142 protein-coding genes and 1 pseudogene are annotated in these 177,437 nt (G+C 42.1%); 73 read left to right on the top strand and 70 right to left on the bottom strand.

Annotation, left to right across the window (positions count from 1 at the left end):
* From ABJV04_RS05945 to ABJV04_RS05900, 10 genes are all read right to left on the bottom strand, one after another.
* On the bottom strand, positions 1 to 4,764 hold a 4,764-nt coding region (locus ABJV04_RS05945), incomplete at its 3' end, for a hypothetical protein (RefSeq protein ID WP_348490388.1).
* Between the two features lie 319 nt (positions 4,765 to 5,083).
* The gene (locus tag ABJV04_RS05940; protein ID WP_348490387.1) at positions 5,084 to 6,166 is read right to left on the bottom strand and encodes a hypothetical protein; all 1,083 of its coding nucleotides are present in this window, start codon (positions 6,164 to 6,166) and stop codon (positions 5,084 to 5,086) included.
* Between the two features lie 54 nt (positions 6,167 to 6,220).
* Positions 6,221 to 7,036, bottom strand: a complete 816-nt coding sequence (locus tag ABJV04_RS05935) for a type II secretion system F family protein (protein WP_348490386.1) — start codon at positions 7,034 to 7,036, stop codon at positions 6,221 to 6,223.
* Positions 7,033 to 7,905: a type II secretion system F family protein gene (locus ABJV04_RS05930; RefSeq protein WP_348490385.1), complete on the bottom strand. Its 873-nt coding sequence runs from the start codon at positions 7,903 to 7,905 to the stop codon at positions 7,033 to 7,035. The genes ABJV04_RS05935 and ABJV04_RS05930 overlap by 4 nt, the downstream gene beginning before the upstream one ends.
* A complete protein-coding gene (locus ABJV04_RS05925; protein ID WP_348490384.1) occupies positions 7,899 to 9,230 on the bottom strand; it encodes a CpaF family protein in 1,332 nt (443 codons plus the stop codon). Before ABJV04_RS05925 ends, ABJV04_RS05930 begins: the two co-directional genes overlap by 7 nt.
* A 31-nt stretch (positions 9,231 to 9,261) precedes the next feature.
* Positions 9,262 to 10,023: an SAF domain-containing protein gene (locus ABJV04_RS05920; protein WP_348490383.1), complete on the bottom strand. Its 762-nt coding sequence runs from the start codon at positions 10,021 to 10,023 to the stop codon at positions 9,262 to 9,264.
* A gap of 84 nt (positions 10,024 to 10,107) precedes the next feature.
* Positions 10,108 to 10,497 (bottom strand): hypothetical protein, encoded by a 390-nt coding sequence (locus tag ABJV04_RS05915; RefSeq protein ID WP_348490382.1) that lies wholly within the window; start codon positions 10,495 to 10,497, stop codon positions 10,108 to 10,110.
* A gap of 365 nt (positions 10,498 to 10,862) precedes the next feature.
* Positions 10,863 to 11,762 carry a hypothetical protein gene (locus tag ABJV04_RS05910; protein WP_348490381.1) on the bottom strand — a complete coding sequence of 300 codons (900 nt, stop codon included), beginning with the start codon at positions 11,760 to 11,762 and terminating at the stop codon, positions 10,863 to 10,865.
* The gene (locus ABJV04_RS05905) at positions 11,755 to 13,716 is read right to left on the bottom strand and encodes a pilus assembly protein N-terminal domain-containing protein (protein ID WP_348490380.1); all 1,962 of its coding nucleotides are present in this window, start codon (positions 13,714 to 13,716) and stop codon (positions 11,755 to 11,757) included. The genes ABJV04_RS05910 and ABJV04_RS05905 overlap by 8 nt, the downstream gene beginning before the upstream one ends.
* 367 nt (positions 13,717 to 14,083) lie before the next feature.
* Complete coding sequence (locus ABJV04_RS05900) at positions 14,084 to 14,473, bottom strand: response regulator (RefSeq protein ID WP_348490392.1); 390 nt, start codon at positions 14,471 to 14,473, stop codon at positions 14,084 to 14,086.
* Positions 14,474 to 15,265: 792 nt separating this feature from the next.
* Here ABJV04_RS05900 and ABJV04_RS05895 point away from each other — a divergent pair.
* The 8 genes from ABJV04_RS05895 to ABJV04_RS05860 all read left to right on the top strand — a co-directional run bounded on the left by ABJV04_RS05895 (position 15,266) and on the right by ABJV04_RS05860 (position 22,084).
* Positions 15,266 to 15,811: a heme NO-binding domain-containing protein gene (locus tag ABJV04_RS05895; RefSeq protein WP_348490379.1), complete on the top strand. Its 546-nt coding sequence runs from the start codon at positions 15,266 to 15,268 to the stop codon at positions 15,809 to 15,811.
* A gap of 21 nt (positions 15,812 to 15,832) precedes the next feature.
* Positions 15,833 to 17,869 (top strand): ATP-binding protein, encoded by a 2,037-nt coding sequence (locus tag ABJV04_RS05890; protein WP_348490391.1) that lies wholly within the window; start codon positions 15,833 to 15,835, stop codon positions 17,867 to 17,869.
* Positions 17,870 to 18,016: 147 nt separating this feature from the next.
* Entirely contained in the window at positions 18,017 to 18,295 is a 279-nt protein-coding gene (locus ABJV04_RS05885) for a hypothetical protein (protein WP_348490378.1), read from the top strand.
* Positions 18,296 to 18,442: 147 nt separating this feature from the next.
* Positions 18,443 to 18,694 (top strand): DUF465 domain-containing protein, encoded by a 252-nt coding sequence (locus tag ABJV04_RS05880; protein WP_348490377.1) that lies wholly within the window; start codon positions 18,443 to 18,445, stop codon positions 18,692 to 18,694.
* A gap of 68 nt (positions 18,695 to 18,762) precedes the next feature.
* Positions 18,763 to 19,230, top strand: coding sequence for a hypothetical protein (locus ABJV04_RS05875; protein ID WP_348490376.1), 468 nt, complete (start codon positions 18,763 to 18,765; stop codon positions 19,228 to 19,230).
* A 209-nt stretch (positions 19,231 to 19,439) separates the two neighbouring features.
* Positions 19,440 to 20,066 carry a LysE family translocator gene (locus ABJV04_RS05870; protein ID WP_348490375.1) on the top strand — a complete coding sequence of 209 codons (627 nt, stop codon included), beginning with the start codon at positions 19,440 to 19,442 and terminating at the stop codon, positions 20,064 to 20,066.
* Positions 20,067 to 20,276: 210 nt separating this feature from the next.
* The gene (msrA, locus tag ABJV04_RS05865) at positions 20,277 to 20,864 is read left to right on the top strand and encodes a peptide-methionine (S)-S-oxide reductase MsrA (RefSeq protein WP_348490374.1); all 588 of its coding nucleotides are present in this window, start codon (positions 20,277 to 20,279) and stop codon (positions 20,862 to 20,864) included.
* A 278-nt stretch (positions 20,865 to 21,142) separates the two neighbouring features.
* Positions 21,143 to 22,084 carry a LysR substrate-binding domain-containing protein gene (locus ABJV04_RS05860; RefSeq protein ID WP_348490373.1) on the top strand — a complete coding sequence of 314 codons (942 nt, stop codon included), beginning with the start codon at positions 21,143 to 21,145 and terminating at the stop codon, positions 22,082 to 22,084.
* Between the two features lie 57 nt (positions 22,085 to 22,141).
* On the opposite strand, the gene ABJV04_RS05855 is transcribed toward ABJV04_RS05860, so the two are convergent.
* The 7 genes from ABJV04_RS05855 to ABJV04_RS05825 all read right to left on the bottom strand — a co-directional run bounded on the left by ABJV04_RS05855 (position 22,142) and on the right by ABJV04_RS05825 (position 31,588).
* The gene (locus ABJV04_RS05855) at positions 22,142 to 23,599 is read right to left on the bottom strand and encodes an NAD-dependent succinate-semialdehyde dehydrogenase (RefSeq protein ID WP_348490372.1); all 1,458 of its coding nucleotides are present in this window, start codon (positions 23,597 to 23,599) and stop codon (positions 22,142 to 22,144) included.
* A 131-nt stretch (positions 23,600 to 23,730) separates the two neighbouring features.
* Positions 23,731 to 25,122 carry an MFS transporter gene (locus ABJV04_RS05850; RefSeq protein ID WP_348490371.1) on the bottom strand — a complete coding sequence of 464 codons (1,392 nt, stop codon included), beginning with the start codon at positions 25,120 to 25,122 and terminating at the stop codon, positions 23,731 to 23,733.
* A gap of 30 nt (positions 25,123 to 25,152) precedes the next feature.
* Complete coding sequence (locus ABJV04_RS05845) at positions 25,153 to 26,310, bottom strand: iron-containing alcohol dehydrogenase (protein WP_348490370.1); 1,158 nt, start codon at positions 26,308 to 26,310, stop codon at positions 25,153 to 25,155.
* A gap of 67 nt (positions 26,311 to 26,377) precedes the next feature.
* Entirely contained in the window at positions 26,378 to 29,020 is a 2,643-nt protein-coding gene (locus ABJV04_RS05840) for a TonB-dependent receptor (RefSeq protein ID WP_348490369.1), read from the bottom strand.
* A 73-nt stretch (positions 29,021 to 29,093) separates the two neighbouring features.
* On the bottom strand, positions 29,094 to 30,119 hold the full coding sequence (locus tag ABJV04_RS05835; RefSeq protein WP_348490368.1) for an alpha/beta hydrolase: 1,026 nt from the start codon (positions 30,117 to 30,119) through the stop codon (positions 29,094 to 29,096).
* A 442-nt stretch (positions 30,120 to 30,561) separates the two neighbouring features.
* The gene (locus ABJV04_RS05830) at positions 30,562 to 31,155 is read right to left on the bottom strand and encodes a glutathione S-transferase (protein WP_348490367.1); all 594 of its coding nucleotides are present in this window, start codon (positions 31,153 to 31,155) and stop codon (positions 30,562 to 30,564) included.
* A complete protein-coding gene (locus tag ABJV04_RS05825; RefSeq protein ID WP_348490366.1) occupies positions 31,142 to 31,588 on the bottom strand; it encodes a VOC family protein in 447 nt (148 codons plus the stop codon). Before ABJV04_RS05825 ends, ABJV04_RS05830 begins: the two co-directional genes overlap by 14 nt.
* Positions 31,589 to 31,693: 105 nt before the next feature.
* Between ABJV04_RS05825 and ABJV04_RS05820 the strand changes: the two genes are divergently transcribed.
* Positions 31,694 to 32,605: a LysR family transcriptional regulator gene (locus tag ABJV04_RS05820; protein ID WP_348490365.1), complete on the top strand. Its 912-nt coding sequence runs from the start codon at positions 31,694 to 31,696 to the stop codon at positions 32,603 to 32,605.
* A gap of 49 nt (positions 32,606 to 32,654) precedes the next feature.
* Here ABJV04_RS05820 and ABJV04_RS05815 read toward each other — a convergent pair whose 3' ends face one another.
* The 3 genes from ABJV04_RS05815 to ABJV04_RS05805 all read right to left on the bottom strand — a co-directional run bounded on the left by ABJV04_RS05815 (position 32,655) and on the right by ABJV04_RS05805 (position 36,314).
* The gene (locus ABJV04_RS05815) at positions 32,655 to 33,377 is read right to left on the bottom strand and encodes a tetratricopeptide repeat protein (RefSeq protein WP_348490364.1); all 723 of its coding nucleotides are present in this window, start codon (positions 33,375 to 33,377) and stop codon (positions 32,655 to 32,657) included.
* 286 nt (positions 33,378 to 33,663) lie between these two features.
* The gene (locus ABJV04_RS05810) at positions 33,664 to 35,754 is read right to left on the bottom strand and encodes a TonB-dependent receptor (RefSeq protein ID WP_348490363.1); all 2,091 of its coding nucleotides are present in this window, start codon (positions 35,752 to 35,754) and stop codon (positions 33,664 to 33,666) included.
* Positions 35,755 to 36,140: 386 nt separating this feature from the next.
* Positions 36,141 to 36,314 (bottom strand): hypothetical protein, encoded by a 174-nt coding sequence (locus ABJV04_RS05805; protein WP_348490362.1) that lies wholly within the window; start codon positions 36,312 to 36,314, stop codon positions 36,141 to 36,143.
* 279 nt (positions 36,315 to 36,593) lie between these two features.
* On the opposite strand from ABJV04_RS05805, the gene ABJV04_RS05800 reads away from it, so the two are divergent.
* Positions 36,594 to 37,532 (top strand): hypothetical protein, encoded by a 939-nt coding sequence (locus ABJV04_RS05800; protein ID WP_348490361.1) that lies wholly within the window; start codon positions 36,594 to 36,596, stop codon positions 37,530 to 37,532.
* A gap of 81 nt (positions 37,533 to 37,613) precedes the next feature.
* Here ABJV04_RS05800 and ABJV04_RS05795 read toward each other — a convergent pair whose 3' ends face one another.
* Both ABJV04_RS05795 and nrtS read right to left on the bottom strand, forming a co-directional pair.
* Complete coding sequence (locus ABJV04_RS05795) at positions 37,614 to 39,263, bottom strand: methyl-accepting chemotaxis protein (protein WP_348490360.1); 1,650 nt, start codon at positions 39,261 to 39,263, stop codon at positions 37,614 to 37,616.
* 57 nt (positions 39,264 to 39,320) lie between these two features.
* Positions 39,321 to 39,515 (bottom strand): nitrate/nitrite transporter NrtS, encoded by a 195-nt coding sequence (nrtS, locus tag ABJV04_RS05790; protein WP_348490359.1) that lies wholly within the window; start codon positions 39,513 to 39,515, stop codon positions 39,321 to 39,323.
* 458 nt (positions 39,516 to 39,973) lie between these two features.
* Between nrtS and ABJV04_RS05785 the strand changes: the two genes are divergently transcribed.
* Both ABJV04_RS05785 and ABJV04_RS05780 read left to right on the top strand, forming a co-directional pair.
* A complete protein-coding gene (locus tag ABJV04_RS05785; protein WP_348490358.1) occupies positions 39,974 to 40,462 on the top strand; it encodes a hypothetical protein in 489 nt (162 codons plus the stop codon).
* Positions 40,463 to 40,583: 121 nt separating this feature from the next.
* Entirely contained in the window at positions 40,584 to 40,961 is a 378-nt protein-coding gene (locus ABJV04_RS05780; protein WP_348490357.1) for a hypothetical protein, read from the top strand.
* Between the two features lie 61 nt (positions 40,962 to 41,022).
* Here ABJV04_RS05780 and ABJV04_RS05775 read toward each other — a convergent pair whose 3' ends face one another.
* Together ABJV04_RS05775 and ABJV04_RS05770 are read right to left on the bottom strand one after the other, a co-directional pair.
* The gene (locus ABJV04_RS05775; protein ID WP_348490356.1) at positions 41,023 to 43,074 is read right to left on the bottom strand and encodes an ATP-binding protein; all 2,052 of its coding nucleotides are present in this window, start codon (positions 43,072 to 43,074) and stop codon (positions 41,023 to 41,025) included.
* A gap of 302 nt (positions 43,075 to 43,376) precedes the next feature.
* A complete protein-coding gene (locus tag ABJV04_RS05770) occupies positions 43,377 to 43,838 on the bottom strand; it encodes a hypothetical protein (protein WP_348490355.1) in 462 nt (153 codons plus the stop codon).
* A 373-nt stretch (positions 43,839 to 44,211) separates the two neighbouring features.
* Here ABJV04_RS05770 and ABJV04_RS05765 point away from each other — a divergent pair, with 373 nt between their 5' ends.
* Positions 44,212 to 44,796: a DUF3299 domain-containing protein gene (locus ABJV04_RS05765; RefSeq protein WP_348490354.1), complete on the top strand. Its 585-nt coding sequence runs from the start codon at positions 44,212 to 44,214 to the stop codon at positions 44,794 to 44,796.
* A gap of 103 nt (positions 44,797 to 44,899) precedes the next feature.
* The gene (locus tag ABJV04_RS05760) at positions 44,900 to 45,580 is read left to right on the top strand and encodes a DUF3299 domain-containing protein (protein WP_348490353.1); all 681 of its coding nucleotides are present in this window, start codon (positions 44,900 to 44,902) and stop codon (positions 45,578 to 45,580) included.
* 5 nt (positions 45,581 to 45,585) lie between these two features.
* Here ABJV04_RS05760 and ABJV04_RS05755 read toward each other — a convergent pair whose 3' ends face one another.
* The 3 genes from ABJV04_RS05755 to ABJV04_RS05745 form a co-directional block, all read right to left on the bottom strand.
* Positions 45,586 to 46,260 (bottom strand): DUF1826 domain-containing protein, encoded by a 675-nt coding sequence (locus ABJV04_RS05755; RefSeq protein ID WP_348490352.1) that lies wholly within the window; start codon positions 46,258 to 46,260, stop codon positions 45,586 to 45,588.
* 54 nt (positions 46,261 to 46,314) lie between these two features.
* Positions 46,315 to 46,728, bottom strand: coding sequence for a MerC domain-containing protein (locus ABJV04_RS05750; protein WP_348490351.1), 414 nt, complete (start codon positions 46,726 to 46,728; stop codon positions 46,315 to 46,317).
* Between the two features lie 136 nt (positions 46,729 to 46,864).
* Positions 46,865 to 47,425: a DUF2796 domain-containing protein gene (locus ABJV04_RS05745; RefSeq protein WP_348490350.1), complete on the bottom strand. Its 561-nt coding sequence runs from the start codon at positions 47,423 to 47,425 to the stop codon at positions 46,865 to 46,867.
* Between the two features lie 374 nt (positions 47,426 to 47,799).
* On the opposite strand from ABJV04_RS05745, the gene ABJV04_RS05740 reads away from it, so the two are divergent.
* Both ABJV04_RS05740 and ABJV04_RS05735 read left to right on the top strand, forming a co-directional pair.
* Positions 47,800 to 49,179 (top strand): alkaline phosphatase PhoX, encoded by a 1,380-nt coding sequence (locus ABJV04_RS05740; RefSeq protein ID WP_348490349.1) that lies wholly within the window; start codon positions 47,800 to 47,802, stop codon positions 49,177 to 49,179.
* Positions 49,172 to 50,191 (top strand): GTP-binding protein, encoded by a 1,020-nt coding sequence (locus ABJV04_RS05735; RefSeq protein WP_348490348.1) that lies wholly within the window; start codon positions 49,172 to 49,174, stop codon positions 50,189 to 50,191. Before ABJV04_RS05740 ends, ABJV04_RS05735 begins: the two co-directional genes overlap by 8 nt.
* A gap of 28 nt (positions 50,192 to 50,219) precedes the next feature.
* Here the strand turns inward: ABJV04_RS05735 and ABJV04_RS05730 are convergent, their stop codons facing one another.
* Both ABJV04_RS05730 and ABJV04_RS05725 read right to left on the bottom strand, forming a co-directional pair.
* Complete coding sequence (locus ABJV04_RS05730; RefSeq protein WP_348490347.1) at positions 50,220 to 50,651, bottom strand: MerC domain-containing protein; 432 nt, start codon at positions 50,649 to 50,651, stop codon at positions 50,220 to 50,222.
* Positions 50,644 to 51,141: a transcriptional repressor gene (locus ABJV04_RS05725; protein WP_348490346.1), complete on the bottom strand. Its 498-nt coding sequence runs from the start codon at positions 51,139 to 51,141 to the stop codon at positions 50,644 to 50,646. The genes ABJV04_RS05730 and ABJV04_RS05725 overlap by 8 nt, the downstream gene beginning before the upstream one ends.
* Before the next feature lie 211 nt (positions 51,142 to 51,352).
* On the opposite strand from ABJV04_RS05725, the gene ABJV04_RS05720 reads away from it, so the two are divergent.
* Positions 51,353 to 53,743: a TonB-dependent receptor gene (locus tag ABJV04_RS05720; protein ID WP_348490345.1), complete on the top strand. Its 2,391-nt coding sequence runs from the start codon at positions 51,353 to 51,355 to the stop codon at positions 53,741 to 53,743.
* A 37-nt stretch (positions 53,744 to 53,780) separates the two neighbouring features.
* Positions 53,781 to 55,157: a 5-methyltetrahydrofolate--homocysteine methyltransferase gene (locus ABJV04_RS05715; RefSeq protein WP_348490344.1), complete on the top strand. Its 1,377-nt coding sequence runs from the start codon at positions 53,781 to 53,783 to the stop codon at positions 55,155 to 55,157.
* Positions 55,158 to 55,291: 134 nt separating this feature from the next.
* On the opposite strand, the gene ABJV04_RS05710 is transcribed toward ABJV04_RS05715, so the two are convergent.
* On the bottom strand, positions 55,292 to 55,981 hold the full coding sequence (locus ABJV04_RS05710) for a phosphatase PAP2 family protein (RefSeq protein WP_348490343.1): 690 nt from the start codon (positions 55,979 to 55,981) through the stop codon (positions 55,292 to 55,294).
* Positions 55,982 to 56,313: 332 nt separating this feature from the next.
* On the opposite strand from ABJV04_RS05710, the gene ABJV04_RS05705 reads away from it, so the two are divergent.
* On the top strand, positions 56,314 to 57,828 hold the full coding sequence (locus ABJV04_RS05705; protein ID WP_348490342.1) for an acetyl-CoA hydrolase/transferase family protein: 1,515 nt from the start codon (positions 56,314 to 56,316) through the stop codon (positions 57,826 to 57,828).
* Between the two features lie 179 nt (positions 57,829 to 58,007).
* Here the strand turns inward: ABJV04_RS05705 and ABJV04_RS05700 are convergent, their stop codons facing one another.
* From ABJV04_RS05700 to ABJV04_RS05685, 4 genes are all read right to left on the bottom strand, one after another.
* Positions 58,008 to 59,471 carry a carbon starvation CstA family protein gene (locus tag ABJV04_RS05700; protein ID WP_348490341.1) on the bottom strand — a complete coding sequence of 488 codons (1,464 nt, stop codon included), beginning with the start codon at positions 59,469 to 59,471 and terminating at the stop codon, positions 58,008 to 58,010.
* A 212-nt stretch (positions 59,472 to 59,683) separates the two neighbouring features.
* Positions 59,684 to 61,867 carry a TonB-dependent receptor gene (locus ABJV04_RS05695; RefSeq protein WP_348490340.1) on the bottom strand — a complete coding sequence of 728 codons (2,184 nt, stop codon included), beginning with the start codon at positions 61,865 to 61,867 and terminating at the stop codon, positions 59,684 to 59,686.
* 257 nt (positions 61,868 to 62,124) lie between these two features.
* The gene (locus ABJV04_RS05690) at positions 62,125 to 63,045 is read right to left on the bottom strand and encodes a glutaminase (RefSeq protein WP_348490339.1); all 921 of its coding nucleotides are present in this window, start codon (positions 63,043 to 63,045) and stop codon (positions 62,125 to 62,127) included.
* Positions 63,046 to 63,090: 45 nt separating this feature from the next.
* Positions 63,091 to 64,068 (bottom strand): LLM class flavin-dependent oxidoreductase, encoded by a 978-nt coding sequence (locus ABJV04_RS05685; protein WP_348490338.1) that lies wholly within the window; start codon positions 64,066 to 64,068, stop codon positions 63,091 to 63,093.
* Positions 64,069 to 64,388: 320 nt separating this feature from the next.
* On the opposite strand from ABJV04_RS05685, the gene ABJV04_RS05680 reads away from it, so the two are divergent.
* The gene (locus tag ABJV04_RS05680; RefSeq protein ID WP_348490337.1) at positions 64,389 to 65,165 is read left to right on the top strand and encodes a hypothetical protein; all 777 of its coding nucleotides are present in this window, start codon (positions 64,389 to 64,391) and stop codon (positions 65,163 to 65,165) included.
* Positions 65,166 to 65,362: 197 nt separating this feature from the next.
* Positions 65,363 to 66,847 (top strand): glycerol kinase GlpK, encoded by a 1,485-nt coding sequence (gene glpK / locus ABJV04_RS05675; RefSeq protein ID WP_348490336.1) that lies wholly within the window; start codon positions 65,363 to 65,365, stop codon positions 66,845 to 66,847.
* A 133-nt stretch (positions 66,848 to 66,980) separates the two neighbouring features.
* Here the strand turns inward: glpK and ABJV04_RS05670 are convergent, their stop codons facing one another.
* A complete protein-coding gene (locus tag ABJV04_RS05670) occupies positions 66,981 to 67,760 on the bottom strand; it encodes a hypothetical protein (protein WP_348490335.1) in 780 nt (259 codons plus the stop codon).
* A 272-nt stretch (positions 67,761 to 68,032) separates the two neighbouring features.
* Between ABJV04_RS05670 and ABJV04_RS05665 the strand changes: the two genes are divergently transcribed.
* The 3 genes from ABJV04_RS05665 (at position 68,033) to ABJV04_RS05655 (ending at position 71,640) form a co-directional block, all read left to right on the top strand.
* Entirely contained in the window at positions 68,033 to 68,776 is a 744-nt protein-coding gene (locus ABJV04_RS05665) for a flagellar basal body L-ring protein FlgH (protein WP_348490334.1), read from the top strand.
* Between the two features lie 19 nt (positions 68,777 to 68,795).
* Positions 68,796 to 69,965 carry a flagellar assembly protein T N-terminal domain-containing protein gene (locus tag ABJV04_RS05660; RefSeq protein ID WP_348490333.1) on the top strand — a complete coding sequence of 390 codons (1,170 nt, stop codon included), beginning with the start codon at positions 68,796 to 68,798 and terminating at the stop codon, positions 69,963 to 69,965.
* Between the two features lie 316 nt (positions 69,966 to 70,281).
* On the top strand, positions 70,282 to 71,640 hold the full coding sequence (locus ABJV04_RS05655) for a nucleobase:cation symporter-2 family protein (protein WP_348490332.1): 1,359 nt from the start codon (positions 70,282 to 70,284) through the stop codon (positions 71,638 to 71,640).
* A 41-nt stretch (positions 71,641 to 71,681) separates the two neighbouring features.
* On the opposite strand, the gene ggt is transcribed toward ABJV04_RS05655, so the two are convergent.
* The 3 genes from ggt to ABJV04_RS05640 all read right to left on the bottom strand — a co-directional run bounded on the left by ggt (position 71,682) and on the right by ABJV04_RS05640 (position 75,615).
* Entirely contained in the window at positions 71,682 to 73,361 is a 1,680-nt protein-coding gene (gene ggt / locus ABJV04_RS05650; RefSeq protein ID WP_348490331.1) for a gamma-glutamyltransferase, read from the bottom strand.
* A complete protein-coding gene (locus tag ABJV04_RS05645) occupies positions 73,362 to 74,738 on the bottom strand; it encodes a Na+/H+ antiporter NhaC family protein (RefSeq protein ID WP_348490330.1) in 1,377 nt (458 codons plus the stop codon).
* A 370-nt stretch (positions 74,739 to 75,108) separates the two neighbouring features.
* Entirely contained in the window at positions 75,109 to 75,615 is a 507-nt protein-coding gene (locus tag ABJV04_RS05640) for an EF-hand domain-containing protein (protein ID WP_348490329.1), read from the bottom strand.
* Positions 75,616 to 76,120: 505 nt separating this feature from the next.
* Between ABJV04_RS05640 and ABJV04_RS05635 the strand changes: the two genes are divergently transcribed.
* From ABJV04_RS05635 to ABJV04_RS05625, 3 genes are all read left to right on the top strand, one after another.
* Positions 76,121 to 78,505 carry a TonB-dependent receptor gene (locus ABJV04_RS05635; protein ID WP_348490328.1) on the top strand — a complete coding sequence of 795 codons (2,385 nt, stop codon included), beginning with the start codon at positions 76,121 to 76,123 and terminating at the stop codon, positions 78,503 to 78,505.
* Between the two features lie 230 nt (positions 78,506 to 78,735).
* Positions 78,736 to 80,802, top strand: a complete 2,067-nt coding sequence (locus tag ABJV04_RS05630) for a TonB-dependent receptor (protein ID WP_348490327.1) — start codon at positions 78,736 to 78,738, stop codon at positions 80,800 to 80,802.
* A gap of 192 nt (positions 80,803 to 80,994) precedes the next feature.
* Positions 80,995 to 81,462, top strand: coding sequence for a prepilin-type N-terminal cleavage/methylation domain-containing protein (locus ABJV04_RS05625; protein WP_348490326.1), 468 nt, complete (start codon positions 80,995 to 80,997; stop codon positions 81,460 to 81,462).
* 87 nt (positions 81,463 to 81,549) lie between these two features.
* Here ABJV04_RS05625 and ABJV04_RS05620 read toward each other — a convergent pair whose 3' ends face one another.
* A complete protein-coding gene (locus ABJV04_RS05620) occupies positions 81,550 to 82,842 on the bottom strand; it encodes an NAD(P)/FAD-dependent oxidoreductase (RefSeq protein ID WP_348490325.1) in 1,293 nt (430 codons plus the stop codon).
* Positions 82,843 to 82,985: 143 nt separating this feature from the next.
* Positions 82,986 to 85,106 (bottom strand): TonB-dependent receptor, encoded by a 2,121-nt coding sequence (locus ABJV04_RS05615; RefSeq protein WP_348490324.1) that lies wholly within the window; start codon positions 85,104 to 85,106, stop codon positions 82,986 to 82,988.
* Positions 85,107 to 85,513: 407 nt separating this feature from the next.
* Between ABJV04_RS05615 and ABJV04_RS05610 the strand changes: the two genes are divergently transcribed.
* The 7 genes from ABJV04_RS05610 to ABJV04_RS05580 all read left to right on the top strand — a co-directional run bounded on the left by ABJV04_RS05610 (position 85,514) and on the right by ABJV04_RS05580 (position 94,908).
* Positions 85,514 to 86,680, top strand: coding sequence for a porin (locus ABJV04_RS05610; RefSeq protein ID WP_348490323.1), 1,167 nt, complete (start codon positions 85,514 to 85,516; stop codon positions 86,678 to 86,680).
* Positions 86,681 to 86,835: 155 nt separating this feature from the next.
* Positions 86,836 to 88,353 (top strand): aldehyde dehydrogenase family protein, encoded by a 1,518-nt coding sequence (locus tag ABJV04_RS05605; protein ID WP_348490322.1) that lies wholly within the window; start codon positions 86,836 to 86,838, stop codon positions 88,351 to 88,353.
* A 123-nt stretch (positions 88,354 to 88,476) separates the two neighbouring features.
* A complete protein-coding gene (locus tag ABJV04_RS05600) occupies positions 88,477 to 89,454 on the top strand; it encodes a transporter substrate-binding domain-containing protein (protein ID WP_348490321.1) in 978 nt (325 codons plus the stop codon).
* Positions 89,420 to 90,235: an ABC transporter permease gene (locus ABJV04_RS05595; protein ID WP_348490320.1), complete on the top strand. Its 816-nt coding sequence runs from the start codon at positions 89,420 to 89,422 to the stop codon at positions 90,233 to 90,235. The genes ABJV04_RS05600 and ABJV04_RS05595 overlap by 35 nt, the downstream gene beginning before the upstream one ends.
* A complete protein-coding gene (locus ABJV04_RS05590) occupies positions 90,229 to 90,978 on the top strand; it encodes an ABC transporter ATP-binding protein (RefSeq protein ID WP_348490319.1) in 750 nt (249 codons plus the stop codon). Before ABJV04_RS05595 ends, ABJV04_RS05590 begins: the two co-directional genes overlap by 7 nt.
* A 68-nt stretch (positions 90,979 to 91,046) precedes the next feature.
* A complete protein-coding gene (gene nosP, locus ABJV04_RS05585) occupies positions 91,047 to 92,258 on the top strand; it encodes a nitric oxide-sensing protein NosP (protein ID WP_348490318.1) in 1,212 nt (403 codons plus the stop codon).
* Positions 92,224 to 94,908, top strand: a complete 2,685-nt coding sequence (locus ABJV04_RS05580; RefSeq protein WP_348490317.1) for a NahK/ErcS family hybrid sensor histidine kinase/response regulator — start codon at positions 92,224 to 92,226, stop codon at positions 94,906 to 94,908. Before nosP ends, ABJV04_RS05580 begins: the two co-directional genes overlap by 35 nt.
* 65 nt (positions 94,909 to 94,973) lie before the next feature.
* Here ABJV04_RS05580 and ABJV04_RS05575 read toward each other — a convergent pair whose 3' ends face one another.
* The 5 genes from ABJV04_RS05575 to ABJV04_RS05555 all read right to left on the bottom strand — a co-directional run bounded on the left by ABJV04_RS05575 (position 94,974) and on the right by ABJV04_RS05555 (position 99,498).
* Positions 94,974 to 95,639 carry a response regulator transcription factor gene (locus ABJV04_RS05575; protein ID WP_348490316.1) on the bottom strand — a complete coding sequence of 222 codons (666 nt, stop codon included), beginning with the start codon at positions 95,637 to 95,639 and terminating at the stop codon, positions 94,974 to 94,976.
* Positions 95,640 to 95,700: 61 nt separating this feature from the next.
* Positions 95,701 to 96,498 carry an ABC transporter permease gene (locus ABJV04_RS05570; protein WP_348490315.1) on the bottom strand — a complete coding sequence of 266 codons (798 nt, stop codon included), beginning with the start codon at positions 96,496 to 96,498 and terminating at the stop codon, positions 95,701 to 95,703.
* Positions 96,495 to 97,259, bottom strand: coding sequence for an ATP-binding cassette domain-containing protein (locus ABJV04_RS05565; protein ID WP_348490314.1), 765 nt, complete (start codon positions 97,257 to 97,259; stop codon positions 96,495 to 96,497). The genes ABJV04_RS05570 and ABJV04_RS05565 overlap by 4 nt, the downstream gene beginning before the upstream one ends.
* Complete coding sequence (locus ABJV04_RS05560; RefSeq protein ID WP_348490313.1) at positions 97,256 to 98,215, bottom strand: YVTN family beta-propeller repeat protein; 960 nt, start codon at positions 98,213 to 98,215, stop codon at positions 97,256 to 97,258. Before ABJV04_RS05560 ends, ABJV04_RS05565 begins: the two co-directional genes overlap by 4 nt.
* Positions 98,216 to 98,217: 2 nt before the next feature.
* Complete coding sequence (locus ABJV04_RS05555) at positions 98,218 to 99,498, bottom strand: ABC transporter substrate-binding protein (RefSeq protein ID WP_348490312.1); 1,281 nt, start codon at positions 99,496 to 99,498, stop codon at positions 98,218 to 98,220.
* A 236-nt stretch (positions 99,499 to 99,734) separates the two neighbouring features.
* On the opposite strand from ABJV04_RS05555, the gene pedF reads away from it, so the two are divergent.
* The 8 genes from pedF to nagA all read left to right on the top strand — a co-directional run bounded on the left by pedF (position 99,735) and on the right by nagA (position 110,144).
* Positions 99,735 to 100,181: a cytochrome c-550 PedF gene (pedF, locus tag ABJV04_RS05550; RefSeq protein ID WP_348490311.1), complete on the top strand. Its 447-nt coding sequence runs from the start codon at positions 99,735 to 99,737 to the stop codon at positions 100,179 to 100,181.
* Positions 100,182 to 100,184: 3 nt separating this feature from the next.
* On the top strand, positions 100,185 to 101,078 hold the full coding sequence (locus ABJV04_RS05545; RefSeq protein WP_348490310.1) for a transporter substrate-binding domain-containing protein: 894 nt from the start codon (positions 100,185 to 100,187) through the stop codon (positions 101,076 to 101,078).
* A gap of 526 nt (positions 101,079 to 101,604) precedes the next feature.
* Positions 101,605 to 103,368: a PQQ-dependent methanol/ethanol family dehydrogenase gene (locus ABJV04_RS05540; RefSeq protein WP_348490309.1), complete on the top strand. Its 1,764-nt coding sequence runs from the start codon at positions 101,605 to 101,607 to the stop codon at positions 103,366 to 103,368.
* A gap of 187 nt (positions 103,369 to 103,555) precedes the next feature.
* Positions 103,556 to 105,646, top strand: coding sequence for a 4Fe-4S binding protein (locus ABJV04_RS05535; RefSeq protein ID WP_348490308.1), 2,091 nt, complete (start codon positions 103,556 to 103,558; stop codon positions 105,644 to 105,646).
* A gap of 535 nt (positions 105,647 to 106,181) precedes the next feature.
* A complete protein-coding gene (locus tag ABJV04_RS05530) occupies positions 106,182 to 107,360 on the top strand; it encodes a HAMP domain-containing sensor histidine kinase (RefSeq protein ID WP_348490307.1) in 1,179 nt (392 codons plus the stop codon).
* Positions 107,357 to 107,878: a response regulator gene (locus tag ABJV04_RS05525; RefSeq protein ID WP_348490306.1), complete on the top strand. Its 522-nt coding sequence runs from the start codon at positions 107,357 to 107,359 to the stop codon at positions 107,876 to 107,878. Before ABJV04_RS05530 ends, ABJV04_RS05525 begins: the two co-directional genes overlap by 4 nt.
* Before the next feature lie 142 nt (positions 107,879 to 108,020).
* The gene (locus ABJV04_RS05520; protein WP_348490305.1) at positions 108,021 to 108,914 is read left to right on the top strand and encodes a BadF/BadG/BcrA/BcrD ATPase family protein; all 894 of its coding nucleotides are present in this window, start codon (positions 108,021 to 108,023) and stop codon (positions 108,912 to 108,914) included.
* Between the two features lie 75 nt (positions 108,915 to 108,989).
* Positions 108,990 to 110,144, top strand: a complete 1,155-nt coding sequence (gene nagA / locus ABJV04_RS05515; RefSeq protein ID WP_348490304.1) for an N-acetylglucosamine-6-phosphate deacetylase — start codon at positions 108,990 to 108,992, stop codon at positions 110,142 to 110,144.
* A gap of 18 nt (positions 110,145 to 110,162) precedes the next feature.
* On the opposite strand, the gene ABJV04_RS05510 is transcribed toward nagA, so the two are convergent.
* A complete protein-coding gene (locus tag ABJV04_RS05510; RefSeq protein WP_348490303.1) occupies positions 110,163 to 111,326 on the bottom strand; it encodes a YcbX family protein in 1,164 nt (387 codons plus the stop codon).
* Between the two features lie 78 nt (positions 111,327 to 111,404).
* Positions 111,405 to 112,712, bottom strand: coding sequence for an amidohydrolase (locus tag ABJV04_RS05505; RefSeq protein ID WP_348490302.1), 1,308 nt, complete (start codon positions 112,710 to 112,712; stop codon positions 111,405 to 111,407).
* A gap of 272 nt (positions 112,713 to 112,984) precedes the next feature.
* Between ABJV04_RS05505 and ABJV04_RS05500 the strand changes: the two genes are divergently transcribed.
* A complete protein-coding gene (locus ABJV04_RS05500; protein ID WP_348490301.1) occupies positions 112,985 to 113,827 on the top strand; it encodes a TIM barrel protein in 843 nt (280 codons plus the stop codon).
* A gap of 44 nt (positions 113,828 to 113,871) precedes the next feature.
* On the opposite strand, the gene ABJV04_RS05495 is transcribed toward ABJV04_RS05500, so the two are convergent.
* The gene (locus ABJV04_RS05495) at positions 113,872 to 114,672 is read right to left on the bottom strand and encodes an AraC family transcriptional regulator (RefSeq protein ID WP_348490300.1); all 801 of its coding nucleotides are present in this window, start codon (positions 114,670 to 114,672) and stop codon (positions 113,872 to 113,874) included.
* 160 nt (positions 114,673 to 114,832) lie between these two features.
* Between ABJV04_RS05495 and ABJV04_RS05490 the strand changes: the two genes are divergently transcribed.
* From ABJV04_RS05490 to ABJV04_RS05460, 7 genes are all read left to right on the top strand, one after another.
* On the top strand, positions 114,833 to 116,014 hold the full coding sequence (locus ABJV04_RS05490; RefSeq protein ID WP_348490299.1) for a Gfo/Idh/MocA family oxidoreductase: 1,182 nt from the start codon (positions 114,833 to 114,835) through the stop codon (positions 116,012 to 116,014).
* Positions 116,015 to 116,025: 11 nt separating this feature from the next.
* Positions 116,026 to 117,078 carry a sugar phosphate isomerase/epimerase gene (locus tag ABJV04_RS05485; protein ID WP_348490298.1) on the top strand — a complete coding sequence of 351 codons (1,053 nt, stop codon included), beginning with the start codon at positions 116,026 to 116,028 and terminating at the stop codon, positions 117,076 to 117,078.
* Positions 117,079 to 117,140: 62 nt separating this feature from the next.
* Positions 117,141 to 118,388 (top strand): nucleoside permease, encoded by a 1,248-nt coding sequence (locus tag ABJV04_RS05480; protein ID WP_348490297.1) that lies wholly within the window; start codon positions 117,141 to 117,143, stop codon positions 118,386 to 118,388.
* Positions 118,375 to 118,983, top strand: a complete 609-nt coding sequence (locus tag ABJV04_RS05475; RefSeq protein WP_348490296.1) for a gluconate 2-dehydrogenase subunit 3 family protein — start codon at positions 118,375 to 118,377, stop codon at positions 118,981 to 118,983. The genes ABJV04_RS05480 and ABJV04_RS05475 overlap by 14 nt, the downstream gene beginning before the upstream one ends.
* 56 nt (positions 118,984 to 119,039) lie before the next feature.
* Positions 119,040 to 120,779 (top strand): GMC family oxidoreductase, encoded by a 1,740-nt coding sequence (locus ABJV04_RS05470; RefSeq protein WP_348490295.1) that lies wholly within the window; start codon positions 119,040 to 119,042, stop codon positions 120,777 to 120,779.
* A gap of 92 nt (positions 120,780 to 120,871) precedes the next feature.
* Positions 120,872 to 121,492 carry a cation transporter gene (locus ABJV04_RS05465; RefSeq protein ID WP_348490294.1) on the top strand — a complete coding sequence of 207 codons (621 nt, stop codon included), beginning with the start codon at positions 120,872 to 120,874 and terminating at the stop codon, positions 121,490 to 121,492.
* Positions 121,493 to 122,146: 654 nt separating this feature from the next.
* On the top strand, positions 122,147 to 124,006 hold the full coding sequence (locus ABJV04_RS05460) for a TonB-dependent receptor (protein WP_348490293.1): 1,860 nt from the start codon (positions 122,147 to 122,149) through the stop codon (positions 124,004 to 124,006).
* Positions 124,007 to 124,465: 459 nt separating this feature from the next.
* On the opposite strand, the gene ABJV04_RS05455 is transcribed toward ABJV04_RS05460, so the two are convergent.
* From ABJV04_RS05455 to ABJV04_RS05440, 4 genes are all read right to left on the bottom strand, one after another.
* Entirely contained in the window at positions 124,466 to 125,311 is an 846-nt protein-coding gene (locus ABJV04_RS05455) for a LysR family transcriptional regulator (RefSeq protein ID WP_348490292.1), read from the bottom strand.
* A gap of 76 nt (positions 125,312 to 125,387) precedes the next feature.
* Complete coding sequence (locus ABJV04_RS05450; RefSeq protein WP_348490291.1) at positions 125,388 to 125,555, bottom strand: hypothetical protein; 168 nt, start codon at positions 125,553 to 125,555, stop codon at positions 125,388 to 125,390.
* A 478-nt stretch (positions 125,556 to 126,033) separates the two neighbouring features.
* Positions 126,034 to 126,411, bottom strand: a complete 378-nt coding sequence (locus tag ABJV04_RS05445) for a VOC family protein (RefSeq protein ID WP_348490290.1) — start codon at positions 126,409 to 126,411, stop codon at positions 126,034 to 126,036.
* Positions 126,412 to 126,482: 71 nt separating this feature from the next.
* Entirely contained in the window at positions 126,483 to 127,268 is a 786-nt protein-coding gene (locus ABJV04_RS05440; protein WP_348490289.1) for an SDR family oxidoreductase, read from the bottom strand.
* 190 nt (positions 127,269 to 127,458) lie between these two features.
* Between ABJV04_RS05440 and ABJV04_RS05435 the strand changes: the two genes are divergently transcribed.
* Positions 127,459 to 130,404, top strand: a complete 2,946-nt coding sequence (locus tag ABJV04_RS05435) for a P-loop NTPase fold protein (protein WP_348490288.1) — start codon at positions 127,459 to 127,461, stop codon at positions 130,402 to 130,404.
* Positions 130,405 to 130,477: 73 nt separating this feature from the next.
* On the opposite strand, the gene ABJV04_RS05430 is transcribed toward ABJV04_RS05435, so the two are convergent.
* From ABJV04_RS05430 to ABJV04_RS05420, 3 genes are read right to left on the bottom strand one after another with little or no spacing between them, the layout of a single operon-like run.
* Positions 130,478 to 131,440, bottom strand: coding sequence for a BadF/BadG/BcrA/BcrD ATPase family protein (locus ABJV04_RS05430; protein ID WP_348490287.1), 963 nt, complete (start codon positions 131,438 to 131,440; stop codon positions 130,478 to 130,480).
* A gap of 29 nt (positions 131,441 to 131,469) precedes the next feature.
* Complete coding sequence (locus ABJV04_RS05425) at positions 131,470 to 132,621, bottom strand: SIS domain-containing protein (RefSeq protein ID WP_348490286.1); 1,152 nt, start codon at positions 132,619 to 132,621, stop codon at positions 131,470 to 131,472.
* Between the two features lie 19 nt (positions 132,622 to 132,640).
* On the bottom strand, positions 132,641 to 133,927 hold the full coding sequence (locus ABJV04_RS05420; RefSeq protein ID WP_348490285.1) for a D-tagatose-bisphosphate aldolase, class II, non-catalytic subunit: 1,287 nt from the start codon (positions 133,925 to 133,927) through the stop codon (positions 132,641 to 132,643).
* A 307-nt stretch (positions 133,928 to 134,234) separates the two neighbouring features.
* Between ABJV04_RS05420 and ABJV04_RS05415 the strand changes: the two genes are divergently transcribed.
* The 7 genes from ABJV04_RS05415 to ABJV04_RS05385 all read left to right on the top strand — a co-directional run bounded on the left by ABJV04_RS05415 (position 134,235) and on the right by ABJV04_RS05385 (position 143,544).
* A complete protein-coding gene (locus ABJV04_RS05415; RefSeq protein WP_348490284.1) occupies positions 134,235 to 136,976 on the top strand; it encodes a TonB-dependent receptor in 2,742 nt (913 codons plus the stop codon).
* 120 nt (positions 136,977 to 137,096) lie between these two features.
* Positions 137,097 to 138,011 carry an EamA family transporter gene (locus ABJV04_RS05410; RefSeq protein WP_348490283.1) on the top strand — a complete coding sequence of 305 codons (915 nt, stop codon included), beginning with the start codon at positions 137,097 to 137,099 and terminating at the stop codon, positions 138,009 to 138,011.
* A complete protein-coding gene (locus ABJV04_RS05405; protein WP_348490282.1) occupies positions 138,004 to 139,113 on the top strand; it encodes an amidohydrolase family protein in 1,110 nt (369 codons plus the stop codon). The genes ABJV04_RS05410 and ABJV04_RS05405 overlap by 8 nt, the downstream gene beginning before the upstream one ends.
* A gap of 68 nt (positions 139,114 to 139,181) precedes the next feature.
* Positions 139,182 to 141,323, top strand: a complete 2,142-nt coding sequence (locus ABJV04_RS05400) for a glycoside hydrolase family 36 protein (protein WP_348490281.1) — start codon at positions 139,182 to 139,184, stop codon at positions 141,321 to 141,323.
* A gap of 4 nt (positions 141,324 to 141,327) precedes the next feature.
* Positions 141,328 to 141,837, top strand: coding sequence for a TlpA disulfide reductase family protein (locus ABJV04_RS05395; protein WP_348490280.1), 510 nt, complete (start codon positions 141,328 to 141,330; stop codon positions 141,835 to 141,837).
* Between the two features lie 148 nt (positions 141,838 to 141,985).
* Positions 141,986 to 142,765, top strand: coding sequence for a transcriptional repressor AgaR (gene agaR, locus ABJV04_RS05390; protein WP_348490279.1), 780 nt, complete (start codon positions 141,986 to 141,988; stop codon positions 142,763 to 142,765).
* Between the two features lie 71 nt (positions 142,766 to 142,836).
* On the top strand, positions 142,837 to 143,544 hold the full coding sequence (locus ABJV04_RS05385; protein WP_348490278.1) for an NINE protein: 708 nt from the start codon (positions 142,837 to 142,839) through the stop codon (positions 143,542 to 143,544).
* A gap of 40 nt (positions 143,545 to 143,584) precedes the next feature.
* Here ABJV04_RS05385 and ABJV04_RS05380 read toward each other — a convergent pair whose 3' ends face one another.
* Together ABJV04_RS05380 and rtcR are read right to left on the bottom strand one after the other, a co-directional pair.
* A complete protein-coding gene (locus ABJV04_RS05380; protein ID WP_348490277.1) occupies positions 143,585 to 144,079 on the bottom strand; it encodes a thioredoxin family protein in 495 nt (164 codons plus the stop codon).
* Positions 144,080 to 144,199: 120 nt separating this feature from the next.
* Positions 144,200 to 145,798: an RNA repair transcriptional activator RtcR gene (gene rtcR / locus ABJV04_RS05375; RefSeq protein ID WP_348490276.1), complete on the bottom strand. Its 1,599-nt coding sequence runs from the start codon at positions 145,796 to 145,798 to the stop codon at positions 144,200 to 144,202.
* Positions 145,799 to 146,381: 583 nt separating this feature from the next.
* Here rtcR and ABJV04_RS05370 point away from each other — a divergent pair.
* Positions 146,382 to 147,551, top strand: coding sequence for a slipin family protein (locus ABJV04_RS05370; RefSeq protein WP_348490275.1), 1,170 nt, complete (start codon positions 146,382 to 146,384; stop codon positions 147,549 to 147,551).
* 502 nt (positions 147,552 to 148,053) lie between these two features.
* On the opposite strand, the gene pdsS is transcribed toward ABJV04_RS05370, so the two are convergent.
* Positions 148,054 to 150,213, bottom strand: coding sequence for a proteobacterial dedicated sortase system histidine kinase (gene pdsS / locus ABJV04_RS05365; protein WP_348490274.1), 2,160 nt, complete (start codon positions 150,211 to 150,213; stop codon positions 148,054 to 148,056).
* A 3-nt stretch (positions 150,214 to 150,216) separates the two neighbouring features.
* Positions 150,217 to 150,909 carry a proteobacterial dedicated sortase system response regulator gene (gene pdsR / locus ABJV04_RS05360; protein WP_348490273.1) on the bottom strand — a complete coding sequence of 231 codons (693 nt, stop codon included), beginning with the start codon at positions 150,907 to 150,909 and terminating at the stop codon, positions 150,217 to 150,219.
* A 225-nt stretch (positions 150,910 to 151,134) separates the two neighbouring features.
* Between pdsR and pdsO the strand changes: the two genes are divergently transcribed.
* Genes pdsO through ABJV04_RS05345 form a run of 3 tightly spaced genes read left to right on the top strand, consistent with a single transcriptional unit; the run spans position 151,135 to position 154,608 of the window.
* Positions 151,135 to 151,884, top strand: a complete 750-nt coding sequence (gene pdsO, locus ABJV04_RS05355; protein ID WP_348490272.1) for a sortase-associated OmpA-like protein PdsO — start codon at positions 151,135 to 151,137, stop codon at positions 151,882 to 151,884.
* A 10-nt stretch (positions 151,885 to 151,894) separates the two neighbouring features.
* Entirely contained in the window at positions 151,895 to 154,030 is a 2,136-nt protein-coding gene (locus tag ABJV04_RS05350; RefSeq protein WP_348490271.1) for a marine proteobacterial sortase target protein, read from the top strand.
* Between the two features lie 8 nt (positions 154,031 to 154,038).
* On the top strand, positions 154,039 to 154,608 hold the full coding sequence (locus ABJV04_RS05345) for a class GN sortase (protein ID WP_348490270.1): 570 nt from the start codon (positions 154,039 to 154,041) through the stop codon (positions 154,606 to 154,608).
* Between the two features lie 6 nt (positions 154,609 to 154,614).
* Here the strand turns inward: ABJV04_RS05345 and ABJV04_RS05340 are convergent, their stop codons facing one another.
* Positions 154,615 to 155,532 (bottom strand): M14 family metallocarboxypeptidase, encoded by a 918-nt coding sequence (locus tag ABJV04_RS05340; protein WP_348490269.1) that lies wholly within the window; start codon positions 155,530 to 155,532, stop codon positions 154,615 to 154,617.
* A 283-nt stretch (positions 155,533 to 155,815) separates the two neighbouring features.
* Between ABJV04_RS05340 and ABJV04_RS05335 the strand changes: the two genes are divergently transcribed.
* Genes ABJV04_RS05335 through ABJV04_RS05325 form a run of 3 tightly spaced genes read left to right on the top strand, consistent with a single transcriptional unit; the run spans position 155,816 to position 158,220 of the window.
* Positions 155,816 to 156,748, top strand: coding sequence for an ABC transporter ATP-binding protein (locus ABJV04_RS05335; RefSeq protein WP_348490268.1), 933 nt, complete (start codon positions 155,816 to 155,818; stop codon positions 156,746 to 156,748).
* The gene (locus tag ABJV04_RS05330; protein ID WP_348490267.1) at positions 156,748 to 157,518 is read left to right on the top strand and encodes an ABC transporter permease; all 771 of its coding nucleotides are present in this window, start codon (positions 156,748 to 156,750) and stop codon (positions 157,516 to 157,518) included. The genes ABJV04_RS05335 and ABJV04_RS05330 overlap by 1 nt, the downstream gene beginning before the upstream one ends.
* 27 nt (positions 157,519 to 157,545) lie before the next feature.
* Positions 157,546 to 158,220, top strand: coding sequence for an SAM-dependent methyltransferase (locus ABJV04_RS05325; RefSeq protein WP_348490390.1), 675 nt, complete (start codon positions 157,546 to 157,548; stop codon positions 158,218 to 158,220).
* A gap of 83 nt (positions 158,221 to 158,303) precedes the next feature.
* Here ABJV04_RS05325 and ABJV04_RS05320 read toward each other — a convergent pair whose 3' ends face one another.
* A complete protein-coding gene (locus ABJV04_RS05320; protein WP_348490266.1) occupies positions 158,304 to 159,014 on the bottom strand; it encodes an EAL domain-containing protein in 711 nt (236 codons plus the stop codon).
* A 234-nt stretch (positions 159,015 to 159,248) separates the two neighbouring features.
* Here ABJV04_RS05320 and panP point away from each other — a divergent pair, with 234 nt between their 5' ends.
* Entirely contained in the window at positions 159,249 to 160,862 is a 1,614-nt protein-coding gene (panP, locus tag ABJV04_RS05315) for a pyridoxal-dependent aspartate 1-decarboxylase PanP (RefSeq protein WP_348490265.1), read from the top strand.
* Between the two features lie 7 nt (positions 160,863 to 160,869).
* Here the strand turns inward: panP and panC are convergent, their stop codons facing one another.
* The 5 genes from panC to ABJV04_RS05290 all read right to left on the bottom strand — a co-directional run bounded on the left by panC (position 160,870) and on the right by ABJV04_RS05290 (position 165,662).
* Positions 160,870 to 161,721: a pantoate--beta-alanine ligase gene (gene panC, locus ABJV04_RS05310; protein WP_348490264.1), complete on the bottom strand. Its 852-nt coding sequence runs from the start codon at positions 161,719 to 161,721 to the stop codon at positions 160,870 to 160,872.
* Between the two features lie 25 nt (positions 161,722 to 161,746).
* Positions 161,747 to 162,544 carry a 3-methyl-2-oxobutanoate hydroxymethyltransferase gene (gene panB, locus ABJV04_RS05305; RefSeq protein WP_348490263.1) on the bottom strand — a complete coding sequence of 266 codons (798 nt, stop codon included), beginning with the start codon at positions 162,542 to 162,544 and terminating at the stop codon, positions 161,747 to 161,749.
* Between the two features lie 59 nt (positions 162,545 to 162,603).
* Positions 162,604 to 163,110, bottom strand: a complete 507-nt coding sequence (gene folK / locus ABJV04_RS05300) for a 2-amino-4-hydroxy-6-hydroxymethyldihydropteridine diphosphokinase (RefSeq protein WP_348490262.1) — start codon at positions 163,108 to 163,110, stop codon at positions 162,604 to 162,606.
* Positions 163,110 to 164,423: a polynucleotide adenylyltransferase PcnB gene (gene pcnB, locus ABJV04_RS05295; RefSeq protein ID WP_348490389.1), complete on the bottom strand. Its 1,314-nt coding sequence runs from the start codon at positions 164,421 to 164,423 to the stop codon at positions 163,110 to 163,112. The genes folK and pcnB overlap by 1 nt, the downstream gene beginning before the upstream one ends.
* Before the next feature lie 222 nt (positions 164,424 to 164,645).
* Positions 164,646 to 165,662, bottom strand: coding sequence for a LacI family DNA-binding transcriptional regulator (locus tag ABJV04_RS05290; protein WP_348490261.1), 1,017 nt, complete (start codon positions 165,660 to 165,662; stop codon positions 164,646 to 164,648).
* Between the two features lie 243 nt (positions 165,663 to 165,905).
* On the opposite strand from ABJV04_RS05290, the gene ABJV04_RS05285 reads away from it, so the two are divergent.
* From ABJV04_RS05285 to treF, 3 genes are all read left to right on the top strand, one after another.
* On the top strand, positions 165,906 to 168,179 hold the full coding sequence (locus tag ABJV04_RS05285; RefSeq protein WP_348490260.1) for a TonB-dependent receptor: 2,274 nt from the start codon (positions 165,906 to 165,908) through the stop codon (positions 168,177 to 168,179).
* Positions 168,180 to 168,251: 72 nt separating this feature from the next.
* Positions 168,252 to 169,523, top strand: a complete 1,272-nt coding sequence (locus ABJV04_RS05280) for an MFS transporter (RefSeq protein ID WP_348490259.1) — start codon at positions 168,252 to 168,254, stop codon at positions 169,521 to 169,523.
* Positions 169,520 to 171,082 carry an alpha,alpha-trehalase TreF gene (gene treF, locus ABJV04_RS05275; protein WP_348490258.1) on the top strand — a complete coding sequence of 521 codons (1,563 nt, stop codon included), beginning with the start codon at positions 169,520 to 169,522 and terminating at the stop codon, positions 171,080 to 171,082. Before ABJV04_RS05280 ends, treF begins: the two co-directional genes overlap by 4 nt.
* Here treF and gluQRS read toward each other — a convergent pair.
* The 3 genes from gluQRS to sfsA all read right to left on the bottom strand — a co-directional run bounded on the left by gluQRS (position 171,046) and on the right by sfsA (position 173,367).
* Positions 171,046 to 171,909 (bottom strand): tRNA glutamyl-Q(34) synthetase GluQRS, encoded by an 864-nt coding sequence (gluQRS, locus tag ABJV04_RS05270; RefSeq protein WP_348490257.1) that lies wholly within the window; start codon positions 171,907 to 171,909, stop codon positions 171,046 to 171,048. The two genes, treF and gluQRS, sit on opposite strands and share 37 nt — an antisense overlap.
* Before the next feature lie 80 nt (positions 171,910 to 171,989).
* On the bottom strand, positions 171,990 to 172,436 hold the full coding sequence (gene dksA / locus ABJV04_RS05265) for an RNA polymerase-binding protein DksA (protein WP_348490256.1): 447 nt from the start codon (positions 172,434 to 172,436) through the stop codon (positions 171,990 to 171,992).
* Positions 172,437 to 172,662: 226 nt separating this feature from the next.
* A complete protein-coding gene (gene sfsA / locus ABJV04_RS05260) occupies positions 172,663 to 173,367 on the bottom strand; it encodes a DNA/RNA nuclease SfsA (RefSeq protein ID WP_348490255.1) in 705 nt (234 codons plus the stop codon).
* 91 nt (positions 173,368 to 173,458) lie between these two features.
* On the opposite strand from sfsA, the gene pepB reads away from it, so the two are divergent.
* The 3 genes from pepB to ABJV04_RS05245 all read left to right on the top strand — a co-directional run bounded on the left by pepB (position 173,459) and on the right by ABJV04_RS05245 (position 176,268).
* Positions 173,459 to 174,751 carry an aminopeptidase PepB gene (gene pepB, locus ABJV04_RS05255; protein WP_348490254.1) on the top strand — a complete coding sequence of 431 codons (1,293 nt, stop codon included), beginning with the start codon at positions 173,459 to 173,461 and terminating at the stop codon, positions 174,749 to 174,751.
* A gap of 330 nt (positions 174,752 to 175,081) precedes the next feature.
* The gene (locus tag ABJV04_RS05250) at positions 175,082 to 175,681 is read left to right on the top strand and encodes a YhgN family NAAT transporter (protein WP_348490253.1); all 600 of its coding nucleotides are present in this window, start codon (positions 175,082 to 175,084) and stop codon (positions 175,679 to 175,681) included.
* The gene (locus ABJV04_RS05245) at positions 175,678 to 176,268 is read left to right on the top strand and encodes a YjaG family protein (RefSeq protein ID WP_348490252.1); all 591 of its coding nucleotides are present in this window, start codon (positions 175,678 to 175,680) and stop codon (positions 176,266 to 176,268) included. Before ABJV04_RS05250 ends, ABJV04_RS05245 begins: the two co-directional genes overlap by 4 nt.
* Here ABJV04_RS05245 and rsmD read toward each other — a convergent pair.
* Complete coding sequence (rsmD, locus tag ABJV04_RS05240) at positions 176,255 to 176,842, bottom strand: 16S rRNA (guanine(966)-N(2))-methyltransferase RsmD (RefSeq protein ID WP_348490251.1); 588 nt, start codon at positions 176,840 to 176,842, stop codon at positions 176,255 to 176,257. The two genes, ABJV04_RS05245 and rsmD, sit on opposite strands and share 14 nt — an antisense overlap.
* 178 nt (positions 176,843 to 177,020) lie before the next feature.
* Between rsmD and ABJV04_RS05235 the strand changes: the two are divergent.
* Positions 177,021 to 177,437 (top strand): annotated as a pseudogene (locus ABJV04_RS05235) (signal recognition particle-docking protein FtsY); the annotation flags it as partial.

Raw genomic sequence — 177,437 nt, 5'->3', positions numbered from 1 at the left:
CGCCTGAACTTCAGCTTGAGTATCAGCATCGGCTCCATTTACCGAATCCAGCTTGGCATTAACGGCAGTTAGATTATCGTCAGTGACACCTGTGATCCCTGCAGTTGCATAGTCATCTACCGACGGTGCAGGGTTGGTATTATCTTCTGCATAAGCGGCGATTTTACTTAAAGCAGCATCAGTAGCCGCCTGTGCTGCCTCAGCTTCTGCTTGCTCTTGGGCTTGTTGGTCAACTAACGCCTGAACTTCAGCTTGAGTATCAGCATCGGCTCCATTTACCGAATCCAGCTTGGCATTAACGGCGTCCAAGTTATCGTCGGTGACACCTGTGATCCCTGCAGTTGCATAATCATCTACCGACGGTGCAGGGTTGGTATTATCTTCTGCATACGCAGCGATCTTATCTTGTGCTGCATCAGTGGCTGCTTGTGCTGCCTCAGCTTCAGCTTGTTGCGCTTCTGTAATGGCTTGCTCTTGAGCTTGTTGGTCAACTAAGGCTTGAACTTCTGCTTGGGTATCAGCATCAGCTCCATTTACCGAATCCAGTTTGGCATTAATGGCAACTAGGTTGTCATCAGTGACACCTGTTACCCCTGCAGTAGCATAGTCATCTACCGACGGTGCAGGGTTAGTATTATCTTCTGCATAAGCCGCGATTTTACTTAAGGCCGCATTTGTCGCAGCGAGTGCAGCCTCAGCCTCAGCTTGCTCTTGGGCTTGTTGCTCAACTAAGGCCTGAACTTCAGCTTGGGTATCTGCATCTGCTGCAGTTACCGAATCCAGCTTGGCGTTAACTGCTTCCAAGTTATCGTCGGTGACACCTGTGATCCCGGCAGTAGCATAGTCATCTACCGACGGTGCAGGATTAGTATTATCTTCTGCATAAGCGGCGATCTTATCTTGAGCCGCATCAGTAGCTGCTTGTGCTGCCTCAGCTTCAGCTTGTTCTTGAGCTTGTTGGTCAACTAAGGCCTGAACTTCAGCTTGAGTATCAGCATCGGCTCCATTTACCGAATCCAGCTTGGCATTAACGGCAGTTAGATTATCGTCAGTGACACCTGTGATACCGGCAGTTGCATAGTCATCTACCGACGGTGCAGGGTTGGTGTTATCTTCTGCATACGCAGCGATTTTACTTAAAGCAGCATCAGTAGCCGCCTGTGCTGCCTCAGCTTCTGCTTGCTCTTGGGCTTGTTGGTCAACTAACGCCTGAACTTCAGCTTGAGTATCAGCATCGACTCCATCCACAGAATCTAGTTTAGCGTTAACTGCTTCCAAGTTATCGCCAGTCACACCTGTGATACCGGCAGTAGCATAGTCCTCTACCGACGGCGCTGGGTTGGTGTTGTCTTCTGCATAAGCAGCGATTTTATCTTGTGCCGCATTTGTAGCGGCGAGGGCAGCTTCGGCCTCTGCTTGTTCTTGGGCTTGTAGCTCAACTAACGCCTGAACTTCTGCTTGAGTATCTGCATCGACTCCATCCACAGAATCTAGTTTAGCGTTAACGGCTTCCAGATTATCGTCGGTGACACCGGTCACCCCTGCAGTAGCATAGTCATCTACCGACGGTGCAGGGTTGGCGTTATCTTCTGCATAAGCGGCGATTTTACTTAAAGCAGCATCGGTGGCCGCTTGTTGCGCTTCGGCCTCTGCTTGCTCTTGAGCTTGTTGGTCAACTAACGCCTGAACTTCAGCTTGAGTATCTGCATCGACTCCATTTACCGAGTCTACTTTAGCGTTAACTGCTTCCAAGTTATCGTCGGTGACACCTGTGATCCCGGCAGTTGCATAGTCATCTACTGACGGTGCAGGATTAGTATTATCTTCTGCATAAGCAGCGATTTTATCTTGTGCCGCTTCAGTGGCTGCTTGTGCTGCCTCAGCTTCTGCTTGTTGCGCTTCTGTAATGGCTTGCTCTTGGGCTTGTTGCTCAACTAAGGCCTGAATTTCTGCGTGAGTATCAGCATCTGCTGCATTTACCGAATCCAGTTTGGCGTTAACGGCTTCCAAGTTATCGTCGGTCACACCTGTGATCCCTGCAGTTGCATAGTCATCTACCGACGGTGCAGGGTTGGTATTATCTTCAGCATAAGCAGCGATCTTACCTAGAGCTGCATCGGTAGCAGCTTGTGCCGCGTTTGTATTTTGTTGCTCTGTCTCTGAATCAGTTTGTTCTGCATCTGTCACCGGTTGTTCCGGTTCTACTACTGGCTGTTCAGTTTCTGCATCCACTTGTTCTGCGTCAGTATTGGGTTGCTGCGTTTCTGAGTCAGTTTGTTCAGCATCTGTCACCGGTTGTTCCGGTTCTACTACTGGCTGTTCCGTTTCCGTATCTACTTGTTCTGCGTCAGTATTGGGCTGCTGTGTTTCTGAATCAGTTTGTTCTGCATCTGTCACCGGTTGTTCTGGTTCTACTACTGGCTGTTCAGATTCTAGATCTACTTGCTCAGAGCCAGTATTGGGCTGCTGCGTTTCTGAGTCAGTTTGTTCTGCATCTGTCACCGGTTGCTCTGGTTCTGCTACTGGCTGTTCAGTTTCTGCATCCACTTGTTCTGCGTCAGTATTGGGCTGCTGCGTTTCTGAGTCAGTTTGTTCGGCACCTGTTACCGGCTGCTCTGGTTCTGCTACTGGCTGTTCAGTCTCTGAATCAGATTGCTCTGCGTCAGTAATTGGCTGCTGTGTTTCTGAATCAGATTGCTCCGCGTCAGTATTGGGTTGCTGCGTCTCTGAGTCAGTTTGCTCTGCATCTGTCACCGGTTGCTCTGGTTCTGCTACTGGCTGTTCAGTCTCTGAATCAGATTGCTCCGCGTCAGTAATTGGCTGCTGTGTTTCTGAGTCAGTTTGTTCAGCATCTGTCACCGGTTGTTCTGGTTCTGCAACAGGCTGTTCAGATTCTGGATCTACTTGTTCTGCATCAGTGTTGGGTTGCTGCGTCTCTGAGTCAGTTTGTTCAGCATCGGTCACCGGTTGTTCTGGTTCTGCTACTGGCTGTTCAGTCTCTGAACCTACTTGTTCCGCGTCAGTATTGGGTTGCTGAGTTTCTGAGTCAGTTTGCTCTGCATCTGTCACCGGTTGCTCTGTTTCTACTACAGACTGTTCCGTTTCCGTATCTACTTGTTCTGCGTCAGTATTGGGCTGCTGTGTTTCTGAATCAGTTTGTTCGGCATCTGTTACCGATTGCTCTGGTTCTGCTACTGGCTGTTCAGTCTCTGTATCAACTTGATTTGCTTCTGCATCTGACTGCTCGGTTTCTGTATCCGTTTGCTCAGCATCTGCATTTGTTTGTTCTGCTTCTGAATCTGATTGATCAGTCTCTGTATCAACTTGATTTGCTTCTGCATCTGACTGCTCGGTTTCTGTATCCGTTTGTTCAGCATCTACATTTGTTTGTTCTGCGTCTGAATCTGCTTGATCGGTCTCGGTATCAACCTGATTTGCTTCTGCATCTGATTGCTCGGTTTCTTTATCCGTTTGCTCAGCATCTGCATTTGTTTGTTCTGTGTCTGTATCTGCTTGGTCAGTCTCTGTACCAACTTGATTCCCTTCTACATCTGACTGCTCGGTTTCTGTATCCGTTTGTTCAGCATCTGCATTTGTTTGTTTTGCGTCTGAATCTGTATCTGCTTGATCGGTCTCTGTATCAACTTGATTTGCTTCTACATCTGACTGTTTAGTTTCTGTATCCGTTTGTTCAGCATCTGCATTTGTTTGTTCTGCGTCTGAATCCGCTTGATCGGTCTCTGTATCAACTTGATTTGCTTCTGCATCTGACTGCTCGGTTTCTGTATCCGTTTGTTCAGCATCTACATTTGTTTGTTCTGCGTCTGAATCCGCTTGATCGGTCTCGGTATCAACCTGATTTGCTTCTGCATCTGACTGCTCGGTTTCTGTATCCGTTTGCTCAGCATCTGCATTTGTTTGTTCTGCGTCTGAATCTGATTGATCGGTCTCAGTATCAACTTGGTTCGCTTCTGCATCTGACTGCTCGGTTTCTGAATCCGTTTGCTCAGCATCTGCATTTGTTTGTTCTGCGTCTGAATCTACTTGCTCTTGCTGGTCAACTAGGGCCTGGACTTCAACTTGGGTATCGGCGTCCACCTCGCTAACAGATTCCACCTTGGCATTGACGGCGGCCAGATTATCTTCGGTCACCCTAGTTATGCCCGCGGTGATATAATCTTCTAATGTTGGGACTGGGTTGCTGCTGTCTTCGGCAAAGGCAGCGATTTTAGCTAGCGCAGCATCAGTTGGCAGTACTTCACTAACTACATCATCCAAATCCTGATCAAAAGTGGTGGTTTCGACCTGATAGTTACCATCAGACCCATTACTATCTATTTTTGCATTTAAACCTGCCAGTGCCACTAGCGAAGCTAGCCCTAATGCAGCCGCATCGGAGCTAGATTCTGCAAAGGCCGCTGCGCACATAAGCTGATCTGAATTATCATCAACAGATTCAAGTAAAAACTCTATGACTCCTTCATCCGTCTCAGCGTCTAAATTAAGTTGCAAAAACTGTTCAGAAGATAACTGATTGCCAAAATAAATGGTTTGCAGTTGCTCTGGATTCAAAAAGAAATTTTCAATTATTATCTCATGGTTATTAGAAGTGCTTATAAGGAGGTCTAGGTCTTGTCGAACCACACTTACGACATCACATGCTTGCATGTCGATTATTATTTTTTCGCTTTTAGGTACATCAACCAGTGTGGTTGAGTCTTCTAGGTTTAGTGCAATAAACGATTGGTTACTTGTGTCTTGCATTTTTTGATCTCCAAACATCTTAATAGAGTTATTTAAATCGTCATAAATATTCAGAAACTGTTTTAAACTTAAATAAGTCACTTATATAAAGTGTTAGGGCTCAATAAATATTTACGCATTATTCGAATTAACTCAGATAACGCAAAAGATGCGCCAACCGCGGTATTGGTTATTTTTATATTAATATCAGTGGGTTAAGTAATTTCTTGGAGAGGGAGTTTAAACTTGATTCGCATTTTGCAATTCATATTGCTTTGAATTGCAAAATGCGCTGACGTTATATGAAGAAATTAAAGTAATTGATTATCTTATGGTTAAACTAATTACTGCCTTCACCTTGGGGTTGTGTGGAATACCATTGGTCGCCTTCTGTTCTGCCACCTGCTGCAGGTAAATTAATCTGAAAGGGCGGGGTAAAGGGTTCTAGAGCATTTTGATTAGGATCGTTGATATTGGCCACTGATACTGCTTTTTTGAGATTTAAGCCAGCGCACAAGGCGTTGCCGCCAACCCCCAAACCCAGAGCTGATGTTTCTGTAAATTCAGAACCGATTGGGCAACATTGACCGTCTAAGCCTAGACTATCAACTAATCCACCGGAAACCTGATAATATCCAGATGGACATGCACAGCTACCATTATTGGAACCACAAGCGGCATCACAACGCGCTGCGATGGGAGCACCTAGCGCGCCGATTGGATCATTCGATGAGCAGGTTAAAGGTGGTTGTCCTGCATCCAAAGGTAGATTAACGGGGGATTCACAGGGCTCACCTGTCACTACCTTTTGAGAAACATAACGAGAGCCGATGGGAGAACCTATCCCACCAATTAGCTCTGGCATGGGACAGACTTCTAAGGTTTGTTTATACAAAAAGCCGGGAATACCGTTGGGCGAACGACCAATTGCATAGTTAGGCCCACCTTGTAAGGCTTGGAAGTAACTAACAGCGCCGGTATTGGGTAAGCGACTCACACCACTATTGTCTAGTGATTCACTACTTACTGGTTTAATACAGGGATCTCCCTGGCAATTTAATTGGGTATAATAGATAGGCTCGCGACTGGTAAACCTATCATCACGTACACCTATTAATGCTCGATAATTTTGTGCAGGTTCCGTAGCGGTGCGATCTATGTAGAATAATTGAGGTGCATCATGTTCATCTAGGTTAACGACTTCTCCCATGACGGTGCCATTGCTATCGGCGACTACTATCGTATTGTCGAGTTGCTTTATTTTTTGTTTATACAAAGCGTCACGTACAGCCACTATGCCTACAAAACTTCCAATAACTAATATTGTCACTAGCAGGATGAGTTCTATTGTTAATACAAAACCTTGCTGCGTTTTTAAACATGATTGAATAGGTAAGTTATTATTCAAGTTGGACTTGTTCATGCTATTCCCTTTTGGCTGATACTTTATATTATGATTAACAGGGGCAAGTGACTACTACAATAATTCTCCAAGCAACGAAATTATATCACTTATCTGCTGCCCTGCTGGGAAAAATACTAAGACGAAAAACATCGGAAAACAGACCATGGCCATTGGGAATGTTGACTCCAATGCTTTGCGGTTTATTCTGCGTGTTAGTTGTTGCTCTTGTTGCAAGCGTAAAAAATCCGCTAAGGACTGCAGTCCGTCAATGACTGGACTACCGACATTAACACCAGCCTTAATTATGACCGCCAATTTATTCAGCGATGAAACCCCAGTGCGAATAGACAACTTATCGAAGGCGTCGGCTCGATCTCTACCCGCATCTAGTTCATAAGCAATTAACTCTAATTCAGCAGATAATGGGTTGTCTTTGTTTAATCCAAATTGAGCCGCTTTATGAAACGCATTGCTTACTGATAAACCGGATTTTAAAAACACAATTAACAGATTAGTAAAAAATAAAAGTGATAAATTTATTTGATTGCGACGGTTATTACGTCTAATTAACAAGATTACATCCAATAGAAAAAAACCAACAATACTGCCGCCTACTGCCATTAGTGTATCTGCAAAAAATTCGATAATTAGAAAGACGGCTACCACCGCTATGACCCATTTTACAGCCCAATACCACAACCAGTATTGAGTAGGTTGCACACCACACTGACGAATCAGTTTGTGAGGATATATAAAATAGCGCTTTGGTTTATTGGTTAGACTATCTTCGATAAGGATTTTGTCTTGTTTCACAACTTGTACAAATAGAAACAGAGACACACATAGCATCAATATAAAAATTAAGTCGACGGTACTAATAATACTCATTGTTCTACCCTCCCAATGCGACGTAACCACAAGTAACCAGTAAATTGTAGAAATAGCGCAGCACCTAAGTAGGTGGGCCCTGATGGATGTTGCAATAAGGCGTCAAACCAGTCAGGTTGCTGCCATAGTAGAATAGGGATTAATAAATAGGGTAAAACACCACACAACATGGCAGCATACCGGGTTCCTGAGAGGTGCGTATCTATCTGCAATTGATGACGCTGTCTATCCCTTATGATTTGATTAACTGAATTCAACATAAAGGTTAAATCACTGCCAGACTGGTAACGGGCGATAATCACCTGAGCAAACAAGCGTGTCGCTACACAGTTATATTTTGAGTTTAGGCGAAAAACGGCTTGTTTTGGATTGCACCCCATATTCAATCTATCTAACATCTCCATTAATTCGACTTTTACTTGCCCCTTGCCGGATTGAGCGGCCATTAAAATAGCTTGGTGTTGGGATTGTCCACTACTTAATGCCGCCTTCATCATATCTAGGGCTTCGGCTAAGCCTTTTTCTATTTTTTTGATTTTCCATTTTGCGGCATCGCTAATGCTGTTAAAGCAGAATACTGTTACCGCCATGGCAGCGATGCTAGCGACGGAGATATGGCCTGGGAACGCCTCTAATAACAACATAAATATAGATGTGGCGATAATCAATATACCAAGAATTACCAACCAAGCAGGCAGATTCAGGTTGAGGGTTTTCAACCAACTGGTAAGGGCCATTTTAGACCTCGTTTTTACGGTTGGCTTGGTTAAGCTTTCTTTTTCAGCATTTTTGCTTCTAAATCCACTGACAACCAGATAAAGCATCAATGAAATACATAGACTTAAGCCAATTAATTCTGCAGTTAACATGGGGATTCTACCTGTAACAAGCGATTAAATTGCTCACTGGTGTAACCTTTGGCTTCCACTTTGCTCGCCAATTCTGTGTGTTGACCGGTGGAGATGTGTTGCCCTTTAATTGTGTCTTGCTGAAAGCTTTTGTGGTGACGAAAGGTAAACAACTCGCGAATTTCGTTATGATCATCATGACGTACTAGTTCGCAGATACTCACAATCCGTCGACTGCCATCACGAAAGCGCATAACTTGCACTATCAATTGCACGGATGCGGCAATCATTTGTCTAATTGCATCTCTAGAAAATCCACTGTCTCCCATTAATGCCAATGTTTCCATACGACTAATGACGTCTTTAGGGCCGTTGGCATGCAAAGTGGTTAAACTGCCATCATGACCAACATTCATGGCCTGGAGCATATCTAAAACCTCTATTCCACGCACTTCACCCACGACGATACGGTCAGCACGCATTCGCAGGGCATTTCGGACTAAATCGCTTAAACTTACTGCACCGTAACCTTCGCTATTCACATGTCTTGATTCTAAAGGGATTACATGTGGATGATTAAGATCTAATTCAGCGGTTTCTTCTACGGTAACAATACGCTCGGTAGCGGGAATAAAGCCGGAAATTACGTTCAGTAAGGTGGTTTTACCGGCACCTGCACTACCTGCAATCACTATGTTTATTCCTGCAGAAACAGCAAGTTGCAGAAAATCCAACATGTTTTGATTCAAAAAACCGCTAGATACTAGTTGTTTGGCAGTTAACTTTTCTGAATGAAACCGTCGAATCGAGACGATAGGGCCGGATTCACATAGAGGAGGAATAATTGCGTGTAACCGACTGCCGTCTGGTAGGCGAGCGTCAACCATAGGCTGGCGAGCATCTAATTGACGCCCTTGCGCGCCAATTATACGATCTAGGAAGCGGCGTAAATGACTGTCGTTATCAAATTGAAGGTCGGTGCGAGTTAAACGGCCATGTTTGTCTACCCAAATTTCATCCGGTCCATTGATCAGAATGTCGGTGATCCCTTCTTCTGTCATCAAGCCAGAAATAGGCCCTAGACCACTGAGCTCTTGTATGATTTGCTGACGTAAATGCGTTTTTTCATGCACCTTAAGTGAAGGGGTTAACTTGGGACTTATGTCGACGAGTAAATCTTCTAAGCGTTGTTCGAGCACTTGCGGATCTTTTAAAAGATGAATACCTTCTTCTTCCATGCCATCAATTAGACGGTTATGAAGAAAACGGCGCAATTCGCGAAAACGACCTGTTTCTAATTTCTGATTATTTCGCACTTCGAAAAAAGGGATAGTTAATTCACTCATGTTGTCTCCCAGCTAATATTTGTGGATTAGCCTAGTTAAAAACCCTAACACTTGAACGTTGCACTCCAGCGACCATCTCTACTTGGCGGAAACGCTGTTTAGGATCGATATTATATTGAGTACCTTTTTCCATATCGTAGGCACTGTGAAAAATCATCGCCACGCTATCAGCAGAACTAATACTGGCAAGGGGATACACATCTGAAGGGCGTATTGCCACTACTAATGAAACACCCGTCTGGCTTTGCGCCTTTTTATCTTTGGGCAGCAACATAGTTTTAAGACCCTTTTCTTCAGTTTTGGCGGCGGCTGGGTGATTAATCCCAATTAGCTGAACATCACGGGCGACAGTTCTTACCCCTCCACGACCTTTTACGACCACATCAAAACGGTCACCATCACCTAACTGGTTATAAGGCAATCCCTTTTGGATATGGGTTAAGGTATACAGCACTCGGCCTGGTGGAATTGCGTGTGACAGAGATTTTTTCTCTGCTTGTTTTAAATCACCGGCAAAGATAGTACTACCAGCAGTTTTGTTGACCTGTAGTGTTTTTCCCATCAATTGACGGGGATTTTGTATAGTGCCATTTATTGCAGTTTGATCTATACGTTGTTGTTTGAGGAGCTCTGTCGTAATAGTTTGACCGGCAGACATATCAGCACTGATGATCCAGGCTGTTGCTGTATTCAGCTTGTCGTACTGACGTACACCAAGAACTGAAGCAAGCATGCCTGAGACAGCAAAAAGGAGCATTGCACCTGTTGCACTACCTGTTAATTTACTTTTCATATATCACCTCATGCATTGATTATCGAGCTGGCTTAATAGACAGGGACACCTTAAAAGATGCCTCTGTCTGTAAAGGATATTTCATTACGGATTTAAGCTACCTGCATTACTAGACGAGTTTGCACCAGCGCTTGGTGTGCCACTGATTGCCGCAGCTGTTTCTGCAAAGTCAGTCGCAACAAATTGGAAAGTAACGCCATCACCGGCATTAACATCAACGGCATCAATATAGCCAGAACCACTAATTTCAGCAGTACCTTCCGCATTTTTGATACCATCGTAAGCATAGCTTTGGTCTAGTGAACCAATTGCTTCTGCTACATCTTCCATTTCTGCAGTAACGGCATCACGCATAGTCGTAAGACCTACCACAAGACCAACTACTACAGTGGTCGACAACAACAGTAATTCTGACGTCATCACAAAACCACCTTGCTTTTTATTCATTGCTTTTTTGTTGTTAACTAATTTCATAATATTTACCTTTGTTTAAAAAATTTAATTTAATTACACCCAATCGGTTCGTGTTGATTAAGTATGTTGTAGATATTGCGAAGCTTGTGCCAGAAGCCGTAAATTCTAAAATTAAATTATAAAATAGAATAAAAACAATGATTTACGCTTATTTGGTGGGTTGGTGTAGAACAGTATCTAATTGCGAGTTGCAAGCCTTTTACATTCTGATTTGCATTTTGCAAATCAAATATGCTTTTCAAATGGGTTTTTAATTAGACGTTTAGTAATCCATGTTGGAGTGTAAGCTCGCTAGGTCATACCCAATAAAAAAAGCCGCGTTGTTGAGCTATCAACAACGCGGCTTTTTAGCCAAAGAAATGCAACTAGGATGGATTAAAAAGCTTAGCAGATGGTTTTACATAACAATCTAAATGTTCTCCCAGCAGAAGTATTTTTGCGTAGATTGTTCTATTGCTGGGATCATCTTCTAAAACTTGGGTGTACTCTCTACATGCCTTGTACCATTGCTCCTGAGCTTCATATATGATTCCACGGTGATAACTAATGCGCCAATTGGGCGGCATTAGACGCTCAGCAATTTTAATTGACTGCAGTGCCTCGGTATATTTGCCCTCTATGTAATAGTAGGATGCTTGCATTTCGTATAAGTAGGGGTTATCTGGTGTAATGCTAAGTTGTTTGCTCACAACGGAGCGGGCCAAGGTGAGATTACCTTCTTCCATGGCAATACGACTACGCAAAACCGCTGCAGCTGGAAATGCGCCGCGCTTTGATAACAAGTTATCGAGCATTTGTTGGCTATTGGCAGTGTTGCCCACTTCAAATTCTACCAAGGCTGTGGCCATCATAATTCGTTTATTGTTTGGGTATTGCACGTTAAGTGCATTCAAATCAGAAGCTAGTCCATAACAATCCGAGATCGGTTTTGAACTATCGTGACAGTTTAGGTTTAATGCTAATTCAGGCTCAAAAATCTGTTCGCTTTGGGTTGATTTTTTGCAATCCTCTAATGCCGCACGTTGAATTCTACAAGCTGAATTGGTGTTTGGTCCTGCCACTGATTTGATGCTACACACCTTGGCCTGTTGTTGCTCCAACATACACTTAGGCGGAGGTGGAGCAACTTTCGCATACTTAAACAAAACCTCATCTAAGTGCTTAGTTGGTGCATAAACCTTTGTCGGGCTCGGTTGGCTGGCGCAGCCTGTCATTAACAGGCCCGCCACAAATGTACTGATTAATAAAAGAGATTGCTTATTCATTGTCCTGGGCCTTGTGTAATGGATAAAATGCTTGATGATTATTAAATACGGCTTGTTGCATAAGCCCTTCTGAACTGGGGAATTGCCATTGATTAACCTCATGCACCAGCTCCCTTACTATCGTCGGTGTCACAATAATGAACAGCTCACGTTCATTGTCGGCTTCGGCACTCGATTCGGTCAATTTACCTAATAAAGGCACATTATTAACGCCGGGTACAAAATCTCGGTTGTCGTTAATATCACGACTGACTAATCCACCAATTACCATTGGCTGACCGTCACGTAACCGAGTGGATGTGCTAATACTTCTGACATTAAATGCAGATGTATTTAAACCACTCCCGGTACTAGAAGATATTTCTTGGGTTAATAAGGTGTCAGGTGTTGAAATAGTTGGGTTGAGATCAAGAGTAATACGATCATTCTCATCCACCATGGCTCGAACTTGCAGTTGTACACCAAAAGATTTAAAAGTCGTTCCACTAAAAATGCCTGATGTATTCGTGCCCACTTGGTCGTCACTTGCGATTCCACTTGGGGCAAAAGCGGTTGGAACTGGGACTTCACCACCGGCTGAAAATACCGCGGATTCACCAGCCAATACAGTTAGCGTTGGGCGTGATAAGGTTTTCGAAATGCCGTCTTGTTCCAATAATGAGAATAATAAATCAAAGGCAAAATCTTTGGTTGCTACTTGTAGGTTATTTACCAGTGAACCACCCAATACCTGTAACGCATTATCTATTTTTGATGCTGTGCCGGCAGTGGCTCCTTCAAGGCCAAAGTTGCCGTCCGTTTTGTTATAGCCGTTTGTTAGTACCGAAAAATCTGGACGCCACTGTTTAAGACGACGGCGATTAACTTCATACATTTGCACCGATACTCGAACCAGGGGTAAATCTCTAACTTCGATAACTGATAATAATTTACCACCTGCAACTGAAAGCAGTTTTGCTCGACCAATATTAGAGCCAATATTATTTTCGGCATTGCTTGTTCCGGAATTTACCCCTAAACCACTCAAGCCAGCCAGACCCGTCACGGCATTGCTTTTCTTGTTGTCCATCAAGCCGCCAGATTCATTTGCTAGAATAGAGATGATAGCTTGTTTAGACTTTTCATTGTTTTCACCGGTAACTAAACGGGAAGCAACAGTTAATACGCGTACTAATTCAACTTGGTTATCTACATATCCCTTAAGCAATAAGGTATCTTGGTTGGCATCGGGTATATCGCCATGTTGGACACGTGTAACCGAAACTGACTCACCGCCTACTAAATCAATGGTGTTTTTTACTCTTGTAACAATGTCTTCAGGTAAGGTTTCTACTGAAATGAGATTAATAATGGCTGCAGGTTTAGTCTTTTTGCGTAATAGAGGCTGAGCTTGTTGATCTTTCATACGGAATTGACTGACCATGTCAGCTAATGCTGAGGACTGCAATAATAGATTGTCATTATCACCGCCCTGACCTGCATCTAAATAATTACGAGCTGCAGCTTCAGCTGCTAGTCTATATTTAACCGTCGGAACCATCCCGCGCAGTACCAACGCATCGCGGTCTGGTGCTAGCGTCATGGTAATATTAGGGTGAATATCATTAATAGCATGATGCAGTACACTTAAGTCTGAGGTAACGGTGAACAAAAAGGTTTCTGAGGTTTTGTCAGAATACCAAACCATAACACTTGTGCGACCGACTTTTTTGGCCAGCGCTAAAGCTTCATTTTTACTTAACACTTCTACTTGTAAGGTTTCTTCCTGACCCACAGCAATGCGTTCTAATGGTTTACTGAAAACTAGCCGAGTGTGAGTCCACTGCACTAACTCCCGAGTATCTTTTGATTTTACACTGTCCGCGGTTTCTACAAATTCTAGTCCACCGGCGGTGGCCTTTGATATTGAAACAAACCAAATAAGGCTAATTAGTATTGTCGTTAAAATTTTCATGCTGCTCTCCTATTTCTTGCGTACTCAAAAGCCTTTAAATGGTTTCTGGAACAAGTTGACTCCTATAGCGCAACATTCAGACCAATAGCTGTTACTAGCGGGTGATATAAATTAAAAATCATATTTAACAGTATGTTAGGAGGAGTTTGTGGTTGGGGAGATAGCATGCTAATTGTATTTTAGGTGCCCAAGGAAGTTCTGATTTTCAAATTGATTTGCATTTTGCAACGCGGTTTCTTCTTTGCAAATGCCATGTTCCATTAAGTAGACCGCAATAGTGCTATTCTTGGGATATTAGGCAAAGGGATAAGACACATAGTGCTTTCTTCGGTGCTTCTACTTACTATTTTTATAGTTAAAGCTATTATTAGGTTTGTTCGCCACGCCATTGGATTAGGAAACTTTCCAACACCTGTTTAGTGATAGGTTTTACAATATGGTGGGTTATACCTTTGTCATACAGAGAGTTAACGGAATCAGAATCTGTGATACCAGTAAGGGAAACTTTAGTCGCTAATTGATTTTGATTGTTACCGTCACGCAATTGCATAGCGACATCACTGCCATTCATTCCAGGCATTTTTTCATCTAAAAAGAGCAAATCAAAAGGTTGTTTACTCGCAAGTTCAAGGGCTTCAACCCCATCACTCGCTCCGCAGACGTTGCAATCAAGTTGCTCAAGCATAATCATCGTCGCCATTTTACTTGGTTTACTGTCGTCAGCGACCAATACTCTTAGTTTTCTTAACGGTTTCATTTCTGCCAAAATAAATTACTTCCTTGGGTTGATTTGTTGTTATGAAAATCTGTTCTTGAACTCATTGATTAACATGAAGCCCCCAAAATAATATTGAAACAAGCTACATTGCAATGAATAAAGCATATCAAAGCTCATTTTAAAACGAAGTTGCTTAAAGCACTGTGGATATCCGCAATGGTTATCAAGCGTCGTTTTGCATAATGCCTTTCATTTTGATTTTCAAATTGCTTTGCATTTTGCGAAAACAAGGGGAAAAATAAATTAATCTCTTTTTGCGTTTCTCAGCTACAATTTCCAGAAGCGTTTTATTTGCTATCTCCCTAAGCTTTCTGATAATTAATTCTAATTTTAGAAAGACTAACTAGCCATAAAACAATGTACCTGTGTCACTCCTACTTCTCTGCTTTACTCCGCCCATACTGGATTCATTATAGTCACTCAGAATGGGTTGACAACTTGCGTTAAGGCCTTGTCAAACAACGTGACGGTTAGGAGGAAAATACAGTCACATGGGCTTTGTTATTTTTATTAGCGGATAACAACTGAAGTGGCAAAAAAGTTGCTTATAGGGGATAGAATTTTAACTTGATATATGTTGAGTAGCCTTTTAGAGGTTTAGATATAGAAAATATCTTTTTGCTGCATTAGCTATATTATGAACAATCTTAGACTTGAAGTATGCTATGAGTAGAGTTGCTCGTCATTCCGACATTGCTTAAATTGCGGAAACTAACAATAACCTACTGATATACATGCTATTTCGACTCTATATTTATAGGAGGACAGCAAATGTACGGACTAATTAATAAATCACTCAGAGCGATGATCATTGAAAACCATGGAATTGATTGTTGGGATAGTGTTTTAGAAAAGTCAGGGGTTCCAATCGAGTCATTTGTGAGTATGCAGCGCTATGAGGATGACGTTACCTATGCATTAGTGGGGGCAGCTTCAGAGAAACTTGGTGCTAGTGCCGAAGAGTGCTTAGAGGCTTTCGGGTACTATTGGGCTACGGTAGTTGCTCCAGGTTCGTATGGGTTGCTTCTTAACAGTACCGGCAGAAACTTGCTAGAGTTTTTAAATCATATTAATCACCTACATGACCGAATTACAACCACATTTATTGGCTACATGCCGCCTTATTTTGAAGTTAGTCATACTGAAAACCGAGTGGCCCTTCGTTACGAAAGCAAGCGCCAAGGACTAACCCCTTTCGTGATTGGTATTCTGAAGGGATTGGCTGAACGATTTGGCTCTACATTAACGTTTGAACCCTTGGAGAAAATTGAAGTTAGTGAAGGGGAAACAAGCGTTATTCACTTTGTCATCAACTAATTCGGTAACTTTATTTTGAATATGGAACCACTATCAAGTAGCACGAGCTATCACCTAATTAAACAACTAGCAACAGTATATTTTACTGTTGATAAGAATATGCGCGTCTCTGAGCCAAGTAGCGTTTTAGCTCAGTATTTATCTGAGCCCGAAGCTAGTGTTAGTCAATCATGGCATGGTGAGTTTTTTAAATTGTTTGAGGTAGTAAGACCTAACCGCCTAAAGAGTTTTGAAAGTATTGTTGATACCCGCGACGCCATGGTTTTGCTAACTACCATAGATGGTAACTTTGCCATGCGTGGCCAGTTTGTAACACTCAATAATGATAATGAACACGTTGTATTTACTGGTGCCCCTTGGTTAGCTTGGATGAATACTAATAAGCCTGATACTCAAATGATGATGAGTGAATTTAAAGCTTGGGATCCGCAGCTCGATCAGTTAATGCTGCTATCCACTGAAAAACAAAATATTGCCGATCTCCAACAATTAACTCGAGAATTAAAAGACGCACGAGACAAAGCTGAACATGCGAATCAGGTTCAGGCCGATTTTTTCGCCATTATGAGCCATGAAATGCGCACCCCGCTAACGGGGGTTGTGACAGCATTAGATTTGATTGACAGTAATGAACTGAGTCAGCATGCTAGTAAGATCTTCACAATAGCAAAAAACTCCGCAGAAAATCTGCGTTATGTTATTGATCATGTACTAGACTACTCAAAACTAAAAGCGGGTGGATTTGAAAACCAAAAATCAGATTTCAATCTACATCAAATGCTGCTCTCTGCCATGCAAATTATTGAGACTCGGGCTCATAATAATGGAAATAAATTAAGTCTCCATATTGATGATAATATTCCCCCCTGGCTGCATGCCGATTTTACTAAAATTAGGCAGGTATTAATTAATTTGCTCAGCAATGCGGCTAAATTCACAGAAAATGGTTGTATCGACCTAAGTGTAAGTCTAGACGAAAAGCACCAACTACAAATTAGTGTGAGTGATACTGGTAGAGGCATTCCGCTGGATATTCAACCTGTCATTTTTCAACCATTTCAGACCTTTGACGTTAATAAAAGCGACCAGGAAAGTGGAACTGGATTGGGCTTGAATATTTCCCTTAGACTTACTGAAATCATGGGAGGGAAAATTGATTTTGAGTCCAAAGCAGGGCGAGGAAGTCGATTTTTCTTCACTATTCCCATCGAGTTTGCAGAGATTCCTGCTATTGACCAATTTCCAGAATCGCCAACTGAACTGACTTTTGAAGGTCATGTTCTGTTAGTTGAAGATAATAAGATTAATCAGTATTTATCGCGTATTTTACTGGAAGAAAAAGGACTCTCAGTCGATACCGCAGATGATGGGCAGCAAGCCATTGATAAAGTCAATGAACATGAATATGACCTTGTATTGATGGATATTTCCATGCCTGTATTAGATGGGGTGAGCACCACTGAAATTCTACGTCAGAAATACTCTAAACAGCAACTTCCTATTGTTGCCCTAACTGCTCATGTGGGAGAAAGTTACCATAATCGTTTTCGTGAAAGTGGGATGGATGGGATCCTGAATAAACCAATCGACCGCACACTATTAAACGAACTACTAACTCAATGGCTTCCCATTAAAACGCCTCCTCAGTCTGCTAACTCAGATGGTGAAGATGAACTATTGAGTTTACCTGCTCTGAACTCGGAGAAAGAGTACTTCAACCAAGATACTGCAAGTCGGTTACAAAATGACATTGGTGAAGCTAACTTTATACAAGTTATACACTTAATTTTGGAGGAGATTACGCAAGGTGTGCCGAACATATGCAGTGCCCATGCTGATGGAGAATTGCTTAAACTTGCTGACTATGCCCATTCAATTAGAAGCAATGCGGACTCTTCAGGGTGTTTGTACCTAGGAGACCACTTGGCAAAAATCGAAACAGCCGCGCGAACCAACAGAGTATCTGATTTAAAAGGCTTGATAGAAAAGTTACCAGATATTGCTGATACTTCAGTTGAGTCGCTCAGTACCTATTTAAAGACGTCCGAAAAAGACTGAATCTGGTTATAAATATTTAGGGTGAAAATCAAATAAACCCCAATGCAAGTTGTGACGAAGGTAAGCGTGTCTTTTTGTGCAAACAAATAATAGTGGCAATGAATTTGCTAGTAATGAAGTTATGTTTTGTAAATTGGATATTTTGTGATGAAACTTGCAAAAAAACAAAAAGGCTTCGTATTAACAAGTGAGCTTATTATACTGGCAACTATTCTGACCATTGGTTCTATTATTGGATTCTCTATCGTCCGTGATGCTGTGGTGGCTGAGTTATTCGATATCGCGGACTCCATTGAGCGTGATCAACAATATGCTTTTGATGGGGTTAAAAGAACTAATCCAGCCGTAAATTATAACCTTAATCAAGAGCTTTTTTGGGTGTCCCCTGGCTTAGAAGGCGAAAATCTAAGGGATCAAAGTCGTTGAAAACGGACGTTGTGAAGTCTTTTCTAAAGCCCCAAAAAAACAGCTTATTTTATCGTGTTAAACCTGACCTAGATCAATATATCTGATTACCTTAAGAGTACACTGAAGTTGTCAAATTAGAGTGATAAACAAAAGGTGAAATTTAACATGCAAATAGAAAAGCACACACTTATTAATGACTTACCAGAACATCATCATACAATTCGTCATCTTAAAATGAACGATAATCATTTTGCTAAACAGTTTGACCAATACCATGATGTGAATAAAGAGATCCATCATATTGAAGAGCAGAATGAGGCTGTTTCTGATGAATATTTGGAAACCTTAAAAAAACAACGTGTGGCACTCAAAGATCTGTTATTTACAAAAATTACTGAGACTGAAAAATCCCTATAACTTTTCTTTTTTCGATAGTAATTAGGCTTAGTAACCACAACGTTTACTTAGGATAAGGCGGCTTAACGATGAAAATGTACAAAGGTGTATTTGGATTCTCCATTTCCATGTTGTTTTTGGGTGTTCTGTTAATTCAGGGGTGCTCAAGTCAGATGGCCGCTAATATCAGAAAAGTAACTTATCCACCTGATTTCAAATACGTGGAGCCGTCCCAACTGCGCTCGGATATGGACCGTCTGGCGCAACAAATGCGTATATTGGAGTTTGCGTTAAGCCAGCAGCACGAGCCGCAAAGTGTCGGCTTTACTAATCAACAGCAGCAAGTATTAACTACTTTGCAAAATATTGAAAAGATAGCCTCTGGATTGCAGGCAGGAGATGCTGGGGCCAGTCACCCTTTTCTTCAAGATTATATGCGTGACTTTGTAAGTAAAGTAGACAATGCACGAATCGCTGCATCTTTAGAAAAACCTAGCTATTATTTAGCAGGCAAAGTGTCTGGTGCTTGTACCAATTGCCACAGCGTAAATCGCTAAACTCGTTTAAAAATTGAAAAACTGTGGGGCAGGCCTCGCAGGCTGGGCAAGATCTGAAATACAAGTCAACGGCTCAGCCCCACAGATTTCCAATTAATTTTGCTGCCCCTGAAGTTCCACGTAGATTCCGCGGTTCCTGTTTACAGTGTTGGTTGGGCTAGGTACTCTAGTCTGGATGTGATGCTGATGGCGCAGGAGAGTAAGAACAGATGATACCCATTGAAACAATACTGATGTTTTTAGCAGCGTCTGTGGCGCTTTCTTTCGCTCCAGGGCCTGACAATATCTTTGTGTTAACCCAATCTGCTCTAAATGGTCGTAAAGCCGGGATATTAGTAACACTAGGGTTGTGTACCGGGCTAATTGTTCATACAGCCGCAGTTTCACTAGGGGTTGCTGTTATTTTTCAAACTTCTGCTCTGGCATTCAATATTCTTAAAATCGTCGGCGCTGTTTATTTATTGTATTTAGCGTTTCAGGCTTTTCGAGCTGGCTCAACTCGATTCGAAGCAAAAGGAAATACCAAGTTGGCGTGGCAACAACTTTATTCACGGGGCATTATTATGAATATCACCAATCCTAAAGTGGCGATATTTTTTCTTGCTTTTCTTCCTCAGTTTGCCGATCCCAATCGAGGTTCAGTTACTCTTCAGATGTTAGTTTTTGGCGGTGTTTTTATCATTACCGCTCTTGTTGTTTTCAGCCTAATTGCTTGGTTTGCTGGTTTTCTAGGAGACTGGTTAAAAGGCTCGAGTAAAGCGCAAGTGGTGATGAATCGTGTTGCAGGGACGGTGTTTGCCGGATTAGCGTTAAGACTTGTTTTAAGTGAGCGTTAAATTAGCCGTCTACATTAATTGCTGTGTATCTGTTTTTCCCTGAAGCTAGTTATCCAATTTTAGCTAAGCACTTTTTTGCCTTTCCGATTAAACAATTGTGAATTCGATTTCTCGAGCCACATGTTCATGAAATTAATATGCTGCTTTCACGTTCTCTATTAACTAACGTCATATTTGAGTGGGCGTGTTGTTGTTAATTTAAGGATGTCTATGAAATCTTTTGTGTCTGCGCTGATATTCAGTGTGTCGATTTTTAGCGCTAACGTACAAGCTGATGAAACCATCTTAGCTGGTGGTTGTTTTTGGTGTATGGAGTCTGATTTTGAAAAGTTGGATGGTGTAAGCGATGTAGTATCGGGTTTCACCGGCGGCGAAACGCCAAATCCCACCTACAACGGTAATCACAAAGGCCATTATGAAGCCGTGAAAATTACCTATGATCCCAATGTTGTTAGCTATCGACAAATTTTGGCTCATTACTGGGTGAATATAGATCCCTTCGATGCTCAAGGACAATTCTGTGATAAAGGTCACAGTTATTTAAGTGCTATTTTTGTGGCAAATGAAGAGGAAAAAGCCATTGCTGAAAAATCGAAAACAGCGGTGCAAGCCAAGTTTCCGGGTCAAAAGCTGGTAACTCCCATATTAACAGCTTCGCAGTTCTATCCCATTAAAGGGAAAGAAATTGGCCATCAGGACTTTTATAAAAAGAGTCCTGTGCGTTATAAAATATATCGCTGGAACTGCGGTCGTGACCAACGATTGGAAGAAATTTGGGGAGAGTTAACAAAACACTGATTTACCGATTTATATCAGCCGTGCCATTGAGCTGGCTGCCCACAAAGGTTACTAAGTGTACAATGCACTGTTAAAGCGAAAGCTGATGTGACTCAATCAAAAGCAATGGCTCTGACCCCGTAGGTTTATGCTGCGGGGCGGGCTAATTTGCTGATTTGTTGGGGTTAAGATATATTGTCTTGCAAATCACATTTGTTGAAAAGTGACTTATTGTCATATTGAACTTCGGGAGTTCTTCCTTTGAGAGTCGTTCAAGTACAGCAGTTTAAAGGGCTTTTATGTCTAAACGTTTGCCACCGCTAAACACGCTTTGGGTATTCCTCACCGCATCTCGTTTATTAAGTTTTACCAAAGCCGCCGATGAACTCTTTATCACTCGTTCTGCCGTTAGCCGACAAATTAAAAACCTCGAAGAACACTTTGGTTTTAAACTTTTCGAACGCCATAAAGTGGGGTTGGAATTAACCGAGCAAGGCGTGGTTTACGCTAATTCTATTTCAAATATATTTGCCGATCTCAAGGTGGCCACAGACACCCTTCACCACGGAAGTGAAAACCAAAAACTTAAATTGGGTATCTCGGCCACGGTCAATTCAACTTGGTTAATGAGTCGGCTTTGTAAACTTGAGCAACATCACCCTGAACTAACATTGTCATTTTTCACTAATAGTTTTGATACGGGCAATGACTCAATTGATTTTTCTGGCGAAAATATGAATGCCGCTATTCGCCTTGGAACCGAAGACCAATGGCAAGGTTGTCATTACGATAAGCTTATCGATGTTTACGTACAACCCGTGTGCTCCCCCTCTTTGTTAGATGAGTCTCATAATCCTGAAGATATTACTGAGTTAGCCAATTACAATTGGCTGCACTATGGCCATTTATCCAAGTTATGGGCTCAATGGTTGTCAAACAGTCAGTATCCAGCATTGCAAACCGATAAAAAAAATATTGTGTTAGACAATGTGGCAGTGGCAACCCAAGCTGCGGTGGACGGTTTAGGGGTTATTCCTATGTACCGACCATTAGCAGATCCATTGCTAAAAGAAGGTAAATTAGTGGTTGCCCATAATTATATGATGCTGAAAAAAGAATCTTATTATTTTGTTTGTCCTGAAAATTACGAAACCAATCAAACCCTCAAAACATTTCGCGATTGGTTAGTAAAAGAGTCTCAGCAATCACAGCAGCAGTGGGATCAAGACAACCTAAATTAATGGCGATGAACGTCTAAATAAATGCGTCTAGACAAACAAATCGCCATTGCTGTTTTATCAGATCCCGCCCATACAGACATATTTTATTTCGACATAATCATCGATGCCGTATTTGGAACCTTCTCTGCCGTTACCCGACTCTTTAATTCCGCCAAAAGGCGCGACCTCCGAGGAAATTATGCCTTCGTTGACACCGACAATGCCATTTTCTAAATTTTCAGAAAATCGCCAAATTCTGGCGTAATTTTGTGTATATAAATAAGAGGCTAATCCGGCTTCTGTCGCATTGGCCAATTCAAGTGCCTGCTCTTCTGTATCAAATGCAACAATAGGCGCAACTGGACCAAAAATTTCTTCATTAAATATGCGCATCGCAGGGGTGACATGAGTGAGAATTGTGGGTAAGTAGAAATTCTCTCCTAACTCAGTGGCTTCTCCACCCATTACCTTAATCGCACCATTTTTCTGTGCGTCCAATACCAAACTGTGAACGTTTTGAACTGCACTTGCATTAATCAAAGGGCCAACAGTGACGTTTTCTTTAGCGCCATTACCTACTTTTAACTTTTTGGCTTGTTCAACAAACTTATCGGTAAATTCTTGATAGATACTGCTGTGCACTAAAAATCGATTTGCGCACACACAGGTTTGCCCTGCATTACGAAATTTAGAAGCCATAGCGCCTTGTACTGCTTTATCAATATCGGCATCTTCAAAGACGATAAATGGGGCGTTACCACCAAGTTCCATGGAGGTTTTTTTAACGCTATCAGCACATTGCTTAATTAATAATTTCCCTACCTTGGTGGAGCCTGTGAATGATAACTTTCTAACCAGCGAATGATCCGTTAAAGCCTTGCCTATTTCTATGGCATCCACACCTACCACAATGGAAAATAACCCTTTGGGTAAACCTGCTCTGCGCGCTAATTCCGCTAGTGCCAGCGCACTTAATGGAGTGGCTTCAGCAGGTTTCACGACAACTGCGCAGCCAGCTGCTAATGCTGGGGCAACTTTGCGAGTGATCATGGCATTGGGAAAATTCCACGGGGTAATGGCAGCAACCACACCAATGGGTTGTTTGATGGTTAGTAATCTTTGGTTGGCGTTATTACTGGGGATGATATCGCCGTATACCCGTTTGGCTTCTTCTGCAAACCATTCGATATAGGCTGCGCCGTATTGTATCTCGCCTTTTGCTTCGGCTATGGGTTTACCTTGTTCTGCACTGAGAATTAACGCTAAATCATCGATGTTTTCCATGACTAAGGCATACCAGTGTTTTAAAATTTCTGCTCTGTTTTTGGCTGTGGTTTGTCGCCACTTTTGCATAGCATTTTGAGCACAGTGAACGGCGAAATTCACATCGTTCTTGTTGCCACTTGTCATCTCACATATTTGTAAACCTGTCGCTGGGTCAACAATTGGAAAACTACTTCCTGAGCCACCGTCGACCCATTCTCCATTAATAAATAGTTGTGTTTTTAACAACAAGGGATCGTTTAGGGATAGCATTTAAACCTCATTTGATATTGGCAATAGTGTTGATTGATGGCCTTTATTTAGCCAAAGGCGCTATTTTTAGTAATAGCGCTTTGCTGCATTAGCTTCTTATTTAGCTAAAAGTTTTTTTAGGCTGATGGCTCTTATTTAGCTGAAGGCTCTTGTTCCGCTGAAGACTCTTCTAACGCTGATGGCTCTTCCAACGAGCGCATAGTTGCACGGTAGTGAGGTAGGCATTTGCCTAATAGTAAAGCTGAGCCTCCCATTGCAAGTAATGAGACTAATAACAATGAGTATCCCACCATCTCAGGAGCACCGAATATATAGTCAGTGGACAAAGCAACTAATGTTGGACCTAGTCCTAAACCAATTAGATTTACGATAAACAAATACAGTGCACTAAATTGTCCACGCATGTTACTTGGCACTACTTCTTGAATTGCGGCAGGTCCTAAACCCATCATAAAATTGGCAAAAAATGTGGAGATTGCCAAGATAATCAAAACCACGGTGAGATCAGAAATAAGGGGATAGATTAAGGTTGGAATGATGCCGATGATCATCGCCCACATTGCCACTCGCATTTTGGCATCGGTTTGGCCTTTTCTGAAACGTCTATCTGCTGCAATACCTCCGACAATTACACCGCCAGCACCACAAAATAAAACGATTAAACCGAAAGCTAAACCAACTTCACCACTTTCCATTCCATGTACCCGAATTAAGTAGCTAGGCACCCAAGCTAAAGCGCCGTACCCTGCAACTGAGGCCAGTGCAGCCCCAAAATTGTGTAGTAGTACGGTCTTTTTATTACGTTTAAAAAACGCTAGAACCTCGGCCACGGGAACGGCCTTTTCTTGTTTTTGGCTTCGTGGGGGTTCTTTTAAGGTAAATAGGAAAGGCACTAACAATAAGCCAGGCAGGCCCACTGCTAAGAATACTGCTTGCCAAGCATAGACTTCACCAATTATCGGTAGGGTGATTGAAGAAAACTCAACGGCCCACTGGATAACCATACCACCGACAATTAACGCCATGCCGCCACCAAGATAAATACCCATGGTATAAACACCTATGGCTTTAGCTAAGTGCTTTTTCTCAACACTATCGGCAATAAGTGAATAGGCGGCAGGAGATAATCCCGCTTCACCCACACCCACGCCCATACGCGCAAAAAACAAATACCAATAACTTTTTGCCAAACCACAGGCAGCGGTCATTAAACTCCAGATGAAAATCGACCAGGCAATAATTCCTCTGCGACTTTTACTATCAGCGAGGCGACCTAGAGGCAGTCCCATGAGAGTGTAAAATAACGCAAACGACAACCCCTGCAATAAGCTCATTTGCGTATCGCTGATATCTAAATCTCGTTTCATCGGCTCAACCAATAGACTTAAGATCTGTCTATCAATAAAAGAAAATGTATAAGCCAACAACAATATAAATATTAAATAGGCCGCATACAGACCTTGTCTTGACGATTGCTTGGGTATTGAAATCGATTCAACCGAATTTTGTGTTTTTTCAATCATTTCACTATCTCATCTAAAAATTAGAAGGAACTAATAAGCGGCTTGATAAATGGCGAGCACATCTGCTTCATTCATCGGTCTGGGATTATTAATCAACAATCGTTCTTGTTTCATTGCATCTCTAGCCAGGGTTTGTAATGAGTCTTCACTTACTTCTACACTTGCTAAACGATTTGGAAGGCCGATATCGGCAATCAAATTCTCTAAATGGTGGATAAAAGCCTGTGCCTTTTCAGTATCAGACTCAAGATTTTCACAGCTTTTAGGAATGATCACCTCTGCTAACTCGGCGTACAAGTGAGCTGCGGCTGGCATATTAAACTTCAGTACGTGGGGTAATACTAGGGAATTACTTAAGCCATGAGGTATGTGGTAATGACCACCAAGTGGGTACGCCAACGCGTGAACCGCCGCCACTGGGGCATTGGCAAAGGCTTGTCCAGCTAGGGTTGCCCCTAGCATCATATTGGAGCGGGCTACTATGTCGTCTCCGCGATGCACGGCAGTTTGGATGTTATCTGACATTAACTTTAAGGCTTGTACTGCGAGCATATCTGAATAGATATTTTTTTTGATTTTACTGGTGTAGGCCTCAATGGCATGAACCATAGCGTCAATGCCTGTGGCTGCAGTAATATGTGCAGGAAGTTTTACCGTTAGGGTGGCATCAAGCAGGGCAATATCCGGCAATAAAACGCTAGATACAATTCCCATTTTCATTGCCTCTCCGGTAGTCACAATGGAGATTGGCGTCACTTCTGAGCCTGTCCCTGCAGTGGTTGGAATTTGAATTAGCGGCAGTCGCGAATTTTCTAGTTTGTCGACACCAAAGGCGTCGTCTAATGTTTGTTTAGAGTAGGTTAGGGCGGCAATCAGTTTTGCCGTATCCATTGAGCTGCCACCGCCTAAACCAATAACTCCATCAATGTTGTGTTTTCTGGCAAATGACAAGGCACTTTCAATGACTTCGGTTGGTGGATCAACCTCCACTTCGCTAAATACCACAAAGGGAATGGAGTTGGCGTTTAAACTAGCGGTTATTTTTTGGTGCAGTCCAAGGCTGACAATACCCGGATCTGTCACAAGCAAAACCTTTTTAACCTTAAGCTTGAAACAATATTCAGCTATTTCAGATGCAGCGTTAGGTGCATTAACAATGGATTTGGTGGTATTGAAAACAAATGACATATTTTTAACTTATTGTTGGAAAGAGGGGGAAGCCCCCTCTTTGATTTCTGCAACTATGGGAACGAATTTAGAATGTTAATTTCACTTTCGCATAGAGTACACGGCCTAGTGGGTTATGTTGTTTAGGATCATAACTTAAGCTGCCTTCAGCAATATAAGCACGTGGTGGCATTTCATTGAGTAGGTTTTTAATACCTAAGGTTAATACAGCTTCACTGTCATCGGTAATATAAAAATTAGCCGAATATTGCATATCTACAGTTGTAAATGCGTCTACTGTTGAACTTTCGTTTGGTAAAGCCGACACATCTACTCCAGTGTCATAGCTTGAAACATAGTTAACATTAATTGAAGCTCTTTGGCTTTCACCCAACCAATTAAAGTTTACAGAGCCTTTGGTTTCAGGCATTGAGCGAGCAAAGTTATCAATATTAAACGAGCCAGCTGCTTCAACTACTTCACCGTTATCTTTAGTCAGTTCGTACGAATTAAAATGCGATGCATTTAAACTAATATTAAACTGATCTGATAAAGTCCATGTCGATTCGAAGTCAATACCTTCAACACTTACCGACGATGAATTAAAGTAGTTAACTTTGACAGAAGATAAGAAACCAGCCTCAGTACGAATAATATCTACACCATTTGGATCATCAATCAACTTTCCCTGAGCATTTTCAACAGTGATCAAATTGGTGTAATCAACACGCCAGAAGTCTACTTTAAAATCCAAGTTATCAGTTGGTTTAAAAATCAAACCTATATTGTAGTTGTCAGATTCTTCAGGTTTTAAATCCTCGTTACCTGTAGCAATAACCCCGACAAAGGCACTGGATTTTGCGGTACCGTCATCGTTGTAATCGGTAATACTGGTAATAACTGCCGATGAAGCATTTTTCTGTGATAACGATGCGTCTCTAAAGGCGGTACTTGCAGATGCGCGCATAATCCATTGATCAGATATTTGCCAGCGAACGGCTATTTTGGGATCGACACTTGAATCATTTTCTAATTTTTCATAACGCAGCGCTGCTTTTATTTCAATGTCTTCTGAAACAGGGATAACACTTTCAGCAAACAGTGCAAAGGTGTTTTTATCAGCATCAACTTCTGACGAACCTTGTAGAAAGATTAAATCAACTGGGATAGGGTTGCCTTCGTCATCAAATCTGATTTCATTTACATCATCGGTTTCAACTTTAAAGCTTTCAGTTCGCGCTTGAATACCAGCTGCAAAACCAATTGTTCCGGCTGAAACTTCATATAAATCACCACTAACAACAGCATCAAGTACCAACAAATCAGTGGTTTTCTCTGATTCTGTCATATAGGTAAAGTCATCGATAACTGATTGGCTAAGGCTAGAGCGATCAAAAGGGTTAAACAGCTCATCGTTATTCGGACCACCCACCCCTGCTAATGCTGCTACTAATCTTGATTTCAATTGGTCTTGCTGATACTGCTTATAGTTATTTTTACTGTAAGTTAATGCTGTGTCCCAACTCCAACCATTATCAAAGTCACCTACTAAACTTAACGAGGTGCGGAAAGTATCATTTTCACGGGGTGATAAAGCGGGTTCATAATCAGCTCCTAAAGGTCTACCTAACCAAACGACACCGACACCAAATGGGTTACCTGAGTCTGTAGGACCAATGTATGGAAAAGTTAAGTCCGGGTAACTAGGTGATTGAGGGTTATCTTTTACCTCATTTGAGCTCCAACTCAAATCAGCAGATAAAGCAATTCCGTTGTCAAAATCATGAGATATATTGCTATACAGTTGTGCACGGGTTTCAGTATTCACTAAGTTATATAAAGGCCCATAATTAAAACCACAGCGTGAACCATATGCTTGGGGAATTATCATGCCTAAGGAATCATCTAAGCAAGTGGGGTCAGGTACATTTTCAAAGGCTCCATAGCTCCCAGCGTAGAGTCCATCGGCTACCTCAGCATCAGCCAAAAGTAAGAATGAATTACCCAAAGAGCTAAATGCTACATCACCTAACTCAGGTCTATCAGCAATGGTAAGTGGTGTTCTGTCTAAGTAATGACCTGCTACTACAATCGAGGTGTTGTCAAATTCAGCTCCCCATAAAAAGCCAATGTCAGTGTCTTTTTGACTACTATCGTCTGCTTTGCTGATCGAAGCGTTAATTTCAAACCCTTCAAAATCTTTACGTAATATAAAGTTAACTACACCGGCAATGGCATCCGAACCATACGTAGAAGCGGCACCCTCTTTTAACACTTCTACTTGCTCAATGGCATCAATAGGAATATGACTGGTATCCACAAATACACTGCCATCATTGGTCAGTGCCCCTGAAATTGTTTGACGACGACCATTGATCAACACCAATGTTGAACTTAAGCCTAAACCTCGTAAATTCACATTACCTGTTCCTTGGCTAGCGGCTTGTGAAAAAGAGTCAGCTTGGTTCTCAGCTCCGGAAGAAATCGCTAACTTTCCGATCAGCTCTGAAACCGTGGTGGCACCGGTAGATTGAATGTAATTGTAATCTAGCACTTGTACAGGCTCTGCAGCATCCACTGAGGTGCGTTTAATGTAAGAACCTGTTACTTGGATTCTATCAAAGGATTCATCGTTATTTGGTGTTTCTTGAGCACTAGAGGCAAACGAAAGCGCCGCCGATATCGAAATCGCTAATAATTTTTTTGAGCTTAATTTTTTAGTTATTTTCATAGTGTGTGTCCCGAAAGTGTGTGTCCTGAAAAATCGTTTTAGGTAAAAACGTGTCGTACTCATTTTTGGCTAATTACTTTTGGTACATCACCGAATTGAGCACCATTGCGCACTCAGTGACTGCGTCTTTTGATTGTTGTAATACGCCAAAGTTGATAAACCCATGAAACATGTCGGTGTAACAAGAATGTTTAACTGCTACGTTATTTTCGGTGAGTTTATCTGCGAACATTTGCCCTTCATCCCTAAGGGGGTCAAAGCCACAGGTTAAAATAAATGCTGGGGGTAGATGACTAAAATCCTCGGCATTTAAGATGTTGAAACGGGGATCATTTTCATCTTCCTCAGTAATATAAAGTTGATGGAACCATTTCAATAAATTCTCTGTTAATAGTAAATTTTTTGAGAAAGCCTCACGACTTGGAGTGGAATCGTTACCGGCTATACTGGGATAAATTAATAATTGGAAATAGGGTTGAAACTTATCCTTATTCAATAAGCAATAAACGATGGCTAAGTTAGCACCGGCACTGTCACCCCCTAAAGCAATGCGAGTTGGATCAAGGTTCAGCGATTGTGCATTGTTTACAATCCAGTCAGTGGACGCTTGAGTATCTTCTATAGCACCTGGAAATACGGTTTCTGGGGCAAGTCGATAAGCCACTGAAATAATGACAACGTTCGATTGCACACAAAGCTGGGCAAGGAATTTATCGTAAGACTCAATATCGCCAAGGACAAAACCTCCCCCATGAAAATAGATAAGTGTAGGGTACAGATTTTCATGGGTGGAGGCAGGCCTATAAACTCGTGCGTCTAACTTATGGCTTTCACAATCAATAGTAATATCTTCTCGCGTGATATTGGTAACATCTTCGTGTTCGTAAGGGTTTTTCCTAAATTGTCTAACATATTTAGGCTCGAACTCGTATGCTGGAGGTAAAGAGTGAATATAATTAAGCACTTCTTTAGCTTGCTCATCGAGGCCTGAACTTGCTGCTAAAGCATGGTTAACAACATTTTCCTTTACATTGTTTTGACCGCCAAAAAAGCTTTCTTTTTCGGTCTGACTTATTTGTTTATTTGCGTCTTTTGACAACATCATTCCTAGCCACTGTTAGTTTTTTGTTATTTTTATGTATTCTGCGAGTGGTTAGTTTTTACATCTTATAAATGGCACCCTCAAGCAACATAAATGAAACACCCTGTTGACATATACTCAACACCTTTGAGAATTGTAATTAAAACAGTGGTTTGTGTGATGTTTCTGCGTGGATTTGAGCTTGTTTAGGTAAATAAATTGTTTCATTTATTTTGATGAAAGTTGTAAAAATAATAACAAATAGACAGATGACTACAGAGTGCAAGGGAAAAGGAACACCGGCATATGGGATAAAGAAGTGAGCTTGAGTAAGCTTTCAAACTTAAAAAAGGGAGAACGAAATAGGCAAAGGTAAATGACCACTTACCTTTGCTATTTTAGAGATGGATTCAGATCATAATTAACGCAGTGATATAAATTGATTCAAACTCTTAGTTAACTAATTTCCTGGCATCGAAACATAGCCAGGTAACTGCTCTACTCGGTTCATCCAAGCGCTAATATTGGCATATTGCAGCATGGAAATGTTTCCTTCGTGGGCAACAGACACATAGGGGTAAACGGCACAATCTGCGATGGTTGGTCGACCTGCTGCTAACCAATCATGGGTACTTAAGTGATTATCGATTAATTCTAATATTCTCTCAGAGCGCTCTACACATAACGCCATATCACTTGGAATATTGAATTTTTCAATTAGCCTAGCGGTATTAGGGCCGTGTTGAATTTCATTGGAGGCCACAGACAGCCACTGCATTACATCCGCCTTTAAATGGGGCTCACTTGGCCACCATGCTTCGCCGCCAAATTTACTGGCTAAGTAGACTAGTATGGCTTGCGCATCTCGCAGCACCACTTTGCCATCTTGTAGTATTGGGATTTCACCCCAAGGATTTAATTCAAGTATGTGTTTTTCTTTGTGCTCACCTTGCATGAAATCCACAGGAGTTATCGTTAGTGGAATATCTGCCAGTGAAGCAAATAGCCTTACTTTGTAACAATTTCCTGATAGCTCTAAATCATATAGCTTCATTATTTCCTTCCTCAGGTAGTAATTGATTAAATTCAAGCACGTTCCCATCTGGGTCACGAATAAACAGTGATATTCTCCGCGGTCCTAGTTTCTTCGGGCCTTCAGTAATTCTAATTCCCTCTTTTGCTAACCAGTCTTGGAATTCACGCATATCCTGAATAATGAAAGCGGGATGGGTAACACCGGGTCGTTTAATGGCTTCGTCTAGTAGGACATTCTTTTGATCTTTTGATTTTGCACCATTAAAAATCAGATTAATTCGCACGCCTGCAGGGGTCACCATTTCATTGGCTTCCCCCTCTGGAATTCGATATGTTTCTTTAAATCCGAGGCGTTCATAGAAATGGAGTGCAGTTTGTCTATTACTCACCCTAATACCAACGTGGTCATAAGCAATAGCGGCCTGAGGATTAATTGGAGGCAGAAAGCTCATCGTATTTTGTCGTCCTGGTAGCATCAAAAATACACTATGACATTTTGTTATTTAAATGATAATACGGTAAATTTGGTAAAGATATTTTCAAAAAATGAGATAATAATGGATCGATTAGAAGCAATGTCCATGCTGATAAAAGTTTTAGAGGCAGGCAGTTTCTCTAAGGCAAGCAAGCAACTAAACGTACCTTTACCCACTTTGAGCAGGAAGATATCTGAACTAGAGAGTCAACTTGGGGTGCGTTTGATACATCGGACGACCCGGAAATTGTCATTCACTGAATCTGGCCTTAGCTATATCACCGCTTGCAGAAGGATCCTTGAACAAGTAGAAGACGCTGAAAGTGATTTAAAGGGGGAGTATTTAGAGCCTAGAGGCGATTTGGTTATTACCGCCCCGGTGATGTTTGGTCGTTTATATGTTTTACCAATAGTGACTGAGTTTTTATCCTTGTATGCCAATATTAATGTGCAGTTACTGCTAGCAGATGGAAATGTGAACCTATTTGAAGATGAGGTTGATATGGCTATTCGCATTGGTAAACTGCCGGATAGTTCGATGATTGCCACCCCAGTAGGTAAAATGCGAATTGTTACTTGTGTTAATCCTAGTCTGTTAGCACAGCATCCTGCACTAGAATCACCTAAAGGGTTAACTCACTTTCCCTGCGTCACCTTAAAAACCAATATGACAATTCCTCATTGGAGTTTTCGGTTCTCTCATTCTGATCCCCCTGTGAGTGTTAATGTGGCTTCTCGATTGACGGTTACCGATAGCGAATCTGCTGTACATGCGGCGATTAATAAAGTAGGGGCAACTCAGCAACTCCATTATCAAGTCAAGCGGGGAGTAGACGCTGGCAGTCTTAAAATTGTTTTACCTGAATTCGAACCAGAACCTTTGCCTGTGCATCTGCTTCATAAAACCAGAAAGTATATGCCACAAAAAATGAAAAGCTTTCTCGATTTTGCCGCACCTAAATTAAAAGCTCGAGTGGCAGCTTTAAATGATTAAACAATTTATGCGCGGCCAAGTAGTTTTTGACCCTTGGCTTAGTGTTTTGTTATCGATTTAAGCGCTCTATTCGGTTCAATCTGCCTAGTGCGGTTTTAGCTTTGATATAACCCCTTGTTGCCGAGTTTTGATACCAGCTTTTGGCTACATCGAGGTCTTTATTGACACCTTTCCCGGTTTCATACAGTACTCCTAGTTGATACTGGGGAATGGCGTCGCCTTGCTCAGCGGCCATTAGCCACCATTTTGCCGCCAACTCATAATTTTGTTCGATGCCGGTTCCCGAAGAGTACGCATTTCCCAAGTTATGCTGAGCAAGCACGTTACCTAGCAAGGCCGCACGTCGATACCATATTACTGCTTGTTGGGGATCTTTGTGTTTTCCAAGTCCTTCTGCATAAGCCGTTCCCATCAAAAAGGTTGCTTCTGGTACTTGCTGCTCTGCTAATTCCTCAACCTGAGCGATGACACCTTTAGCAATTTCAATTGCCTTATCTTTGTCTGCTGGATATCCCATTCTGCCTGTTGAATGTACTCTTGCTATCCACATCACTGCGAGGGGATCTTTGGTTAAAGCCGCGGTTTCAAGCAATGTTTTAGCTTTAGGATCATCCACTTTTCCCGTTTCACCGGTATACCACCTAATTGACTCTTCTAGGTTTGTATCAATCTTATAACTGTCTTTTGCATAACTGTGAAAAGACGCGGGGGCAAAAAGTACTGTGAGCAAGCAAAAGGATCGCAAAATTGATAGTAGATAATAATTTTTCATTTTTGGGTTACAACCTGGGTTTTAAGTTTTAATCATTAATTTGGTTTGGAAAAGTTGATATCAACTTAGATAGTGGCCAATTGTAGGTTTGTTACCCGAACAATCTATTTTTAGATTACAAGCTAATCAAACTCGATTCAATGAACTTTTAAAAATGAAATTGCTATTACAAACAGATGTTTAGAATGGAAAAAAGGGGGGAGGTTTTAGGCTGTATTGACAAACTATTAAGCACCCTCTTTAGTTGAACCGCGTAGCTCAACCAAAGAGGGCAAGTGTTTTTAGTTTAGAAAGATGCTTTAACTGCAAGTCTTGCAGTAGCACCATCACCGATAGTGACGTTATTAGTGCCACCACCTGCTAGATAGTCTTCATCTAAAAGGTTTTCAATGTTCAAACGAAAATCGACGTTTTTACCCATTAAATGAGTGCGGTAAGTTGCACCTACATCAACACGAGCATAACCATCTTTGCTTACAGTATTGGCATTGTCGGCAAAACGTTCACCTTGATAGAAAACACCGGCATTAAGAGCGAGTTTTTCATTCACTTCATAACGAGACCAAATTGAAGCAGACCATTTTGGAGCATCGGCAGGAGTGTTGCCTTGAAAAGTTTCGTCAACTTCATATTCAGCATGTAAATACATTGCAGAAGTCATTACAAACCACTTATCGGTAACCGCACCTTGGGCTGATATTTCAAAACCTTTATGTGTTTGCAAACCAGACTGAGTAGTCACAGTTTCATAATCTGGGTCGTCATTCAATTGCTCAGAAATTAGAGTACCCGATTTCTCAATATTGAAAACAGCGGTATTGATTAACAAACGGTCTGATACTTCCCACTTAGCGCCAATCTCAATTTGCTTAGAGGTAGTTGCATCAATTTCCATACCGAAGTTTCTATCTAACTCATTTTCAATAGTTTCACTTGATTGAGGCTCAAAACCTTCTGAATAGTTAACATAGATAGTACTGTTTTCAGCTGGGTGATAAAGCACACCAACTTTAGGTAATAATGACTCGTTATCAGCGCCATCACGGTTTTGCTTGTCGAAACGACCACCAATGGCTACTTGCCAGTGGTCATTGAATGTCATTAAGTCTTGGAAATAAACCCCATAATAATCGTATTCAGTAAGACTAAGGGTTTCATCTCTGTGATAGTCAAGATCCGGAACTGAGGGTTCAATTTCACCCGGAGTATAGGTAATGGTATCGCCTCGTTCTATTAATTGACCGTAGTAATAATCTAAGCCGTTAGCACCAAATAATAGGTTATGCTCAACACCACCGATGTTGACTTCACCGTTTAAATCGATAAATGCCGTTTTAAACTGCCAGTCATCGAAACGATCGTAAGGATTTGAGTTATAACTATCACCAGCTTGGTAACCTGAGGGGAAACTCGGTGATGATTCAAAGCGTTGGCGTTCAAAGGTTTGCTCGTTATAACCAAGTTTCACTTCCCATTCAGGGTTGATGAAATAGGTTAATTTAGCGCCAATATTTTCTACTGTGATATCAGTAAATGCCCACGAAAAGTCATTAATTGTGTGCTTTTCGCTAACTACTTCGCCATTGCTATCAAGCCATGCGCCAGTGTCTAAACCGGCTTTATCATTGGTACGATCATAATGTACGTTTAAGATAAAGTTGTCGCTGAACTGATGCTCAAGGACAAGAGAACCTAAGAAACGGTCGCGTTCACGGGTTTCACCATTTTGATAATCGCGATCAAAATTTACGTCTTGTTTAACAATAACGGCACGGTAGTTAGTATTTGCCATGATTTCGCCACCCGCATCAAGCATAAATCGGGTAGAACCATGTTGATCGGTATCTGCTGTTACTTCTAGAAGACGTGATTTAGTTGGCTGTTTAGTGACCATGTTGATAAGGCCGCCTGGTGCAGATTGTCCGTATAAAATACTTGAAGGACCTTTGATTACTTCCACACGGGATAAGGTTTCAATTGGTTGTTGATAGTGAGACCAGTGCTGATGTCCGTCGCGCAGATAACCAGTAGATGAACTTAATTCAAACCCTCTAGAGCTGAATACTTCACGGTTACGTTGTTTAGTACCTGGAGATAAACTTGCGTCGTTGTTAAGTACTTCACCCAAAGTAGTAGCTAACTGCTCATTAATTATAGTGTCTGGAATGACCGTCACTGCTTGCGCGGTTTCCAATAGTGGGATGTTACTACGCATAGCACCAGAGGCATCCTGCACTTGGTAGTCGTTAAAGTAAGTACCATTTACGCTAATGACTTCAAGATCGTTTTCACTACTGCTCGAGTCCGGTGTTTGAGCTGCACTTGATAGTGACATTAGGCCTAAGCTAACGCCAATGAAAATCTGGTTTAATTGCATGAAAAGTCCTGAAAAAAATAGTTTAACTAAATTGTGTGGAAGAGGATGTTAACACAAACGCGAATGATATCAATTCCTATTTGTGGGCTGATAGTGAATATAATGGAACAAATCGACATAAAAATTGTCGTTAAAAATTAATTTCGACAGTCTCTTGATTGAACAGTGCCTTGATTGAACAGTGCCTTGATTGGACAGTGCTTTGATTGAACGGTGCCTTGATTGATGAGGGCTCTTTAATTGGGTTTTGGATTCAGTGCCAGTGGTTAAAGAATTATGAACTGCTATTAATGGGCATTAGGTTAAATTTCAAATTGCCATTGTCGCTTTTTCTTTGAGTCATAGTTTCAACAATGGCAACAACTGGAGAGCTAGTATTGCTTATTTTATGTGTAATACATTATTAACTGAATCACTACCATCACCACTAACAAAGGTAATATCCAGCGACTCATTTTAGACATTTGTTGCGAAGATAATCTAAAATTAGAACGTTCAAGTAGTGGAATTACAACCAACAGGCTAATAAATAAAACACCTAGCAATATTAATACAGTCATTTTTACTCCTTTATTTATTAGCCTTACTTACTACCCTTGGCGGGTGTTATAAGTGTTCGTGGGTTAACCACTGGAATGCAAAACACATAAAATCTACATCATCATAGATATGTGGGGAAGGGCGGCGAATTCAACCTAAATAATCTGTTGAGGTTCGTTCCAACTCTATTTCCAAGTAAAACACTAGTGGAATAATTAGGAATAGCGTAATTTGCTTTTTTTTGTATCACGCATAGGCGATACTTGCGCCAACATATTGTTAGGCATAGCAAAAAATTCATGTTGAAACGTAGTATTTGGCAATTGATTACCGTATCAGTAATCATTGCGGTAATAATAATTGGCTCATCTATTTACACTCTCTACAGTAAAAAACATATCGATATTGATCCTAAACTCCATGAGATTTCAGGTATTGAGATAGATAAAAGAGGGCGTTTATGGGCCATAAATGATAGTGGAGATGACCCGAAGCTCTACCAAATTACTGCGGACGGCTCTATTGCCAAAGAGATCTTAGTAACCAATGCCAAGAACATTGATTGGGAAGATATGACCCAAAATAGTTTTGGTCATTTTTTTCTGGGGGATTTTGGCAATAACGATAATTCCCGTAGATGGCTGACTATCTACAAGATAGAAAACCCCATTGATATAAAGGGAAACACTACAGAAGCGGAAATCATCAAGTTTACCTATCCTGAATTAGACGACACACCTGTAACGCCGGATAAAAGAAACTACGATTTAGAAGCATTTGTGGAGTTTGATCGGCATTTATATTTATTTACTAAGAATAGAACAGAACCTTTCGATGGTATTACCAATGTTTATAAAGTGGGTGATCATGCGGCCAATTTTGATGCTGAACTAATTGGCTCTTTTAAAACTTGTACAACTATGGGGAAACTATGTTGGATAACATCTGCCGCATTAAGCCCCAACAGAAAACAATTAGCCTTATTGGATTCAACCAGTATTTGGCTATTCGAGAACTATCAAGACGATAAGTTTTTTTCAGGGGATATATCACGCATCGATTTAGGTATTGTCACCCAAAAAGAAGCGATTACTTTCTTAGATGATAATACTGTTGTATTCACTGATGAGTCTTTTCGCGGAGTTGGCGGCAATGCTTATGTACTGAAACTGGACGAAGTACCTAGAACTGCAATTCGCCAGGCGATTAAAAAAGTTAACCCCGAAGACAACAACTAGCTTGGTTAGGGGGGGAATCCCAATCAAGCTAGCTAATTGGTTAGACCTCGCCTTGAAAAGCCTCAACCCCATCGAAAACGGTTAACTGGTTTTAAAGAAACCGACCTCTTTATTGAGTTTTTCTGCAAGTCTATCCAAAGCAATGGTTGCAGCGTCGTTTTGCTCTAATGAGTACACTGTTTTTTTGTTAATTTCATCAATTTGTGCCATGACTCCATTTATTGTGCCTATTACATCCACCTGATCTGAAGCGGTATCAGCAACAATGGTCGCGTTACTAAATGAATTATTCGCGTTCTCTTCAATTTCCTGCAATAAATTCATTGCATTGTGTGTTTTTGACTGCCCATCTTCGACTTTCGGTAAGGTATTTTGCATCACCGATACTGCAGTGGAGGTTTCTCTTTGCACTTCTTCAATAGTTGATTGTATTTCACTAGTGGCTTCGCCTGTTCGTAACGCTAACTGTCTTACTTCGTCGGCAACCACCGCAAAGCCTCGGCCTGATTCACCCGCACGAGCGGCTTCTATTGCTGCATTTAGGGCAAGCAAGTTAGTTTGGTCAGAAATGCCATTAATCACATTGGTAATTCCACCGATTTGGTTAGTTAGCGCTTCTAACTTACTAATTTGATCTACCGCTTGAGAAACTGTGGTCGCCACATTTTGCATGGCCTCTACGCTCAATGACATGGAGTCTATGCCATTGTTAGCGCGCTCCACCATCTTCTTGGCGTTCACTTTGTTATTGGAGGCAGTTTCAGAAACCACCAAGATATTTTCTTTAATGTCGCTTAATTGGGTGCGAGTGCTAACGGTTAACTGATCTTGTTCTTGAGCAAGTAAGACGATTTCCTTTGAGCCTTTTGTGACCACTGTTGACTGTTCTTTTAAGTCATGTGAAGCCCCGGCTATCTCAAGTACTATCTTGCGTAGACGTTCTTGCATCTTCGCCATAGTGGCTAACATACTAAACTCATGTTTAGTGTTGAATGATTGCACCAAATTGCCCTGAGCTATTTCTGAAAGAGACGCTGCAGCAATGGCAGGTTCAGCGCCAAGTGAGGCTTTAACACTATTGGCAATGATATAGGCAACTAGAATCGCCAGTCCTAATGCACTTAAGGTAAGAACTAACATTGTGGTTTTAAAGGAGGAGGCATTTTCTAAAATCTCTTGAGTCGCGGAGATGTTTTTTGCTTCTTGTAAATCAATAAACTCGTTGATACTTGCCAGCCACTGAACAAAAAGTTGGCTACCGCCATTCTTCAGCAATGTTAAACCGTCAGCATTTGTTCGCTCTGTTTTAGCGTTTATAATACTCTGAATTACTCTTTCAGTTTGCTCCTGCAGAGTATCAATTTGTTGCAATATTGCATTTTCTTTGCCACTAAAAACCGTTCCAGAGGCTCGCATTGTTTGCATTTTTTGGTCGGATGAACGATAAAATTCAGCTAGCTTTTCAATATCATCTATAAGGACTTTGACCAAGTCGGTATTGTCAGCTGTGGCCAGATCGCGAATCGCGATGGCTCGGTCATGGACGCTGCCGCGATAGTTAATTGCATACCTTTGTTTAGCCACATTGACGTTGGTCATGGTGGTGAGGGTGCTACCGATCATATTCACTCGGTATATGCCAACCATTGTGAGAATTACCATCAGTAAAATAACAACGCTAAAGCCAATAAGTAGACGGTTATTGATACTAAATTTATTAAATATATCCATTATCTTTCCAGTTTTAAAAAGGCGATTTGAATCATCCAAAAATCTTAATTTTGACGTTTATTTTGCATCTTTTTGCGCCATACTGCTTGAGTACATTGATACACAAAAAGGGACAATATAGGTAAGGATTACCTTAAACCAAACGACTTCTGCTTCTCCAAAAAATGCCTCTCCTTGGTTTATTAGCGTAAGTATTGTTCCAACCACGATACTAATTAGAATTGCTGTCTTAAATTGCTTTGCTGTAGACATCGTGATGACCTTAAAAACCCAGTGAAAAATTTATTTTTAATTCGAAAAGTGAATGTATTACAAACCATAAACTCAGTCTTCAAGAACGCGAATTAAAAGCTTGAAAGCGGTGATTTTCTAAACAACTTTTTCACTTATTTTGTTCCCATGTAAATCAGAAATAAGTTTGTATTTTGTTAGAAATCTTACTCGACTAGTTAAGAACAATGTAATTGAATAAAACTTTCACCGGATTAGCTTTTCAATCATCATTTTTAAATTCCAAGCCCAAAAATTTTCGCTTGATAAAGGTTCATTGTAGTTCAAATCAACGGTTAATCTATTAGACTAAAGCAGTGTATGTATGCTCGGGCGGGCTTTACTCATACGCTTACAGGAGGTGATATTTAGGTTGAACCTATCTTCAAGACAAGGGTCACAGACATACTTGCTTAAATTCTCTTTTTGGAAATCCATTTATGTCCTACCGCTATAGTGTTTTGATTGTATTTTTATTAATTGGTTTGTCAGCGTGCGCTGGCAGGCATAAGGGAGAACAGGAAGAGCAACAACAATTTATTACTGAAATACATTCCGATGGTTCGAAACGCTTTATTGTCGCAATAGTTTATCAGCAGGATAAACCAAGCGGCGGCCGCGGCGAAGGAAAGCGTGAAGGTAAAAAAGGCGGAGGTGGTGGACGATCACGACAAGGTCAATCAGGACGCGGACGGCCGGATGCTGATCAAGATTCTTCTCAAGTGAGTTCAGTACAGCGTAATGAAGGTGGCTCGGATGAAGAAAAACGTCAACAGATAATGGATTTGTTAGAACTGAAACTGACCGAGACCGGTTATTGTCGACACGGTTATATTGAATTAGATTATTCGCAGATGCGCAATAAAACTGAATTAGTCGGTGAGTGCCAAGAAAGTGCTTCTGAAGAAGATAAACAGCGTTGGGATTAGTCATTTCAGTTAAATAACTGGGTGTCGCGATTTTTTTAATGCCCTTGCATGCTAAGTTGCTATTCTTAACTCTACAAAAGATGATTTATGAAACTGCAATTAACCATGTCTTGGAGGCATTATGAAGTATTTCTTAATAACCCTAGTTTTAATTTTTAGTAGTGCTGCCAATGCAGAAGATTACAGTATTGATAGTGACAGCGTTTTAGTTACTGTGATCCTAAAACACCAACAAGACAAAAGTTTGTCAGAGCTACAAGCTATCCAAGATAAAAACGAATTTTGGCAATCGTTTCCTCCCGAAGGTATGAAAATTGAATCTTGGTATGTGGCAATGGGGTTAGGGCAGGTGATCACGTTACGTGTTTCTCCCAAAGATCTGCGAACTTTGAATTTAGCGGTAGAAAAATCTGCTTGGGGATCTTTCACAACTGAGTTTTACCCCACTTACGAGTTTCAGGAAATTGCCAAAAAGATTAAAGCTAGCAAATCTAAATAGGTTAGGCACTTGGATGTGAGCTGGGTAGCAAAGTGAGTTTTAAATCGATAAAGCAGATAACCTAAGAAAATTTACCTAGCATAGAATATAACTTTTCTTGTTCTATGGGTTTGGAGATATATTCGTTCATTCCACAAGCTAGGCACTTTTCACGTTCGTCAGACATGGCATTAGCCGTTAATGCAATGATAGGAATTGAGTTAACCGGAGCTGGCAGTTGTCGAATATGCTGGGTGGTTTCATAGCCATCCATATTGGGCATCTGACAATCCATTAAAATCAAAGAATAATCGCGACCGAATTTTATCCCGTGCTTGAGTATGGAAAGGGCTTCAATTCCATCTTTCACAATATCAAATTTAATCTTTTGTTGTTTTAGCATTTCACTAATTACGACTTGATTAATTTCGTTATCTTCGACAATTAATACCCGCAAATGATCAAGGCTAATCTGCGCCGGTTTAACTTCAGCAGCATCTACGGCTTGTTCTGCATTCTCAACAATTCCAACATTAATGCTAGCGTTAAATTTGCTTCCTATATGCGGTGCACTTTCAACACTAACATCACCTCCCATTAACTGACATAACTTCCGAGTAATAGAAAGTCCTAAACCAGTACCTCCAAATTTTCGAGTGGTTGAAGCATCTGCTTGATTGAACGGAGAAAACAGGTTCTGCAATTGAACTTTATCAATACCTACTCCTGAATCCTCTACTGTAATAGAGAGCTGAGCTTGGTTATTATTTTGCATTGAGAGTTGGCTAGATATGGTTACATTTCCTTGAGGAGTAAACTTTATGGCATTGGAAAGTAGGTTGGAACAGATTTGGCGCAATCGCGTCGGATCAGAAATCACAAAGATATTATCCGTTGATTGGAAGTTTTTAACCAGCTTGATGGGTTTATCTTGAACCTTTGGGTTGAAGATATCGACACAATTATTAAGCAATTGGTTGAGGTCTATGGTCACTTTTTCAAGAGATAATTTATCTGAATCTATCTTAGTGAAATCTAAAATGTCACTGATGATCCCAAGCAATGAAGTCGCACTATCTTTGGCCAAGCCAATAAATCGCATTTGCTCTTGATTTAGGGGGCTACTTTCGAGTATTTGTAGCATTCCTAGTACACCGTTAATTGGTGTGCGAATTTCGTGACTCATATTAGCTAGAAATAAACTACGAGCTTCTAGTGCGAGGGAAAGTTCTTTATGCCTACTTTCCAATTGAATTCTATTTTTTACTTGCACAGTGATGTCTTGGAAAGCACCCATTATCCTAACGCACTCTCCATGATATAGCTCAGCCTTACCTTTGACAGTTACCCATTTGGCATTGCCTTTAAAAGTAACAATTTCAAATTCTCCTGAAAAAATCCCTCCATTTTCAATCACCTTTGTGATCAGTGATGTAATCCTCTGTTTATTTTCACCAGACTTGTAGAAATCTAACCCAGACTCGAGGGTGGGTTCGTAGCTTTGTTCTACTTCATGGATTCTTTTTGTGACCTCAGACCAATAAAGCTTATTTTCGACTAAATCAAACTCCCATGCTCCAACATCTGCTACTTGGCCCATTTGCTCTAAAATGTTTTGTTGGCGAGCCATGGCTGCTTGCTGCTTTTGCAGTAATTCTATTTTTTCAAGACGAGCAATTTCATTGCCGACCCAATGGGATAGCAATTCTATAAAGTCATGTTCGTCCTGACTAAATGGCTTTGAGCGTGGAGCACTGGCGGAAAAATTAATGGTACCAAAACGTTTGCCTTCAACGATTAAGGGGGCACCTATATAACTTTCCAGGCCGAAGTTTTGGTAACATGGATGTTGGGCAATGCGACTTTTACCTGCATGGTAAAAGGATAAAGCCTGATCGGTTTCTAAGGTGTGTAAACAGTAGGTTTCTGCTACATTGAAAGTGGTGTCAGGCAATAAGGAATCATCTGGGGAAATAGCAAATTTAACAGTGTAGATATCGTTGTCTATTTCACTAATGATGCCTAATTCTAATTGGAAGTAATCAGCACCTAATCTCAATAAAGAAATCATTTTTTCAGAATCTGATAATGTGTTATCAGAGGTGATTTGATACAGCTTATTTAGATTATACACCGCAACTTTTACCCTTCTTAATTTAAACCGGAACTAGGTTCAAATTGAGTGTTTTACTTCGTGAGTCAGGGGTCTTTATTTACCCGAGAGGCCACACATTACCCTTTTAGGAAATGAATTTACAATTTAATTTAGTTTTTACGGATTTTACCCAACTTAGGATCAGCCTTATTCCATTTAATTTTAAATTCTGCGGGGGAAGATCCTATGAAACACCTGAAGGCTTGAGTCATCTTAGTTAACATTAATGACTCTGAGCCCACAGATTTTTTTGAATTTGCGGCTTGGTTGGTGGATTAGATCTAGGTGGACGAAAGAGTGATTCGCTTTTCAACTATGATAGGCATATCTCGACGTACAGCAGAGATGCGAACTCGAACTTTTTTGGCGTCACCGGAAAGAGCTTGGTATTTAACCGATTGGTTGCCTTGGATACGAGTCAGGTACATAGTGCTATTTCCTAACAATTTTACCCCTTTGCTACTCACCACTTCTGCTTTTACATTATGATAATCAGGGTGAATGTAATAGCTAATAGTAAAAGCACCTTCTTTGGCTGAGGCATTTTCATCAGTGGACAAGCTTACCTTCAAAGGAGCGCCCTCTGGTGGTCTAAAATGTTGCAGCATCACTGGATGTAATTCAGGTAATAATGGCGGAAACAAAGGAATTTTACTTGTCCCGTAGTCATGATACTGACAGCTAAAGCTGTATGCTGAGAACAATACGCAACAATACCCAAGAAAAAGAGTTAATTTTTTCATTTTAATGCCTAATTTGTCAGTTGAATGTGAGATTCGTAAAAACGTTAAAACTGGCTTTCGTGTCGATTTCAGCACGGAAAAATCAGGAGCAACTCAGCGTTTTTAAATGGAATTTTTGACAGAAAAATAAACTCGATTGCCAAAATGAACGACTATCAAACTAGCAAAATAATCCTGTCACGGTCAAGTTTTATCGATGAAAAAGCGAACAGCAGCGTTCAAAGTGCCAATTGGTCGCAATAGATAAACCAACGACCGCAAATAACCAACTAACCATGATCTATTCTTTCTTAGACCTCTGTTATTATGATATAACGTTGTTAGACTTTGAGTTGAAAATTTGTACTAACTAAATTGAAGAGTGGGAATAAAGTTGAACAGAAAAATTACTTTGAGTCGTCATTATAGCTGTGGATTCATTTTACTACTTTTGCTTGCCTTTACATCAACCCAAGCAGCGAGTAACCCAAGTTATGATGAAATAGAATGGATTGAATTAATGCCCAAGAGTGATCTTGATGCTTTGCTCGATCCTCCCGACTTTCTCGTTGAAATCAAAGATGGTAGTGACCTCGATTCTGTAGAAGCGTTGTCGGGTATGAAACAGAAGAGTGAAAATGCCGAGCGATTTGAGCAAGCATTGACTTCAACTCGAGTTATCCAAAGTTTCGATAAAAAACAGGTAAGAATTCCTGGTTTTATTGTGCCCCTTAGTTCCGATGAACAGCATCGTGTAGTGGAGTTTTTTATTGTTCCATATTTTGGCGCTTGTTTGCACATGCCTCCACCGCCTCCTAATCAAATTATTTACGGCACCTTTAAAGAAGGAATTAAAGTTTCTCAACTTGATGTGGCGTTTTGGTTTGAAGGGACGATTAATATTGAAACCAATAGCAATGATACCGGAACATCGGCTTATGCCATGACGTTGGATAGTATTGAAGGGTATGAATATTAATTTAGTTGCAGAAATGCGGTTATATTACCCTTGTTGCTGTTAGTGACTCAGTCAGCGAATTACCCTTGTTGCTGTTAGTGACTCAGTCTGCGAAAAGACAGTTTTGAACACGTCAATATCTGCAAAGTTTAAATTACTGCTCATCTTATTGGTCTGCGTAGGTTTAGGGCTTGTTGTTGGGCGGCTGGGCACAGACATATGGTCATCCACTAAAAATGCGCTTTTTTCTGGGTCCCAGGAGTATTTTAGCTCTAACGAATTATTGCTAGAAAAGTATCAAGAAGCCAATGTGACAGCATTGGATTGGCAGTCGCTTTTGCCATCAAATGAATTAGATGTGATTACCAAATACCAAGGTGTTAAACCACAAGATAGTGCTGATATGAGTTCACAAATCTTGCGATCAATTGAGGCTGCTACTGACCCAGAATACAAGGCGGCTTTGCAATCAACAAATGTTGTTGGAGCTTATCAAGATCAAATAGTTGCCATCTCAGGCTTTATTGTTCCTATTGATTTTTACCCGGATAAAACGGTTAAGAATATGTTTTTAGTACCCTATTTTGGTGCCTGTTTGCATTTCCCTCCACCGCCGCCCAATCAAATCATATTTGCAACTTTAGAGGCTGGTTTCAAAAGCTTGGAGCTAAACCAAGCTTATACCTTAACTGGAGAGATAAAATTGGGATTGTTTGAAGATCCCATGGGAACGTCTGCATACCGACTAGATGTTGTTTCCATTGCCGCGTTTAATGGCCAACCTGATGACGTGCGACGCCACTAAGGTGTTTAATTAAGAAAATCTAGGGTCAGTAACAAACGATTTTGCTTGGCTTCGTAAGCTGGGGAACGGTGTACTACACCCGCTAAATCATTGCCCATCCATGTTTCTCCTTTGAGCAGAGCCACATCACCGGTATTCATGCTTTTGATGTCAGTTCGCTGGGCATATAATCCTGAAACGCCATCTTCTAAGCCTTTACTGCCATGGCCCAGTTTATCTCGGTTTACTTTGTCATGCTCAAGCCATTGGGTTCCTTTTCCTGCAAAGGTAGTCACTAGGCGACAGGGAACGTGATCCACATGAAAACGCGGACACATGGGGGCATCGAGTATGCGTAACCGAAAACCGACTTCATCCAGTTCAAATAGGGTGCAAAATATATCTACCAATTCCGCCGTATAATCAATGAAAGCATCCCCTGCGTTGTGCAGAGTTAGGGCATCACGAATATCCTCGTTAATTGTTTTAGCGTGGATAAAAGCCGATTTGTTTAATGACGAAGTGGTTTCCAGCAGGTTTTCAACATCAGCTATTACTGCAGCGGATAGTTGACGTTGCCAGATAGCAATATTGACATTTTGTTCGTAAATTCGAGTCAATACGTTGATATCATCTGAACACACTGAGTGGCGAATCAGATCATCACTCACATCCTTAGTTAATGCTGTAGCTGCTTGCATGGAAACCTCACTTAATCTGATTTAGAAGCACTATTTGTAGGCTTTCAAATTCGTTTAACTAACGGCTTGGTAAGCTTGATAGCCAGACTTGCGTTGTCTTAAATTTTGAACATGTCCAAAACCAACCAATGCAGCACCGACTACGGAGGCTATCACCTCTCCAGTTTCACCAAAAACATCATGTCCAAGTACACCGACTAGGACTAAAATTGCTATTCCTACCAAGGCTGTAACGAGAACAGGCAAGCTACGTTGGTGCACATAGCCAAAAGTAATGGCAAAAATACTGATAGGAACAACCGCATAAAGTAGCCATATATGAAAATGTTCGTCATCAAAAATCGCAAGACTGGTTAAGGTCGGCAATAAAAACAGAATGACTGGTGATAGTAGACAGTGAATAACACATAAAGTGGATAAGGTAATGGCTGAACGATCAGCAAGGGAAAGTAGTTTGTTATTAATCATTTTGATTCCTAGTTAATTTTTTAATTGGCGTGGTTGTCACAGGCTACTTCTAAGAAAAATATAAACACTAAATTTACCCTTAAGCATCGCCAGTATTGCTAATTCAAAGTTGCGATCTTTATCTGCATGTTGGTGGTTAAGGCCACCTCAATTGGCGCTGATTCGCGTTTATCATAGTTGAGCCTTGTCCAGCTTGGGTGCTCCATTGAACTTCTAAATTTTGCAAGTTATTGCTGGGGTTTAAGATCGGAAACGAAACCTGAGATACATCATCAGCGCATTCGATCAGATATAGAATGTCTATGTCATTGTGTTCATGAGAATCAGCATGTTCGTGATCATCTTCACCTTCATGGTCATCTTTATGCTGATGACCGTGTTCTTCTTCATGCTCGCTTTCACCCAACTCAAAGGCCGTATGGGTGTCGTTACGCTGAGTGCATTGTGAATCAAATTTAATTAGGTTTTCGAAGTGCTTTTGTTTCTCTTCAAATTGCTCAAGCAACTGCTGTTGTTGTTGATTTTCGGGACGATGTTCAAAACCGAGTATGTCCGAAGCGGGCAGGATAAATTGCACTTGCCATAAGTCATCTTCTTGAACGATAAATACCGATCCCTGACCATGGATATGTTGTTGAGATTGCACAGCCGTACTCCAACCAACGAAGATCAGTGCACCTAATACGGATAATTTCATTTTTACCCCATCTCAATTACTTATAGTTAATTTGACCATTTTTGAAATCTTCCATTGTCTTTTCACATGAAGATATCACTCACATGGGGCGATAATATAACATTACTTTTTGAATTGATATAGTATAACATATCTCCATCTTGCAGATGATTGATAGTTATTTAATTTCAGTGGCTTTTTTAATTGTTTTCAAAACACCTTAAAAGCGGCCTAGAATGGGAGAAACTTAGCTATTAAGAATTTGTCATATGTCTGCATAGAAGCATATTTATATTGACGAATAATAACACTGCAAAAATGCTGCAGACATTTGTTGGTTGGAATAAACACCAGCTAGAGTAATGCCAACTCATATATTTAGAATAGGAATTTTTATGGTTACCCGGAGACAGTTTAATCGAGGTTTTATCGCGGTTGCATTTAGTGGTCTTGCTACCCATTTACAAGGCGGCGAATTAACCCGTTTTTTATCGAATGTTTCTTCTGCCGCTGGCAATTTATCTGCTGGCCCAGGAGCTTTGGGCAATTTAGTTGCAGATCCCAATGGCATTATTGATTTATTACCAGGGTTTAGTTATCAGCAGATTTCGCATCTCGGCGACTTAATGAACGATGGATTAACTGTACCTGACCGAGCGGACGGTATGGGCTGCTTTGAGTTCGATGACGAAAGGGTTGTATTGGTACGTAATCATGAACTGACACCTTTAAGAAAACCAGCAGAGCTGGCGGATGAAAGCCTTGATACCTCAACCGTATATGACACTGATGCGGCGGGTAATCCACTGCCTGGTGGAACCAGTAATATTGTTTATAACCTAAAAACCGAAAAAGTCGAATACCAGTTTATGTCGTTACTTGGCACCATTCGTAATTGTTCTGGTGGTATTACGCCTTGGGGAAGTTGGTTAACCTGCGAAGAGTCAGTTGCAACTCCATCAGATAGTATTAAAAAAGACCATGGTTACGTATTTGAAGTGCCTTCTAAAACAATGGAATTGGTTAAACCAGAACCTATAAAGGCGATGGGACGATTTAATCATGAAGCCGCTTGTGTTGATCCAGCTAGTGGAATTGTTTATCTCACAGAAGATCGCTCAGACAGCCTGTTTTATCGGTATATTCCTAAAATCAAAGGTGATTTAAAAGCCGGCGGACAGCTTCAGGCGTTGGTCATTAAAGGTAAACCCAAATTTGATACGCGCAATTGGCAAGCGCCACAAATGCAGATGAATCAAGAGTACGGTTGCGAATGGATAGATCTCGATGACGTGGAAAGCCCGAAGGACGATTTACGTTTAAGAGGGTTTGAACAAGGTGCTGCGTTGTTTGCTCGGGGTGAGGGAATACATTTTGGAGAAGGAGAAATGTATTTTTGCTGCACTAGCGGGGGAGCTGCCAAACTGGGACAAATTATGCGTTACCGTCCTTCTTCTGAAATGAAAGAGCAGGCAGGCACTTTGAGTTTGTTTGTGGAAAGTCCAAATAAAGCGACCTTTAATTTTGGTGACAATTTAGCAGTAGCACCAAGCGGACATTTAATCGTATGTGAAGATCAGTACTCCGACACTGTAAATAACCACCTAAAAGGGGTGAGCCCTCAAGGTCAAGTTTACGACTTCGCTAAAGTTCGTTGGCAAACCGAGCCAGCTGGCGCATGTTTTTCGGCAGATGGTTCAGTGCTGTTTGTAAATCTGTATTCTCCCACGGTGACTTTAGCAATACGGGGTCCTTGGGAATCACTCTATGCATAAGGTTAAAAATGTCCCTACAAACATTATAACCGGAGCTCTGGGAGTGGGGAAAACAACACTGATTCAATCTTTGTTGAAACATAAACCTGAAGATGAAAGGTGGGCGGTATTAGTCAATGAGTTTGGTGAAGTTGGTGTGGATGGTGCGCTGTTAGGCGGCCCAGAAAAAACCGGCGTTTATATTCGAGAAGTCCCTGGAGGTTGCATGTGTTGTACCTCCGGGTTACCCATGAGAATGACCTTGAACCTGTTGCTGGCACATGCCAAGCCCCACCGTTTGCTTATTGAACCTACGGGTCTTGGTCACCCTAAAGAAGTGTTAGCTACACTCACCTCTGAAGATTATCGCGGGGTATTAGATGTGCATGCTACCTTTGGCCTAATCGATGCCCGTAAACTTGAGGATCCTCGTTGGCGAGAACATAAAACCTTCCAAGAGCAATTACAAACAGCCGATTATATAGTAGCGACTAAGTCTGATCTTTATGCTGCTGATTCAGAATCTACAATGCTCAGTTATTTATCGCAAATTGGTGTGTCTGACACCCCAGTTATCATTGCAGATAAAGGTAAAATTGATCCCAGTTTATTGTCGAATAAATCCCAGCATGTTGAAAATATCTTTGTGCATCAACATGATCACCCTGCACATTCTATTTTAAATCCAGCGATTGAAACACCTGAAGAAGGCTCAATTAAAGTGGAAAATAGCGGCGAAGGGTACTTCTCTTGTGGATGGATTTGCGCTCCTTCAACCACCTTTGACCATCAACATATCGTTAATACTTTAAGTGGTGTAGAAGTTGAACGTTTAAAAGCAGTTTTTATAACTGATGTAGGTGTTTTAGGCTGTAACTTTAGTGATGGCGTTTTACGCTTAACCAATATCGAGAACGCCCAAGATTCAAGGGTTGAATTTCTTACTCAAGATGAAGTGTTAGCTCAGCAAACTTGCCAAATGTTAGAGGCATCTTTGGGGTTAACCTCAACCTCTTCTAGCACGGGCAGTTAGTGCCCTGCTTCTAAAGGTTTTGGGTAATTCACTCTATTTGTGATTTCGACGTTTCCAGTGCGTGCGGTGTAAGGCGCTTACTTCTGCGCTGCAACTGGTAATTTCGAATATGGGCAAAGGCGATAATACTCGAACCAATCACCGTCATAACCACTTCCCCCACGCTGCCCAAAAGATCGTGCCCTATAAGTGCAGTGACGATTAACAATGTTAGTCCAAATGATGCCAGTAAAAATACTTTGCGGCTGCGATGATGAAAATACCCCATGACCAAGGCAATAGCGCTAATTGGCACCACTGCAAATAATAGCCAGCGGTGGAATAGGGTGTCGTTTATTGATAGCAAACCAGATAATGGAGGCATAAGAATAAGTAAAATAGGAAATAGCAAACAATGCACTACACATAGCAGAGATAACCCTACTGCAGTTTTGTCGCCTATTTCTTGAATTTTACCCATTCGGTTCTCCGGAAGAATGACTTTTTTTCGTTTCTGAAACACAGGTTTCACAGGTGCTATTTAACTCAATTTGTGAGCCTGTGGTTAAAAAACCATGTTTCTGAGTGAGTTGAGACAGCGTTTTAATCATATCATTCCCCAACTCTACTTTTTTTACGCACTGACAAGACTTACAGATTAAAAATAAAGGAGGATGGTGTTTCCAAGGACCAAATGTAGGTGCACAAATAATGTATTTATTAATAGAGTGTAGACGATGAACCAAATTAGCGGCTTCTAAAAACTCCAAAATTCGATATACCGACATGGGAGTAATTGGTGAACCAATAATAGCATTGTAGTGTTCAGTAAGTTCATAAGCTGAAACCGGTGTTTTAAGTTTGAATAACACTTCCAATACATGTTGACGCTTTTCAGTTAAGCGACTTCCTGTTTCTTCGCAAATTAGTCGTGCTACTGATATCAAACTTTTCGTTTCATTAGACTTCATAGTCTTTACCTTACAAATGATAGGGTTTCACCACACCTTGTAAAAATCATTGATTTTTATGAAGTTTTTCATTGATGATAATAAGTACAGATTCATCTTTTGCTCATGCCCGTTACGTTGGTTTTTACTTTATTAGGATTGTTTTTAATTTTGATACAGTATAACATAATTATATTGAATGAGATAGTATAACGTAACCAAAGAGGCTGGGATGTATAAAATATCACGAGTAGTGGCACTTGTTAGCGGGCTTATACCTGCTAGCTTAATGGCACAATCGATAGAGGGTGTAATCAAAAGTAGCGACGGTAATGCTGTTGCTGGTGCGCTTGTCACCGTTGAAGGGACTAGCGCTAGAACGGTCACAAATAGTGATGGAAGCTTTGCACTTAATGATTTAAGCGCTGGGTCAACAGAGCTGCATATTTCAGCGTCTGGCTATGCTCATCTTTATGAAGATATCGTATTGACCGAAGCTGGTGTGAAAAGCTTAGCATTAACCTTAATTCGCTCTCCAATTGAAGTTATCGACATTGTTGGCGCGCCAATTCATATGTCAGTGATGGAGTCTGCGTCTCCTGTAAGTGTTTTATCTGGGGAATCTTTACGTCGTCAACAAGCTTCAACCTTAGGTGACACCTTAGAAAAATTGCCTGGAGTACAAACTAACTTTCACGGCAACGTGGCGAGTACACCTATTATTCGTGGCCTTAGCGGACCCCGTGTATTAATAGCGCAAAATGGCTTAGACGTGAGTGATGTGTCTCGAGTTGGACCTGACCATTCAGTAGCAACGGAAGCATCTACCTCTCAACAAATTGAAGTGTTACGTGGTCCGGCAACGCTTTTTTATGGTAGCGGTGCCGTTGGTGGTGTGGTCAATGTCGTCGATGGACGTGTACCTACAGATAACACTACTCGAGGCGAATGGTTACTAGAAACTAATTCCGCAGACGAAAAGCAACTGGCTACGTTCAATGTCACCACTGGTTACGAATCTTTTGGTTTTTACGCCGATGGCTACTGGCGCGAATCTGAAGATTATGAAGTACCTGTAGAAGCTGAAGTTGAAGAAGAGGAACATGATCATGAAGAAGAAGAAAGTCATGATTATGTGGTTGAAAATAGTGCTGAGAAATCCAATGGTTTCACCTTAGGCGCTAGCTATTTGTTCGATGAAGGCTATGTAGGTGTGGCAGTTGAACAGTTTAATCGTGAATACGGTATCCCTGGTCACTCCCATGATGGTGATGTCAGTGTTTTTGCTGACTTAGAGCAGACTAGAGTGCAAGTGCTTAGTGAAATTTACGTTCAGTCACAATGGTTAAACAAGGTGAGCGTAAGAGGTGGTGTTACCAACTATGAGCATGCTGAAATAGAAAATGGTTCAGTTGGGACATTATTTGAAAATGATGGTCAAGAGTTAAAAGTTGATTTACTACATAACCCCTTGGCAGATTGGAACGGTGGTTTCAGCATACATTTTAAAAACAATGATATGTCCGCTGTTGGTGAAGAAGCCTTCTCTCCCCCTTCAGAGTCACAAACTATTGCACTAGCAGCGATGGAAGAAAAGCATTTTGGTGACGTATTGTTGCAATTTGGTGCGCGTATTGAGCGTGTCACCATAGATGCCGATAACGTTTTATTGCCAGCCCTTGAAGCTCATGACCATGAGGAAGAAGCGGAAGACGATCATGATCATGACCACGGTGACGAGGAAACTGTCACTCGAGTATTTGATGTTGCCCATAAATTCACTCCCGTTAGTTTGTCGGCTGGGTTAGTTTGGGACTTCGTACCAGGTTATAACTTTGGTATTTCGGTATCTCGCTCGGAGCGCGCGCCTTCAGCGGCTGAACTTCTGTCTTTTGGTCCACATATTGGAACCAATAGCTACGAAGTAGGTGCATTGTTCGCTTTAGATGGCGAAGAAATTGGTTTGTCCAACCAAACCATTGATCTTGAAACCGCGAATAATATCGATCTTACCCTACGTAAAACTCAAGGTGATTTAGCTTTCGTATTTAACGCTTTCTATAACCAAGTTGATAATTATTATTATCAAACATCTACTGGGCTTTATGTTGAAAGTAGTCATGACCACGATCATGAAGAAGGGGTTGAAGAAGAAGAAGAGCACACTGACGAGCTACCTGTTTATATCTTCGCTGCCGATGATGTCGTGTTAAATGGTTTCGAATTGCAAGTTGCATGGCAAGCCACAGACACCTTTAAAGCAACCGTTTTTTCAGACTTCGTTCGCGCTCGTTTAAAAGACGGCGGCAATTTACCTCGTACTTCTCCAATGCGTTTTGGAACACAGCTCGCTTATGTTGATGACAATCTAACTGCAAATTTAGATGTGACTCGCTATCAAAGCCAAGACCACGTTGCAGAAGATGAGACAAGCACTGATGGCTACACCATGGTAGATGTAAGTGTTTCCTATGATTTACCTATCTCAAGTCAAGACATTATGGTGTATCTAAAAGGTACTAACTTGACCGATACGGAAGCCCGAGTACATACCTCATTTATTAAAGATATAGCCCCACGCCCAGGACGCAGCTTTGCTGTGGGTGTAAGAGGCAACTTCTAATTTCGACCATCACTTATTACACATTAAGGATTTAACAATGACAAGCACACGCAAACTTTCTCTTCTTGCAGCTTCAATCGGGGCTTTGATGCTTACTGGTTGTGGAGATGCAGAAACGACCATTATCGAAAAAGAGTCGATTGAAGTGGATGATTCTATTGAAGATGATCATGATCACAGTGATGACGAATATCTAATTGAATCAATGGGCCGTTTGGCGGTATTAACTGCCGACAGCAGCGCCGCTATATACGACCTGGACGATGGTGACGAGTTGGACACGTTTTCGCTAACTTATGCATCTAGCACACTAACTTCATCAGCGGATTATCGATACGCAGTAATAGCAAGTCGCTCTGATGACTATGTAGGTTTTATAGATAGTGGCATGTGGCGTGAAGACCATGTTGAACATTTGCATGACTATGAACAAGCTCCAGCAATGAGCGACTATGAAATTACCGGTAGTCTGCCAACCCATATTATAAAACACGATGGTCAAATGGCGATTTTCTTTGATGGAGATGCAGAATCAAATACACCGGCATCTGTAAAAGTTGCTAGGGACACTGACATTAGCGGTGAAACTAGTGATCTGCCTACCTTGAACTACTCGGTAAACATGCACGGTGCCGTTGAACCTAAAGGTGAGTATTTACTATCTACGTTTCGTCGCGACGATGCTGAAAGTACTTCTGTGTCTAAACTTCTTCCTGACCAAGTAGCTGTATATCATTTACACGACGGTGAGTATGAACAAGAGCTAGTGCTTGATGTACTTTGTCCTGATTTGCATGGCAGCGCTATCAATGAAAGTTACGCTGTATTTGGTTGTGGTGACGGCGTAATCACTGCTCATGAGCATGATGGTGATTATGAAGCTGAAAAAATTGCTAATATTGATGTATTGGACAGCTTGAGAATCGGTACTATTTACGGACACGAAGAAAATGATACTTTTATCGGCATAGCTGCTGGTCATGAAGGTGGTGAATCAATTTTAATTAAAATTGCCCCTGAAGACAGCGAAATGGAAGCCCTAGAATGGCAACCAGAAAGTGATGCAAGCCCTGTAGCTTATGGTTTCTCTTACGAAGGCGACATGTTTTTGGTGTTAGATAGTCAAGGTTATTTGAATATTCTAAGTGCCCATGACCATGATGGCGAAACACATTGGGAACTTGAACAAAGCTTCGATATTACCGATGAAGATGTTGCCAATATGCCAGAAGGACTGTCTTTTAGTATGGCTGTAGCGCAAAACGGTAATTACGTCTACGTATCTGACCCAATTGCAGAACATGTTTTGCAAATTGATTTAGAAACTATAGAGGTTGTTAGCGATATTGAGTTAGGTTTTGCAGCGGCCAGTATTTCTTGGTTAGGCATAGCTGAAGAAGCCCATGACCACTAGTCTTTAGGGTTTTATAATATTTAGCCATGGTGGACTTTTACGTCTAACCATGGCTTTTTTTGTCTGTCAGTACTTGCATTTTCACAACAGTTTATGCAGTTTATGCAGTTTATGGCGTTGTCGTTAACTAATTTCTAATCCGACGAAAAGTGCCCATTCATACGCAAAAATCGAGCTACCACAAGGGTCAACAGTGCCCAGCCAATTCCCATTAGCCAGCCCGCTAACACATCAGTTGGCCAATGCACTCCTAGATACACTCTGCTCACACCAATGGAAAAAGTAAATAGAATTGCAATCATATAGAAATAGCTTTTTACCCTGCGACGAACGGGCAAGTGGGAGAGCATTCCTGCTAACGTAAAATAAACTAACGCTGACAACATGGCGTGTCCGCTTGGGAAGCTACTGGTATAAACGTAACTGCCATGGGGAACTAAGTCAGGTCGTGGACGCGTAATGCCATATTTCAATGAAAAGCTAACTATCATTCCAGAGGTAATCGCCAAGACCAATAAAGCCGCTATCTTAGGCTTGTTCTCAATAAGTAAAAATAAAGTCACAAACAGGGTAAAACTAGTCAGAATGGCCACTCCACCTAACGCGGTGATATCTCGCATCATCTCTTCTACCCATTTAGGGCCAATGGGATCTGAAAGGTCATTGGCATCACGAAAGGCAAGAATAATGTTTTGATCTATTTGTGGCGTTCCCCCAGCAACTGCAAACCCCGCTAATTCATAGAATATCCAAATAATCAGAGCAAATACGAACAGCAATATGAACTGCTTAATGTCAGATTTTTCCAAATCAAATTTTAGCATTTAAGACCTCCTGAACTTTTTCTTTTTTGATGAGTGGTTTTGGGGAGAACCGACATTAACCTGATTAAAATAAATTATCACGTTTACGTAATATTCACCTTATTAACATCATTGTAAAAATTGGAATGAAATTCCATTTCATGTACAAATTTCCTAGGTCTTACACGGCCATCTTTGCTTTTGCTTAAGTTACTGTATTTATTATATTTAATTCGACTGTAAGACTAAAGTCGTAGATCCGTTTTAGTCTCGAGCGAGTTAAGTTGAGGCGTTTTATTGGTATTCTGATACGCACGTCAACCGATATACTTTACTGCAAGAGAGAACCAACAATGTCAGCAACTTCTAGAATTCTTTGTCCGACACTTAAAGAGCGCGTAATGAGTGCAGAACAAGCCGCTGAATTGATACCCGCAGGTGCTAATATTGGCATGAGTGGGTTTACAGGGGCAGGTTATCCAAAAGCAGTACCAAAGGCATTAGCCGAACGTATCAAACGGGTAAACGCAGAGGGAAATGACCCCTTTCGCATTAGTTTATGGACTGGTGCATCAACCGCTCCTGAGCTAGATGGGGTGTTAGCCGAAGTGGATGGTATTGAAATGAGATTACCATTCCAAAGTGACCCTATTTGCCGTAACAAAATTAATACCGGTACTATGGACTATGTGGACCTGCATCTTTCTGAGGTGTCACAATACGCATGGTCTGGCTTCTTAGGCAAAATGAATATTGCCCTAATTGAAGTGGCAGGAATACGTGAAGACGGTAAATTAATTCCTTCTTCTTCAATTGGTAATAATAAAACTTGGATTGAACAAGCAGATAAAATCATTCTGGAAGTGAATAGTAAACAGAATATTAAGCTTGAAGGTATGCACGATATTTATTACGGCACCGCATTACCACCAAATCGCAAACCTATTATGCTAACTGACCCTGCTGACCGTATTGGTGAGTTTTATTTTGAATGTCCTCCTGAGAAAGTCATTGCAGTGGTTGAAACCAATGCCGAAGATAGAAACTCACCATTCAAAGCACCTGATGCTGTTTCGCAAAAAATTGCTCAACATATTCTAGACTTCTTCGAGCGTGAAATTGAAGTAGGTCGTTTACCCAAAGAATTATTACCGATCCAATCTGGTGTGGGCAATATTCCTAATGCGGTACTTGAAGGTTTAGATGCAGGTCCATTTAAAAACCTGTCAGCTTTCACTGAAGTTATCCAAGATGGTATGTTAAAAATGTTGAAATCGGGCACCTTGGGTGTTGCTTCAGCAACGGCATTTTCATTGAGTCCAGAAGGGCTGAAAGAATTTGACGAAAACATCGATTTGTACCACGACAAAATTATTTTGCGCCAACAGGATATCAGTAACAATCCAGAATTGGCTCGCCGTCTAGGTATTATTGCCATGAACGGTATGATTGAAGCAGATATCTACGGTAACGTGAATTCCACCCATGTAATGGGAACTCGAATGATGAACGGTATCGGTGGTTCTGGTGATTTTGCCCGGAACGGTTATTTGTCTATTTTCGTATCACCTTCAATCGCAAAAGACGGCGCTATCTCTTCTATTGTGCCTATGGTATCTCATGTGGATCACACAGAGCATGATGTGAAAGTAATAGTAACTGAACATGGTTTAGCTGATTTACGTGGCTTATCTCCTCGTCAGCGAGCTAGAGAGATCATCAACAACTGTGCTGATCCTAGTTACCGCCCAGCGTTGCAAGACTACTATGAAAGAGCATTACATTCAGGCCGTGGCATGCACACACCACATTTACTTAGCGAAGCCCTTAGCTGGCATGAACGTTATGAAAATGAAGGTCACATGTAAACTGTCACTTTCTAGTTAACCTAAAAAACCTCTTAATTGAGGTTTTTTATTTTTTAGCCGTTAATAAAATGTTTATGCAGGGCTTCAAGTAGGAGCAACTCAAGCAAGTCACTTGAGTGCTAAATCATTGCTCCGTTATTTTAACGGAGCAATCAATTTGTTTGTCATGCTTGCATCGATTAGGCGGATGCTGCCTTGTGACTTTTATTTATATATACCAAGAATATTAAGCCAAGAAGCACAACGGCTGCACCAATAGGTCGACCTAAGTCAGGAGAAAGGTTAAAGCCAATTTCCGCGGTCATGATGTAGGAAATGGTGACCCCTGTGGCAATGACCGCAGGAATACTGGTGATCCAATGGAAAGTACCGCGGTCGAGCAAGTACTTTGTCGCCAACCATAATACGCTGGTGGATAACAGCATATTTGAGAACGCGAAATAACGCCAAATCACTGAGAAGTCCAACTTAGTCATAAAGTAGGCAATGGCTAAAATGGGCAACGCAAGTAATAAGCGATTCCGTATGCTCTGGGGGATATTAAATGCATCCACTATGGTCAGTCGTAACGAGCGAAATGCGGTATCGCCAGAGGTGATAGGGAATACGGCAACTGCTACAATTGCCATAATACCGCCAAATAAGCCTAAGTAGCTATTGGCAATGTGATTTACCACTAACCCTGGGCCACCAACATCTAGCATGGCTTTAAGTCCTGCATAGCCTTCTGGGAAAGCGGCAATGCCAGCCAATGCCCATACACAAGCTACTATACCTTCACACATCATCGCGCCGTAATACACAGGTCTTACGTATTTTTCATTGGTTAAACAACGAGCCATAATAGGCGCTTGGGTTGAATGGAATCCACTGATTGCTCCACAGGTAATAGTTACAAATAACAATGGCCAAGTAGGTAAACCGTCCGGATTCGGTGCCAAAAAGTCGTGGGCATGGTCAGCTTCAAAATAAGCCATAAAATCACCGGCCATCGGTAAGTGTGGGGCATCAATGAGCAAGGCAATGGCAATCATCGTGGTCATTACGATCATTAATAATCCAAAGATGGGATAAAACTTGGTGATAATCTTATCGATAGGTAAAAGTGTTGCTAGGAAGTAGTATCCTAAAATGGCCAGTACCCAGAAGGTATTGTTGGCCAAAAAGGTATCTTGGAAGGCATCGAGGTTACTCAATAGGCCGGCGGGGCTCATGATAAACACCACCCCAACAAAAAACAGCAACATGGCGGTGAAGATAAGCATCAAAGCTTTAAATACGATGTTGAAATAGTGCCCTGCTATTTCTGGTAAGCTTTTGCCGTCTTCTTTGATGCTCATGACACCCGAGAAATAGTCGTGAACGGCACCACCTAAGACATTACCTAATACAATCCAGACCAATGCCACTGGTCCATATAAAGCACCAAGAATAGGACCAAATATCGGGCCTACTCCGGCAATATTCAAAAACTGAATTAAAAACGCACGCACAGGATGAACAGGGACATAGTCAACACCTTCACTAAAGCGTGTTTGAGGTGTGGCAACATTGGGGTCTATACCAGCTTGTTTTTCAACAAATGGGCTATAAAATTTATAGCCGAGGATCAATATAGTAATACAGATAAAAAAGATGATCATTGCAGTGCATATCTCAGTTTAGGGACTTTCGAAAAAGAGCACGATAATCGCACTCCGCCTTTCATTTTTTATAATTTATAGCTGGATAAAAATCGGCGTAAATAGTAACAAAGTCGAACTCAACAAAAAATGGAAAACATGGCTTATTAGCGGTTAATCCACAAAAAAGGGCTAACAAAGTTAGCCCTTCTAATAAATAACTGGCAATACAACTAGAAGTTGTAAGTATAACCTAGGGTTGCTGATTGTGGCTTACCGGCGAATACTGAACCGTGTACTCGCGTGGTCATATAGGTTTCGTCGAGTAAGTTATCTACAGTTAGGTAAAGTTCAGATGCGTCATTGATAAAGTAACGTGCTGATAAGTCAACAATGGTTCTAGCGTCAATTAACTCATTCAGCGGGATAGCACCTTGCCCTGCTTTAGTACGCATCTTCGAAGTATAACGGCCGGCTAACGTTAGTTGCCAAGAGTTAGCTTGGACACCAACAGAAAGATACAGTTGATCATCAGGCAAGTAGGTTAATGAATCCCCTTTTTGAACGTCATCCCAACTTTCAAAATCTGATGAGAAGTCTGAACCAAATTCCGCATTAGTGTAGGTGTACGCCAGTTTAACCGGAAAGCTTAGTTCGTTATTTTGTTTAAACTCATAACCTAAACTCAACTCTAAACCACTTACTTCGACTTCACCGGCATTGTATTGGTTACCTATATTGTCATCGTCACAACCTTGTGCAGCGGTACAGTTACCGTGCATGTTGCTGTAATCTCCAATAAATACAATTGCCTCAGAACTAAATGCATTTTGTTGATAGCGAAAACCCGCTTCGTAGTTCCAGCTTTCTTCTTCTTGCCCATCTGCATTACCTGGTGCTGCGGGGGAAAATCCTTTTTGCACACCTGCTAATACAATCAAAGATGGGTTAATCTGGTAGGTTGCCGATAGTGAAGGTAAAACTGAGTTAAAGCTGTTTTCTATATCGGTGTCTGCAACCCCGTCTCGAGCTGGGTTGGATTTGCCCCAATCTAAACGATTAGTGGTGACGTCCTCAAAACGAAGACCAAGGGTCACTGCAAAATTGTCTATAGTGAAACGGTCTTGAACGAACATTGCCCAAGCTTCCGCGCTATCAATCCGGTTTGAATCTGTGCCTGGTATGCCACTGGAGGTGCGAGTCATAATTTGGTCTGTATCTAATTGGTATGTATCAGCCCATTGATAACGATCCATCTCGTCTTCGTGATAGCGCACACCAAATGCAAGCTCATGATTATCAAGGTAGTAGTTAAGTTCCGTTTGAATACCTTGTGATAAATAATCACGGTTATTGGCTTTAACACCGACTTCTATTGGCGTGGTGATTAAACCTTGGTCAAAATCAGCAGCAGTTTGAATGCCGCCACTACTTAAGCTGTCACCGTCTATGCTATAGGATTTATACCAATTACGATGGAAATCGTTGTAATAAGCGGTGGTGCTAACTGTTGCATCTGGATTGAAGGCAATTATGTGATTCAGTTGAATCTGTTTGTGTTCAGTATTCATCTGATCTTTTTGTGAAGCTGAATAACGCATAAAAGGGCTTGTTGCATAATCTTCATCCGTTAACCCCATATAGGTTTCGTCTGATACTTCATCTGCATATTTCAGTTTAAGTTCAACAATTTGTTGATACTTATCGGATTTGTCGGATTTAAAACGAATTTTTGCCATAACATCATTTTTAACAAAGCCGGTGTCGCCACCCACACCATTGATATCACGGAAGCCATCGGCTTGGTAACGATAAACTTCGCCTACTGCGTCAATACGTTCACCTTGACCACCTACATATCCATGTATTTTGCCAAAGCCATCTTGACCTTTAGCCACATCAATATTGCCCGCTAAAGCTGCCTCTGGAATTTCACGGGACAGCATATTGATGACACCACCAGTGGTACGGGGGCCATATTTAACCGTAGAACTACCTTTTAATATCTCAACACTCTGCATACGACCGGATGTTGGAAAGTAATAAGCTGCGGGAGAAGCATAAGGAGCAGGCGCGGCTAATACACCATCTTCCATAATTGTAATCTTCTCAGAGCGATTTTGGCCTGTGCCACGCATACCCAAGTTAGGACGTAAACCATACCCATCTTCTTCTTGAACATATACACCTGGGACGGCTGCCAAAGTACGCATGATATCGGTGTATTTAAATTTTTCAATTTCAGCTTGGCTAATTAAATGAGCGCTACCAGGGACCGTATTTATTGGGTTTTTACTGCCAAAAATATGCATTTGTTCAATCTCTGTATTTGCCGAATTATCATCTGCAACAGCCCCAAATGTAATTAACAAAGCACTTGTTAAAAGGTTTAAACGCCAAGTATTTGATTGAATCATTCTTTACTCCGATACTCTGGATATGTTTAATGTAAATGGAAATTATTCTTGTTTACATTGTAATTTCGAGCATTTTACTCAAGCCCTTCTTAAAAGCAACTTTGGTAACGACTTATTTACAACTTAATGGTTAGAAGATATGCGGAATGAATGAGACGTAGGAAAAATGTCACTGCCTCAAAAGTGCGATGAGGTAGCTTAGTCCACTAGTCAGAATGATGGATAGTTGTTTGTAAAAAAGGATATCTAGCCTAGGGTTACTTACCGAACACTGACCAACCAGTTTTATAGGCCAATAATTCCAATGCTTTTGTACCCAGTTTACTATTGCCGATGGCATCTAGTCCGGGGGACCATACGCCGATGGAGGCATTTCCTGGAGCGACAGCAAGTATGCCTCCGCCCACGCCACTTTTGCCCGGTAGTCCGACTCTAAAGGCAAACTCACCAGAGCCATCATAATGACCACAGGTGAGCATTAAAGCATTGATTCGTTTTGCCCGTTGTGCAGAAACAACCGTGTAGCCAGTTATTGGATTCACTCCATTGTTGGCTAAAAATAGCCCGGCTTTGGCAAGTTGTGTGCTATTCATGGCAATTGAACAATGATGGAAGTAGGTACCTAAGACTTCCTCTACAGGGTTTTCGAAGTGACCAAATGAAGACATGAAATAGGCTAGGGAGGCGTTCCTTGCACCTGTTTCCAACTCAGATTTCGCCACTTTTTCATCAATCGCTATGCTGTCATCATCAGCGATATAACGCATAAATTGTATTATTTCGGCTAATACTTCTTTAGGTTCGTGACCTTGCATAATGAGGTCTGCAATTGTTATAGCACCTGCATTAATAAAGGGGTTGCGGGGTTTGCCATGCTCGTGCTCAAGTTGCACTATGGAGTTAAAGGGGTCTCCCGAGGGCTCTCGACCGACTCTTTGCCAGATGCTATCTCCCAACTTTCCCAGTGCCAAGGTTAGGGTAAAGACTTTGGATATACTTTGAATTGAAAATAATTTGTCGGCGCAGCCCGCCTGATAAATCTCACCATTGGTTAAGGCTACGCTGATGGCAAATTGATTTGGATCGATTTTTGCCAATTGAGGAATATAGTGTGCTACCTCACCTTTATCCTCAAGGTTCATCATTTCTTCAGCAATTTCATCGACAATTTGTTGCAAAGCTATCTCCATCAATTTGAGCTTGGCACTAGTGTTGATAATGTTTTACATGCTATCTCGTAGTTCTGCCATTAATTTTACACTTTTTAGTCGGGCAGCAGGATCATGTATGGGGAAGGACATGATTAATTCATCAATGCCGGTTTTTTCAATAAAATCTGCCAATTTGGGTTTTATGGATTCTTTTGTGCCAACTAATGAATATTGTAAAACGTGTTCAACATTGTACATGTCTGCAATGCTCCAATGGATTTTATCCACTGGTTTAGGGAAGGGAGTATTAGCGCTGGTGCGCATTTGCAGAAATTTTTGCTGCACCGAAGTATACAAGTAATTTGCTTCTTCTTCCGTATCCGCTATTACCGCCATAACCCCTGCCATTGAATAGGGTTCTGGGTTTTCATCGGTTGCTTTGAAGTTCCCTCGGTAACTGTCTAATGCCTGATGTAGTTGATCAGGGGCAAAGTGGGATGCAAAAGCGTAGGGCAGTCCGAATTCTGCGGCCAGTTGGGCACTGTATAAACTTGAACCCAATAACCACAAAGGAATATTGGTATCTTGGCCAGGTACAGCCAGCACTGGTTGTGATTGGGGACCTAAGTAGCTTTGTAATTCACGGATATTTTGAGGGTACTGATCGGCACCTGAACCACCTTGTCGACGCAGTGCCATTAAAGTTTGCATGTCGGTGCCAGGGGCTCGCCCAAGGCCTAAATCAATGCGATCACCGTAAAGCTCTGCCAAGGTTCCGAATTGCTCCGCGATAATTAAGGGGGCGTGGTTGGGTAACATTACGCCTCCACTGCCGATGCGGATGTTTTTCGTGGCCGCGCCAATGTTCGCCAGCAATACCGCGGTAGCTGAACTAGCGACGCTTCTCATGCCGTGGTGCTCCGCTAACCAGAAGCGTTTATAGTCATGGGCTTCTGCGGTAATGGCGGTTTCCCTAGCCATTTTTAACGCTTCAGAAACACTGCGACCTTCACCAATGGTGGCTAAATCTAATATGGAAATCGGAATCATAATACCTACCGAGTCATTGAATTGTAATAGGATTATTGCGGTGGATGATCCAACTTACAAGGGGACACCGGCGATTATCAGTAAAGATCTCAGTGGTTGACTATAATATTCAGCATAATCAAAATAAATAGAACCAAATTGCTTTATATACTGTAAGTAACTGATGTAACTATGGCTAAACAGTCATTTCCATATGGGAATCGAGGATATTGTCGCGAGTTTCAAATACTTTACATGGTTGACCCAGTTTTGAATGGTGATATTGTGTTGTTTTAAAGGGCTAACAGCCTGTAATCACATTAAATTATGAGAAGAGACTAATGAAAAAAGGATTAATCGTTTTTGCAATTATCATTTTGCTTATTGCAGGCGGTGCTTGGTATTTACTAAGTGGCGCAGGAGACTTCATTCGAGTACAAATGGAGCAACAAGGCTCTAAATATCTAGGCACACCAGTATCTGTTTTTAATGTGGATTTGGCACTTAGTGACGGTCGTTTAACCATCAGCGATATTGACGTTGAGAATCCAGACGGGTTCAGTGATGAAGATGCCTTTAGCGTCGAAAACATCACACTAGATTTAGGCGAAGTATTAAGCGAACCCTATGTTGTTCAGACGGTTAGCATCAATGCTCCTGAAGTACTTTATGAAGTAGATGAAAGTGGTAAAGGGAACTTACTTGTTATTAAGGACAACCTAGCCGCTAATTTACCTAAATCTGAAAGCCAACCTTCTTCAGAGCCAGGTGCAAACCCGCTTATTATTGTTGAAAATGTGACTGTCAGTAACGTTCGTCTTAAACTCGATTTCGAAAAACTGTCTACCGGTGAGCTTGAAATTGAACAAAAAACTTACGAGATTACACTACCTACATTTAACGCTGGTCCCATAGGTCAGCCAAACGGTATTCCGGCTGATCAAGCGGGTATGGCCATCGTCAATGCCATGTTAGATAACATTATTGACCAAGCGAAATCTGAAGCTAAGAAAAAGTTAGCAGAAGAAGCTAAAAAACTAGCACAAGAAAAGCTCGACGAAGAAAAAGAAAAACTCACAGAAAAAGCCAAAGATAAACTGAAAGGTTTGTTTAACTAAGCTAAATCGAGTTTGCGCTGTAGCCTAACGGATATTGTCGTTTGGTTGCAGCGTTTTAAATTAATTAGCTTACAGCCCATCCATGATGGGGTGCAGATAGATATTTAGGTATAGGATCAAGGTAGATTGCCGTTAACCAATTGAGGTGTTTAAAAACAGCGTAACTCAAAATGGCTTTGAATCGAGGGAAAGTCGCTATGGAAAAGTATATTCTGGCTATTGATCAAGGCACCACCAGTAGCAGAGCGATTTTATTTTCGTTGCAGGGTAAACCTTGTTTTATTGCGCAACAAGAATTCAGTCAATCTTATCCCGAAGATGCTTGGGTTGAACATGACCCTGAAGAAATATGGCAAAGCGTCCTTAAAACCTGCAAAGACGTCATACGTGAAGCACAAATCGACATTTCTCAAGTAATTTCCATCGGTATCACCAATCAACGAGAAACAACCCTAGTGTGGGATAAAAAAACCGGTAAGGCGGTTTATCCAGCCATCGTTTGGCAAGACAGACGAACATCTTCAACCTGCAAACAATTTGCCCAAGACCCTCAACTAGTCGATTACATTACCAATACCACAGGGCTTTTGTTGGATCCTTACTTCTGTGCCACTAAAATTCAATGGATTCTCGACAATGTAAAAGGGGCTCGACAAAAAGCTGAATCTGGTTCACTGGCCTTTGGCACTATCGATACCTTTTTAATTTGGCGTTTAACCAAAGGTCGTTGCCACTACACCGATGCAACCAATGCCTCTCGAACTATGCTATTCGATATTCATCAACAGCAATGGGATACCGAACTGCTAAACACTTTCAACATCCCTAGCACCATGTTGCCTCAGGTACTAAACAGTGCCGACGAATTTGGTAAAACCGATCCTAAACTACTTGGCAAAGCTATCCCTATTCAAGGGGTTGCTGGTGATCAACAAGCTGCATTGTTTGGACAGGCTTGTTTTAAAAAGGGCATGGCCAAAACAACCTATGGCACAGGCTGCTTTATGGTTTTAAATACCGGCTCTTCGCCATTAAAATCGGAAAATCGGCTGTTAACCACTGTGGCTTATCGCCTAAACGGAGAAACTACCTATGCCTTAGAAGGCAGTATCTTTATGGCGGGTGCCACTATTCAATGGTTACGGGATGGATTGCAATTAATCAAAGATGCCGCTGAAAGCGAATCTTTAGCGAAAATGGCCAGTGCGAACAACAGTGTGTTTTTGGTACCCGCGTTTACCGGATTAGGCGCGCCATATTGGGATCCTGACGCTCGCGGTGCAATTTTAGGGTTAACTCGCGATACTGGGATCAATGAAATTGTTGCCGCTGGTTTGCAATCGGTGTGTTATCAATCCAAAGATTTACAAAAAGCCATGGAAAGTGACGGTGCCAGAGCAACTAATCTGAGAGTTGATGGCGGCATGGTTAAAAATGACTGGTTAATGGGGTTTTTAGCTGACATTTTAGGTGCAGAGGTTGATCGACCTGAAATTACCGAAACTACGGCTTTAGGCGTCGCTTACTTAGCAGGGTTACAAGCTGGAGTGTATACATCTTTAGATGAACTCAGTGGACAGTGGCAATGCGAACATACATTTGTACCAAGGTTCAGCAAACAAGAACGAGACCACGCTTATGGGTTATGGCAACAGGCGGTTAATCGTATTCGTTGTGATTAAATGCAAAAGCCATTTGCTAAAATTTACTTTCATGGTGTGAAATTGGCAATAGATTGCCTAAGCTCGACAAATTTTATCCCTAAGTTGGCGTAACTTTGCCACTTACTTGCACGTATTTATAGGGTATTAGAGGCTAATAAGTTCTTGAAACAAAGCTATACGCTTTATTCGCTTGTTCAATAGTATTGGTAACCTGAGAAACCGTTGATTCTATTGATTCTTTCTCAGCATCTTCAAATATAAAATCGGTGACATTGTTGTAAATGGATTTTCCAGAGAATGATTCAATTGCCATATCCGCAGCGGCAAACGCCACTCCTATAGGTCCTCCATAAACAAATCCACCTAATAATTCAGACACCGGATCCACACTCGTATTAGATGTGTTTTGGTAGATGTCAGAGACGATAGGAACATGATTTAGTATGTTGATAGTGTCAAAAAAATCGTCCATTCCTAAGCCATCATCACCTACCACATAATTTGAAATATCTTGAATTGAACCTAACAAGCTAGAGTCAGGATTTAATTCACTCAAGTCTGTGGTAGTAACCTCTGGTTGTGCAGCAATCGCGGTAGTTGCAGCACCGAAAAGGTTTGCATTGAGACTACTCAATAACGACGTTTGCAGGTTTGCAATAGAGTCTAATGACGTCAATTGAGATAAGGAGTCTTCGGTGAATTGATCTAAGCCAATCGCAGAAAATAGACTTTTCTGGATACTATCAATGGCAGAGTCCATATTGCTATCATCTTGAGTCGAATTATCACTGGTACTTTGCTGCATCAGCGACATTAACCCACCAAATACCTGATTGATCCCATCCGTATTTGCAGTACTTTGACTCTCAGAAGTTGATTCAACTGAGGCACCTAAACCTAAGTTATTTTGCAGTGTATCGATGACATTCATGGCTATGGATTACTCTTAATTTATGCAATTTGGATGAACTTGTGTAAGTTCTTATAGGCTAATATCGTGCCAAAAATTTAGCGACGTATCATGGACTTAAATAATTTGAGGTAATTTTTATTTACATTAAAAGCGCTTGTGTAAAGTTTTAGTAAAGGTACTAAAGAGAATTTATTTTTCGGTAAACTTATCTGAGAATTTGGCAAATGAGAGGCAATTCTAATAATAAACGTGTTGTTATCTTTGGATAGCAATAGAGGTTATATTTCACTATGAAAAAATATCACTTTATTACTTTTTTCTGTTTTGTTGTTTGCTCTTGTTCTCAGACGCCTACCGTAGAAGAAGAAGTTGTCGAAAACCTGCCAACTAATCCAAAAGTTAGTCAAAGAGCGGTTACCCAAAAAGACAAAGAAATCATGCCAAATGATCCTAGCTATCGACCCATCCGCATGGAAGGGGTTGAATCTATTGCTGTGCCTACAGGGTCACTTTTCCAACCTGACAACGAGGCTAGCCTGTATCAGTTGCACCGCAAATACCAAGTGGGTGATATGATTTTAGTTAAGCTAAGTGAGTCAACAACGTCAAAAAAATCAGTTGATTTTCAAACCGATAAAAGCAGCCGTTTCGAGTTAGGGCCAGTGAATGTTACCGCTGGACCTATTCAGATTGATGAATCTGATTTAGATATTGAGCACAATCAAGAAAATGAGTTTGATACATCATCAGAAGCTAACCAATCTAATTCTTTAACCGGTGATATTACCGTTTACGTAAAAGAAGTCCTACCTAATCGTAACCTTGTGGTTGCAGGCGAGAAGTGGATTACACTGAATACGGGACAAGAATATGTCAGGTTTTCCGGCGAAATAAGAACCGATGACATCGATGCATCAAACACCATTATTTCATCTAAAGTGGGCAATTCACGCATTGAGTATAGCGGTAAAGGCGAATTGCACTCCAATCAAGAAGAGTCAGTAATAAACAAATTATTTGGCATTTTCAATTAACTTATAAATGAATATAAATATGATGAAAATGTTTAATTGCACAACTTTGTTAGTGCTTTTGCTGACCTGTCCCAACGCTTTTGCTGTCTGGCAGCAAGGCGAGGCTACTGTAAAATTAGATGGTGCTGATGTAAGTGATGTGAGAGTCACAGCCATCAAGAATGCAGTAGCAGATGCATCTTTTAAAAACGGTAGTTTTGTTTCAGCCGAAGATGTAGTGCTAGATGGCCTGTTAGTCAGTAGTAAATCTGTTATCACCACCCAAGGTCAAATTCAGCGTGTAGAAGTGCTAAGTGAATCTGTGAATGAGGATATATTCAGTGTTATCGTCAGAGTGGATTTTTCTCCTATGTTTAACTGTCCCCATGACGGCTATAACCGTTCAGTATTGTTAACCCAATTTCAAGTGTTAAAACCCCAGCAAGCCAGTTACGGTGGTATTTTCGATATTGGTAAACAGATAAGTAAACGAATTGAGCAACAATTGCGTGCTGAACAAACCAGTCCTAAGGTTCGATTGATTGACAAGGCGTTTACAGGGGTTGATTCCTACGATCAAATTCATCTCAACGAATTAACCAATAAAGCTATTTATATGTCCAAAGAGTATGGTCGGCAGTTTGTAATGTTTGGCTTTATTCGTGATATTAGTTTGTTCGAACAAGTAAAAGAAGAACTGTTATCTGATGACGTGTCGTTAAGACGAAATTTTACCATTCAAGTGTATGTACTGGATGTTTACCGACATACGATTATTTTCCAAGAGTCTTACCACAGTGAAGCCGATTGGGAATACAGTGATGATTACAATGTTGATACCAATAACAGTTTGTTCTGGCGCAGTGATTATGGTCGTACAGTACTCAATACCGTTAATGGCGCGGTTTCAGATGTTGCCAATAAACTTCAGTGTGAACAGAGTTTTGCGCAAATTGTGGGAACCAATAACAATAAACTAATCATTAATATGGGTTTAGACAACGGGCTAAAGTTAGGCGATAAATTCCTACTTTATAAAAAACGCTTGCCTGTTAGTGTAAACGGACTAAGTAACGCGGCATTGACTGCCGTTGACCGAGGTGTTTACAAAGTTGTGCAATTAGATAGTTTAACTGCAGAATTGAGTAACGATGATCCAGCCCAAGTTATCAACGGTGATTTGCTAGACCTCGTCAGCCCAACTCGCTAATATTAAACCATAAAGTCACTGAATGTTTGCAAGATAATATTTGGTGGCTCTTATGAGGTCTTGCCATCCAACTAAGTTAAATGATTTGTGCATTTTAATAACAGTCTATACTGCATCATTTCAGTGCAATAGTTCATCTCTGCCTGAATTCATTTGAGCCTATTCTAGCTCCTAGCCCTTTAAAATTAACAAACTTAAAAACCTGACTGATTGGTCATTTTCTTGCATCGCAATGCTATTAGCTTTCCCAACTTAAAATCAAACTAAATGATATCAAGTCCGAAACTCCATTTACTGATAACTCTAAGGCAAATCAATGAAAAAAAACTCTGAACTGCTTTACGGGTTAAATGATATACCCACGAAAAAGCAAAGCATTACTGCCGCGACTCAGCATATTCTAGCCTGTTTTGTGGGGATTATTACACCAACTCTCATCATTGGCGGCACTTTAGGGTTACAAGCCGAGTTGCCTTACTTGTTGAGCATGGCGTTATTTGTGTCGGGAATGGCAACCTTTATTCAAGCGAAAACCATTGGTCCTATTGGCAGTGGTTTAATTGCCGTACAAGGCACCAGTTTCTCGTTTGTTAGTGCAATCTTAGTGGCTGGTTTTGCAATTAAAGCCAAAGGAGGCAGCAACGAGGAGGTCTTATCGACTATTTTCGGGGTGTGCTTACTCGGCGCTTTTATTGAAGTGTTTATTAGTCAGTTCATAACAAAAGTGAAGCGTATTGTTACCCCTCTAACCACTGGCATAGTGATCACCACCATCGGTTTTAGTTTAATAAAAGTAGGAATGACAGACCTAGCGGGTGGCTTTGGTAGCGACACCTTTGGCGATACCCAAAACTTATATATTGGTATTTTTGTGCTGGTAACTATCATAGTACTCAATGTCTCGGCTAACCCATGGATTAGGCTTTCTGCCATTATGGTTGGCATGGGAATAGGCACAGTGCTGGCTTACTGGTTAGGCATTGTGTCGGTGGAGCATATTGGTGAACAATCTTTATTTAGCGTGCCTGTGCCGTTTAAATACGGAATAAACTTCGATTGGGAGGTGTTTTTGCCAGTTGCTCTAATCTATCTTATGACAGCACTGGAAAGCTCCGGTGATTTAACCGCTAACAGCTTATTTTGTGGTTTGCCCATTAAAGGTGAGCAGTACTTGAAACGCATTAAAGGAGGTATTCTCGCCGATGGTGTGAACTCAGCACTTGCTTCGGTATTTAATACTTTTCCGAATACCACTTTTGGTCAAAATAATGCGGTGATTCAGTTAACCGGTGTAGCGAGTCGACATGTGGGATTTTACATTGCTGGTATCTTGGTGTTGTTAGGCTTGTTTCCAATTATCGGCGGGGTATTGCAGTCCATTCCTAAGCCTGTTTTAGGCGGCGCTACCTTAGTCATGTTTGCCACCATAGCCGTAGCTGGTATTAAAATATTGGCGAGCGAACCCATAGACAGACGTAAGACCCTGATTATGGCAACCTCTTTTGGCGCTGGCTTTGGAGTACTGATGGAGCCGAATGCACTGCAAGGGTTACCCCAAGCCCTACGAAATATATTTTCATCTGCAATTACCACTGCAGGCGTAATCGCAATAATTATGAGTCTCCTAATTCCAGAGCCAGCTCAGGAAGAAGCGACCGCACCCTCGCAATTGTAAACTCAACTTTAGCCGCAGTTTAGGCTGCGGCTAAGTACTAATTAGTTTACCGATACAACTTTGGCTTTGCCTCGACCACTTTTCTCCGAGGCGGCGCTAAGTTCTCCATCTTTTTGCAGAATCAAATGCACATCTCCAAAGCGACCTTCGCGAATGATGTAACCCATTTCTTTAAGTGGGGCTAGCACCGACTCGCTAATACCTGGATGCACTCTAATGGTATCTTTGGGCCACAGTTGGTGATGAAAGCGTGGGCTATTTGCAGCCTCTTCAGCGCTCATATTAAATAACAATGTGTTAAGTATTGACTGGGTAACTGACGAGATAATAGTGGTACCGCCGGGAGATCCTGTCACCAATTTTACGGCATCGTTGTCGAGCACAATAGTCGGGCTCATAGACGATAACATGCGTTTGTAGGGGGCGATGGCATTGGCTTCTCCACCAATAGCGCCAAAGAAGTTGGGCACTCCAGGCTTGGCACTAAAATCATCCATTTCATCGTTTAATAGAAAACCTGCACCTTCAGCCACCACACCTGCGCCAAAGCTCAAGTTAATCGTAGTGGTATTGGATACGGCATTTCCCCAACCATCAACAATAGAAAAGTGGGTGGTATCTTCACTTTCGTGCAAACCCGGTTTGATTTTTCTGGTGGCAGATATGGCAGTTAGATTAATCTCTTTTGCCCGTGATTGGATATATTCTGGCACCATTAACTCAGTTTGTGGAACATCAATAAAGTCTGGATCCCCAAGGTATTCAGCCCGATCAGCAAAAACACGTTTTCCGGCTTCTGATACTAAGTGCAAGTAAGCTGTAGAGTTTTGCTTAGGTAAGGTATTGGTTTGGATAACTGCATCTAACATACCCAACCATTGGGCTACAGCAATACCGCCTGAACTAGGAGGTGGCGCGGTGATAACCGTATAACCGCGCCAAGGAAAGGATACCGGAGTACGCCACTTAGCTTGGTAAGAAGAGAGGTCTTCAAGGGTAATTAAGCCGCCGTCTTTTTGCATAAACGACACTATATGTTCAGCGGTTTCACCCTTATAAAATCCATCGACACCAAGGTCGCGGATGCGGGTTAAGGTGGCGGCTAATTCTGGCTGTTTGAACAAGGCACCGGTTTGAGTGGCAGCTGCAAAGTAGTCTTCAAAATTGCTTTCTATGCCCTTTTCATTTTTCCGGGCGATATAGCGACTGACTTTTTGCGCAAACTTTTCAGGTACGATAAAACCATCTTTGGCTAAGCTAACTGCCGGTTGAACTAAACGAGTCCAAGGTAACTTTCCATATTTTTTGTGGGCTGCCCACATGCCTGCCACTGAACCTGGTATGCCTGAGGCTTTTGCGCCAAATAACGATTGTGTTGTAATTACATTACCGTCTTTATCCAGATACATATCACGTGTCGCCGCAGCAGGCGCCATTTCGCGGTAATCTAAGAAGTCCGCTTGCTGGTTAAAATAAATGGTCATAAAACCACCGCCACCAATATTTCCAGCTTCAGGGAAGGTTACCGCTAAAGCAAATTGCGCGGCAATGGCAGCATCTACCGCATTACCGCCTTCGTCTAGTACGGCAAGGGCCACGTCTGCACCAAATTCATCTGGCATGGCCACAGCATAATCGCCTTTAGTTTTGTCTATGCCAGTTTGAGAACAGGCGCTTAGAAAAACAACAAAAGATAAAACAAATAAAATACGCATAAACATTTATCCAATCATTAGTAAGCTAGCAATAAAATAAGCAACCAGAGTTAAACTTCCGGCAACCAGCGCGTAGGGCAATTGAGTACGAACATGTTCTAGTAGATCACAACCTGAAGCGATGGAAGAAACCGCCGTACTATCAGATATGGGAGAGCAGTGATCCCCGAATATCCCACCTCCTAAAATCGCCGCAATAACCAAAGAGGGAGGTAAACCAAGTTGTTGGATCAGAGGGACACCTATGGGAATGAGAATGGCGAACGTTCCCCAAGAGGTACCTGTAGTAAAGGACATAATTGCGCCAGCAATAAACAACATAGGTACAACAAATACAAGTGGTAAGTACTCACCAACCATGCCTGCCACAAAGGTGCCTGTTCCCAGTATTTTTAAGCTAGCACCCAAAGTAAGGGAAAGCAGCACTATACTCACCAAGGGCAAAAGTTCACCCATGCCTTTGAAGCCAACTTCAACGGCTCTATGATGATTAAATTGTTTGCTTGAGATTAACAAGAAGTAGGCAACAACGGTTGCTAAAACCGTGGCATACAATACGGATTTACTACCGCTGCCTTGGGATAAAACCCCGTCTCCAGTCCAAAACATGAAACCCACCATGCTCAGTACCATAGTTAATATAGGTACCACCATAAAGCGCGCTTTCGTTGCGGGTGCGGCAGATAGACGGCTTTGGGTAGCATCTAATTGCTGCTCAGCTTTAGCCATAGGGCCATGGACCTTATCCGCGAATACAGTGTAAGCAGCAATAACTAGGGTAATGATGGCATAGAAGTTAAACGCCACTGTTCCCCATAAAATACTGGCTGAAGATTGTTCTAACTCATAACCTTCTAACAAGCCAAGGACAAAGGCTCCCCAACCATTGAGTAGAATCAAGATACAAACGGGCGCGCTTGTACTATCGATAAGATAAGCCAATCGTGCTCGACTCATACCAAATTTATCAAATAGACCACGGGCAAATATCCCCGCGGTAAGCACACTTAAATTTGATTCAATAAAAATAACAATGCCAGTTAACATTGTTAAGCCACCCACTTGGCGACGATTGTTGGCAATGCCGCGCCGAGTAAGCCAGTTTACGGTGGCGGTTACTCCGCCAGAATCCCGAATGTAGGCCAATAGAGCACCCACCAATAAACTAAATAACAAAATACGGGTGTTGCCAGCGCTGGTGGCCACATCCACCACTCGTTCAATCGAAGAAATTGGTGCTAATATGACACTTTCAGAAGCTGATGTAAGTAAGATAAGCGCTTCAGAGCTTAACACCGCCATCAACAATGCCATGATGACTTCTTTTTTCCAAAACACGATAAATATCGCAATCAATGGCGGTATGATGGAAACCCAATCCATAAATTATTCCCTAAAATCTTTTCTTAATTATTGTGAGTACATGGAAGTAATCGTGATCAGAATGACATTAAATCATAAATCAATAGTGTATTAGTTTACTGGTGATAATCACATGTTCTTATTTAGGTGCTCACCTTAAACTAGACTGGTTAAAAAGGGAATATATACAATTCAGCGAACTAGCAACAGATTACATTTTATCCTGTGGTCATGGACTAAAGTGACGGACTAAAGTGTGGGTGAACATTGAGCAAGCATCTTAGCCAATTAAAAAGCATCAAACCTCATCGACTGCATTTAAAGGTTAACGATTAGGTTTGATGACTTATGTTGATGGAATATTGGCTAATAATCACAGCTGCTGTTAATGCTAGGCTGTGGTATTGATGGGGGGAGCCACTTTATTCATCAGTTCTACTGATTTTTGCACACCTTCTTTTGAATAGCCTTCGGATTCTAATTCCGTCAGCAGGTCTTGCAATCGAGAGGCGGTGGTTTGATCTTTTGTATCATCAGCAATGGAAGACAACATGCTTTTGAATGAATCGAAATTGATGGCTTTTTCGGAGTCTTTTTCCCCATATAAACCAATTTCCCCATCCATTTTCGCCATCATCTGAGTCATTTTTTGTTCACGCTCTTGAACGGCTTTTTCATGTTCTTGCTGACTTAAATTGCCATCACTGTTGGAGTCCATATTACTGAACATATCAGATGACTTGGTACTCTCTACCCCTTGGGACGATAACGCTTCCATAAACTCAGTGGCACTGACAATACCATCTTCATTGGTGTCTGCAATATCAAATTGTTGTTGGGGTTTTTCTTTCTCGCGGGCTGCTGGATCTATTCCGCCGCCGATGGACATCATACTCATGGTTAGCTCCGGTTGGTTAAGTTCAACTAGCTACTAAGCAGGTTTAATTCCAGTTTATGTAAGCATTGTGTAAAGATGTGATTTTTATTTCAACTGAATGATAAATATGGTTTTTATTTTTTGATTTGTGAAGGGCAGACTATTGAAACTATCTTTTTTTGAATGAGAAAAGCGATATTCCGGCATGATTTTGCCTATTTTCCATACGAGGATAAAAGCGGCAGGAAATGCTCTGCCAGTCTGCCAACGTCAATCAACAGCGTATAATCAATGAAAGATTACTTGTACGGGAATTTTAAACGAAATTAATTGAACTGTGCCCCCCTCTTTGGCTGTGTTAACGAAAATCCCAAGTCTTTGAACTACTTTGTTTTTCTAATGTTTTCTGTTGTCCCACTACTACTAAAGTACCCCTTTGATTAACCCTTAAGACAATAGGTATACCTTCTATATCTGCATTACCATTGTTAAATAAACGTTAATGATAAAAATAAGGTAGTTGAATATGAAACCATGGATTGTCCATATTTCTGGGGTATTAGTTAGCTTTTCGGCCATTGCTCAGCAGCCAGGGCCAGAGAATATCGAAAAGTTAGTCATTACTGGTGTATCACCTTTAGGTGCGCAAAGTGTTGGTAGTATCTATTCGATTAATCAGGTGCTAAACAGTGAAGATTTATCCCCTGAGCAGGGTGCATCCTTAGCCCGCTTACTTGACGGTCAGCTTTTCAGCGTTTCAATTAATGATGTCACTAACAATCCCTTTCAACCCGATGTGCAATATCGCGGTTTTACTGCATCACCTTTATTGGGACTGCCGCAAGGTCTATCGGTATATCTAAACGGAACACGCTTTAATGAACCTTTTGGCGATACGGTTAATTGGGATTTACTTCCTACCTCAGCTCTTGAGCAAGTTTCTTTGGTGGCTGGGGCGAATCCATTATTTGGGCAAAATACCCTGGGCGGGGCACTGGTATTGCAATCCAAGAATGGATTCACTTTCCAGCAGAATAAAATAAGCCTACAAGCAGGAGATTTTGGCCAACAGGGGATTAATTTTGAATCCGGTGGTAACAATGAAGAGTGGGCTTACTACCTCAATGTTAACTCATACCAAGAAGACGGTTGGCGTGACTATTCAGATACTGAAATTAAACAACTATTTTCAACTATCAGTTACCAAGGTGACAGCCATCAAGCGGAGTTAACATTGGCAGCCAGTGATAACAGCTTAATTGGTAATGGTGCTATTCCTGTGGAGCTGATCCCTTATGAAGGTCGAGATGCTATCTTTACTCGCCCTGATCAAACAGAAACTGCATTACGTTTTATCGGTCTAAAAAATCAGTGGGTATTGTCCGAAGACACTAATTTAGTGGTTAACGCCTATTATCGTGAAAATGAAATTGTCACTTATAACGGTGACGACAGTGATTACGAAGAATGTGATGTGGGTTTTGGTGAAACTCTGTGTGTAGAAGATGAAGATGCGGAGATCGCCGAAGGGGATGATGATTTTGATGGCGATGAGGACGAAGAGGGGGAAGAAGAGTTCGAAGCAGATGATGCGGTTCACTTCGTTGACTACGCAGCACTTACTCCCCTTGAAGATATTTCTAGTTTTGACCCAGACGACATCGATGGTACAGCCAATACTAGCCTGACAAAAAATCGTTCTTATGGCATCAGTAGTGAACTAAGCGGTAAGCTTGAGTCCGCCAATTTATCCCACAATTGGATTATAGGCATGGGGATTGATGTGGCCTCAATTGATTTTAGTAGCGACACGGAATTTGCGTTGCTAAATAATGATACTGCTGAAGATAGCCGAGATGTAATGGGAATAGGTGTGTATGATCTTGATTCAAAAGTTCGCTTAGCCACCGATGTACAACACCTTCATCTGTTCTTCAGTGATAATATTGAATTAAACCAACATTGGTCCCTGCAATTATCTGGACGTTATAATCGTTCAGACATTGATATGGTTGATGGTGTCGAAACTGGGCCTGGTTCATTAAATGGTGAACATCAGTTTAATCACTTCAATCCTGCAGTGGGTGTACACTATCAAACAGAGGGTTTTGCTTTTTACACCAGTTATAGTCAATCCTCTCGGACCCCAAGCCCTGCTGAATTAAGTTGTGCAGATGAAGATGACCCTTGTAAATTACCTAATGGATTCGTTGCTGATCCGCCCTTGGAGCAAGTGGTGACCAATACCATTGAGCTAGGTGCTAAATGGCAATATGAATCTGGACTTGTTAGTGCAGCCATCTACAGTAGCGACAGTAAAGACGATATTATTTTCCAACAAGCAGGTGACAGACCTTCCGTTGGTTATTTTGTCAATGTAGACAAAACTCGTCGCCAAGGTATTGAATTAGGCCTCGCTCACAACATGGATAAACTAGATATTAATGCGCAACTAAGTTATTTGCAGGCCACCTTTGAATCTTCATTCATGTCTTTTAGTCCGCAAAACCCGTTAGGGCCAAACAGACAAGTAAACCCTGGGGATAAAATTCCTGGACAGCCATCTACCCAAGCCAGTGTATCTTTTGATTATGCACTTAGTGATGCATTAGCGTTGAATGCCGATATTAACTACTCTTCTAGCCAATATTTCCGAGGAGATGAAGCTAACGAAAACCGTCAACTCTCTGGATATACTATTGTAAACTTAGCGGCTAGTTATGGTTTTGAGAATGGTATTAATCTGGCAATCCGCCTAGAAAATGTTTTCGATAAAGAATTTGAAACCTTTGGAACCTATGGTGAAGCGGATGAGGTTTTAGGGGATATTTACCCCGATATCGAATCACCTGAATTTATCGGCCCTGGTCAGCCTAGAACGTTACGCTTGTTCGCGTCTTATGCATTCTAAGTTGGCGAGTCGTTGATTTAACCTTACCGAAGTGATTTGCGATTCATTTAACCCTTAAATGTGTCGCAATTTGCTTCGCTTACTGCCCACCTGAGACGACTGCACTAGTATATGAGTTACTTTTAACTACAGGCACTGATTAGCACAGAATTTTCGTGATAACATACCCCCTTATGACCCTGCAATAGGGCTGGTTTTCACACATTCTGATATAAAGGTAATTAATCACAGTGCGTTCTCTTTACTCTTGTAAAACTTCATTATTCCTCATTCCCACATTATTTTCTTTCAGTTCTTTTCAAGTTTTAGCTGACGCCACAGAGGAAAATTCTAATCAACTCGCACCTGCGGCTGTACACAATAGCCATGAGCAAAATTCACAGCTAGATCATGCCGGAGATAAGCATGAAGATGAGCATGAACACGAAGATGAAGTAGAAACTATCACGGTTTCCTCCACGCGAGTTGGCCGTAACGTCACCGATGAACCTGTTCGAATTGAAGTTATCAATCAAGAAGAGTTAGAAGAAAAAGCGATGATGCGGCCGGGTAACATTTCTATGTTAGTGGCAGAAACGGGCGGGGTAAGAGTACAAACTACCTCTCCAGCCTTGGGTAGTGCGAATATTCGTTTGCAAGGTCTTTACGGCCGTTATACTCAGTTGCTAAATGATGGTTTAGCTTTGTACGGTGGCCAAGCTGCCTCAATTGGTTTATTGCAAATTCCCCCCACTGATTTGGCGCGAGTAGAAATTATCAAAGGTTCAGCTTCGTCTCTTTATGGTGGTTCAGCCATGGGTGGGGTAATTAACCTAGTTTCACGCAGACCTTCCGATGAAGCAGAAGGTGAGGTGTTATTTAACTTTACCTCCAGAGACGGGCAGGACGTTACCACTTATCTAGCCGCGCCGGTGACGGACTCCTTAGGCGTATCTTTGACCGCTGGTGGCCATCATCAAAGCACCCAAGATTTAGATGATGACGGTTGGATTGATATGGCCGGTTATGAACGTTATACCGCTCGACCTCGCCTATTTTGGGAAGGAGAAAGTGGCGCAACCTTATATGCAACAGTTGGTTATATGACCGAGAATCGACAAGGTGGCACCCTCGAAGGATATACCCTTGCTGATGGCAGCTTTTTCGAACAATCTCAAGATAGCGAGCGCATTGATAGTGGCTTTATTGCTACCGGCCCTCTGGGAGATGTTTTAAGTTGGAATGTGCGTGGCTCTGCCATGGTACAAAACCATGACAAACAGTTTGGTGAAGACCTAGATGAAGATCGCCATGAGAGTTATTTATTAGAAAGTACCTTATCTGGCTATACCGATAAGTCTCAATGGGCAGTTGGCCTTGCTATGCAGTCAGATCGTTTTGAGTCAGATTATTACCCTGAATTTGATTATTCGTTTGATGTACCTGGATTGTTTGCGCAAGCAGATTATGAACTAAACGAGCAATTATCGACGTCGTTAAGTATGCGTTTAGATGATCACAGCGAGTACGGTACTCAATTAAGCCCTCGGGTGTCTTTATTATATCGCCCCGAAGATTGGACCGTTAGAGCGTCATATGGCCGAGGTTATTTTGCCCCCACTCCCTTTGTGGAAGAAATAGAAGCAGCGGGCCTATCACGCTTAGCGCCGTTGGAAAACATTGAAGAAGAAACAGCAATTACTTCGTCATTGGATATTGGCCGTCAATTCGACCAGTTAGAAGCCAACGTTACCTTTTTCGCATCCAATGTTGAGCATGTGACAGAGTTAGAAGCCTATGCGTCTGAAATCGATGGGCCCCTTGACCGAGTCCGTTTAGTGAATGCCCAAGGGGAGTCTCGTATTTACGGTTCAGAGTTGATGCTGCGCTACAAATGGAATGACTTTAAGGTAACAGCCAGTTATTTATTCTTAGATGCAACTGAATACAATGCCACTACCGATAGCCGTCAAGATATCAAGTTAACGCCTAAACATTCCGCAGGGTTAGTTGCCATGTGGGAGCAACACGGTAAAGGTCGCGTAGGATTTGAAGCCTACTATACGGGTACTCAACGTTTAGCTGGCAATCCCTACCGTTCTGCTAGTGAACCATACTGGCATCTTGGCTTGTTGGGGGAAATTACTTTGGGTCAGTTCAGTTGGTTTATCAATGCGGAAAATTTGCTGAATATTCGTCAAACAAAAGAGGATCCTCTGGTATTACCCATGCGCGCTGCGGATGGTCAGTGGACGACGGATATTTGGTCGCGCAACGATGGTTTTACCGTTAATGCCGGCGTGAGAGTGCGTTTTTAATCTTGTTATTTTTTGTTGCTGATTATTAAAGGCGACTATTTAGGGCATAAATAGTCATACATATGTATGCTATGTTATTGATAAATTTAAAATAAACTCTTTTAGTTCTGTTTTTATCAGATTAATATGCGTTACCTAAAGTGGCGCTTTAAAGCGTTGATAGAAAATTGCTTGAGCTAAAGGGGTAGTATTTTGAATAACAAAAATAGCGGGTTCACTTTAATAGAATTGATCATTGTAATTGTGATCTTAGGTATTTTAGCTGTTACTGCGGCCCCGAGATTTATCGATATAGGTACAGATGCCCGTTTAGCTGCTTTGGACGGTTTGGAAGGTGCTATGCGTTCTGCTTCAGACCTGGTGCATTACAAAGCAACCATTGAACAAAAAACTGATTGCGATACCGACCCTACCATTGATTTAGGTAGTGACTCTATTACCCTGAGATGTGGTTATGCATGTCCACACCCAAGCGGTATTGCCAATGCTCTTGAGATTGATGATGCCTTTACATGGGTGGGCGGAAACTGCAGCGGTCAGTTGGGTTCTATTGATGTGCAATTTAGTGATGCGCCAGACCCTAGCAACTGCAAAATTCGCTATGTATCTGCACGAGCAACTAGAGAGCCTACTTTTACGCAAACTATTACAGGTTGTTAGGCCCACTATTACGCAATAGTTAGCATTAAAAAGCCCGAATGAAATCGGGCTTTTTTGTGTCTGTTAGTGGATTGTTTGCCGCTAAGTTTAGTGTAACTTTAGTTTTGGCCCCACAATGTTTCTGACTTTGCGGAAAAACAAAATAAATATTCCCTTAAACCAACCATGTATAGCGAACAAATGCATATTGTATAGTGACACATAAACCAATTTAGCTAATCGTCCTTCTATAAACATAGTGCTATTAGACAGAGCGCCCATCAAATTTCCCACGGTGCTGTATTTACTCAAATGCACGAGGGAGCCGTAATCCTTGTATTGATATTTTTGTCCAGGTTTGTGATTAAACTCATTGATAATATTGGTGGCCGCAGTGCTAGCCATTTGGTGAGCTGATTGCGCTCGTGGCGGCACCCAACTGCCATCTTCTTGCTGAAATCCACAGCAATCGCCAATGGCATAGATATGTTCATCTAAGGTACTTTTTAAATAAGGCGTGACCAAAATTTGGTTGGCCCGATTGGTTTCAAAAATACCTAATTGAGTAATAAAGTCAGGCGCTTTTACTCCTGCAGACCAGACCATTAAATCCGCCTCAATCAGTTCATTATCGCTAGTCACAAAACCTTCTTTGTTAGCCGCAGTGACCTTAGTGCCTTCCAACACTTTTATGCCTAACTTGGTTAAAGCCTGACGAGCTGAGTTGGTTATTTTTTCCGGTAATGCCGGCAGGATACGTTCACCAGCTTCAATAATCGTTACCGTTAATTTGTCCGCGGACATTTCCGGCATACCATAGGCTCGGGCAAGGTTAGCCACATGATGTAACTGCGCTGCTAACTCGGTGCCTGTAGCGCCGCCACCGACTATCGCCACATGCAAGGGTTTGCTTTCCACACCTTTTTGATTAATGCGCAAAAGTTGATTCAACAAGGCTTTATGGAAACTTTCAGCTTGAGCCAATGAGTCAAGGAAGTAGCAGTGTTCAGCTACACCTGGCGTGCCAAAATCATTGCACACACTGCCAATCGCCAGCACTAAGGTGTCGTACTTTAAGGTGCGCTTAGGCAAGATCAGCTGCTCATTCTCGTCATACAAAGGCGCAAGTTCAATTTGCTGATTTTGTTTATCAATGTGGCACATATTGCCCAGTTGAAATTGGTATTTGTTGGCAACCGCATGAATACGGTAGTTAATACCATCTGAGTTTTTATCGATGACCCCAGCTGCAACTTCATGTAACAGTGGTTTCCAGACATGATTCTGGCTTTTATCAACCAGAATTATTTCTGCTTTGTTTTTTCTCCCTAATTTTTGACTAAGGCGTTTGACTATTTCTAGGCCGCCGGCGCCTCCTCCTACAACAATTATTTTTTTCATCTAGGTTCTCCAATCATTCCAGATAGGACATTTAGGATGTAAAAGCCTTATCTTGAATGACTAGTTCAGTTTACAACAATGGGGCAAACTGCCCCATTGTTGATATTGTCAGCATCAGCCGACTATTAAGTTTAGTGTCTTACTTACCATTTGTAATCTATCGACACCATCATATTTCTTGGTCTACCAGGGAAATAACGGTCTCCATTAAAACTAGTGTAATCAGCTCGTTCTGCGTAGCTGGTGTCGGTTAGGTTATTGATCCTAGCAAATACCGTTAACGCTTCTGTCACTTGCATAGATCCACGTAAGTTCAAAACATCGTGACCATCGTAGCGGTGTAAGTTTTCTGGGTCTGTGTAATAACTGCCCATATGTTCCCACTCTAACTCAGCTCGGGTTGACGCATTAATGTCCCAACCAAGACGGGTATTGGCGATGGTTTTTGGTGCGGTATCAATGTAGTTACCATTGATATCAATATCACTAAGAATCTGACTGTAGGAATAAGTGTGTTTGGCGTAACTTGCTGCCATTTTTAAATCCCAACTTTCGGCAAGCTGATATTGTAACTCTAATTCAATACCACGGTGTTTTGATTCACCATCGTTAACATTGTAATAGTCACTATCGCGAAAAATGAAGTTGTCTTTATCCATATTGTAAACAGAGACTACGTAACTAAGAGCGTCGAATTGGCCTTTTACGCCAACTTCAACATTGGTAACCGTTTCAGATTCTAAATCAGCCACCTCTTGTTCGCGTTGCAAACGATAGAGTTCAGTTGCCTGTGGCGCGCGATATCCGCGAGATACATTGGCATAAAATTGGGTAGTTTGTGAAAACTGATAACGCACACCTAATTTGGGTGAAGTATTGCTATAGCTGTCTTCAGAAGACGGAGGACGACTGTAACGGCAACCACCCATACCACATTCAGTGCCATCATCCCTGGTGCGGCCACTAAGCATATTATTGGTGTAATCATAGTTCATGTTTTCGTAGCGTAGGCCAAAGGATACCAACCATTTATCTTGCTCCCAATCAAGGGAAACAAAAGGTGCGTATAAGGTCGCATCTACATCGTAGTCATAGTGCATACCAATGGGCACAGTTTCTGTCAAAAATGCAGAGCCTTCGGTTTCCGCATCTTGATATTGACGCATGCTCCCTTCAGTTTGTTCGGCATCTAAACCTAAACTAACTGTAAAGTTCTCTGATGCAGTGTGTTTCCACATAGACTGAACACCAAAACCATTCTGTTCGTTTTCTTCTATGGGAGTACCGGGTAAAAAATGCATTAAAAACGACATATCTTGATTACGCATGTAAGGAGTAATCGAAACCACATCATCATCAGTTAAGTTCCAAAGTACGTTGGACCACAATCTGAATGAACTGGCATTTCTATAGGCTTCGGGGTTTTCATTTGCCTGAGCTAAATCTTCATCTTTGTAACTTTCGAATCCGGTGATATAGCCAGCGGTTTCTTGGTCTAAATTGGTATAGGTTAGTCCTGTGGTCACGGTGAAGTTATCACCATCATAACGGTGACGAAGGTTCACCTTTTCTTGGTCAACACTTTCTTCATCTCGGTAACCAGAGTCTCGGGTGATACTGGCATTAATACCTATCCCCGAATTACCAAAGTCTGCCCCTTGGCGAAACTTGTATCTATTGTATCCATAAGATCCGTAATCAATACCAAACAGTCCCGCATCTACTGTGGTATCTGGGGTAATAACATTAATGACACCGTGAACAGCATTGGAACCATAAAATGCCGATCCCGGCCCTTTAATCACGTCTATGCTTTGCGCCATTTCACTGTGAGCTTCAAATAATTCGTTAATGTTACAAAATCCAGCTGCCCGCAAGGGGATGCCATCTTCGGCAGTTAAAATTCCACCGCAAGCCCCCGAACCTGACATTACTTGGGAGCGCAAGGCCGGCAAGTATTCTTGGCCGTTGGCGCGCTGGACCCCAGCACCTGCTATGAAGCTAAGCGCTTCTTCGATGTGGGTGGAGCCCAGTAATCCTAGGGTCTGTTCGTCTATGCTGCTCACTACATAGGGCAAGCTAGAGGTGCTTGTGGCGACTCGAGTGGCTGTGGTGGTGATTCGTTCTATTCCATCGGGAGATTCTTGGGCTATCACCGACAAAGGTAATAAGCAGGTGACTACACCTATACGTGAAAGCCGAATTGACTTACTTAAGCGAGTAAGGGGAGATACTTGCTGAAGAGTTTTATGTAGAAAAATCATATGAATACAGCCTTCTTAATCATAGTTTGGGAGCGCAGTTTGACACTTAAATAGCGACAAATCTAGGGTGACATACGTATCTAAATAGTATGTTGCTTTTATGTTAATTAGTAGTTGCATTGGCTGCACTTTACGCACTGTTTTTGTAGTACTTTTCAGTCCTAAACGGACTAGTTCCATCGGCTACTACTTTGGAACTAGATCTTTAGTGCCTTTATTTTTGAAGACTAAAGTGCAACACAAAGAGACCAATCGACGAGTTTCTAAATTGCCATTAGCAAACAATACTAAACCTACAAAAAAAGTGCATCGGCAACGTATCGATGCATAGGGTCGGAGTAACCCGGGATAGATAGTTTATGTTGCTCACCCAATAATACTAACAATCAAACAGGGTACACATGAACATGAACAGATTTACATTAACAAAAGTTAGTTTGGCCGTTTTAGGCTTAATAAGTGGCTCAGCTTCAGCCGCCGTTACAATTTACGATGATCCTGAGGTAGCAAGTGTTTCAGTGGATGCTTCATTTAACACATTCTATGTGTCTAGTAGCACTGATAACGACATCTCAGGCATAGATCGCGACCAATCTCGGGTCAAAATGGGCTTTCTTCCTAATTATGTTGGAATGAACTTTAGTAAAGAAATTGATGGCGTGAAAGTTGGTGGCCGTTCATCTTTTTGGGTCTCTATAAACGACAGTAACACTGGAGTGACCTCGACAGGTATTGATGTTCGTCAGTTTTATGCCACTTTGGATTTTGACTGGGGGCAAGTGTTAATTGGTAAAGATTTCACCTTATTTAATCGTTCTAATATTTTCCAAGATGAAATCCTCCAAGGCTACGGCAACGTCAACGATACGTTAGGGCTTATTGATGGCCAAGGTGTTTCCTTTGGTAATATTGGTAGCGGATATACCTACCCTATGCCAACGGCGCAAATTACTTATCGTTCACCAGAATTTGCCGGCGGTTTTAAACTAGCCATCGGGCTGATCGACCCAGCAAATACTTCTACTGACACTGGAGCCAGTCGCTCTAGTGAAGAAAGCACTCCAAGAATTGAAGGGGAATTAACTTATAACACTAAGTTTGAAAACGGAACCTTTAACGCCTTTGTCGGTTTCCTCTCACAAACCACTGAGAGTGACATTCAAGGAGACGTGGATTCTACCGGGTACTCTTATGGTGCAAAAGTTAATGTCGGCGGTTTCACCCTCAATGCTTCTGGATTTACGGGTGAGGCAATCGGGCTATTGCTCGGCCCGTCAGACAATGCCTTAGGTTTACAAAACCTCTTTTATGAAAATGGCAATGAAGTGGATAGCAGCGGTTATCTGCTACAAGGCGCTTATAAAACAGGCGCTAATCGATTTGTATTGTCCTATGGCAATACTGAAGTTGAAACTGAAGTGCCATGGGAAATGGATGGTACACAAGCAGCTTGGTTCTATAGCTATAACAGCGCAGTAACCTTTGTTGTTGAGTATGACTTGAATGAAATATCCATTGGTGATGCCAGCGAAGAAGTTAAATCTATCGCCCTTGGTGCCATTGTGAATTTCTAATTATTTAGCTTTCAATTTTTGCCCTGAAAGTTAGGGCAAAAATTATTTTCCGGCAGCCGGTGCCGGTGTGACTGACAACGCCCTTTGGAGTTGTAGGTGCAAAGTCCGGCAAACTGGTAACGCTTTTTACAAATATGAACACCGGAGTAAATAAAATGATATATGCAAAACCTGGAAGTGAAAATTCACTCGTAACCTTTAAACAACAGTATGGTAACTACATTGGTGGCGAATGGGTCGCACCGGTTAAGGGACAATATTTTGATAATGTGTCTCCTGTTAACAACGAAGTATTCTGTTCGGTTCCCCGTTCTACTGTGGAAGATATTGATTTAGCGTTAGACGCTGCACACAGAGCAAAAGATGCCTGGGGTAAAACGTCGGCTACTGATCGCTCGAACATACTATTAAAAATTGCAGACCGTATAGAGCAAAACCTAGAAATGTTGGCGGTAGCTGAAACGTGGGATAACGGTAAAGCCGTTCGCGAAACCCTAAACGCTGATATTCCATTGTGCGTAGATCACTTCCGTTATTTTGCAGGTTGTTTGCGTGCCCAAGAAGGCAACATGAGTGAAATCGATGAAAAAACCATTGCTTATCACTTCCATGAGCCTTTAGGTGTTGTTGGTCAAATTATTCCGTGGAACTTCCCGATTCTTATGGCGGCTTGGAAATTAAGCCCTGCATTGGCTGCTGGTAACTGTGTGGTTATGAAGCCTGCGGAACAAACACCTGCATCTATTCTTGTACTGATGGAATTGATCGGCGATTTATTACCTCCTGGCGTACTAAACATTGTAAATGGTTTTGGTAAAGAAGCTGGTGAAGCCTTAGCTACAAGCAAGCGCATTGCTAAAATTGCGTTCACGGGTTCAACGCCTGTGGGTTCACATATTCTTAAATGTGCAGCAGAAAACATCATTCCTTCAACCGTTGAATTAGGCGGTAAGTCTCCAAATATCTATTTTGAAGATGTGATGAGCCACGAAGACGAATACCTAAGCAAGTGTGTTGAAGGTACGGTTTTGGCATTCTTCAACCAAGGTGAAGTTTGTACCTGTCCTTCTCGAGCGCTGATCCAAGAATCTATCTATGATGACTTTATTTCTCTTGTTGTAGCTCGTACACAACAAATTAAACGCGGTAATCCTTTAGATACTGAGACCCAAGTAGGTGCGCAAGCTTCAGAGCAGCAATACGATAAAATTCTTAGCTACTTAGATATTGGTAAAAAAGAAGGTGCCGAAGTCCTTATTGGTGGCGGACCTGCCATAGTTGAAGGTTTCAGCAAAGGGTTTTATGTCCAGCCTACATTATTAAAAGGCCAAAATGACATGCGTGTATTCCAAGAAGAAATTTTTGGTCCAGTTGTCGGTGTTACCACCTTTAAAGACGAAGCAGAAGCTCTTGCCATTGCCAACAACTCTGAATTTGGTTTAGGTGCTGGTCTTTGGACTCGTGATATGAATCGTTCTTATCGCATGGGTCGTGCAATCCAAGCCGGTCGTGTATGGACGAACTGTTACCATGCTTATCCTGCTCACGCTGCGTTTGGCGGATACAAAAAATCAGGTGTAGGCCGTGAAAACCATAAGATGGCGTTAGGTCACTATCAGCAAACCAAAAACTTATTGGTGAGCTACGATACTAACCCATTAGGCTTTTTCTAAAAGCGTTGCCTTGAAAAAGGCGTAAGTCTGGTTTCCACACATTGTGTGGAAACCTTTTTCGCTTTTCGAATTAGAACGTCTTAGATGCTTAACCATCTTGCCGATTAAAAAACCGGAGTGTATATGCGAATTTCATCCCTTTTAGTCTTGTTCTTGTGGTTATTATTTGGCACAAGCGTTCAGGCGAATGACACCATTCGTGTTGGGGTTTTGAAATACGGCACCCTGAATTGGGAGATGGATGTTTTAGAGAAATTAAAATTAGCAAAACAGTATAACCTTAACATTGAACGTATTCCCTTAGGATCGCCACAGGCACTATTAGTTGCCCTACAAGGCGGTTCCCTTGATGTCATTCTTAACGACTGGTTATGGGTGGCACGACAAAAAGAAGCGCAACGGGATTTTTACTTTTATCCCTATTCCACAGCCGCAGGCTCACTTGTTACCCATCCTCAAGCTAATATCAAAACACTGGCTGATCTACGTGGTAAAACCATCGGCATTGCTGGTGGCAATACTAATAAAAACTGGGTTTTGTATCGCGCTTTTTTAAAACAACAGGCTAACTTAGACCTTGCACAAGACGTTACTGTGAAGTTCGCTGCACCACCGATGCTCAATGCGCTGCTAGCAAAAGGTGATTTAGATGCGGTAGTTAACTTCTGGCACTATGCCGCTCAGTTAAACGCACAAGGCATGACATCTTTAGTGACTATGCCCGAGGTGCTAAAAGCACTCAAAGTAGAAGGGCAAGTACCGGTTTTAGGTTGGGTCTTTAAACAGCAATGGGCAGACAAAAACAGTGAGACCATTAATCGATTTTTAAGTATGTCAGCCCAGGCAAGACAACTTATGAAGCATGATGATGAAATTTGGAAGCAGATCCCAACGTTTACCCAAAAATACCCTGAGCAAGTACATCCATTTTTAATTGAAGGGTATCGACAAGGGATTCCTGATGCACTTGCAGAAGCGCAAAAAGTACAAATAGATTCGCTATTTCAACTGATCAAGGCCAATGATAGTCAGCAGGCATTGACGGGCAATTTGGGAGGCTTACCAGATGATATCTTCTGGCGTCACACCCGTGTTAGATAAAAGCATTCAACCAGCACAAACAAAAACCTGGGCTTTGCAAGGTAGCACCCTTACTCGTATCGCTTCCTTGTTGCTGCTATTAGCTCTCTGGCAGTTAAGTGTATGGTGTTTTGAGGTGCAAATGTTGCCATCGCCAGTAGCGGTGTTCAACGCGCTTATTAAACATATAGCATCAAATGAACTGCCTTATCATTTGGGAGTAACCCTACAACGAGTGATGTTCAGTTTCTTCATTGCTATGCTGCTGGGTTCGATTATTGGTCTGCTTATGGGCTATTTCAAAAAGGTCGATATTTGGCTGGATAGCCTACTCACCTTAGCTTTAAATATCCCAGCACTAGTAACTATCATTTTGTGTTTTATGTGGTTCGGGCTAAATGAATTTTCTGCAGTGTTGGCAGTTATATTGAACAAAGCCCCCAATGTTGCTGTCACTTTACGTGAGGGAGCAAAAGCCATCGACAAAAGTCTGATGGAGGTAGCGAAAGTCTATCAATTACCCTGGCAGCGAACTTTAACAAAAGTATATCTACCACAACTCTATCCATATTTTTTAGCGGCAGCGAGAACGGGGTTAGCGTTAGTTTGGAAAATTGTATTAGTTGTGGAGTTAGTTGGGTGCAGTAACGGTGTTGGTTTTCAACTGGGTAACTTTTTTCAGTTTTTCGATATCACCAGTATTTTGGCATATACCTTTGCTTTTGCTGCAATTATTTACACCGTTGAAGGGCTGATTTTAAGGCCCTGGGAACGCAAAGTAACGAGGTGGCGAAAATGTTAACTGTAGATATTCATAACAAAGTTTTTGAAGCTGATGTCAGCATAATTAAAAACCTGAATTTTTCGGTGGATAAAAACGAAATTGTAGCCTTAATTGGTCCATCGGGTGCGGGTAAAAGTACCTTGCTCAATCTCATTGCGGGTCTTGATGAGCAATTTGAAGGCACTATCACCAGTCCAAATTGTGCAATGCATAATATCGGTTTAATGTTTCAAGAGGCGCGATTGATGCCTTGGTTGACCGTATTGGAAAATGTCGTTTTGGTTGCTGAAGGCCGAAAGGATAAACAAAGGGTTGAGCAAGATGCTTTGGAAATCCTTAAACTGGTTGGTATGGAAGGTCATGAGGATGCCTATCCAAAACAATTATCAGGTGGCATGACTAAGCGGGTCGCCCTAGCCAGAGCATTTATGTTTAACCCAGAGGTGTTACTCATGGATGAACCCTTTGCTTCTTTAGATGCACCTTCGGCAGAGCAGTTACGCCAGAAGTTGTTGATTCTTCAACAACAAATGCATTCAAGCATATTATATGTCACCCATGACTTAACTGAAGCTGTTGCCATTGCAGATAGAATCATATTTTTAAGTGAAAAACCGATGACAGTGATCGAAGAAAGAAAAGTGACGCTTCCTCGACCGCGATATTTACATGACCCTGAGGTAGGTGACATTTGCCAATTTTTTTACCGTCAATTTCCAGATTTGCTTTGCACACATGAAAATAGTGCTAAATGTATGTGAAACATGATGGCTTTTGTTGTTAAGCAATTGTGAAAGAGATAGTATTCCTCCATACCTCAGGAGGAAACATGGGCAATCAAAATCTGCATTTAAGTGTGGTGGAAAAATCTACCCCAGGCGTGGCAATGGCTGGATCCGAGCATACTGATCCTGTGCTTGCTGCCGAAGAAATTTATGCTGCGATTGCGCCTTGTCAGCCAACATGTGTAGTGTTTTATTGTGGGGTTAATTATCCTCAAGCAGAACTATCGAAAGAGTTGACTAAGTATTTTTCAGATACGGTGGTGATAGGGTGTACATCTGCTGGTGAAATTACTCCGTTGGGCTATCGAAAACACAGTATTAGCGCATTTGCATTAAGTAGCAGTGAATTTGCTGTTGAGTCTATATTAATTGAAGATTTAGCTACTTTTAATGTTGATGAATCTGATGTTTTAGTCGGTGGAATGATGGACAAATTGCGTGAAAAAGCAGTGTCTCCTCATCCCATTGAAAAGCAATGTTTTGCTTTGTCGTTATTAGATGGCTTGTCGGTACGTGAAGAGTTGGTGATAAACGCTTTAAGTTTGAGTCTGCAAGATATCCCTATCGTTGGTGGTTCAGCAGGTGATGACCAAAACTTCCTCAATACACAAGTTTATTACGATGGCCAATTTTACACGAATGCTGCGGTTATCATGTTAGTGAATACAATTTGTGAGTTCGAAGTGTTTAGCCAGCATCACTTATCACCAGAAGACGAAAAGCTAGTGGTAACCCAGGTTGCACCTAATTCGCGTGTGGTGCATGAGTTCAATGCTGAGCCGGCTGCTTTAGAATATTGCAGGATTAATGGTTTAAAGTTAGAAGATCTGAACTCTAAAACTTTTGCTATGTATCCACTGGCGGTACAATTTGGTGAACAATTGTATATTCGCAGTATTCAAAAAGTGAATGACGATCTGAGTTTAACCTTTTTCTGTGCCATCGACTCAGGCGTGGTGTTAACTAAAATGATTTCGCCTGGATTGTTACCACATACATCGCTTATTTTTAATTTATTGAAAGAATCTGTTGGTGAAATGCAGTTGGTTATTGGATTTGATTGTATTCACCGACGTATAGAAATAGAACACCATGATATTGCCGAAGAAATGTCTGTAATGTATCGAAAGAACAATGTAATCGGCTTTAGTACCTATGGCGAACAAATTAACGGATTGCACCTGAATCATACCTTTACGGGTGTTGCAATTGGATATCCATATGACCCAAACCAACGTTCCCTTACCAGAAAGTAATGAGCTAACTGTCAAAGTAGATCATGAGAGAACTGAACTAGAACAACTGCGCTATGAAAATCAAAAACTTAGCAAAATAAACAATGTTTTGATGCGTCGCGTTGAAATGGGATGGGGAAATCACAGTGACGCATATCAATCCTTCGAAGATGCTGCGCTGCTGGCTGATAAAGTAAAAGAACGAACTCAAAAACTGCAACAAACCCTTCATCGACTTGAAGAGTCGAACCAAAAATTAGAACAAGCACGTTTGGATGCTGAACATAACCGCCAAGCATCAGACCAGGCACGACAAAGACTCAATGATGCAATTGAAAGTATCTCTGAATCCTTCGCTTTATTTGATGCTGAACGAAAAATGGTGATGGTAAATAGCCGTTGCAGTGAGTTCTGGCGCAGACACAATATTGATTTTGAAATTGGCAAAACAACCTTTCAGGAAATCACTGCCGCGTCTTTACCTTATGTTGATAAGCAGGCAAAAGCACAAAAGACCGTGGGAATGTACCCTGATCCTATCACCCATACTATTTTTAAACTCAAGGATGGCACCTGGATTCAAATGTCCGAGAGAAAGACCTCTGAAGGTGACCTAGTTGTAGTTTATACCGACATTACTAACATTAAACAAAGTGATGAACTGCGCTATGAAAAAGCCATGGCTGAACAGGCTCAGGTACTTAAATCGACGTTAGAGAACATGTCTCAAGGCATTGCTTTAGTAAATGCAAATGGCAATATCGAAACATGGAACAAACGGTTTTTACAATTAGCCGGTATTCGCAAAAACAAAATTCATCGTGGTGATAATTATCTTGAGCTACTGCAAGGTAGTGAGTTAGATGAGTCACTTACCGAGAACCAATTGTCAGGTATTCTGACCCAAAAGGATGATTTTGAGACTGAAAAAACCTTGCAAAGTGGCAAGGTTATTCTTATCAAACGGCACTCAATCAGTGGCGGTGGATACCTGAATAGTTACACTGATATAACCGAACGCAGTCTAAACCAACAGGCTCTGCAAGAAAGTGAACAGCGTATTCGATTAATCACCGACGCTATGCCAGCGCTGATATCTTATGTGAATAAAGATATGTGTTATGAGTTCGTGAATCGTGAATTTGAAAAATGGTTCCATCGCTCTCGCTCAGAAATTATTAGTCATCACCTTAATGAAGTGCTAGGTGAAGAAGAGTTCAACAAACTGTATTTGTACATTGAAAGAGCCATGCAAGGGCAATCAGTGAATTTTGAACTTGAGCATCGGCATGATGGCGGTAATCCACGTATTTCTAACAAGACATTCATCCCACACTTTGACCAAGATCGTAATGTCATTGGATTTTTCACGTTAGAACAAGACGTCACTGAACAGCGCAGAACGGCCAAAGCGTTACGCCATGCCTATGACTACATGGAGCAGCGGGTTAATCAACGCACCCAGAAAATCTCTGAAATTAATCTGCAATTACGTCAAGAAATAGAAGATCGTCAGTTAGCTGAAAAAAGTTTAATAGATGCGAAAAGTGAAGCTGATCGTGCCAATGAATCTAAAAGTAAGTTTCTCGCTGCTACTAGTCATGACTTATTACAACCGATGAATTCGTCACGACTTTTTGTGGCAGCCCTCAATGAACTAAGTTTAAGCGCGGATGCCGAAAAGTTACTTAGTTCGTTAAGCTACTCTTTGGAAAATCTCGAATCACTAATCAGTGCGTTAGTGGATATTTCGAAACTTGAAGCTGGGCTTATTGAGCCGGTTTTAGAAGACTTTTCGGTTAATGATTTACTGAATAACCTAGCGAGTGAATTTACCAAACAAACTGAATCAAAAAATCTACGCTTTCGATTTAGTGGCTCAACCAGTGTGGTGCGTTCAGATGCTTATTTGTTGGCGCGGATTTTACGGAATTTACTTAGTAACGCAGTACGATACACCAATGAGGGCTCAATACTGTTGGGCGTTCGCAGACGTAAATCTGCTCTGGAAATCCAGGTGTGTGATACCGGTATCGGTATACCAGATGATAAGTTAGTGGAAATATTCCACGAATTTAATCGCATTGATGGGAAAAAACGACGCCATGATCAGGGGCTGGGATTAGGACTGGCTATTGTCGAAAAGTTGGCCAGTGTTATGAACCATCGTATTTCCGTCTCTTCTGTTGAAGGACAAGGCTCTAGATTTAGTATTTTCATACCCTACGGCAGCAAAAGTGCCCAAGAGTTATCAGTTAATCAGGTGACCGCTCAAGACCGCTTTAATAGTCATTTAGAGGACGCTAATATTTTGATTATCGATAACGATATCGAAATTTGTTCGGGTATGGAAACCTTGCTTCAAGGCTGGGGGTGCCATGTCACTAGTGTTCAAACCTTGGAACAACTGCAAGATGAAAGTTGGCTGAGCTCCTTGTCACCTGATTTAATTGTTGCAGACTTTCACCTTGATAATGGCGAAACCGGGTTTGATGCGTTGCAGATCACCGAAAAAGTTTTGGGCAAATCAGTGCCGGTGATTATGATTACGGCTAACTATACCAATGAGCTTCGTCAACAAGTGAGAGAAAAAGGCTATTCTCTACTCAATAAGCCAGTAAAACCCCATAAAATGAAGTTGGCTATTTCCAACTTATTATCCAACAAGTAACCCAACTGACCTTATATAAGCTGATGACTTAAGGTGAGTTGGGTTTAGCCTATAAAGCCCGTTTTTTAGCGGATTAGATATTGGTTGAAATCGATGTTTGCCGCGCACAAAGCGGCTTGAATTCGATTATGCACATTAAGCTTATTCAATATTGCCGATACATGTGCTTTTACTGTGGTTTCAGCAATATTCAGTTCGTATGCAATTTGTTTATTGGACTTACCTTTGGTGATGCATTCGAACACCAAGAGTTGTCGTCTTGTTAATGCACCAATCAATTTTGGATCGATTTGTTGTGCAGCCAGTTCCTTTTTCGGTGAAGATACCGAGCCTTTACGAATAATATCTGGTGGCAAATAGACCTGCCCCGATAGAACCTGCTCAATGGCCGCGACAATTTGTTCACAACTGGATGATTTGGTAATGAATCCCACAGCACCGTAGGTAAAAGACTGTAAAACGATACTCTTATCTTCTTCCGCGGAAACAATAACAATTGGGACTTCTGGGTATAAATTACGAAAACGTACTATTCCATTTAATCCGTCCATACCGGGCATGTTGAGATCAAGCAACACAAGATCAATATTTGGATTCTCTTCGGCTTGAACAAGGGCCTCTTCCAAATCAGTACAGGTGATCGTTGTGGTATCAGGAATATTACGCTCTACAAAGTCAGTTATCGCATAGCGGAATAATGGATGATCATCAGCTACTAATATTTCTACCATAACAAGCACCCTAGTTTTAATTTAACACTTACTTTACAAGATTTTGGCGTGTACTGTCGAGTCATATCTTAGTTCTCACTTTTTGCATACTTCGTTTGGGATCGTAACCCCAGATGGCGAGGGCGCTAAGTACTACTGCTGTCACCAAGGTTATTATCATTGCATTAAAATTGGCCGTTTCATATAAGGCGAAACGAATCAGTTCTACGCCGTGGGTAAAGGGGTTGTACTGGGATATCCAATATAACACTTCATTTGATTCACGCATTTTCCATAATGGATACAAAGCTGAGGATAGGAAGAACATTGGAAACACCACAAAATTCATCACCCCTGCAAAGTTCTCTAACTGCTTAATCCGAGATGATAAAAACAACCCTAGAGCGCCTAACATTAATGCGGTTAACAGCAGTGCAGGAAAGGCCAATAGGTAGCCCATTAAGGTCATTTTAATTCCTAATACCCAGGCTATGGCAAAAAACACATACACTTGAATAATTGAAATACAGGCTCCGGCTAGTAGCTTGGAAATCAGCAAAAATGGCCTTGGCATTGGGCTGGTGAGTAATACTTTCATACTGCCCATTTCACGGTCGTAAACCATTGATAAAGAACTTTGTAAGCCGTTAAAAAGCAAAATAATGCCGGCTAACCCAGGCACAATATAGACATCGTAAGTGATGTAAGTTTGATAAGGCGGAATGATGGCGATGCCAAGAGCCGCACGGAATCCAGCTGCAAACACAACTAACCACAGCAATGGTCTAACAATGGCACTCACCAGCCTAGCTTTTTGTTGTAAAAAGCGCAGCATTTCTCGTTTGATTATACCGTTAAAACAGTACCAATATTTGATCATGATAATTGCCCTTGAGTCATTTTCTGGTACAAGCTTGCAACATCACTACATCCTTGCTCAGTGAGCGCTTGTTGGCAGGGGGCATCCAAGCGTACTTTGCCTTGGTGCAAGATAATCAGATTATCCTCAGGACTAATTTCATCAATTTGATGTGTAGAAGACAGTACGGTAATTTTTTCATCTTCACAGAGTTGTCGAATGTATTTATTGATGCTTTGTCGGGTAGCGATATCTAGACCAACACTAGCTTCATCGAGTAACAATAATGCCGGTTGGTGGAGCAGTGCGCGTGCAATTTCGACTCTGCGACGGTGACCGCCATTTAAGGTTCTGACTTTTTCATGTTGTCTATCTTGAAGCTCAAACCTGCTTAACTCGATTTGGATACGCTGTAATGCAACCTTTCGTTTTATACCGTGCAGGCTGGCGTGGTATAACAGATTTTGGGCAACACTTAGATCTAAGTCTAGGGTGCTTTGCTGAAATACGATGCCCATTGATTGCATTACGCTGCTTGGTGATTTATTGAGCTGTTGACCTTGCAAACTTATTTGACCATCTTCGGTACTCAATAATCGGCAAATTAACGAAAATAGCGTACTTTTTCCCGCCCCATTTGGCCCTAAAAGGGCGTAGAACTTCCCCGCTGCCAATGTTAGGTTTACCGCTTCAAGTACTTTCTTTTGTTGGTAGCGATAGTGTAAATCGGTTACTTGTAACACTGGGCTGTTGGTGTCGCTTTTCATTTGATATTGACTCACGGCTTCACCGCTATACCCCAGGGGTAACGGCCAACTCGAATCGTTTTGATGACGTCTAGATCCTCTACATCAATAACAGACACATCGCCACTGACACCATTAGTGGTTAATAGTAATGACTGGTCTTTAGCAAACGCAAGCTGCCATACTCGTCTGCCCACTAAGAGGTAATCCAAGACTTCAAAGCTTTGTGCATCAACTACAGCCACATGATTTGAGGGCCCTAATGCTACAAAGGCGTATTTGCCATCATCGGTGAGTTTTATGCCTACCGGTTGAACACGATCTTTATGTACTCCTTTTACATGAAAACGAATGGTGTGCAGTATATTTCGACTTTCCACATCAACGACTGTGACAGTACCACCAATTTCTGAAGACGCCCAAAGCTGCTTACCGTCTTTAGTAAACTCTACGTGACGAGGCCTTTGGTCTACTAAGGTGTTGTCCACTAACTGAAACGTTGTGGTATCTATCCAATGCAACATATTAGTTGTTTCAGTGGTGTTAATTGCCCACTTTCCATCAGGGCTTATGGCCATACCTTCAGGCTCAACTCCCACATCAATTTGTGCTAAAACCGTTCTAATTTTTGTGTCTACCACAGTAACAATAGCGTCATCTTCATTGGCTATATACAAGTGACGGTCATTTTTGTGTAAAGCAAATTGCTCTGGATCTTCGCCAGAGGGAAGGTTGTGGATAATGCGGTTAGTGGCTACATCCATAACTTGTACCGCGTCGGATTCGCTGGCGCAGATATACAAGTTTGAATAATCTTTATTAAAGATGATACCCCGTGGACGCATACCCACCTCAATGGTATTCACCACTTCCAACGCATCTAAATCAATAACCGATATTGTGTCGTCCTTTTCATTGGAGACGTATGCCATCTCACCATAAGCTGAAGTGACATTTATAAGTAGCAGAGACAATAACAACAGGTTTTTCATTTTTATACCTCGTCCATTTTGCATTTAACTTCAGGCTTGTCATAACCAAGCGTGTCTAAATCCGTTAAAGGATGCAGGAATCCTTGTTGTGGTGATTGGCTGACCAGTGCATCGGGCTGGGCCAAAGGAATAGGTTGTCTTAACTGCCCGTTATAGTTTCGGAAGGTTAACTTTCGACCTTTAAAAGCAGCTAATTCAAATTTGTCACTCATCATGTATTGGTAAAGTTCGTTTGGATTGTTTGATTTAGTTCTGGTCACCGCCTCTGCTATTGCTCTAACTGCTAACCAAGCGGCGTAGTCCTCATTTTGCATATCTCTACCGGTAAATTCATTGAAGCGGTTTTGCAACTGAACAGCTCCCCATTGTTCAATACTATGATGCCATGCGGCGGGAGTAAGACCATGGGTGCCAGCCACTGGTCGCGGAAGCCAGGTGTTGTAGGGCAAATAGAATCCATATTGGTTGTGAGCGTCGGTGACGATAACCACATCGTAATCTTTGCCTTGAGTTAGGGCTGGGACTTCTTGTTGTGCCATGCGTCGTAAATCTGTGGTGAAACTCCATTCACGTTGCCCCACAACTTTACTGCCAAATCGCTTAGCTGAACGTTTATATGACGCTGCGATAGTTTGGTCTTGTTGATCAGCTGAACTCACTATCAACCATTTTTGCCAGCGTTTGAGTACCATAAATTGTGCTAGCGCATCACTCAGCATTGCTTGGCTTGGGATGGTGTGTAGCAGTCCAGATTGACATTGATTGGTGCGCCAGTTGTCACTTCGATTAGCGGCATTGACCACTAATCGCTGATTTGCGTTGTTACTCAGCAAAGTGCTTAAAAGCGCGTCGCTACCCACTGCGATTATAGGGCCTTGGTGTTGCTGCTCCCATTGGGAAACTTGCTGTTCTAGTTCGTCAATCTTTTTATCTTCAAAGATGGTGAGTGAAAAATGCTGTTTTAGAAAACGTCCGGTGGTATTGCTATCACTTACCCCTAATTGAGCGCCAGCTGCAGCTAAATCTTCTGCTCGTAACTTACTGGCAAGCACACTGTTGGGTTTAGCCGGTTGCTCTATCACTATAGCGATAGGTATGGTCAGGTTTTGAGTGCTTTGCTGAGCAAGCACTTTAAGAGGTGCACCTAAACACAACAAGGTAAGTATGCTTAAGAAAATAAACCCTTGGGTCATTCCAGACCTTTTCATATAGCCTGTAAAGGCAGTTATTTCTGCCGTTCTGGCGCTTTTGGCATCATTGTTCTTACTACTAAGCACAAACATGAGCACATTCCTTATTTATCACTAAGTCTGACCCATACTAATTGAAGATTTAGGCTTTATGTATGAGCAAAAAGGATGAAAGGTTTACTACCTAAGTACAATTGGAAGCATTTTTCGAATGGCATACCGTTATCCCAAAGGCTGGATCGTGATGCTCACTCGACAAACAAGATTGCTAAAGTTGTCTGCTTCAAGAAGCCAGCTGTTACCTTTTTAGACAACTTTTGGAGAACCTAATGAAAAAATTAAAAACAGCACTATGTGCTACTACGCTAGCGGCAATGTCGGTATTTACTTATCAAGTTTATGCACATGGCAATGTGACACCTCAGGCAGTGGATGTAACGTCACTACCCCAATTAGGTGAAGAGTGGCTAGAAACTAACCCGTTTAGCGGAAATGCAGAAGCGATTAAAGTGGGGGATTCAGCTTACAATCAAAACTGTGCTCGTTGTCATGGTTTGGAAGTTATCTCTGGAGGGATTACTCCTGATTTGCGCAAACTCAATGATCCAAATGAGTTTTTCAGCCCTGAAGAGGCCGATGAATGGTTTATGAGTCGAATCCGTCATGGTGCGGTAGTGGATGGTCGTGTGTATATGCCTCCTTTTGAAGGAATTTTAAGCCAAGAAGCTATGTGGGCAATCAAAGCCTATATTGAAACCCGTGACGTACCAGAGTAAAACATGATTAATCGGCTTTTCCGTGGTTATTTTATTGCGGGTTTAGTTTGCCTGTTAGGCGCTTTTCCCGCTATTTCAATGGCAAGAAGTTTTGATGACATTATGGAGTCTGGGTTTATCACCGTTGCGGTGTATAACGATTTTCCACCGTACTCCTTTCAAGACGGCGATACCCCCCGTGGAATTGACGTGGATGTAGCAGCTCAAATTGCCAAACAACTTAATCTAGACGTTCGCTGGATGTGGATAACCGCAGACGAGAACCTAGAAGATGATATGCGCAATGCCATCTGGAAAGGTCACATCATTACTCGTCAAAAAGCTGATTTAATGATGAGAGTCCCTTACGACCACAAATTCAGTTATGCCATTGATGGTTATGGATTACCAAAGAATGAAATGGTGGTGATGTTTGGGCCTTATCATAGGGAAAGTTGGGCGATCCTTAAAGATACCAAAAAAACCAACAATATTGATACGTTAGCGATTTTCCAATATGAAAAAATAGCCGTGGAAATAGACTCCCTTCCTAGCTTTTTTCTCGGAGCAACCATAGGTGGTCGTTTGCGCGATAATATTGTTCATAGTGAAAATATTTACAAAGCCATTGATTTATTGAATGAACAAAGCGTTGCTGCTGTTTCTGGAATGCGTTCACAATTAGAGTGGGGCATGCCTGAGCTAGGTTCTCGCTACACCATTAATGCTACAGGTTTGGCAGCAATAAGTATCAAATCGTGGGATATCGGAATGGCTGTGCAGCAAGACTTTCGTCAACTTGCCTATGCTGTAGAAGATCAAGTCACACTAATGGTCGATAACGGCCAAATGCAGACGATCTTTGACAACTATAAAGTTACCTTCGAACCCTCTAGCTTGTACCAAGAAAGCCATTAATTTAGGCCTTCAAGAAAGCGTCATCAAAAAACACCTCCCAAGGCTATAGCTTTTTGCTCTAGCCTTTTTTGTTAAAAAAGACTGCCGAGAACCCAGCCTTTTAATGGTTTTGTTTGTTACCCAATTATCCACAAGCTGCGGCAACCTATCGAAGTCATTTTCTTGCCTAATTTGAAGGTTAATTTCTGCTGCTTGGGTAGATGTCTGCGAATAGGGTGACAGGTTTTCTCGAATCTTATTTTTAAATCGTTCGGGTAATTAATTTCCAAATAATGGGTGTTTTTATGGAAGTACTACTACCAACGGACTAAGAATGATAATCCAAGGTTCAATGGTTGTTAACAAGTTGTTGTTGAATACTATTTATGACGGCGAAGGTGGTGAAAGCAGTTCAATGCTCTACACCGCAATAGACGGACAATAAAGTTACACGCCGGGGATAAAGGTCAGTACTTGAGACAGCCTCGGAAAAACAAAAAAGGTGATGTAACGCCTTAAGTACCTGTTGAACTACTGGAGAATACTGATGAAAAGCCGAAAAATTCCTGGCCAATTGCTTAGTACGGCACTTGGCCTAACTCTGGCTCTGGGAATGCTAAGTGCAAATACGCATGCTGCAGTCACTGATAAAGATATACTTAATGACCAAAAAACCACTGATGATATTGTGAGCTATGGCCTTGGTCCTCGTGGCCAGCGATATAGTCCTCTTGAAACCTTAAATACTAAAAACGTTAAAAAAATGCACCCTGTTTGGGCTTTTTCCCTAGGGGGAGAAAAACAACGTGGACAGGAATCACAACCAATTGTTAAAGATGGTGTGATGTACGTGACCGGTTCTTATTCTCGAGTATATGCAATTGATGTAAATACTGGTGATGAACTTTGGCAGTACGAAGCGCGTTTACCAGATGGCATTATGCCTTGCTGTGACGTTATTAACCGTGGCGTAGCAATCTACGACGATGTGGTTATTTTCGGCACCCTAGATGCAATCTTAGTCGCTCTAGATCAAAAAACCGGTAAGGTTCGCTGGCGTAAAAAAATGGGTGACTACAAAGCAGGTTATTCTTCAACTGCAGCACCTATGATTGTTAAAGGTATGGTTGTCACTGGTGTATCTGGTGGTGAGTTTGGGATTGTCGGTAAAGTAGAAGCCCGCGATGCTAAAACCGGAGAGCTAATCTGGACACGCCCTACTGTTGAAGGCCACATGGGCTACCTTAATGGTAAGGAAAATGGCATTACTGGTGGTGAAGCCAATAAAACTTGGACTGGCGATTTGTGGAAAACCGGTGGCGCAGCTACTTGGTTAGGTGGTACTTATGACCCAGATACAGATCTTATTTTCATGGGAACGGGTAACCCTGCACCTTGGAACTCTCATCTACGTCCTGGTGATAACCTATATAGTTCCTCTCGTCTAGCCATTGACCCTGATACCGGAAAGATCGTTTGGCACTTCCAAACCACACCACATGATGGTTGGGACTTTGATGGTGTAAACGAGTTGATTGCGTTTGATTATAAAGACGGTCGCAAAACAGTCAAAGCTGCGGCGACAGCAGATAGAAACGGCTATTTTTACGTTCTAAATCGTGAAGATGGTAAGTTTATTCGTGGTTTCCCATTTGTTAGCGGTATTACTTGGGCAAAAGGTTTGGATGAAAATGGTCGTCCTATCTACAACGAAGAAGGCCGTCCGGGTAACCCTGCCGATGCAGAGTCAGGAGAAAAAGGTAAAACTATTTGGTCTGTTCCTTCTTTCTTAGGCGGGAAAAACTGGATGCCTATGGCGTATAGCCAAGACACAGGATTATTCTACGTTCCTTCTAACGAATGGGGCATGGATATTTGGAATGAGCCAGTAAGCTACAAAAAAGGTGCAGCTTACCTAGGTTCTGGATTTACCATAAAACCTATCTTTGACCATATTGGCTCATTAAAAGCAGTTGACCCTAAAACCGGTGAGCTGGTTTGGGAATTCAAAAATCCTGCGCCTTTATGGGGGGGAGTGTTAGCCACTGCGGGTAATTTAGTCTTTACCGGAACTCCTGAAGGCTACCTGTATGGTTTCAACGCCAAAACAGGCGAAATCGTTTACAAGTTTAACACTGGATCTGGCATTGTTGGCTCCCCTGTTACTTGGGAAAAAGACGGTGAACAATACTTGAGTGTTCTATCTGGTTGGGGTGGCGCTGTTCCATTATGGGGCGGAGAAGTTGCTAAGACTGTGAAGGACATTAACCAAGGCGGCACCGTTTGGACCTTTAAGTTGCCACGTAGCTAGAGGCGGCACCGTGGCAAGGGGGGGTCCCACCATCTTGCCGCGCTTTTTATTGAAATACCAATCCACTCTGAAGGTTAGCTTTCAGTTTGGATTGGCCTTAGTGGTCTGTAATGCTTATCCTCAGACTGTTTTTGTTGTATTTCGTCAGTTCGACTAGGAACTGGGGCAAGTTAGGACACTAATTGCCATGATGACTCTGCGCAACACTCTATTCTGCTTTGCTTTAATTCTATTTAGTGGAACCAGCTTAGGTTCTTCTATATCTGAGCAGCAAATAAAACAAATATTCCCTAAAGCAACATTAATTGGCGATACCTTAGCTGAGTACCCTGTCCAACCCATTTACCAACTCCAAGAATTGTTGGGTTACGCTTTCCAAACCAACGATTTAGTTGATTTTCCTGGTTTTTCTGGAGATAGAATTAACCTACTAATTGGTATTGATACCGCAGGTAATATTAAAGGTATTGAGATTTTATCCCATCACGAACCCATATTTCTTCATGGCTTAGGGCCTGAGCCACTAAACGCGTTTATTGAACAATACATTGGCAAAAATGTATCGAATAGAATCATTGTCGACAAAGCGGCGAATGATACTAATCTTGATGACAAGACAGTACATGTTGATGGTGTTACCAAAGCAACGGTTTCAGTCATTGTAGTCAATGACACTGTGTTGTTGTCGTCATTGCAAGTGGCAAGAAACATGTTAGAAGGCTTTACCGTCGCACCACTGGCAACCCCCAAAGACGACTTTTCCCCTTTGAATTGGCAACAACTTGTTGATAAAGGTTACGTAAAAAAATGGACGCTAACGCGGCAACAATTTGAGCAAGAATTGAATGCCTCTTTAGAGGATTTTCCAGCAGACACCTTTGCTACCGAACTAGGCAATGAGTTTACTATTTACTACGCATACCTAAATGCACCCAGCATTGGTATCAACTTACTTGGCGAGGCTGAGTACCAGCGATTAATGGCTGTACTCAAGCCCAATGAGCAAGCTTTTGCGGTGATGTCTGAGGGCTTTTTTCATTATCTTGAGGATGATTTCAAGCCAGGTACTGTGGCCGACCAAATTAATTTAGAGCAGGGCAATTTGCCCTTAGCCATGCGTGATCTGAATTTTTATAGTTTTACTGAGCCAAGTCTCGCATCTGGAGCGCCCATAACCGATGACTTGCAATTATTTGTTGTGAATACGCAATCGGGATTCAACCCTAGTTTAGATATGCAGCTATCCCTTAATTTAACCGTGGCGAAAAACCACCTCGTCCAACAGCAAGCTCTTTTTCAAGATGACTATGCATTGCCTCGCACTCTTTTTGATATTGCAGAAGCTGCGGAAGTTGAAGCGCCAATACCCCCATGGGTGCGAATCTGGAAATCTCGCATTGGGGTAATTAGCGTCTTAATCGCGAGTTTAATTTTAGTGACGGTGATTTTTATCTATCAGCATAAGTTGTCAGCTAACCAAAAACTATTTCGATACGTTCGTTGGAGCTTTATGTTTTTTACGCTGTTCTTTATTGGTTGGTATGCTCAAGGACAGTTATCTGTAGTGAATATATTTCCTATTATTCAAAGCCTGATGAATGGATTTGATATTCAAATGTATTTGATGGATCCGGTTTTGTTTATTTTGTGGATTTACGTTTTTATAAGCTTATTCATTGTTGGTCGAGGTATCTTTTGTGGGTGGTTGTGTCCTTTTGGTGCCTTGCAAGAAATGCTCGGATGGGTGGCTAAAAAATTGCGTATTCGCCAGAAAAAAGTGCCCTATGAGTTACACAGTAAATTGTGGTGGATTAAGTATGGGATACTCATTGGTCTCGTTCTGACCTCTATTTATTCTATCCGAACCGCTGAAGTGCTATCGGAAGTAGAGCCCTTTAAAACAGCCATTACCTTACAGTTTTATCGTTATTGGCCATTTGTTGTTTATTCACTGGTGTTACTTGGTGCAGGGTTGTTTATAAACAAATTCTACTGTCGTTATGTGTGTCCTTTAGGGGCCGGTTTAGCGATTTTAGGATACTTCCATTTGGGCGAGTGGCTAACCCGTCGCAAAGACTGCGGGTCGCCTTGTACCTTGTGTCATCATAAGTGCGATATTAAAGCCATAACACCTAAAGGGGAGATAAATTACAACGAATGCGTTCAGTGTTTAGAGTGTATTGTTTATTACAACAATGATGATCTATGCCCACCCCTTAAAAAGAATAAACGCAAAAATCGCGGGAAAGCCATTGATGTTAGCCAACAACCAGCGTAACCCCTAGCCTGTCCATTGATGGTGCCATTCTACGCTGGCACCATCCACGGCATTAATGCCGTGCTACAAATTTTTTCACCTGTTACATCCGTTGTAGCACGGGCTTTAGCCCGTGGGGGAATCGGATAAGGCAAATAGGCTAATTCAAATAACCTAGGCGCATATTCCACGGCATAAATGCCGTGCTACAAATTTTAGCGCCTTTTGCATCGGTTGTAGCACGGGCTTAAGCCCGTGGAGAAAACGAATTTAAACCTCACTATTGTTTGCAACCTCTGGGTGTCCAACAGGGTGCGACAATATGTCGCATTGTTGTGCGCACCTATGTTTCTATAATAGTCCTAATCGTTACTTTGTTTATTAATAACGACCTTGAACCGACTATAGCTGCAGTCGATGGCCTGTGGGTTTAGTTTGGCACTATAAACTGCTATAAATACAAAAATTATATTTGAGCCATTTGATGTCCAGACCGCACCTACAAACTAACCGTCACCTTTTGCTACTGATAAAACTTAGGTATGGGTTTATCTTTTTGCAATTGTTAGTCGTGCTGTTCGCCGAATACTGGTTTGAATATACGCTTCCCTATTTAACCCTAAAGCTAATTATTGTCATCGAACTCGCTGTGAATATGGTGCTGTTTTATTGCTACAGAGGCAATCGAAACGCTCGTGAGAGTGAGTATTTGTTCCAAGTTTTACTGGATATTCTGCTCCTCACAATACTCTTATACTTTGCTAAAGGGGCTACAAACCCCTTCGTTTCTTTGTTGTTGATTCCGGTTGCCATAGCCGCAGTGACCCTTTCTCGCCGTCTTTTAATTTTGGTCAGCTTGGTGGCATTGGCAGCTTATTCTGTATTGTTTTTTAGTATTGATTCCCATCAAATGCATATGGTGGATATGCAACAGCATTTCCTTGGCATGTGGGTGAATTTTGTTTTGTCTGCCCTTGTGGTGGTGCTGGTGGTTGCGTCTTTAGCTCAGGCTATGCGTAATCAAGAGCGGTTTGTGAGTAAGCTACGAGAGGAACAATTACGACAAGAGCAATTAGTTGCCTTAGGCACCACTGCGGCGCAATTTGCTCACCAACTGGCCACTCCTCTAGCCACTGCAAATTTACTCACCGAAGAGCTAGAATTTGAGCTGCCCGAAGATAATCCGTTACTTAAACAGTTGAGCGAGCAATTGCACCTATGTCGCCGCCGCTTACAAGATTTTAGAGAAATGTCGGAAGAGGTAAAATTGAACAGCAAAAGACTGATCCCCATGCCTCAACTAGTTGCTAAATTACAAGAAGAAATACAATTAAACTTTGCTGATATCGAGGTGCAATACAGCATTCCTAGTTTAGATAACTTAGCGGTAAGAGCTGACACCACTTTGTTACCGGCATTATTAAATTTAATCCAAAATGCGGTGCAATCAAGTAAGCGCAATAACTGCCATCAGATCCAAATTCAGTGTCATCTAGATAATCGTGCTCAAACACAGCAACTAGTATTAACTATTCGTGATTTTGGTGCTGGATTACCCGAAGAAAGTTTGCTGGAATTAGGTTCAACCTTAGTAGAAAGTGAACAGGGGTTTGGCATGGGAGTATTGCTCAGTCACGCTACTTTAGAGCGTTTAGGTGCGCAACTTCGTCTATATAATCATTCAGAGTCTGGGGCTGTAGCTGAGATATTAATGGAGTTGGTAAGCTTACAATGAAGTTGCTACTAATCGAAGATGAGCAAAGTTTTGCCGGTATTTTACTACGTCGTTTAACCCATCACGGATACGAGTGCGAGCATGCTGATACTGTGGATAAAGGTCTCGTATTAGCCAAACAATCGTTACCCTCCCACCTCATATTAGATTTGAAAGTTGGCACCCAAAGCGGCTTATCTATCTTACCTCAATTACGAGAGTTACTGCCTGATGCACGTATTATTCTGTTAACGGGGTATGCCAGCATAGCCACTGCTGTAGAAGCCATTAAAGCCGGTGCTGATGATTACCTGTCAAAACCTGTGGATAGCAAAACCTTGTTAGCAATGTTAGCAGGTGATAATGCTACAGAAGCGGCCAGTGATACTAATATCATGTCACCAGCAAGACTTGAATGGGAACATATCCAGCAAGTTTTAAAAGCCAATAAGGGTAATATTTCCGCCACTGCTCGACAGCTTGGTATGCATAGACGAACCTTGCAGCGTAAGTTGGTTAAAAAACCAAGAATTGACTGAAACCGCTCTCAATAAAAATCTACCTAGGGTAGGTATTTGTTGGTAGAACTTAGCGTATAATCCATCTTAACAGGTAGGTTGATTCAGTCATGCAGCAAAATATCATGCTAGTATGCAATTTGATTGCTAAGAGGAAATGTAATTGCAAAATCCTTGCTATTTTTTGGGTATAGACGGTGGTGGCAGCAAATGTAAAGCTCGCCTAGAGGACGCTCAAGGAAACCTATTAGCCGAAAGTGTGGCTGGTCCCGCAAATCCAGCTCGGGATCTCAAATTAGCTTTAGCTTCCATTCAACAGGTGAGCGAACAGGTCATGGCCTTGGCTAATTTACCTATTACCGCCTTAGCAGATACTTACGTTGGAATGGGACTGGCTGGTTTGAATTTGCCTAGTTATAAATCTCAGATGCAGGCTTGGCAACATCCTTTTGCTCAATTAACTCTAAGTACCGATTTGTACATCGCTTGTTTAGGCGCTCATCATTGTGATTCAGGGGCGATTGTCATCGTGGGAACGGGAAGTTCTGCCTTGGCCTGTCATCAAGGGCAACAGTTCGAATATGGTGGTCATGGCTTTCTGTTGGGGGATAAAGGAAGTGGCGCATGGATGGGCTTGCAGACATTAAGGTGGGCGTTAGAAAGTTTTGATGGATTGGCTCAATCTAGTCCTTTTATTGAGGCAGTTTTTCGGTTTACTGGATGCACTGATGCTGCGCAAATCATTGAAAGCTATTTAACCTCAAGTTCTGCAAAATTTGCTAATTTGGCACCGTTAGTGTTCGAGTATGCCGAGCAAAATGACTCGGTAGCCATAGGAATAGTAAAAGAAGGGGCAAGTTATTTGAGTGCCTTGGCGAGAAAATTACAAAGTCATGACCCTCAACGAATTGCCTTTATTGGTGGTTTATCTCCCAGTGTTATTCCTTGGTTAGATGAAGATATTCAAGTAACAATAAAACAGCCTATTGCTGCCCCAGAATGTGGCGCAATCATGATGGCAAAAAAACAGTTTGCGATATCAACTAAGCGCAATTAGCCGCGTTTTGTAGTGAATAAAGACGCTTTTAGTCAGGCTCAGTATAAGTTAATCCCATTTAAGGTAATTGGTCTAATGACACAGGAATCCACACCGACTTACTACCAAGCTAGTCAGTTTTTCGATGGCCAGGGTATTCAAGATAACGTCAGGTTAACCATTGACGGTGGTGTAATAACGGCAATAGATACAAACCCACAACCCACAGACTTACCTTTAAACGGTTTAGTCACGGCAGGCTTCATTGATACTCAAGTAAATGGTGGGGGAGGGGTTCTGTTTAATCAACAACCAAGCCTGGCCACTATCCAGAAAATACGCCAAGCCCACAGTTTGTTTGGCACAACGGCTATGTTACCCACTTTAATTACCGATAATCTAGAGATAATGCAGCAGGCCGCTGAGGCCATCGCCGAAGCGATTGAACAACAAGAGCCGGGTATTTTGGGTGTCCATTTTGAAGGGCCGCACTTAAGTGTGCCTAAGCGTGGGATCCATAGTGAAAAAACCATCAGACCCTTATCTGATGATGAAATGCAGATTTTTTGTCGTCAGGACTTAGGTCAGGTTATGGTCACGGTAGCACCTGAAAACGTAACGCCACAGCAAATTGCTAAGTTGGTAGATTGTGGGGTGATTGTTTCCCTTGGCCACTCTAATGCTGATATTGAAACCGTTTTAAAGGCTATTGATGCTGGCGCTACGGGCTTTACCCATTTATTCAATGCCATGTCAGGACTCACCGCCCGTAACCCCGGAATGTTAGCCGCTGGATTACATGACGAAAGGGTCTTTTGTGGGATCATTGCCGATGAACTCCACGTGCATCCCTACAATTGTCGTTTAGTTTTTCAGTGCAAAGGTTGGCAAAGGTTGATGATAGTCACTGACGCCATGGCACATGTGGGCGCAGATGTTGACTCATTACCTTGGTTAGATACCGAGATTATTCGCCAAGGAAATAAACTAACCTTGCCCGATGGCACTTTAGCCGGATCCGCCTTAGATATGAGTTCAGCGGTGCGTAACCTGCATCACAATATGGACGTCCCCTTGGTCTCTGCTCTGAATATGGCAAGTTCAACACCTGCCGAATTTTTAGCTTGCTCAAACAGAGGTAAGTTGGAAGTGGGTATGCAAGCCGACTTTGTGTTGTTAAACGAGCAACTGCATACCTTAGGTTGTTGGATTGCTGGTGTTCAGGTTGCCCGTGAAGGAGCTCAATTATAATCTATGCACCACCCGAGGCTATGCTTTAGTAATTTCCACATCGGTTTGAGGAACACAACTGCAAGCAAGTATGTAACCTTGGTTTGCATCTTGTTCTGTTAAACCGCTAAGCTCATTTATATTTTTGACTTGGCCACGACTGAGTTTGACTTTACATCTACCGCAAATACCCGCTCTACAAGAGAAAGGTAAGTTCAAGCCGGCGGCTTCCCCTTGTTCTAGAATGGTGGTTTGATTGTCACCCTGGTGATTCACATTCCAGCTAGAAAAAGCGATTTCCACTGATTTTTTTGCGCTCTGTTCAGCGGTCTCTGTTTGAATTGGTGATTTCCCCGCTTTTCTTGCTGACTTGGAGCCTAGGTCAAAATGAATAGTGCGAGCTTGTCGTTCAGTTACAACCACTTCGTCGTTTAGGCTTATAGTTCCGGTATTAAGGGCAATGAGATTTTGACCAAAAAGCACATCGCCTTTTTTATCTTTACGATATTTTTGTAGTGTTGTCAGAGGTTCTTTTTGTTGGTGTTTTTCTGCTGATTTAGGATCGATTGTGGTGAATATGCAGCGTGAACAGGACTTCATAACTTCAAATTCGACATCGCCAATACGCACTTTTTTCCAACTATCCTCCTCAAAAGCGGTGCAATTATCGACGACTAAATTCGGGCGAAATTGGCTCATTGTTACCGGCGACGCCAAACGTGAATTTAGGTCCTGCAAACTTTGTTGAGAAATAACCAAAAAAGGATACCCATCAGCAAAGGATACCTCGCTGCTACTGTTTATTACCTGACGGCTAGATTGTTCGCCGAAGAACACCAGGTTACAGGGTTTGCCGAGGTAACGGCTAAACCACTGGTCATAATCCCTGTGGCAATATTGACCATTGATGTTATCTTGCCAAACCTTAACCATCTGATAGTTTTCAGAAAAATCTGCATATTTTATGGTTAACTCGGGCATACCTGGCGCATTTAAACGCAAACCTGTTGCAGTAACTTGAGTTTCGACAAGACACAAGGTGCTGTCGGTTCTGGCGGTAATAAAAGTGCCGTTGGTTTGGGTTAATACAAATCGGCGATCAAACTCCAAGCCCATTTGCTCTACTTTGCTTGTGGCTAAGGAAATACCTGCACAGGATTTGATGGGATAGATATTGATTTGACTTAAGCTTAGTTTAGACACAATGTTTTTCTTATTCGGTAAAATGTTGACGCACTGCTATTGATATAACAGTGCCTAAATGATGGCCTTTAAGCCATGTTATTGGGATGCACTGTTTAGATAATCCATGGCTAAAGATGACATCACTTTCACACCGGTTTTTAATGCCTTTTCATTGACGTAAAAATCAGGACTGTGATTGGTTTTCATATCCTCTTCTGGCACACCATCGGCTCCTATACCCAACATAAAATACAATCCTGGAATTTTATCTTGGAAATAGGAAAAGTCTTCTCCGGCCATAATAACCGCGTTATGGCGTACATGCTCTTCACCAACCACTTTTTTGATGGTGGGTAGCATCTGTGCTGTTAATGCCTCATCGTTGTAGGTAACTAAGGTCGCTGAAATCACCTTAAATTCCGCCTTGGCTCCGGTTAATGAGGCGGCTGTTTCAACGGTTGATTTTAAGCGTTTGAGTAACTCTTTCCTGACTTCCTTATCGAAGGTGCGGATCGTGCCGCTCATGGAGACTTTCTCAGAAATAATATTGTGTCTCAAACCGCCCTCGATGGTGCCCACAGTAATCACAGAGGGGGCAGCGGTAATATCTAACTGTCTGCTGGGTATGGTTTGAATTGCCGTTACAATTTGGCTTGCAGCTACAATAGGATCAACCCCTAACCAAGGTGATGAACCATGGGTTTGTTTACCCGTTACCTCAACAAAAAAGGTATCTACCGCGGCCATCGCACCTTTGGGACGATACAGAATATCACCGGATTTATACGGCCAAACATGTAAACCAAATATGGCTTCAGGAGCGTACTCGCCAGCTAACACACCTTCCTCAATCATCATGGCTGCACCGCCGCCTTCTTCAGGTGGCGCACCTTCTTCAGCTGGTTGAAATATAAACTTAATGGTGCCAGGGATTTGTTCTTGCATGCTGGCTAATACCTTCGCGGTACCCAGCAGAATGGCCATATGGGCATCGTGCCCACAGGCATGCATTACGCCGACTTCCTTGCCGTTGTATTGGGAGCGCTGGGTTGAGGCGAAACTTAAACCGGTTTGTTCGGTTACAGGTAGAGCGTCCATATCGGCTCTAAGCGCAACCACTTTACCGGGTTTACCACCCTTAAGAATGCCAACCACTCCTGTATAAGCAATGCCCGTTTCTACTTCCATTCCCAAATCGGTTAAGTACGCAGCTACGGTTTTAGCCGTTTCGAATTCGCGATTAGATAGTTCAGGATGCTCATGAAAACGACGTCTTAGCTTAATGACTTCAGATTCAATCTCGTCACTTTTTTGGGCTATTAAGGCTTCTAACTCAGCACTGAATGCTTGGCTAGAAAGCACTAAACCGAACATAAAAATTATAAAATATTTTGAAAGTTTCACCCTGTTGATCCTTTAAATCTAAACTTGGTTTAAGCAGTCTACTAAATTTAACTTTTATAATCTTGGTGTTATCTAGGATTTAATGAATATGATTATTAGGCCATGGAATGAGCTAGGTTTTTTATCAAGAGGAACTTGACTGGAAACGTTAACAAAATGTTATTCGCTGAAATTGTTATAGCTTCAACCGATTTTATTATACGGGTTCTGACCCACAAGCTTATATGATTTCGGCTATTCCAATATCAATCAATCGACCACGGAAGTAAGTCATGACAACGATGAAACGACTTGTAAGTAGCCTAACAATCAGCCTTTGCCTTTTATCTAGCGCTCAGTTATCTGCCCATGAATTGGGACTGCAATTATTCAGTTTACGTCATCAATTTGCTGACGACCCAGCCAAGACACTCGACCAAATTCAAGATTGGGGATTACTTGCTGTGGAAGGTAGTCGTGATTTGTATGGTTATTCCGTTGAAGAGTTTAAAGCACAATTGGATAAGCGGGGTATTGATGTAGTGAGCACAGATACCAGCTTTGAGGAAATTAGAGATAACCCTATGGCAGCGGTGTACAGAGCAAAATTTTATGGCGCAAAATATACCACTTTTTATTGGGTCCCCCACGGTGAAAACTTCCTGTTTGAAGATGCTGAGAAGACCGTTAAAGTAATGAATGAAGCTGGTGCTCTGCTCAAAAAGCACGGTGTGACCTTGCAATATCATGCTCATGGATATGAGTTTCTCCCCTATAAAGATGAAACTTTGTTTGATTACATTATTCAGAATGTGGATCAGGCAAAATTTCAAATGGATGTATTTTGGGCTAAACACGGTGGAATGAACCCCGCGGCATTACTCAAAAAATACCCAGGGAAATTCACATCATTGCACCTAAAAGATCGTAAAAAAGGCACTCCTAATTCGTCTAAAGGCTCAGCGGATGGCGATACCAATGTAGTGTTAGGCCAAGGTGATGTGGGCGTGGCAGCAGTGGTCGCTGAAGCCAAAAAGCAAGGTATTAAGTACTTCTTTTTAGAAGATGAGTCTTCTAGAGTGGTTCAGCAGATACCTAAAAGCATTGATTATCTTAAGTCTTTAGAAAAATTCTGATCAACAGTTAGCATCAATGAGTTTTGACTTGGCTAAGCGCTTGTTTAGTTAGCCTCTTGATTGACAATTGCTTTGGCAAATTCAGGATTTTTCAATTTATCAGTTTGTAATTGTTGGTTTTGCATTTGTTCACGCATTTTGGAAGGATGAAAACCAAAAAACTGTTTAAATTGTTTGGTGAAATAGCTGTGATCGCTAAAACCACATTTAAACGCAATTTCCGAAATAGGCGTATCGGTTTCCACCAATAATAATCGCGCATTTTCCAATCTAACTTCGTTGATAATGCGTGTGGGGGTCTTGGATAATTGCTTTTTGAAACGCCGTTCAAGTGCGCTGACCGATAAATGAGATAAGTCCGCCAGTTCGGTTAACGAAATCCCACGGTGGTAATTTTTACGAATAAAATCCAGTGGCACACGGATACTTTCAAAATTAGCTAGGGCTTGTGAGGACTTATGGAAATGCCGAGTAATGCCATAGGAACCGATAATCTCGTCATTTTTATCTCGCAATGGCCGTTTTGAAGTTGAAAACCAGCCTAACTCACCATCTTTAGATAGGTTCATTTCTAAGCGAGCGGTAATTAATTCGCCATCCAGCAGTTTCCGATCGTCAGTGATATATTGCAATGCTAAATGGGGCGCAAAAAGTTCTGTATCTGTCTTTCCATACACTTGGCTTCGACTGTGAAACCCCGAGTGTTCTAAATAGGCGTTATTGGCATAAACCACTCGGCTTTGACGATCTTTAATCCAAAACAAAATGTCAGGGGTGAGTTCAAACACTTCTACTAATTGTTTGATCTCTAGCTCCCCCATAGATTCAATCCAGAATTGTGACATATCTCCCTCCACTAGCTACTCAAGGCTAGTTTATCCGATTTTACCTAGATGCGCGCCGAAATTATTGCACTATTGACCGATTAAATCATATCTAGAGCAATAGTAAATTACCTATACTTGATAATGATTTGTTACAAAAATTGCTTAAGGTTAGGTCTTCATGGAAATCGATAGGTCGTCGAAAAAAGTTCGTATGGGTATGGTTGGCGGTGGTCAAGGTGCCTTTATCGGCGCTATTCATCGCGCAGCAGCTAACCTGGATGGTAAGATTGAACTGGTTTGTGGTGCATTTAGTTCTGACCCGAAAAATAGTCAAGAAAGCGGGCAACTGTTAAGTGTACCCGCAGCACGCTGCTATTCAGACTTTAACACTATGTTTACACAAGAGGCTAAGCTCCCAGCCTCCCAACGGATGCAGTTTGTTTCCATAGTTACGCCGAATCATTTACATTTTCCTGTGGCCGTAGCCGCACTGCGGGCCGGCTTCCATGTGATGTCCGATAAACCAGCAACCTTTACCTTAAACGAAGCCCTTGAGCTGAAAGAGATTATTGAAGGCTCTGGTTGTTTGTATGGCCTCACGCATACCTATACCGGTTACCCAATGGTCAAAGAAGCCACAGCGAGGGTGGCTAATGGCGAGTTGGGAGAGATCACTAAGATAGTTGTGGAGTACTCTCAAGGTTGGTTAGCCAACAAAGAAGATGAACAGGGTAAGCAAGCCAGTTGGCGTTTAGATCCTGAACGCGCTGGAGTGAGTTGTTGCATGGGAGACATAGGTGTCCATGCCGCTAACTTAGCCGAAACCATTAGCGGATTGGAAATTGTCCAGCTATGTGCGGATTTAGAGCCGGTAGTTGATGGCCGTGAATTAGATGATGATGGCACTGTGCTGTTGCGTTTTAACAACGGCGCTAAAGGGGTTTTATTATCCAGCCAAATTGCTGTTGGTGAAGAAAATAATCTAAACATTCGTATTTATGGTAAGAAAGCCAGCCTGCAATGGCAGCAAATGGAACCCAATACCCTTTGGCTGAGATTTAATGACAAACCTAGCCAAATGATTCGAGCTGGGGTGGGCGACTGTGCCGCGACAACAGCACAGAGTTTGCGCACACCTGCCGGGCACCCAGAAGGCTATATCGAAGCCTTTGCTAATTTATATGCACAATTTGCTCAACAAATTGGTGATTTTGAGCAGTCGAAAATAACTGATATTTCCCTTCAGGCACCTGGCATAAACGCCGCAATTCGCGGTATGGCATTCATTGAGAATACTGTAGCAGCCAGTAAGTCTGCGCAAAAGTGGCATCCATTTTTACTCTCCAATATTCAGCTTTAAGGAATTAAGTTATGAAGCAAATTAAAGGCCCAGGTATTTTTTTAGCTCAGTTCGCTGCTGACGAATCACCCTTTAACAGCTTAAATGATATTTGTCAGTGGGCTTCATCTCTAGGCTTTAAAGCAGTGCAAATCCCCACTTGGGATGAGCGTATTTTTGATTTGCAAAAAGCCGCTAGCAGCCAAACTTACTGTGCTGATATTGAAGCCACAGTGGCTAAATATGGCATGGTGATCAGTGAATTATCCACCCACTTACAGGGTCAATTAGTCGCCGTGCATCCGGCTTACGATGAAATGTTTGATGGTTTTGCCCCTGATGAGGTTAAAAACAACCCCAGTGCACGTCAACAATGGGCGGTGCAGCAAATGTTGTGGGCGGCCAAGGCGAGTGCGAATTTGGGATTGACCGCCCACGCGAGTTTTTCCGGCGCGTTGTTGTGGCACACAATGTACCCCTGGCCACAACGGCCTGCGGGATTAGTGGAGCGTGGGTTTGAAGAATTAGCCAGCCGTTGGTTACCCATTTTGGATGCCTTTGATGAGGCGGGCGTGGACCTATGTTACGAATTACATCCAGGTGAAGATCTTCATGACGGAGCTTCCTTCGAGCTGTTTTTGGCCGCTGTTAATCATCATCCTAGAGCGAATATTTTATATGATCCGAGCCACTTTATTTTGCAGCAGCTCGACTATTTAGCCTTTATCGATTTGTATCACCATCGGATTAAAGCCTTTCATGTGAAAGATGCCGAGTTTAGACCTTCGGGTCGCGCAGGTGTGTATGGCGGTTATCAAAGCTGGTTGGATAGGCCCGGGCGTTTTCGTTCTTTGGGTGATGGGCAAATTGATTTTAAGGGGATATTCAGCAAATTAACTCAATACGGCTTTGATGGCTGGGCCGTAATGGAGTGGGAATGTTGTATTAAGCATCCTGAAGATGGTGCAGCTGAAGGCGCAAAATTTATCGCCGAACATCTGATACGCCCCACAGACAAAGCTTTTGATGACTTTGCTGGTGGTGGAGCAGATGACGACTTAAATCGCCGAATTTTAGGGCTTTAACAGACAATTTGAATAATGGTTGACGACGCGTTTGTGGTTTGACTCTGGGAGTAATAATAAAAATGAATAGTGTAACTCTGCGCCTAAGTTTGATGATGTTTTTGCAGTTTTTCATCTGGGGAGGCTGGTTCGTCACATTAGGGACGTTTTTGGCAAATAACCTTGCGGCCTCTGGTGGTCAAATCGGTATGGCATTTTCAACCCAATCATGGGGAGCCATAATCGCGCCATTTATCATTGGTCTGATTGCCGACCGTTATTTTAATGCGGAGCGGATCCTAGGTGTGCTGCATTTAATCGGCGCGGTGTTGATGTACTGCCTTTATCAAGCCACCGATTTTAGTGTTTTTTATCCATTTGTTTTAGGTTACATGATTGTTTATATGCCGACCTTAGCCTTGGTTAATTCTGTGGCGTTTTCGCAAATGCGCGAGCCCTCAAAACAGTTCGGAAAAATTAGAGTGTGGGGCACCATTGGCTGGATTGTAGCGGGTTTATCCATAAGTTATTTGTTCGCATGGGATGGAAAAGATGCGATAGCTCAAGGCATGTTAGCCAACACCTTTTTATTGAGTGCTGTAGCGTCATTAATGCTGGGACTGTTTAGTTTCATGTTGCCTAAAACACCTCCAAAAAGTGCCGGCGAACGAATGGGATTACATGAAATATTAGGATTGGATGCCCTCGCCTTATTGAAAGATAAGAACTTTTTAGTGTTTTTCATATCTTCTATATTAATTTGTATTCCTTTGGCTTTTTATTATCAAAACGCCAACCCGTTTTTAACGGAAACCGGTGTTGCCAATGCAACGGGAAAAATGACCCTAGGACAGGTTTCAGAAGTGGTGTTTATGCTGATACTGCCAGTATTTTTAAATCGTTTCGGGATTAAAATTACCTTATTGATTGGGATGTTGGCGTGGGTGTTACGTTATGTGCTATTCGCTTATGGGGATGCGGATAGCGGTATTGTCTTGCTCATAGTGGGAATTGCGCTACACGGAGTGTGTTATGACTTTTTCTTTGTATCCGGACAAATTTACACTGACTCCAAAGCTGGGGCTAAAGTGAAAAATGCCGCACAAGGTTTAATTACCTTGGCAACCTATGGAATAGGTATGTTGGCTGGATTTTGGATTGCCGGCAAAATCACCGACTCCCATGCTACCGAATTCGGCCACGCTTGGTTCAATATTTGGTTATTCCCAGCAGTATTTGCCTTCGCTGTGTTTGTACTCTTTATGTTGGCATTTAAAAACGAAAAAATTGCAATCAATAATCAAGCTGGAGCCTATGATGAAAGCAACTAATCTAAGCCAACCACAAAGACGAAAATTTATGCAGCACCTAGTTCGCGCCATGGGTGTGACCTCGGCTACTGCTCTGGTATACGGCTCTAATCTAAACGTGGCAATGGCATATCAAGTTCGTAGCGACAAACTCGATGGGGCGGGGCAGCTTTTCGATAAACCCACTATGCAGACATTAAAGCACATTGTTGACACTATTTTGCCGCGAACAGACACCCCTAGCGGAGCAGAATTAGATTGTCACGGTTTTGTCGACCATCAATTATTTCGTTGTCACTCTGAAAATGAGCAGCAAATTTGTTTGCAGATTATTAGCGAGATTGAAAAGCATGCAATGGCAAACTTCAAACAATCTTTTAGTCAGCTAGATGACAAACAACAGCTTGAATTACTTAAGTCCATTGAGGCTATGAAGGGTTTTACGCAATCCCAACGAAATCAGTTTAAGTTTCTTAAGTCATTGATTGTGTTTGGCTACTTCACTTCTGAACAAGGTGCGCGGGAGATCCTTAGGTACGATCCTGTACCCGGTGGATTCAGTGTTATTCCTCTGGAAGAAGGGGATAAATCCTGGGGTAGTCTTGCTTACTATTAAGCCAAATTGGCACTGACATAACCTTTGGTTTAATTAAAAAATTGCTAGGAAATAACGTGGATAAAGATATTTATATTAAACAACAGAATAAAAAGTTTGATGTGTTGGTTGTGGGGTCTGGGATTACTGGGGGTTGGGCCGCAAAAGAATTTTGTGAGCGTGGATTCAATACCTTGATGATCGAACGTGGCCGAGTAGTTGAACATCGCAAAGATTATATTACCGAAGGCAAGCCTGTTTGGGATTATGATAATCGTAGCAAAGTAGACAACCTATTAATTGAACAGCAATACAAAATTCAAAAAGATTGTTATGCCTTTCACGATGGTACTAAACAATTTTTTGGTAACGACCGGGATTTACCTTATGAAACAACGGATGGGACTGACTTTCGATGGATCCGCGCCAACCAGCTAGGTGGTAAATCTTTGTTATGGCATCGGCAAAGTTATCGTATGTGCGAAGATGACTTTTTAGCCAACAAGCGTGATGGCGTGGGAAATGATTGGCCTATACGCTATCAAGATATTGCCGACTGGTATTCTTATGTGGAAACGTTTGCAGGGATAAGTGGTAGTAAAGAGAATTTGCCGAATCTACCCGATGGCGAGTTTTTACCTCCCTTTGCTATGACTGGACCGGAAAAAGCGTTAAAAGTGGCAATCGAAAAAGCTTTTCCTGGTCGAAATTTGATCATGGGGCGTACCGCTCATCTAACTGAACCCTCAACGTTGCATATATCCCAAGGAAGAGTGCAGTGTCAGAGTCGTAATGAATGTCAAAAAGGTTGCTCGTTTGGGGCTTACTTTTCCACCCAAAGTTCGACGTTGCCAGCGGCTGCCAAAACCAACAATTTAAGTATTGCCGCTAATAGCGTGGTGCATAGTGTGATTTATGACGAAAAACGCAATCGCGCCATAGGGGTCAGAGTCATTGATAATGATGATCTCTCTACCCGTGAGTATTTCGCCGACGTTGTGTTCTTGTGTGCAAGCACCATTGGAACTACTCAGATTATGCTCAACTCTACCTCTAAAAAATTCCCTAACGGAATTGCCAACTCGTCTGGGGTATTAGGTCACTATTTGATGGACCACAATTATAATGCTCGAGCCACGGGAGATATTGAAGGTTTTGAAGACGAATACTATAAGGGGCGTCGGCCTTCGTCGTGTTACATGCCAAACTTTCAGACGAGGCCTGAACTCTATCGTAAAGGTTACCTACGAGGGTTTGCCTATGGCATTAGTACGTTTCGTTCTGATTGGCGGGGAAAAAGCCAACAAGATGGCATTGGTAGTGACTTTAAACAACAGCTAAGTTCACCAGGGAAATGGGGAGTGGATTTCTCTGCCCAAGGGGAAATGTTGCCGCATTTTGACAATCAAATGTCGTTACATCCAACTAAAACGGATAAGTGGGGCATACCCTTGATTAACTTCAATGTGGAATATCGTGAAAACGAAAAAACCATGATGGACGATGCTGCAGAAATGGGCGCGGAAATGTTACGAGCTGGTGGATGTACAAACGTTAAAAGTGGTACTAGTTATGACCTACCACATCGCGCTCCTGGTATTGCAATTCATGAAGTGGGAACGGCGCGAATGGGACAGGATCCAAAAACATCCGTGTTAAATCAATATTGCCAAAGTCATGATATTCCTAATCTATTTGTTACCGATGGTTCGGGTTACTGTTCCTCTGGGGTGGTGAATCCATCTCTCACATTTATGGCGCTTACTGCCAGAGCTGTGGACTATTGTGCCAAGGAGATTAAAGCTCAGCGACTGTAGTTTTAGATACTAAAAGCCAATTAGGCTTGCTTGATCCCCTCATGTCCCTCAAAATAGGGGGTCTAGCATCTAATAAATTGACAGGGGATAAAATGGCGAATTGCTGCAGTGAAAAATCCTGTGAAATAGAGGCGCTCAGGGACAAACAAGGTAAAACCTTAAAGATCGTTTTGGCGATTAATGCAATCATGTTTATTGTGGAGTTAACCGCCGGCCTGATGGCAAATTCAATATCATTAATTGCAGACTCCCTAGATATGCTAGGGGATGCAATGGTGTATATTTTTAGTATTTATGTGATTGCCCGTGGGGCGAAAATGAAAGCCATTTCTGCCATGTTCAAAGGCTCGATTATGGCGGTATTTGGGTTGTTTGTATTAGGCCAGGCAATATACAGTCTGATGGTGCCTCACGCTCCCACTTATGAAACAATCAGCTTGTTTGGTTTTATTGCGTTATTGGCCAATGGGGTTTGTTTGGCATTGCTTTGGAAGCACCGCTCTGAAGACATTAATATGAGTTCAGTTTGGTTATGTTCACGTAATGATATTATCGCCAATATTTCGGTAATTTTTGCTGGTGTAGGCGTTTGGTTAACTAGCTCTGGTTGGCCAGATATCGCCATTGGTTTTGCCTTAGCCTGCTTATTTTTGCAATCTGCCGCCCAAGTTTTAAAAGAATCATTTAGCGAATACCGCACCGCCAAATCCTAGTTGCAACCTGTACCTCGCGGGGCTAAAGCACCCGCCTACAAGGAAACCCCAAGATTATGGGGATATACCACCAAACCTGTAGCATGGCCTTCCGGCCATGACAGCCAAACCCCATATTCTCACGGGGCTAAAGCGCCCGCCTACAGGTGAACCCTTATGGTTACGTGCAAATATCACCAAACCTGTAGCATGGCCTTCAGGCCATGGAACCCAAACCACATAACCTTACGGGGCTAAAGCGCCCGCCTACAGGTGAAATCCAAAGGTTACGAGAAAATATCACCAAACCTGTAGCATGGCCTTCAGGCCATGGAACCCAAACCAAATAACCTCACGGGGCTAAAGCGCCCGCCTACAAGTGAACCCCTATGGTTACGGACAAATATCACCAAACCTGTAGCACGGCCTTCAGGCCATGGAACCCAAACCACATAACCTCGCGGGGCTAAAGCCCCGCCTACAGGTGGACCCCTATGGTTACGAGAAAATATCACCGAACCTGTAGCACGGGCTTCAGCCCGTGGCAGCGATCCAAAACACTGCCGATGAATAACGCAATAAAAACGATAAATAAAGGTGATTGCGCAACTAAAAGCATTTAGAATCGCCTCCCTTAAAAATAAATATCGATTTTCATTATCAAGGATAATTCAAGTGAATCTGAAGTACGGATTTTGTTGCATAGCGGCACTGTTTTTCCTATCAATGTCCTCATTGACGGTTTTAGCCCAACAAAATGTGGAAACTCTGCAGGTAACTGGTACCCGAATCGCTGACAATTACTCAGGCAGTATTTCCAGTTTATCAAGGGAACAAATTGATAAAATCAATCCTGCATCGACCCTAGATCTCCTTAACCGCATACCTAACATTGTGATTGCTGAAAATGGTGTGGCTGGTGGGGTTTCATTTGTTTCCGTAAGGGGCGGCGAATCTAATTTCACTTTAGTTTTGATTGATGGTGTCGCCGTGAATGATTCCACTAATAGTCGTGGCGGCGGTTTCGACTTTAGTCAGATTAACCCACAAAGCATCGAACGAATTGAAGTTTATCGTGGTGGAATTAGCGCAATCTATGGTGGCGAAGCCATCAGTGGTGTGATTCATATCATTACCCGAGAAGACGCTGCGCCAGCAATTCATTTGGAAGTAGGCAGCGATAAACAGCTTAACGCGGGTTTAAACGTTTCTCATCAATACGATAATGGTGTGTCTGTGTTAGCGAGTCTATCGAGTAGACAACGCGAAGCTTCGGATTTTGCCTCTGCGGAGAGTCAACAAGGGCTGTTCAAAATTGCATTTGCTAACGCTAAGCAAAACCACCGATTGTTAGTGACCTATAGTGACAATGATAATGTGAGCTTTGCTGAAGACTCCGGTGGCGAGCAATATGCTATGCCTCAGTTAGCTGAACAGCGCAATAGCGAACAGTGGTTGCTGGGATTGAATAATACTCTTCAGTTAAACCAGTCTAATGGGATTAATCTTAACTTGTCTTGGTTGAATCGTCAGGAGTCATCAGATCATCCAGGTATTGCGGAAGGTGCTCAATCAGGTGTGCCAGCGAGTAATATTGACTCTGAATTTACGCGTTCTGAAGTTGAGTTATTTTTGAATCATCAATTTAATCAAGCAACTACTATTGTGATAGGAGTTAGCGCTCGCGACTCAGAAGGTCGCAACACGGGGTATTTAGATTATGGATTCCAATTGCCTGTTGATTTTGTTCTGGAACAGGACTCGCAAAGCGCGTTTATGGAAGCTAAATATGCACAAGATTATTTCGCCATAGATTTAGGTTTACGTTACGACGATGCCGACAACTTCGATAGTGAAACCTCAATTCGATTTGCGGGGCACCATGACCTATCCGAAACTGTAAATTTGTTCGCCGTATATAACGAAGGTTATAAATTACCTAGCTTTTTTGCTTTGGCACATCCGTTAGTGGGTAATCCTGGTTTACAACCCGAACGCAGTATTAATAAGGAATTAGGTTTACAGTGGGATGTTGAAATAGGACAAGTTACCTTTGTACTATTTGAAAATGACTTTTCAGATTTAGTCGATTTCGACGCTGAACTTTTTACCTCAGTAAATCGAAGTCGTGTTGAAACATCTGGGGTTGAATTGAGCACTAACCTTGAATTAACGCCTTGGTTGCAGCTTTCAGTGGACGTAAGTTATGTGGATATTAGTGTCGACGGACAGAAGAGTGAGTTGCGTAGACGTCCTCAGTGGTTCGGCGGAGCAAGTTTAGATGCTCAATGGGAAAATCTGACGATTTCTATTTTTACCGATGTAAGAGATGAGTATTTAGATAGCTCAATTCCCACTGGGTTAGTTGAACTGGGTGGGTATGCAAAATACGGTGTTGCAGCTAATTGGCAATTGTCTGAAAATTTGCAGACCAATTTAAACATTGATAATGCCCTTGCCCACAATATCCAAGATTCAGTTGGATTTGAAAACAACGACACCAATTTCCGAGTTGGCATGACCTATCAATTTTAACCTGAGTGGTTACGTAGCATGGCCTTTAGGCCATGGAACCCAAACCACATTACCTCGCGGGGCTAAAGCACCCGCCTACAAGGCACCCCAAGGTTATGGAGATATACCACCGAACCTGTAGCATGGCCTTTATGCCATGGAATCCAAACCACATAACCTCACGGGGCTAAAGCCCCCGCCTACAAGGAAACCGTAAGGTTATGGGGATATACCACCGAACCTGTAGTATGGCCTTTAGGCCATGGAATCCAAACCACATAACCTCACGGGGCTAAAGCACCCGCCTACAAGGCAACCCCAAGATTATGGGGATATACCACCGAACCTGTAGCATGGCCTTTAGGCCATGGAACCCAAGCCACGTAACCTTACGAGGCTAAAGCACCCGCCTACAGGGGAAGACCAAGGGTTATGGGAATATACCACCGAACCTGTAGCATGGCCTTCAGGCCATGGGAGCTAAGAAGTGGAATCACCGATTACCATACCTCTGACAGAAAGGGAGTTTGTGATAAATTTAACTACGGCTACCAATTCTTCGATATTGTTATTTTCAATGACATTCAAATAAATACCAGCATAAAAATCACAGGGAATATCTAATTTTACTAACCCTGGATAGTTTTCAGTATCGGGTAACAATGCCGTCCCCGTTTCACTGCTATTTAACTGCCCTAATCCTATTTGGTAAGAACTTGTTTTTAATCGCGCGTTGCGGCATTGGGGAAATTGTTGATAAACCTTATCTGTGACTTTATGACTCCACTCAATATGAACATACTCCTCTATGTCTTGGCCTTTCGATTTTGCATAAAAAGCTAGTGGAATTTCAACAATCTGGCTGGTTTTAACGTTATCCAGTTTAAGGGGTTCGGTGGTAAAAGCCATGTCGATAGTGCGTTCATGAAGTTGCCTAGACAATAACTCGGTGTTTCCTAAATCCGTGCGAAGTGAAATCTGCGGAAATTGATGAGCCACCTCATTGAATATTTCATCAAGACTCAAATAAAATGCGTTAGGAGTGGTTGCTACACCTAAAAAGCGGGTGCTTTTGTGATTTAATGCTTGTTTAGCTTCAAGTAGCTTAGCTGATAATTGTTTCGCGTAGGGGATGAGTTGTTCACCCGCTGGAGTCAGCTGAATACTATTTCGATTACGAATAAATAGGGTAGTATTAAAGTACTCTTCAAGTAGCTTAATTCTGGCACTGACAGCAGATTGTGTGAGGTACAAATTATCAGCTGCTTTACCGAAATGGCGGGTGTTAGCAACTTCCAAAAAAGTACTAAGAAAACGGATATCCACAACAAATTCACGAACTTGGTTAGGTTACCCGTTTAATACGTTAATTATGCAGATTAAGCAAGTTTTTGAAACTGGCCTAATGGTATTGATATTGTCTATCTCGCTCTCTACTTAACTTCTTACTGTCTCGTTTGCGCTTGGTAATATCATTACTATGCTTGTTTTTGTGCTGCGTGTCGGAATCACTATACATCCAATCAGAATTCTCAAAGTCTTCCTTTTCACGTCTGTAATCTTTGCTCATTTTAGCTCACCAGTTAACCAATCATTACTCAATACAAGGCGGAATAGTATGTGCACTATTTCACACCAGCTTGAGTGGCAATATCATTGCAACTTCTCTAAAGCCTGTGAAACAAAAAAAATTTGTCTTTAAGATAAATATATTTTTTGCGAAATTGGTATTAGTTTTGTCGATGGGATATTTAAGGTCGGTTTCAGCCCGTAGAACCCAAACCACCTAATCTCACGGGGCTAAAGCACCCGCTTACAAGGAAACCGCAAGATTATGGGGATATACCACCGAACCTGTAGCACGGGCTTCAGCCCGTGGAACCCAAACCATCTAACCTCACGGGGCTAAAGCTCCCGCCTACAAGGAGATCGCAAGATTATGGGGATATATCACCGAACCTGTAGCACGGGCTTCAGCCCGTGGAACCCAAACCATATAACCTCACGGGGATAAAGCCCCCGCCCACAGAGGAGCGGAGGAGGATTGTTTATTGTAAGGAATGTAAGCCAAACATATTGCCTTCGCTATCTAACGCTAGAATGATGAAACCGTAATCACCAATTGACATCTTTTCTTGCTGCACTTGTCCGCCGGCATCTGTCACTCTTGCGCCTTCTATTGCGCAATCATCGCAGGAAAAATAGACCAGTGTGCTATTCCCGCCTGCGCTGAATCCGGCCATTTTAACTAGCGCGCCTGCTGCGCCATATTTTTCCATATCAGAGGGAAAAGCTAACATAGTTAAATTGTCATCATTGAGGTCGCCTATGGCTTCCAATTCAGTTTTAAAAACCTCTTCATAAAAGGCTTTTGCACGGTCCATATCATCAACATAGATTTCGAACCAACCTACTGGATTTGACATGACTTTCTCCCTTTAAAATAGTTAACTAAACCTCGAAACAGTATAGATTAGATTTTCATAACTGTTTAAATTCAGAGGGTGAACCTACGAAATAACCCATTAATGCGTCGTACCATCCAACGAGGATAGTGGGTGGCATATTGCACTAACATCTTATTGGCCAATTTATCTAAAAACACCACCTCACCTTTCATCATTGCTTTATAAGCTTCGCTTGTAAGGGTATCTGGTTGAGCTTTGAGAAATTTGGGGATGTATTTTTCAACCCCGTGGGCGTCATTCAACATCTTTGTTTCGGTAATGCCTGGACACACGCAGGTAACAGTAACCCCTGTGCCCTTTAGCTCTTCAGAAATTCCTTCGCTGAATGACAGTACAAATGCTTTGCTTGCACCATAGGCGCTAAAGTTTGGGGTGGGCATGAAACTAGCGATGGAGCCTAAATTGACTATTCGTCCTTCCCCTCGCACTATCATTGGCGTAACAAAGACTCTTGTCATATTGACTAAACTTTGGATATTCAACTGAATTAAATTGTTGAGTGTTTCTGTATCGGTTTGCTGAATAGGATCAATTTGCATCATACCCGCGTTGTTGACCAAAATGTCCACTTCAATTTGATCTGCTAATAATTGGTCATATAGTTTTTGTGGACTTTCTTTAAGGCTTAAGTCCCATGGATAAACGTGGCAAGTCACGGCGTATTTTGCATTCAAATAAATCGATAATTCATTTAGTTTTTGCTGGTTTCGAGCCACTAAAACTAATTCGTGACCGTGCTTAGCGAAGGTTTCAGCAAAGCTTCTACCAATTCCCTCGGATGCACCTGTTATCAAAACTGTATTTAATTTGGTCATGGTGTTGCCTATTTTGCCAGCGAATGTTGCTTTTTAATACTATTCCATTGAATTGGAAATCCGCATTTATTAAAGCCTGAACAATTTTTAATGGTAACACTAGGGTAAACTTTCTGTTTGTTTTTTGCACTATTAATCGGTTTGGCTGATACTCAATAGTAACGCTTCTAAGTGACAACGGAATTGGAACATGCAGGCTGAATATGAAACAGTGGAAACCAAAGGTGGCTCTCAAGAACCAAGCCAGGAAAAAGTAGACGGCCTAGAAAGTGATTCAGAGGAAACCTCACATAAATCGACTTTTCCTAAAGTTCGATTTCTTGCTTCTATTGCCGTTATGCTGGTGGGCATAGTATTATGTGTGGGTATTTCTATATTAAGCCCGTTAAACCCCACTCCACTTATCACTCCATTTAATATTTTCAGCGCACAGAGTTGGTATTACCCAATAGAGCGAAACGCGGCATTACGTTTGAACATAGTTGATACTCCTGCTGAATTGAGCGCTTATCAGGTGAATGAAAGGCAACTCAGTTTACAATTTGACGATGGAAGTCTGTTGTATTTGCCTTATAAAAATACCCAGCCAGCCAAAGGAGATAGTCAACAGTCTAAGTTACCTAACCTGGCCCAAAACTTTACCTTGCCAATCAGTTATGAGGGGGCCTCGGAGCAATTATTATCTGAGGTTATTGCACTGTTATCTGAGGTCGTCCAAGCCGATATTGAAATTCAAACAATCAATATATTCGGTTATATTTCGCCGAATCAGCCATTAACTAATGATGATCTAGACAGGTTAAGGCAATCCCCTCGAAGTGCCAAAGCAGAGCCACCTAAACAACAAAAAATAGCTTACAACGCAGATTACGCCCAGCAACAGTCGATTGAATTAGCGCAAACTGTCGGTGAGTTTATTACGTCCTATTTTGGGATTTCATCATCCTTAATTGAAGTGACAGGTTATGGTTTTCAACGCCACTATACAGACGATTGGCAAGAGGGCTCTGGACCCAATAGTGGGGTCTTTGTGACTATTACACCAGCGACACCTGAACTACAGTGGACGCCATTACCCTCCTCCAAAGATGAACCTGTAACCATTTCAAGTGTACAAAATGAAGATGAAACTTGGGTTATTTATAATTCAGATATTATTGTATTTAATGATGAAAATGGTCAGCAATTCACAGAAGTCATTTTGCCTAGTGCTTTATTCCGCACTTTTGCCATCGATCCTCAGATGCAAAGCAACACCAATTGGATGACAGAAATAAAAGCTAGGGAACATCAGGTTTTTCCTTCTCCGCTGGCATTATTGGTATTGGCCATGAGTATTTTTATGGCGTTGAGGATGCTAGTGGCTAATCATGGTGAAAAAGATGTAGAAATCATCAAATCCCAGCAACTCATTGATAGTTTTGTCTCCGATTCTCCAGCTAATGATCTAACCCAAGACAAACTAGGGTTTATCGAAATCTCCTCCGCATTATCTCGCTTTTTACGTAATGCGGGCACTAAAGCACCGTTAACCTTAGCAATTACTGGCGTGTGGGGAAGTGGCAAGTCGTCGTTAATGTATTTTTTAAAACAAAACTTAGAGAGTTTTCGTCTTCACCCCGTTTGGGTTAATGCTTGGCACCACCAAAATGAAGAACAATTTTTAGCGGGCTTATTAAGTGCAATACAAACTAATGCCATTCCTCCTTTTTGGACTGCTGCTGGTCTTTTATATCGTTGGAATTTGCTTAAAATGCGCTGGACGGAAGCGCCGATGTTTTTCTTTTCTGTGACCGTGATATTTTTGTGTTCGTTAGGCTACATAGTTACCTCTGGTGAAGCCTCTTTTAAACCTTTGTCGAACCTTTCCGCTGAGGCGATCCCCTATTTAGGCGCGGTGTTTGGGGCTTTTTCAATACTTAGGGGGGGAATGGACCGTATTTCTGGTTTAGTGAATACAAACGTTTTAAAAACATTATTACGTAGCCCAGGCAGCAACTTAGATCTTAGAGCAAATGTGGGCTTGCGGGAAAAATTTGCCAAAGAGTTTAATCTACTCTGTAACGCTCTGGGTGATAGTACTTTGACGATCTTTATTGATGATTTAGATCGATGCAAAGAGCAGCGCATCATGGATGTGATGGAAACCATCAATTATCTAGTTTCAAGTGGTGATTGTTACATCATTGTGGGTATGGAGCGTGCGCCCATTGAAAATGCTATTTGTAGTTATTATCAAGGCACCCATGAAGAATTAGATCAAGATGCCCTGAAAACGATGGCGAAACGCTATCTTGAGAAAATCATCAATATTGAAATTCCAGTTCCCATTGCCAACAGTGGACAGTTTGATGGCTTAGTGAAAGGCCAAAAACAAGAATCCTCTTCATCCATTTTACCGTGGTTGAAACCGCTTTTGTTATTAATGATATTTATTCTGAGTTTAGTCTTGGGAAGTTACCTGGCAAGTGTGCTGAATTCTGAAATGAGTGGCAGCCCCCAAAGTGAGAGTCCAGTGCTTAAGGATGCTTATGAAAATGTATCAACAGGCACTGAAACCCAAGATAGCAATACGCCAGCTTCAGGCACAACGGAGCAGGATAGGCAAGGAGTGCAAGATAGACAACAAATCCAACCCAAGGCCAGCAAAATATTGGATTATGCGGTGTTTGAGTCTAATCAATACTATATTCAGGCTTTGATGCCGGTAGTTATATTAGCATTTATTGCATTGCTAATCCGCGTTGAGCGTTTCCGCCAGCGAAAACGCATCGTCGAGAATGATTCAGATGAGTTTCTTAAAACCGTATCTATCTGGGCCAAAGCTCTTGGCCTATCCCATCGAACCCCGAGAAACATTAAACGTTATGTGAATCGAGCTCGATACTTAGCAATGCGCAACTATGAGTCGGGTGCAGGTATTCAAGAGGATAATTTAGTTACTTTGGCGGCAATATTAGAATTTGCTGGAGATAACCAAGAACAAGAGAGCAACTTACTCAAGGTCGATATTCCTAAAATAGGAGATGAAACATTTAACTCAGAGATAGAATCCTTGCAAAATCAATCAGAGAATATTGATCCCCAAAAACGACAGACATTTTTACATTGGGTCCGTGGGGTCAATGTAAATTAAGCTATGTATTTATACTGAAAAGGCTCATTTACAACCATATAAATGAGCCCTAGAAATACTGTGGGTTAGAAATTTATAGTTCTTTCAGGCGCTCAAGGGCTGCTGCAGAAAGAGGGCTTCCCGAGAGTTTTGCAGCATAAATAGCCGCTCCTAATACGGGTGAAAACGAGGGTTTTTTAATGCGATAATTACTGGAAAATTCCTGCAGTGCATTGGTAAAGGGGGTAATAATAAAATCGCTAGCGCTGAATGCACCGCCAGAAAAGCTTACTTTAACCTCTTCGTGCTCAGAAAACTGTAAGGCCCTGCGTGTGCCCTCAACTATTTCTGCTAACTCTTTACCCGCATCTGCAAAAACCTGTTTCGCCAGCAAGTCACCTTCTAACGCTGCTTCATATACTAGAGTGGAAATTTGCGCGATTTTCCCCCTAGAGCCTTGCCATTTTGTTAGCACCAGCGCTGACATATCCAGATCATTGCTAATTTCAAAGGTCTCTTTTAGCTTGAAATAAAGAGGGCCTCGAATATCCCGTCCATCACTCATGCGGGAAAACAGCATTAGGCCTTTTCGACCAATCCAATAGGCAGAACCTTCGTCACTGAAGAGTTCTCCCCATCCTCCACATCTAGCACTTTTACCTTGGCGCATGCCATAAGCAATGGAACCTGTGCCAGCGATCATGTTAATCCCATCTTGGCCAGCGAAGGCTGCTGCCCAAGCATTGACCATGTCATTATCACACTGGTAGTTTTGTTGTGGCAGTATGTCACAGGGAAGAGTGGCTAATATTGGGTCTATTTCGCTATCTTCGCCAAAAGCAGGTAATCCCAGGAAACCATATTTTAGTTCATCAACTGTCTTACCAGCCTTAGACAGAGTTGCAGATATGCCTTCACTTATGACGGTTTTGGCTCTGTTGATACCTACTTCAACATGGTAACAGGTGGGTTCTTGATGACTGGCAAGCAGTTCACCTTGAGCACTGATTAATACAAATGCAGTCTTTGTTCCGCCACCATCTACACCTAAAAACATGGTTATCTCCTGAGAAACAATTAACTTGATTATAAAGCGTGAATGTTCACGCCTTGTACTACTCGGTTTACTGTGCCTGAAGCGCTAGGGTTATCAGGCTTATTTCCCACACTGAGGGCGTTGAAAAAGCCAAACACTTGGGCGCAAGCAATGAAAGGCAACAGTAAAAAACGATCTGGTAGTCGTGCCATGTTATCAAACACAATTTCATTTTCCTGAGGGATCATTGGAATTGAATCTGCACGCAAGGTAAGAACATGTCCGGCTTCGTTATCCCCTTGTAGTTCATTGACTAAATCAAGATCATATTGTCGGGTAAGTGGATTGTTAGAGACAAACACAATAACCAGGGTATTTGCATCTATCATAGCCTTAGGTCCGTGGCGAAATCCTAACGGTGAGTCAAAACACGCCATAGTCTGACCATCGGTTAATTCTAACAGCTTTAATGCACTTTCTTGGGCTAATCCCTTAAATGTGCCGCTGCCTAAATATACTACGCGATTGAATTTTCTATCCGCCAATTTCGATAAGGGTAATATCTGATTGTTCAAAAGTTTTGTGGTGGCCGCAACAGCCTCGTTAAGCCCTTCTTCAAAATTGTGGGTCGGACAGAACAAATAAAGGGCACTGAGTAACATTGAGCTGAAACTCGAAGTCATGGCAAAACTGCGATCGTTGGTTTGTTCAGGCAAGAACAACGCAAGTTTATTGTCGCCTTCACAACACTTCGCTAGCTCCCCTTCACTATTGCAGGTTATTGCCAATTGATAACATTCGTCTACAAGTTGGTCGGCATATTCCAATGCTGCAACGCTTTCTGGACTGTTTCCAGAGCGTGCGAAAGAAACCACAAGCGTAGGTACCTTAGCCTGAAAATATTCTGATGGATTAGAAACTAAATCAGTCGTTGGAATGGCTTCCACTCGTTTGCCCAATTCATGCATCGCAATGGGAGCCACACACTGGCCAACAAAGGCTGAGGTTCCAGCACCAGTAAAGATAATGCGAATATTCGACTTGGCTAAAATAGGCGTTAAGAATGCTTCAATTTGTTGTTGCTGTGCTTGCAACAACTTTAAGGTGCCTTGCCAACACTCGGGTTGCTGGGTGATTTCTTTGGCTGTCCAATAGCCGTCTAGTTGTGCTAATTTTTCTTCGGAAAAGTTTAGGTATTTCATTGTTTGCTGTATTCCTTGATCAATTGGCTGGCTGTGAGTAACAGGCGGCTGAATATTGTTTTAGTACTAAAGATATTTTGTGAAAGATGAACCCTTTAATGGAATGCTCTATTTCACCGGCAACCAGTGCCTTATGTTGTTCAGGCATATATTGGCTGATAAGTGTGAGTGGCGGCGGGTTCTGTTCAAGGTTTTCAATTAACCGTGAAAGTGCGTTGTCCACATTTTTATCGGGCCAGTAATATCGAATTCGGTCGCTCAAACTGTATTTGCAATCCAGTTCTTGTTGTCGACTGTCTTGGGAGTAGTATTTTTTCCAGTAGCTATCATTTTCAGCCATGGCCTTTAATAAGGTGCTTTTTAGGTTGCTAAATTTGCTGGAATCTACCCACTCACGTTCAATACATTCTAGTGCAAAACAGGCTTCTCGAAATGCGAATGTCAGCCAAGGTCCTACTTTCAATATGCCAAAATGTGCCGATACTAAATCCGTTAAATGTTGTTGGGTTTGATAGTCTGTAGAGTGAGCTTCGAATACCATATTAGTGTGATGACGGATCATTTCACTTAAATCTTGGGCTTTTTCTGGCACAAAGGCATCTATTTTATGTAACCCAAACTCCACCCCAGGTTGCACCACTAAGCCTATGATTCTGGGCCAGACATAAGAAAGCCCTGCTTCTTCAAAGGTTTTTTGATGAATGGCGATTGTTGTATTCGCATCTTCGACTGAGGTTAATTCTAACTCTTCGGAGTCATCTTGCGTTCCTCCAGGTACGGGTACCTCAGTTCCAATTACGTAAACCGGTGCTTCACCACCTGTTTCTTTCCATGCTTTTTCAGCGACTAAACAGAGTCTTGCTGCTCTTTTAGCAACCTCATCATCCCCTAAAGGAATGGGGTCATCACTGCAAGACATTGAGCAGTCTAAGTGAATCTTGCCAAAGCCGGCACGAACATATTGATCGATAAGTACTTCAGATTTCTGCATTGCCTCTTCGGCGTTAAGATGTTGCCAGCAATTAGGGCCTAAATGATCACCGCCAAGTATAATTCTATCTTCTTGAAGGCCGACACGAGTCGCCATTGAAAGCACCATATTACGAAAGTCCACAGGCGTCATGCCAGTGTAACCACCATCTTGGTTAACTTGGTTTGACGTTGCTTCAAGTAATAAAGTTTCATTATGTAACATAACGTGCTGCATTGCAGCTTCTATAACTAATGCGTTAGAGGTGCAAACCGAGTAAACTCCGGCTTTAAGCCCGTTCTTCTGTAGATTTACCATATCCAATAATACTTTCATTTCACCTCCATAATCCTTGGGTATAGCTTACAATTGGCAAAATTATGGTTGAAAGAGGCTGTTATGTAAATAGAAAAGTTACATTATATTTCATTTCGTTGGTTTGTTTGTTTTTAAATCGTATTTTTAAGGTTAAATTTTACTTTTAAAGCAATAAGTTAGGTTTTATTTTATTTTTTATTTTTCATTTTGTATTGACAATGGTTTCATTGATAGCCAATATTATTGCTGTCAGACAGCTTGGCGTAACTCAAACAAATAATAAAAACTATGTCGTTTCCATATATCAGGTGACAAGGTGATACCCATGAATACACACAAAAACAAAATATTTAGACAATCCACTTTGGCGTGCGCAGTAGTCTTAGGACTCAGTGCACCCCAAGTTGGCGCTCAGCAAAATGATGAAAGTACCGAAGTCATCGTTGTGACAGCAGTTCGAGGTAGTTTAGAAAAATCTGTATCCATTAAACAAAATGCGAAATCCTTAGTGGATTCTATTGCGGCAGAAGAATTGGGACGTTTCCCTGACGATAACGTTGCAGACTCCCTTTCGCATATTTCAGGTATCACGGTAAGCCGAACCCGAGGAGGGGAGGCGCAATATGTGAATATTCGTGGCTTAGGACCTGAATTTAGTATTGTTACCCTTAATAATCGTATTCTTGCTACCGATGATGGCGGACGTAATTTCGCCTTTGATGTTATTCCATCAGAAATGATTAACGGTGCCGATGTTTGGAAAACCGTTGAAGCTAAAGGCATAGAAGGAAGTATCGGTGGAGCGGTAAATTTAAAATCTGCTAACGCATTAGACAATCCGGGTCAACACGGGGTGTTCTCTGCCACTGCCGATTACAATGATTTATCTGAAGAGGTGGGAAAGAAGTTTAATGGAATTTATAGCACAACCACAGATGACGAAACCTTAGGTTTTATTGTTGGGGTAACCCATGCCAGCGGAACCGAGCGTGCAGATGACATGTTCGATAATTTTTTCTTCGGTGTACAGGATGAGATGTCCTACGATGTAAATGGTGACGGTGTCATCAGTGAAAATGAAGAAAATTTAGTAATCCCAGGTTCCTATGCCTTGGGCTCTTATGCTACTGACTTTTCACGAACCGGTGTGACTTCAAACTTGCAATGGCGGCCAAACAACAAATTGCAACTAAGCGCCGATATCATGCTGACTAAATTAGAAGCTGACTCCACCGGATATACTCAGTCATTCTATATGGCTGATGAAAGCGAAGCGCAAAATCGCTTATCTAATATAGTGTTAGATGGCAATGTGATCACTGCCATGGACGTAGCCGATGTGAGTATGGAAGTGGTTACTTTAGATGAGCATCGCACCGTTGATACTTCTTTGTTTGGTTTAAATGCAAAGTATCAACTTACCGATGACTTGATTGTGAAAGCAGACGTTTACCGCTCTCAGTCAGAACGTGATTCTGGCGGCAAAAATACCTTTGTTGTAGCAGGTGCCCCTGGTGCTCATACCGGTCACTATGAACTCAACGAGGGTGGTTTACCTGATTATATTCCAACCTGGACCGAAGGTCGCAGTTCTAATGATTTTGGTAATGATGACTTTTCTCCCCATTGGGCAGCAAGGGATGGTAGCGATATTAAAGATACGGTAACTGGGATTAACTTGGATGGTGAACTGAGTTTTGATCATGAGTATCTTGTGTCTATGGACTTTGGAGCCGCTTATACAAGTCGCAATAAAACCAATACCGCCTACGATAATTATGAACTTGGCGCTTGTAATTACTGTGGTTACCCATTTACCTTTGGTGAAGTTGGCGCAGATGTAGTGCGTGATTTCCCTTACGATAACCTATTTGATGGTGAAGGGGCTGATATTCCCCGTTCTTTTCCGATTTTCAGTATTCCTGACTATGCTGCAGGCCTAGCGGCTTCTGACGGAATGACGATTGTTGACTATCTTGGCAATGAACGCACCTTTGGTGAAAATGAATCCGAACTTTGGGAGCCTATTTACAACCCAGTTAATTCATACGATATTGAAGAAGATACAACCGCACTATATTTACAAGCTAATTTCGAAGGCGACCGATGGTTTGCCAACGCTGGTGTTCGTTGGGTAAAAACCGAAGTCACCGCCATGTATTCATACAACAGTATTGAATCAATCGAGATTGTTAACCCAGACTCGTCGAACCCTTCTTGGGACGTAGAGTATTCCGATAGTGCGGCACAAACTGCCAACGGTAGTTACAGTAAATTACTGCCAGCTATTAACTTTGGTTTCCGCCTTACTGATGATTTGTTATTGCGGGCTGCTGCGGCACAATCTTTATCTCGCCCAACTCTTGATCAGCTTGCGCCATTAACTACAGATAATGCGCAATCGGGGCTGTTTACTATGGATATCAGTGGAAATCCTAATATTGAACCGGTATTTTCTGATCAAGCCGATATGGCATTGGAGTGGTATTTCGAAGAAGGTAGCTTGCTAAATGCGACGCTCTTTTGGAAAGAATTAGATGGTTTCATTACATCTAACACCACAAGAGTTGAAATTGCCGGCGAAAGCTTCCAAGTTACCCAGCCAATCAATGGTGATTCAGCCGAAGTCTTTGGTTTGGAACTTGGAGTGCAAAAATTCTTCGATAACGGGTTTGGGTTTACCGCTAGTTACGCTTACACAGATACCAGTACTGTTGTAAATGGTGAAGATGCAGGTGCATTACCAGGTGTGGCTGATACCTCTTATTCGTTCTCGGTGATTTATGAAAAAGACAAATTAAGTGCCCAACTGGCGCTAGATTACACCGGTGATTTAGTTGTCGATGCATTTAGTCCATTGGGAGACGATTATCAAACGACCATGGAAGAAAGCAAGATTATGTCGTTGTCGGTTAAGTATGATGTAACCGACTATTTGCAGCTGTCTCTTGAAGGTCAAAATTTGCTAGATGAATCTAATCGTAGTTTCCAAGGCCGACCGGATATGCCCGCGTCGATTCAACTGTATGGTAGAACCTTTAAAGCGGGTTTGAGATACGACTTTTAAGTATCAATAAACAAAGCCTAAGAAGATATTCTTAGGCTTTTTCGTTAACTCAAGGTATGCACTACATACCAATACGCTAGAAGCGTTGCTCAATAATAAGAACAACATAGGAAGATTAGAATGCAGTCAAAAAAATGGTTAATTTTTGCCATGGTAACCACGGTTTCCTGGGGGCTTTGGGGAGCATTAACTGCGGTATTTGCCAACGAATCAATTCCGTCAACAGTGGTCTATAGTATTTGGGCTATCACTATGATTATCCCCTGCATAGTGGCCTTGAAACTCATAAATTGGAAACTGGAAACGGATAAACGTTCTATTTGGCTGGGTTGTTGGATAGGTTTCCTTGGCAGTGGCGGTCAAATGTTATTGTTTTACGCGGTCTCTGTTGGCCCCGGCTATTTGATTTTCCCCATAGTTTCATTATCACCGGTGATTACCATTGCGCTGTCTTTAGGACTGCTAAAAGAACGCACGGGGTTGCTCGGTGGAATTGGTATTCTATTAGCAATGTTGGCCTTACCTTTATTTGAATATTCTCCCGCTGGTGAGGAACACAGCTACGGTGTGCTTTGGTTCTTATTAGCACTTGGTGTTATGGCGGCATGGGGTGTACAAGCATTTTGTATGAAACTGTCGAATAATCACATGAGCGCTGAAAGCATCTTCTTTTACATGACAGTCACTGCCGTTGCGTTAATACCTGTTGCTTACCTTATGACGGACAGTAGCGTTCAAGTTGACTACAGTTTTTCGGTGATATTTGAAACCGCGTCAGTGCAAATATTAAATGCTATTGGTGCTTTATGTTTGGTATATGCGTTCCGTTACGGTAAAGCCATTGTTGTTTCGCCGTTAACCAACGCAGGCGCACCTTTGCTATCCACAGTGCTAACCATAGTGCTTTTAGATGTTATCCCCAATAACGTTAAAATCGCCGGCATCATTATTGCGACTATTGCCGCACTCATTTTGGCCTTAGAGCCTGAAGAAAAGCCGCTGAATTCAACTTTGGAGGGGCATACTGGTGAATAAGTTTACAACTCCCCTAGGATCAATGCTGTTGTTAATGATGACAACAACCCTGACTGCCTGTAGCCAATCGGAAGTTGGCAACGATGAAATGTCACAACACTACACTATGTCTGACTTCGGCAAAGTGAAAAAGTTTGATACCCATGTGCATGCAAATAAGCAGGCCACAGCGTTTATTGAACAAGCTCAAGAGGATAACTTTGAGCTATTAACGATTAACGTCGATTACCCAGATTTTCCGCCTATCGATGAACAGCAAGATATTGCTTTATCATTAACGCAGGCCTACCCAGATACCCTGTATTTTGCTGCCACTTTTTCAATGCATAATTGGGACAGTCCTGCATGGGCACCTTCGGTGCAACAGCGTTTAGATAAGGCGTTGGAAAATGGCGCTAAGGCGGTCAAAGTTTGGAAAAATATTGGCATGTCGTTTCGAGATAACGAACAGCAGTTAGTGATGATTGATGATAAAGGCTTAGATCCAATATTTGACCACCTGACGCAATTAGATGTCCCCGTTATTGGGCATCAAGGTGAACCCCATAACTGTTGGTTACCCATAGAACAGATGAGTGTGAATAACGACAAACAATATTTTGCTGCCCATCCTCAATATCACATGTATTTGCACCCAGAAATGCCCAGTTATGAAGCGCAAATGGCGGCTCGCAATAATATGTTAGATAAACATCCGCAGATGCACTTTGTGGGTGCTCATCTAGCGAGTTTAGAGTGGAGTGTTGATGCCATGTCAAAGTTTTTGCAACGTTATCCCGATGCGACTCTTGACCTCGCAGCGCGCATGGGACAAGTTCAAGCCCAATCAGTGCAAGATATTAATAAAGTTAGAGCGTTTTTTATTCAGTATCAAGACCGTATCCTGTATGCCACCGATCTCACCCATAGTCCCGATGCCGAAGCTCAAGTATTTAAAAATAGCGTGCATCAAAAGTGGTTGGAAGATTGGCGTTACCTGAATACCGATACTAAGTTCACCGTGCCTGAAGTAGACGGTACAGTAACGGGTCTAGCGTTACCTAAATCGGTTATCGATAAGATTTATTATCACAATGCTCGTCGAGTGTTTAGCATCAATTAATTACAATTAGACAAGGTAGTTGGGTTGTTACCGACCCTCCTGCTGAATTTAGTACATGGAGAATATCAATGACATTCAAGTTCACCACTCGATTGGCTGCCATTTTAATGAGTGTGCCCTTGCTGCACGCTTGCATCACTCCGGCAGAGCCGAAAAATGAAGTTGTTAAAGTCGAAAATAGCGGTATCACCCTTGAATTCGATGACCAGTTACACAGTCGTGTTTCTGCTACCCTAGGTGATAAAGTTGAAGTGCTTGGTGACTATCAAGCAAGTGAGTACATAGTTACCAAATCCGGTGAATCAATTGATAACTTTAGGTTGCTCAATAGTAGCCAACAACAGGTTAAATCTGAACTTGGCAAAGGTATGCAAACCACTGTAGTTGGCTTGGCTGCCAATGGCATACAAAAGCAACTACAAGTGCAAGCTTATCCTGATTTCCCTGATACTCTGTTTATTCAGGTTACATACAAAAATACGGCTCAGCAAAGTGTGATTCTGACTAAATGGGTACAAAATGCCTATCAAATTCAAGCTGCGAACAGCCTTGAGCAAACGAACTTAACCAGTTTGCTTACTGACTCTGAACCAGATTTTTGGTCTTATCAAGGTGCATCTTTCGAGGATCGTCGAGATTGGGTCATGCCACTACAACCTGGTTATGAGCAGCAAAACTATATGGGAATGAACGCCACTGATTATGGCAGTGGTACCGCTGTTGCCGACATTTGGCGAAAAGATTTCGGTTTGGCCATTGGTCACATCGAAGTAGATCCAAAATTGGTTTCTTTTCCAGTTACTTACCCTGCCAATGAAGCGAACACAGATAACGCCGCTTATTTGCACGTTGAGCTAGAAAAAACCGTGAAATTAGCCCCTGGAGATGAACTGACCACCTTGGATACCTTTGTATCTGTCCATCAAAAAGATTATTACGCAACCCTGAAAATGTATCGTAACGTGATGGCCCATAAGGGGCTGACCATGGCAGATGTGCCTGACTCTGCATATGAACCTATTTGGTGTGCTTGGGGTTATGAACGTGACTTTAGTTTTGAAGAAATACTGCAAACTTTACCCAAAGCTAAAGAGTTGGGATTGGAATGGGCAGTACTCGACGATGGCTGGCAAACGGCAGAAGGAGATTGGTATCTTGACCCAGAAAAATTTCCCAATGGTGATGCTGATATGCAAGCATTTGTTGGGGATATTAAATCCGCAGGATTGAAAGCCAAGTTATGGTGGGCACCTCTGGCTGTTGACCCTGGTACTGATATGATTGAACAGCACCCTGAAATGTTGTTACTCAATGAAGATGGAAGTAAGCGAGATGTCACTTGGTGGGACAGCTATTATTTATGTCCAGCAGATGAGCAAGTTCGCCAACACAGCGTTGAGCTAGTTAAAAAGATGCTTGGTGAGTGGGGCTATGAAGGCTTAAAAATTGACGGTCATCACTTAAACGGTGTTCCTCCTTGTTATAACCCAGAGCATAATCACGCTACCCCTGAAGCATCCGTTGAAGCCCTAGCTGATTATTGGAAGTTATTGTATGACACTGCTATGGAAGTTAACCCTGAAGCGGTCATTGAGATATGCCCGTGCGGAGATTCATACGCGTTCCATAACCTTCCGTACATGAATCAAACCGTTAGTTCTGACCCGCTGACATCTTGGCAAGTAAGATTAAAAGGGAAAACCTTAAAAGGTCTAATGGGAGAATCGGCACCTTATTATGGTGACCATGTTGAGTTGAGTGACAACGCCAGTGATTTTGCATCATCCTTTGGTATTGGTGCGGTTTTAGGGACTAAATTTACTATGCCATCAGACAATGAAGCTGCTCAGCAGTTCTTGTTGAGCCCAGAAAAAGAAGTCATTTGGAAGCAATGGTTTGATCTCTACAACAGTAAAATGCTGCCTAAAGGCATCTACTTAGGCGAACTTTATGACATAGGATTCGACCGCCCTGAAACCCATGTAGTGGCTAAAGATGGAAGCTTATACTTTGCGTTTTATGCTGATAGTTTTGATGGCAGTCTTGAATTACGTGGGTTAACGGCAAAACAATACCAAGTAACTGATTACGTTCATGGCAAGGATCTTGGGGTTGTAACCATGGCTGATGGTAAAGGGAATTTAACTGCCAAATTTAATCAATTTCTATTGGTTGAGTTAACTCCAATTGACTCCAACAGCCATGAATAATCTGATGATACGCTGTTGTTTATTGCTGTTAACGGTATTTGCCAGTTCTCTATGTCTGGCAAATACCCAATCAAGCATGCAAGGTCAGTTGGCACCAGAATTGGCGTTAGCAGATCTAAATAGGGACGCAAAAATTGAGTTACAAAATTTCCAAGGCAAAGTTGTCTATGTGGATTTTTGGGCCTCATCATGTTTTGCCTGCCGCTTGTCCTTTCCCTTTTTAAACAAATTGCGGAGCCAATATGCTGAACAAGGCTTTGAAATTGTGGCGGTGAATACAGATTCATCCAAACAAGATGCCTTGGACTTTTTAGCCAAATACCCGCTCGATTATCCTGTCGCATGGGACCCAACTGGTAGCTCATCTAAGGACTATCAAGTTAGAGCGCTACCCACAGGCTTTTTGATTGATGCAACGGGTAAAATTCGCCTAGTGCACCTTGGTTTTTCGGTGCGACACGAGGCTTATTTAATCGCTCATGTGGAAAAATTATTGGCCGAAATGATTGAGTAGAATAAGTTCGTTAGCAACAGCAAATGAATCAAGAAAACCTACCTTGGTAGTGCAAATGTAACAAAATGAAAGTTAAGTTGTGTTAAAGTTTCATTGAGACTAGAATAAACCTTGTTCAAAATGAAACTAAAATAGAAAAGGTAAAACAATGCGCGACACCAGTCATAGACGTGAACACATAGCCAGAATGCTTAAAGAAAACGGCAGTGTGCAAGTGCTTCCACTTATTGAGCAATTTAGCGTATCTGGTGTCACCATTCGCAAAGATTTACGCTTTTTAGAGAATCAAGGTATTGCTACTCGCTGTTATGGTGGTGCCATGCTAAATGACAGTGGTGTATTCGAAACTGAAACCACCTTTGATCGAAAGCAGGCACTACATGCCGAAGAAAAATCTAGTATTGGGAAAGTTGCGGCTGGGTTAGTGAACGATGGTGATGCCATTATTCTGGACTCAGGTTCAACAACCCTCAAGTTGGCCTCTCATCTGGGCGGGCGAGAGAATATTACCGTTGTGACCAATAGTTTGAATATTGTCAACGAGTTGAAACTTCAAGAGCACATTGAAGTAATGTTATTGGGGGGAACCCTGAGACACAAAAGCCAATCATTTTTCGGCAGTTCCGCGTTAGCCACGCTAAAAGATTTGCACGTCGACAAACTCTTCTTAGGTGTAGATGGTTTCCACATGGATAAGGGAATTTCTACCCATTTTGAAGCTGAATCTTTGCTAAATCAGCTAATGTGTAAAGTGGCCAGTGAAATTATAGTGGTCACTGACTCTTCTAAGTTTGGTCATGTGTGCTTGCATAAAATTCTTGAGCCCATGGGCGTTAATCAAATTGTCACCGATAGTAACATTCCCCCAGATTACCTTGATGGTCTCCGCCGTATCGGGATTAAAATTACCCTAGTCGATGTGGATTAAAACATAATCTAATAATTTCTTGTTAAGCTCCCTTAAATTTGAATATACTGTATAAAAATTAAGGGGTTAGCATGGATAGCAGATGTAAAAAGTGCGAAGTTTTAAATCCAATCGATTTTCCCAAATGTCTTAGCTGTGGAGAAATTCAAGACACCTTCCAATATAAAAGTCGGATTGCTGCGGCAACCTTGGCATTGTTTGGGGGCATGTTTGGTTTTCATCGCTTTTTCTTAGGTCAGTGGTGGGGACTGTTTTATTTATTGTTCTTTTGGACATATATTCCTTGGGTAGTGGGGATCATCGAAGGTATTGCCTTCCTCTGTACTCCGCAAGAAGAATGGAATGAAAAATACAACCAAGGGGTTTCCGCTGGCAAGGAAAAAGGCACAGTGGTGGTTATTATCGCCGTCCTTATTCCCGTGATTTGTGTGTTGGGAATATTAGCCGCTATCGCTATTCCTGCTTATCAAGGGTATGTTAGCAAAGTGATGATGGCTGAAGCTAAGATGACGGCTAATTCGGTAATGACCGCTGTGGAGGATTATGCTTTATCAGAGCAACAGTGGCCTGAAAATATGGGAGAATTGGTTATCAGTGGTGAACTTACCAGTTCACAACTGGACTCAATCAAGGTGGTCAATGGAGCTGTGTATATTAACTTACCCCCCGAAAACGGCAATATGGTGCTCATTCCTGAAGCCTCAGATTTAGGTATTACGTGGAATTGCAATCAATCTACGGTGGAGTATAAATATTATCCAAATAAGTGCGGTTTCTAATTCAATCCACTAATTTAAAAACATGCCTAACAACACATCATCAATTGCTGAGTTGTTGTTGGGCATGAAGTACCTTGTTCAAATTGCCAATAAATTCCATGCTGTCAAAAGTCAGTGGTAATCGGGTTAGCTTTTCGCCCTGTTGATTAATAATCAGCAATACCGGATAGCCGGTGACACGATAGCGTTGAGCGAAAGATTGGCCTTGTTCTGAATCATAATCCACTCGAGCGAAGACAAAGTTTTCATCAATGACTTTTTCAACTTGGTCGTCGGTGAATACTGTGCTGTCGAGTTTGCGGCATGTGGGACACCAAATTGCTGACATATCAGCCAGTATTAATTTATCGTGGGCCTGGGCTTTTGCCATTGCCACATCAAAATCCAACATTTCTATTTCAATTTTATCTTTAGCCTCTTGGCCCAAGTAACTCTGAAAGCCCTGATAAGCCAGATAAATCAGGGTGCCTAGGGCAATAAAAGCAATTATTTTAATCAGTTTGTTGTTTAACTTAATCTTGTTTTCAGATGCCATAAGGTGTTCGCTAGTCCTGCGTTTTTAAGGTCTGTTATCTTAGACCTGATGATTTTATTATTTATTACATACTGCTGTGAAATTATCTATGGGTTGGGCCATTTATCCATGGGAAAGTCATTAACTGTGCAGTTGGGCAAAGCTTAAATTAAATTTCTGTAAGTAAACTCTCAATCTGTGAGAATCGTTGCTGCTACTTTTATGTTGCCTGCTAACGTTAAATAGTTTGCGCCCTGCATCGGCTAAATTTGTCGAAGATACACAAACTTGAATGACGTTTTTCAATTGCATTTGATCGAACACATCCATAGTAGATAGTTGGTCTTCGCCAATATAGCGGCTTAGTTCAATATTGTCGGTGTTAGTTTCTGAATGCCAACGCTGATTTAGCCTCGCTATTTCTGCTTCCACACTGCTTGTGCCAATGCGTCCTTCTTTACTAAGAGTGGCCATGCGTTTTACGCTGGCATTGAGGTCACGAAAGTTTGCGCTCCACAAAGCTTTTTCACTTCGAGCGTACTGTAAATAGCGTTTTTTGGCTTCACTTCCAAAACGGATGTGTAGATTGTTGAGTCGGGCATATTGACGCAATTCAAAGTCTAAGTTTGCTTCAAAGTCTTCAATCCGCTCTTTTAACGCCGGTAAGCGCCAATTCCAAATATCAATTCTGGCCAACAGGTCTTCTCTAAATCGACCTTGTGACACTGCCTTGCGTAAATCTAAATTAGTGCCAGCAATTAACTGGAAGTCACTGTATACCGCTTTATCGCTGCCCACAGGGTAAAATTGTTTTTCTTCAATGGCGTGCAATAACATGGCTTGCTCATCAATACCCAATTCCCCAATTTCATCTAAAAATAGTATCCCTTGGTCGGCATTTTTTAAATAACCCTCTCGCGCACTTTGTGCCCCTGTGTAAGCACCTTTGATATGTCCGAATAAGGCAGACATTGCTCCGTCGCCGACTAAGGTTGCACAATTAACCGCCACCAAACTGCCCGACACGCCGCCCCGAGAAGACTTTAATTCGTAGATACGTCTTGCCAGTTGAGTTTTACCGGCACCCGTGGGGCCTTCCAATAACATGGGATCTGTAGCGTTAATGGCAACCTGTTCTATTTCATTAATGAGTTGGTTAAACCCTGGATTACGAGTTTGAATGCCGGCCTTTAGAAATTCCTGTGCTGAGGCTGATTGTTCCGAGAATCGGGCTGCTAATGCCGCGTATTTAGAAAGATCTAAATCGACAATACTGATTGTCCCTTTAGCTGGGTTAGCGCCATTTGGATCGGGGGAAACTTGAACCAGTTTTGAGGCTGGATAAATTTGCGCTTCGCTTAACATGAACATGCAGATTTGATTTACATGGGTACCAGTGGTGATGTTCAGGTAATAATCTTCTTTGTCGGTATCGAAATTGTAATGACTGGCATGTTGATATAACCACTGGTACACATCAGCGAAATCCCAAGGGTTATTCCATGCAGTTTCAACTAGCACGACTTCTGTGTTAGCAGAGACTGCTACTACATCTTCAGAGATTCGGCGGGCTAAACTAAGGTGAGAGGGTTCATACAATAACTCCAGTCTATCGACCTGAAAATCATCTTGCATAACTGCACTTATGGTCGGCCGCCAAGTTTGCCAACGGTTCACACCCCGTCCTTTGCGGTCTTTAACCACTCCTAGAATGGCAAACATGACATTTTTGCGTTTCATAATTTATCAGGCTATCTAAAAAAATATCAATATATCTAAAAAGATAGTTTTTGTGAAACCTATTCTGTATTGATGATTTGTGAAATTTCAATAAGCGGCTATTTTTCAATGGCTTATGTTTTTATTTGAGTTGTTTAATTTATTGGCATGGGGCTTGTAATACATAAATTGTTTTTAACGAAGCGGAGTTGTTTCTAAGGGCAACCTGATGCACATGGCAATGCCAAAGGTGTATATCTCATGTAAAGACACCAACTAAGACGGTGCGCTGCACCGCAAGCAAATAATCTGATTTGATTATTAAACGACTAAAGGATAAGGCGCGAGCCTTGTGGGTTCGAATCCCACAAACATTGTAATAGCCCGACACAAGGCTAGCGATTGACCGCTGTGGTGAACTCGCACAAACAACATTGATTTGGTAGACACTGCACGGAAGCAGTAGCAAAGCATCGGGAATGCAAAGCTTACCTTATCAACCTTGTTTGCTGTCAATTCACGCAAGTTAGTTACCCCTTGTGTCACATATTGTTATGGCATGTCCAAAACCTATGTTGAGGCAATAAAATAAGGAGAGATTCTAATGACAGAACAAGGAAAATTTTTAAAGGTATTTACTGTTGCTGAAAACTCAGTTGCATTTGTGTTTAAAAATCAAAAATTCGAACAAGTGTTACAAGCAGGTGTGCATCGAGTATGGGATTTAAGTAATGCTCTAACAGCCAAGTATTTTGATGCTAACAGCATTTATTACTCAGATCCTGAGTCATTTTATTTGATTAAAACCTACCCAGAAGTGGCTGAGTTGGTGCATGTTTGGAAGCTCGCTAACGACGAGCTAGGGTTGTTGTATATTGATGATCAACTTATGGGTATTGTCGCACCGGGTGAAGTTCTACAGTTATGGAAGTCGGCCGGTGAATATCGTCTAGATCGAGTGTCCCTAAATGGTGATCTTGAGGTAACACGCTCGGTGTTGGAAGAAATTAAGCATCGTGGCAAGAATGAAGTGACCAAATTGGTTTCTTCAAAAGGCTCGGTAAAGCGTGCTCCAGTAGCTATGGTTGAAGTAAAACCTCAACATGTAGCTTTGTTATATGTAGATGGTCAATTAGTCAGATCCTTGAGCGCTGGTATGTATGGTTTTTGGCAGTTAAGTCACGCAATCGAGGTGAAAAGCTATGATTTGCGATCTCGCAATCAGGAGGTCTCTGGTCAGGATATTTTGACAAAAGATCGGGTGACAGTGCGGGTTAATCTATCTGCTACTGTGAAAACTCTAGATCCAGTTGTAGCGGCTGAACAGGTAGAGAATCTAGACGAATTTATCTACAAGACAATGCAATTGGCATTGCGTGAAGCTGTAGGAACCAAAACTCTGGATGCACTGCTTGAAGATAAGCTTTACGTTAACCAAACCATAAAAGAGTTGGTTGAGCAGGAGCTGGATTCAGTGGGTGTGAAGCTCGAAAGAGTGGGCGTGAAGGATATTATTCTGCCTGGTGAGATCAAAGCGATTCTGAACCAAGTCGTGGAAGCACAAAAAGCCGCAGAGGCAAATGTGATCAAACGTCGGGAAGAAACCGCCGCCACTAGAAGTTTGCAAAACACCGCTAAAATGATGGAGAACAACCCAACATTGTTGCGTTTGAAGGAGCTAGAGTCACTTGAAAAAGTGTCAGAAAAAGTTAGCAACTTGAACGTATATGGCGGCGTTGATCAACTGTTGCGAGAAACCGTTAAATTGACGTAAAGGTTATGGAAGGAGCAAGGAAGTTCCAGCCCAAGGACGGGCTCTTTATGTAGCATGGCCTTTAGGCCATGGCTCCCAAACCAAACAATCTCGCGGAGCTAAAGCACCCGCCTACAGGCGAAATCCGTATATCACCTGTAGCATGGCCTTTAGGCCATAACATCCAAACCACACAATCTCGCGGGGCTAAAGCACCCGCCTACAGGCGAAATCCGTATATCACCTGTAGCATGGCCTTTAGGCCATGGCTTTAGCCCGTGACACCCAAACCACACAATCTCGCGAGGCTAAATCACCCGCCTACAGACGAAATCCGTATATCACCTGTAGCATGGCCTTTAGGCCATGGCTTTAGCCCGTGGCCCCCCAAACCAAATAATCTCGCGGAGCTAAAGCACCCGCCTACAGACGAAATCCGTATATCACCTGTAGCATGGCCTTTAGGCCATGGCTTTAGCCCGTGGCACCCAAACCACACAATCTTGCGGGGCTAAAGCCCCGCCTACAGACGGATAATCACCTCTACGCCTTTTTCGTCTTCGCGATTCTGGATATGAATTTTGGCTTTATGATATTCGGCGATAATTTTGGCGATATACAGACCTAACCCCAAATGGGCTTCTTGTTCAACTTGGTGCTCTCGTACCGACACCATAGAATTCAACAGCTGTTCATGCATATTGTCAGGTAACTTAGGCCCTGTGTTGGCAATGCTTAGCTCTAAATGTCCGCCTTTTTCCATTAACGACAAAATGATGGTGCTGGTGTCTGGGCTGAATTCCACAGCATTGGCGATCACTTTATCTAGCATCTGGGCAAAGAGTTCTGGGGCACCATTTAAGGTTTTTTGAATGCCGTGGGTATTCACCGAAAACTTATTTTGTGGATAGGCAATCCGGTAGCCTTCGGTGCATCCAATTAGCAGCTCTGCTAACTCAAAGTTTTCCCGTTCACTGTATTGGATGGCCTGCTCTAAGCGTGTGGCTTCACTCATATTGCTGAGTATTTTACTCAGGCGGTGGATACCGGTTTGTGCACGTTCAATATATTGCTGTTTCTCTTGTTCATCATTGCCGTTATTTTGCTCCATGGAGAGGTTTTCCAATGATGACTTCACAATCGCCACTGGTGTGCGAAGTTCATGGGATAAACGGGAGCTCATGTTTTCTAAATAATGATTATATTGCTGCAATTTGTCTAACACACTATGGAAGGTGCGGGATAAATCCCCTATTTCGTCTTGGGTATTGGAGCGCGGAATATTGCCAAGAATTTTACCATTTTCATCAATGGCTGACTCAGTTTCATTACGTAGTTTACTGATCCGAAAAGAAATCCGCGAAGCAAACAGAAATAAAGCGGCTGTGCCTAAGAGCACCACAGCGATAATGACGTGGAACAACTGTTCTAAGGCCCTGTTTCTGAGGGTCCGGATCCCGTGGGTGGTTTGCTCAACCACCACTGCACCCATAACCTGCTCATCGATAAAAATAGGATGGGCGGCAGATAACACCACAGCCTTATTGTCTGGGGATAAACGCCATTGAGAACTCGCAGCTCCGGTGAGGGCATTGGCTAAATCTTGGCCCTTGAGTGCATAGGCATTTTCTAATTCATCAACAAAATCTGCTGGTGGTTTAGTGAGAACTTGATAATACAGCGGAAACAACCAATCCTGTTCAATACGATGCCACAGGGTATCCCGACGGCCAGATTTAGGTGTTGTACGTACTCCAGTAGCATCTTGAATAGAGCCAGATCGAGCTAACACTCGCATGTGCTTATCTACTACCCAGACTCTTGCATTCGAATATTTTAAGCCTTTTAGAATCTTTTCAATTTCCGGTGATGGCACCAAAACTGTGCCCAATGAGTCGGATTTGTTGGGGTTCGCGGTACCTATGATGTATTTTCGCTCGCGGTTGGTTAAGTCATCTACATCCGCTATGGCAAAGGCGATTTTTCTCGACATTATTTCCAGCGGAAAGCGTAACTCTATGTTGTAACCATTTTCAGTTTCTAGCCAGTTACCCTGAATCGCCGTTTCTAACGACAGTGGTCGCAAAGAGTCTGGGTTTTCATCCAGCAAATACGCGTTCACCCAACCAGATTGCTGGGGAGCAACAATGTAGCGCCTAAAATCACCTTGGGGGTTGGTCACCGCGATCAATAGGTAGTCATTTCTGTCAACCCGAAGGCTATTTTTGGGGCGATAAACCAGATGGTCATCTACCACCTCAAACATGGCGTACAGGTACTTGTTATATTGCCCTACCATATGTTCAAAATGAAAACTGTCGGGGTCATAAAATTCATTTTGTTCAATTAATTGCATTTCCCCATAACGCAGCGATAAATGCCGATAATCAACCCAGTCATCCAGTTGACCATCTAATTGGATAGGGTCGACAATTTTATGGGCGTACAGATCCGTACCCGGTTTAACATCTTGTAAATAGGAAGATTGGCTATCAAAAAGCGAAGGTCTTTCGTGCAACGCAGTAGCCACTGCTCGGGCTGTACCTTCCATGGTTTGTTCCTGACCGGTACGCAGGTAGCTTTCTAACTCCCACACATACTGATAACCCAACCAAGGTATGGCGAACAAAAATAATGACAGCATCAACAGTTTTAAACGGATGCCAAAGCGAATACGATTCATAATTTAACTAGACTTCCAGCGATAGCCCATGCCGTACACGGTTTCAATGCGATCAAATTGACTATCTAGCTGCACAAACTTTTTGCGAATACGCTTAATGTGGGAGGTAATGGTTGTATCATCGACCACCATTTTTGACTCATCCATAAGTTGTTGGCGACTTTTTACATGGCCAGCATATTTAGCAATGGCATGTAACATCCAAAACTCAGTAACCGTCAATTCGATGGGCTGACCATGCCAACTTACGGTCATTCGGTTGCTGTCCATTAGTAAGGCACCTGTCTCAATTAGATCCGTGGCAACTTGCGGTTGGTTGAGCAACTCTGTGCGTCTGAATAAGGCGGCAATGCGGGCCAATAGATGGGGCATGCTGATATCTTTAGTCAGATAGTCGTCTGCGCCCATTCGCAAACCGCATATGGTGTCGTAATCGTTATCTCTGGCGGTAAAAAAGATGATGGGTAAGGTTTTTGAAAGTGAGCGCAGTTGCTGACATAACATAAAGCCACCATCTATCTCCTCATTTAAGCCAATATCAACAACAGCTAAATCAGGTAATCGTTGCATGAAAGCTTTTTCTGCATCAATACGACTGCTGTAGGTAAATATTTCATAGCCCTGCTTTTGCAATGCAGATGCATAATTTTCTCTAATCGCTGGGTCATCTTCGACTATGGCAATACGTTTGGACATGACTATACCGCTTTAACTAACTGTTCCTATTCAGTGTTGCTAACTATATCGCAAAACATTGTTGTGCCCATGGCCTTTTGGCTGAATAACGACAATTTCCATTTTTTCGCCACATTTGCTCACCAGATTGCCATTTTTGCCCGCATTTCATGCCAGAAAGTCGGGTTTTAATAGACTCCATCGAAACAACACAAACCAATCAAACCACTCTTTTGGAGAACTATTATGAAAAAACGTATTTTATTTCCACTTACCGCCATCGCTTTGAGCCTGTCAGCAAATGGGTTAGCTGCACAAAGTGTGTCTAAATCTAGAACAACTGAAGAGCAAACTAACGAAGCCATTGGTTTTGGTTCTGGCGCAGTGGCAGGGGGATTAGTGGCAGGCCCTGTGGGGGCGATAGTAGGAGGCCTTTTTGGTGTATTGATTGCCGAAGATGTTAACAACGATAACGCACTGGAAGCCAGTGAAAATGAATTAGCCAAAGTTCAATCTGAACTGTCTCAACAAGAATCTGAGCTCCTTGCATTGCAAAAACGTTATGCACAAGCGCAACAAGAAAGCCAAGTGCAATTGGTGGCAATGGATAAAGAAATCGAGCGAGTGATGCAGGAAATGGAATCAAATATTCAATTCCGAACGGCTTCCTATGTGCTCGAATCTCACTTTAAACCACAGTTAGATTTAGTTGCCAAAGGCTTAAAAAATAACCCTCAATTGGTGGTGAGTTTATCTGGTTTTTCCGATAGCCGTGGTGATGACTCCTTTAACCAAGCACTCTCTGAGCAACGTGTGGTGAGCGTAAAAGATTATCTTTTATCTCAAGGTGTAAACGAAAAGCAAGTACTTACTCTTTCCTTTGGGGAAACCCAGCCAGTCTCTGCTGAGTCTGATAACGAAGACTTCTTTTTCGACCGCAGAGTCTTAGTCCGTGTTGCTGAAGGTCAGCAAGCCATGACGGCATCTAACCTATAGGAGAGAGACAGTGATTAAGCGTCTGCGATTTATCATAGTCCTTTCGCTACTTTTTATCTTAGGCGCGTTGCAATATGCAACGCCCTTTTTCAAGGATGAAAGTATCGATGAACGTTCTACTAGCCAGTCAAAATTCAAAATTGATGTGTCTTACGAGTCTGTTCAAGCTAACCAACCGCCTGTGTATATCAACGATTATCAACAAGTAGAGCAGGGGAGTTTCTTTCTACAAAAGCAAGGTCAGCAGGGATATCTGTTGTCGCCACTTTTAGATACCCGAGTGGATATGAACATAACAGGTTTAATTGCCCGAGCGAAAGTGACACAAACCTTTACCAACACCAGTGATGAGTGGGTGAATGGGATATATGTGTTTCCTTTACCTGAAAATGCCGCTGTAGATCATCTAGAAATGCTCATTGGCGAGCGACGTATTGTTGGTCAAATTCACCCTAAGCAGAAAGCCAAGGCCATATTTGAACAAGCTAAACGAGAAGGTAAAAAAGCCAGTTTGCTGGTACAGCAGCGTCCTAATTTATTTAAAAATTCGGTGGCAAATATTGGCCCAGGTGAGTCAATTAAAGTCACCATTGAGTATCAACAAGCCGTTGCCTATGAAAACAATACCTTCAGTTTACGTTTTCCCACCACTGTCACGCCAAGATATCTGCCTAAATTGAACATGAATGCTGGGGAGCAAGAGATAGCCGACAGCGGTTGGGGCATGACCCAGCCTGTGTATAAAGATGGGGCGTCGACGCTTATACAAGAAGAACCTGAACCTATGCATAAAGTGGCCATGCATATTGCCTTAAATACTGGCTTCTCAGTGCAAAATATTCAAAGTGAATTTCACCCCATTCATCAATTAGAGAAACAAGCTGGGGTTTACGAAATATCCTTACAACAATACATGATCGCAAATCAAGACTTCGTACTCAGTTGGCAACCAGAGCCTAATCAAGAGCCTAAGGCAGCCCATTTTGTGGAGCGTCACCAAGACGCTTTTTATGGCATGGTGATGTTAATGCCACCAGATGTGGATAGCCAAACCTTGAGCCTGGCCAGGGAAGTTATCTTTGTAATTGATACATCGGGATCCATGTCAGGGGATGCCATGATACAGGCAAAACAAGCGCTTATTTATGCCATCCAAGAACTCCCAGAAAATGACACGTTTAATTTAGTGGAGTTTGATTCAATCGCAAGAAAAATGTGGTCTAGCCCTAAAGTTGCAGACACTCGGATTAAATCTGAGGCCATCGATTACATAGCTAATTTACAAGCGGACGGTGGCACTGAAATGCTATCAGCTTTGCAATTGGCTTTAGGTCAACAGGGCTCAGGTTCATCAAGCAATGACACTGAAAGTCGTATTCGCCAAGTGATTTTTATCACCGACGGCTCGGTGGGCAACGAAGTCAGTTTGTTTGACTATATTCAGCATAATTTACAACAAAGCAGATTGTTTACTGTCGGCATAGGTTCTGCGCCCAATAGCTTTTTTATGAGCGAAGCGGCGCGGATGGGCAAAGGGACTTTTACCTATATTGGTTCTACGGATTCGGTAAAACAACAGATGCAGAACTTATTTACTAAATTAACCCATCCCATATTAACCGACTTGGTGATGAATTTTTCTGAAGATGTGGAAGTTTATCCCCGTAACTTACCAGATTTATACAAAGGTGAACCCATAATGGTCAGCTACCGTGCTAATCATGGGGTTGATAATCTATCCGTTACTGGCAGCTTGAAGGACCAATATTGGCAACAAAGCTTGTCATTGGAAAATGGCGGCAGTGAAAGGGGATTAAATGTGCTCTGGGCAAGGCGCAAAATTGCGCAGTTAGGGCGAGATAAACGTTTAGGTCAAGATTACGATGAAATGAATAAACAGATAGAAGAGGTGGCGATGACCCATCATATTGTCAGCGAAATGACCAGTTTAGTGGCTGTGGATGTGACACCCAGTGCACAAGCTAGCAGCAAAGATGCACAGCTTAAATCCCACTTACCGAAAGGACAAAAACATGCCGTCGGTAGCCTACCGCAAACGGCTACACCAGCACAGTTGCAATGGATGTTAGCTTTATTACTGATGGGGATGGGACTATGTACGGTCATTTTCACAAAGCGCCACTAAGGCGAAGATTGCTACATTCAATCTGGCGCTTTAAATGGGCAAGTTTATGTTTTGTAGCAAGTGCATACCTGTTTGCATCCAGCGGTTACATTCATGCTAAAGCGATATTGGCGCAATATTTAATTGAAGATGCGTGGGTGGAATCCCTGCACACCGGGGAAAAAGTACAGCCTTGGGCTTGGGCAGATACTTGGCCGGTGGCAAAACTAACCATTGCCGACAGAACTTTGTATGTTTTAGCTGGGGCAACCGGCAGAGTGATGGCCTTTGGGCCCGGTCATATAAGCAGTACTCCCTTTCCAGGGGAGTCGGGAAATGCGGTGATTACGGGTCACCGTGACACCCACTTTTCGTTACTACAAGATATCAAAATCGGTGATTTGATCAGCACAGAAACCACAGAACAGGTGAGTCGCTATAAAGTGTTGGAAGTACGAATTGCCCATCAAGATCAAATCAATTTAATTGAATCTGGTGTGGATGATGAATTGACACTAATTACTTGTTATCCCTTCAACAGCGCCGCACCTAACCCAGAGTTGAGGTATGTGGTGCGGGCGTTAAAGGTTGAAGCTTAGAGGGGCTTATTTTTGTTTTATCAGATAATCTAGTCCGCCGGTGATCGCTGCGACTTGGGCAAGTATGCAGTTTTCATCGTCAGCTTTAGGGCTGTCTGGGTAGACCTCTGTTGTGGTGACGTATTTAGCGCCGGAAAAACCGCCGCATAGGAAGAGTTTACGTTTATCATAGTTAATCACGCCGCGCTGTTCCATGGGAGTACCAATGAGCTTTCCGTCGGCGTCAGCGGGGGCAATGTGAGTGACTTTTTCAACTGAATCAATGACGGCTTTTTGAAATTCAGGTACCGGATTGTTGCTATCACCAACGCCATAAAATCCATCAGGAATGTCCCAAACGGCCTGTTCAATACCATCCCTCGCACCCAAAGCAGGGCGAAATTCAGAATTGTCGGTGTCAGTGGTTTCGTGTAAATCAAAGTGGGCTAGCAGTTCCAGCTGTAAACCGTTTACATACTCCATGGCTAGTGCCGCTTCTGGAGCCGGTGAGTTAGGATAAAATGAGCGGTTTGGATCTATCGCTTTGGGATCCCAACGATTGATGGTTTCATAACCCCATGGACTCAAACAAGGTAGCACTACAAAGTTAAAGTGTGCCTCATAGGCTTTTGCTTGGCTGCTTAGAAAACGAATTGCCCCTTGGACCCCACTGGTTTCATAACCATGGACACCACCGGTGATTAACACGCTAGGCTTATCTTTATCCCAAGACTTGGTTTTAAGAGCAAATAAAGGGTAGCGCTCTGAGTCATAGGGGAGAGCTCCATACTGAACAAGTTCAAAGGTGTTTTTTAATGCGTCTAGCTGGGCTAATACCTCAGCTTGATATTCCCGTTTAACTTGCTGGTTTTCTAACCACTGCGCTTTTTCAACGTCACCCCAAGGTTGGCCAGGTACACCGATAGCGTATTTTTCGTAACTCATTTGATTCCTATTTATGCAAAAATCTATATCAATTGAATAAGGTAACACCTGCTGTTTCAGGCTGTAAACCTTTCAATTAGGGTGATGGCTTGCCTTCATTAAAAAGCGCTTTATTTGTTTATTCGTCCTTGAAATATGGCAAAATGGCAGCATATTGGAAAATGACCTGACACTCTCACCCTCAGGTAATATCAAATTCAATCAATCGAACCTCCGTGGAAGTTTGCGATAAGCAGGCGTTTAGGTTTACAAAAATAAAATAAAACGTTAAATGGGAAGCGCTATGAAAGCCTTAGACATTTCTGGTCTGACAAAAACCTACAAGGGTGGAACACAGGCTTTAAAAGGTATCAATTTACAAGTCTCCGAAGGAGATTTTTTTGCGTTACTTGGGCCTAATGGTGCAGGTAAGTCTACCACCATTGGTGTGATCAGCTCGTTAGTCAATAAATCCACTGGCAGCGTAAAGGTATTTGGCCATTCGGTAGACACTGAGTTAGTTGAAGCTAAATCCTGTATTGGTCTGGTGCCGCAAGAATTTAATTTCAATCAATTTGAAACTCTTCAGCAAATTGTGGTTAATCAGGCTGGTTATTATGGGGTTCCCCGGGATATTGCCAAAAAACGCGCAGAAAAATACCTAAAACAGTTGGATTTATGGGAAAAGCGTAACGAACCGGCTAGAGAGCTTTCCGGTGGTATGAAACGTCGACTCATGATTGCCCGCGCTTTGATGCATGAACCCAAAATGTTGATCCTTGATGAACCCACTGCCGGAGTAGATATTGAAATTCGCCGTTCAATGTGGACCTTTCTTAAAGAAATTAACGAGCAGGGTATCACCATCATTTTAACCACCCATTATTTAGAAGAAGCTGAAATGCTGTGTCGAAATATTGCCATCATTGATAAGGGCATTATCGTCGAAAATACCAGTATGAAGGCGTTGTTATCTAAATTGAGTATGGAAACCTTCGTATTAGATTTACCTGTTCAGTCCAAACCACCCTGTTTGCAAGGTTTCGCTTTCCGCAATATTGATGATCACACTATGGAAGTGGATGCAGATAAAGACGTTGGTTTGAACGATGTGTTCCGTCAGTTGACTGAACAAGGCGTTACCGTATTGAGTATGCGCAATAAAGCCAATCGTTTGGAAGAGTTATTCGTCAGAATGGTTGAGAAAGGCAGAAAAGAACAGGCAGGAGCAGCATAATGGCAAATCGAAATTTCACCGCCTTGCGAACCATTTGGATCAAAGAGTGTACACGCTTTTTACGCATCTGGATTCAAACCTTAGTACCGCCAGCGATTACCATGTCGTTATATTTTGTGATCTTTGGAAGTTTGATTGGCTCGCGCATAGGTCAAATGGGTGGCTTTTCCTACATGGAATTTATTGTTCCGGGTCTGATTATGATGTCGGTGATCACCAACTCTTATGCCAATGTTAGTTCATCCTTCTTTAGTGCCAAGTTTCAACGCAATATTGAAGAGTTGCTGGTGGCCCCTGTCCCTAGTTGGATCATCGTACTGGGCTTTGTCGGTGGCGGCGTGGCCAGAGCCATATTAATTGGTGTTATCGTTACTACCGTATCCATGTTTTTTGTGGATATTCAGATCCATAATTTAGCGATTATCATCATCACTCTAATTCTAACCTCATCTTTGTTCGCCACTGCGGGCTTAATCAATGCTGTGTACGCAAAAACCTTTGATGATATTAGTATGGTGCCTACATTCGTGCTGACTCCACTTACATACTTAGGTGGCGTGTTCTATTCGCTAACCCTGTTACCTGAATTTTGGCAATGGGTCAGTAAAGCAAACCCCATCGTGTATATGGTTAATGGCTTTAGATACGGTTTTCTTGGGGTTTCAGACGTCGACTACATGTTGTCGTTGGGCTTGTTAGTTGGGTTTAACTTGTTGTTATTTACCATAGCTTATCGCCTGATCAATCGCGGTGTAGGTATACGAAGCTAAATCTTCGGTAACGTTAATGATATGACTATGCAAACCGGCAATTCTCGTAGTATTACTAGTAACCAGCTTGGGCCCCATGAAAAAGTGCCTGAGCTGGTACGTCGACATTTATCGAATACTAGTCAAAAGCCCTACAATCAACATACCCTAGATGCCTTTGAAGAAGTACAAAAGTGGCGAGAGCAACTCGACCCTGATTTACTCAAGCCTCTGATTTTTGATTCTTGCTGTGGGGTCGGGGAAAGTACCGCACACATTGCTGCACAGTTCCCTGATGCGTTAGTGGTGGGCATTGATAAGTCCGAGTTACGCACCAATAAGCATGCCCATTATGGTGATAAATCTCCTAACTATTTAGTGATTCGCGCGGATCTGAATGATTTTTGGCGGTTAGCAAATTCTGCCCAGTGGCAATTGAGTCATCATTTTCTGTTATATCCCAACCCGTATCCAAAATCCTCTCAAGTACAGCGAAGATGGCACGCCTGCGCTGCATTTAAAGACATAATTGGCTTGGGGGGAATCTTAGAAGTCAGAAGCAATTGGCAGATTTATATTCAAGAATTTGCCATTGCCTTGAATACAGCAGAAAAATCCGCAGCGGTGAGCCCTTATCAAAGTGATGAGCCGCAAACCCCTTTTGAACGTAAATACTGGGCCAGCGGCCAGCAAAGTTGGCAAGTTATTAGCGACTTATCCTAGCTAGGGATGGTTTATAGGCTCTATTGCAGGAGCCCGTTGCTAGCTAGTGTATTCTAGCTAATGTATTGCTGTGTGTATGAGGCTTAACAATTAGGTTTTGGCACACTAAAATAATAACCTTGAGCATATTGAATACCTAATTCTTTAAGCTTTTCCAAGGTTGCCCAATCTTCCACATGCACAGCTACAACACTAATCTCTTTTTGTTTTGCTAAGTTGGTAAAATACTCTACAAATTCGTAGGTTTCTTGATTTTCCATTAACTGAGATATTAATCCGCCAGCTATCTTAATGCCGTTAACTGGAAGGTTTAAAATACTATTGATATTGCCTGGCGTAGCGCCAAAGTGATCGATATAAATAGCAATATTTAGTTGCTGACATTGAGCTGCGAAAATTTCAAAACTGTCTATATTTTCTAGCACTACCGCAGCGGTCAACTCTAAACCTATTCGTTTAGGGTTAGGATAATCAAAGAGGGCTTCGGATAAAGTATCGAATAAGTCTGGATTTAACATATCCTGTTTATTGATATTTATATTCCACGCGGCATTCAGATCTCTAAAATAATTAGCACTACGATTTAAAATGGTTTCGGTTAATTGTGCGACTGAAGCTTGTTCTTCGATGATGTGTAAAAATTCGCTTGGCACAAAAGTTTGTTCATCGGGTGTGACTAATCTGGCGAGGCATTCAAAACGCCAAACCGTTTCTTGAGAAATATCCATTATGGGTTGGAAAAAAGGAACGATTCTATCCAGGCTAAAATTATCCGTGACTTCTTTAATGTGCATAAGTGTCCTCGTTACAGCATTATGAACCTCTGAGCGTCCGTTCACTTTTTAGCAGTAAATTGTGTTTGCTCAGAATTACAACAATAGCATCACTTTTTCAGTTCAGAAAATGAAACTTCCAGTGATTTGTTAAAAAACTGTGCTTTTTATTAACTTAGATGGCTTTAAATTTGGCGATACAGTGGATTTGCGCTAAAGTCCGCCTCTGAAAGTTTTCATTAGAGGTTACAACGAGTGGTTAAAGCGACAGCCAGTTTGGAACATATGTTCCGAGTATTTACCATGCCAGAGGGTAAAGATTCCAAACTTGCACAAATAGAAGAGCATCTGTCAGATAATCTGTCGGACTTTCTTTCTCAACATGTTGTAACCACCGCGAAGTCTCTTGAAGATATTGAACAGAACTTTCAGGACTACAAAGTCCCTGAATCACCAGAGTTCGTTTCCGCACATGCAGAAGTGCTATTAGAAAAAGTCGTTGCTAATTCAGTCAATACTTATGCTCCAACCTTTATTGGGCACATGACATCAGCATTACCCTATTTTCATTTACCCCTAGCAAAGCTGCTAGTGGGGCTAAATCAAAACTTAGTCAAAATTGAAACATCAAAAGCCTTTACGCCCTTGGAGCGTCAAGTTGTCGGTATGTTACATGAGTTGGTTTATAACGAGTCAGGTGCTTTTTATCAAACCCACTTACACAGTGCAAAACACTCTCTAGGGGCATTTTGTTCCGGCGGAACCATTGCCAATATTACCGCCCTTTGGGTTGCCCGTAATAAAGCCCTAGCTGCCGACGGAAATTTCCGTGGTGTTGCCAAACAGGGATTGGCGGCAGGTTTAAAACATTACGGTTATGCCAATATGGGCATACTGTCTTCTAAACGGGGTCATTACTCTCTTTCCAAAGCTGTGGATGTTTTAGGCTTGGGGCGTGAACAAATGCTGACCGTGGATAGCCTAGACCAGCGTTTATCTCCTGAAAAAGCTTTGGCAGTAGGACGCGAGTTCGAACAGCGCGGTAATAAGTTGTTAGCCATAGTGGGCATTGCAGGCACCACTGAAACTGGCCATGTTGATCCCCTTGATGAACTGGCTGATGTGGCAAAAGAACTAAATTGTCATTTCCATGTAGATGCAGCTTGGGGTGGTGCAACCTTATTCTCCAACCGCAATAAAGTTAAGCTTAAAGGCATAAATAAAGCAGATTCGGTGACTCTAGATGCCCATAAACAAATGTATGTGCCTATGGGTGCTGGTGTTGTGGTGTTCAAAAATCCAGAAGACAGTAACGCTGTGCGTCATCATGCACAATACATATTGCGAGCGGGCTCTAAAGATTTAGGGGCAACCACGTTAGAAGGGTCTCGCAACGGTATGGCAATGATGGTGTATTCCGCATTCAATATATTTGGTCGTGAGGGATATGAATTACTGATTGATCAAAGTATCGAAAAAGCCCAACGATTTGCCTGCTTGATTAACCACCATGAAAACTTTGAGTTAATTACAGCGCCTACCTTGTCACTGCTTACCTATCGCGTAAAACCCGCTCAGGTTGACGCTCACGGTGAAATAGAGAGTGAAATGTTGGATAGGCTTAACGTCGCGGTGCAGAAGCAACAGCGTGAAGCAGGGAAGTCCTTTGTGTCTAGAACACGGTTAACCGCGGAAGATTATGGCGATAGGCTGCTTACAGTGTTTCGTGTGGTTTTAGCTAACCCGCTGACTACGGATCAAGATCTGGTCAACATCTTAGATGAACAATTGGCGATTGCGAAACGGACACAAATTTGGAAAGAGCTTGAGGATCAAGCTCTATTGAAATCGAAAAGATCAGTAGGTTAACGCTAGGTTATTCTAGCGTTACCTGAATATTGTCGATTAAACGGGTTTTTCCTAAAAATGCCGCGCCCAAAATTACTAATTCTGTTTCTTCGTGACCCGGACTCAATAGCGATTCAACTGAACGAATATCAATATAATCAACGGTTAACCCTGCTTCGGTCAACTCTTCAATTGATTGTTGAATCAAACGACTGAAATCTCGTCTTCCCAACTGAATGTTTTCACTTAATTTCTGTAAGCAGCTATATAATGCTGGGGCTTTTTGTCGTTCAGACTCAGATAAGTAATTATTGCGTGACGACATGGCTAAACCGTCGTCTTCTCTGACAGTCGGCACACCATAGATTTGCAGGTTCATTGACAGGTCAGTCACCATAGCTTTAATGACCTGCAACTGCTGAAAGTCTTTTTCACCAAAAAACGCCATATTTGGTTGCACCATATTAAACAACTTACATACTATGGTGGCGACCCCACGGAAATGACCTGGGCGACTTGCACCACAAATCATATAGGACAAGCCTGGTACTTCTACAAAGGTTTGTTTTTCCAATCCGCGGGAGTAAATATCTTCAGCCTTGGGAGTGAAAAGCACATCAACACCTAAAGCTTCCAAGGAAGCCATATCTTGTTCCATGGTGCGTGGATAGGATGCTAGATCTTCATCAGGTCCAAATTGTAATGGATTGACAAAAATTGAGACGACAACAATGTCTGCATGCTCTTTGGCTTGCTCCACAAGGTGTAAGTGTCCTCGATGTAAATTCCCCATGGTAGGTACAAAAGCAATGGTTTTGCCATCATTCTGCCACTTTCTACGTATTTCTCTTAGGGGAGTGATATCACTAATTTGCTGCATAATTTGTCCTGTGTCTTCTTAGCGATTAGTTAAAGCTATGCTCTGGGCCTGGAAAAACGCCATTTTGCACTTCTTCGATATAGGATTTAACGGCCTCGCGCATATCACCAGTAATTTCCAAATAATTTTTTGAAAACTTAGGCATATAGTTGGCACTCACACCAAACATGTCATGCATTACTAAAATTTGCCCGTCGGTATGTACGCCAGCGCCTATACCAATCACAGGAATATTAATTGCCTTACTAATTTTCTCAGCTAAAGAAGAGGGTACGCACTCTAATACTAACAATTGAACACCAGCATGAGCTAAAGCTTCCGCTTGTTCAAATAGTTGCTCTGCTTGTAAATCGTCACGGCCTTGGACTTTGAATCCGCCAAAAACATGCACAGATTGAGGAGTCAGCCCTAAATGACCACATACAGGTACACCACGTAAGTTTAGTCCTTTGATGGTCTCTACTAGCCAATCTCCACCTTCAACTTTCACCATGCTTGCGCCCGCAGCCATAAGCTTAGCGGCATTGGCATAGGTTTGTTCTGGTGTTGCATAAGTCATGAATGGCATGTCGGCTATTACGAATGCGCGGTCGGTACCTTTGCGAACAGACGAAGTGTGATAAGCAATTTCATCTATGGTAACGGATAAGGTATCGTCACAACCTTGCAGCACCATTCCAAGTGAATCACCAATTAAAATCACGTCAACACCTTGTTCGTCAAATAGCTTGGCGAAACTGGCGTCGTAAGCGGTTAGCGCTGTGATTTTTTGTTTGTCTTGTTTCATTTTAAACAAGGTTGACGTAGTTACTTTCTTAGTCATAATAATCACCTTCTGCTAACTGAAAAGTGCAACAAAATTAGAAGCTTGCCCACTTTTGTTTATTTCCAAGTCACATTCTTTCTGATCACTTCGAGCCCATTTTTAGGTACGCTTTTTAATACAGAAACTAAAGAGTCGCCACATGGTAACACGAGTTCAGGGGCTATCTCACGTAACGGGTAAAGTACAAATTCTCGTGTTTTCATTCCGTAATGGGGCACTACCAAGTTTTCACTTTGGATTTGCTCATCGCCGTACAAAATAATGTCTAAATCTAGGGTTCTCGGTCCCCAACGTTCGGATTTTCGTTGTCGACCATGTAATTGTTCGATGGCCTGTAAATGGGGGAGTAACTCCCCAGCAGACAATTGTGTTGCAATTGCAACTACTGCATTCACATAATCTGGTTGATCTTGTGGGCCCATAGGTTTGCTAGCGTAAAAACTGGAGCATTGTTTTACGTGGGTGTCTTTTAGGCCGTGAATTGCCCGTAATGCATCTTGCAGTTGCTGATCGGGTTGGGCCAAATTGCTGCCCAAACCTATGTAGCTGATTACGGATTGCATTAGGACGCGCTGGGTTTCTTTCTTTTCGGACGACGGCGAGGACGACGAGCAGAGCCACCTTCCGCTTCCCTAAGCTTAGTTAACATCTGTTTGCGTTGTTCTGGGCTAACCTCTTGAAATTCAGTCCACCAATCCGCTAACTCAAGTAGCTTTCCACCTTCAATTTGGCCACGTATTAACAGAAAATCATAGGCTGCACGAAAACGCGCATGTTCTAACATTTGATAGGCTCTGCGTCCGAAACGTTTTGGTAGGCGTAGTTGTAGCAACCATATTTCCCGCATCATGCTGGAAAAACGTTTAGGGATCATAATCCGTTGAATTTGTCGATGTAGTACATCGTTAACGGCAATGTTGAAAGCGTCGAAATGATTCAAACCTGCTTCGTCCATTAGCTTCTGGCAGTGTTCTTCAATTGGGTACCACAAAAATGCAGCATACATAAATGCTGGTGTGACTCTTTGACCGGTGTTAATGCGATTGTCAGTGTTCATCAGCATTTTTTTAATAAACTGATTTTCACGACTGTCCTTGCTTTTTAACAAAGGCGATAGCTGTGGAAAAAGTGGCTGAATAAGATCATATTCCTGCATTAGTTCGAAGGTTCGCAGCCCTTGTCCAGAAATAAACAGCTTAATCACTTCTTCAAACAACCGAGCTGGTGGAATATTATTTAACAAGCTGCCTAATTGATGTATTGCCTCGGCAGATTTTGGACTGATTTGCATATTTAGTTTGGCTGCAAATCGCACCGCCCGTAACATTCGAACTGGATCTTCTCGGTAACGAGTCTCAGGGTCGCCAATCAACTCAAGACGTTTATCTTTGATTGCTTGCATACCATTGGCAAAATCAGTCACCGTAAAGTCGGTTACTCGGTAATACATGGCATTGACAGTAAAGTCACGACGCTCAGCATCTTCTTCAATGCTACCAAATACATTGTCTCTAAGTATTTGTCCTTCTTGGCTTTGTTTACCAAGTACTTCTGCAGGTTTTTTGCCCGTTTCATCTGTACTGTTTTGGTGATGGCCTCTAAACGTGGCCACTTCGATGATCTCACGACCAAAAACCACATGGGCTAAACGAAAGCGACGGCCGATCAAACGACAGTTTTTGAATAGTGCTTTTACTTCATCAGGTGTGGCATTGGTGACCACATCAAAGTCTTTGGGCTGCAATCCTAAAATAAGATCGCGAACACAACCACCGACTAGATACGCATCGAATCCGGCACCATTTAAGCGATACAATACCTTTAGAGCATTGTCACTGATGCCTTTTCTAGAAATGCCGTGCTCACCACGGGTAATTACCTTCGGATTAAGTATATCCGAATGATATTCTTCCGCGTTTTTTGTCAAAGCATTTTTGACCTTTTTGATCACTCGAGAAATGATGCGTTGGCTCCTGATAACACAAATAATTTTAATTGGCGCGCAATGATATACTGGATGAAAAGTATTTTCTATCTGTTGCTATAGCAAGTTATCGCTAATTTGGGTTCATCTGCAAAAGAGAGGGATTAATTACTGTTATTTTGGGTTTCGAACACTAGAGTCACGGGTAATTAGTTGGGTGTCTAATTGCACCGATTCCACTGGTTTTTTAGCCAATAGGTCGAGTAGACAATTAACTAAGTGTTTTCCCCCTTGATGAATATCTTGATGAACTGAACTGAGAGCGGGTTTAGTGAAAGCACAAACTTCAATATCATCGTAACCCACAATCGCCACTTGCTCTGGAATACTAACGCCTTGTTCATGCAAAGCGCGAATCATCCCTAAGGCAATATTATCACTGGCGGCAACTACACCGTCATAGGGAAATTGCTTGGTTTTTAATAACTCAAGTGTGACCTTGTATGCATCTTCAGAGGTAAAGTGAATATCTAAGGGCAAAGGTACCTTCAAATTGGCCTGCTTTAGGGCTTTTTGGTAACCCTCAAACCGCTTTCCGGTTTCAAAAGATCGCACTCCGGAAAATACAATATTTTGACAGCCTTGTTGAACTAAGTGCTGACATGCTAAATAACCACCTTTCACGTTGTCAGTGCCGACTGTCACATAATCGTTCTGCGGAGACTGTTCGCCCCAAACTACAATTGGGTTGAGGTGATTAAAGAGCTGATTAAAAGCAGTTATATCATCACCTTGTCCAAAGACAATCAAGCCATCTGCACGGTTCATAGTAAAGTACTCGTCTAACGAGGTTGTTTGCCCAATAAAGTGGGTGACTAACAACACATCGAATCCGTGACGACTTAATTCTTCGGCAATGATACCAACCATATTCAACAAAAATGAGTCGGTAATAGATTGATCCAGTTCTGAACTTTTGACCATCACAACGGCAATAGTATTAGAGGTTTTTAAACGCAAATTGCGAGCGGCTGTGTTGATTTTGAAATTGTGTTGCGCCGCCAGCTTTTGAATTCTTTCGCGGGTCTTTGCGCTTATCAATTTATTATCGTTTAATGCTCGAGATGCAGTCGAACCTGATACGCCAGCTAGTTTAGCCAAATCAGAAAGCGTTCGAACCTTTGTTACCATGTCAATTTCCTTTGCCAATATGTGATTTTGAAGCTCACAATTAATCCATCCAACTTATCGCTAAATGTCTATCTAAAGAAAATACGCTAATTCGGCCAATTTGTTAACTAAAATTAGCACCTGGTGCAATCGATTGCATTTTTATCTTGCAATCGATTGCATTTTTACATACCGTTAACAGCCATAGGTTGTCGTCAACCTAAAATTTAACATCTTGGTTAATTCACAAAACAGGTACACACAATGAATAACAAGCGATTTTCAGCAAACTTATTAACAACAAGTGTTGCTTTAGCGTTAACGGTTCCTACTTTCACTTACGCACAAGAGTCAGGGTCAGACAAAGAAGCTCAGAAAAAAGATTACGTTGAACAAATTATCGTTACAGGTAGAGCAAGTGGCCAATCTGTACGTAAAGTTGACTCAAGTTATGCTTCAACTATTTTAGGCGCTGAAGACATTAAAAAACTGGCACCTAAAAGCACAGCTGATCTATTCAAAGCAATTCCTGGCGTTTGGGCTGAAAGTTCTGGCGGTGTGTCTGGTGCAAATGTGTTTGTGCGTGGTTTCCCCGGTGGCGGAGATGCGCCATTCTTAACTGTGCAATTACAAGGTGTACCTGTATTTACACCACCTACCTTGTCGTTTTTAGAAAACTCATCATTATTTAGAATTGATGAAACCATCGACTTTATGGACGCCTTACGTGGCGGACCTAGTTCTGTGGTTTCAAATGGACAACCTGGATTAACTACTAACTTTATGCTCAAAGAAGGCAGTGAAAGTACGGAAGGCTCAGTTAAATATACAACCTCAGACTATAACTTGCAGCGTATTGATGCGGTGGTGAGTGGCGCAATAGCAGAAGACCTTTATTTTATGTTAGGTGGATATGTGCAACAAAGCCCAGGCATTCGAGATGCAGGGTTTAATTCAGAAAAAGGCCATCAAGTAACCCTGAATATTACTAAAGTGTTGGATAACGGTAAAATCAACTTGTTCACTCGGATTACCGATGATCACGGTGCATGGTACCTACCTACTCCATTGGTCGATGGTGTTGATAATAGCTACACTCAATTAGGCACGCTGAACCGTCAAGGTACCATTGAATATGGCCCAGATGGCACCACTGAGTCTTTCGATTTTGGTGAAGGACGTGGATGGGATGGATCTATCTCTGGCGGTAGTATTAACCTAGACCTGAGTAACGACTGGACTTTCGTTGACCGATTCTCATTAACCAAAGGCAATGCCGATACTCTAGGTTTGGTGCCTGAAGGAGCTGCTGTCGAATTATCCAGTGTGGCCACAAATGGTAGCAACGCTACAGGGGCTGTAACCGGCAACACCTACGAGGGTGATACCTTAGTACAACAAATCGGTCGCTGGGTCGTTCGCAAAGAAATTGAGTCATTTACCAATGATTTAGCATTAACTAAAAGTGCTGATGATTTTGAGGCAACGTTTGGTTATTTCACCTCTAGCTATTCGGCTAATGATTGGTGGTCAATCGGTAATCAGGCTTACCATGTTGTTGCTTCTGGTGGTGAAATGCTAACAGGCATTGAATGTAACGATAATGCTGATAGTTGCAGTTGGAACTACGATATTAACTCTACTGGAGATGGCAACACCACAGCCTTGTATGCAGCTTTGGAATATCAATTTAACGACGAATTCAGTGCTGTTATTGGTTTGCGCCGTGAAAATCACCGAATTGAATATACCGTTGATGAAGGCTTAGATGGGGTGATTACTAAAGCGATTCAATTTGATAAAAATGATACCGCTATTACCTTAGGAGCAAACTGGCAATTCCAGAGAAATATGGGGGTGTTTGCGCGATACAGTGAAGGTAGCAAAATGCCTTACTTCGACGATTTCCGTGATAACTATGATGCTTACCAAGGGGGAGAAGACTTAATTAAAGAGGTTACCCAGTTTGAACTAGGATATAAGTTAGCCGCAGCAAACTTTAACCTTTATGCCACTGGTTTCTTTAATGAAGTGAAAGGTGATACTTTTGTACGAGTACCGGGTGAACCAGGAGAAATCTTGACTAACGAAGCCTATGGTGTGGAGTTAGATGCCGCCTATTACAACGATACTGGCTTTTCAATTTCTCTAAACGCTACTGTACAAGAAACGGAAATTACCCAAAGTGCAACCAATCAAGGAAATGAAGCACAACGTCAGCCAGGTTGGCAGTTGCGTCTTACTCCAAGTTATGAATTTGAAGTAGGCGATTATTTTGCGAATGTGTACGGTACGCTATCGGCAGTAGATGATCGTTATGGTGATAATGAAAATACTGTTGTGCTAGAAGGGTATGAAAAAATCGACATTGGTTTCGTGATCACTAGTATGGATGGCTTGAAATTTGAATTAGCCATGCAAAACCTAACCGATGAAGATGCTTTGACGGAGGGGGATCCGCGAAATCCAACTGCACCAAATGGACGATTTATTATGCCTCGTTCAGCAACATTTAGTGTGAGTTATGAGTTTTACTAATAAACTCTAGTTTGAAGCGCGCTTAGCGCGCTTTTTTATTCAATCATTTTACGCCGTTAAATGGTGACGTTAATGCCTAGATTTATGACCATATTTGCCATTGCAGCTTGTTACTTTATTTTCGCTATTTTATTAAATAGTGTTGGTGCGGTGATTCTGCAATCGATAAATAGCTTTGATATTAGTAAACCTGTAGCTAGTTCTTTAGAGGGGTTTAAAGATCTTTCCATTGCTTTTGTATCTTTTGCGATTGCCGCATTTGTGCCCAGAGTAGGTTATAAATTAGCTATGATGGCAGGGTTAATTTTGGTTGCTGTGGTCTGTGCATTAACCCCATTATTTGCGCAATTTAGCATGATACAAATACTCTTTGCTTGTATCGGAACGGCATTTGCGCTGATAAAAGTGTCTGTTTACAGCATAATAGGTCAACTCTCCGATGATACTAAAAGTCATGCCTCACTGCTAAACACCATCGAAGGCATTTTTATGCTTGGCGTGTTGTCTGGCTACTGGTTGTTTAGTGGCTTTATTGATGCTGATAACCCTAGCTCATTAAGTTGGATGAATGTGTACTATCTACTTGCTGGGTTAATCGCATTTACTATACTTGCAGTGGCCTTATCACCCATTAAAAAGCCCACTAAACCTGCTTTATCCAGACCACTAATTGATGATTTCATGGAGATGATAAAGCTGACTTACCGACCCTTAGTGCTAGTGTTTGTATTGTCTATTTTCTTTTATGTATTAATTGAACAAGGGATTGGTACCTGGCTACCTACATTCAATAATGAAATATTGCATTTGCCTTTGGATGTCAGTATTCAAATAACCAGTATATTTGCCGCAGCCATTGCAGTAGGACGTTTATTGGCAGGACAATTACTGCGTTTTATGAACTGGTATTGGTTTTTAAACCTATGTTTAGCAGGCATGGCGATATTAATGTTGTTATGTTTACCCCTTGCTAATGCGGTGCAAAATGCAGGTCAAATCGCAACTATTTCTAATGTGCTGGACGCCCCCTTGGCCGCTTATTTACTACCCTTAGTTGGATTATTAATGGCTCCTATATACCCGGTGATTAATTCCGTAATGTTAAGCTCGTTGGAGAAAGCCTTACATGCACCTATGACTGGATTAATCGTGGTATTTTCTGCGCTTGGTGGAACCACAGGCTCAATTATTACCGGTTTCGTGTTTGAGTCCTTTGGCGGCCAAACTGCTTTCTATTTGTCTTTAATCCCCATGTTACTGATTGCTTTAACCTTATTTTTATTTCGACGTTCAACAAACCGAATTGAACCTGAGATAACGAGCAAATTGGAGGAAATAACATGAGTAAGGTTAAGGTGTTAAATCCGCCGCAAGAATTTACTGATAGTTTAACTTTTTTTGATAGTGCCTTGTTTCATCAGGTGCAAACCTCGGGTCTTTTTAAAGACAGTAAGCAGTTTGCCGATGCAACGCCTAAAACTAGTTGGTCGAAGATATACCACGAGTTTGAAAGGCAATCAGCACAAGCCAACTTTAACTTAGCTGACTTTGTTACTGAATTTTTCAGTTTGCCTGAGCCCATTGAGCTTGAACAACACATAGTGCATAAAACTGTGGCAGAGCATGTTGAAGCCCTATGGCCGGTATTGATGAAACAACCGGATGAACAGGGGAATAACTCTCTATTGCCCTTAAAACGGCCGTATATCGTTCCTGGTGGTCGGTTTCGTGAGATTTACTATTGGGATAGCTACTTTACAGCGCTAGGGTTACTGCACTCTGGGCGTCGGGAATTGGTGAAGTCGATGCTTTTAAACTTTATTCAATTACAGCAGAGTATTGGATGCATCCCTAATGGTAATCGGAGTTATTACTACAGTCGTTCACAACCGCCAATATTAGCCATGATGGCAGACTTGTTGGTGAGCTCAGATACTGAAACATCAGATACTCAGTTTTTAACTCAATGCACAGAGGCGATGGAAACTGAATATGCATTTTGGATGCAAGGTGCAGAACAATTAAGTCAACCGTATGAAGCCCATAGGCATGTGGTTAGAATGCCCAATGGCGGCTTACTAAATCGATACTGGGATGATCAAGGCACGCCTCGCCCAGAGTCCTACGCTGAAGACATGCATGCTGCGGCGGATAAACACGGTGATGAAAAAACGCATTTTTATCGTAACATTCGTGCGGCCTGTGAATCAGGTTGGGATTTTAGTTCACGCTGGCTTGCTGATCCTGAAGATTTACAAAGCATTCAAACAACTGAAATTGTACCAATCGATTTGAATTGCCTGATGTACAAACTCGAAGTGCTTTTGAGTAACTATTGGGGCAAATTAGGCGAACAGACAAAAAGCTTGGAATACCTGCAAAAATCAGAACAGCGTAAACAAAATATTCAATCATATTTGTGGAATGCAGAACTTGGGTTTTATATGGATTTCAATCTGCTGACCCAACGTCAATCTAAGATCATTTCTTTGGCGGGAGTTTTACCCTTATTTGTGGCCCTTGCCGAGCCCTCACAGGCCGCAGCAGTAGCTTCACGCCTAAAAAATGAGTTCTTATCTGTAGGCGGTCTTATTACCACCCTTTGTCAGACTCAACAGCAATGGGATGCTCCTAATGGTTGGGCACCGTTACATTGGTTTGCAGTCAAAGGTTTGCAGCAATATCAGCAAGATGATTTAGCATCCCAGATTATGCAAAAGTGGCTTTCCACCGTAGAGCGTTACTTTCAGTTAAATGGCAGTTTAATGGAAAAATATAACGTTCAACAGATTGAGTATAGTGCCCAAGGCGGTGAGTATGAGGTGCAACATGGTTTTGGCTGGACCAATGGTGTCACTATGGCGTTTTACAAAATGTTAGAAGGTGAATCTGCCCAAGCATGAATCGCCCAACTTAGAATTTCGTCTATCTGATGATTAGATTGAAATGAGTTTGGTACGGTTAAATTCAGATAAGCCAATGCGTCTATGAGATTTTTAACAGGTTTACTTAAATCTAAACCAGGCGCATGGTTTTGTTTGCTGAATTTACGCCCGTCAGCAAAGGTCACTAAGGGTAAATGCAAACATTCAGGTGGTGTCCTACCTAAAGTCTTAAATAACGCCCACTGGCACGCTGTGGCCGTGATTAAATCCTCGCCCCTAACAATTTCAGTTATCCCCATCTGAATATCATCAGCCACAGAAGCAAGATGGTAGGCGTACAAACCATCTTTTCGCCTAACAATAAAATCTTCTTGAGTGGCCTGACTATTAACCTGAAGTGTTCCTAATCGTTGGTCTTCAATTTGAGAAATTTCAAATTGACTTTTCAAGCGCAGAGAATAGGGTGATTTGACTTGCGTTTTATCTCTGCAAGTCCCCTTATAAAATTCTCCGAGGGCTTTAATTTGCCCACGAGTACATTCACATGGGTAAAGTAACTTTTGACTGTTGAGTTGGGATAAAATGCGTTCGTAATGCTCAGCGTTTTGACTTTGAAAAATAACATCACCGTCCCAAATCAAACCGTGAGCGGTTAAACATGACTGTATATTTTCAATGGCGCCAGCTTGAATTCTGGGCGGATCGATATCATCAATGCGTAGCAGCCACTTGCCGTTATTTACTTTAGCTTGCAAAAAACTGCCTAGAGCGGTTACTAAGGAACCCATATGTAAAGGTCCCGAAGGACTAGGTGCAAATCGGCCAACATAACTAGTTTGGTTCATCAATAATCACCAACTTAAAGTTAACGCTCTAGAAACGACAAAAGCCGCAAGTTAGCGGCTTTTGAATTAACTTAAAAAAATTAACCTTGTAGCTGTTTTTCTTTAATTTCAGCTAGCGTCTTGCAGTCGATACATAAATCAGCGGTAGGACGAGCTTCTAAGCGTCTTACACCAATTTCGATACCGCATGTATCACAAAACCCGAAATCGTCTTCTTCAATACGTTTTAAAGTTTTTTCAATTTTCTTAATTAATTTACGTTCACGGTCGCGAGTACGAAGCTCCAGGCTGAATTCTTCTTCTTGAGCCGCTCGATCTACTGGATCTGGGAAATTAGCCGCTTCATCCTGCATATGGTGAACAGTACGGTCTACTTCTTGGCGAAGTTGATCGCGCCATGCTGACAATATTTTACGGAAATGCTCGAGTTGAGCATCGTTCATATACTCTTCGCCGTCTTTTTCCTGATAAGGAGTTAGACCAGCTAGTGCTATTAATCCTAAACTTTTTTCTTTTCCAGTTGGCATGTGCCAATTCTCCTACACTACGACACAAACGTTGTTTAGCGAATGAGGATATATAGCAGATTGCTATTATCCCAGCAAATTAGGCTTGGTCGAATATATGTAACTGTTACGCTTTATCAGCGGTAAAATTGGCCTAGTAGATACCAATTTTATTGAATAAAAAACAATGTGCTGTTTTTTACGACTCGCAAACATAGACTCCTTAAATAAAAAATCAACCTTTTTTTTATAGATTGAAACTTAGCTTTTGATTTAATTGTATTTTTTCTTCAGACATTTTGCAGCCGTAGGCGATAATTTGCACACCAGAGTCAATTGCTGCTCGTAAAGTCGCCGAATATTCTGGATCTATGTCTTCGGCAACGCGGATATTTTTGATGCCAGTGTGTTGACTGCAAAATAATAAAACCGCCCGTTTTCCGGATTTTGCAATGCTACTTAGTTCGCGTAAATGTTTACTACCTCGTTGGGTTTTAGCATCTGGGAAATATCCGATTCCATCCCTTAATAAGGTAACTGATTTCACTTCAACATAACAATCGGGCAATGTGTCCGAGGTTAACATGAAGTCAATTCTACTGTTTTCTTCTCCATATTTTACCTCAGGTTTATATCCTTGGTATTCGACTAATTCTTCCACTATAGAGAGATTAAAGGCTTCGGCCACTAATTTATTCGCATTTTGCGTATTTACACCAATCCAATCCCCTTGCAGGTTTTTACTTAGCTCCCAGGTATAGGCTAATTTTCGTTTGGGATTGTTGGCAGGGCTTAACCATACTTCAAATCCAGGGTCGCCGCAGCCCGTCATGGCACCGGTATTTGGACAATGAGCAGTTACAATGGAACCATCTTCTAGCTCAACATCGGCTAAGAATCGTTTGTAGCGTTTTATTAATTTGCCCTTGATAAGTGGACTAGGGAACAGCATATTACCTCTCACATTATGCGTTTTAGATTGCGCAAACTTCTCCAATACTCATATATTCGAGTCTTGGATGTCAAAGAAAAAGGAAACCAGTATGTCACATCTTTTAGTCGAACTCAGTTATCAAACAGCCTCAGCTCAATGGGGAGAGAATGCGCTTGTTAGTTTTGATGCTGGAACGGCGACAATTCACTTAAACACTGATGATCCTATTGATGCGCAATTATCGAAAATTGCAGTGGTAGGCCGTAAATTAGATGGCATGAATTTATCTGGTGTTACCTTCAGTGGAGACTGGAGCGAAGAGCAGCAATGGTCTCTAGCAGCTAGTTATCGTCGAGCGCGAAATGCGGGTCAAATAACATGGCTAGAAAATAATGATAAAACCAGTTTAGAGCAGCGTTATGCCGCTTTGAGTTTTACGCGTGACTTAGTCAATGAAACCCCTGAACAACTTTCACCTGAAGAGTTGGCGAAACGCAGTGCTGACTGGTTAGCTGAACTGGGCGGCGATAAAGTTTCGGTGAAACGCTGTGTTGGTGAAGAATTAGCGGATGCTGGCTGGGTGGGTATTTATAATGTTGGAAGGGGTAGTGAACGTCCCCCAGTATTATTAGAAGTTGACTACAACCCCAGCGGTGATGAAAGTTCTGCTGTGGCCGCAGCCCTTGTGGGCAAAGGGATTACCTTTGATAGCGGCGGTTACAGTATGAAAAGCAGTGAAGGCATGTTGAGTATGAAGTGCGACATGGGTGGAGCTGCAACCGTTACCGGTGCCCTTGGACTTGCGATCATGCAAGGGTTGAACAAGCGAGTTAAATTGTTCTTATGCTGTGCGGAAAATCTAGTCAGTGGCCATGCATACAAGTTAGGGGACATTTTAACCTACAAAAATGGCGTAACAGTTGAAATTGTTAATACAGATGCCGAAGGGCGTTTAGTGTTGGCTGATGGATTAATGGCAGCAAGTGAAACCCAAGCGCCATTAATTATTGATGCTGCCACCCTTACTGGTGCAGCAATTGCCGCTGTAGGCGGGGATTACAATGCAGTTTTCTCCCTTGATAAACCGGCACTTCAAAAATTTATTACCCAATCAGAAAAGCAGCATGAACCCGTATGGCCATTACCTTTGGAGTTATGGCATCAAGATAAGTGTCCTTCTCCTTTTGCGGATACGGCAAATAGTCGAGCTCAAAAAGGTGGTGGTGCTGGCGGTGCTTCAAACGCAGCTGGTTTCTTATCTCGTTTTGTGGGTAATCAAGGGAAAGGTTGGATTCATGTGGATTTAGCCGCTGCTTATAATGGTAGCGGAACTAGTCATATGCCCGCTGGTGGAAGTGGTATCGGCATCCGAGGTATCGCCCAAGCATTATTAGAGGCTTAGTCGTACTTGGTAAAAAGTCTTGCGGTTCACTGCCTGGTGAACCGCATTAATTTCGATTTCTGCACTTTGGATTAATATTTCTATTTATTCCGCTATTTTTTATCTTATTCTTTCGACTATCTGGTTTTTATCAATCCTACGCTCAAATTTATTTAACTAATTCAATTTAACCTATACATTGAAAGGATGAGGTGTAAGGCGATTAGTCCCTAGCAGCTTTCTAAAATGAGAGGCTGATTGGGCAAACAATTTAAGATAGTTCTATATTCGATTATGGATAAATCTTAAATAGGTTTACAATGCCGCGAATTTCGGATTGTTGGAGGTATAATGGATATTTGGTCTGCTGCGGTAATGTTGTTCCTAATTATGGATCCATTAGGAAATTTACCTATATTTATGTCCATTTTAAAATCAATTGAGCCTAAGCGTCGTCGCAAGGTTTTGGCTCGCGAGTTGATTTTATCATTGCTGATTATGTTCATATTTTTATTCAGTGGACAGGCAGTGTTAGATTTTTTGAATGTAAAACAGCAAGCGGTGAGTATTGCTGGTGGGATCATTTTGTTTCTTATTGCCATCCGTATGATTTTTCCCAATAAAGGTAGCCATGACGACGATGTAAGTGATCAAGAACCCTTTATTGTTCCTTTGGCTATTCCGATGATTGCCGGCCCTTCATTGTTAGCCGCTTTGATACTACTTGCCAATCAAGATCCCCTAAGAATGTTTGACTGGTCGTTAGCGCTTTTTTCCGCTTGGGCAGTTTCAGCAAGTATTTTATTGTTTTCTGGTGTATTTTTTAAGATTCTGGGCGAGCGAGGCTTGATAGCCATAGAGCGCTTAATGGGCATGATTCTTATTATGTTGTCGATACAAATGTTTCTCGACGGCGTAGGTAACTACTTTTCAATTGGAGTGACGAATTGAGCGCTAAATTAAATACATTTCAAAAAGTGCGTGAATTAACAGGCTGGCATGCAGTTGCTTATGCCGCCACATTAACCGAACGCATGAAACCCAATTTCCAGTTGTTTTGTGAAACAGCTGAATTCGACGATGAAGGTCAATTCCACAAGTCTTTGGAGTCGATTTGGCAGTGGTTATCACGCACAGGCTCTAAAATTAACTTCGCTTTACAGTTAGAAAAAATCGAAAGTGTGACCCCTGATGCTGCTGAGCACGATAGTTTTGGGGTCTACCCTGCTATTGATGCCGCCATTTCATTAGCGGCCATCATCTCTTTGATAACCAATGATGAACCTCAAGGTGCAGTTATTGTTTCTAAATTATCCCAAGGTAGTGTGGAAGCTTTTGTTGAACTAGTATCTGATAAATCATTGAGCTCTCAAGAAATAAAAGAGCACCCCTTGATGCAATGGGAAGTGGCATTTCAAAACGAATTGCTAGAAAAAATTACTGCTTTACCTGAAGGTGCAAAAAGTGTGAAATTGCTTCGTGAAATGGCAACAAGCGAAGGTGTGTCGAACCTTGGATTAGAAATTAACTCACAATAAAGAGTTTGCTCGACACATTTTGAGTTGATTTTTCTTTGATGCATTGCCAATTGTCTGGCACTTGGTAATTCTGGTTTTGTGCTTCACATTCTATGTAAACCACGCTTTGCGTAAGCACTAAGTTATTTTGGTTGATTACGTCGATTGCCTTAGGCACTAATCCAGCATTAAAGGGAGGATCGATAAAAACGAGATCAAAACTCTGGTTTAGTCTGCTACACACCTCAAGACTATTGCCCTGAATCACTTGAGTTTGTTGATCTTCAACCTTTAGTTTTTCGAGATTGCTGGTAATTAGCTTGGCAGCTATCTTATCTAATTCGATGAAGGTGGCACTACTGGCATGTCTTGAAAGAGATTCAAAGCCAAGGCCACCACTTCCAGCAAACATATCTAAACAACGACTTTCGTTGACATAGGGCATTAACCAATTAAACAGGGTTTCCTTCATTCGGTCCGTTGTTGGACGCAAACCTTGCGCCTCTAAAACAGGTAACTTTCTGCCTCGCCACTTGCCACTTATCACCCGGATTGAGCCGGTGATGGCATTTTGCTTTTTTACGCCTCGCTTCATGAATCCAAGAAATGCTATGATTGTCAAAATTGGACGATAGTGTATACCTTTAAGCACTTTTCTGCATGCACACTTTTTGAAAAGTCAGGTCGCTATCAAGAAACTTTATACTAGTCGATTTTTGTTGCTTAGAAAGACAAAATTGAAGACTCACATTATCAAGAGAATTAACTAAAGCATGTCGAAATTTTTCCGCTGGTTTAATAAAGATAAAGATGAAAAATCTAAGCCGTCCGTTGAGCAAGATGAGGCGTTACAGGATATCGGTAACGATGACCTTGAAAAGCAAGAGTCCTCTGTGCCGGAGTCTCAAAAGGAGTTGTCTGAAGAATCCTCTTCCAATGATACATCAACAGTAAACAAGGATGATAACCTTGAGCTCGATGAAGGGAGCAGTAAAGACAGCACACAACAGCTTCAATCCATTGACGCTGTGACTGTAGAGCAACACACTCCTGTAGAGCCAGAGCCAGAGCCAGAGCCAGAGCCAGAGCCAGAGCCAGAGCCAGAGCCAGAGCCAGAGCCAGAGCCAGAGCCAGAGCCAGAGCCAGAGCCAGAGCCAGAGCCAGAGCCAGAGCCAGAGCCAGAGCCAGAG

The organism is Aliiglaciecola sp. (assembly GCF_039982535.1).
In the GTDB taxonomy this organism is placed as follows: domain Bacteria; phylum Pseudomonadota; class Gammaproteobacteria; order Enterobacterales; family Alteromonadaceae; genus Aliiglaciecola.
The sequence above is the reverse complement of the archived record's forward strand: the minus strand, read 5'-3'. Positions and strand labels throughout refer to the sequence as shown.

Bases quoted from the DNA above. Each gene is read 5' to 3' on its own strand.
- ABJV04_RS05940 (WP_348490387.1), bottom strand. From the start codon at position 6,166: ATGAACAAGTCCAACTTGAATAATAACTTACCTATTCAATCATGTTTA.
- ABJV04_RS05935 (WP_348490386.1), bottom strand. From the start codon at position 7,036: ATGAGTATTATTAGTACCGTCGACTTAATTTTTATATTGATGCTATGT.
- ABJV04_RS05930 (WP_348490385.1), bottom strand. From the start codon at position 7,905: ATGTTAACTGCAGAATTAATTGGCTTAAGTCTATGTATTTCATTGATG.
- ABJV04_RS05925 (WP_348490384.1), bottom strand. From the start codon at position 9,230: ATGAGTGAATTAACTATCCCTTTTTTCGAAGTGCGAAATAATCAGAAA.
- ABJV04_RS05920 (WP_348490383.1), bottom strand. From the start codon at position 10,023: ATGAAAAGTAAATTAACAGGTAGTGCAACAGGTGCAATGCTCCTTTTT.
- ABJV04_RS05915 (WP_348490382.1), bottom strand. From the start codon at position 10,497: ATGAAATTAGTTAACAACAAAAAAGCAATGAATAAAAAGCAAGGTGGT.
- ABJV04_RS05910 (WP_348490381.1), bottom strand. From the start codon at position 11,762: ATGAATAAGCAATCTCTTTTATTAATCAGTACATTTGTGGCGGGCCTG.
- ABJV04_RS05905 (WP_348490380.1), bottom strand. From the start codon at position 13,716: ATGAAAATTTTAACGACAATACTAATTAGCCTTATTTGGTTTGTTTCA.
- ABJV04_RS05900 (WP_348490392.1), bottom strand. From the start codon at position 14,473: ATGAAACCGTTAAGAAAACTAAGAGTATTGGTCGCTGACGACAGTAAA.
- ABJV04_RS05895 (WP_348490379.1), top strand. From the start codon at position 15,266: ATGTACGGACTAATTAATAAATCACTCAGAGCGATGATCATTGAAAAC.
- ABJV04_RS05890 (WP_348490391.1), top strand. From the start codon at position 15,833: ATGGAACCACTATCAAGTAGCACGAGCTATCACCTAATTAAACAACTA.
- ABJV04_RS05885 (WP_348490378.1), top strand. From the start codon at position 18,017: ATGAAACTTGCAAAAAAACAAAAAGGCTTCGTATTAACAAGTGAGCTT.
- ABJV04_RS05880 (WP_348490377.1), top strand. From the start codon at position 18,443: ATGCAAATAGAAAAGCACACACTTATTAATGACTTACCAGAACATCAT.
- ABJV04_RS05875 (WP_348490376.1), top strand. From the start codon at position 18,763: ATGAAAATGTACAAAGGTGTATTTGGATTCTCCATTTCCATGTTGTTT.
- ABJV04_RS05870 (WP_348490375.1), top strand. From the start codon at position 19,440: ATGATACCCATTGAAACAATACTGATGTTTTTAGCAGCGTCTGTGGCG.
- msrA (WP_348490374.1), top strand. From the start codon at position 20,277: ATGAAATCTTTTGTGTCTGCGCTGATATTCAGTGTGTCGATTTTTAGC.
- ABJV04_RS05860 (WP_348490373.1), top strand. From the start codon at position 21,143: ATGTCTAAACGTTTGCCACCGCTAAACACGCTTTGGGTATTCCTCACC.
- ABJV04_RS05855 (WP_348490372.1), bottom strand. From the start codon at position 23,599: ATGCTATCCCTAAACGATCCCTTGTTGTTAAAAACACAACTATTTATT.
- ABJV04_RS05850 (WP_348490371.1), bottom strand. From the start codon at position 25,122: ATGATTGAAAAAACACAAAATTCGGTTGAATCGATTTCAATACCCAAG.
- ABJV04_RS05845 (WP_348490370.1), bottom strand. From the start codon at position 26,310: ATGTCATTTGTTTTCAATACCACCAAATCCATTGTTAATGCACCTAAC.
- ABJV04_RS05840 (WP_348490369.1), bottom strand. From the start codon at position 29,020: ATGAAAATAACTAAAAAATTAAGCTCAAAAAAATTATTAGCGATTTCG.
- ABJV04_RS05830 (WP_348490367.1), bottom strand. From the start codon at position 31,155: ATGAAGCTATATGATTTAGAGCTATCAGGAAATTGTTACAAAGTAAGG.
- ABJV04_RS05825 (WP_348490366.1), bottom strand. From the start codon at position 31,588: ATGAGCTTTCTGCCTCCAATTAATCCTCAGGCCGCTATTGCTTATGAC.
- ABJV04_RS05820 (WP_348490365.1), top strand. From the start codon at position 31,694: ATGGATCGATTAGAAGCAATGTCCATGCTGATAAAAGTTTTAGAGGCA.
- ABJV04_RS05815 (WP_348490364.1), bottom strand. From the start codon at position 33,377: ATGAAAAATTATTATCTACTATCAATTTTGCGATCCTTTTGCTTGCTC.
- ABJV04_RS05810 (WP_348490363.1), bottom strand. From the start codon at position 35,754: ATGCAATTAAACCAGATTTTCATTGGCGTTAGCTTAGGCCTAATGTCA.
- ABJV04_RS05805 (WP_348490362.1), bottom strand. From the start codon at position 36,314: ATGACTGTATTAATATTGCTAGGTGTTTTATTTATTAGCCTGTTGGTT.
- ABJV04_RS05800 (WP_348490361.1), top strand. From the start codon at position 36,594: ATGTTGAAACGTAGTATTTGGCAATTGATTACCGTATCAGTAATCATT.
- ABJV04_RS05795 (WP_348490360.1), bottom strand. From the start codon at position 39,263: ATGGATATATTTAATAAATTTAGTATCAATAACCGTCTACTTATTGGC.
- nrtS (WP_348490359.1), bottom strand. From the start codon at position 39,515: ATGTCTACAGCAAAGCAATTTAAGACAGCAATTCTAATTAGTATCGTG.
- ABJV04_RS05785 (WP_348490358.1), top strand. From the start codon at position 39,974: ATGTCCTACCGCTATAGTGTTTTGATTGTATTTTTATTAATTGGTTTG.
- ABJV04_RS05780 (WP_348490357.1), top strand. From the start codon at position 40,584: ATGAAGTATTTCTTAATAACCCTAGTTTTAATTTTTAGTAGTGCTGCC.
- ABJV04_RS05770 (WP_348490355.1), bottom strand. From the start codon at position 43,838: ATGAAAAAATTAACTCTTTTTCTTGGGTATTGTTGCGTATTGTTCTCA.
- ABJV04_RS05755 (WP_348490352.1), bottom strand. From the start codon at position 46,260: ATGCAAGCAGCTACAGCATTAACTAAGGATGTGAGTGATGATCTGATT.
- ABJV04_RS05750 (WP_348490351.1), bottom strand. From the start codon at position 46,728: ATGATTAATAACAAACTACTTTCCCTTGCTGATCGTTCAGCCATTACC.
- ABJV04_RS05745 (WP_348490350.1), bottom strand. From the start codon at position 47,425: ATGAAATTATCCGTATTAGGTGCACTGATCTTCGTTGGTTGGAGTACG.
- ABJV04_RS05740 (WP_348490349.1), top strand. From the start codon at position 47,800: ATGGTTACCCGGAGACAGTTTAATCGAGGTTTTATCGCGGTTGCATTT.
- ABJV04_RS05735 (WP_348490348.1), top strand. From the start codon at position 49,172: ATGCATAAGGTTAAAAATGTCCCTACAAACATTATAACCGGAGCTCTG.
- ABJV04_RS05730 (WP_348490347.1), bottom strand. From the start codon at position 50,651: ATGGGTAAAATTCAAGAAATAGGCGACAAAACTGCAGTAGGGTTATCT.
- ABJV04_RS05725 (WP_348490346.1), bottom strand. From the start codon at position 51,141: ATGAAGTCTAATGAAACGAAAAGTTTGATATCAGTAGCACGACTAATT.
- ABJV04_RS05720 (WP_348490345.1), top strand. From the start codon at position 51,353: ATGTATAAAATATCACGAGTAGTGGCACTTGTTAGCGGGCTTATACCT.
- ABJV04_RS05715 (WP_348490344.1), top strand. From the start codon at position 53,781: ATGACAAGCACACGCAAACTTTCTCTTCTTGCAGCTTCAATCGGGGCT.
- ABJV04_RS05710 (WP_348490343.1), bottom strand. From the start codon at position 55,981: ATGCTAAAATTTGATTTGGAAAAATCTGACATTAAGCAGTTCATATTG.
- ABJV04_RS05705 (WP_348490342.1), top strand. From the start codon at position 56,314: ATGTCAGCAACTTCTAGAATTCTTTGTCCGACACTTAAAGAGCGCGTA.
- ABJV04_RS05700 (WP_348490341.1), bottom strand. From the start codon at position 59,471: ATGATCATCTTTTTTATCTGTATTACTATATTGATCCTCGGCTATAAA.
- ABJV04_RS05695 (WP_348490340.1), bottom strand. From the start codon at position 61,867: ATGATTCAATCAAATACTTGGCGTTTAAACCTTTTAACAAGTGCTTTG.
- ABJV04_RS05685 (WP_348490338.1), bottom strand. From the start codon at position 64,068: ATGATTCCGATTTCCATATTAGATTTAGCCACCATTGGTGAAGGTCGC.
- ABJV04_RS05680 (WP_348490337.1), top strand. From the start codon at position 64,389: ATGAAAAAAGGATTAATCGTTTTTGCAATTATCATTTTGCTTATTGCA.
- glpK (WP_348490336.1), top strand. From the start codon at position 65,363: ATGGAAAAGTATATTCTGGCTATTGATCAAGGCACCACCAGTAGCAGA.
- ABJV04_RS05670 (WP_348490335.1), bottom strand. From the start codon at position 67,760: ATGAATGTCATCGATACACTGCAAAATAACTTAGGTTTAGGTGCCTCA.
- ABJV04_RS05665 (WP_348490334.1), top strand. From the start codon at position 68,033: ATGAAAAAATATCACTTTATTACTTTTTTCTGTTTTGTTGTTTGCTCT.
- ABJV04_RS05660 (WP_348490333.1), top strand. From the start codon at position 68,796: ATGATGAAAATGTTTAATTGCACAACTTTGTTAGTGCTTTTGCTGACC.
- ABJV04_RS05655 (WP_348490332.1), top strand. From the start codon at position 70,282: ATGAAAAAAAACTCTGAACTGCTTTACGGGTTAAATGATATACCCACG.
- ggt (WP_348490331.1), bottom strand. From the start codon at position 73,361: ATGTTTATGCGTATTTTATTTGTTTTATCTTTTGTTGTTTTTCTAAGC.
- ABJV04_RS05645 (WP_348490330.1), bottom strand. From the start codon at position 74,738: ATGGATTGGGTTTCCATCATACCGCCATTGATTGCGATATTTATCGTG.
- ABJV04_RS05640 (WP_348490329.1), bottom strand. From the start codon at position 75,615: ATGAGTATGATGTCCATCGGCGGCGGAATAGATCCAGCAGCCCGCGAG.
- ABJV04_RS05635 (WP_348490328.1), top strand. From the start codon at position 76,121: ATGAAACCATGGATTGTCCATATTTCTGGGGTATTAGTTAGCTTTTCG.
- ABJV04_RS05620 (WP_348490325.1), bottom strand. From the start codon at position 82,842: ATGAAAAAAATAATTGTTGTAGGAGGAGGCGCCGGCGGCCTAGAAATA.
- ABJV04_RS05615 (WP_348490324.1), bottom strand. From the start codon at position 85,106: ATGATTTTTCTACATAAAACTCTTCAGCAAGTATCTCCCCTTACTCGC.
- ABJV04_RS05610 (WP_348490323.1), top strand. From the start codon at position 85,514: ATGAACAGATTTACATTAACAAAAGTTAGTTTGGCCGTTTTAGGCTTA.
- ABJV04_RS05605 (WP_348490322.1), top strand. From the start codon at position 86,836: ATGATATATGCAAAACCTGGAAGTGAAAATTCACTCGTAACCTTTAAA.
- ABJV04_RS05600 (WP_348490321.1), top strand. From the start codon at position 88,477: ATGCGAATTTCATCCCTTTTAGTCTTGTTCTTGTGGTTATTATTTGGC.
- ABJV04_RS05595 (WP_348490320.1), top strand. From the start codon at position 89,420: ATGATATCTTCTGGCGTCACACCCGTGTTAGATAAAAGCATTCAACCA.
- ABJV04_RS05590 (WP_348490319.1), top strand. From the start codon at position 90,229: ATGTTAACTGTAGATATTCATAACAAAGTTTTTGAAGCTGATGTCAGC.
- nosP (WP_348490318.1), top strand. From the start codon at position 91,047: ATGGGCAATCAAAATCTGCATTTAAGTGTGGTGGAAAAATCTACCCCA.
- ABJV04_RS05580 (WP_348490317.1), top strand. From the start codon at position 92,224: ATGACCCAAACCAACGTTCCCTTACCAGAAAGTAATGAGCTAACTGTC.
- ABJV04_RS05575 (WP_348490316.1), bottom strand. From the start codon at position 95,639: ATGGTAGAAATATTAGTAGCTGATGATCATCCATTATTCCGCTATGCG.
- ABJV04_RS05570 (WP_348490315.1), bottom strand. From the start codon at position 96,498: ATGATCAAATATTGGTACTGTTTTAACGGTATAATCAAACGAGAAATG.
- ABJV04_RS05560 (WP_348490313.1), bottom strand. From the start codon at position 98,215: ATGAAAAACCTGTTGTTATTGTCTCTGCTACTTATAAATGTCACTTCA.
- ABJV04_RS05555 (WP_348490312.1), bottom strand. From the start codon at position 99,498: ATGTTTGTGCTTAGTAGTAAGAACAATGATGCCAAAAGCGCCAGAACG.
- pedF (WP_348490311.1), top strand. From the start codon at position 99,735: ATGAAAAAATTAAAAACAGCACTATGTGCTACTACGCTAGCGGCAATG.
- ABJV04_RS05545 (WP_348490310.1), top strand. From the start codon at position 100,185: ATGATTAATCGGCTTTTCCGTGGTTATTTTATTGCGGGTTTAGTTTGC.
- ABJV04_RS05540 (WP_348490309.1), top strand. From the start codon at position 101,605: ATGAAAAGCCGAAAAATTCCTGGCCAATTGCTTAGTACGGCACTTGGC.
- ABJV04_RS05535 (WP_348490308.1), top strand. From the start codon at position 103,556: ATGATGACTCTGCGCAACACTCTATTCTGCTTTGCTTTAATTCTATTT.
- ABJV04_RS05525 (WP_348490306.1), top strand. From the start codon at position 107,357: ATGAAGTTGCTACTAATCGAAGATGAGCAAAGTTTTGCCGGTATTTTA.
- nagA (WP_348490304.1), top strand. From the start codon at position 108,990: ATGACACAGGAATCCACACCGACTTACTACCAAGCTAGTCAGTTTTTC.
- ABJV04_RS05500 (WP_348490301.1), top strand. From the start codon at position 112,985: ATGACAACGATGAAACGACTTGTAAGTAGCCTAACAATCAGCCTTTGC.
- ABJV04_RS05495 (WP_348490300.1), bottom strand. From the start codon at position 114,672: ATGTCACAATTCTGGATTGAATCTATGGGGGAGCTAGAGATCAAACAA.
- ABJV04_RS05490 (WP_348490299.1), top strand. From the start codon at position 114,833: ATGGAAATCGATAGGTCGTCGAAAAAAGTTCGTATGGGTATGGTTGGC.
- ABJV04_RS05485 (WP_348490298.1), top strand. From the start codon at position 116,026: ATGAAGCAAATTAAAGGCCCAGGTATTTTTTTAGCTCAGTTCGCTGCT.
- ABJV04_RS05480 (WP_348490297.1), top strand. From the start codon at position 117,141: ATGAATAGTGTAACTCTGCGCCTAAGTTTGATGATGTTTTTGCAGTTT.
- ABJV04_RS05475 (WP_348490296.1), top strand. From the start codon at position 118,375: ATGAAAGCAACTAATCTAAGCCAACCACAAAGACGAAAATTTATGCAG.
- ABJV04_RS05465 (WP_348490294.1), top strand. From the start codon at position 120,872: ATGGCGAATTGCTGCAGTGAAAAATCCTGTGAAATAGAGGCGCTCAGG.
- ABJV04_RS05450 (WP_348490291.1), bottom strand. From the start codon at position 125,555: ATGAGCAAAGATTACAGACGTGAAAAGGAAGACTTTGAGAATTCTGAT.
- ABJV04_RS05445 (WP_348490290.1), bottom strand. From the start codon at position 126,411: ATGTCAAATCCAGTAGGTTGGTTCGAAATCTATGTTGATGATATGGAC.
- ABJV04_RS05440 (WP_348490289.1), bottom strand. From the start codon at position 127,268: ATGACCAAATTAAATACAGTTTTGATAACAGGTGCATCCGAGGGAATT.
- ABJV04_RS05435 (WP_348490288.1), top strand. From the start codon at position 127,459: ATGCAGGCTGAATATGAAACAGTGGAAACCAAAGGTGGCTCTCAAGAA.
- ABJV04_RS05430 (WP_348490287.1), bottom strand. From the start codon at position 131,440: ATGTTTTTAGGTGTAGATGGTGGCGGAACAAAGACTGCATTTGTATTA.
- ABJV04_RS05425 (WP_348490286.1), bottom strand. From the start codon at position 132,621: ATGAAATACCTAAACTTTTCCGAAGAAAAATTAGCACAACTAGACGGC.
- ABJV04_RS05420 (WP_348490285.1), bottom strand. From the start codon at position 133,927: ATGAAAGTATTATTGGATATGGTAAATCTACAGAAGAACGGGCTTAAA.
- ABJV04_RS05415 (WP_348490284.1), top strand. From the start codon at position 134,235: ATGAATACACACAAAAACAAAATATTTAGACAATCCACTTTGGCGTGC.
- ABJV04_RS05410 (WP_348490283.1), top strand. From the start codon at position 137,097: ATGCAGTCAAAAAAATGGTTAATTTTTGCCATGGTAACCACGGTTTCC.
- ABJV04_RS05400 (WP_348490281.1), top strand. From the start codon at position 139,182: ATGACATTCAAGTTCACCACTCGATTGGCTGCCATTTTAATGAGTGTG.
- ABJV04_RS05395 (WP_348490280.1), top strand. From the start codon at position 141,328: ATGATACGCTGTTGTTTATTGCTGTTAACGGTATTTGCCAGTTCTCTA.
- agaR (WP_348490279.1), top strand. From the start codon at position 141,986: ATGCGCGACACCAGTCATAGACGTGAACACATAGCCAGAATGCTTAAA.
- ABJV04_RS05385 (WP_348490278.1), top strand. From the start codon at position 142,837: ATGGATAGCAGATGTAAAAAGTGCGAAGTTTTAAATCCAATCGATTTT.
- ABJV04_RS05380 (WP_348490277.1), bottom strand. From the start codon at position 144,079: ATGGCATCTGAAAACAAGATTAAGTTAAACAACAAACTGATTAAAATA.
- rtcR (WP_348490276.1), bottom strand. From the start codon at position 145,798: ATGAAACGCAAAAATGTCATGTTTGCCATTCTAGGAGTGGTTAAAGAC.
- ABJV04_RS05370 (WP_348490275.1), top strand. From the start codon at position 146,382: ATGACAGAACAAGGAAAATTTTTAAAGGTATTTACTGTTGCTGAAAAC.
- pdsS (WP_348490274.1), bottom strand. From the start codon at position 150,213: ATGAATCGTATTCGCTTTGGCATCCGTTTAAAACTGTTGATGCTGTCA.
- pdsR (WP_348490273.1), bottom strand. From the start codon at position 150,909: ATGTCCAAACGTATTGCCATAGTCGAAGATGACCCAGCGATTAGAGAA.
- pdsO (WP_348490272.1), top strand. From the start codon at position 151,135: ATGAAAAAACGTATTTTATTTCCACTTACCGCCATCGCTTTGAGCCTG.
- ABJV04_RS05340 (WP_348490269.1), bottom strand. From the start codon at position 155,532: ATGAGTTACGAAAAATACGCTATCGGTGTACCTGGCCAACCTTGGGGT.
- ABJV04_RS05335 (WP_348490268.1), top strand. From the start codon at position 155,816: ATGAAAGCCTTAGACATTTCTGGTCTGACAAAAACCTACAAGGGTGGA.
- ABJV04_RS05330 (WP_348490267.1), top strand. From the start codon at position 156,748: ATGGCAAATCGAAATTTCACCGCCTTGCGAACCATTTGGATCAAAGAG.
- ABJV04_RS05325 (WP_348490390.1), top strand. From the start codon at position 157,546: ATGCAAACCGGCAATTCTCGTAGTATTACTAGTAACCAGCTTGGGCCC.
- ABJV04_RS05320 (WP_348490266.1), bottom strand. From the start codon at position 159,014: ATGCACATTAAAGAAGTCACGGATAATTTTAGCCTGGATAGAATCGTT.
- panC (WP_348490264.1), bottom strand. From the start codon at position 161,721: ATGCAGCAAATTAGTGATATCACTCCCCTAAGAGAAATACGTAGAAAG.
- panB (WP_348490263.1), bottom strand. From the start codon at position 162,544: ATGACTAAGAAAGTAACTACGTCAACCTTGTTTAAAATGAAACAAGAC.
- folK (WP_348490262.1), bottom strand. From the start codon at position 163,110: ATGCAATCCGTAATCAGCTACATAGGTTTGGGCAGCAATTTGGCCCAA.
- ABJV04_RS05290 (WP_348490261.1), bottom strand. From the start codon at position 165,662: ATGGTAACAAAGGTTCGAACGCTTTCTGATTTGGCTAAACTAGCTGGC.
- ABJV04_RS05285 (WP_348490260.1), top strand. From the start codon at position 165,906: ATGAATAACAAGCGATTTTCAGCAAACTTATTAACAACAAGTGTTGCT.
- ABJV04_RS05280 (WP_348490259.1), top strand. From the start codon at position 168,252: ATGCCTAGATTTATGACCATATTTGCCATTGCAGCTTGTTACTTTATT.
- treF (WP_348490258.1), top strand. From the start codon at position 169,520: ATGAGTAAGGTTAAGGTGTTAAATCCGCCGCAAGAATTTACTGATAGT.
- gluQRS (WP_348490257.1), bottom strand. From the start codon at position 171,909: ATGAACCAAACTAGTTATGTTGGCCGATTTGCACCTAGTCCTTCGGGA.
- dksA (WP_348490256.1), bottom strand. From the start codon at position 172,436: ATGCCAACTGGAAAAGAAAAAAGTTTAGGATTAATAGCACTAGCTGGT.
- sfsA (WP_348490255.1), bottom strand. From the start codon at position 173,367: ATGCTGTTCCCTAGTCCACTTATCAAGGGCAAATTAATAAAACGCTAC.
- pepB (WP_348490254.1), top strand. From the start codon at position 173,459: ATGTCACATCTTTTAGTCGAACTCAGTTATCAAACAGCCTCAGCTCAA.
- ABJV04_RS05250 (WP_348490253.1), top strand. From the start codon at position 175,082: ATGGATATTTGGTCTGCTGCGGTAATGTTGTTCCTAATTATGGATCCA.
- rsmD (WP_348490251.1), bottom strand. From the start codon at position 176,842: ATGAAGCGAGGCGTAAAAAAGCAAAATGCCATCACCGGCTCAATCCGG.